This window comes from Lentzea kristufekii (assembly GCF_033949925.1).
Taxonomy (GTDB): domain Bacteria; phylum Actinomycetota; class Actinomycetes; order Mycobacteriales; family Pseudonocardiaceae; genus Lentzea; species Lentzea kristufekii.
Window position 1 is genome coordinate 1 of sequence record NZ_JAXAVV010000006.1, and the last position, 230,686, is coordinate 230,686.

The following is a 230,686-nucleotide window of genomic DNA, read 5'->3' on the forward strand; positions in this document are numbered from 1 at the left end:
CCGGGGTCAAGACAGCGCTGCGTGACCTGGCTCGTCGCTGGAAGTCGCTCGATGACGAGATCAAACTGCTCAACAAGCAGATCGAGGCACTCGTGCGAGCCGCAGCACCGGACCTGGTGAAGCTCCACGGGGTCGGCGTCGAGCTCGCTGGACAGTTCCTCGTCACCGCGGGCGACAACCCCGAACGCATCCGCAGTGAGGCAGCGTTCGCCAAACTCTGCGGCGTCGCACCACAACCAGCCAGCAGCGGACGCACCACCGGCCGGCACCGGCTCAGCCGCAGCGGCGACCGCGCCGCCAACAGCGCCCTCTACATCGTCACCATCGTCCGCATCCGCCACCACCAACCCACCCGCGACTACGTCCAACGACGCACCGCGGAAGGCCTGAGCAAACGCGAGATCATCCGCTGCCTCAAGCGCTACATCGCCCGAGAGATCTACAACAACCTCCCACGACCAACCGCCCAGCCACAGCCAGACAACCAACTGCCCACAGCGGCTTGACGAACATAGGAGCATCGAACGCTTCCACCGCACCCTGCTCGACGAATGGGCCTACGCACAGCCCTACCGCACCGAGACCGAACGCCGCGAGGCGTTCCCGCGATGGCTGCATCTCTACAATCACCACCGCGGTCACACCGCACTCGCAGGCAAGCCACCGGCCAGCCGCGTTCCTAACCTCTTGGGTCAGTACACCTAGCCGGACAGCCGGTCGCCCACCAGCGCCAGACACTGGATCGCCGCGAGTCCGTACTGGGCGGTCGCATTGGTCGACACCCACGTCGCCTCGTCGACCGGGTTCAGCACGGCGGGCCCGGTGATCCTGGTGCTGCGCCACGGACTGTTCGCCGGGTAACCGGCCTCGCCCCGCTCCAGCTCCGTCCACGCGCGAGCGGCCAGGGCTGGATCACCTGTCTTCGCGGCTGCGTAGGCGGTGAGCCTGGCGTGCGCCTGCTTGAGATTGAGACTGCCGAACGACTGCCCGACGGCGGCGATCTGTTCCGCGGCCGTGCCGTTGTACAACGTGCAGTACTGCAACCAGGCGCGTTCGAACTCCGGCAGCTCCGCCGCCGCGATGATCTCGCTGCACAGCTCCGCGAGGCCGAACACCGCGCTGAGGTGTGACACCGACACGGCGACGGTGTCGGTGGCGAACTGGCCCGTGGTGAGGTCGTACATGCCCTGACCGGTGACAAAACCGTTCTTCAGCTTGCCGATCGCGGTGCAGGTCTTGATCAGCTTGGTCCTGGCGATCGGGTCGCCGCCGCGTTCCCACTCAGTGAACCACGCGGCAGCCAGCGCGCCCCAGTCCGTGCCGAGGCCGACCGCCAGCGCCTTCGGGTCGGGTTCGTAGGGCTCGGTGCGGATCTTGCGCAGCGGATCGAGGACGAGGAACGTCCTGTCCGCGTCGACCAGATCGCGCATCAGGTCGCCGACGCGTTCGTCGGCGGTGAGGAAGTAGAGGAACCGCCGGTTGGCCGCTGTACTGATCCGCAGCTGTTTGGCGCTGTCGGCCCAGTGCTGCACACCGTGACGGGTACCGAGATCCGCGTACTTGCCGAGGTGGTAGACGTCGACTTCACCGGTGTGGCGCGTCATCGCCTCCGCCATGCGGAAGATGTCCGCCCTGCCGGTCCGCAGGTAGCTGTACCAGAGCCACAGGTCTGTGCTGAGCTCCGAGTTGTCCCACGCGTAGCCGCCGACGTCGTAGCGCCACTCGTGCCGGTCGTTGTCGTAGGTGTGCATGACGTCGCCGTAGTCCCAGAAGCCGTACCACCGGCGCTGCTCCACCTGGTCGCGGTAGAAGTCGAAGAGGAAGTGGAGCCGGTCCTCGATCACCGCCTTGGCCGGGGTCGACCTGTCCACCGGCGACCAGTCGCCGAACACGCCTGCTGCTCGCATCCGGCGCGGCGACGCGACCAGCAGCGGTGGCGTGCACACAACGGCAGCCTGTGCGGCGAGGCGTTCCGCTGACGGCGTGGCGTCCAGCGCCCAGAACATCAGCTCGGTGGTCCTGGCGACGCCGTACGGATCTCCGAAGCCGGGTTCGTAGTCCTCGTAGGTGATCTCCAGGCCCTCCAGTTGCTCGGGATAGGTGTCCATGCCCATCCCGTCGTGGTAGAACCGCAGATCCATCGGTCTGGCGTCCGGCGCCCAGAGCCACACGGTGACCTCTGCCGACTCCCCCGCCGCTCCGCGGATGTCGAGCTGCGTGGGGTGCGTCTGCCAGAAGTCGCGCATGCCGAACGCGAAACCGCGGCTCACGCCACCGACATAACCGAATCCGCCCGCCCTGGTGCCTGCGGCGGCGTGCACCCACCCGCAGCCGGACCTGGTCCGTTTGCGGATCTCGAACCCGTCGGCGGTCAGCTGGCTGAGCGTGTAGTCGCCCCAGGCCGGGACGAGGTGCAGCCGCGAGCTCACCCTGGTGTCCCAGGTGGACACATCGGGCGTCGCACGCCCGGCGGCCTGCGCGGCCCGCACCGCCGCCCCAGGGTCTCGCCGCAGACCGGTGACACCGCGCACAGCCTCGGTGAACAGGCCGCCGTCGGCACTGGCGAACCGGACGTGCCGGTTGTGCGGATCGTCCGGCAGCGGAACCTGGAACCGCACCCCGAGCCCGCGGATGAAGTCGTTCTCCGCCTTGCCGTCGAACACGAAGCTGTGCACCATCCGGAAGTTCTCCGCACCGGCGTGGAAGTACAGCCGGATGGTGAAGGGTAGCCAAGCCCGTGACTGACGCTGAGCGCGGTGCTTGCCTTCGATGCGCACGACCGCGCGCACAGGACCGGACTGTTCGACCGTCACCCGGTGCACCTCGCCGGTGTACCGCTCGCGCCTGCGGTCACCCCGCTCGTCGCACTCGTCGGGCCCGTTCTGGTGCAGACACACCAGTTCGCCCTTCCGTGCCACGACCTTGCCGACGCGGGAGACCGAGTCGATCAGGACCTGGCCGCCCCGGTTGAGCACGCACCGCAGCACGCCGGTGTCCACGACGATCCTGCCCGCCTGCCGGGACACGGTGACCTCCTTCGCCGGTGCCACGGCCGGGCCGGGCGCCAGCAGGTACTTCTCGGCCGCCGGTGCGCCGGCGGCGATCGCGTGGGCGCTCCACTTCAGGGAACCGTCCGGCCAGTAGCCGATCGGCCACGTCTGCACCGGCACCGCGGTGCCGTCGGGTGTGCGCAGGCCGAACGACTGGTCCGGCCGCAGTTGCCCTTTCGGCCACGGCAGTCCCCACGTCACGCCGGTCATCTCGGCCGGGACACCGCCTTCGAGCCAGTGCACCTCGGTCGGTTCACCGGGCTCCGCGGCGGCGGCAGCAGCTCCGCCCGTTGCCGCGGAGGCCGCCAAAGGCAGGGCGGTACCACCGACCAACAGGGTTCTCCGGGTGAGCGGCGACATGCGTAAACTCCCTTTCGGGTTCGGGTCCGCGCTTCGGAAAGCGCTTTCCTGCTGAGCACGCAAAGGGGTATGGTCGAATCTGTTTCGGTCCGTCTACATCAGACAAATCCCTGCCATCTGGAGACAACGTGAGGAAACACTTCCTGGCCCTGGCCGCGCTCGCCGTACTGCCACTGTTCACCGCCGCGGTTCCGGCATCGGCCGATGAGCTCGACTGCGCCCCTGCGACCAAACCGTCCGCGAGCGCCGCGCCCGTGAAGGTCTGGCTCGCCGGTGACTCGACGATGTCCAACCCGCATTCCAGCTGCCCGGCCGGCTGGGGCAGCCAGTTCGACCCGCTGTTCAACGCCGACGTCACCGTGCAGAACAGCGCGGTGGCCGGACGGAGCATCCAAACCTGGCTGTACGAGTCCAACGTGAAGAACACGAAGGACTCGACCGGTGAGTGCGTGGTGAGCCCGAGGACGTTCCACTCGCGCTGGCAGAACATGCTCAACCCCACCACCGGCATGAAGGCCGGCGACTACCTGATGATCCAGTTCGGGATCAACGACGGCAGCCGCGACTGCCCGCGCCACGTGGGTTCCGCCCGGTACAAGGAACTTCTCGCGCTGATGGCCAAAGCGGCCAAGGACCGCGGTGTCACGCCGATCTTCCTCACGCCCGTCTCCGCCATCAGGTGCAGCGGCAGCACCGCCGTCGGTACCCGCGGCTTCCTCACCGAGACCTTCGACGCGGGCCGGGCCGCCGGGGCCACCGTGATCGACCTGCACAAGCTGAGCTACACGCTCTACAACACGCTCAGGTTCTGCCCCAACAACGGTGACTACACCAGGGGCCCGGTCGGTGCCTTCTTCTGCAACGACCACACGCACTTCGAGGCGGCAGGGGCTCGCCAGATCGCCGGTGTCGTGGCCAAGGCGTTGCGCGACCAACGAATTCCCCTTTCCAGCTACCTCAGGTGAAGGAAGGTGGGTGGTCCGGTCCGCGACCGGGCCACCCACCGCTCACCAGATGCCGTTGCGACGTGTGGAACGTGGAACCGCCGGCCTCGGTGGTGATGGAGGCGCCGTCGTCGAGCTCCAGTACCCGTCGCTGAATTTCATTCGACGTTCTCGCCGTTCGAATTCGAATCGAATTGCTTCGATTTGCGAACACCTTCAGGAGACGTTAGCGACAACACTGTTGCGAAGGAAGAGGAATCGACGTTCGTTGACGATTGCGCCGATCAGGTTTACATTGCCTGGAAAGCGCTTGCCTAGCACGGGGCGTGCGTGATGATTTCCTGCATTCCCTGCGCAAGGGAGTATTTGTCATGGTCTCAACCAGCTGGCGGATGGGCGCCGCGGCCGCCGCGGTGGCCGTGACCCTCGGCGGCGTGCCGGCGTCCGCGAACCCCGAGCCGCGGATCGCGGCCTGCGGCGACCGCACGTTCAACGCCGAGGCGGTGCTGAGCGGCAGCACGTGGACCGCCCGCAACGGCGGCCGCACCGTCTACACCGGCGGTGACATGCGAGCCGCCGTCCAGGCCGCCGTCAACAGCCTTACCTCCGGCCGCACCGCGAAGCAGTGGGTGCTGGTGCGCGGCAACGGTTCGGTGAGCGCGGGCTCGCGGATCTCGTTGCCCAGCTACACCGGCATCGACGTCTGCGGCACGATCAACGTGACCGGCTCCGGTTCGGGCGACCAGGCGCCGATCTACTCCAGGGGCACCCGCGACGTCGAGGTCCGCTACCTCAGCCTCACGGGCCGCCCGTTGTACGGGATCTTCATGCGCAACGTCGACAACCTGATCCTCGGGCAGATCGACATGCGACTGTCCGGCGGACTCGGCGTGCGCGTCGACAACCGCGGCAACACCAGCGTCCGCAGCCGGAACATCCGGATCGACAACGTGTTCGTCTCCGGCGCCGGTAGCCACGCCGTCGAGACCTACGGCGTCGACAACATCACCATCGGCACCGTGACGGCCCGCAACGTCGGCGAGTCCGGACTGCTGCTCAACGACACCATCAACGCCACCGTCGGCACGGTCGACGCTGAGAACGCGGGCGCGGGCACCGGCTACGCGGCGTTCCGGACGGCCAACCGCAACGGCCGCATCGGTTCGAGCTACCCCACCAACATCCGGGTCGGCACGGTGCGGGCGCGCGGCGGCGGCCGTGGCGTGTTCTGCGTGTCCGAGAGCGGCGGGCTCACCATCGACCGCGTCGACCTCGCGAACACCGGCAACAACGCTGTCCTCATCGAGAACTGCTACAACGTGAACCTCGCGGCGCAGAGCGGCACCGTCACCGGTGGCGGCGAGATCCGGCTGGCCGCCCGCTCGGAGTTCCCGAACAACCGCGACATCACGGTCCAGAACCTGACGGTGAACAACTCGTCGGTGCGCGAAAGTCCTTGTGGTACCAACACGACGTTCCGCAACCTCACGCTGAACAACAGCACGTCGAACGTCTGCCCTTGACGTCCGAACACGACTGTGGACCTGCGAGGACAACGGGTCGTGCTGATCCGACGGATCAGCGGTCGAGCGGTTCGTAGTCGAACCAGTCGAAGTGGACGGTGCCGGTCGCGGCGTACATGCCGATGACCCTTCCGGTGAAACCGCCCGCGACCTCCGTCGAGAGATAGCGGCCGTCGAGCGAGGCGAGCACGGTGAACGTGCCGTCGCTCTCCTCGACCCCGAAGGAGATGGTGTCCGGCCCGGAACGCGGGTCCCGCGGTTCCACCGCCTCGTCCACCTGCACACCGAGGACCAGTGGACCACCGGTCGCGGGCCGGGACGCCACGACCGTCCGCAGTGGACCGATGCGGGCGAGCACCCGCACCTCTCCGGACGCCACCTCGATCTCGTAGTGGTGGTCCTCGTCGAACCGCACGGCCAGTCCACCGCTGCCGTCAGCGGTGTCGATCACGGTACGGGCGCGGCAGGACAGGTGCTGCTGACGGCGGCCGACGAACAAGACGTCCGGGTCGTCCAGACCGGACCCGCGGGCGTTCAGGGTGAGCCATCCTGGCCGGTCCCCCGTGGTGCAGTGGCGTTCGGGGCGGTCGCGCGGGGAGATCCAGCACGGTCGCAGTCCGGTGTGGGCGAAGTCGTCCCGCTCCGCCTCCCCCGCCGCGGGACCGGACACCAGCTCGCCGACCACCGGCCAGCCGTCGGCCCAGCTCACCGGCGCCAGGAAAGTCTCCCTGCCGAGCAGGTGCCAGCCGGGCGTGCCACCACCCGGCCGCACACCGAGCAGCACCATCCACCACGACCCGTCCGGCCGCTGCACCAGATCCGCGTGACCGGTGTTCTGGACGGGGTCGTCGGTGCTGCGGTGCGACAGGATCGGGTTGGCGGGGCACGGTTCGAACGGCCCGTCCGGCGCCAGGCCGCGAGCGATCGAGACGCCGTGTCCCCGTTCGGTGCCGCCTTCCGCGATCATCAGGTACCAGTGGTCGCCGATCCGGTACAGGTGCGGCGCTTCCGGGGCTTTGACGCCAGGAGTGCCGGACCAGAGTCGTTGCGGCAAACCGAAAGTCTCGCCGGTCGACGGGTCGATGCGGTACTGCGACACCCCGGCGACCGTGCACCAGCAGTTGCCCTCGCCGTCCCAGGCGAGGTCCGGGTCGATGCCGCCCACCTCGGACAACAGGATCGGGTCAGACCACGGCCCCGCCGGGTCGGTGGCGGTGAACACCACGTTGCCGCCGCCGTGGCTCACGCTCGTGACGATCAGCCAGAACCTGCCGTCGTGGTGGCGCAGCGTCGGCGCGTAGATTCCGGCCGACGACGGAGTTTCCGCGGTCAGCAGCAGCTGGCTCGTCCGGTCCAGCGCGTTGCCGATCTGCGTCCAGTTCACCAGGTCCCTGCTGTGGAACACCGGGATGCCGGGGAAGTACTCGAAACTGGAGCACACCAGGTAGTAGTCCTCCCCGGCCCGGCACACGCTCGGGTCGGGATGCATCCCCGGGATGACAGGGGTGGGGGTGTTCGTCACCCGTAGAACTCCTCTGGCCCTATGGCGGTGCAGCGCCGCTCCACGGCAACGTCTGCATCAGGCAGACACACGGCAGGGTCGCGGTGTCCTCGTCACCGGCCTCCAGCGTGGTGAGGTCACGGGCGTTCACGCAGATGACCTCGTGCGGTAACGGTGCTCAGACAGTCTCACGGACCGCTTGGAACAGGTGGTGGCAGGTTCCCGCATCGGCGGAACTTCTTCCGCGAGGCCCAGCGGCAGATCGGCCGCGTAGCCGATCGTGCGCCGCGGTCGTCCACTTGGGACTGATGAACGAGGAGAAGCGATGCGCACGATCGCGACGGCCTTCGCGGGAACGGCGCGAGTCAGGGGGTGCGGGTCGACACGGTCGGCTGGGAGTTCCGCGAGGGCGAGGCAAACGCCGTCGTCATCTACGCCGCACAGCAAGGCGGGCACGGCAGGCGATCGGCCGGCCTGCGTCACACACGCTTGCTGAATCGTCTGCTCAGTCCCTCCCGCACAGCTTCGGGAAGACGGGGCATCTCCACGACCGATCAACCCGCTCAGCCGGCGGAGACCGAGTAGCTGTAGGTGGTGAAGTTGAGGCCACGCTGGACGAGGTGATCTCGTAGCCGAACTGCACGGCGCCGACCGTCACGTCACCGAACCAGCCCCGGTTGCGGATCCAGTTCATGATCCCCTTGATGTCGACGGAGCCCGACCCGGTGTTGGACGTGCGGACGAACGAGAACACCTCGTTGCTGCCGTTGGAGCCCCGGTAGACGTTCCAGCTGTGGCCACCCACCGACACCGACGCCCGCCAGGAGCCGATCGGGCCGACCGAACCGACCTTGTTCATCCACAGCATGATCTCGTAGGCGTTGTTGTTGGCCCAGATGTCGTAGGCGGTGGTGTAAGCGCCGGCGTTGGGGTACGAGACGTTGAAGCTGCTCGACAGGCTGCCGATCGAGCTCAGCCTGCGGTTCACCACCTTCTCCGAATGCGGGTAGGCCTTGACCCCGCCGGTGTTGGGGTGGTTCGCCCAAACACCCCAGTTGCTGTACGAGTTCGCCCAGATCGACTGCGGGCCGTAGCCGTTGCCCCAGACGTTGTTGCGCACCGTGTAGCCGCCGTTCGACCAGGTTCCCCACCGATCCGATGAGGACCAGGTGGCCGCCAGCGCGGTGCTCGTCCCCAGGGAGACGGTCAGGACGGCCGCCATCGCGACGACGAACGCACGCATGATCTTGTTCATTGATTTCCCTTCCGCACATCATTGAACGGAATTGATGCCCGCAGTCGGGCATTCCACGCGATCGAACCCAACATCGAATGCATCGAACGCAAATGCACGAATTATTCGACGAATTTTCCGGAAACAACTGAAGAGACAGCACTGCCCGTGCGACTCGACAACTCCGGCGGCAACAACGTCAGCGGTGGCGACTGTTGCCCGTTCAGCTCGGCGATCAGCAACTCGACCGCCCGCCGGCCCAGCACCTCGGCCGGCACCTGCACACAGGTGAGCCGCATCCGCTCGGCGAGCTCTTCCGGGCAGATCGCCACCAGCGCCACGTCATCCGGAGGCCGCCGGCCCGCGGCGTGCAGGCACTCCAGCACCCAGCCCAGCGCTGCCTCGTTGTGCACCACCAGCGCCGTCATCCGGGGGAGTTCGCGCAGCAGCGTTCGAACGACCGCTCGCACCGAGTCGTAACGGTGCTCGGCCGGGAGTGCGGCCGACACGACGCCACGCCGCATGGCCGCCGCGCCGAACCCGGCCAGGGCTCGTCGCGCGCGGGGGTGCCGAGCGCCTGCACCCAGCCGAACCCGGACCCGCCGGCCAGCGACGTCACGACCGACACCACCCCGGCGGCCGCGACCATGGCAAAGCCCGCAGTCACGAACCGGACCCAGCCGCCGCCCAGCCTGCGCGCCAGTGCGGTGCCGACGACCGCGAGCGCCACCAGTGCGGGCAGCTTGACCTGCGCACCCAGTCCGATGAGGACGACGCCGGCCGTGTACTGCCACCACTTCAGTTCAGGCAGCGCGTGCAAGGCGACGACGGTGCCGGACAGCATGAGGCCGAGCATCAGCGCGTCGTTGTGGACACCGCCGATGAAATGCCACAGCACCAACGGGTTCATCACGCCCAGCCACAACGCCGTGCGCTCCTGCACACCCGTCATGGCGGCAAGCCGGGGCACCGCCCACACGACGAGCAGCAGTCCGAGCGCGGCGACCAGCCGGTACAGCCCGATGCCCAGGACCGGGTCGCCGCCGGTGACCTCGATGATCGCCCTCTCGACGGTGGTGAACAACGGCCCGTACGGCGACGGGGTCTCGCGCCAGTAGACGCCGACGCGTGCCACGGCCTCCGCGCTCGCACCGGCCGCAGGGCTGACCACGTTGGGGTCGAGCCCGTTCGCGGCCACCTCGCCCTGGGCCAGGTAGCTGAAGACGTCGGCGCTGAACAACGGCGGGGCGACCAGCAGAGGCGCGCACCACCAGGCCAGGGTCCGGCGCAGCCATCCGGGGTCCGGCCTGGTGCGGCCGAGCAGTGCCCACGTCAGCACGACCAGTCCGGCACCCGCGATCGCGACGCCCAGGGCCACCGCGCCGCCGGTTCTGGCGCTCACGGCCCAGGCACCGGCGGTGAGCAGAAGCGCACCGCCGAAACCCGTCCAGCGCAACAGTTCCGGGGTGTCGGTGACGACCGCGGCCGGCCAGCGGTACGTGACGGTCTGCACGGGAGACACAGTGCTGCCCGGACGGATCGTCACGCGTCCGACCGTGGTCGCGTTCCCACGTACGACCTAAGAATGATCTTTTTTAAGTCCGCGTCTCAACTCAACTTCCGGCGAAGTCGTGCGTCATCCACACGGTTCCCTTGGCGTCGCGGATCACGACGATGCCGATGCGGGTGGACGACTTGCTCAGGATGTTCTTGCGGTGGCCGTCGTTCGGCGGCTTCTCGTCGATCATGCCCTGGGTCAGGCCGAGCGCCATCTTGGAGATCGCCTCGACGTTGTCCTTGACCGGGCCGCCCATGCCGACGTTCTCCGCGACCGAGCTCCACTTCACGCCCGCCGCGGTGCTGCGTTCGCCGAGGCCGCTCTCGCCGGGGCACTGGTGCGACAGGCCGCAGCCGTTGCTCATCATCGCCCTGGTGTGCCGGTCGGCCGCGGTGACCAGCGCCGGGTCGACCGTCAGCGGGGCCAGGCCGGCCTTCGTCCTGGTCTCGTTGATCAGCGCCAGGACGCGTTCCTCCGGCGTGGCGGCGCGGACGGGCTCGGGCGGCGCTGTCGTCGTGGTGGTGGTCATGGCGGACGACGGTGCGCTCGGCGCTGCGGACGTGGTCTCCGGCGGCTGCGACGAGGAAGTGGTGAGCGCCAGTCCCTGCGTGGTGTTCGGCCCGGCCACGGCGGCGGGCGGGTCGGACGGCAGCAGGACCATCGTGCCGACCACGCCGACGAGCGCGCACACGGCCGCGGCGCCCGCCACGGCGAGCACGGGCTTGCCGCCGGCGATGCCCGCGAGCTTGCCGAACACGCCGGCTGGTTCGGCGAGGTGCGTGGTCACGGCGCCGAGGTCGGACTCGAACGCGACGGGGTCCGGCGTGACGTCCGTGAGGGTTTCGAGCAACCGGGGCAGGTAGGCGGCCGGGACCACGAGCAGCGCGGCGCCGGTCAGGACGCGCTCGACCGGCATCGCGTCGTCCACGCCGCGCCCGCAGCGCCCGCACTCGTCGACGTGCCGCAGGAGTCGCTTGCGCCACAACGGGCTCGGCTCGCCGTTCCAGCCCTGCGCGGCCCGGTCGAGCCCGGCGCAGCGCGGCTCCACCGACAACGCCCGGACGAGGTGCCTGATCGTCTCCAGGCGGCCCTTCAGCCTGCTCACGCGCACCGTGACGGCGTGCGCGCCGAGGTCGAGCGCGTCGGTGACCTCGGCCCTGGTCAGCTGCCCGACGCGTTCGAGCGTCCACAGCGCCAGCAGTTCGCGGTCGCCCGGATCCAGCCAGCGCGCGGCCTCGTCGACCTCCCGGCGCTGCTGGGCGAAGTGCAGCCGCGACAACGCGACCTCGACGAACTCGGCGCCCGGATCGGCCCGGTCGTACTCCTCGAGCGGAGCCGGGGCCAGGTCGCGGCGGCGGTAGTGCTCGCGGACCTGGTTGATGGTGACGGCGACCAGCCACGACCGGAACCGGTCGGGCTCCCGCAGCGCGTCGATGCCGCGGATCACGCGGACCATCGTCTCCTGCACCACGTCGTCGACGTCGGAATCGGCGTGCAGCGCCCGACCGGCGACGTTGTAGACCAGCGGCAGGCAACCCGCGACCACGGCGTCGAGCGCCGTCCGATCACCGGCCCGCGCGGCCTGCACCTGCTCCGCGTCCACCCGCCCCAGCCACTCCCGACCCGTCACTTCCGCACCCTTCGCCGACTGTCCTGTACGCCATGGGAGACCGGCGAGTCTCACCTCAGGTCACAGAAACCGGGCCGGAAGGTGACCGGGGTCACACGGCAACCACCGCCACGCCGGTCCGGCCGCCGTCGACGTCCAGCACGATGCCGTGCACGAACTCGGCGTCGTCGGAGGCCAGGTACACCGCTGCGGCGGCGATCGCGTCCGGCTGCCCGGAACGGCCGGCGGGTGTGCCGCGCATCATCACGTCGGCCATGCCGCGAGTCGTGTCGTCCCAGCCCGCCGAGGCGATGACGCCGGGCGAGATGGCGTTGACCCGGATGCCCTGCGGCCCGAACTCCGATGCCCACGCCCGTGTGAGCGTCTCCATCGCGCCCTTGCTCGTGCTGTAGACCGCCCCGCTGGGGACGCCGAGCCTGGTGATCCACGAACCCAGGTTGACGACCACGCCTCCGCCTGCGCCGATCATCGCGGGGACGAGGGCCTGCGTGAGGAAGAACGGTGCCTTCACGTTGACCCCGAAGACCCGGTCGAAGGTCTCCTCGTCCGTCGTCGGGGTGGTCGAGGGCGGGTAGATGCCCGCGTTGTTCACGAGGACGTCGACGTGACCTCCCAGCAGCGCGGAGGCCCCGGCGGCGAGCGCGCGGCTCGCGGCCGGGGAACCGTCGAGATCGGCGCGGACGAAGTCGGCCTTCCCGCCGTCCGCGCGGATCTGCCCGACCACCTCCGCTCCCCTGGCCTCGTCTCGCCCGGAAACGACGACGTGCGCTCCTTCGCGGGCGAAGGCGACCACGATCGCGCGGCCGATGTTGCTGGTGGAACCGGTGACGAGGGCGGTCCTGCCCTCCAGTCGCTGTGTCATGTCCTCGAAGCTACGAGCGCTTTTTTGGACCATCAAGTCCAGAAATCTAGCCCCGGAGGTGTTCGACCAACGTGTCGAGCACCGCTTCGAGGTGCGCGACGCCACCCGTCGACATGAGCACCTGGACGCCGCCCTGGATGCCGGCGATGAAGGCGGCGGCGACCCGGTCGGCGTCGAGGCTCTCCCGGACCAGCCCGGCCGCCTGCATGTCGCCGATCCCCTTGCGCACGTGGGCCTGCCATTGACTCAGCAGCGTGCTGACCACCTCGTGCGCCCCCGGCGTGCTGCCGACCTGCCCCATCAGCGTGCCCAGCGGGCAGTGCCGCCCCTGCGCGCGGTACCGGGCGACCACCGAGTCGCGCCACCGGTCCCAGGCCGCCCACGACGTGAGCGCGCCGAGGTGCGGCTGCTGGTCGTCGAGCACGCGATCCGCCTCGTGGCGGGCCACGGCGAGGAAGAGCTCCTCCTTGCCGCCCGGGAAGTAGTGGAAGATCTGGCTCTTGCTCGTCCCGGTGATCGCGCGGATGTCGTCCAGCGTCACGCCCGCGGGCTCGTCGCTGCGCAGGTAGGCCGCGGCGCCCTCGATGATGCGCTGCCTGGTCGCGCGCCCCTTGGTCGTCAGTGCCATGACCCGAGCCTAGGTTTTCTGGACCGGTCGGTCCACTGTGGTTGACTGGTGCCATGCTGCCTTGGGAGGGACCGCTCGCCGGTCGGCTGGACCGGCACACCGTCGACTCGGCACTGCTGCGCGACAACCCGCTCGGCGATCCGCACGAGCGGCCGCTGTGGGTGTACGTGCCGCCGGGCTACGACTCGGGGACCGAGCGCTACCCCACCGTCTACATGATCCAGGGCTACACCGGGCACGTGGCGATGTGGGCGAACCGGATGCCGTTCCGCCAGCCGTTCATCGAGACGGCCGACGCGGTGTTCGCGCAAGGAACCCCTGGCTGCATCGTCGTCTACGTCGACGCGTGGACGTCGTACGGCGGGTCGCAGTTCGTCGACTCCCCCGGCACCGGCCGCTATCACTCGTACTTGTGCGACGAGATCGTGCCGTGGGTGGACGAGCACTACCGCACGATCCCGGGCCGCGAGTCGCGGGCGATCGCGGGCAAGTCCTCCGGCGGGTTCGGCGCGATGATCACGCCGATGCTGCGCCCCGACCTGTTCGGCGCGTTGGCCACGCACGCGGGCGACGCGCTCTACGAGCTCTGCTACCTGGCGGACTTCGGCAAGGCCGCACGGGCGTTGCGCGGCTACGACCACGACGTCCAGAAGTGGTGGACGGACTTCACCAGCCGGACGGCGTTCACCAAGCCCGAGGACATGGACTTGCTCGGGATTCTCGGTGTCGCAGCGTGCTTCTCGGCACGCGAGGACGGCACGCCGGAGCTGCCGTTCGACCCGGTCACCGGGGCGCCGATCCCCCAGGTGTGGCAGCGCTGGCTCGACTGGGACCCGGTGCGGATGGTGGCCGGTCACGCCGACGCGATCCGCTCGCTCAGGGCCGTGTGGATCGACGCGGGCACGAGGGACGAGTACTTCCTCGACCTGGGCGCGGAGGCGTTCCGCAGGGAGATCGCCGCGGCCGGGATTCCGGACGAGCGCGTGCACTTCGAGCTCTTCGACGCGGGACACGGCGCGATCGACTACCGGTATCCGCTGTCTTTGGCGTGGCTCGCGACTAGGCTCGCTCGATGATCAGCGAAGTGGCCCTGAGAGGCGTTGAGGACGCGGACTTGGACATATTGTTCGAGTTCATGCGTGATCCCGAAGCGGTGCAGATGGCCGCGTTCACCGCGGAGGACCCCGACGACCGCGCGGCGTTCGACGCGCACATGCGCAAGATCCGGGGCAACCCCGAGACCCTGAACCAGGTCATCCTCGGCGACGGCGTGGTCGTGGGCAGCATCGCGAGCTTCGTGATGGAGGGCGACACCGAGATCACCTACTGGATCGACCGCGCGGTCTGGGGCCAGGGCGTCGCCGGACGGGCGGTGGCGTTGCTGTTGGAACAGGTGACGGTCCGGCCGCTGCACGCCCGCGTGGCCAGTGACAACGCGGCGTCGATGCGCGTGCTCACGAGGGCGGGGTTCAAGCCGGTCGGCACCGACGTCGGCTACGCGGCGGCCAGGAAGGCCGAGATCGAGGAGACGATCCTCGTCCTCAGCTGACGAACTTCTCCGTGCCCAGAACCCCGAGCAGCTGCAGCTTGTCGAACGCCTCGGTGCGCGGCGGCGCGGTCAGCACCAGCAGCGCCTGCGACTGGTCCTCGGTGAACAACGCCTGGCAGTCCACCTCGATCTCGCCGAGCTGGGGGTGGATCAGGACCTTGTGGTCCTCGAACCGCTTCGCGACCTCGTGCCGTTCCCACAGCTCCGCGAACTCCGCGCTTTCCTTCTGCAGCGCGCGAACGAGCTCACCGGCCCGTGAGCGCGGACCCATCGAGGCGTAGGCGGCACGCAGGTTCGCCACCTGCGTGCGGCCCTGCCGGTCGCGGTCGTGCTCGGGGTAGATCAGGCGCTCGTCGGGATCGGTGAACCACCGGTAGATCCCGCTGCGGGCATGCCCGGTGAAGCGCGAGGAGTCGCCGTACAGCGCCTCGGCGAACCTGTTCTGCACCAGGATCTCGCCGAGGTTCGACAGGATCAGCGCGGGCGTGTCGTCGAGCCGGTCCAGCACCCGTTGCAGCGCGGGCGCCACGTGGGTGGCGGTGGACCGGGGAGACGGGGCGTTGCGGCCGGCGACGCGGAACAGGTAGTCGCGTTCGTCGTCGGTCAGCCGCAGAGCGCGGGCCAGCGCGGCCAGCATCTGCTCGCTCGGCTGCGGGCCGCGTTGCTGCTCCAGGCGCGTGTAGTAGTCGGTGGACATGGCGGCCAGCGCCGCGACCTCCTCGCGGCGCAACCCGGGTGCCCGCCTGCGCGCACCTGCCGGCAGGCCGACGTCCTCCGGCCTGAGTTCCTCCCGGCGGCGCCGGAGGAATCCCGCGAGTTCCACCCGATCCATGAACCCCAGTATCCGGGCCTGCGCGTGCTGAACCAGGGACCGCCGATCCCCCGATAAGGGCTCTCTGCCGCAACGGCGTACACCGGCAGAAGCTCAGTGCCATGGACATCACCGGAAACACCGTCTTCATCCCCGGAGCCACCAGCGGCATCGGCCTGGCGCTCGCCCTCGCCCTGCGGGAGCGCGGCAACACCGTGGTCGTCGGCGGCCGGCGCACCGAACTGCTCGACCGGATCGCCGCGGAGCACCCCGGTGTCGAGACCGTGCGGATCGACACCGCCGACGCCGCGAGCGTCCAGGCCGCGGCCAAGGACGTCATCGCGCGCTTCCCGTCGGTCAACGTGCTGATCACCATGGCGGGTGTCATGCGCGTGGAGGACTGGCACCGCCCCGAGTCTTTCCTGGAGTCCGCCGAGGGCATCGTCACGACCAACGTCCTCGGCCCGATCCGCCTGATCGCCGCGTTCGTCGAGCACTTCCAGACGCTGCCGGACGCCACGATCATGACCGTCTCGTCCGGACTCGCGTTCGCGCCGCTGAAGATCACGCCGAGCTACAACGCGTCCAAGGCCGCGATCCACATGCTCAGCGAGACGCTGCGGCTCCAGCTCGCCGACACGTCGGTGAAGGTCGTGGAGCTGGAACCGCCGGCCGTGCAGACGGACCTGCTGCCGGGCCACGCCGAGAACGAGCAGGCCATGCCGCTCGACGAGTACGTCGCCGAGGTCATGAGCATCATCGAGACGCAGCCCGACGCCCGCGAGATCCAGGTCGAGCGCGTGAAGTTCCTGCGCTACGGCGAGGCGCGCGGCGACTACGACCAGGTGGTCGCCGCGCTCAACACCGAGGACCCGCACGGGAAGTGATCAGCTGATCCCGGGGCAGGCGTCGTTCGAGGTCTGCCCCGTGCGGAGGAACCGCACGGCGTCGTCAGCGCAGCCGGAGTGCCACAACGAGCCGTGCGCGCTGTCGTCCACGGTCAGCAGCGCGCCACCGATCCGCCGTTGCATCTGCTCGGCGAAGAAGAGCGGCGTGTTGGTCTCGTACCGGTGGCCGGACAGCTGCAGTGGGCTGGCCGCCCGCTTCAGCCGCCACGGTGTCGCGGGCAACGGCCAGCCCGCGCACCAGTTGCCGTAGCCGTGGCCGTTGCGGAAGAACGGGTACTTCTCCTGGCGGTGCCGGACCTGACGCCACGCCTCGTCGACATCCGGCGCCCTGCCCTGGTCGTTGCACACGACGGCACGCTGCATGAGCAGGCCGCCGTACCAGACGGGGGTGAGGCCGAAGCCCTCCAGCTCGGGCTCGTCGCCGGTCAGCGGCGGCACGCCACCGTCGCGCAGTGCCACGACCGACTCGGCGACCTGCTGCCAGACCGCGCGCTTGTAGGCGAGCATCGTGCGCAGGTGGCTGCCGGTGTACATGCGGGGTTTCCCGCCGGGCGGCGTGACCGTGACAGGGCGTGGTCCAGCTTCTCGGCCAGCTCGCCGATCGACGCCGTCACCGCTCGCGAGGTGGCGCCGAGACGGACCGTCTCGTCCCGCTGGGCGAGCCAGTCCGCGAGCACCTCGTAGTTGGCCTGCTTGGCGGCGGAGGCGCCGAGGTTCATGGTCTCCAGCGTGAAGTCCGCCGGCATCACCGAGTCGAGCAGCATCCGGTCCACGCGGTGGTCGTGGTGGCTGCGGTAGACGGCACCGAGCGCGGTGCCCCAGGAGATGCCGAAGAAGCTGATCTTCCGCTCGCCCAGTGCTGCGCGGATCAGGTCCATGTCGTCGGCGACGGCCCTGGTCGAGAGGTTCGTGAGCAGTTCGCGGTCGTAGCCGGTGCAGCGGGCGTTCGTGCGCGCGTTGCGTTCGTAGTCCTGGCGGAACCGCTGTTCGGGGCTCGCCTTCGGGTCGGGCTCGGGGCCGTCCTCCGGTGTGGCCTCGCACTCGACACCCCCGCTGGCCGCCGTCGCGCGCGGGTCGAACCCGATGAGGTCGTGGTCGGTGCCGAGCGCCGCGAGCTTGGACCGCGTCATCGCGTACGGCATGTCTAGGCCCGCGTTGCCCGGGCCGCCGGGGTTCATCAGCAGCACACCGCGCCGCTTCTGCGGGTCGGTGGCCTTGATGCGGCTGACGGCCAGGTCGATCTTGCGGCCGTGCGGCCGGGAGTGGTCGAGCGGCACGGTGACCTTGGTGCACTCGGAGACGCCGTCCTCAGGATCCCAGTGCTCCTGGACCTGTCTGCACGGCTGCCAGTGCGGTGTGGACGGTGCCGCCGGCGCGGGTGTCACGGTGACGAGAGGGACGACGAGCACGGCGGCGGCCGCGCAGCGCCCGATGACGTTGAGTGCGGTGGACATCTGCCTTCTTCCCAGGTCCGGTCGGCGCCAGCGTAGGAAGACCGTTCGTCCGCGCGGATCGTTCGCGCGGATGATCCGCGCGTCCGACCTGGGGTTGATCGTCACCGCGCCGGTAGCGTGGGCCCATGCCACAGATCACCGTCGAGTACTCCGCCGAACTGAGCGAGGCGTTCGACCGCAGAGCCCTCGCCCTCGCACTGCACCGGACCGTGGGGCCGCTGGTCAGCGCGGAGGTGGCGGCGTTCAAGACGCGGTTCCGCCAGATCGAGGAGTCCGTGATCGGCGACGGCTCGCCCGCGGCGATGATCCACATCAGGGTGGGGCTGCTGACGGGCCGGTCGGTCGAGCTCAAGCAGGAGGTCGGGCAGGTGGCCGCCGGGATCGCGCGCGATCACCTCAAGCCGGTGGAGGGGCTGCCCACCCAGGTGACGCTCGAGGTGTACGACCTGGACCGCGAGCAGTACCAGAAGTTCGTCATCTGAGGCCGGCCGCGCCGGCGCAGTACCGCCAGAAGGCCGCCACGTCCCCCGGCTTCTCCGCGGTGCCCGGCAGCAGGTGCGTCGGACGTTCGCGGCGGTCGTGCCAGAAGCGTCCGGCGCGGGGAGCGGGACTCGTCGCGGCGAGCCAGACCACCGTGTCCGCGCCTTCTTCGGCGGTGCGCAGGAACGCACTGGTCAGGCGGTGGAACCCCGGCAGCGAGCCGGCGACACCCGGTGTGTCGGCCCAGCCGGGGTGCATGCCGTGCACGGCGATGCCCTCGGCCGCGTAGCGCTCCGCCAGCAGCGGTACGAGCGTGACCTGCATGCGTTTCGTGCGGGCGTAGGCGGTCGCGCCCTTGTAGGTGCCCTCCCGGTACTCGGGGTCGTCGGCGCGGAGGCGTTGGGTGTACATGCCGCCGGACGAGACGAGCACGACCCGTGGGTCCGCGGAGGCCGCGAGCCGCGAGCGCAGCAGGTCGGTCATCAGCAGTGGGCCCAGCACGTGCGTGGCGAACGTCAGCTCGTGTCCCTCGGCGGTGACCGTGCGCTCTTGTGGCAGGACGCCGGCGTTGTGCACCAGGACGTCCACGCGGTCGATCTCCGCGGCGAACCGGCGCACGGACTCCAGGCTCGACACGTCGCAGTGCCGGACGAGGACCGTGGCGCCGGGGACCGCGGCGACGATCTCCGCCCGGGCCATCTCGCCCTTGCGTTCGTCGCGCACCGCCAGCACCACGTCCGCGCCCAGACGGGCCAAGCCCAGCGCCGTCGCCTTGCCGATGCCCGAACCGGCCCCGGTCACGACGGCCGTGGCGCCGTGCAGCGCGCCGGGTTCCGGGCCGGACCAGCTCTTCTCGCGGAGCCGGTATCCCCACTTCGAGTAGCCGGGGGCCACGAGCCGGTCGGCCATGGTGTCGAGCACGCGGTTCAGTTCGCTCACCTCCGGTGTTCGTCAGCCGAAGCGGAGTGGTTTCCTCGCGGGCTCCTGCAACACACGTGATGCCAGCCACGCGAGCCCGTCGGCGGTGGCAGCGGGGGTGCCCGTCGGCTGGACGACGTGACTGAGCACCGTCCTCGTCATGAGGTCGACGAGCACCTCGATCTGCTCACCCGTCAGGCCGGGCCGGTAGGACTCGACCCGCGCCGCGAGCATCGCCTTGACCTCGGTGAGCAGGGTTTCGGCCTGGGTGGTCAGCAACGGCACCAGTTCGGTGTCGGCGCCGTGCGTCGCCGAGGCGATGGCACGGACCAGGAGGTTGCCGCGGGCGAGTTCGAGGACGTCGCGGACGGCGTCGTGAACGGCCTCGACGAGGTCGTCGGCGTGGCGGTCGAAGGCGGCGCTGATCGCCGTGAGGAACCGGCCGAGCTCATGCGCGAGCATCGCGTCGGCGAGGGAGTTCTTGGAGCCGATCTCGTTGTAGACGGTCTGGCGGCTGACGCCGACCTGCTCGGCGAGCCGCGTCATGGTGACCGCGGCCCAGCCGTCGCGGGCCGTCATCTCGATCGCCGCCTCGACGATCGGCTGCCGGCGACCCGAAGCCGCCGCTGGAGAACCCATGGTCGCGATCCTAGGCCGTGACCCTTCCCGGCGCGACGAAGTCGATCTTCTCGCGCACGCCGCAGTCCGGGCAACACCAGGTGTCCGGGATGTCCGCCCACGCGGTTCCGGCGGGGAAGCCTTCGCGCGGGTCGCCCGTCTTCTCGTCGTAGACGTAGCCGCAGCCGGGGCACATGCCGCCTGCCGTCGCGTCACCGCGGCTGTCCGCGACGACGTCCGGGCCCGAGTCGGTGCCGCCGTAGCGGGCCAGCACCTTCGCGCGCTTGCCCGGCTGGATGTTGGCGCGGCCGATGTCACCACCGAAGTGGCCCCGCACCCGCGGGTCCATCACGCGCCGCCACAGCGGCGGCACCAGGGCCAGCAGGATCATGCCCGCGTAGCCGGTCGGCAGCACCGGCGACTCGGCGAAGTCGCGCAGCGTCTGGTAGCGCCGGGTGGGGTTGGCGTGGTGGTCGCTGTGCCGCTGCAGGTGGTAGAGCAGGACGTTCGTGGCGATGTTGTTGGAGTTCCAGCTGTGGCTGGGGTCGACCCGCTCGTACCGCCTGCGGCCCGGCGCCCCGACCATCTGCCGCAGCATCCCGTAGTGCTCCATGTAGTTCACGACCTCCAGCAGCGAGAAGCCGATCACCGCCTGGATCAGCAGGTACGGCACGATGCCGACACCGAGCCACACGATCATCGCCGCCCACAGCACCGCCGACATCAGCCACGCGTTGAGCACGTCGTTGCCCAGGCGGTACGGGTGCCGGTCGCGGCGCGCGTAGCGCTTGCGTTCGAGCCGCCACGCCGAGGCGATCGAGCCGAGGACGGTGCGCGGCCAGAACCGGTAGAAGCTCTCCCCCACCCTGCTGCTCGCCGGGTCCTCCGGCGTCGCGACCCGCACGTGGTGGCCGCGGTTGTGCTCGATGTAGAAGTGGCCGTAGAAGCTCTGCGCCAGCGCGATCTTGGACAGCCAGCGCTCGTGGCTCTCCTTCTTGTGGCCCAGTTCGTGCGCGGTGTTGATGCCGATGCCGCCGATGCAGCCGATCGACACCGCCAGGCCGATCTTGTCCACAACGGACAGATCACCGCGTGCGATCAGCCAGAACGCCACCACGAACCCGACGTACTGGATCGGCAGGAACAGGTACGTGATCCAGCGGTAGTAGCGGTCGTTCTCCAGCCGCTCGATCACGTCGTCCGGCGGATTGCCGCGGTCGAGCCCGGCGACGAGGTCGATCGCCGGGACGATGAGCAGGACCACGATCGGGCCGATCCAGAACCACACGCCCCAGCCCGTCGCCGCGTGCATCCCGATCGCCAGGAACGCCAGGGACGGCACGACCAGTCCCAGCAGCCACAGGTACCGCTTGCCGTCCGTCCACTGCTCGGTTGAGCCGACGGGCACCGTTGCCTTCTTGTCGCTCATGCCACGCTCCTCTGGAGGTTGACAGAACGGTAGGGCACGTAAAGTCAGTTTGACAAGAGAGCGCTATTTGTAAACCGCGAGCAGGGTCGTCGCGCGCCTCCGGTAGGCGACGGCCGACACCGACACGCACACGGGCACCCCTGGGAGCACGGCGTCTAGTGCCGCGGCGATGTCGTGCACGGCCCGCTGCGGCGAACTTCCGCGCCACACCACGACCTCCAGGTGGATCTCGGCGTCCGACGACAGCTCGACGCTGTGCACCGCCGGGTGGCACAGGGCGGTCTGCTCCACGAGCGACAGCCGCTGGTCCTCGGTCATGGGAGTGCGCAGCTGGACGACTCGGTGGCTGGGGCTGGACAACGCGGACTCCTCGGGCGACTCGTGCGGGGGCGACAGTCAGGACCGCGGAGGTTCCCGGTTCGTCACGCCCGTTCACCGAATCGAGGTATCCCGAGCAGCCGCAGAAGGGCGAGCAAGGGCTGCGAGTGGCTGTGCAGGTTCGCGACCGGCCAGGCCTGCATCGCGGTGCCGAAGCCGGGCAACGCCCACGTCTCGCCGGGACGGTCGCTGTCCGGCGCGAGGTAGCAGTCAGGGCCGGACAGGGTGCCCGTCCACACCTCCGGGTACGCGGCGGTGTGCGCGTGCAGCGTCATGCGCCGCCACTCGTCCCACGCCAGGCCGGGGTCGTAGCGGGAGGCCGCCCAGATCAGCGTCGTGTTGACCGAGAACCACACCTGTCCTTGCGCGCCCTCGGGAACGGGCCAGCGATGGCGGGCGCCCAGCGGCGACCCGGCGCGGCAGGTCTCGTCGATCGTCTTCAGCAACGCGCGGGCCTGGTCCGCGGTGGCGGCACCGCAGAGGATCGCCCACGGCTGCACCTCCAGCCACAGGTCGTGATCGCCGACGACCTTGCCGCCGGGACCGTGCGCGCGCCGGAACCAACGGCCGTTCCACTCCTTCGCCACCAGTTCGCGGAACGCCGCCGCGCGTCGCCGTGCCTCGGCGGCCGTTGTGGCATCACCCAAGCGCTCGGCGAGGCCCGCGTACACCGGGAGCACCCAGGCGGCCATCGCGGAGTTCAGCACCGACTCGCCGCGCTCGATCATCAGGTCGCGGTCCACTCCGGACTCCGTGATGGCGAGGTCGTTCCAGTCGGCGTTCAGGATCCGCACGTGCCCGTGCTCACCGACGCCGACCTCGTCCACGAAGAACCTGAACTGGCGCCGCAGATTCTCGGCGAGCGGAACGGCTTCGGCGGCGTGGCAGGGGTGGTACGGCACGGGCTCGGCGAACGCGGCGAGATCACCGGTGACGACCGCGTACTCGGCGGCGAGCCAGAGGGCCCACAGGTTCTGGTCGGACGGGCGGAACAGCTGCGTCCAGGGCTGTTTGCGGCCGTCGAGCGCGTACGGCAGGTCACCGTCGGGGCTGCCCCAGGCGCAGGTGTTGCGGAGCACCGACAGCGCGAGATCGGGTTCGAAGTGGACCAGCGGCAGCGCGTGCTGGAGCGGATCCCTTGCGGCGCCGTTGAAACCGTGGCGGAACGAGTACGCGGAACCCTGGTTCAGGGTGTGGCCGCCGAGCACGCCGTCCTCGCAGGCGCCACCGGTCAGGAGGGCCACGTGCCACGCGATCTCGGCGGTCGCCTCCGGTGCGCGCGGGGTGGTGATGGACGGGAGGCGCTCACGCAGGGCCGCCAGGCTGGTCGAGTAGACGGCCTCCGGGTCGGCGGGCCCGTCGAGCAGCCCGAAGCGGAACCACGCGGTCGTCCGCTCCCCCGGCGCCAGCTCCAGCCCGACCCCGACGACCAGGAGCCCGGCGGTGGTCTCCACCCGTCCTCCGCCGCAGTTCTCCAGCGCCACCGCCGGTGCGTCCGGCGGAGGGTCACCCCGCGTGGGCCCGAATTCGAGGTCCACCAGGCGTGGCCGCACATCCCACTCCTCGACCAACGCGCCGTGCACGACCTCCGCGCCACGGTTGAGCACGTCGACCCTGATCAACACCCACGGCACCGCGCCCTCCGGGCACAGCACGGTGCGTTCGATCCCGACGGAGTCCGACGCCACAGCCGTCCGGCAGAAGGTCGGCCCGAACAGCTTCACCGCGGCGGAGTCCGTGGCCAGCTCAGCGAAGCGGGCGATGCCGGTGCGTTCGGCGATCCACCGGCACCCGAGGTGCTCGTCCCACACGCCGGTCAGCCCGTCGCTGTCGGCCACGAGGGTGATCCGGCGGTTGCCCAGGTGCACCCAGTGCCTCGACGTCGGCGGGTCGATGATCGGATCCCACGGCCGGGGGCCTGCCCGGTACTCGAACGCGGGCAGGCCCTCGACTGTCGTCCACTCCCCGAACGCGCTCACGAAGGAAGCGTTGCGGCAGAACCCTCACACGGGCAATCGTCCGATCAGCGCCAGAACCTCCGGCGCCGCTCCGGCTCGGCGGGCGTCCCCTCCGCGACGAACTCCCGCAGCACCTCCAGCGTCCGCGCCCACAGCTCGTCGACGTCACCACCGGCCGTGATCTCCGCGAGCAGTCCGCGCATCGGCCCGTAAGCGGCGTCCGTGCGGCCTGCGATGAGGATGCCGAGCCGGCTGGCCAGGTCGGCGAGCAGGTCGCGACGCTCCCACGACGGCAGCGAGGCGTCCTTCTCCAGACGTTGGATCTCCAGTGTCACGACCGCGCGCAGGTCCGGCTGTTCGACGGCCGGAGGTACCGGCATCGCCATGGGCGCGGACGCCCGCATCCGCTTGGGCGCCCCCATCCGGGGAGCGGCGCCCGTCGGCGCGGATGGGGGCGGCGGTACCGGTGCGCCGAAGGCGGCGGGCGCGGCAGCGAGCGGCGCAGGGGCGGCGAACGCGGGCGCACCCCCGGCGAACATCGGCATGGGGCCGCCCGGAGCCCGCATCTCCCAGCCCGCGGGCTGTTCGACCGGCTGCACCACCCGGTGCACCGGCCCGTCGGACACGACTCGCTCGTCCACCGCCACGAACGCGGTGAAGCGGCACAGCACGCCGAACCTCAGCGAGGTCTCCACGATCGACGACTCCAGCGTCCGGTCACCGGCCGCGTACCGGTCCTCCAGATCACGCAGTGCGGCACGGGCCCACTGCGACCGGACGGCCGGCGAGGTGTGCTGCTGCACGGCCACCGTCTCCTGCCAGCCGGCGCCGTCGCGGGTCCGGCCGCGGACGACGCAGGAGTCCGGTGCGGCACCGCGGTACCGGCCGAAGGCGACCAGCGGCACACCCGGATAGATGGCGGTGGGCAGCCGGGGCAGATCCGATCCGGGCGACACCACCACGTCGGTGATGACCGGTGCGCCGATCCGCCGCTGGATGTGCGTCATCGCCTCGTCGAGCCGGTCCTCGCTCTCGACGAGTTCGCACCGGCCCGCCCCGGCGGCGGCCAGCCTGCCGAGGAAGCCCGCGTTGACGGCGGTGTCGATGCCGACGGCGTGGACCCGCGTCCGGTTGATCAGCGGTGCGATGTCGCGCAGCATCTGGTCCTCGTTGCCGACCTGACCGTCCGTCACGAGCACGAGGACGGGGTCGCGCTCCGAGCCCGCGTCGGAGAGCAGGGTCAGGCCCTGCCGCAACGGCTCGTACATCTCCGTGCCGCCGCGTGCCTGCACGGCCGCCAGGTGCTCGACGGCGCGGAAGCGGTGGCGGTCGGTGGCCGTGACGAGGCCGGAGCCGAGCGTGTCGGGTCGTTCCACCTGGTGGTCGAAGGTGATCACGGAGAACGTGTCGTCCGCGGTCAGCGTGTCGACGATGCGGGCCGCCGCACGCCGGGCCGCGACCATCTTCCAGCCCGACATGCTGCCCGACCGGTCGAGCAGCAGCACAACGTCACGCCTGCGGACCGGGGCCTCGGTCTCGGGCGGCAGCACCGTCAGCTGGTAGGTGCCCTCACCGCTGTCGTCCTCGTCGGGCACGCACACGACCGCCGAGCTGTTCCCGTTGTACGCCAGGCGGAGCACGAAGTCGCGGTCGACCCGCTCGCCCGGCGAGACCGACACGGTGTTGCCCTCGGTCACGACGGTGTGCAGGCTCGACCGCACCTCGCCGAGTTCCAGCCCGGCGGGGTCGATCTCCACGTCGACGCCGAGCCGCACGGGGTTCGGGAAGCCCGGCAGCAGCACCGGCGGCGTGATCCGCGAGGCGTCCGGCACCAGGTCCGTGTCCTGGGCGTGCCCGTCGCCGACGGACGGCCCGGGCAGCGGCGAACCCGGCACGTAGCGAGGCGCCACGACGAGCGGGAACCGGAACGTGGCCGCGCCGTCCTCGAACACCAGCGGCCCCACCAGGGTCAGCTCGACGGTCACCCGTTCACCGGCGGGGATGTTGCCCACGCGCATGGTGAAGACGTCCGGGCGCTCTTCCTCCACGATGGACGCTCTCTTGCCCGCCGCGATCGCGTCGTCGTACGTCTGGCGGGCCTGGGCGCGTTCCTGCAGATCGGCTTCCACGGTGCGGTCGCCGGCGGTCATCTTCATGCCGGTGACGGCGGCGCGGTCGGGTAACGGGAACACGTAGGTCGCTTCGAGAGCGGTGTCGTGGGTGTTCACGAACCCGGTCGTCAGGACCACGCGGCCGACGAGACCGGTGATGGAGGCTCGCACGCCGAGGCGCTCCAGCGGCAGGTTGCCGCGTTCGGTGCGCAGCGCGCCCAGACCCGCGTCCTCGGTCGTCCGGCCGATGCGGTCGGCTTCGGCGGCCTTCATCGGGGCGACGGAGATGGTCATGACGACTCCCTTTCGTTGAGCAGGCCGCGGGCGGCGAGCAGGTCGAGCAGTGGCCGGGCGGCGGCGGCGATGTCCGCGCGGTCGGCGGCGGTCGGCGTCCCCGGCACCAGGACGACGGCACCTCCCCCGAGCGCGACGCCGTTCAGCGCGAACGCCTCGGCGGGTGCGGGTGGCGCGGCCGGTGCGGCAGCGGGTTCGGCCCAGAACCTGGGGCGAACGGCCTCCGGTGGTGCTTCAGCCGTGGAGAGCAGGTGTTCCGGCACGCGGGCGATGGCCGCCAGCGTCGTGTCGGTGGCGCCCGCGAGTTCGGCTTGGACTTCGGCCAGCGTCCTCCCCTGCGACTGCAGTCTCTTCACCGCCACCAGCTGGAGCAGGTGGCGCTTCTCGTACAACGCCGTGCGGCCGCGCATCGCCGACGGTCTGTCGACCAGCCCCGTCGTCGCGTACCAGCGGACGGCCCGCTTGTCGGGCACGTCCCGGACGCGTCCGTTGGGCGCGCCCGAGTACTCCGCCGTCAACGCGGCGGAGACGCGGTCCAGCAACTCGTCGAGCGTCCACACCCCCTGATACTGACACTGCAACCGTAACAGTGTCAACGTCAGAAACCTGATGATGTTCACGCCGGGTAGCCGGGTAGGGTCCGGCGCGTCCGCGTGCCCCTGCAAGCCCCCCACACATCAGGATGGAGAGCACGAGTGTCCACGGACGAGGTCGGCACCCTGACCGACCACACCGCCGAGCTGGCCCGGCTGAAGACGCAGAAGGCCAAGATCCAGTACGCGCTGGAGCACCTGCCGCGCGGCTGCACGGTCGAGGACGTTCGCCGCTGGCTGCACAAGCAGGGCCAGGCGGTGCCCACCAGCTCGCACACCAGGGCGATCGTGAACGAGTGGCGCGCCGCCAACGACATGACCGACACGAGCGGTCATGTGCTGCTCACGCCGGAACTGATCGCCGAACTCGACAAGGCGGAGGCCCCCTCCCCCGCTCCGGAACCGCCCGCCGAGCCCTCGAAGCCCGCCGGGGCCAAGGGGTTCTACGCCGTCGCGCTGATGAGCATCGGCGTCAGCGTCGACACCTCGTGGCGGTTCTTCGAGCAGCGCCTGGGCATCACCGACGTCGTGGAGCGGGTCGTCCTGTTCTCCGTGATGGAGGCGGCGCTCGTGGCGTGCGGCTGGGCGATGCGCGGTGGCGTGCGCCAGAACGGCCGTCCTGGTCCTGCCCGCCTCGTGGCGTGGGCGCTGACGGCGTTCGCCGCGTTCGCGGCCTTCAGCCTGTCCGGCCCGGTCGCCGGCACCGCCCGTGTCCTGCTCGGACCGGTCCTCGGCCTGGTGATGCTGCACCTCGCGCTCGGCATCGAGATCCGCGCCGCGCGCCAGCGCACGACCACCTGGGCACGCGTCGGGCGCGAGCTGCGCGAACGCGTGTTGTCGTTGCTGGGCCTGGGTGACGACGGCCGCGACGCCCTGGCGCGCACCCGTGACAAGGCGGCGTTGCGTGCCGCGAAGCTCGCCGTCGCCGGCCCGTGGACGCCGCGCCGGAAAGCCCGGCTGCGCAAGGCACTGCACGCCTCGCACGTCGCGCACGACCCGGTGCAGCGCGATCGGATGCTGCGCGAACTCGGGGTGCTCCAGCACGCCGACGAGCTCGCCAAGATCACCCAGCCGTCGCCGTGGTGACTCCCGTCCTGATCTCCGACACGGCGTTCGCCGCGGAGATCGCCGCGCTGATCAACCGCGTGTACTCCGACGCGGAGAAGGGGATCTGGCTCGAAGGCCAGTCCCGGACCACCGAGGCCGAGGTGGCGGAGCTCATCGCCACCGGGCAGATCGCGGTGGCCTCGTCGGGCGATCGCGTCGTGGGTTCCGTTCGCGTGCACGAGATCGAGGACGGCGTGGGCGAGTTCGGGATGCTGGTCGCCGCCCCGGAGGAGCGCGGCACCGGCATCGGTGCGGACCTCGTGTCGTTCGCCGAGAACTGGGGCCGTGAGCGGGGCTTTCGTGAGATGCAGCTGGAGTTGCTCGTCCCGCAGACGTGGGAGCACCCGGTGAAGGAGTTCCTCCGGGGCTGGTACACGCGCATCGGCTATCGGCTCGTGCGCAAGGACAGCCTGGAGGCCGCGTATCCGTTCCTGGTGCCGCACCTCGCGTGCCCGTGCGACTTCCTCGTCTTCCGTAAAATCCTCGATCCCAATAGGTGAACTCTCAACCGGTTTGATCGGCGTGCGAGGTAGCGTCCGCCTCTCAAAGCCGAGTTAGAGGAGACGAACCGTGCGTCGTCGTATGCGTGGCACCGCCGTGGCCGCGATCGCGCTGACCAGCCTCATGGTGGTGAGCGCCTGTGCGAAGGACTCCGGTCGTGGCACCACGCCCGCCGCGTCGGGCAATGGTTGTGAGTTCTCGGCGCCGCCCACCGCGCCCGCCACGTCGAGCACCAGCGCCGCCAACGACAAGAAGGTCGACGGCAGCGCGTTGAAGATCGGTCTGGCCTACGACATCGGTGGCCGCGGTGACGCGTCGTTCAACGACCTCGCCGCCGCCGGGTTCGACAAGGCGATCAAGGACATGGGCGTCAAGAAGGAGAACACCCGCGAGCTGTCCGCGGCGCCGAACGAGGACGAGTCCGCGAAGCAGACCCGGCTGCGCCAGCTCGCGTCCGAGGGCTTCAACCCGATCGTCGGCGTCGGCTTCGCGTACACCGAGTCGCTCAAGGTGGTCGCGCCGGAGTTCCCGAACGTCAAGTTCGGCCTGGTCGACTCCGCTGTGGACGGTGTGCCGAACGTGACGCCGCTGGTCTTCGCCGAGCAGGAGGGCGCGTTCCTCGCGGGCGTCGTCGCCGCGTACCAAAGCAAGAAGTGCCACGTGGGCTTCGTCGGCGGCGTGGACATCCCGCTGATCCAGAAGTTCGAGGCGGGCTACTACCAGGGCGCGAAGACCGCCGCGCCGAAGGTGTCGATCGACAAGAAGTACATCACCCCGGCCGGCGACTTCACCGGCTTCCAGGACCCGCCCAAGGGTCAGGAGGCGGCGAAGGGCCTGATCGACAAGGGCGCCGACGTCGTCTACCCGGCGGCGGGCGCGTCCGGCATCGGCGTGTTCGCGGCGGTGAAGGAGGCGGGCGTGCTGGCGATCGGCTGTGACGCCGACCAGTACAACCAGCCCGCGCTCGCGGCCAACCGCGACGTCATCGTGGCCTCCAGCCTCAAGCGCGTGGACGTCGCCGTCTACGACTTCTTCGAGGCCGCCGCGGCGAACGACCTCGCGTCGCTGCCGAAGATCTTCGACCTCAAGTCGAACGGCATGGGGTACGCGACGTCGGGCGGCAAGATCGACGCGAAGCTGCAGGGGATCCTGGAGGGCTACAAGGCCCAGATCATCGAGGGCAAGATCAAGGTCGCGGACGCGGTCTAGCGGACGGGCGAACCGCCGAGCGCGAAGATCACCTCGACGGGGTGGTCTTCGCGCTTCCCGTGGCCTGGCCGGCCGGCAGTGGATCACCCGGCCAGGAGCGGCAGTGGTACTCACCGTGTCATTTCCATGACGCCGCCACACCACAACAGGTGGTTTACGACCTCGCCGCCACGTCCTCATCCCGAAATGGGTACCTCGCTCGCAGTACTTCCGGGCGAGGAGGGGCGATGCTTGAGAAAACAGGCAGGCTGCCGAGGATTCTGCTGGCGGTCCTGCTCATCGGTCTCTTCCCGCCCGCGGCCGAAGCGGGTGAAGCCGCGCCCGTCGGACGTGTCCAGTCCTTCTGGCTCCACCTCAACAGCACACCGGTGTCCGACGAAACGATCGCCACAGAGGCCGAACGCCGCGCCCACATCGTGCTCAACGCCTGGGAAGGCGACCTGCTGAAGAAGCTCAAGGCGGCGAACCCCCAGGTCAAGGTCTACGTCTACAAGGACCTCTCCTCCACCCGTTCCTACGCGTGCAAGCAAGGCAGGGACGACGAGCACCTGCCCGCCGGACTCGGTTACTGCGATGCCCGCGAGAACCACCCCGAGTGGTTCCTGGAGGATCCCAGGGGGAAAGAACTCGTCTACTCCGGCTACGAAGGCCATTGGCAGATGGACGTCGGAAATCCCGAATACCGCAAAGCCTGGGTGAGCAGCGTCGTCGCGAGTTCCAAATCCACCGGATTCGACGGGGTGTTCCTGGACAACGTCCTCTACACCTGCGACGCCTACCATTCCGGTGTGTGCCCGGCGAAATATCCGGACAACGCGTCGTTCCAGGAGGCCTACAAAGGCATGCTCGCCGAGATCAGGAGCAGCTTCGCGGCCGCGGGCCTGCTCTCGGTCGGGAACCTGACCAACGCACGGCTGCAGGCAGGCGGATGGGACGCGTACGGCGACTACCTCGACGGCGCGTTCGACGAGTGGTGGCTGACTTTCTCCAGCGACCGGCTCCTCGAGGACTACCCGGAGGGCTGGCGCCGGCAGGTCGCCGAGATCGCCGTCAATGAGGCGAGCGGCAAGATGACCTGGGTGCAGCCGCACTTCAAGGCGGGCGACCCCCAGGCCTTCCGGTACGCGCTGGCCAGCCTGTTCATGACCACCAGCGGGCACGCCGCGATCGCCGAGATCGAGAAGACGGACGGCTACGCGGACCCGACGCCGTGGCACCCCGAGTACGACTGGTACCTCGGGCATCCCGCCGGCGCCTACCGCGCGGTCGCCAACAAGGTGTTCCGCCGGGACTTCACCTGCGGCATGGCGCTGGTCAACGCGAACCCGACCGGCAGCAGGGCGGTCACGGTGCCGCTGCACCGCACCTACCAGGACCACGAGGGCAGGCCGGTCACCTCGGTGAGCCTGCCGGGCACCACCGGTGTGCTGCTACGGGCACATTGCCCCGCCACGCCACCAGTGTCACTGCTCCCACCACAATGGACACTTCCGTGGCCGTAGGTCAGGCGAGGTTGATCGCCGCGAGCAGCAGGTGGAGCTCCGCCTCAGCGGCGTCGTGGACGCTGGACTCGACGAAGACCGATCGGGCCAGGGCGGTGCCGATCAGCACCAGCGTCAGCACGTCGATCTGCGCGCTGCCCACGGCGTTCGCGAGTTCCCCGCGGCCGGTGGCCCGGTCGACGAGGGCGCCGAGCTCACCGCGGACCGCCAGATACACGTCGTCGTGCAGGATCTGGCGCAGCTCCGGGTCGTGCGCGGCCTGACCCATCAGCGAGAGCAGCGCGGGGCCGGTGGCGGCTTCGAGGATCTTCCGCTTGCGCGCCAGGAGTTCCCGCAGGTCGCTCTTGAGTGCGCCGGTGTCGATCCCGGTCAGCTCGGCCTGGGCGATGTGCCGGGCCACGGCTCCGGCGAGAGCCTGCTTGGAGGGCCAGCGGCGGTAGAGGGACGCGGTGGAGGCACCCGCGCGCTTGGCGACGGCGGTCGTGGTGAAGGAGGCCCAGCCCGACTCGGTGAGGACCTCGATCGCCGCGTTGATCAGGGCCGCGTCCACCCGCGGGTCTTTGGGGCGCCCCTGTGCGGCGTCGGCCTTCGTCGTCATCCCGTCCAGCATACCGGGTCGAAGAAACGAAAAGGATCTGTTTCGTAATGGGGTAGGGTGAGGTGCATGCCCACGACGACAGCCGACCTCGCCGCGACCGTCTCCGGCGTCCGCGAGGTGTTCGACTCCGGCACCACCCGTCCCCTGGCCGCCCGCACCGCCGGTCTCCGGGCGTTGCGCGCGATGATCACCGAGAACGAGGCCGCGTTCGAGGCCGCACTGTGGAGCGACCTGCACAAGAACGCGGGCGAGGCGCAGCTGACCGAGATCGGCGTGGTGCTGGCGGAGATCAGCCACACGATGCGGCACCTGCGGAGGTGGTCGCGATCCCGGCGCGCCCCGGTGCCGCTGGGCCTGTGGCCGGCGCGGGCCCGGCTGGTGCCCGAGCCGCTCGGCGTGGTGCTGGTGGTCGCACCGTGGAACTACCCGATGCAGCTGCTGCTCGGCCCGCTGGTCGGTGTGCTGGCGGCGGGCAACACGGCCGTGCTCAAGCCGAGTGAACTGGCACCGGAGACGTCGGCGCTGATCGCGAGGCTCGTGCCCGCCTACTTCCCCGACGGCACCGTGCGCGTGGTGCAGGGCGGTGTCCCGGAGACCACCGAACTGCTGGCGCAGCGGTTCGACCACATCGTGTTCACGGGCAGCGGCACGGTCGGCCGGGTCGTGATGCGGGCCGCGGCCGAGCACCTGACGCCGGTGACGCTGGAACTGGGCGGCAAGTCGCCCGTCTGGTTCGACGACGACGCCCACCTCGACCAGGCGGCGCGGCGGCTGGTGTGGGCGAAGTTCACCAACGCGGGCCAGACGTGCGTCGCTCCCGACTACGTGATGACCACTCCCGACCGGGTCCCCGCACTCGTCGAGGCGATCAGGAAGGCGATCGCGGACCTGTGGGGTGCGGACCCGCGGGCGAGCGAGGACTACGGCCGGATCGTGAACGAACGGCAGTTCGACCGGCTCGTGTCCCTGCTGGACGGCACGAACGTGGTGATCGGCGGCGACCACGACCGGGCGGAGCGGTACCTCGCGCCCACGGTCGTGACCCTGAGCGGCGGCCGCCTGGCCGTCGGCCCGGACGCGGCCCATCCGGTGCTGCGGGAGGAGATCTTCGGCCCCGTCCTGCCCGTCGTCGCGGTCGACTCGGCCGAGCAGGCGATCGACGTCGTCAACGCCTGGGACAAGCCCCTCGCGCTCTACGTGTTCACGTCGTCCGCCCGCACCCGCCGCCTGTTCGAGCAGCGGACGTCGTCCGGCGCGGTGGTCCACGACGCGGGCCTGATCCACGTGGCGGCGAGCGGGCTGCCGTTCGGCGGCGTCGGTGCCAGCGGGATGGGCGCCTACCACGGCCACTACTCGTGGAACGCCTTCTCCCACCTCAAGCCCGTGCTGCGCAAGCCGCTCGCGTTCGACACGCTCCGCCTCGCCCAGCCGCCGTTCACCGGCTTCGGAAAGCGCTTCGCCCAGCGCCTGATGCGCCGCGGGTGACGTGATCGTCACCGTTCCGGCCCGTTGAATCCCGTTGTTCTGCTTGGATTGCGCGGTGTTCTGGGACTGGGTCGAACGGGTGTCGTGGGTAGCGGGGATCATCAGCGCCGTCATCGCGCTCATCGCGTCGCTGATGGCGTCCCGCTCCGCCGCACTCGCCACCCGCCAGATGGCGATGCTCGTCGCGGCGGCCACGGACAAGCCCGAACTGCTGCAGAAGCTCGAACTGGAGGCACGGGAGCGTTCCGAGGCCGTGCAGCGCCGCGTGCGAGCCGTGCTGGTGTCGACGGTGACGATGATCGCGTCACTGGGTGCCATCGGCCTCGCCGCCGTCATGCTGGCGAACCTGCCGGACCACGTGAGCACCAAGATCGTGGGCGGTGACGCTCCCCGGACCGTGCAGGAGTGCTCCGGCGGCGGAGAAGCCACGGTCTGCGCTCCCGTGCACGTGTACGAACTGGCCGCCGGGTCGAAGGTGGAGACGCGGTTCGGCGGTGTCGGCCGCACTCCGGCGCGCACGGGGCACGGCGGGCTGTCGGTCGAGCTGCCTGGCTGCGAGTCCGAGGTGAAGTGGCACGTCGTGCTCGACGGCAGGACCGTGGCCGAGGCCGTGTCACGCGATGTCCTGGTGCACACCGAGTTCCCGATGACGAGCGACCGCGAGTACACCTTCGTCGCCGAGCGTGCGGGCGGGGACTGCGCCACCACGGAACTGCGCGTGCGCACCGGGTTCACGTTCGACGACTAGCTGTCCCGGGTGAGCCGTTCCCACGGCAGGCCGAACGCCCGCTCGACGATCGGCACCTCGCCGACGAAGCCCAGCCGCAACGAGCCGGCCTGCCCGCGCGCCGCCCGTCGCGCCTCGGTCGCCCCGGTCTCGACCTGCTCCAGGACCCGCCGTGCGGCGGGTGCGGTCTACGTCTGCCGCGACAGGGAGGGCTGGGTCATGCCGAGCGCCAGGGCCGCCCGCCGGAAGTGCCGGTGTTCCGCCACCGCCACGACGTAACGCAGTTGTCGCAGTTCCACATCCGCCAGCCAACCACGCCCGATGCCCGGCAAGCATCAGTCCCCGACGTCTCACCGGCCGTCCGCGCGGCGTTCGCGGAACGCGATCATGTTCATCCGGTTGCCGCACCGCACGCTGCAGAACCGCTTCAACCCGTTGCGGGACAGGTCGAGCAGGAGCCCCTCGCAGTCGTCGGCCGCGCAGACCCGCAGGCGGTCCATCTCGTTCATCCGGATCACGTCGATGAGAGCGAGCGCGGCCTCGACCCGCATGCGTTCGGCGAGCGGCGAGGTGGGCTCGGTGGCGTGCATGTGCCAGTCGAGATCGTCGTGCCGCACGAGATGCGGCAGTGCCTTCGCGTCGCGCAACATCTTGTTGACGGCCTCGACCGCGTCATCGCGACTGAGCGACCACACGCGCCGGAGCAGCGCGCGTGTCAGGTGGACGTCCCGCAGCTCCGCCTCGTCGCCGTCGATGCGCCCCGTGTAGCGGAACCGGCTGAGCAGGGCCGCCAACTGGTCGACGGTGGCCAGCTCGTCGTCGCCACCACGCGAGGCCGACGGGTCCGTGTTGCACAGCGCCACGACGAACGCGAGTGACTCCTCCGTGTCAGGGGCAAAACGCAAATTGACTCCTTACCGAGACCGGCCTAGCGTCAGGGGCGTAGGTCAGGTTAGGCCATGACATCGTTCGGAACCGGGAGGCACGCGACCATGGGGATTCCGTCGAAGTCCACGGGCCTGATCGCAGCGGCGGTCTCGTTCATCTCGTTCGGCACCTCCGGCGCGTTCGTCAAACCCCTGCTGGAGGCCGGCTGGTCCCCCGCGGCCGCCGTCACGGCCCGCGCGCTCACCGCCGGTCTGGTGCTGCTGCCGTTCGTCCTCGTCCTGATGCGCGGCCGCTGGTCGTTGCTGCTGCAGGCCCGCTGGCCAGTGCTGGGCATGGGCCTGGTGGGCGTGGCGATCACCCAGGTCCTCTACTTCGCCGCCATCCAGCGGATCCCGGTGGCGACCGCGCTGCTCATCGAGTTCCTCGCGCCGCTGATCCTCGTCGGCTTCACCTGGGCGGTCAGCAGGCGAACGCCCGCCCCCGTCGTCCTGATCGGCTCGGTGCTCGCGGTCGGCGGCCTGGTGCTGGTCATCGGCCCCGGCGCGATCCAGGCCGTCGACCCGATCGGCCTGGCCGCCGCCTTCGGTGCCGCCATCGGGTGTTCCGTGTACTTCGTGATCGCCGCCCGCCCCAACAACGGCCTGCCACCGGTGGCGCTCGCCGGAGCGGGACTGCTGCTCGCCGCACCGGTGCTGGCCTTGATCGGCGCCACCGGCCTGCTGCCGTTCACCGCGACCTTCGGCGACGTGCCGCTGTTCGGCACGCCCACGCCCTGGTGGGTGCCGCTGCTCGTCGTCGCGGTCATCGGCACCGCGCTGGCGTACGCGAGCGGCATCACCGCCTCCGGGATCCTCGGCTCACGGCTGGCGTCGTTCATCGCGCTGCTGGAGGTCGTGTCCGCCTCGCTGTTCGCGTGGCTGTTGCTGGGCGAGGGTCTTTCGCCGTTGCAGTTGCTCGGCGGCCTGCTGATCCTGGGCGGCATCGCCTCGGTCCGCGCCGAACGCCAGCAGGTGGACCAGGTGGTGGAGCCGGCCGTCGCAAGGGACGTAGCGGTCCGCTGACCGCACTGGTGCGCGAGCGTCCACGCGGCCCACCACCTGGTGAGCACCGCTGCTGTGCAACTGCTGTTCCACACCGCGTCGCCTCGGTGGTGACCATGCGCCCGGAGGCGGGGTCGGCGACCGCGTCCGCGATTTCCCTGTTGTGCCAGGCCATACGCACTTTGATCGACGGAGGGGAAGTCCGCCCGGCCCGTCGCCGGACGGTCCGGTCCGCCGGCACTGGAACACCGTCAGGCCTCGTACTTCACCCGATCTTGACACCGTTTACCGACGGCGCTTAGCTGTGCCACGAAACGGGGCTTGATGTCTCGCCTGGGGGATCGCGCTGGCACTCGCACGCCTTGTCCACGATGAGGCGTCGCTGCCGTGCGCGTCGCCCGTGCTGCGCGGGCAACAAGGCCATCAGCTACAAGTCCTGGGGGATTCTGGATGGCTCGAACAGGAAGAAGCCGGCGGCTGTGGCGCGGTGTCGCGCTCAGCACCGCGGCGCTGATGCTGACCGGGACCGCGTCAGCGGTCGCGGCACCCGGCTCGGGACCGGGGCCGAACAACACCGCCTCGAAGCCCCTGCCGAACGACCCGCCCGCCGTCGCGGCCGACAAGCGCCAGGAGGTGCTCGGCAAGGACTGGCAGAAGTCGGACGACAAGCTGTGGACGACGATGGGCGACCAGACCGGTTTCCACGTCATGGTCGCGACCGGCAAGTCCGGTTACGCGTGGAAAACGGTTGCCACGCTGAACCAGCCCACCGTCGAGGCGGACCTGTGGATCGGCAACGCCTGCGTGACCGGGTCCGGTGATCGTGTGGTGGTGGCCTATGCGCCACGCACGTACACGAACAAGGAAGCGTTGATGGCGCGTGGTGCGTTCACCGCGACCGTCGACCTGAACACGGGCGCGGTGACGAAGCTTCCCATCCGCACCACGCTCGCCTACTTCAACCCCGGCTGCGGTCTCGACGAGACGGCGGTCCTGACGCAGGACGCGACCGAGGACAAGGGCCAGACGGGTCTGGTCAAGGTCGACGCCACGTCCGGCAAACTGCAGAAGCGCATCGAGCTGACCGGTCAGGTGACGTCGGCGGTCCCGACGCGCGACGGCATCGTCGCCGTCGCGGGGGCCTCGGTCCAGCGCATCGCGGACGACGGCAAGCGCACCAGGCTCACCAACACCACCAAGGGTTCGGCGTTCCAGCTGAAGCCCGACGCCGAGGGTGGTGTCGTCTACCTCGAAGGGGACGACAAGACGAACCGCGTGAAGCGGATCGCCACCAACGTCGCCAAGGAGACCGCGGCCACCACGCTCGCCGAGGGCAAGGCGGGCGAGGTCGGAGTCGCGCGGATGCTCGGCGGCAAGGTCGCCATCACCGGCAAGCCCGGCAAGGTCGAGAAGCTGCCCTCGGTCGTCAGCAAGATGGACGTGCCCGCCGACGCACAGCTCTCGCTGCGCGGCGAAGCCGTGGTCACCGCGGTGAACCGGGCCGACGGCGGCACCCCCGGCGTGTTCTCGAAGAACCCCGGCAAGGCAGAACCCGTGCACATCAAGGCGAAGAGCACCAAGACCGGCAAGGACGTCGGCTTCACCGTCGACCCCGCCGCCACCGCTCCGAAGCCGCAGTCACCGCAGCCCGGTGTCCCGGCGCCGAGCGCCGGCACGCAGTCGGAGGTGGGAGCCCAGGCCGCCAACCAGGACATGAGCGACACCCTGGCGAGCTGCGCGATCAAGCGCAACGACCTCAGCAAGCAGGTCTACCAGCCGAAGCCCAAGCAGGTCGAGTGGGCGGCGAACTTCGCGGTCAACGGCGCGCTCATGACGGCGCGCCCGACGAACTGGAACGGCAACGGCCAGGCCGGCTACCAGATCCAGGCGGAGAACGCGTTCCCCTCGCTTCCGCTCAACGGCGGCGGCAAGGTCCCCGTCCAGGTCCTGCTCGGCATCCTCGGCCAGGAGTCGAACCTCTGGCAGGCGACGCGGCTCGTGCTGCCCGGTGAGTACGCCAACCCCCTGGTCGGCAACTTCTACGGCAACGACGTCTACAACCGGGACGAGGCCGACGACTGGACCATCGACTTCTCCAAGGCCGACTGCGGCTACGGCGTCTCGCAGACGACCGACGGCATGCGGCTCGCGGGCCGGCAGAGGCCTGATGAGATCCCCAGGACGTACCGGGACCAGGTCCTCATCGCCACGGACTACGCGGCGAACATCGCTGCGGGTCTGCAGATCCTCCAGACGAAGTGGAACCAGCTGCAGTACTACGGCGTCCGGATGAACAACAACGACCCCTCCAAGCTGGAGAACTGGTTCGGTGCGGTCTGGGCGTACAACTCCGGCTACCACGTGCCAGGAAAGGCCGGCTCGAACGGCGCCCACGGCCTCGGCTGGGGCAACAACCCGGCCAACCCCCGCTACCCGGAGAACCGGCAACCGTTCGGAGCGGTCCCGTCCGACTACGCGAGGCCGAACCAGTGGCCCTACCCCGAGAAGGTGATGGGGTTCGCGGGCAACCCGCCGTCGGGCTTCGAGGACGAGGTCACGGAGGTCCCGTTCTTCCGCACCGCCTGGTGGAACGGCGAGGAGAACAAGAAGACCGCCAAGCCCGGCATCTACACCTTCTGCAACAAGGACAAGAACCAGTGCGACGAGCACGGCCCAAGGCCCGTTCCGGACGCGCCTGAGGTGATCGGTGAACCCGCCGGTCCCTGTGCGCACAAGAACGAGGCAGGCCAGTACGACCTGAAGTGCTGGTGGCACGACTCGGTGACCTGGAAGACCGACTGTTCGGTCACCTGCGGTAACCAGTTCTTCCGCTACTACCCGGACTTCGGCACCGAGCCCGACGACGGCATCACCTCCAGGCCGACGTGTGACAACGGGGGACTGCCCGGTGACGCGAGCGTGGTCGACGACGTCAACGCCGACACCGCGCCGGTGTTCAGCTTCCCAGGTCCCCGTCCCCAGCCCCGGGGCTGCGCCCGGCCGAACCTCGATCGCGACGGCACGTTCAACATCGAGTTCTCCAGCGACAGCTTCGGCCAGCAGGTGGGACGCATGGACCTGCACCAGGCCACCAGCGGCTACGGCGGTCACACGTGGTTCACCCACGCGTACGGCAATGACGACGTGGGCCGGAAGCTGAAGATGCAGGCCACCTGGACGGCGGGCCGGACGTACACGTCGCCGATCAAGGTGTGGGCGCACCGGCCCAAGCGTTCGGAGAAGATCGCAGGCAAGCTGGTCTACACGGTGCACACGGCGGACGGGCCCGTCCAGGTCACCGCTCCGGACCCCGGCAGCCTCTCCCTGCCGCCGAACTGGGTGGAACTCGGCACGTACAGGTTCACCGACAAGCCCAAGGTGTCGCTCAGCAACTGGAACGCCGGCGCCAACGGCCGGGAGATCGCTTTCGACGCGGTGGCGTTCATGCCCTCGACGGCCGCTTTCGGCGACAAGGTCGCCAAGATCATCAACAAGAACAGCGGCCGGTGCCTCGTCAGCAGCGACGGTGGTGCGACCGGCAGGTTCTACCTGATCCAGAAGTCGTGCAGCGGCGAGTTCAACGACAACTGGGTGTTCCGCCTGGTCCGGGTCATGCAGAAGCCGACCCCGTGGGGGCCGAAGCCCTTCTACACCTACAAGCTCATGAACCGGGTCACGGGTGCGTGCATGTTCAACCCTCTGAACACCCCGACAGTGGTCATGGGTGAATGCGGCACGGCCACTGACGTTCAAGGTCAGTTGTGGGAGAGCAGGTTCGGGTTCGACATCGACAACGATCTGGACCAGAACCTCTTCAGCCTCGCCGGCCCGGAGGACCAGCAAGGACTTTCCGTCTTCAACTGTTCCAAGGAAGACGACCAGAACATGACCGTGATCTACGTTCCCGCCGCCGATGGCGGACAACCGGGCTGCAAGCCCGCGGAGTCCTCCTGGGTGTGGAACATCGCCAAGCAAGGCTGACCGGACAGGAGTGACACGACGCCGGCCGCTGCTCCCGCAGCGGCCGGCGCTGTGCTTTCTCGTGCACGTCAGGTGAATTCCTCGTCGCGGCGCCAGGCACTCCCCCACCTCGGACCGCAATGGTCGTCGTGCAACGTTTCCCGGCCACGACCTCAGTGGGACCTCGCCACCGGCGCGGAACTCGTGCGCTGAACGGCCGGAACCCGCCCTGTCCCCGCGTGCGGCCGAAGACCAGAAGGTGGCAGCACCGCTCCCCCCGCGGCACCGCCACCTTCTCCCCCGATCGCGGATCCCCTCATCCACGGCGCAGAGCCTGCCAGGGTGAACCTGAAAGGACACTGAAAGATCCTGAACCGGATTTCAGGACGCGATCATGATCGATGCGGCACCCTGCTGCCATGCGCGTGCTCGTGGTGGAAGACGACCCCCGCCTCGCCGACCTGCTCACCCGCGGCCTGACCGCGGAAGGGTTCGCGGTCGACGTGGAACGCACCGGCACGGACGGGTTGTGGCGGGCGCGCGAGCACCCGTACGACGTGATCGTCCTGGACATCATGCTGCCCGGCCTCAACGGTTACCGGGTCTGCCAGGCGTTGCGCGACGCCGGCGTGTGGACGCCGATCCTGATGCTCACCGCGAAGGACGGCGAGTTCGACGAGGCGGAAGGTCTCGACACCGGCGCGGACGACTACCTGACCAAGCCGTTCTCCTACGTGGTGCTGGTGGCCCGGCTCAGGGCGCTGGCGCGGCGGTCGCGCACCGCCCAGCCGGTGCTGCTGCGGGCGGGCGACCTGGTGCTCGACCCGGTCAGCCGGGAGTGTCACCGGGGCACCGCCCGGATCGACCTGAAGGCGAAGGAGTTCTCGGTGCTGAACTTCCTGCTCAGGCACGCGGGTGAGGTCGTCACCAAGTCGGAGATCATCGACGGCGTGTGGGACGCGGCGCAGGACCCCGACCCCAACCTCGTCGAGGTCTACATCAGCGCGCTCCGCCGCAAGATCGACACGCCGTTCGACCGGCGGAGCATCACCACCGTGCGCGGCGTCGGCTACCGGTTGGTGGACCGATGAGATCATTGCAGGCCAAGGTGACCGTGCTGGCCACGATGGTCACCGCGCTGCTGATCGGCCTCGCCGGGCTGCTGATGCTGGTCTCGCAACGTGCGGAGATCACGACGCAGACCGCGGACAGCTCGCGCGTGCACTACATGTGTTCGAGCACGCAGTGCGTACCGCTGCAGAAGAACGCGACCGCCGCCACGCCGGGAGTGCTCGTCCGGTACGCGAGCACCGAGGTGCGGCCTGCCCTGTCGCTGTGGCCGTTCAGCGACAGCGGTGAGACCCGGTCCCAGCAGCTCGGGGAAGGACCTCACCGCAACGACGAGGACGCGCGGTCGATCGCGTCCCAGGCGCAGCAACAGCTCAACCGCTCGACGCTGTCCCTGCTCGGCGTGCTCGCGTCGATCACCGCGCTGGTGTCGGTCACCGTGCTGGCCGCGACCAGCCGGGTGCTGCGGCCGGTGGAGACGATGCGCGCCGAGGTGGCCGAGATCAACGAGCACAACCTCACCCGGCGCGTCCCGGTGCCGTCGTCCGACAACGAGATCACCCGGCTGGCCGCCACGCTGAACGAGACGCTCGACCGGGTGCACCGCTCCGTCGAGGACACCCGCAGGTTCGTCGCGGACGCCTCGCACGAGCTGCGCAGCCCGCTGGCCGCGCTGCGGGCCGAGCTGGAGATCGCGCTGTCGCATCCGCACCTCGCGGACTGGCCCACCGTCGTGAAGTCGGCGCTGGAGGACGCCGAACGCCTGCAGGAGCTGACCACGGACCTGCTGCTGCTGGCCAGGCTGGACGCCGACGCACTCGACAAGCAGGACACCGTCGACCTCACCGCCGTCGTGCAGCGCGAGGTCTCCCGCCGGGCCATGGTCGCCCTGGAGGCGGACGACCAGGTGCTCGTCCCCGGCCGGCGCGCCCAGCTGTCGCGGCTGCTCGGCAACCTGCTGGACAACGCCGAACGCCACGCGGGCACCGCCGTGATCGTCCGCCTGCGCGGCGGCTCGTCCGCGACGCTCGAGGTCATCGACGACGGTCCCGGCATCCCCGAGGCGGACCGCGAACGCGTCTTCGACCGGTTCACCAGGCTCGACGAGGCCCGCACCCGTGCCGCGGGCGGCGCGGGCCTCGGCCTCGCCATCGCCCGCCGCATCGCCACCAGGCACCACGGCACGCTCGAAGCCACCGACGCCGAAGGGTTCCGCGGAGTCCGTTTCGTGGCAACGATTCCCACCGGCATCCCGCAGCCGAGGAAAGCCACCGCCCTGGAGCAGCGCATGGGTGACGAGGTGTGGCAGTTCCTCAACGGGTCGATCGTGCCGACCCACGGCCACATCCCCGAACCTCGGCCGGTTCCGGTGCCGGAGCTGGACTGGGACCTGATCTTCGGCGAACACCAGCCGGTGCACACGTGAGCCGAGGCACCCGGTTCACCTGGTCTTGCTGGAGTTCCTGACGTCCTCGATGATCTGCTGCACGGCTTCCTCACCTGCTCCCCCGTCGGATGGTGCACCACGGCGGTGGCAGCGACAGTTCCTCTGGCACGATCACGGTCATGGAACGCGTCGTCATCCTCGGCCGTGGCGGCGCCGGGAAGTCCACTCTCGCGACAACGCTGGGCACCGCGACCGGCCTCCCCGTCATCGAGCTCGACAAGCACTTCTGGGGACCGGAGCTGGAACCGACCCCGCACGACCTCTGGTCCATTGTCCAGGGCGAGCTCGCCGCCGAAGACCGGTGGATCATGGACGGCGACCTCGGCCCCCACGACGTCCTCGAAGTCCGGCTGGTCAGAGCGGACACCGTGCTCCTGCTCGACTACTCCTTCCCACGCTGCGCCTGGCGCGCACTGCTCAGGTCCCGCGAGACCGCCGACTTCTGGCGCTGGGTGTGGTCGTGGCGTCGCAGGTCCCGGCCGCTCCTGCAGAAGGCGATCGCGGCTCACGCCGGCAACGCGCGGCTGCACGTGTTCCGGAGCCCGCGCGCGACGGCTCGCTTCGTGGCACGGCTTTCGTGACACCGCCCGACCTCGCCAGGCCGGGCTGTCGCGGAGCCTGCTGGAGCGCGCTCAGCTGTCGGCGCGCTCCAGCCGCACCACGAGCCCGCGGACGGTGAGCACCGTCGACTCAGGACTCTCCGGCAGGACGAACTCGACGTCGACCGGCCCGTCCCCGAAGCGAAGTGGTTCTCGTGCAGCCAAGCGGATCTCACCACCCGGCTGGGTGATCGTCGCGGCATTCTGCTCCAGCACAACGGTTCCGCCGTCCTCGGCACCACCCGCGTCCGGCAGCTCGGCGACCAGCCGCAGGCCGGCGCCGTCCGTGCCGTCGCAGTCCCCGGCGAAGTCGAGGACCATCGTCTTGGACCGCAACGTCACTTCGGCACCCTCGGCGCGGCAACGAGTTCTGGTCATACGACCGCGATACCCGCCGGCGTCATCACCAAACATCGGACTGGACCGGAAGAACGGTGACCGACGCGCCGGTGTGATCATCGGCGGCGTACACCCGCGTGGGTGAACCACAGTGGTATTCGATCGGCGAATGGGCGCACCGCCGTGGCCTGACGGGTTCGAGAAGGCGGGCGCGGAGCCGCCGGCACGCGCATCCGCCGTCCCCGGGACGGATCACGCCACCTGCGCCGATGGGCGGGCTGCCGCGGACGTCGCCCCGCATCACAACGCTGATCGCGGACGAGAGACCACCGCGCACCTGTTCGGACGTTGTTGAAGTAAGGTCGTTTGGTTCGTCGAGGTGCGCTTGAAAAGCCAGGTGTCCCCTCACACCTTAGTTTCCGCCCCTGTCGTGGAGGCAGTAGGAATGAGTGGCACTACGGCCAAGGCCGACCGTTCCGCAGGTCAGACCGAAGCGCGAAGAGCGGTCGACCTGCCGGAGCTGCGGCAGTTGCTCGCCGGGCTCACCGCGGTGCGCGACGGCGACTTCGGCATCCGCCTGCCCGACGACTCCGACGGGTTGCTCGGCGAGATCGCGACGGTCTTCAACGGCATGGTGGACCAGCTGTCGCTGTTCACCTCCGAGGTCACCCGCGTGGCGCGCGAGGTCGGCACGGACGGGCGGCTCGGCGGACAGGCCGAGGTGCCGGGTGTGTCGGGCACGTGGAAGGACCTCACCGACTCGGTGAACGCCATGGCCGGCAACCTGACGAGCCAGGTGCGCGACATCGCTCAGGTCGCCACCGCGGTCGCGCGGGGTGACCTGAGCCAGAAGATCGACGTCGACGCGCGCGGCGAGATCCTCGAGCTGAAGAACACCGTGAACACGATGGTGGACCAGCTCTCCAGCTTCGCCGACGAGGTCACGCGAGTCGCGCGTGAGGTGGGCAGCGAGGGCAGGCTCGGCGGGCAGGCCGAGGTGCCCGGTGTCGGTGGTGTGTGGCTGGACCTCACGAACTCCGTGAACTTCATGGCGGGCAACCTGACCGACCAGGTCCGCAACATCGCTCAGGTGACGACGGCGGTCGCGCGCGGCGACCTGAGCCAGAAGATCACGGTCACCGCGCGGGGCGAGATCCTCGAGCTCAAGAGCACCATCAACACGATGGTCGACCAGCTCAGCTCCTTCGCCGACGAGGTCACCCGCGTCTCCCGCGAGGTCGGCACCGAGGGCGCGCTGGGCGGGCAGGCCGACGTCAAGGGCGTCTCCGGCACCTGGCGCGACCTCACCGACTCGGTGAACTTCATGGCGGGCAACCTGACCGCCCAGGTCCGTTCCATCGCCCAGGTCGCGACGGCGGTCGCCCGGGGCGACCTGAGCCAGAAGATCAACGTCAACGCCCGCGGCGAGATCCTCGAGCTGAAGAACACGATCAACACGATGGTCGACCAGCTCTCCTCCTTCGCCGACGAGGTCACCCGCGTCTCCCGCGAGGTCGGCACGGACGGCCGCCTCGGCGGCCAGGCGGACGTCAAGGGCGTGTCCGGCACGTGGAAGGACCTCACCGAGTCCGTCAACGTCATGGCGGACAACCTCACCGCGCAGGTGCGCTCCATCGCCCAGGTGACGACGGCGGTGGCACGGGGCGACCTGAGCCAGAAGATCCGCGTCGACGCGCGCGGCGAGATCCTGGAGCTCAAGGAGACCATCAACACGATGGTCGACCAGCTGTCCGGCTTCGCCGACGAGGTCACCCGCGTCTCCCGCGAGGTCGGCACCGAGGGCAACCTGGGCGGCCAGGCGACCGTGCGCGGTGTCTCCGGCACGTGGAAGCACCTGACCGACAACGTGAACGTCATGGCGTCCAACCTGACCAACCAGGTGCGGTCCATCGCCCAGGTCGCCACCGCGGTCGCCAGGGGCGACCTCAGCCAGAAGATCACCGTCGAGGCCAAGGGCGAGGTCGCCGCGCTGGCCGGCGTCATCAACACGATGGTCGACACGCTCTCGGCGTTCGCCGACGAGGTGACCCGCGTGGCCCGCGAGGTCGGCACCGAGGGAATGCTCGGTGGTCAGGCACGCGTGCCGAACGTGGCGGGCACGTGGAAGGACCTCACCGACAACGTCAACTTCATGGCGAACAACCTGACCAACCAGGTGCGCAACATCGCCCAGGTCACCACCGCCGTCGCGCAGGGCGACCTGACGAAGAAGATCGACGTCGACGCCCGCGGCGAGATCCTCGAGCTGAAGACGACGATCAACACGATGGTCGACCAGCTGTCGAGCTTCGCGGCCGAGGTGACCCGCGTGGCCCGGGAGGTCGGCAGCGAGGGCCGGCTGGGCGGCCAGGCCGAGGTCGAGGGCGTCTCCGGCACGTGGAAGCGGCTCACCGAGAACGTCAACGAGCTCGCCGGCAACCTGACCCGGCAGGTGCGGGCGATCGCCGAGGTGACGAGCGCGGTCGCCGAGGGCGACCTGACCCGGTCGATCACCGTCGAGGCCTCCGGTGAGGTCGCCGAGCTCAAGGACAACATCAACTCGATGGTGGGCTCGCTGCGCGACTCCACCAAGGCCAACCAGGACCAGGACTGGCTCAAGTCCAACCTGGCGCGCATCTCCGGGCTCATGCAGGGCCGCCGTGATCTCGCCGTGGTCGCGGAACTGATCATGGACGAGCTGACCCCGCTGGTGTCCGCGCAGTTCGGCGCCTTCTACCTGGCCGACGACATCGACGACCACCAGGAGCTGCGCCTGATCAGCTCCTACGGGCACCCCGACGACGCCACACGGCCGACGCGGTTCGAGTTCGGCCAGTCGCTCGTGGGTCAGGCCGCCCGCAGCCGCCGCACCATCGCCGTGGACGACATGCCGGCGGACTACGTCGCGATCTCGTCCGGACTCGGGCGGACGGCACCGGTGAACCTGGTCGTGCTGCCGATCGTGGTGGAGGACCAGGTGCTCGGCGTGATCGAGCTGGCGTCGGTGCACCACTTCACCGACATCCACCGCGACTTCCTCGAACAGCTGATGGAGACCGTCGGCGTCAACGTCAACACCATCATCGCCAACGCCCGCACCGACGAGCTGCTCGCCGAGTCCCAGCGACTCGCCGGGGAGCTGCAGTCGCGCTCGGGCGAACTCCAGGTGCGCCAGGAAGAACTGCAGCGCTCCAACGCCGAGCTGGAGGAGAAGGCGGCACTGCTCGCGACGCAGAACCGCGACATCGAGGCGAAGAACCTGGAGATCGAGCAGGCGCGCCAGGAACTGGAGACCAGGGCGCGGGAGCTCTCGCTGGCGTCGAAGTACAAGTCGGAGTTCCTGGCCAACATGAGCCACGAGCTGCGCACGCCGCTCAACAGCCTGCTCATCCTCGCCCAGCTGCTCGCCCAGAACCCGAGCCGCAACCTCACGCCCAAGCAGGTCGAGTACGCGGGCATCATCCACTCGGCCGGCTCGGACCTGCTCCAGCTGATCAACGACATCCTCGACCTGTCCAAGATCGAGGCCGGCAAGATGGACATCACTCCCGAACGCGTCTCGCTGCGGCAGCTGCGGGACTACGTCGAGGTGACCTTCCGGCCGCTCACCTCCCAGAAGGGGCTGAGCTTCCAGCTCACCACCGCGCCCGGCACCCCGCCGGAGCTGGTCACCGACGACACCCGCTTGCAGCAGGTGCTGCGCAACCTGCTGTCCAACGCGGTGAAGTTCACCGAGACCGGTGGCGTCGAGCTGCGCATCGAACTCGCCGACCCCGACCAGCTGCCGGCCGCGGTGCGCGAGCACGGCCCGGCGATCATGTTCCGGGTCAGCGACACCGGCATCGGCATCGCCGAGCACCAGCTCGAGTCGATCTTCGGCGCCTTCCAGCAGGCCGACGGCACCACCAGCCGCAAGTACGGCGGCACCGGCCTCGGCCTGTCGATCAGCCGGGAGATCGCCTACCTGCTCGGCGGGCTGATCACCGCGGAGAGCACTCTCGGCAAGGGCAGCACGTTCACCCTCTACCTGCCGGTGCGCCGCGAGGACTTCCCCGAGAACGCGCAGGACCTCCCCGAGCAGGAGGCGTCGGCGCTGCCGGCGGCCGCGGCTCCGACCGTCGCCAACGGCCACAAGCGCAGGCTCCTCGTGATCGAGGAGAAGTCGCACGGCCTGCTCGCGCTGGTCGCGCAGAGCGCGGTGACCGATCTGTCCGCGAGCGACGACCCGCGTGGCCCGGTCGACGTGGTCACCGCGGTCGGGCAGGAGGAGGCGGCGGCGGCGCTGGCGACCGAGCCGTGCCACTGCGTGGTCCTGGAGCTCGACATGCCCGACGGGGCCGCGTTGCGGTTCCTGGACGCCCTCGACGGCGACGCGGCCACGAGCACGGTTCCGGTGCTCGCCCACCACAACCGCAGGCTCGCCGCCGAGTACGAGCAGCGGCTGCACGAGCGCAGCAGCTCACGCCCGCTGGAGATCCTGTCCAGTCTGGACGAACTGCGCGAGCGGATCGCGTTGCACCTCAACGCCAAGGGCCCGCAGGACGTGCTTCCGCTGGTGCGGCCGGAACAGCCGGGACAGCCGGTGGTCCACGAGGCGAACGGCCAGCTCGCCGGCCGCACCGTGTTGATCGTCGACGACGACGCCCGCAACCTGTTCGCCCTCAGCAGCATCCTGGAGCTGCACGGCGTGCGCGTGCTGCACGCGGAGAACGGCAGGGAGGGCATCGAGGCCCTGGTCGCCAATCCGGAGATCGACCTGATCCTGATGGACGTGATGATGCCGGAGATGGACGGTTACGCCGCCACCACGGCCATTCGCGCCATGCCGGACCACGAACAGCTGCCGATCATCGCGGTGACCGCCAAGGCGATGCCCGGCGACCGCGACAAGAGCATCGCGTCCGGTGCCAACGACTACGTCACCAAGCCGGTGGACGCCGACGAGCTCATCTCCTGCGTACGTCACTGGATGCGTCAGCTGTGACGGCCGACGGGACGGGCGTCGATCGGCTCGCGGGTCTGGTCGAGCGCCTCCAGCGCGAGCTCGAGGAGAGCCGGGAGGCAGCGGACGGCCGGGCGCTCGTCGAGCTCGCGAAGGGCATGCTCGTCGAACGGCTGCGCTGCGGCCCGGCACAGGCCGCGGAGCAGCTCGCCCTGCTCGCCGACCGCGCCGGCACCACCCAGCTCGAACTGGCCGTCGACATCATCAACGAGGCGTCCGGCGACGACTTCGTCGCACGGGTGCCGGCGACGGCGGACCCGGGCAACCGCGCCGCGATCCGCTTGCGGACGGCGGAGAGCGGTGCGCTGCAGGCGGAAGACACACAGGCCGTCGCTCAATCGCTGTTCGCGCACGCGCTCTCGCCGCTGGGCGCGGTCGCGGTGGCGATCTGGTCGGCAGGCGCGGACTCGTCGCTCACCCTGGTCGGGCAGGCGGGATTCGCCGCGGGCGAGGCCCAGCGCTGGCGCTACGTGCCGCCCGGCGTCGCGACACCCGCACGGCGGGCGCTCCTCGACCGCGACGCGGTGTGGATCTCCGATCTCGGCCGGTCCGGTCTGCCGTCCATCGGCGCGGACCTGCCCGGTCGTGTGGCCGTCCCCGCGGGCACCGGGGGCCGGATCACCGGTGTGCTGGAGATCTGCTGGCCCGATGTCCTCGAACCGCAGCCGCTGAGCGTGCACAAGCAGGTGGAGGCGCTGGCCGAGCTGTGCGCCGCCACGCTCGACTTCACCGCCGCACCGCAGGGCCAGATCGAGCACGTCACGACCGCGCCCGGCGAACTCGCGGACCTCGCCGACGGGCTGCTCGATCCCGCGCTCGTGCTGGGCCCGGAGATCTCCGCCGACGGCACGCTCACCGACTTCCGGGTGCACCACGTGAACAACCGGTTCGTCGACCTCGCGGGCAGGCCGCGAGCCGCGGTGGCGGGCAGACTGCTGCTGGAGGCATACCCTCTGGCCGCGGCGGAAGGCGACCTGTTCGACAAGATCGAGCGCGTGCACGCGACCGGGGAACCGTTCCGGGCCGAGCGCATGACGCTGGCGGCACTGGTCGACGAACTGCCGCTGAAGGTCACGGCCAGTGTGAGCGTCACCCGGCACGGCGTCCTCGTGCTGGTCGTGTGGCGGGTCCAGGACGAGGCCGCCCGGCTCGCGAACCTCCTGCAGCACGCCCAGCGCCTCGGCCGCATCGGCGGGTTCGAGGAAGAGCCCCAGCACGGCAAGGTCATCTGGAACAGCCAGCTGTACGCGCTCTACGGCCTCCCGCTGACCGCCGATCCCGTGCCGCTGTCCGACATCACCGAGCACGCCCACCCGGACGACGTGCCGTCCCTCAACGGTTTTCTCCGCAACGTCCAGCACCAGCACCGGCCCGCGTCGGCGGCCTTCCGGCTGCACCGCGCCGACGGCGTCACCCGGCACGTCCGCGTGATCGCCGAACCCGTGCTCGACTCGCACGGCGCGCTGCTCGCGATCCGCGGCGCCTACCAGGACGTGTCGGCGCAGCACTGGACCGAGGTGGCGCTGTCCGCGGCCCAGGACCAGCTCGCCATCACCGCTCAGGAGGTCGAGGAGCACAACAGGCTCACGCTGCGGCTCCAGCAGGTGATCATGCCGCCGACCCATCCCACCATCGACGCGTTCGGGTTGCGGGTCGCCGTGCGCTACCGGCCCGCGGCCCAGGAGGAACTGGTGGGCGGCGACTGGTACGACGCCGTCGTGCTGCCGAACCAGCAGATCCTGGTCTCGGTCGGCGACATCACCGGCCACGGCATCAAGGGCGCGACCGGGATGGTGGCGCTGCGCAACGCATTACGTGGTCTCGCCGCCACCGGCGCGGGGCCCGGTCAGCTGCTCAAGTGGCTGAACCTGGTGGCGCACCACCTCACCGACCACATCATCGCCACCGCGCTCTGCGGCGTGTACGACCCGCTCACCCGCGTGCTGCGCTGGGCGCGGGCCGGCCACCTGCCACCGGTGCTGATCAGGAACGAGCGTGGCGAGCTCCTGCCCATGCTGCCCGGCCTGCTGCTCGGCGCGCTGGCGGAAGTGTCCTATCAGGAGGGTGAGGTGCAGCTGGAGCCCGGCGACACCTTGCTGCTCTACACCGACGGCCTGGTCGAACGCAGGGACGTACCGCTGGACGAGTGCATGGAGAACCTGTGCGACGCGGTCTCGGGTCCTCCGCGTGATCTGGAGGCGTTGCTCGACGAGTTGCTCGCGACCAGCGACTCGAACACCGACGACGACACCTGCGTCGTCGGTATCCAGTTGCTCTGATGCCCTTTCCGGTCAGCTCTGGCAGCGACAGCGGTACTGCCGGCCGGCACCGAGCCGATCGATCACGTCATGCGTGACCACCTGCTCGGCGCCGGACGCTGTCACGCGGTCGAAGCGGTCGCCGCCGCCGGGATCAGCGCTCGGTGTCCACACGAACAGCTCGATCTCGCAGTCCGGGTGCTCGGCCCGCAGCCGTGCGGCGACAGCGTCAGCGGTGTCGACGCCACCCTCAGGTGATTCGGCGGCGACGACGGCCACGAGGTGTGCGTCGTCCTCACGCCAGACGTGCAGGGCACGCGGTTTGCAGCGGGGAGAGTCGGAGAACGTCCACCGGGGCTCGTCGCGGATCAGCGTCGCCCGCGGCTTGCCCTGCAGGACAAGGGTTCCGCTCGTGCCCCGAGCGCAACGCAGCCGCGCGAGCTGTCGCAGCAGAGCGTGGCGGACGGGCTCCACGTCGGCGACGAGTTCGGCCAGCTCGTCCAGTCCCGGAGCGTGGGGGTGGTCGAGGCGCCACCGCGTCAGCTGACGCACCATCTGCGCGTGCCCGGCACCGACGTCGTGGTACTCGTCCTCGAGCTGATCGCACCACGAGCTGTCCGCCTGTGCCGGTGTCATCCCGGCCAGCTCGCGGGCCAGCGCGCGGGCCTCGCCGAGCTCGGCGCGCAAGCCCGCCAACGCGACAGGGAGCATCTCGATGCCCAGTTCCGAAGGCTCCTGGCCGCCCGCCCGTTCACTTCCCACTCACCGCACGATACGAATGTCCTGTCGACACGGACGAACGACACCCACGCGACAGCGCAAGTTCGCCAATCCGGGCGACAGGACCTGCTCGCGACCGCTGCTCGGCCCAGGTCGCTTGACGGGCGGGTGGTCAGCAGGAGACCGACGCGAACACGGTCTTGCCGCCGCACGCCCGTTGCCGGGTGCCCCACGCCTTCGCCAGGTTGTCGACGACCACGATCCCCCGGCCGCGGTTGTCGTTCGGCAGGCGGGAACGGCCGTACACGGGTTCCGCGGTCGAGTCGTCGTCCACCTCGATCGTCACCGCACAGGGCGTCCGGCTGCGCAGGACGCGCAGCCGGCCGACGCCGGGCGTGTGGTCCAGGACGTTGCTCACGAGCTCGGTCATCACGAGCAGGACGTCGTAGAGGTGGTTCTCCCCGAGGTCGTGCAGAGCCGCGGTGAGGTCACGGCGGATCGCCGACACCGCGACGCCCGGACGCACCGGCAGGTCCAGCACCAGAAGCTCGGGCGGTGTCATGAGCACGTCCAGGTCGTCACAGAACGGTTCGATGGACCCGCCGGCGGCCGGCAAGACGGTCATACCGCCAGGATAACGGCATTCAGGTCGATTCCGGCCGTCCGGCTCGCGGCACTCAGTGGCGACGTCGGCGGCTGAGCAGCAGGACGGCGACTCCACCGGTGGTGAGCAGGGAAGCCAGGAGAACCGCTGTGCCGAGGCCACCGACGCCGGTGGAGGCCAGACCTCCGCGGAGGGGCGCGGGTGCGGTGGTGGTGGTCGGCGGCGTGCTGGGCGCCTTCGTGGTCGTCGTGGGCGGAGTCGCGCACGAGCGGCCGGCCGTGGGGTTCACGTCGCCCACGGCGATGGTGAAGACGTCGCTGTCGGAGACGGTGCGGCCATCGGCGAGAGTCGCCGTGACGTCCACGGTGACGCGGTAGGTCCCCTCGGCGCTGAAGGCCCAGTTGGCGTGGGCGTGGGTGCCCAGCGGAACGGTGATGACGTCCGGGAGGCCGTTGGCCGAGTCGGCCAGGACGGTCGGGGTGAGGCCGGTGAGGAACACGGCCACACGACCTGGACCGTCCACAGCGGACATCCGGACGCTGACGTCGCCCGAGATGTCCTGCGGGCTCAGGGACTCGGTGTTCCACCCCGCCCAGACGATGCCGGGGATCTGGGTCTGCGGGATGAGCCACACAGGTGCGGCGGGTGAGCCGAGGAAGCCGTAGGCCGGGTCGTTCGGCACGGTGTTGCGGGCCGCGGGAACGAGGTGCAGCACCACGTCGGAAGGATCGCGCCACACCGCCGCGTCCGCCCCAGCGGTGCCGTCCTTGACCTCGGTGCGCAACGCGCCTTCGCGGAGACGTGGGGCGATGAGGTCGACATGGCCGTCGTTCAGCACGACGCAGGACGCCGGGGGGACGGTGGTCGTTGTCGAGGCGGTCGTCGTGGCCGCAGTGGTCGTCGTGGTAGTCGTGGTTGTGGTGGTCGTGGTTGTCGTCGTAGTCGTGCTGGTGGTCGGCACGCCTGGCTGGACCGTGCGGGGATCGACGTCGCCTACGGCGATCGTGTAGGTCGTGGTGTCGCGCAGTGGCGCACCTGCGGGCGTCGTGGCTTCGACCGCGAACGTGAGCCGGTAGACGCCCTGCGCCGAGAACGTCCAGTTCGCGTGGGCGTGCGTGCCGAGCGACAACGGGTGGTGTTGCGGCAGCGGCTGGGCGGTGTCGAAGACCCGTGGCAGCGGCTCGCCGAACGGACCGGACTGGAACACCGTCAGCGTGCCCGGCGCCGGGGCGCCCCGCTGGTCACCGGAGATGGAGTCCAACGTCCAGCGCACGGAGTTCGGATCCACCTGGGCCGCGGTGAGGGACTCGGTGTTCCAGCCCGCCCAGACGACGGCGGGGTCCTGCACCTCGGGGATGAGCCAGAGGTCGCTGCCCGCGGGGCCGAGGAAGGCGTACTCGGGCAGGTCGGGCACCTGGATGCGGGACTCGGGTTTGACGTGGGTGACGACCTGCTCGGGATCGTGCCACGTCGGCGGTGTGGTGTTGCCGTCCTTGTAACGCACGTCCAGGACGCCCTCGGTCACCACCGGTGCGAGCAGGTCGACGTGGCCTTGGTCGACGACGGTCGCGGTGTCCTGGGCGAAGGCCGTGGCGAGGGAAAGCGAGGTGAGCGCGGCCACCGTCGCGGTGGCGAGCGCGGCCCAGCCGCGGTGCAAGGTGCTCACGAGGTCTTCTCCTGGACGCGGCGGCGGGTGATGACGAGCACGGCCACACCCGAGGCGAGCAGAGCCAGGCCCAGGCCGGTGACGGCGGGCAGGCCGGCGGGGCCGGTCGACGCGAGAGCGGTGGCGGGCTTGCGGTTGACGGTGCCCGGCTGCACGGGCGAGGGCGTGCCGTCGCCGATCGTGAAGGTGTAGGTCTCGGTGTCGGTCAGCGGCCCGCCGGTACCGGGTGCGGTGGCGGTGAACGTGAGGCGGTAGCGGCCGGGTTCGGCGAACACCCAGTTGGCGTGGGCGTGCGTGCCCAGCGGCACGGACTGCGCGTCCGGCAGACCGTCGGTGCTGTTGAAGAGGACCGTCGGCTCGCCGAACGAGCCGGTGGTGAACAGGCCGAACGCACCGGGTCCCTCGACGGCGGTCAGCGACCACGTCACCGGTCCGGTCACGTCGGCCGGGCGCAGTTCCTCGGTGGACCAGCCCGCCCACAGGAGGTCGGCCCGCTGGGTCTGCGGCAGCAGGAAGACCTGTTCGCCCGCCGCGCCGAGGAACGCGAGTTCCGGGCTCGAGGGCAGTGCCGTCCGGGAACCGGAGGTGACCTTCAGTTCCACGTCGGCCGGCTCGCGCCACGTCGTGGTGCCGGCGACCGTGCCGTCCTTGACCTGGATGTGCAGTCCGTCCGGCAGCAACCGGGGTGCGACGGCGTCGACGTGTCCCCTGTCGATGACGACGCGGCCGGTGGCCGTCGGCGGTTGTTGCACGACGGCACGGATCTGCGGGCTCGGCGCGACGACCTCCGGCCGGGGAGCCGCCGGGAGGACCTGCGGCGCCACTTCGGGGCGAACCGCCTCGGCGACCGACAGGGCGTAGACGCTCTCGACGGCCAGCGGCCGGCCGTCGAGAGCGTGCGCGGTGGCTTGGAGGCGGAGCTCGTGCCCGCCCGGTCCCGGCGGATCGACCTGGAGCGTTCCGGTGGACGCGACGGGAACCGCGACGGGCTCCCCCGCCGGTGTCCCGCTGTCCACAACGGACGCTCGCAGGGTGACCCTGTCGCCGAAGACGGTGCCGGGTTCGATGGAAGTGGTGTCCCAGGTCAGCTCGACGGGCGCGGCGGGGTCCGCCGCCTCCACCCGCTGCTCTGCGGCGTCGATCTCGAGACGGTCTCCCGCGACGTCCAGGACGGCGTCCGCAACGGGGTCGACGGGTTCGGCGGGCTCGGCGAGCGCGGCGGGCGCACTCGTCAGCAGTGCTGCGACGACGGCGAACAGCCCTGCCGTGACGCGTGTGGACGCACGCACGTGCATGTGTTGTTGAACCTCCAGGCACCAACGCCGGCGGATCGGCGATGCGGCACGACCGTAATACAAACGACAATCGTTTCCAATAGGCCATTCGGCTCTGTTGGAAACGATTTTCATTAGCAAGACTGCGACGGGTGCCGCGGCCCGCTCGGGCCGCACCACCGCACGATTGGAGTCCACGTCCGTGCGCACCACTGCACACATCGCCCTGCTGTTCGCGGCAGTGACCGGGTTGACCACCCTCACCGCCGCGCCCGCCACCGCTGAGACGATCACCACGATCGACAGCGGTCACGTCGACGTCTTCGGCGTCGCCTTCGAGGACGGCGCCTTCCACCTGCACGTCCACGACGGAGCCGCCGAGGCCGAGTACGAGCCCTCGGAGGTGCTGCTGGTCGCGAAGTCCGCCGCCAGGACCTCCGTGCCCGCCGACCCCGCGTACGCGTTCCTCGGCAAGCCCGGCGCGCCGGTCTGGGTCCTGCCCCAGGTGCAGGACCCGGACCTGCTGTGGCCCGGGATCGCCACCGAGGAGATCGAGCCGGGGATCTTCACCGAGGGCACGCTGAAGCTGAAGGTCGAGCGCGTCCGCGGTCCCGGCGACTTCAGCATCTTCACCACCGACGCCGTGGGTGCGCCCACCGTCCTGGTGGACAGCGGTGACGGCCTGCCCGACCGGATCGCACTCGCCGCCGGAGAGCACAAGCACGCCAACTGGGCGTTCGAGGCCGCCGGCACCTACACGGTGACCGTGCGCGCCGCGGGCGTCCTCGCCGCGACCGGGCAGAAGGTCGTCTCCGAGTCCGCCACCTACCGTCTTAAGGTGAACCTGTGAACCGCCGCCTCGCCGCCGTCGCACTGGTCGCCGGGCTCGCCCTGGCGACTTCGGGTACCGCACACGCCGCGGTGACCCTCTCCTCCGGCCACGCCGACGCCATCGACGTCGACTGGACCGGCAGCGCCCTCACGCTCGACGTCCGCGACGACACCGTCGTCCCCGGCGCGGACCGCGACCCGTCCACCGTGACGCTGAACGCCGTGCCGGCGAGCCGCACCACGGTGCCGTCGAACTCCTCCTACGCGTTCCTCGGCTCCCCCGGCTCACCGGTGTGGATCCTGCCGCAGAGCCAGGCGAGCGGCGTGCTGTGGGCGGGCTTCAGCACCGAGGGCGTGCCGGCGGGAGTGCTGCAGGGCAACACGCTCACCGTGAAGCTGGTGTCCGTCACCGGGCCCGCGGGCTTCAGCGTCTTCACCACGGGCTCGTTCGGCACGCCGACCGTGTGGTTCGACAGCGGCAACGGTCTGCCCGACAGCCGCGCGTTCGCCGTGAACACCCACGCCCACGCCAACTGGGCGTTCGAAGCGGCCGGTACCTACACCGCGGTCTTCGAGGTGACGGCGGTCCAGGCCGCCGGCGGCGCGGTCACCACGGGCCAGAAGACCTACACCTTCACCGTTCAACCGTGATCCGTGCGGAGGCCGGGGAGTACGTCCCGGCCTCCGCACCTCGCTTCATGAGTATGATTATCGTTGTTATCTACTTCGGGATTGGCGTGACGACGTGCTCCTTGGCTTGCGCCGACGCCTGCTGGTCGGGTTGATCGTCATAGTGGGAGCGTCGGGCTGCACCGCTCCCGCCTCGCTGAGCGACCGCGACGGCCGGTTGCAGGTGGTCGCCACGACCGGGCTGCTGCGGGATCTCGTGCGCAACGTGGGCGGGCCGAGGGTCAACGTCACCTCGCTCGTGCCTGACGGAGCCGACCCGCACTCCTACGAACCGAGCCTGCGTGACGTCCGGAACGTGGTGTACGCGGACGTGGCGTTCAGCAACTACGTGATGCTCGAGGAGCACTCCGTCATCAGGGCGCTGGACGCGAACCTCCGCCCGGAGGCGGCGAACGTCTCGCTGGCCGAGGAGGCCGTCAAGTACGCCGCCGAGATCATCCCGCTGGTCGAGGACGTCACGCTGGACACCGTGTGGCTCGGACTGCGGGCCAGGGGCGACGGGAAGGCTCGCGGCGCGAACCGCGCGTCGGAGGTCCTGCTGAGCATGACCGCCGCCAGCGGCCCCGGGAACGTCTACGGCTACCTCACCGGGTCGTTCGGCGACGCCGACGTCTACTTCGACTCCAGCGACGGCTTCAACCCCGGCGACGGCTACGGCGACGACACCGCGATCCTGCCCTCCGACGCCCACACCCACATGTCCTGGGCGTTCACCCGGCCCGGTGTCTACGAGGTGACCCTGTCCGCGCGCCTGCGGGTGGACCAGCGGTCACGACCGGTCCCGCTCGGCGAGTCGAAGTTCACCATCGCGGTCGGCGTGCAGCCCCCGGACCGCCCTGTGCAGGTGGACCGCGGGCACGCCGACCTCACCGTCGACCTGGACCGCGAGCAGGTCTACGCGCTCTTCGACCCGCAGGGAGGCGGGGAGAAGGCGCAGCAGGTCGTACCCGCGTCCGACGCCGTCGTCGTGGTGCCGAGCAAGGCGCTCAGCGAGATCCCCGCCGGGTTCGGGTTCCTCGGCCGGCCCGGCGATCGGGTCTACCAGCTCGCCCAGGCCGTGCTCGGCAAGCACGTGCACGGCGAGATCGATCCGCACCTGTGGCAGAACGTGCGCAACGCCATGGCCTACACCCAGGTCATCCGCGACACGCTGATCGAGAAGGACCCCGAGGGCGCGCGGGAGTACCGCCGCAACGCCGAGGCCTACCTCGCCGAGCTCGACGCACTCGACCGATATGTGCGCGCACAGATCGACGAGATCCCGGCGACGCGCCGCCATCTGATCACGACGCACGACGCGTTCGGCTACCTCGCCCAGGCGTACGGCGTGAGCGTTGCCGGGTTCGTCACGCCCAATCCCGCCACCGAGCCGTCCCTGGCCGACCGCCGCAAGCTCACCGAGACGATCCGCAACCTCGCGGTGCCCGCGGTGTTCCTCGAACCCAACCTGGCCGCCCGTTCGTCGACGCTCACCCAGGTCGCCGGCGAGCAGGGGATCCGGGTCTGCCCGATCTACGGCGACACCTTCGACGGCGAGGTCACGACCTACGTCCGGATGATGCGGTTCAACGCCGACTCGCTGCGCGACTGCCTGCGCTGATGAAAGAGGAGTACATGAGACGGTCCCTGCCGATCGCCCTGCTGGTCGTGGCGGCGCTGCTGGCGCCCGCCGCGGCCCTGGCGCAACCGCCCGGCGACGGGCCGGACCAGACCATCGCGCCCGACCAGCGGATCGCCGTGGACGAGGCCGTGCTGGCGCGCGGCCACATGGACGTCGGCCCCCGTTTCGTCGACGGCGCGTGGAAGCTGATGGTGCACGACGACACCGGCGATCCGTCCGTGTGGCGGAACCTGGACCGCACCGCGTTCCAGGTCTCCGACAAGGCACTGCTCACGGTGCCGGACAATCCCGCGTACGCCTTCATCGGCAAGCCTGGCGCGAGGGTGCACGTGCTGCCGCAGGTGCAGAACCCCGAGGTGGCCTGGGTCGGCTGGAACACCCAGGACCCCGAGGTGATGGAGGTCGTCGACCGCGGGGTCACCCTGACCCTCACCGGCGTCGACGGCCCCGGCGAGCTGTTCGTCTACCTGCAGGCCGGCAACTTCGGTGCCGCCGACGTGCTCTGGGACTCCACCAAGGCCGCACGTCAGGACATCTGGGTCGACACCAACACGCACACGCACGCCAACTGGGTCTTCACCACTCCTGGCGTCTACCTCGTCCAGGTGGAGGCGCACGCCAAGCTGGTGGACGGCAAGGAGGCCCGCAACACCGCGACGCTGCGCTTCGCCGTCGGTGACGCGACCGACACCAAAGCGGCACTGGCCGCCAAGCCTCGAACGTCTGCGAGCGCACCACCTTCCGCGGCAGCGTCCGAAAAGGACAGTGTCGGGAGCGACGGTGGGTCAGGACCGCCCTGGGGTGTCAGCGCCCTGATCGCGGCCGTCGTCGTGCTGGGCGCGCTCGTCGTCGTGGTGGTCGTGCGCGGCCGCGCGGCGAAGCGGCAGGGGACGTCCGGGTGAACGCGTTGCGGGTGAGCGGGCTGGCCGTGGACCTGGGCGGACGCCGGGTGCTCACCGACGTCGGCCTCACCGTCGACCGAGGCGAACTGGTCGGGCTGGTCGGGCCGAACGGCGCGGGCAAGACCACGCTGCTGCGCAGCCTCATGGGCCTCCTGAAACCCAAGTCGGGTGAGGTGGAGGTGGACGGGGAACCGGTGCGCCGCGCGGGCACCGGCCTGGGCTACGTGCCTCAGCGGCACGAGTTCGCCTGGGACTTCCCCCTCTCGGTGGAGGGCGTGGTGATGACCGGCCGCACCGGACGGCTCGGCCTGTTCCGCAGGCCGCGTGCGGCCGACTGGCGTGCGGTGGTCGAGGCGCTCGACCGGGTGCGCATGGCCGATCTCCGGACCCGCCCGGTCGGCGAACTGTCCGGTGGGCAGCGTCAGCGCGTGCTGCTGGCGCGGGCGTTGGCACTGCAACCGTCGGCGCTGCTGCTCGACGAGCCCTTCACCGGTCTGGACATGCCGACGCAGGAGCTGCTCTCGGACCTGCTGCTGTCGCTGGCCAGGGACTCCCACGCCATCCTGACCACCACCCACGACCTGCCGGGCGCGCTCTACACGTGCGACCGGCTCATCCTGCTCAACCGCACGGTCGTCGCCGCGGGATCGCCAGACCAGCTGCGCGACGAGAAGCCGTGGATGGACACCTTCGGCGTCAGCGAGGGCAGCCCGTTGCTCAAGATCCTCAAGGCGGTCTGAATGTCCCCCGTCGACTTCCTCCGCGACCTGGTCAACCCTGACCTCGCGTTCCTGCCCAAGGCACTGCTGGTCGCGGTCATGTCCTCGATCGTCTGCGGTGTCGTGGGCTGTTACGTCGTGCTGCGGGGAATGGCGTTCATCGGCGACGCGGTCGCACACGCCGTGTTCCCCGGACTGGCCATCGCGTTCGCGGTGTCGGGCAACCTGATCCTCGGCGGCACCCTCGCCGGCGTGGCGACCGCCGTGCTGGTCGCCGTGTTCTCGCAGAACCGGCGGCTTCGCGAGGACTCGGTCATCGGGATCTTCTTCGTGGCCGCGTTCGCGCTGGGCATCGTGGTGATCTCCAGGGCGCCGGGCTACGCGGGGTCGCTGCAGCAGTTCCTGTTCGGCTCCATCACCGGCATTCCCGACGAGGACCTGTACACGGTCGCGGTGACCGGCATCCTCGTGCTGGGCGCGGTGTTCTTGCTGCACAAGGAGTTCGTCGCGGTCACCATCGACCGGGAGATGGCGCGGGCGACGGGGCTGCGGGTGTTCTGGCTCGACATCGTGCTCTACGTGCTGGTCACCCTCGCGGTGGTGATCTCGGTGCAGACGATCGGCAACATCCTGGTGCTCGCGCTCCTGGTGACACCCGCGGCGACCGCACGCCTGCTCACCGACCGGCTGGCCGTGATGATGCTGCTCGCGCCCGTGATCGGCGGCTTGTGCGCACTGGTCGGTCTGTACGTGTCGTGGTCGTGGGACTTCCCCACCGGCGGAACGATCGTCCTCGTTCTCACCGCGGTGTTCCTCACGGCCTGGGTGCTGGCGCCCAAGCACGGCCTGCTCGCTCCAGGACGTCGAGCCGAGAGCTCGGCCGACGCCGTGTGACGGTGGGATCGAGCCGCACGGGCCAGGTGAGGCGTGCTCTACTTCATGCGAGTGGCCATGAGGGCCGAGCACGGAGGTGGAAGTGAGCAAGCGGTGGATCCAGGCCACGGCTGTCGTCATCGCCGTGGCGATCACCCTGAGTGCGCTGTACTACCTGGTCGCCAGCCTTTGACCTGGCGCCGCGTGCCGAGTTGCGCGCGGCCTGCCGGTCGTCAGCCGTGCTCTTCGCGTCTGGTTCCCATGTGGATGGTCCTGGCCGTGAGCAGCGCCAGGTCGTCACGGTTGCCCAGCCACACCGGTGAGGTGCGGTCGAGCACGCTGTTCCACGCGATGCGATCTTCCTGAGCCAGGTACGCCTGGGCTCGTCCGACGCGTGCGGCGAGCTCCGCCAGCACCACCTCCCGCACCCCTTCGGTGAGCGGAGCGGGCAGGTCCAGCAGCACGCTGCGACTGGTGACCTGCTCGAGTCCGGCGGACCGCAACAGGCCCGGCCATCCGCGTGCCGCGCGCACGACCGCGGGCCTGCTCTCGAACCATGCCGTGAACCACTCGTTGTGCGCGGCGTCGAGCCGAGCCTCCAGCCCAGGCCGCCCTCGCCGAGTGCGAGCAGTCCGCCGGGCGCGAGGAGCCCGGCCAGCCCGGACACCGCGTCCTGCCAGGACAACGCGTGGTGCACGCAGGCTCCGGACCAGATCAGCGACACAGGTTCCGGCAGCGGCGCGGGACCGTCGTCGAGGTCGTGGAGCACCGTGCGCACGCGGTCGCACAGCCCTGCCCGCTCAGCGCGTTCGCGCACCAGAGCGAGCATCGTCTCGTCGTTGTCCACGGCGTAGACCCGTTCGGCGCGTTCGGCCAGCCGCAGCGTGCCGGTGCCGGATCCGGGTCCGACATCGGCCACCACGCCTGCGACCGGCAACGCGTCCAGGAGTGCCAGCTCGGCCTGGGCGAACACAGCTTCCGCCGCGGCGGGGTCCGCGGTCGACGGGCCGGTCATCAGGCGTGCTCGTGCAGGTCGGCGAGGTCCCACTCCGGCAGCGGGTCCTCCAGCGCGAGCCAGTGCGCCGGACCGGCCTCGAACTCCTCGTCGGTCAGCAACGCCGGCTCCAGGCGGCGGCGCGGTTCGTCGAGATCGAGGCCGACGCCGATGAAGACCAGCTCCTGGCGGCCCTGCGGGGTGTCCAGCAGCTGCCCCGGTTCCAGGGTGAGGTTCGGGCCCGCCTGCGACCACACCGCGAGAACCTCGGGGCGGCTGGCGATGTGGCAGAAACCCTTGCTGCGCAACACGCCGTCCCAGTCGGCCAGCGCCGCCATCAGCCGTGCGGGGTGGAACGGCCGCGACGCGCGGAACGCGACCGAGCGGATGCCGTACTCCTCGGTCTCCGGGACGTGGCCGGTGCCCGCCAGTTCCTGCGCCCAGCCGGGAGCCTGCGCGGCGGTGATCGGGTCGTAGCGACCGGTGTCGAGCACCTCGGCCAGGTCGACGACGCCTTGGCGCGTGTGCAGCAACCGGGCGGTGGGATTCATCCTGCGCAGCACGGCGTCGAGCGTCGCGAGCTGCTGGCCGGTCACGAGGTCGGTCTTGTTGACCACCAGCACGTCCGCGAACTCGACCTGGTCGACCAGCAGGTCCGAGATCGTGCGCTCGTCCTCCTCCGCGGCGGCCAGGTCGCGCTCGGCCAGGTGGTCACCGGTGGTCAGCTCGCGCAGGAAGCCCGCCGCGTCCACCAGCGTCACCATCGTGTCCAGCTGCGCGTGGTCGGACAGGCTCGTGCCGTCGGAGAAGGTCCAGTCGAAGGTCGCGGCCACCGGCATCGGCTCCGAGATGCCGGTGGACTCGATGAGGATCGTGTCGAACCGGCCCGAGCGCGCCAGCTCGCCGACGCTGTCGAGCAGGTCCTCCCGCAACGTGCAGCAGATGCAGCCGTTCGTCAGCTCGACCAGCCGTTCCTCCGTGCGGTCGAGGGTCCCCTGGCCCGCCACCAGCGCGGCGTCGATGTTGATCTCGCTCATGTCGTTGACGATCACCGCCACGCGCCGTCCTTCCCGGTTGGCGAGCACGTGGTTGAGCAACGTCGTCTTGCCCGAGCCGAGGAAGCCGGACAGCACGGTGACCGGGGTGCGCCTGAACATGTGCACATGATAATCATCTTCATCACGGAAGGCACAGGCATGCCCCGCCGAACCCTTGCGCGGTTGCGATCAGGCGGTGGTCCCGACGTCGTCGGTGACACCGATGCCGAGGTGTTCGATGTGGTAGACGGCCTCGTCGAGCAGCATCGCGACGTGGTTGTCGTACAGGCTGTAGACGATGCTGCGGCCCTGGCGCGTACCGGTCACGAGGCTGAGCGCCCGCAACAACCGCAGCTGGTGCGACACCGCGGACTGCTCCATCTCCACGGCCTCGGCGAGCTCGCCGACCGAGCAGGCGCCGTGGCGCAACCGGGTCAGGATGCGCAGGCGGCTCGGCGTCGCGAGCGCCTGGAGGGTGGCCGCCACCGTCGCCGCCGACTCGGCGTCCAACTGCGCCGGCGGTGTGGTCCTGCCCTCGACTCCGTGACCCATGGCAGTATCCTACTCAGTGAACACATGAAGAGGTCTTCAGATGTTCCTGTATGGTGCCTGGCGTGACTTCGACGTTCCTCATCGAGAGCCCGCACCGGACACCGGCGATCAAGCGCTCCCCGTTCGCGATCACCGAAGTCCGCTGGGCGATCGCGGCCACCGCCCTGTTCCTGATCGGCGTCGGCGCGAAGCTGGTGGGCACGGCGCCGTGGACGTGGTGGACGCTGCTGCTCGCCTGTTACGTCGCCGGCGGCTGGGAACCCGCGCTCGCCGGGCTGAAGGCGCTGCGGGAGCGGACTCTCGACGTCGACCTGCTGATGATCGTCGCCGCGATCGGTGCCGCCTCCATCGGGCAGGTCGTCGACGGCGGCCTGCTGATCGTCATCTTCGCGACGTCCGGCGCGCTCGAAGCCGTGCTCACCCAGCGCACCGCCGACTCGGTGCGCGGGCTGCTCGACCTCGCACCACAACGGGCGTGCCTGCTCCTGCCGGACAGCCGCGAGCGGGAGGTGGACGCGGAGACGCTGCGGATCGGCGACGAGATCCTCGTGCGGCCCGGCGAGCGGATCGGCGCGGACGGCGAGGTGGTCGGCGGGAGCAGCGAGGTCGACGAGGCCTCCATCACCGGCGAGCCGCTGCCGGTGCCGAAGCAACGCGGGAACGAGGTCTTCGCCGGCTCGCTCAACGGCACCGGTGTGCTGCGGGTGCGGGTCGGCCGCGAGCCGAAGGACTCCGTGATCGCCAGGATCGTGGTGATGGTCGAGCAGGCCTCCGCCACGAAGGCGAAGACGCAGCTGTTCATCGAGAAAGTCGAGCAGCGCTACTCGGTCGGCGTGGTGGTTGCGACGCTGGCGTTGTTCTCAGTGCCGCTGCTGTTCGGCGCGGCGTTCGAGCCCACGCTGCTGCGAGCTATGACGTTCATGATCGTGGCCTCGCCCTGTGCACTGGTGCTCGCCACGATGCCTCCGTTGCTGGCGGCGATCGCGAACGCGGGCAGGCGCGGTGTGCTGGTGAAGTCCGCGGTCGCCGTGGAACAGCTCGGCACGGTCGACGCGGTCGCGTTCGACAAGACCGGCACGCTCACCGAAGGCACACCCCAGGTCGTCGGCATCATCACCGAGCAGGACGAGGACGAGGTGCTGGTGCTGGCCGCGGCGGCCGAGCAGTTCAGCGAGCACCCGATCGGACGGGCCGTCGTGGCCGAGGCACAGCAACGACGGCTTCGGCTTCCGGCAGCCGGCGACTTCCACGCAACGCCGGGAGTGGGAGTGACCGCGCGGGTCTCCGGTCGATCGGTTGTCGTGCGACGGCACGACTCGCAGCACAACACCGCGGTCGAGGTCGTCGTGGACGACCGTCACGTCGCGATCATCGAGCTCGCCGACCAGATCCGGCCGTCGAGCCACAACGCGGTGCACGACCTCACCGTCCTCACCGGACGGAGTCCGATCTTGCTGACGGGCGACAACCACGCAGCGGCACACCGGGTCGCGGCCGCCGTCGGCATCGTCGAGGTCCGTGCGGAGTTGCTGCCCCAGGACAAGGTGCGGGCCGTTCGGGAGATGAGCGGCAACGTGCTGTTCGTCGGAGACGGCGTGAACGACGCACCCGCTCTGGCGACCGCACATGCGGGCATGGCGATGGGGCGCAAGGGTTCCGCACTCACCGTGGACACCGCCGACGCAGTGGTGGTCGGCGACGACCTCACCGTGGTCCCGGCGGTGGTGGCCTTGGCCCGCCGAGCCCGGCGGGTGGTGATCGCCAACCTCGCGATCGCCGGGACCTTCATCGTGGTGCTGTCGGCGTGGGACCTGTTCGGGACGCTGCCGCTCCCCCTCGGCGTCGCGGGTCACGAAGGATCCACAGTCCTCGTGGCGCTCAACGGGATGCGGCTGTTGTCCTCCGGCCGACGGCGTCACCCGTGAGCACCGGGCCGACGTGACTCCCGGCGCGGCCACCGGCCGATGTCCGGGACCGCCGGTGGACGCGCTGACCGGGTGAGGACCCTATTCGGTGAACATGGTGAACGAACGCATCTGGTCGAAGCGTTGGGCAGCGAGATCATCGGAACTGATCAGGAAGCATCCGTAGTAGAACTCGCCCTGCGTGGGGAACTGGGCGAGCGGCACCCACTCCTTGGTCAACCGGTACGCCTCCTCGCGCCGCAGGCGGAATCGCTCTTCCCCCGACATGTCGGGATCAGCCGCTTGCCGGCTCCTGACGTTGTCGAACGCCATCTGTGTCCACGGGCCGTCCTGGCCGCCGATCTCCCGGCAGTACCCGCCTAGGCGAAGCGCGCAGTGGCGCTTCTGATCGGGCCAGAGATCGTCGACGAGCTCGCACAACCGATCGATGTGCTTCAGCTCGTCGAACAACCGCTTCACGGTGTCCGCCTTGTGCTCGACGTCGCGCTCCTCGATCCAGTCCGGCAGCACCGGCTGCACCCACGCGGTGAGCCGGCTCTCGGGGATGAGGAACGGGATGGGCTCGTGGAAGAACGTCCTGGTGTCGTGGCCGGGCGGCGGTGGCGCCACCTCCGTCTCCGTGCCTGCCGGGACGTAGAGCGCTCGCGAGAACTCAGTGGTGGGATGTTCCTCCATGTCTTCCTCGTGGTTCAGGAAGAACAGCAGCGAACCGTCCGTCGGCAGGCCGAGGCCTTCGGCCCGCGGAAGAGCCGCGCAGTCAACGGACCCGATGAACGGCAACGGGTAGTCGCCGCCCGGCCACTTCATGCCCACCGGTAACCGGGGAAGCCCGCCGAGCTGCCCGGCGACTTCGTCCCCGGCAGCGCTCGGACCCGCCCAGATCGCGAACCGGAGCTGGTCTGCGAACTTGTCGGCCTCGTCCTGCGGAATGCCTCGATCGAGTGCCGCGCTGCGGAACTGTTCATGACGATCCATGGCGCAGCATGATCGCAGACCGGTGGAAGCGCTCCCCCACACCGGCCGTCCGGGCTAACGCCGCTACCGCCCCTCGGCGCCGTGCCGCTGTTGTGCGGTGCGCAGCCACAGGTCGAGATTGAGTGCGAAGTCGATGCCCGAGCGGGTGGCGTGATCGCTGCCAGGCCGCTCGAGCCGGTCGCGCAGCCGTTCGGGCTCCAGCAGTGTCCACACAGGAGCGGACGGGGTGGCGAGCAGGTCGCGGGCCTGTTCGGTGATCGCGCGGTGGTAGGCCGGGTCGTGCGTGACCGGGTACGGCGCCTTCGTGCGGCCGATCACGCTGGCGGGCAGCAGAGGTGCCACGGCCGCACGGAGCAAGGACTTCTCGCGTCCGTCGAAGCTGTGGTGTGCCCACGGGGTGTTGAACGCGTACTCGACGAGCCGGTGGTCGCAGAACGGCACACGCACCTCGAGGCCCACGGCCATGCTGAGCCGGTCCTTGCGGTCCAGCAGGTGCGGCAGCCAGCTGGTGAGGTGCAGGTACATCATCTTCCGCATGCGGTCGCCGATCTCGCCGGCGAGGTGAGGCACTTCGCCGAGGGCTTGCCGGTAGTGCGCCTCGCGGTGTGCGGCGATGCCGAGACCGGCGGCGACGTCGTCGCGCAGCAACGCCTGGTAGGTGCCGCTGTGGCCGGTGAAGTACCGCCACGGGTGGTCGTGGGCGTGGACGCGGTCGGCGTCGTGGAACCACGGGTAGCCGCCGAAGACCTCGTCGGCGCTCTCCCCGGAGAGCACCACGGTGGTGTGTTCGCGGACGGCGCGGAACAGCAGGTACAGCGAGGTGTCCATGTCGCCGAGCGCGGGCGCGTCCTTGGCGGTCACCACGGCCCGGCGGTGACGGGGATCGGCCAGCTCGGCGGAGTCGAGCACGATGTCGCGGTGGTCGACTCCGCAACGGGTTGCGACGTCGCGCACGAACGGCGCGTCCGGAGTGGACCGCAGGCCGGTGCCGGCGAAGTGGTCGGCGTTGCCCGCGAAGTCGACGGAGAACGTCCGCAGCGGCCTGCCGCCGCGGTGCGCGGCGAGTTGACCGAGTGCGACCAGGGCGCTGGAGTCCAGGCCGCCGGAGAGCAGGGCACCGAGCGGGACGTCGGCCTGGACGTGGCGCGCGGTGATGTCCTGCAGGAGATCGGCGACGCGCGTGACGGTGGTGTCGACGTCCTCGTGGTGGGGCCGTGCTTCCAGTTGCCAGTAGAGCTGTTCGTGCACGCCGCTCGCGTCGAGGATCACGACCGTGCCCGGCCGAACCTCTTGCACGCCTTGGAAAAGGCTTTGCCCTGGGGTGTGCACGGATGCGAGGAAGTCACGCAGTCCATCGGTGCTCACGGACGGGTGGACGAGGCCGCTGGCGAACAGGCTCTTGGGTTCGGAGGCGAACAGCAGCCCGGAGCCGTGCCGGGTGTAGTGCAGGGGTTTGACGCCGAGCCGGTCGCGGACCAGGACGAGCCGGCCGCGCAGCTGGTCCCAGATCGCGAACGCGTACATGCCGTTGAGGTGCGAGACGGCGTCGACGCCCCACTCCAGGTAGGCGTGCAGCACGACCTCGGTGTCGGTGGCAGTGCGGAACTTGTGACCGCGCCGTTCCAGCTCGTCGCGCAGTTCGCCGTGGTTGTAGACCTCGCCGCTGTAGGTCAGCGCGACGACCGGTTCGTCGCTGTCGTCGGTGAAGACGAAAGGTTGCTGCCCGTGTGCCGGGTCGAGCACGGCTAAGCGGCGGTGGCCGAACACGGCGTGCGTTCCGGACCAGATGCCGTCTCCGTCAGGTCCGCGGGACGCCATGGCGTCGTTCATCCGCTGGACGCGCTCGCACATCCCGGTGGACGGGCGGGCGAGATCCGCCCAGCCTGCAATGCCGCACATCGGCTCACGGTTCTTTCGATCGAATGATCACGAAGTGGGCCAATGAGATCAGAAACGTCACCCAAAGTGCCAATGACTCACTCAAAGTGATGACGATCTTGAGGGCGCCCTTCTGCCGACCACTACGGTCAGGCCCGATCCGTCGTCAGAAGAGGTCTGGATGAACACCTGCGAGCCGATCGCCATCGTCGGCATGGGTTGCCGCTTTCCCGGCGCCACCACTCCCGGACAGCTCTGGGACCTGCTCCGCGGCGAGGTCGACGCGCTGAGCGCCACGGCACCCGCGAGCCGGTTCGACGCTCGCGCGCTGCACGACCCGGCACCGCGGCGGCCCGGCCGGCTCGTCAGCCTCGACGGCGGTTTTCTGGACGACACAACGGACTTCGCACCGGACGCCTACTTCGTCACCGAGCGCGAGAACATCACGCTCGACCCGCAGCACCGCGTGCTGCTCACCTGCGCCGGCGACGCACTCGCGGACGCGGGCCTGCCGCCGGAGGCGATCGCCGGGCGCGACATCGGCGTGTTCATGGGGCAGAGCACCGGAGAACACTGGGACCGCCTGCAGGGCACGACCACAGTGGACATGTACGCCATCGCCACCGCCGCCGCACGCAGCATGGCGTCCGGCCGCATCAGCTACGCCTGGGACCTGCGCGGCCCGTGCACCACCGTCGACGCGGCCTGTTCCTCCGGCACGCTGGCCGTCCACCTCGCCTGTCAGAGCCTGCGCACCGGGGAGTGCGACACGGCGCTGGCCGGTGGTGTCAGCCTCGTGCTGGGCACCGACCACACCATCGGTTACTCCGCCGCCGGAATGCTGTCCCCCACCGGACGCTGCCGCTTCGCGCACGAGAACGCCGACGGCTTCGTGCGCAGCGACGGCGCCGGAGTGCTCGCCCTGAAACGGCTTTCGAGCGCACAGGCCGACGGTGACACGATCCACGCGCTCATCCTCGGCAGCGCACAGGCCAGCAAGGGCCGCACCGCCAAGGCGATCATCGCGCCGTCAGTCGACGGATATCTGCAGGTGATCACGCGAGCGGTGGCCACCGCGGGCATCACACCGGACGTCATCGGCTACGTCGAGGCCCACGGCAACGCAGCACCGGCCGGTGATCGGCTGGAACTGCAGGCCATCGGCGCCACCATCGGCGCCCACCGCCCCGCGGACAGCCCGTGCCTGGTCGGCTCCGTCAAGACCAACATCGGCCACCCCGAAGCAGCAGGCGGTATGGCCGGGCTGATCAAGGCAGCGCTCGCTGTTCGGGAACGCACCGTTCCCGCCAGCCTGTACAGCGACAGTCCCACGTCCCAAGTGGACTGGGCTGGGCTCAACATCGCTCCCGTGCCCCAGGCGACGCCCTGGCCGGGCAACGGCACGGCGATCGCCGGGGTCAGCAGCTACGGCCTGTCCGGCACGTTCGTGCACATCCTCGTCGGCGAACCACCGAACTGACCGGACGGCGTCCAAGCCGGTGACCCGCTCGACCGCAGTGACTACACGTCGGCGCTGCGGACTTGCTCGTCGATCTCGGAGCGCCAGCCGCGCGTCGCCGAGACTCCCACAACCACGGTCAGTGCTTCAGCCAGCACGCCAACGGACCAAGCCGCCCAAAACCAGAACCCACTCGCCAAGGAGGCCAGGTAGACGGTTGAAAGGACCGGAACCACGAGAAAAGCCAAGATGATGGGCAGATCGAACCTGATCATCCCCTTCGCGAGACCTGTCCGCGCGGAGGCTTCCACTCTGACGAACTCCTCCCGCCAGAGGGCCCGCCTCCACGCGGTGCACTCCCTGAGATCGGGCGCCAGTTCGTTCTTGATGTATTTACCGATCGTTGCTATCGCAGCATGGTGATCGAAGTAGAGAAGGCTGAAGATGCAGGACAACACCGCAAGCACGAGCAGAACCGGTCGTCGAGCCGGATCCGAGAAAGCGATGGTTCCGATTGCCGCAGTGGCTACGAGACTCAGATTCAGCAGACCGTGCTGAGCGGACGAGCGCCCGGCAATCTCTGTCCGAAGTGCGTTGAACTCGGCGATCGCCACGTTTATGCGATAGGATGGACTCACTTCGCCCACTTCCACCGCCGTTGGCCTCCCCGGTCCAAGCTCGGCACTTCGAACACCGGACAGCTGGACAGCATTCCGGTCATGTCTCCGTGCGACCAGCCAGCAACCTGGTGAAGTCAGTGCCTCGTCCATCGACGAGGCCGGCCGAAAGGCGCGATCGGGCCACGTCCGTCCGCCACGTTCGGGCAGGCCTCTCTGGTCGGCCACCTCGGTCACCGGCCTCGCGGAAGCCCGCGGTGCCCTCGTCATCGTGTTCCACCACGTCCTCGCGGACGGGATCGGCGATGCGTCTCCCGCGCCACGTAACATCTGACCTGTGAGAACCCCTGTGGCCGTATCGCTTCCGAGGCGTTCGGCGTAGGTTCGCGTTGTGGCCGGGAAGTCTCCCGGCTTCATCGGGTGTTGTCTCGTTGGCCCGGACCCCGCTGACGCGCGCGCCAACGTCGACGGGACGTGGACGCCATGTCTCACACCTTCAGCACCGCGGGTGCGCGCGACCTGCCTCGGGGCAGTTTCCGTTTGCCGTTCACCGATCTACCACGCGTGGAGCTGGACGCGCTGCTTGACGAGCTGTCGGCGCGGGCCCAGGACGTGCGCGTGACCCTGGGCCGGCTGCGGCACCTGCTGCACGCCCACGCGGCCGTTACCAGCGAAGTGAGCCTGCAAACGGTGCTGCAGCACATCGTGACCGCCGCGCGGGAGCTCGTCGAAGCCCGACATGCCGCCCTGGGGGTGATCGACGAGCACGGCGAGTTCTTCCACGTCGGCGTGGACGAGGACACGGTCGAGGGAATCAGAGATCTCCCGCACGGTCGCGGAATTCCGGGCCTGCTGGTCACCCACCCCGGCCCGGTGCGGCTGACGGACCTGACCGCTGCCGGATTCCCGGCGCACCACCCCGACATGGACAGCTTCCTGGGTGTGCCGATCCGAGTCCGTGACCGCGTCTTCGGCGGCCTCCATCTCACCGGCAGCGCCAACGGGCGGTTCAGCACCGAGGACGAACAGCTCGCGATCGCACTGGCGGCGAGCGCCGGCGTCGCGCTCGACGACGCCCGGCTCCACCAGGAGTCCGAGCAACGTCATCGATGGCTGACCGCCTCGGCCGAGGTGACCCGGAAGCTGTTCGCCCAGCAGGACGAGCATCCGCTCGACATGGTGCTGAAGGCGGCACAGCAGGCCGCGGACGCCGACTTCGCTGTCCTGGAGTTGCTCACCGCACCGGCACAGCTGCAGGTCGAGGCGACCAGCGGTGTGCTGACCGACGAGATGCTCGCGAGCATGGACTCCAGTGTGGCCGCGCAGGTCGTCTGTTCCGGCACGCCGACGCTCGTGGCGGCCCCTGCGGACACCGAGTCCGTCGGCGCGCAGGCCCGGATCGGGTCGGTCATCGTGGTGCCGTTGCCGGCAGGCGACCACACGACCGGGACTCTCAGCGTGGGCAGGCTGACCGGACGACCGTCGTTCACCGGCGCGGCCATGAACCACCTCGCCGACTTCGGCGCCCACGCGGCAATCGCCATGGATCTCAACCGCGTGCACGCCGATCAGCAGGTCCAGCGCATCAGCGACGACCACGACCGGATCGGCCTCGCCCTCAACAACCACGTGATCCAACGGCTCTTCGCGGTCAGCCTCGGTCTGCAAGGGCTCCTCGCGACGGACAAGAACCCCTCTTTCCGACATCGCGTCAACGGCTACATCGACATCCTCGACACCACGATCAGCCACATCCGCGCCGACGTCTACAACGTCGACGTCACGCCGGGCAGTCACACACGGAGCCTGCAGAACCAGGTTCTCACCGCCGTCGACGACCACACGACCTCAGCCGGCTTCCCAGCCACGGTCACCTTCAGAGGACGATTCGGCCGGGCGATCCCCAGTGCGCTCGCCGATGACGTCGTCGACGCGGTCAGGGACGCCCTCACGTCGATCGCCGGCCACACCGACACCACCCGCGCCGAACTCCGCGTCGACATAGCCGGTGACCTGATCGCCGTTGCATGCGTCGACGGTCGCACGCAAAGCAGCACCTGGACCGCCCGCATCCCTTCTGACGAACAGCTCGTACCGGCAAGCGACCGCTGACCCCGCCCGACTCTCCACTGTGGACACAGTTGCACGCCGAGCGCCGGTTCGGCTTGCCCGGCCGTCGCGCGTTTCGTGCCGCCGGGCAGCTGGATGTCCTTCGTTCCAACGAAGTCAGCGTCGAATGACCAACCGCGAACTCAGATCACTTGCCCGTGCGCACGACCGGCTTGCCGACGAACTCGACGTCGGTGACGCCTGCCACGGCACGCGCGAGCACTTCCGCCACATGCCGCTCGGACTCGTTGCCCGTCTTGTCCACGAGTGACACCTTGCCGCCGCTGACGTCGACCAACCATCGGCGGGCACCGCCGACCAAGTCCAGGCGGTGGCGGATCTCCGCCTCGATGATCCAGTCGGCACGGCTGATCGAGCGGAGCATGTCGCGGCGGGTGATGACGCCGGCGAGATGCCGCTCGTGCACCACCAGCACACTGCGCACACCGTGCTCGAGCATCAGGTCCGCGACCTCGGCCAGGTCCGTGTTCGGCGTGACGATCACCGGTTGCGTCCGCATGACCTGTGCCACCGTCTCGGCAGGCGTCTGCCTGGTCGCGGCCGGTTCGCCGTGCACGAGCCACCTCGGATCCTGCGGCAGCCGGTCGCGCAGCAGCTCGGCCTCGCCGACGACGCCGACCAGCTCGCCCGCGTCGTCGATCACCGGCAGTGCGGTGAAACCGCGTTCGGCGAGCAGTCCGGCGGCTTCCCGCGCCGGCGTGTCCGGGTTCACCGCGACGACGGTCGCGGTCATCACGTCTCGAGTTCTCATCATCATCCTCAGTTCGTCGTCGTCGCGAACGTTCGGTGCGCGGCGCAGGCGGCCACGCGCAGTGCAGGTGTTGCGGGATCGCGAGCAACCACGTTCACCAGCCACAGCCAGCGACTCAGGTCGGATCGAGCCGCGCGTGCACCGGCCATCCAGTGGCAGCGGTGGTCATCGCCACCTCCTCGACGTCAACTCTCACGCGCGCGCCTGCACACCGTCAGTACCTGGCGGTCCTGCCCCGGCGGGTACAAGTGCCCTGTCCACGGCGAACCGGCAAGCAGCGACTTCCGGAACTGGGACGGGATCGACCGCTGGGCGTGCCCCAGGACAGGTAGGTCGACGTCGTCATGAGATGCGTCTTCTCTTCTGCTCCGGGATCCGGCCGCCGTCTGCTTCCCAGACCGCCAGGGCGATGCGGGTCTGGTCGGTCGTCCCCTGCGTCGACGCGGTCACGCTGACGCCCGCGGCGAGCAGGTCGTCGACGGTCTGGACGTTGTGCCGATCAGCTGTGAGGGCCATGGTCCGGTGCGCGGCGGCCCGGTCGGTGTTCGACGGTACGACGAGCAGCGTGAGACGGTGCTCGTCCGCCGCGAGCACGTCCACGGTGTGCCCGGTCTGGAGATGAATCCGTCGAGCCGGATCGGGCGGCCGTCACCGATGATGCGGCGGGGCGCAGAGTTCCACTCGGTGAGGTTGTAGCTCACCTGAGGATGTCGCCCAGTCGTGCGCCCAGCGCAGCGAGCAACGGGGGAAGCTCGGCGGCGAGGTCCCGCGAAGGTGGCCACCACAGGAGAACAGCCGGCGTAGTTTCGCCGAGCACGACATGAACTTGATTGCCCATATGCACGATTTTCTCGGCAACTCGACCCTACACCGATTAAGCCATGATCGACCGGAATTCTGCCCAAACCCCTCACCAGCCGCTCCACGGAAACAAAACCGCAGTTCAGATGCGCACCAGCTGATCCAGCAGGAAGGATTCAGCAGATTTTCGGACCCCACCCGCAAATCGATCACCCATGTCGGTGAAGCGTGTACGATGGAGACAGAAGTGCCGCTTCCCCGACGGCCTCCTAGATCCCTTCCAAAATGGCCTGATGCTTCGTGTCGGACCATTTTCTCGAACATCACCCGGCCAGATCGCGCAACCCGGGGAGCGGAGTACCGACATGAGCACCTCGACGTGGACGACCCACCCGTTGACCACGGAACGGCTGACTTTGCGGCCCTGGTCGGTCGATGACGCACAGGCCGCGCTGGACGTCTACGGTCACGCCGAGGTGACTCGCTGGCTCAGCCCCGACATGGATCGGGTGCCGGACCTCCCGTCCATGCGGCTGCTGCTGCAGCAGTGGAGCGCCGAAGACGCCCGGTTGCCCGCTCCCGCCGGCCGGTGGGCCGTCCAGCGCAACACCGACGACCACGTGATCGGCGGCGCCGTCCTGCTGCCGCTCCCACCGGGCAACGACGACCTGGAGATCGGCTGGCAGCTGCGTCCCGACACCTGGGGCGAGGGGTACGCCACCGAGACGACCCACGCGCTGGCCAGGTGGGCGTTCAGCCAGAACGTCCACGAGATCTTCGCCGTCGTCCGCCCCGGCAACGCCCGCGCCGCGGCCACCGTCCGGAACAACGGCATGCACTGGGTCGGCGAGACCACCAAGTACTTCGGTGTCGAACTGCAGGTGTTCCGCCTCCGTGCGGCCGACCTCGATCTGGCGGCGCCCACAGCACTCCAACCACCCGATCTCAGTGGCGACTGACTCTCTGCCGCACCGCGCCGTCCGTTGGGCGGCAGCGTGGACTCGGCTCTGCCTGAGCCGCGATCGCCACCATCGAGGAACAGGACACACGTGGACCAGCTCAGCCTCGGAGTCATCGCGCAGACCCACAAGGAGAACGAGTTCCGGCTTCCCCTGCACCCGCTGCACCTGGACCGGATCGACGCGGACCTCCGCAGCCAGATCTACCTCGAACACGGCTACGGAATGCGCTTCGGCGTCTCCGACGAGCAACTCGCGGCCTCCGTCGGAGGGCTGCGCTCGCGCGAGGAGCTCATCGCGGAATGCGATGTCGTCCTGCTGCTCAAGCCACTTGCCGACGACATCGCGCAACTGCGCGAAGGTCAGGTGCTGTGGGGCTGGCCGCACTGCGTCCAGGACGAGAAACTCACGCAGCTGGCAGTGGAACGGCGGCTGACGCTCATCGCCTTCGAGGCGATGAACCACTGGACCTCCGACGGCTCGTTCGGCCTGCACGTCTTCCACAAGAACAACGAGCTCGCCGGCTACTGCTCGGTGCTGCACGCCTTGCAGCTCAACGGCTCGACCGGTGACTACGGGCGGCGGCTGCGCGCCGTCGTGATCGGCTTCGGGGCGACCGCACGAGGCGCCGTGACGGCGCTCAACGCGCATGGTGTGCACGAGGTCAACATCCTGACCAACCGCGGCGTCACGGCCGTCAGCGCACCGATCCACTCCGCGCGGATCGTCCACTTCGACCACGACGCCGCCGATCCGGAGCGCAGCCACGCCTTCACCGACGGCGGCCGCGTGCCGCTGGCCGGATTCCTCGCGGAACACGACATCATCGTCAACTGCGTGCTCCAGGACACCGACGCACCGCTGACGTTCCTCACCAACGCCGATCTGTCCACTGTGGCCTCGGGAACGCTGGTCGTGGACGTCTCCTGCGACGCGGGCATGGGCTTCGAATGGGCACGCCCCACCACGTTCACCCAGCCGGACTTCCTGGTGGGTGACCACGTGCGCTACTACGGCGTGGACCACAGCCCGTCCTACCTGTGGAACTCGGCGACCTGGGAGATCAGCGAAGCGCTGCTCCCCCACCTGCGGCCGGTGCTCACCGGCGCCTGGGACTCCAGCGACATCATCCGGCGCGCCGTCGAGATCCGCGACGGAACCATCCTCAACCCCCGCATCCTCTCGTTCCAACACCGATCACCGGAGTATCCGCATGCCCGTCACTGAGCTGCACACCACCGAACTCGCCAACCACTCCGACACCGCCGGCACCTGCGCCGTGTGCCCTCACCCGTGGCACGAGCACGACCCGCTCGGCGTTCGCTACTGCACCGCGACCACAACCTCCGCACTGTCCCGTGGTTGCATCTGCCGGTGACGTGCGACCTCTGGCGTTTTGTCACCATCAGGCCGCGGCTGTCCGCTCGGTGCAGCGGGCTGACGCGAGCCGCTTGACGCCCGCACCCGCCAAGTCCACACCGATCGCCAATCCATTCGCCTCAGGGCCGTTCGGGGCAGCGAGGTGTACAGGACCACACCACAGGAGTACGTTTCGGTTGTTGCTCAAGACCTCGGTAGCGCATCAGACGCGCACCGAGGTTTTTTCGTACGACAATCTTGCTCCAGGAACAGAAGCAGTCATGCGCAAAGTCCGCACGACCATCCACGCCCTGATCGGGGCCATCGTCGTCATCGGGGGCTTCGCCGTCGCCACCCCGACAGCGCAGGCCATCACCATTCCGGTGGCGTGCAGCGAGAACGATCTCGTGGCGGCGGTGAACCTCGCCAACTCCACGGCCGCCGCCGACACCCTCGTCCTGGCGAGCGGCTGCACCTACGGTCTGACTTCGCCTCACGGCGGTCTGGCCAACGGGCTGCCCGTGATCACCACCCGCATCGAGATGATCGGTCCCGCGACGATCACCCGCTCCTCGCTGCTGCTCTTCCGCATCGCCGAGGTCGGCGGCACCGGCGATCTCACCCTCACCACGTCCGTCGCGATCACCAACGGCAGCGTCGTCGGCAACGGTGGCGGCATCCTCAACCGCGGCGCGGTGACCTTCACCCGCAGCAGCTTGAGCGGCAACGTGGCGACGCTCAACGGCGGCGGTCTGGCCAACGTCGACACCCCCTCGGGCACAGCGCCGGCCGCGACGTTCACCAGAAGCCCGGTCTTCGACAACACGGCGCTGCTGCGTGGCGGCGGCATCTACAACGGTCTGCGCGGCACCCTGACGACCACCGGCGTCTCCGGTAGTCCCATGCCCGTCATCGGCAACACCGGCTTGCAGGGCGGCGGCATCGCGGCCGCCAGCTCCACGGCGACCACCATGACCCAGACCGCCGTGTCCGGGAACGTCGCGCTGCTGACCGCGGGTGGCGTCCTCCGCGTCGGCGGAACCATGACGACCACCAACTCGCCGATCAGCGCCAACACACCGAACAACTGCGTCGGCAGCACCCCTGCGGTACCCAACTGCACTGGATGACCGGAGACCACCTCCAGAGGAATCGCTGGTGGTCGGCGTGGACGGCTTTCGCCGACAGCGACTGAACTCGTACCGCCTGTGCCACAACGCACTCCGGCAGCCGTCGGAGATCGACGTTCTCAGTTCACGAGGTGAAGCCATGAGCACGACAAAACCGATCGTCGTCGGGATCGACGGAACGCCGGTGTCGGCGCGAGCGCTGCAGTGGGCGATGGACGAGGCTCTTGCCCACCACTGTCCTCTGCACGTCGTGCACGCGTGGAATTACGAGCCCCTCGTGGACTGGACGCAGACGGACGCGGACCGAGGACTCTCGGGATCCGAGGCGCTGGTGGAGAGCGCGCTCCGCACCGCTTTCGCCGGGCGGAGCGACGTCCCGGAAGTCGTCCGGTGCAGCGTCCGGGGCGACGCCGCCGAAGTGCTGGAGGAGCTGTCGGTGGGAGCGGCGATGCTCGTAGTGGCCACACACAGCGGGCAATGGCTGCGCAAGACCGTTCTGGGGTCGACCAGCACGCACTGTGTGCGGCACTCGTCCGCGCCTGTCGTTGTGATACCCGTGCAACGAGAGGCACGTGTCGAACTGACGGGAGTGTCGGGCGCACCGGCCCCGAAGTAGTCAACCGGCGGGAGCCCTGTGCGTGCTGCGAAGGAGGAACGGAGCCAGGCACCCCTGCCACGACTCCGTTCCCCGGCCGGAGGACAGCGCGCCGTCACAACGGGCGCCGCCTCACGTCACTTGTCGTCGGGGTTGGCGCACAGGCCGCTGTCGTTGCCGGCCAGCACCGGCACCGCGATGACGTTGACGTCGATGAAGCAGGCGTTCAGATCGCTGAGGACCTCGGAGTCCTCCAGGTTCGCGACGCCGACCTGATCCGTGATGTCCAGCTCAGGGGCATCGGCCAGCGCGGTGGAACCAAACCCGAGGAAAGCGCCCGCGATAGCGACGGCCGCCCCTGCCTTCTTCAGCACAAAGATCTCCTCTGTTGAATCTTTCAGAAAGGGACGTGTCGGTGTTGCGCACCTTTCACAAGTCCGGCAAGACCGTATCCAAACGACCGAGAACAACCAAATCATCGATCACGCCCTGACGTGAACGCGACAACCCAGATCACACTTTTGGGTGGCGTCCTGCTTGCGAGGTTCAGTATTCTTTCGCCAGATGATCAGGCCAAACAGGCGTACATCGCGTTCGCATCCCGCCATCGGGTGAAGCGATGTCCGCACGCATGCCTTCGAACTACGTCTGCGATGACCCACGCCGAGTGATGCCGCCTCACGGGCGAGCGGTAGCGGTCGCTGCCCGCGCCGACCTGACCGGTCAGCACGACGTTCGAGAGGCAGGGGACCTGGCCGGTCCCGTCCTTCACGTCCAGCACGACGGTGTCGATCTCGCCTTTGCGGGCCATCGCGAACACCGTCTGGCGTGAGCGCGGTGACGTCCACTCCCCCGGTTCGAGATGAGCGACCCGCACCGGGACTCGGCAGGTGCGCTGGCCCGACATCGTGCCGACACTCCCGTCCGGTCGCCTGATGCGCCGTTCTCCGGCCACGCCCAGGGACGAGCTCGATTCAGATTCTGCGATCCGCCGAATTGTGATTCACCACCAGGTCACGCGCCCACAGCATTTCACGCACAGCATTCGGTGGATCACCGAAGCGCCCTCACCTGCGGCAACTGATGTTTGAAAAGCCAGTCTGCACATTTTGTCGCTCAAAGCCAGATCGGGTGTACAGTCGTTTTCACCGGGAACACCTCGCACCTGGGCGGTCAAGCCCATGTCGTACCCGGCGAAGAACTGAAGCGGCCGTTTTCCGGCTGGGGACGGAAGTCCCGGCATGATGTCTGCATCCCACCTGCCCATCGCCCCTCCGGCCGACCCGATCTCCGAACGGTCTCGGCGCACGCCGCGCACAGCGCTCACCGACCTGGGCGACGTCCTGTGGCTGAGCTACCACCACCTCGTCGGCCACTGGCGCCGGACTCAGCTCGACGGGTTCGTCTCACAACCAGTGCGCACCATCGACCTGGCCGCGGTGGACGGGCATCGCCGCACGCCGTCCGCGCGCCGGGACCGGGTCCAGGTGCGTGTGCTGAGGCTGCGCGGTCACCTCCCGGACCAGGGGCGTTGACCCCTGCCGGCACGGTCCGCAATGGAGCTTCCGCTTCCGTCGATCCGAAAGGCCCGCTTCGTGGTTCGCACCTACGGTTTTCTGAGCACGTATCCGCCCACGCAGTGTGGGCTCGCCACGTTCACCGCTTCCCTGCTGCGCCATCTGACCGCGGTGACGCCGGGAAGCACGGGCCGGGTGGTCCGCGTTCTCACGGAACCGGACCACGAGCCCGTCGCGATCGCGGGAACTCCGATGGTGCACCAGATGACTCCCGGCGGGGTCGAGGCGGCGGCCGAGGCGCTCAACCGCTGCGACGTGGTCGTGGTGCAACACGAGTACGGGATCTACGCCGGCCGCGATGGGGAGGACGTGCTCGGTGTGCTCGCCCGGCTGCGCGTGCCGGTGATCGTCGTCCTGCACACCGTGCTCACCACGCCCACGCCCGGGCAGCGGCAGGTTCTCGAAGAGGTCGTCGGCCACGCCGATGCCGTGGTGACCATGTCCAAGGCCGCCCGGCAGCGGCTCGTGGACGGCTACGCCGTCGAGCGGCCCGACGAGGTCGTCGTGATCCCGCACGGCGCGCTCTCCGTCAGGCCTCCCGCCCACACTTCGCCCGCCGACCGGCCGATGATCCTCACCTGGGGTCTGCTGGGGCGTGGCAAGGGCATCGAGTGGGGCATCTCCGCGCTGGGCGCGCTGCGCGACCTGAAGCCGCGTTACCTGGTGGCCGGCCAGACCCATCCCAAGGTGCTGGCGCACGAGGGCGAGACCTACCGCAGGAACCTGCGCAACCGCGCAGCCGCGTTCGGTGTCACGGACCTGGTCGAGTTCGATCCCACCTACCGCGAGGTCGCAGCGCTGGCGGAACTGGTCGGACAGGCCGACGTCGTCCTGCTGCCCTACGACTCGTCCGAGCAGGTCACGTCCGGTGTGCTCGTCGAGGCCCTGGCCGCCGCCAAACCGGTGGTCGCGACCGAGTTCCCGCACGCCGTCGAGCTGCTGGCGGACGGAGCCGGGCTGCTGGTGCCGCACCGCGATCCTGCCGCCATCACCGCGGCACTGCGGCGGGTGCTGACCGAACCGGAACTCGCGACCGGGATGAGCGACCGTTCGGCGAATCTCGCCCCGGCACTGAGCTGGTCGGCCGTCGCGAACCGGTATCGGCGCCTGGCAGAGCGCCTGCTCGCCGCCCGAGTCGTCGTGACCACGTGACCGGCCCGGACTTCGCCCACCTGATCCGGCTCAGCGACGACACAGGTCTGTTCGAGCACGCCGACGGTCCGCTGCCGCGTCGTGAACACGGCTACTGCCTGGACGACGTCGCCCGCGGCCTGGTCGTCCTGTGCCGCAATCCGGAACTGCCCGCCGAGTTGGTCGTACTCGTGGAGCGCTATCTCGCCTTCACCGCTCACGCACAGGCCCGTGACGGACGGTTCCACAACCGGCTCGGCCCCGACCGCGGTTGGCAGGACGAGCCGGGGCTCGGTGACTGGTGGGGACGCGCGTTGTGGGGGCTGGGCACCGCCACCGCCCGATGCACGGTGCCCTGGATCCGCCACGCCGCGCTGGCCTGCTTCGACAGAAGTGCCCATCACCGGCCGCCGTCGGTGCGGTCGATGTCCTTCGCGGCGCTCGGCGCGGCCGAGGTGCTGAGCGTCGACCCCGGCCACTCCCTCGCGGCCAAGCTGCTCGGTGACATCTCCTCCTACGTCGGCGAACCCGGCGACACACCGGACTGGCCCTGGCCAGAACACCGGCTCTTCTACGCCAACGCCGCACTGCCGGAGGCGCTGATCGCCGCGGGCGACCTCCTCGACGATCTCCAGATCCGCGACGACGGCCTGCGGCTGCTGGACTGGTTGCTCACCGTCGAGACCAGCGAGGCGCACTTCTCCCCGGCCCCGGCAGGTGGCTGGCGCATCGGCGAGCCGCGCCCGGCATTCGATCAGCAACCCGTCGAGGTCGCCGCGCTCGCGGACGCCTGTGCTCGGGCCCACCAGATCACGGGCGATCCGAGGTGGCTCACCGGCGTCCGCCGCGCGGTCGAGTGGTTCGACGGCCACAACGACCTCGGTGTGCCCATGCGCGACAGGGAGACCGGTGGCGGCTACGACGGACTCACCCCCGACGGCCCCAACCACAACCAGGGCGCCGAGTCGACGCTGGCGTTGATCTCCACTCTGCAACACGGCCGCACCCTGCTGGGGAGCGACGGATGAACGCCGGCGTCACGCGCACCTCGCTGCGCCTGCGGCCGGAACCGCGCCGTGTCATCACCAAGCTGTTCGTGCCGGGAGAGGAGCGGCCCGAGCACGAGTCGCGCTCCGCGGCCGTGATCCGGCGGGTGATGGCGCTGGACGAGGAGACGGTGTGCACCGTGCTGGACCGCACGATCCGCATGTTCGCGGGCAGGCACCGGGACGTCCGGGTCACCTTCGCCGATCACTTCGCGAGCGTGAGCCACCGCCTGTCCGCGGATGTCGAACTGTCCGAGTCCCGCAGACTGCTCATCGGCGCGTACTTCACCCACGAGTACTCCATCGAGGGTGCCGCGCTGTGCAACCCGTCCATGGTCGCGCACCCCGATCAGAGCGGGATGGGACCGGACCAGCTGAGATTCGTGCTGAGCGTCCGCGGCATCGGTGAGGGCCACCTGTCCTCGATCGGCTTCCGCACCGGAGTGGCCGGTCCCGGTGGTGCGCTCACCGTCGACACACCCCCGAACGTCGTCACCACCGGCCTGCACCGGGAAACCGTGCACGAGAAGAGCCTCTTCCAGGGCAAACTCGCTGAGTTCGGCCACGACGACGAGGTCTCCGCCGTCCTGAACCGATGGCTGCCCGCGCGGTTCACCGACGCCGAGCTGGACCTGGTGCTGGCCGACCTGCATCCGAGTCTGGTCGCCCGTCAGGAGGCGCACCGGACCGTCGAGCTGGTCCGGCGGATCGCCGCGTGCAACTACACCTCGGAGTTCCCCGACGACACCGTCATCAGCGGGCGCGTGCTCTGGCCGACCGGCCCCTCCGAACGCCAGGGCATGGAGGACGCCAGATTCGTGCGCTTCACCGATGATGACGGCGAGCGGACCTACTACGCCACGTACACCGCCTTCGACGGTGTCGATGTCGCACCACAACTGTTGCAGACCAACGACTTCCGCACTTTCAACGTCACACAGACGACCGGCTCGGCCGCTCGCAACAAGGGCATGGCCCTGTTCCCCAGGAAGATCGGCGGCCGGTTCGCGGCGTTGACGCGCGGGGACGGCGAGAGTTCGGCCGTGGTGACGTCCGACGACATCAGGACCTGGAACGGCGCACAACCCGTGGAAGTGCCCGGCCGGCACTGGGACCTCGTCCAGGTCGGCAACTGCGGTTCGCCCGTCGAGACTCCCGAGGGCTGGCTCGTGCTGACCCACGGCGTCGGCCCCATGCGGGTCTACTCGATGGGCGCGATGCTCCTCGACCTCGACCACCCCGAACGGGTGCTGGCGACACTGCCCGAACCGCTGCTGCTGCCCGCCGCCACCGAACGCGACGGCTACGTGCCCAACGTCGTCTACTCCTGCGGCGCCCTGCTGCACGGCGACACGCTGGTGATCCCCTACGGCGCGAGCGACGCCTCCATCGGGCTGGCCACCACGTCGCTGCGCGGCCTGATCACCGCCTTGACCGGGAAGAACGACCTTCAGCACTCGCTGGCGGGAACCTCGCACCGTCACTCGACCGCAACAGAGCCACACTCCACAAAGGACAGTGAATAGATGAGCGAACTACCAGGGGACACCGCAGTCATCACCAACCGGCTGCACCTCGCCACCGGCTTCCTCTCGAACGAACGCGGCTGGGTCGTGGAACGTCTGGCCGCACTCGGCTCGCGCCTGCGCTCGTTCCACGACGACCAGGTCGAACTCGAGATCAGCGTCAAGGACCGTCGCGGCGTCGAGCAACGAGTCACCCTGGAGTGCTGGATCAACCGCACTCCCCGCCTGCACCTCGTCGCCACCTCGTCCGAGCCGGACCTGCCGTCCGCGCTCAACGAGGTCCGCACCGAGCTGATCCGGCAGGTCGACGAGGCGAAGACGCGGACCGAACCGCGCCACAACCGCGCGCTGAGGTCCGTCCCCGCACTGACCGAGCACGACCAGCCCCAGCGTTGAACGGGGTCGGGCGACGTCGTTGACGACGTGACCGGTGTCCGCCGCCACGGCTCTCGCCGGAGGAGCCGTGGCGGATCAGGTGGGTTCGGCAGCGACAGGCGTGTGAACGGCCGGAGAAGCTCGGCCGTCAGAGTCCCCCGACTGTCCACTCAGGACGGCGACCAGGCAGGTGAGAACCTGGAACCGGCCGCAACGGCAGTCCCGGCGAACGGCGCTCAACCCGCGTGACATGTCAGCCGGTGCCGTGAGCGGAAACATCTCGGCGACCTCCTCGGCGCGTCAGCGACTCGATGCGTGCGCCGCCGAGGTCCGGAGCGGATGTCCGATCCACCGCGTCGAGCCCGAAGCTCTGATCGGGTGGGATGCCTCGCCAGCGTAGAACTCTGTGACGTTCGCTGACAGGGCCGATGAGGGGACAGCGGCTGAAGCTGTGACTCAACGCGATGTCGTGACGGCTGAACGGGCACAGATGACAATCCGATCGAGTGGTGGCACCCGGCGTGGCTTGTGGGCGGACTCCGTTCAAACCTAACGTGCGGCTTCTCTGCCATCCGCCCGCCTGGACCCCGCGGTCGCCACGGTTCCCCGAGGAGATTCCCGTGAGCACCGTCCGTCTGCCCAGGGCGCCCGTGATCGCCCGAAGTGCGTCCCGCCAGCCAGGCCGATCCCCGGGCACCGCGCGATTCACCGTCACAGAACAGCTCATCCGACGAGGGGCCGTCGTGATCGCGGTACTCGGCGAGGTCGACGTGCGCAGTGGTCCAGTACTGCACACCCGTCTGCACGGGCACGTCCGCAAGGCGGGTCCGGATCTCATCGTCGACCTCACCGCGGTGAGCTTCCTCGGCATGACCGGCTTGGCCACCTTGATGGCCGTGTGGGAGGCGACCGTGATCGCTGAGGTCGAGTTCATCGTGGTGGCACGCACCCGCGCGGTTCTCCGGCCGCTCAGGCTCACCGGATTGGACCGCAAGTTCGACGTGGTCCCCGGCCTGGCTGCGGAACGATGACGGTGGACACCGTTGAGGTCTCGTCATCGCCCCGAGGCCTCGACAGGACGTCGCCCGGTCAGCCCGTTGTGAGGGTCGGGCGTGAGGGCGAGGCGGAGTCCGTGTCGGCGCCGTTGTCCGCTTGGCGTTCGGTGCGGCCGATGCCGTGCCAGTCCAGGCAGAGCACGGTGGCGTCGTCCTGGAGATGATCGCGGTAAGCGCGCCTCACCGCCCTGGTCGCCGCCCGCACCACCTCCCTGGGGTGCAGTGCTTCGGTGTTGCGGAGCAGCGCGGGGAGGTCGACGGCTTCGGCGTCGCGTTCGAACATGCCGTCGGTGAGCAGCATCAGCCGGTCGCCGGGGCGCAGGTTGAGCCGTTGCACCCGGTAGGGATGCGGTTTCACGCCGAAGAGCAGGTCGACCTTCAGGTCGAGCTCCTCCACCACGCCGTCGCGCAGCAGCAGTGGTACCGGGTGGCCCGCGTTGACCAGTTCGACCGCTCCGTCGCGCAGGTCCACGCGCACCAGCAGCCCGGTCGCCAGTGATCCCAGGCGGTGGTCCAGCAGGGCGTGGTTGGCCTGCTGTGCCTGCTCGGCCAGGCCGTCGCCGGCCCGGCGGGCCCTGCGCAGGGCACCGACCAGCAGAGTCGCCGTCATCGCGGAGCCCACGTCGTGGCCGACGGCGTCGGTCATCGACAGGTGCAGGACGTCGCGGTCCAGGGCGTAGTCGTAGGTGTCGCCACCGATGTCGTGGGCCGGCACCAGGGCGCCGGCCACGGTGAACTGGGCGGCCTCGCAGCAGGACGCCGTGGGCAGCAGCTGGTGCTGGATCTCCGCTGCCAGGCTCATCCTCGTCGTGCGCCTGCCGGAGTGGTAGAGATCGGTGAAGCGGCGGTCGGTCACTATCACGTAAGCCAGTGCGTGCGCGGCCTCCCCCAGCTGCGCCAGCACCTCCTCGTCGAGGGAGGGCACCGTCACCTCCAGAACGCCGACGCAGTCGCCGCGATTGGTCACCGGCAGCACCACACGCACCCCGTCGCCGTCCAGCCCCTGCCACGGCCGTTGGGTGCGCAACACCTCCTCGTAGACGCTGTCGCGCAGATCAACGCTCTCCGCGCCGCCCCTGCCGAGCTCCCACGTGCTCGAAGCCAGCCGCACCAGCCGCTCATCGCCGACGTCGATCAGCAGGAACGACACGTCGACGGCCTCGAACCGCTTCGCCAGATCCCGCGCGACGACCTCGACCGACTCCACCGGCGGCGCGCTCTCGGCCGCCGCCAGCACATCACCCGGTCGCAACACAGCGCCATCCACGGCAACCTCCGCGCAGTTGGGATCACCCTAACCGCATCACCAGCACAGGTTGAACACGAAGAGGCCACCAGCGACTCACGACCAGGCCGCCGAAGTCCTCGTCCGCATCCGCGAGCCGGGCCCGCGTCGCTCCTGTCGCTCGCCCTCTTCGCACCTCCGGTCAGAGGCGGCGGGCCGATCGCCAGGCCGTCGAGTACGTGCCGCCGTCGTCGAGCAGGGAGGTACCTCCCACATCGCCCATGGTGGGACCGTTGATGCGTTCCCTGCTGGAGATGAAGCGGTGTTTGCCGCGGTCGTCGATACCGAGGTAGATGCCGACGTGGTCGAGCGTTTCGGGATCGTCCTCCAGCTCGAAGAACACCAGGTCCCCCGGCTGCAGCGCGGCGTAGTCCGTGGCGCGGCGCAGCTTGTTGGGGACGAGTTGGACACCGGGACCGAACTCGGAGATCGCGAACGCACGACGCGGCAGGCCAGGACCTGCCGCGTTCGTGTTGAGCAGCGGCATGCCGAGGCGGTAGCCGAACACCAGCCGGACGTAGCCCGAGCAGTCGACGGCGCCGTAGCGACCGCGGTCAGGTGCGCCGGCGGGGCCGTTCGGGAACTTCCAGGGGACACCGAGGTAGTCGTAGAAGTCCGACTGCTCCTGCCTGCCCGCGCCGGACGCCTTCACCGGGCCGAACGACGCGTCGCCCCGGAACCGCACGCCCGAGGCGTCCTTTTCGGACGGCGCGTCGATCGTGTACTGGGTGGCGATCTCCAGGACGTCGGGTGTGGTGTCCTGGCGGGCGGCGCGGAACCACTCGGCGAACCAGTCCGCCTTCTCCGCTCCCGCGGTCCACGGTTGCGGCAACAGCCGCACCCATGCCGTGGTGCTGACCTTCGCCGCCGTCGCCTTCGGCTCGCTGAACGACCGCAGCGAGCCGTTGACCAGAGCGGTCCGCGCGTCGTCGGTGAACGTGGCGGTGACGGCGCCCGCACGATCGCGCACCACGGTTCTCCCAGGGCTGTTGACGCGCTCGAAGGTCAGCTCCGGTGCTGTGCCCGCCGTGACCTGCTCCGCGGTCGGCGGCGCCGCGACGGTGGACTTCTCCGGCCAGAACACGACGACGCCCGCGACCAGCGCGACGACGGCGACTCCCGCCCCGGCCAGCACGCCCTTGCGATTCATCGGCACCTCCATCACACCGTCGGAACCAGGCCGACCAGGACACCGCTCGCCAGCACGCCGTAGCCCGCGGCGCTGACGACGCTGGTCGCGATCATCGTGACCAGCGGAGGCTGCCGCACCAGCTGGTAGGCGATGAGACCGGGCACCACGAAGCCGAGCGTCTGATGCGCGAACAGCAGCGGGTAGTCGCTCTGGATGAGCAGGAACAAGGTCGACTGCAGCAGCACGCCGGTGAGCACGACAGCGGCGAACAGGCGCTTGCCGTAGAGGATGACGAAGCGCTGCAGCAGTTTCACCGCGCCGAAGGTCACCCCGCTCATGACGACGACCAGCAGCGCGCGCCGGTAGTCCTCGACGAGCGTCAGCGCCAGCCATCCCGGCGTGATCATGCCGCCGGGTGACAGGTTGGTCGTCAGGTAGCAGGCCAGCGAGAACACCAGGCCGATGGCGAGGCCGAGCGTCGCCACCTCGGGCAGGAGAAGCGAACCGTTAGTCATGGGTGTGTCCTGGTCTGGGCGCCGGACGACGCTCGGGCAGAGGTCGCTGCGGCCGCTGGGGCCTGTGGGGCCGGTGCGGGTGGTCGAAGAGCTGTCCGCGGATGGGCGCGTGCGGACTGACCGGAGGCGGTGTGGGCCGCCTGCGTGGCGGCGGTGGTGGCGGCGGTGGGACGGGGACGCGCGCCCGTGGAGCCTGCACGCGCGGCTGCGGCCGTTGCTCGTCGGGTTCAGGTTCGTCGAGCTCGTCGACGGCGTGCAGCAACACCTCTCCCTGGCCGTGGATGTTGCCGATGGCGACGAGCGAGACGGTGTCGTCCACGTCGGCGAGGATCGAGTCGAGCAGGTCGCCGGCGCCGCGCGCACCACCGAGGTCGCTCACCCGGTCCTGCCACTCCTCGGCGATGCTGAGTCGCGCGCTGCGGGTCGGCTCTCCGATCAGCACGACGCGGTCCGGGTCGATCCTCTCGACCAGCTCACCCATCTGCCGGTTGCGCTCGACGCGGTCCGGTCGGCAGTTGATGACCACGTGCAGAGGCCGGGCGATCGAGCCCTGTTCCAGCAGGCGTTCGACGTTCATCAGGGTCGATTCGGGGTCGTTGGCCGCGAAGACGTTGGCGAGCTTGATCTGCTTGCCGTCCCGTGTCCTGGTCTGCACCGACAGCACGCCGGGGTCCGGCGGCGCCGCCCACATGCCCGCCAGAGCCAGCCGCCGGTTGACACCGAGCAGCTCGGCGACCGCCAGCGCGATCGCGACGTTCTCCTTGAACGTCACCCAGGAGAACCCGGCCATCTCCTCGTCGGTGACCGACTCGGGGTCGACGGCGATCAGCTCGCAGTTCCGCTTCGCCGCCTCCTGTTCGAGGATCGCCAGCCGGTCGCGTTCGGCCGTCACGCACACGCCACCCACCGGCATGGACCGGCTCAGCGAACGCGCGACGTCGTCCAGCGTCGGGCCCATCTCGGCGAGGTGGTCCTCCCGCACGTTGCACAGCACGCCGATCGTGGACCGGATCAGCTTGCTCTGGTTGATCTCCTGCAGGTCCGGCATCACGGCCATGCACTCGATCACCAGCGCGTCGGAGCGATAGGCGGCGGCGCGGCGCACGATGCCGATCTGCTCGACGACGTTCGCGATGCCCCACTTGCGGTAGACCGGCTCCTCGCTGCCGTCCGGGTGGATGAACCTGGCGGCCGTGCCGGTCGTCTTCGCCGTGGTCACCAGGCCGCCACCGCGCAACGCCCCCGCGCACAGCCTGGTGATCGAGCTCTTGCCGCGGATGCCGTTGACCAGCACCCGGTGCTCGATCCTGCCGAGCTGGCCGAGGTGAGCGCGCTGCTCGAGGATCCCCGCGATCAGCAGTCCGGTGGTGAGCACCACGAACACCACGTACAGGTACGTCACGGGCGTCTGCCTGCTCTGGCCAGAGCGCGCTTGCGCGGTGCCGGTGCCGGGACGGGCTCCATCAGCATCGTCGGCTCGGTCGCGGAGCCGCTGGGGCGGCGGACGTCGCCCAGCCGGTCCGGGCCCTGCACGACGGCCTGTCTGCAGATCTCCAGGCAGCTCGCGATCGTGCCGATCTCGTCGTGGCGCTGCGGGTAGATCACCGACTTCAGGTCGCCCGCGACGAGGTTGTCGGCGGCGCGCGCGACCCTGCGCAGCGGTCCCAGAACGGTGAACAGGATCCAGCCGTAGCCGAAGAGGGTCCCCAGGGCGGCGACCAGCGCGAGCAGGTGGGCGTAGCGGCGGGTCTGGTTCTCGGGCAGCGCGAGCTCGCTGGCCGGCTTCTCGGTGGTGACCGTCCAGCCGAGCCGTCCGACGGAGCCGCCGAGCACCGCGGCCGAGGCCACGATCGCCGGTTCCTCGGAACCCTGGTGCACCTCGGCGACAGCGCTGCCGTTCTTCGCCAGCCCCGCGTTGCGTCGCAGGCTCTCCGCGGTGACCTCTTCGAAGGCGACGAAGCCGTCGGTGGCGCTGATGGTGCGGAAACCGGAGTCGACGACCCTGGCGTGGCCGGGCACCTGGCTCAGCAGCACCCGCAGGTGGTCGAGGTCGTACTCGCCGATCAGCGTCGCGCCGTCGAGCGGTACCTCGGCGAAGATCACCGGCACGCGCCCGGACTGGTTCTGCTGGCGCACACCGGAGTCACGCGCCGGAGGCTGGGCGGTGCGCAACGGCGGTCGCCCGATCACCTCACCGGTGGCCGAGCCCTCGCGGTCCACCAGGTACAGACTGCGGTACCGGGTCTGGGTGGCCAGCAGCTCCCGCAACGACGCCCGCAGGGGCTCGTCCGTGCCCTTGACGTCCTTGGCGTCCTTGGCGCCGGCGGCGAGCGTTTCGAGATCCGCCAGGCCGTCGTTGACACTGCGCCGCAGCGCCTCCGTCGCCTTGCCGGTCTGCACGCGCATGCTCGCCACCACGGCGCCCGGGATCTCCACCTGCGGGGTGCGGAACGCGACGAGCATCCCGGCCGACCAGCCGAACATGGACAGTGCGACCGCGAAGCACACGATCCGCGCACTCGTTCCACGCGTCTTCCGCTCGCGCTCCGCGTCGTCGTTCAGCTGGTCCTGGCACGCCTTGCCGGCAGCGACGATCCGCGCCACCTCGGTGGTCCGGCTGGCACGGATCCTGGTGTCGAGCCGCCCCGCGGCGACGCGCAGCAGGTCGGCCCGCACCGAGACCACCGGCTTGGTCATGTACCGGCGCACCAGGAGGAACCCGAGCAGCGCCAGAACGGCCAGCGCGGCAGCGGGGACGACACCCGAACCGGCGGGATCGGTGCCGGCCAGGGGGCCGTCCGAAACCGCGACGACCGCGAGGTCGAGGCCCGCGGGGCTGCCCGACGGCATCACCCGCGCGTAGGTCAGCGTCGGCTGCACCTGCTCGCCGGCGGAGCCGAGGACGAAGCCCGGCTCGCCCGACGCCGCCTTGCCCGCGCTCGCGATCAAGGCCTCCGCACTCGCGTCACTGCCCTGCGCCAGCGGACCGTTCGCAGCCACCACCTTGCCGGACAGCGTCGTCAGCAGCAGCGACTGCCGCAGAACCTGATCGGGGTCGGCGTCGGGCAGACGGACCGCCGTCGTCGCGGCGAGCAGCTGACCCGCAGGCAACGGGAACACCGCGATGAGCACGACCTCACCGTTGGCCGCGACGGTCGACGCGACGGTGGGGACGGTGACGTCACCCGGCACCGCCTGGACCGGCACGGCCTCACCGCGAGTGGCGACCAGTGTGCGGGACTGCGCGGCGAGCACCGAGACCCCGCGCCACTTCTTGTTGCGCATCAACGCGTCGAGCATCGGCTCCGTGCCGGCGGACGCGCCGGACGCGGCGACGGTGCGCAGATCGCTCAGGCTCTGGCTCGCCGTCGCGCCGATCGCCCGCGCGGTGGCGACCGCGATCTGCTGTTGCGACTCGACGAACGCCCGCGGAACCTCGCGGCCGTCCCGCGAGTCCAGCAGCACGACCGTCGCCGCGGCGATGCCGAGGAAGAACACGAGCAGTACCACCGGCAACGGCCGGACGGCGAACCCGGACTCAGGAAGCTGAGCAGCCAGTCGCTTCGCCTGTCTGTCACTGTGCGCAGCGGCCTCGTCACCGCTTGCGGAAGTTTTGTGGCGCGCCACTGAATCGGTCCGTCCTCACATCTCAGGCACGCCCCCGAACGCGGCCCCCAGGTCCTGGAATCTCGTAGATTGTGCACTAATGCCCGATCTATCTGTCACTCATACGTGAGCAACTGGGGACCAAATGAGTGAAATAGACTACACCGAGTGACTACTTTTGGCTCAAGGTCCCGCTACTGGTGGATCTTGCTGGCGGTGGCCGTCGTCCTCGCCGGAGCCGTCGTCGTCGCGATGCCGAGGCACCGGCAGGAGCCCTCGTCCCAGCTCCCCGCGGCCTCTGTGCAGGAGCGGGTTCAGCGGTACTCGGCAGCGCTGCGGGAGGACGCCGCGTACCGGCCTCCCAGCGACGATGAGCGGCGGACGTTCGTCGACGCGCTCGCCACGCTGAGCGCGGGGCGGCCGGATGACGTGCCGCTGGCCGTCGGTCCGTTGCGGGAACTCGGCATGAGCGTCGAACAGGGCACCGACGACCAGACCGGTCGCAACTACGTCATCGTCGCGAGCGAACCGAACGCGGAGCGCGGCTGGGGTCTCTACATGATTGATCTCACGCGGCCGGCGCGGGTGGCGCTGCAGGTACCGCACCCGGCGAACGACCTGCACACCGGCGAGATCGGGCTGGAACTGTTCCGGAAGGTCCCCGGAAGTGTGCTGGCCGTCTCCGGCACGCACCGCGCGGTCGCGAACGGCGCGGGTGACGCCGCGCACCGCGTCGACTCGATGTTCCACGCGCTCGCCGTCGAACACTCGGAGCGAGGTCTGCCGCAGGTGCAGTTGCACGGTTTCGGGGACGACAGCCTGTCGTCCGCGGACGCGGTGATCTCACCTGGCGCCGGTGCGGCCGAGTCGGCCCACCGCCGCATCGCGGACGGCCTGGACCGCTCGCTGCGAATCTGCCGGGCGTGGGCGCGCGACTGCGGTGAGCTCGAAGGCAGGCGCAACAAGCAGGGCGGCGTGGCCGCCGGGCACGGGGTGACGTTCGTGCACCTGGAAGCGAGCAGGACCGTCCGGGACGATCCCGCAACATGGCAGAAGATCGTCAACGTCACCGCGGACGCCCTCACCGACGCTTGACGTCCGCGCAGTCTCTGATTTGATTTCAAAATCAAAGCGCTAAGTTTTGAGACAGCGGTAGACGGTGGCGCGCGAGACACCGATCTCCTCGGCTATCTCCGGCACCGGACGACCGGCTGCGTACATCTCGCGGACCTGCTTGGCCTGGGGTTCTTCTACCGGACGCTCGACACGTCGTTGCGACTGCACGCGGACTTGGCCCTGGCGGCCGGCGCCACCGAGGAGACCTTCCACGACCTCCTCCGCGGCCTCGCCGAGTTCGGGCTGCCCCGAGCCTGGGCGGCCGCGGCGGCCCTGTTCCCCGGCAGCGCCGCGGACTGACGCGACTTTCCCGAGCGGGCGGGCCGGTCAGCGACAGCGCACGCCTACTCCCCCCGCTCGCCGGTCAGGTACCGCTGGATCGTCGGGCCGAGCCAGGCCACCACCGCGGCCCGGTCCAGCGCGACCACCGGCGGCAGGCACAGCACGTACCTGGTCAGCGCGAACCCCAGTGCCTGGGTGGCGACCAGTCCGGCCCGCACCGGGGCCTCGGCCCGGTCCTCGACCAGCGCCGCGACCACGGGCCCGAGCTGGGCCGCGAAGAGCTGGCGCATCCGCTCGGCCGCGGCCTGGTTGGTGACCGCCGCCCGCAGCAACGCCATGAGGGTGTCGTCGTGCTCCCAGCGGTCGACGAGGTGGGCGGTCAGCCGGGCCCCGACCTCCTCGCGCGGCACCCCGGTCAGTTCCGGTAGCCGCAGGTCGAACTCCGCTGCGGCGGCGAACAGCTTCTCCTTGTTGCCGTAGTAGCGCATGACCATCGACGGGTCGATGTTCGCGTCAGCGGCGATCGCCCGGATCGTGGCGCGCTCATAGCCGTCCGCCGCGAAGCGTTCCCGCGCGGCCGTGAGGATCGCCGCCCTGGTCGCGTCGGAGCGGCGCGCCTTGGTGGTTTCCGTGCTGCCCGTCATGCCAACAACTGTAGGCCAACACCTGTTGACATGTCGAGCCCAGCCGCTCTACCGTTTGCCAACGAGCGTTGGCAAACAACCGTTGACCAGAAGGAGACGGACATGTCCGAGGTGATCGTGGTCGGTGCGGGTCCCACCGGACTGCTGCTGGCGGGCGACCTGGCCGAGGCCGGTGTCGCGGTGACGGTGCTGGAGAAGCGGGACGGCCAGGTGTCGAACCTGTCGCGGGCGTTCGCCGTGCACGCCCGCACGCTGGAGCTGCTCGACGCCCGCGGGCTGGTCGAGGAGCTGGACCGCACCGGAGCCGGGCGCGTCACCGACATCCGGCTGTTCGACCGGGTGCACGTGGACCTCGGCACCTTGCCGAGCCGGTTCCCGTACATGCTGGTGACCCCGCAGTACAACGTGGAGCGGGCACTGCTGGCGCGGGCGGTCAAGGCCGGGGTGGAGATCGTGCACGACGCGGCGGTGACCGCGGTGCGCCAGGACGCCACCGGCGCCGAGGTCGACACGACCGGGGGCACGTACCGCGCCGATTACGTGGTCGGCACCGACGGCTTCCACAGCGCGGTCCGCCAGGCGCTCGGCCAGCCGTTCCCGGGCAAGTCGGTCCTGAAGTCGATCATGCTGGCGGACGTGCGGCTGCGCGAGACGCCGCCGGACACGTTGACCGTCAACGGTTCCGGCTCGGAGTTCACGTTCATCGCCCCGTTCGGCGACGGCTGGTGGCGGGTCTTCGCGTGGGACCGGCGCACCAACGTCACCGACGACACCCCGCTGGAGCTGGACGAGGTCCGCGCGATCACCAGGCGGGCGCTGGGCACCGACTTCGGCATGCACGACGCCCGCTGGCTGTCCCGCTTCCACAGCGACGAACGGCAGGCGCCGCACTACCGCGTGGGCCGCGTGTTCCTGGCGGGCGACGCCGCACACGTCCACTCCCCCGCCGGCGGCATGGGCATGAACACGGGCCTGCAGGACGCGGCGAACCTGAGTTGGAAGCTGGCGGCGGTGCTCCGCGGCGCCCCGGACGCGCTGCTCGACACCTACCAGGCGGAACGGCACCCGGTCGGCGAGGAGGTCCTGCGGATCAGCGGCACGATGATCCGGCTGGCGATGGCGCGGTCCCGCTTCGCGCGTGCGCTCCGCGGCCTGGTCGGCGGCACCGCGCTGCGCGTCCCGGCGATCCACCGCAGGCTCACGGGCAGGCTGTCCGCGCTGGGTTTCCGCTACCGCGCCCCCGGCGGCGAGCACCGGCTGACCGGCACCCGGATGCCCGACGTGGACCTCGCCGACGGCACCCGGCTGTACGAGGCCCTGCGCGGCGGCCGTTTCGTGGTGGTGGGCACGGGCGACGTCACCGGCTGGGAAGACCGCGTGCGGGTCGCGGCCCCCGCCGAACCGGGCGGCGACACGGTTCTGGTCCGGCCCGACGGCTACGTGGCGAAGGTCTTCACCGGCACCCCGGACGCGGCCGCGCTGCGGGACGCGCTCGCGACGCTGGCGGGCAAGTCGGTCGCCGTCTAGGTGCGGCTGGATGGACGCCCCTACAGCCGGAGGTTCCGGGTTCGTTCGGCACAGCGACTGGAACGGCGGCGATCAGGAGCGTCACGGCGAGTGATCTAGAACGGGTGGAGTTGAAGCGGGCGTGCTCGGCAGGACCGAGCCCGCTCGCTTCTGCGCGTTTCACAGCATCCAGAATTCTCGAAATATCGACATTCGCACGGTCCGTGACGACGTGTGACGATACGTATCCGAAACATTTTCCAAAAATACACCTCTTTTCAAGAGGGTTTTCGAGACGGTTCAGTCCAAACCCACCCGTTCGAGTGGTTGACCTCCAGCAGCCAACGACAGAGCGTCACTGGCGACCGCAAGAAGGCGTCTTATCGGGGGCACTCCAAGGACGTGCTCCATTTGGCGGTCCCACGGTGTGATGATGATTTGGCAGCGTACGAACCTCTGAACGGACTAACCGGCTGAATGCGGAGTCCTGACACAAAACATGCGACGAAATTGCTCTGGGGGTCGACTTGTACTGCGAGGGAACATGCACGAAGTCCAGCTCCAGCCATTGTTGGAAAGACACTCCAGACGCCATCTGATTCCGGGCGCCCAACTCGCCGTGCACCGCGACCGAATTACCCGCTCGGTCGAGTTCGGCGTCCAGCACACGGGTGGGCCGCCGATGACGCGGGCCGCGCGCGTGCCGGTGGGGTCGGTCAGCAAGACCTTCACCGCGGCGCTGGCGATGCTCCTCGTGTCGGACGGCGACCTCGATCTCGACGAGCCGCTCGCCGAGTACCTGCCCGCTGCCGCGAGTCTGAGCGAACGGCTCACCGTCCGGCACCTGTTGAGCCACACCGGTGGTCTGCCGTCCGATTCGGACGAGGTCACGGCGTCGACGTTGAGCAAGCACGTGGCCGAGTGCCTGCGCCGCGCCGACCCGTTGCACGAGCCCGGTGACGGGTTCTCCTACTCGAACATCGGGTACAGCGCCGCGGGACACCTGATCGAGGTTGTCACGGGTATGAGCTGGTGGGAGGCCATGTCGTCGGTGTTGCTGCGGCCGCTGGGCGTGGAGGCGCACTTCGTGGTGGCACCGGACGGGGTGCACGACACGGTGCCGGGGCACGCGGTCAATCCCGAACGGCACCGGGTCGTGCCGGTGCACCAGTCGCTCACGCTCGTGGACGCGCCCGCCGGTGCCGTCGCGGCCAGTGCGATCGACCTGGTGCGGCTCGGGCGGATGCTCGCCGGCGAGGGGCCGACGCTCGTGGAGAACGCCCAGCTTCGTGAGATGCGGACTCCCGTGGACGGTGCGGAACCGTTCGGGATGGCCGATGGCTGGGGGCTCGGCGTGGCGTTGTTCGAGGGCGGCTGGTTCGGGCACGACGGCACAGGCGACGGCACGTCGTGTCACCTGCGCGTGCATCCGGAAAGCGGCGCCGTAGTCGCGCTCACGACGAATGGCAGCACCGGATTCGCGATGTGGCACGAATTGGCGCGCGCGCTCGGCGTCGGTGACTACGACGGTTGTCGCGAGCTGGGAGAACGGGTGGCGGCGACACCGCCGGGCTGCATCGGTCGTTTCTACAACGGCGACACCGAGTATTCGGTGCAGCCGGGTGAGAATGCGCCGCTGCGACTCGTCGTGGACGGTGAGCCGTTCGCCGAGTTGACGCTCTACGACGGACTGCGGTTCCGAATGCGCGACGTCGACACCGGTGACACTTCGCAAGCCGGACGTTTTCTGCGCGGTTCCCCCGGCCGCGACATCGGCTGGCTGCAGGTGGGCGGCAGGCTCGCCCGCCGCGTCGCCTGATCATTCCCTCACCCTTCCGACTGATCCCCCGGAAAGGCCCTGTCCGTCATGTTTCTCACGGCACTGTTCCGCGCCAGAGTGGCGTCGTCCCCGCACGCACCCGCGGTCATCGCGCCGTCGGGCACGCTCACGTACGCGGAGCTGGACGCCCGCGCCAACCGGCTGGCGTGGTGGTTGCGTGAGCGAGGGGCCGGTCCCGAACAGATCGTGGCGCTGCGGATGCCGAGGTCGGCCGACATCGTGGTGGCGCAGCTCGCCGTGCTGAAGGCAGGGGCCGCCTACCTCCCGGTCGACCCCGCCTATCCCGCCGAGCGGATCGGCTTCATGCTGCGCGACGCGGCGCCGCTGCTCACCCTCGAGTCCGCGGTGGACACGAGCGGGATGCCGGACAGCGATCCGGAGGTCGAGGCCGACCCGGCGCACCCCGCGTACGTGATCTACACGTCCGGTTCGACCGGGCGGCCGAAGGGCGTGGTCGTCACGCACGCCGGGCTGGCGAACTTCGCGAGCGCCGAGATCGAGCACTTCCAGGTGCGGCCGGGCGACCGGGTGCTGCAGTTCTCCTCCCCCAGCTTCGACGCCTCGGTGCTGGAGCTCTGCATGGCGCTGCCATCCGGCGCGGCGCTGGTCGTGCCGCCGGAGGGCCCGCTGCTGGGCGAGCAGCTCGCGGAGGTGCTGCGGGACGACAGGATCACGCACGCGCTGATCCCACCCGTGGCCATGGCGACCGTGCCGGAGGTCCCGCTGCCCGACTTCCGCACGCTGATCGTCGGCGGTGACGCCTGCACGCCCGAACTGGTCGAGCGCTGGGCGCCCGGCCGGCGGATGATCAACGCCTACGGGCCGACGGAGTCCACGGTCGTGTCGACGTGGAGCGAGCCGCTCACCCCCGGTGGCAGCCCGCCGATCGGCACGCCGATCCCCGGCACCGTCGCCCACGTGCTGGACGACGACCTGCGGCCGGCGGCCGAGGGAGAGCTGTACGTCACCGGCACGGGTCTCGCCCGCGGCTACCTCGACCGGCCGGGCCTCACCGCGCAGCGGTTCGTCGCCAACCCCTTCGGACCGGGGCGCCTGTACCGCACCGGTGACGTCGTGCGGTGGCGCGACGGCGTGCTCGAGTTCGTCGGGCGCGCCGACCACCAGGTGAAGATCCGCGGGTTCCGCATCGAGCCCGGTGAGATCGAGGCGGTGCTGCGCGACCACGCCGGTGTGCGGGAAGCGGTCGTCGTCGCGCGCTCCGACCAGGGGCTCAAGCGCCTCGTCGCCTACGTCACCGGCGAGGCCGACCGGGCCGAACTGCGCGCGCTGGTCGCCGCCAGGCTGCCCGAGCACATGGTGCCGTCGGCGTTCGTCGTCCTCGACGCGTTCCCCATGAGTCCCAACGGCAAGCTCGACCGATCGGCGTTGCCAGAGCCGTCGGGCGGCGCGGTGACGGCCACGGCCCCGCGCACGCCTGCCGAACACCGGGTCGCGCAGGTCTGGGCCGAGGTGCTCGGGCTCGACGCGGTCGGCCCCGAGGACGACTTCTTCCAGCTCGGCGGCGACTCGGTGCTGGCCATGCGCACGCTGGCGTTGCTGGGCGGCGGACTGCCGTTGCGCGCGCTGTTCGAGCACCGCACGGTCGCGGCACTGGCCGCGGTGCTGCCGGACGCCAGACCCGCCGAGATCGCGCCCACCCACACCGGGCAACCGGTGCCGCTGTCCCGCACGCAGAAACGGCTCCAGGGCGCGGAAGGACCGGACAGCAACACCGCCGTCGGCGTGCGGCTGACCGGCTCGCTCGACCGCACCCGGCTGCAGCACGCACTGGACCTCCTGGTCGCCCGGCACGACGCGCTGCGCACCACCGTCCACGGTGACGTGCAGGTGATCAGCCCGCACGGCACCGTGCGGCTGGAGCTCGTCGACGACCTGGAGGCCGAGCTGGCGAAGCCGTTCGACCTGCGCACCGGACCGCTGACGCGGGCGCTGCTCACCCGCGACCAGGTGCTCGTGCTGTGCCAGCACCACATCATCACCGACGGCCGTTCGGTCACCGTGCTGCTCGACGAGCTGGCCAGGCTCTACGCGGGCGACCAGCTGCCACGGCCACGCCTGCAGTACCCGGACTTCGCGCTGTGGCAACAGGAACAGCCGGTGCCGAGGGTGGACTACTGGCGGCACAGGCTCGACGGACTCGAGCCGCTCGACCTGCGCACCGACCGGGTGCGGCCGCCACTGCGCACGACCGCGGGCGCGGTGCTGCGGCGCGGGCTGGGAGCCGGGCTCGTCCAGCGGCTGACCACGCTGGGCCGGGCGCACGACGCGACGCTGTTCATGACGCTCACCGCACTGGTGAAGGTGATCATGGCTCGGCACAGCGGTCAGCGCGACATCGCGGTCGGCACGGTGAACGCCGGACGGGACCGCGCGGAGCTGGACGGCGTCACGGGCTTCTTCGTCAACACGCTGGTGCTGCGCACGTGGCTCGACCCCCGGCGGCCGTTCACCGCCTACCTGGACCAGGTGCGCGACACGGTGCTGGAGGCGTTCGCCCACGACGACGTGCCGTTCGACCAGCTCGTGGAACAGCTGCGGCCCGACCGCGACCCGAGCCGGACGCCGCTGGTGCAGGCCGTCGTCGCGCTCCAGCAGCCGCTGCTCACCCGCACCGGTTTCGGCGACCTGGCAGCCGAGGAGGTCGAGCTGCCGCGGCCGGCCGCGCGGTTCGACCTCGTCACCGAGTTCTGGCCTGCCCAAAACCGTGGTGAGGGCGACGACCTCACGCTGACGCTGGAGTACAACACCGACCTGTTCGACGCGAGCACGATCGAGCGCATGGCCGACGACCTCGTCGCGCTGTGCGAGGCCGTCACCGCGAACCCGGACCGGGACCTCGTCGAGTTCGCGGGCGAGGCGGAGGACGTGGCACGGGTGCGCGGGTTCCGCGTCGACCCGGCGGTGGTCGAGGAGGTCCTGCGCCGGACGGTCGACGATGCGCACGTGGTGGTGCACGACGGACGGCTCGTCGGCTACGTCACGCGGGCGAATCCCGCGGAGCTCAAGGGCGTCCTGAGCCAGGTGCTGCCGGACTACCTCATCCCGTCGGCGTGGGTGGTGCTCGACGAGATCGACCGCGCGAACCTGCCGCAACCGCCGACACCGCGGATCGAGCGCGCCCGGTTCGTCGCGCCGCGCACACCCGTCGAAGCAGTGCTCGCCTCGGTGTTCGCCGAGGTGCTGGGCGTCGGCCAGGTCGGGGTGCGCGACGGGTTCCTGGAGCTGGGCGGCGACTCGATCCTCGCGATCAGCGTCGTCACCAAGGCGCGGGCCGCCGGTCTGCACCTGGCCGCGCGTGACGTCTTCCAGCACCAGACGATCGCCGAGCTGGCTCCTCGCGTGCGGTCCACCGGCCGGACGAGCGCGGAGCAGGGCACGGTCACCGGGGACGTGCCGCTCACGCCGATCCAGCACTGGTTCTTCGACCACCACGACGGGCTCAGCCGGTTCCACCAGTCCGTGGTGCTCGACTTCGCCGAGGACGTCGACGCCGGACGGCTGGCCAGGGCCGTCAGCACGGTGGTGGCGCACCACGACGCCCTGCGGACGCGGTACTCGTTCGACGACGGCTGGCGCCAGCGCATCGAGCCGTCCGGGCACTCGCAGCTGGAGACGGAGATCGTGGCACCGCGCCAGGTCAGGTTGTCCGCGCACCACCTCGTCGTGGACGGCATCTCGTGGCGGATCATCGCCGAGGACCTGCGCGCCGCCTACCGCGGCGAACCGTTGCCACCGAAGACGACCTCGTTGCGCGAGTGGGCACACCAGCTCGTCGGCCACGCCCGAGCGGGCGGGTTCGACGACGAACGAGCGCACTGGGAGCAGCTCACCGGTGGCAGCTCCAAGACGGGCACCACCGCTTCCCAGCGCGGTGTCACGGTTCGACTGTCCGAACAGGACACCCGGCGCGTCCTGCGCGAGGTGCCGCCCGTGTACCGAACCCAGGTCAACGACGTCCTGCTGGCCGCGCTCGGGTGCGTGCTGAGCGGCTGGACCGGTTCCCCGCGGGTGCTCGTCGCACTGGAGGGCCACGGCCGCGAGGAGCTGTTCGACGGCGTCGACCTGTCCCGCACGGTCGGCTGGTTCACCTCGATGTTCCCGATCGCCCTCGACGTGCCGGAAGCGGGCTGGGGCGAGACGCTCAAGGCGGTCAAGGAGCAGCTGCGGGCGGTCCCCAGGCGCGGCATCGGTTACGGAGCCCTGCGGTACCTCACCGGCGAGGGCCTGCCGGACGTCACGCCGGAGGTCGGGTTCAACCACCTCGGCCGGTTCGAAGAAGACCAGCGCGGCATGGACCTCGACGCCGACCCGGACGCACCGCGCCCGCACGCCATCGACGTGGTCAGCCGCGTCGAGGGCGACCAGCTCAAGGTGACCTGGTTCTACAGCACCGACCTGCACGACGAGGCGACGATCACGCGGCTGGCGAACGAGATGCTGGTGGCGTTGCGGGACATCGCGCACCACTGCGCGCAGCCGGACGCCGGCGGCCGCACACCGTCGGACTTCCCGCTCGCCCGGCTGGACCAGGCGTCCTGCGACCGGATCGCGCTGCCGCACGTCGAGGACGTCTACCCGCTCACGCCGATGCAGGCGGGCATGGTGTTCCACTCCCTCGACGGCGTGTACGTGCAGCAGACCAGTTTCGTCGTGACCGCGGACCCGGACGAGCTCGCGGCCGCGTGGCAACGGGTCGTGGACCGCACACCGGTGTTGCGCAGCAGCGTGGTCTGGGAGGGCGTGCCGGAGCCGGTGCAGGTCGTGCACGCGCAGGCACCGGTGCCGATCCGCCATCTGGACTGGACCCGAGGGGATCGCGAGGAACTGCTGCGGGCGCTGCTGGAGTCCGACCGGGCTGAAGGCATGGACCTCGCGACCGCGCCGTTGATGCGGCTGACGCTGGCCCGCCTGCCGGAGGGCGAGGTGCAGGTGTTGTGGACGTTCCACCACGTGCTGCTCGACGGCTGGAGCGTCTTCCAGGTGCTGACCGACGTTCTCGGCGAACCGGCGGACCGGCCGCCGTTCCGCGATTACGTCGAGTGGCTGCACCACCAGGACGACGAGCCGGCCGAGCGGCACTGGCGCGAGGTGCTCGGAGGCTTCACCGAGCCGACGCCGCTGCCGTTCGACCGCACACCGTCCGGGCAGCACGGCTCCAGCACCACGGCGAACCTGCGGATCTCCTTGTCCGCCGGGGAGTCCGCCGCGTTGTACGCGTTCGCCCGCGAGCAGCGGCTGACGCCGGGAACGGTCGTGCAGGGCGCGTGGGCCGTGCTGCTCGCCCGTTACGGCGGACGGGACGACGTGTGCTTCGGCGCCACCGTGTCCGGCAGGCCCGCCGATCTGCCCGGCGTCGACGACATCACCGGGATCTTCATCAACACCCTGCCGGTGCGCGTGGCCGTGGACGACCGGGCGCCGGTCGCGGCGTGGCTGCGCGGCCTGCAGGAGGCGCAGGTCGAGGCGCGGCGGTTCGAGCACGTGCCGCTGACCGACCTGCGCACCTGGAGCGGCGTCGAGGGCGGGGTGAACCTGTTCGACAGCGTGCTGGTGTTCGAGAACTACCCGGCGCAGGGGCTGCCGCTGCGCGACCTGCGAGCCGTGGAGACGACGAACTTCCCGCTCAGCGCCACGGTCTACCCGGACACCGAGCTGACCGTGCTGCTCGGGTACGACCCGGCGGCGTTCGACGAGACCACGGCGCGCAGGCTCGGCGACCACCTGCGCGTGCTGCTCACCGGCATCGCCGAGGACGCCGACCGGCAGGTCGGTGCGTTGCCGCTGCTCACGGCGGAGGAACGGCAGCGCGTCCTGGTCGAGTGGAACGACACCGCGCACGAGGTGCCGGACCGCACCCTGCTCGACCTGCTGGCTCCCCACGCTGAAGAGGCCGTGCGGTTCGAAGGAGAGTCGATCAGCGGCGCGGAGCTGGAACGGCGGGCGAACCGCCTGGCGCACCGGCTGGTCGCCGAGGGCGCCGGTCCGGAACGGGTGGTCGCCGTGTCCCTGCCGCGGTCGATCGACCTGGTCGTGACGCTGCTGGCCGTGCTCAAGGCGGGTGCGGCCTACCTCCCGATCGACGCCGAACTGCCCGCCGAACGCGTCGCGTTCATGATCGATGACGCCGGCCCGGTGCTCGTGGTCGACTCACCGCTCGACGCCTCCGGCCACCCGTCCACGGCACCCGAGATCGTCCTGACGCCGGACCACCCGGCCTACGTGATCTACACGTCCGGCTCGACGGGCAGGCCCAAGGCCGTGGTCGTGCCGCACCGGGGCGTCGTCAACCGTCTGTTGTGGACACAGCACGAGTACGGGCTCACCCCGGACGACCGGGTGCTGCAGAAGACACCGGCGAGCTTCGACGTCTCGGTCTGGGAGTTCTTCTGGCCGCTGATCGCCGGCGCCACGCTGGTGGTGGCCAAGCCGGAGGGCCATCGCGACCCGGCCTATCTGGCCGACCTCGTCCAGCGCGAGTCGATCACGACCGTGCACTTCGTGCCGTCGATGCTGCGCGCGTTCCTGCGCGAGCCCGCCGCCAAGGGCTGCACGGGGTTGCGGCGGGTGCTGTGCAGCGGCGAGGCACTGCCGCCTGATCTGGTGCGGGCCTGGTACGAGACCATCGACGTGCCGCTGCACAACCTGTACGGGCCGACCGAGGCGTCGGTGGACGTCACGAGCTGGGCGACCTGCCCTGGCGCGGACGTCGTGCCGATCGGCAAGCCGGTGTGGAACACCGCCCTGCGCGTGCTCGACCCCGAGCTGCGGCCGGTGCCGCCGGGTGTGCCGGGTGAGCTGTACCTGGCGGGCGTCCAGCTGGCCCGCGGTTATCTGAACCGGCCCGGACTCACGGCCGGGCGGTTCGTCGCCGATCCGTTCGGTCCGGCGGGCACGCGCATGTACCGCACCGGTGACCTCGCCCGGTGGCGGCCCGACGGCTCCGTCGAGTACCTGGGTCGCACCGACCACCAGGTGAAGGTCCGCGGGCTGCGCGTGGAGCTCGGCGAGATCGAGGCCGTGCTGGGTGATGCCGTCGTGGTCGTGCGGGACGAACGGCTGATCGCTTACGTCACGACGCCGGACGTGGACGCGTTGCGCAAGGCCGCGGAGGCCGCGTTGCCGGACTACATGGTGCCGTCCGCGATCGTGCGGCTGGACGAGTTCCCGTTGAGTCCCAACGGCAAGCTCGACCGGCGCGCCTTGCCCGATCCCGAGTGGACGCCGGCCGAGCACGTCCCGCCGCGCACGCCGGCCGAGGAGGCCGTCGCCTCGATCTGGGCCCAGGTGCTCGGTGTCGGCCGGGTCGGTGCCGAGGACGACTTCTTCGCGCTGGGTGGTGACTCCATCCGCGGCATGCACGTCACCTCGCTGCTGCGCGACGCGTTCGGTGTCGATCTGAGCCCACGCGACGTGCTGTCCGCCCGGACCGTCGCCGCACTTGCCGACCTCGTCGAGGAACTGATCCTGCGCGAGCTCGAGCACACCGCTTCCCTCAACGAACTCTGAGGACCAAGAGCACATGACCACCTCCAAGCAGGACCGCGCCTCCGCCCTGCCCGCACACCTGCGGGACCAGCTGCGCAAGCGTCTCGCGGGTGCCGTGCCCGCCGCCCCGGTGATCCCGGCGGTGCCGCGCACGGGACCGTTGCCCACCTCCCCCGCCCAGCACCGGCTGTGGCTGCTCGACCGGTTGCGTCCGGGCGGCAACGACCACAACTCCGGGCGTGCGCTGCGGTTCCGCGGCCCGCTCGACGCGCCGAAGCTGGTGCGGTGCTTGCAGGAACTGGTGCGGCGGCACGAGGCGTTGCGCACCACCTTCACCGAACGTGATGGCGCCGCCGTGCAGGTCGTCCATCCGGCTCGGGACATCGACGTGCCCGTTGTCGGCGAGTGCGACCTGACGACGGAGTTCGCGCGGCCGTACGACCTGGAGCACGGACCGTTGTTCCGCGCGCTGATCGTCCGGTTCGGGCCGCAGGACCACGTGCTGCTGCTCGGTGCTCACCACATCGTCACCGACGGCTGGTCGCTCGGTGTGCTGACCGACGAGCTGGCCGCGCTGTACCGCGGTGAGCGGTTGCCGGAGCCCTCGATCCAGTACGCGGACTTCGCGGCATGGCACCGGGAGCAGCGCTGGGACGACGCGCTGGGGCGGTGGAGGGACCGGCTCGCCGGCCTGTCGCCGCTGGAGCTGCCCACCGACCGGCCGCGTCCGGCCGAACGCACTGGTGCCGGCGCGGCACACCGGTTCGTGGTGCCGGCCGCGATCACCGGTGGGCTGGAACAGATCGCGCGGGAGCACGACACCACGTTGTTCGGCACGCTGATGGCGGCCTGCCAGGTGTTGTTCGCCCGCTACAGCGGCCAGTCCGACGTGGTGCTCGGCACGGTCACCTCCGGCCGCACCCGCCCCGAGCTCAACCGGGTCGTGGGGTTCTTCGTCAACACGGCGGTCGTCCGGTCCGTTGTGGACGGCCGGTTCACCGACCTGCTGCGGCAGGACCACGCGTTGCACGACGAGGTGCCGTTCGAGAAGCTCGTGGACGCGACCGGCACGAGCCGGGACACGAGCCGCAACCCGTTGTTCGACGTGATGGTGTTGCTGCAGAACACCGAGCGGGCACTGCCGGCGTTCCCCGGGCTCACCGTCGAGGACGTGCCCGTCGAGCGGTGGGCGGCGGACTTCGACCTGACCGTGGAGTTCACGCCGCGCGGTGACGAGCTGGAGTGCGTGCTGGAGTACAGCACCGACCTGTTCGACGCGGCGACGCTGCAACGGCTCGGCGAGCACCTGCTCGTGCTGCTCGGCGGTGTGGTCGACGACCCGTCGCGGCCGGTGCACGCGCTGCCCCTCGTCACGAATGCCGAGCTCGATCGTATGCGGGAGTGGAACTCCACCGCGCTCGACGCGCCCGTGACGACGTTCACCGCGATCTTCGAGGAACAGGTCCGGCGCACACCGCAGACGACGGCACTGGTCTGCGGCGCGGAGGCGTTGACGTACGCCGAACTCGACGCGCGTGCGAACCGCTTGGCGCACTGGCTGATCGGCGAGGGCGTGCGTCCCGAGCAGGTGGTCGGGGTCTCGTTGCCCCGCACGGCGGACGCGATCGTGGCGTTGCTGGCGGTGCTGAAGTCCGGTGCGGTGTACCTGCCGATCGACCCCGGTCTGCCGCGTGACCGCCAGGGGCACCTGCGCGCCGACGCCGGTGCGGTACGGGTGCTCGACGCGCTGCCGGACACCGGCGATCTGCCGGCAGCCTGCCCGGCGGTGCGGATCCTGCCGTCCCAGGCCGCCTACGTCATCTACACCTCCGGCTCGACCGGCACGCCGAAGGGTGTCGTGGTCGAACACCGCAACCTGGTGAACCTCCTGCACAGCCACGTCGCCGGCTTCGCGGGCGGCGAGCGGATGCGGGTCGCGCTCAGCGCGGTGTTCTCGTTCGACACGTCGTGGGAGGGCCCGGTGCTGATGGCCGCCGGGCACGAGCTGCACCTGCTGGGTGACGACGTGCGGCTCGACGCGGACGCCCTGGTCTGCTACGTCGGCCGGCACCGCATCGACTTCCTCGACCTGACGCCGTCCTACCTGCAGCAGCTCATCCCGGCCGGGCTGCTCGACCACCACCCGCGCGTGCTGATGCTCGGCGGTGAGGCGCTGGGCGAACGGCTCTGGCGCGATCTGAACGGCACCAACGCCCACAACTTCTACGGCCCCACCGAGTGCACGGTCGACGCGGTGTCGTGCCGGGTCGAGGGCGACCGGCCGGTGATCGGCAAGCCGCTGCGCAACCTGCAGGCGCACGTGCTCGACGCCGACCTGCGTCCCGTGCCGGTCGGGGTGGCCGGCGAGCTGTACCTGGCAGGGGCTCAGGTCGCACGCGGCTATCTCGGGCAGCCGGGCCTGACCGCGTCGCGGTTCCTCGCGAACCCGTTCGGTGACGGCCGGATGTACCGCACGGGCGACCGGGTGCGGTGGACGGCCGAGGGGCAGCTCGACTACCTGGGACGGGTCGACGACCAGGTGAAGATCCGCGGTTTCCGCATCGAGCCCGGTGAGGTCGAGGCCGCTCTCCTGCGGCATCCGGACGTCACCGACGCGGTGGTGGTGGCGCGTGACGACCGGCTCGTCGGCTACGTCGTCGGCACGCGAGCCGATCTCCGGCCGTGGCTGAAGAACAGCCTGCCCGACTACATGGTGCCGGCCGCGTTCGTCACGCTCGACCGGGTGCCGTTGACCGGCAACGGGAAGGTGGACCGCAAGGCGCTGCCCGCGCCGGTGCTGGCGCGCGAGGAGTTCCAGGCGCCGCGCACGCCGGCCGAGGAGACGCTGGCGGGCATCTGGTCCGAGGTGCTGGGTGTCGGGCGCGTCGGCGTGGACGACAACTTCTTCGGGCTCGGCGGTGACTCGATCCTCGCCATCCAGCTGGTGTCCCGTGCCCGCCGGGACGGCCTCCAGCTCTCGTCGCGCGACGTCTTCCGCCACCAGACCGTGGCGGAGCTGGCACTCGCGGCGGCACCCGAGGTCGAGGCGGAGATCGCGCACGTCGAGGGTCCCGCGCCGCTCACACCCATCCAGCGGTGGTTCTTCGAGCACGACGGTGACACCGGCTACGCGATGTCGCTCGCTGTCGACGTGCCGTCCGGGGTGGACGTTCAGCACGCCTTGGACGCCGTGGTGGCGCATCACGAAGCGCTGCGTCTGCGGTTCGTCGACGGGCGGATGGAGCTCGGTGCGCGACGGCCGGTGCTGGAGGTCGCGGACTCGTTCGAACATCGCGACTTCGACCTGGCGAACGGGCCGTTGCTGCGCGCGGTGCTGGTGGGGTCGCGGCTCTACCTGTCCGCGCATCACCTGGTGATCGACGGCGTGTCGTGGCGGATCCTGCTGGAGGACCTCGCGAAGGCGTGGCGCGGTGAGCCGCTCGACCCGCCGACGATGCCGTTCACGCAGTGGGCGCACCACCTCACGCGCCAGGACTTCCGCGACGCGCTGGCCCACTGGTGCCGTCAGCCGACCGGTGGTGTGGCGGTGGGAGAACGCCGCAGCTTCACGGTGAGTCTGGACGCGGAGACGACCGCGGCGTTGCTGCACGACGTGCCCGGCGTCTACCACACGCAGATCAACGACGTGCTGCTCGCCGCACTCGGTCGCCGGGAGCTCACGCTGGAGGGCCACGGCCGCGACGTGCTCGACGCCGACCTGTCCCGCACCATCGGCTGGTTCACCACGCAGTTCCCGGTGTCGCTCGACCTCCCCGGTGGGGACTGGGGTGCCGTCCTCAAGTCGGTCAAGGAACAGCTGCGGGCCATCCCGCACAAGGGCCTGTCGTACGAGGCGTTGCGGTACCTCACGCCGGACAGCGGCCTGAGCGGTGAGCTACCGGACCTGTGCTTCAACTACCACGGTCACTGGGAAGGCGGCCACGAGGTCCCCGGACCCGACCTCGCCCGGCACCCGGTGGAGGTCAACGGCATGGTGGCCGACGGCTGTCTGCGGTTCACGTGGTCGTACGCCGGGGAAAGCCCGCGGGCCGAGGCCGAGCGGATGCTGGTGTCGTTGCGGGAGATCGTCGAGCACTGCCGGACGAGCCCCGGCGGCCACACGCCCTCGGACTTCCCGCTGGCCCGCCTCACCCAGGAGCAGGTCGACGCGCTGCCCGCCGACGTCGAGGACGTCTACCCGCTCACGCCGCTGCAGGCCGGCATGCTGTTCCACAACCTGCTCGACCCGGCCGCGTACGTCGACCGGCTGGAGCTGGTGCTCGACGGCGTCGACGATCCGGACGCGCTGCGCGCCGCCTGGCGCCGGGTGATCGCCCGCACGCCGGTCCTGCGCACGAGCATCGTCTGGGAGGGCGTGGACGAGCCGGTGCAGGTGGTGCACCGGGAAGCGTCCCCGTTGCTGCGCGTCGACATCACCCCGTCGGGCGGTTCCCGCGTGCGGCTGGTGTGGGAGTCGCACCACGTGCTGCTGGACGGCTGGAGCACCGCGCAGGTGTTCGCCGAGGTCGTCGCGGAGTACCGCGGCGAACCCGTGTTCGCCCGCCGGCCGTTCCGCGACTACCTGCGGTGGCTGGCCGAGCAGGACACGTCGGCCGCGCGGCGGTACTGGAGCGAGGTGCTGGACGGCGCCGAGCCCACTCCCCTGCCCTACGACCGCAAACCCGCCGAGGCCCATCAGGCCGAGTCGACCGAGTCGATCCGTGTTTCGCTGTCCATTGAGGACTCCGAGTCGTTGCGCACGGCTGTGCGAGAGCACGGCATCACGGTGAACACGGTGGTCCAGGGCGCGTGGGCGGTGCTGCTGGCCCGGCACAGCGGCACGCGCGACGTCGTCTTCGGCACGACCGTGTCCGGGCGTCCCGCCGAGCTGCCCGGCGTCGAGTCGATGATCGGCATGTTCATCAACACCGTGCCCACACGCGTCGCCGTCGATGACGACCAACCGGCCGCGTCCTGGCTGCGGGACCTGCAGCAGGCGCAGAGCGAGGCGCGGACGTTCGAGCACGTCTCGCTGGCGCGGCTCGGCGGCGGGCTGTTCGACAGCGTCGTGGTGTTCGAGAACTACCCGTTCGACCGCGAGTCCACGGCCGCACCGCGCGTCGTGGAGGTCACCGCGACCGACACGACCACCCTGCCGATCACGCTCACCGCGCATCTCGGCGACCGGCTGAGCTTCGACCTCGCCTACGATCCGCGCCTGTTCGACGCCGCCGCCTCGCAGCGGTTGAGCGAACGGCTGCACGTCCTGCTGAGCGGGATCGCCACCGACCCTCTCCGCCCGGTGGGCGCGCTCCCGTGGACGGTGCCGGGCGAGCTCGACATGGCGGCGTGGACCGAACTGGAGACGTCCGGCGAGCTCTACCACGAGGTCTTCGCCCGGCAGGCCGCCGCGACACCGGACGCGGTGGCGGTGTGGCCGCACACGTTCGCCGAGGTCGACGCCGCCGCGAACCGGTTGGCGCACCGGCTCATCGCCGACGGCGCCGGTCCGGAACGACTCGTGGGCCTGGCGTTGCCGCGTAAGGACATGGTCGTCGCGTTGCTCGCCGTCATGAAGGCCGGTGCCGCGTACCTGCCGATCGACCGCGACCTCCCGACCGGCCGCCGGCAGTTCCTGCTCACCGACGCGAAGCCCGTGCTGGTGCTGGACGAACTGCCTGACACCAGCGCGTTTCCCGCGCACACCCCGGACGTCGAGGTGCTGCCGTCGCACCCCGCGTACGTGATCTACACGTCCGGGTCGACCGGGACGCCGAAGGGCGTGGTGATCGAGCACGCCCAGCTCGCGAACCTCTACGCCGACCACCGGGCGACGCTCATCCCCGCTGTGTCGATTCCTGCTGGCTCGCAACGGTTTGCGCTCACCGCGGCGTTCTCGTTCGACACGTCGTGGGAGGGCCTGCTGTTCCTCGCCTCCGGCCACGAGCTGCACGTCATCGGCGAGGACCTGCGGCTCGACCCTCCCGCGCTGGTGCGGTACGTGCGTGAGCACGGCATCGGCGTGATGGACGTGACGCCGACCTACGCGCGCCAGCTCCTCCCGGCCGGCCTGCTCGACGCCGGGCTGCGGACGCTGATGCTCGGCGGTGAGGCCGTGGACGAGTCCCTGTGGCAGGAGGTGCGGGAGATCGGCCTCAACTACTACGGGCCGACCGAGTTCGCCGTCGACGCCACGTACTGCGCGCTCGCCGACCACGACCGGCCGGTGATCGGCGAGCCTGGGCACAACGTGCGTGCCTACGTGCTGGACGACGGCCTGCGGCCGGTGCCGGTGGGTGTGCCCGGTGAGCTGTTCCTGGCGGGCGCACAGGTGGCTCGCGGCTATCTCGGCCGCGCCGGGCTGACGGCCGAGCGGTTCGTGGCGAACCCGTTCGAGACGGGCAGCCGCATGTACGCCACCGGCGACCGCGTCCGGTGGCTGTCCGGCGGCGTGCTCGACTACCTGGGCCGCACCGACGACCAGGTCAAGATCCGCGGCATCCGGATCGAGCCTGGCGAGATCGTCGCCGCGCTGCTGGACGTGCCGGGAGTGCGGCAGGCCGCCGTGGTGGCGGTGGACGACCGCCTCGTCGCCTACCTCGTCGGCACACCGGAGGCCGAGGTCCGGGAGGCGTTGGGCCGCGTGCTGCCCGCGCACCTGGTGCCCGCGGCGTTCGTGGAGCTGGCCGAGCTGCCGATGACCTCCAGCGGGAAGCTGGACCGCAAGGCGTTGCCCGCGCCCGAGTTCGCCTCCGCGGAGTTCGTGGCACCGCGCACCGAGGCCGAACGCGTGGTCGCGGCCGCGTGGGCCGAGGTGCTGGGCGTGGAACGGGTGGGCGCACAGGACGACTTCTTCGCGCTGGGTGGCGACTCGATCCTGAGCATCCGGGTCGTCGCGCGGCTGCGGGCGGCGTTCGGGGTGCAGGTGTCGCCGCGGGTGCTGTTCCAGCACTCCACCGTGGCGCAGCTGGCGGAAGCGTTGCGGGAGGGTGACTCCGCGACGATTCCGGCCGTGCCACGGGTAGATGTCCCGCAGTCGTTCGCCCAGGGGCGGCTGTGGTTCCTGGACCAGTTCGAGACCGGCGGCTCGGAGTACATCACGCCGACCGCGTTGCGGCTGCGTGGCCCGCTGGACGTGCCGAAACTGAGCGAGGCGTTGACGGCGCTGGTGGCGCGGCACGAGTCGCTGCGCACGACGTTCACCGACGGCCTGCAGGTCATCGGCGAGCCGTACGAGGTGCGGCTGCGCCCCGAGCACGGCGACCTCGACGCGATCCTGCTGGAGGAGACGACCGCGCCGTTCGACCTGCGCACCGGACCGCTGCTGCGCACGCGGCTGGTCCGGCTCGGTGCCGACGAGCACGTGCTGGTGCTGACGTTGCACCACATCATCACCGACGGCTGGTCGACCGCGGTCCTCACCGACGAGCTGGCCGCGCTGTACGAGGGCCGGGAGCTGCCGGCGTTGCCCGTGCAATACGCGGACTTCGCGGTGTGGCAGCGCGGTCTCGACCTCGCAGCGCAGCTGCGGTACTGGAGGGAGCAGCTCGCCGGGGTGGCACCGCTGGAGCTGCCGACCGACCGGCCTCGGCCCGCCGTGCGCACGACGTCCGGTGCGATGCACGAGTTCGAGCTGCCGGTCGCGGGCCTGCGCGACGGCGACACCACGTCGTTCATGACGCTCGTGGCGGCCTGCCAGCTGCTGTTCAGCCGGTACTCGGGGCAGTCCGACGTCGCGGTCGGCACGGTGACGTCCGGGCGGGAGCGGGCCGAGCTGGAGAACGTGGTCGGGTTCTTCGTGAACACGCTCGTGCTGCGGTCCACAGTGGATGGCAGACCGTTCAGCGAGTTCCTGTCCCAGGTGCGGCAGACGGTGCTGGACGCGTTCGAGCACCAGGACGTGCCGTTCGAACGGGTCGTGGACGCCGTCGGGCCGGACCGCGACCCCAGCCGCAACCCGCTGTTCGACGTGATGGTGCTGCTGCAGAACACCGCGGACGAGGTGCCGGCGATCGCCGGTCTCGCCGTCGAGGAGGTGCGGCTGCCGGTCGTCACGTCGACGTGCGACCTGACGTTCGAGTTCCAGCAACGCGGTGACGTGCTGCTCGGCGCGGTCGAGTACAACCCGGACCTCTTCGACGCGCCGACGATCGAGCGGATGGCCCGGCACCTCGTGGTGCTGCTCGGCGAGATCGCGGCGGGCCGGGAGCCGTCCCTGACCGACGAAACCACGCTGCAGGCGGGTCCCGCACTGGAGGTCTCCGACCCGCCGTTCCCGCACCTCTTCGAGCGGCAGGCTCTGCTCACACCGGACGCCACCGCGCTGGTCGCCGCCGAGTCCTTCACGTTCGCGGAGCTCAACGAGCGGGCGAACCGCCTGGCGCACCGGCTGATCTCGCTGGGCGCGGGCACGGAACGCCTGGTGGCGCTGCGGTTGCCGCGATCGGCGGACTTCGTGGTGGCGGTGCTGGCCGTGCTCAAGTCGGGCGCCGCCTACCTGCCGGTGGACCGGGAGCTGCCGGCCGAACGCGTCGAACTGCTGCTGCGCGACGCACAGCCGGTGGTCGTGCTGGACGAGATCGGTGATCTCGACGGGTTCCCCGGCACCGATCCCGTCGTGGGAATCGACCCGGCGAGCACCGCGTACGTGATCTACACGTCCGGCTCGACCGGCACGCCGAAGGGTGTCGCGGTCGAGCACCGCAACGTCACCAACCTGGTGGCACACCACCGGGAGCTGTTCGGCCCGCGTGTTCTCCGGGTCGCGCACACCGCCCTGTTCTCGTTCGACACGGCGCTGGAAGGTCTCGCGCTGCTGGCGTGCGGTCACGAGCTGCACCTGATTTCCGACGACGTGCGTCTCGACGCGGTGGCACTCGTGGAACACGTGCGCTCGCAGGGCATCGACGTGCTGGACGCGACGCCGGCGCACATGCGGGCGCTCATCGCCTCCGGGCTGCTGGAGCGGGCGCCGGAGATCATCACGATCGGCGGCGAGGCGGTGCCACCGGATCTGTGGGACCAGCTCGGTGACGTGCGGGCGTACAACTTCTACGGCCCCACCGAGTGCACGGTCGACGCGACCTGGTGCCGCGTCGCCGGGCCGCGGCCGGTGATCGGCGGGCCGCTCGCCAACCAGCGGGCGTACGTGCTGGACGGCGACCTGCGGCCGGTGCCGGTGGGCGTGCCCGGTGAGCTGTACGTGGCGGGTGCCCAGGTCGCGCTAGGGTATCTCGGCCGCCCCGGGCTGACCGCCGAACGCTTTCTCGCCGACCCGTTCGGTGCGGGCCGGATGTACCGGACGGGCGACCGGGTGCGGTGGACGGACGACGGGCAGTTGGAGTTCCTCGGCCGGGCCGACGACCAGCTCAAGATCCGCGGCTTCCGGGTCGAACCCGGCGAGGTCGAGGCCGTGCTGCTGCGCCACCCGGACGTCTCGGCGGCGGTCGTCGTCGGCCGGGACACACGACTGGTCGCCTACGTGGTCGGCACGGCCGACCTCGACGACTGGGCGCGGAGGTTCCTGCCCGCGCACCTGGTGCCGTCGGCGTTCGTCGCACTGGAGTTGTTGCCGCTCACGCCGAGCGGCAAGGTCGACCGCCGTGCGCTGCCCGAGCCGCACTTCGCGTCGCGCGAGTTCGTCGCGCCGCGCACCGAGCGGGAAGTCCTCTTGGCCCGGACCTGGGCCGAGGTGCTGGGGCTCGGGACCGTCGGGGCCGGGGACAACTTCTTCGCACTCGGCGGCGACTCGATCCTCAGCATGCAGGTGGTGGCCCGAGCCCGTGCACACGGTCTGATGATCTCGTCGAAGGACGTCTTCGTCCATCAGACCGTCGCCGCGCTCGCCGCTGCCGCGCAGGAGGCGCCGGCCCCCGTGAGCCACGACCTGGTCACCGGGCCGGCGCCGCTCACCCCGATCCAGCACTGGTTCTTCGAGAAGGTCGGCCGCGACGACTACACGATGTCGTTGCGCCTCGAACTCGCGCCCGGCACCGACGTCGACGCGCTCGCCCGTGCCGTCCGGGCGGTCGCCGAGCACCACGAGGCGTTGCGGCTGCGGTTCGTCGACGACAGGCAGGAGGCCACGGCGCCCCTGCCGCAATTCGAGTCCACTGTGGAGGGATTCGACCTCGCGCGAGGACCGTTGTTCCGCGCCACGCTGGTGGACGGCTCGTTGCTGCTCGTCGCGCACCACCTGGTGATCGACGCGGTGTCCTGGCGGATCCTGCTCGAAGACCTGGAGACCGCCTACCGCGGTGATCCACTGCCTCCGGCCACGCTGCCGTTCACCCAGTGGGCGCACCAGCTGAACCGTCGCGCGCCTGAGTTCGCCGACGCTTTGCCGTACTGGCGGTCGATTCCGCTCGGCACGGCGACCGTGCCCGCCGAGCGGCACCACTTCACCGTGGAACTGGACGAGGAGACCACCGCGGCGTTGCTGCGCGACGTTCCCGGCGTCTACCGCACCAGGATCAACGACGTGCTGCTCAGCGCCCTCGGCAAGGCCGTCTCGCCGGTGTTCGCGTTGGAGGGTCACGGCCGTGACGACAGCGTGTCCCGCACGGTCGGCTGGTTCACCAGCCAGTTCCCGGTGTCGCTCGAACTCCCGGACGGCGACTGGGGTGTCGTGCTCAAGTCCGTCAAGGAGCAGCTGCGGGCCATTCCCCACGACGGACTGTCGTACGAGGTGCTGCGGTACCTGACGCCGGGCAGCGGCCTGACCGGTGACCTGCCGGAGGTGTGCTTCAACTACCTCGGCCAGTGGGACGACGGCGAGAGTGACGGGGTGTTCCGCGGTCGCCTGGACACCGGCATCCCGGAGGTTCCCACGCATCTGGTGGAGATCACCGCCGCGGTCGACGGCGGCAGGCTCGTGCTGGACTGGGACCACGGGCTGCCCGAGGCCGAGGCCCGTCGCCAGGCGGACGACATGGTCCGGGCGTTGCGGGAGATCGTCGAGCACTGCCGCACCAGCCCGGGCGGACGCACCCCGTCCGACTTCCCGCTCGTCCGGCTCACCCAGGAGCAGGTCGACGCGCTGGGCGAGGTCGAGGACGTCTACCCGTTGACGCCGTTGCAGTCGGGCATGGTGTTCCACAGCATCGACGACGCCGACGCGTACGTCGACCGGCTGGAACTGCTGCTCGACGTCGACCTCGACCGTTTCCGCGCGGCCTGGCAACGGGTGATCGCGCGTACGCCGGCGTTGCGCGCGGACGTCGTCTGGCAGGGCGTGGACGAGCCGGTGCAGGTCGTGCGGTCCGGGCGGTCACCGTTGCTGCGCCTGGACTTCTCCCGGGCCGGCGACCGGGTGCGGCTCGTCTGGTCCACGCACCACGTGCTGCTGGACGGCTGGAGCACGGCACAGGTGTTCTCGGACGTGATCGCCGAGTACCGGGGTGAGCAGCCGGTCGCCCGCAGGCCGTTCCGCGACCACCTCCGCTGGCTGTCGGGACAGGACACCGCGGCCGCCGAGGAGTACTGGCGCCGGGTGCTGGACGGGTTCACCACACCGACGCCGCTGCCGTTCGACCGCAGGCCCCAGGGGCCGGCCGAGTCCAGCGCCGTGCTGGCGCTCGACCTGCCATTGGCCGATCTGCGCGAGCACGGACTCACGGTCAACACCGTGGTGCAGGGCGCATGGGCCTTGCTGCTGGCGCGGTTGAGCGGGGAGCGGGACGTGGTGTTCGGCACCACGGTGTCCGGCCGTCCCGCCGAGCTGCCCGGTTCCGACTCGATGATCGGCATGTTCATCAACACCGTGCCGTCGCGGGTGGTCGTCGACCTCGGCCGCCCGGTGGTGGAGTGGTTGCGCGATCTGCAGGCCGCGCAGAGCGAAGCGCGTGCGCACGACCACGTTTCCCTGGCGCGGCTGGGCGGAGATCTGTTCCACAGCCTGCTCGCGTTCGAGAACTACCCGGTCGGCGCGGACGACGAGCTGCGGGTCGACGTGGTGGAGAGTCGTGACACCACGACCCTGCCGCTTGCCGTGCGAGCACATGCCGACGACGGTGCGTTGCACTTCGAGTTCACCTACGACCCGCGCCTGTTCGACGCGTCCACGATCACGTCGCTGGCCGGCCGGATGGCGTTGGTGCTGCGGGAGTTCGTCGCACGGCCTGACCAGTCGCTGGCGGACGTGCGGTGGACGACGCCCGAAGAGGACCACCGCGTCCTGGTCGAGTGGAACGGCGCAGCCGCGGGACGGCCCACCGCCACGCTGCCCGAACTGTTCGAGGCCCAGGCCTCCCGCACACCGGATCGTGTCGCGGTCGGCGACCTCACCTACGCCGAGCTCAACGCCCGCGCGAACCGGTTGGCACACAAGCTGATCGCAGACGGAGCCGGGCCCGAGAGGTTCGTCGGGTTGCGGCTGCCGCGCGGCACCGACCTGGTGGTCGCGATCCTCGGTGTGCTCAAGTCCGGCGCGGCCTACCTGCCGATCGACCTGAGCTACCCGCGGGAGCGCGTCGCGCGGATGATCTCCGACACCGCGCCGGTGGCGGTGCTCGAGTCGTTGCCGGACCTCAGCGGTTTACCCGACACCGACCCGGTCACCGCACTCGGGGCGGACAACCCGGCGTACGTGATCTACACGTCCGGATCGACGGGCGTGCCGAAGGGTGTGGTCGTGCCGCACGCGAACGTGGTGCGGTTGTTCGAGCAGACCTCGGACTGGTTCTCGTTCGGCGAGGACGACGTGTGGACGTTGTTCCACTCGTTCGCGTTCGACTTCTCGGTGTGGGAGCTGTGGGGTCCGCTGTTGCACGGCGGCCGGCTCGTCGTGGTGCCGCACGAGGTGTCGCGCTCACCGCGGGCGTTCCTGCGGCTGCTGCACGACGAGCAGGTCACGGTGCTCAACCAGACCCCGTCGGCCTTCTACCAGCTGATGGCCGAGGAGCAGGTGCCGCTGGCACTGCGGTACGTGATCTTCGGTGGCGAGGCGCTCGACCTGTCGCGGCTCTCCGCCTGGTACACGCACCACGAGGCGCAGCTGGTGAACATGTACGGCATCACCGAGACGACCGTGCACGTCTCCTACCTGGCACTCGACCCCGCGCTGGCGGCGTCCGCGCCGGGCAGCCTGATCGGCGCCGGGATTCCCGACCTGCGGATCTACCTGCTGGACGAGCACCTGCGGCCGGTGCCGCCGGGTGTGGTCGGCGAGATGTACGTGGCCGGCGAAGGGCTGGCACGCGGCTATCTCAACCGGCCGGGCCTCACCGCGTCGCGGTTCGTCGCGAACCCGTTCGGCAGTGATGACTCTTCTGGGGCACGCATGTACCGCACCGGTGACCTGGCGCGGTGGCGTGCGGACGGGAACCTGGAGTACCTGGGCAGGGCGGACCAGCAGGTGAAGGTCCGCGGCTTCCGGATCGAACTGGGCGAGATCGAGGCCTTGCTGCACCCGGCCGTCGACCAGGTCGCCGTCATCGCGAAGGACCAGCGGCTCATCGCCTACGTCGTGGGCGACACCCCGGCCGACGAGCTGCGCGCCCGAGCCGCCGCGGTGTTGCCGGAGCACATGGTGCCGTCGGCGTTCGTCCGGCTGGATCGCCTGCCGCTCAACAACAACGGCAAGCTGGACGTACGAGCGCTGCCCGAGCCCGGCCGAGAGTCCGCCACGACGCAGGAGTTCGTGCCGCCGCGCACGGACGCCGAACGCGCGATCGCCGGCATCTGGGCGGACGTGCTCGGGGTCGACCGGGTCGGTGTGACGGACCGGTTCGTCGAGCTGGGCGGTGACTCGATCAGCAGCATCCGGGTGATCTCGCGGTTGCGGGCGGAGTTCGGCGTCGACCTGACCCCACGCGACCTGTTCGGCCACCCGACCGTGGAAGGCCTCGCGCGGGTCCTGCCGGGACGCGGCATGACCACCATTCCGGTGGTGTCGCGGGAGGGCGAGCTGGAGCTGTCGTTCGCGCAGCAGCGGTTGTGGTTCCTCGACCAGCTCACGCCCGGCGGCACGGAGTACGTGACGCCGCTGGCGGTCCGGTTGACCGGTGAGCTCGACGTCGCGGCCCTCTCCGAGGCGATGTCCGCGCTGGTGGCCAGGCACGAGTCGCTGCGCACGACGTTCCGCGAGGTCGACGGCCGGGCCGTGCAGGTGGTGCACCCGCCGGCGCCGGTGGAGATCCCCGTGGCGGTCGGCGACGTCGAGGCGATCCTGGCGCGCGAGGCGACCACGCCGTTCGACCTCACGACCGGCCCGCTGCTGCGGCCGTTGCTGATCCGGGTGTCGGCGCACGAGCACGTGCTGGCGCTGACGATGCACCACATCGTCACGGACGGCTGGTCCGGCGGGCTGATCATGGAGGAGCTGAGCGCGCTCTACGCCGGTCAGCCGCTGCCGCCGCTGCCCGTGCAGTACGCGGACTTCGCCGCGTGGCAACGATCCCTGCCGCTCGACGAGCAGCTCGGCTACTGGCGCACGCAGCTGGCCGGCGTGCTCGCGCTGGAGTTGCCGACAGATCGCCCGCGTCCGCCCACGCACACCACGAACGGTGCGACGGTGGAGATCGCACTGCCCGCCAGCGGCCTGCGCGACCTCGCTCGCGGCCAGGACACGACGCTGTTCACGGCTCTCGTCGCCGCGTGCACGCTGTTGCTGCGCCGCTGGACCGGGCAGGACGACATCGCGGTCGGCACGGTGTCGTCCGGCCGCGAGCACCCGGAGCTGGAGCGGCTCGTCGGCTTCTTCGTCAACACGGTGACGCTGCGGTCCACAGTGGACGAGTCGTCGAGTTTCCGCGAGTTGCTCGGCGCGGTGCACGGGACGGTCCGGGAGGCGTTCGCGCACCAGGACGTGCCGTTCGAACGGGTCGTGGACGCGGTGCAGCCCGACCGCGACCCGAGCCGCACACCGCTGTTCCAGGTGCTGGTGGCATTGCAGAACGCGCCGGGCCGGGCCGGTTCACTGCCCGGTCTGGTGGGTGAGGACGTCGACCTGCCGGTGCACACGGCGTCGTTCGACGTGGCGTTCGAGTTCACCGAGGCCGGCGACGAGCTGCACGGCGCCATCACCTACAACACCGACCTGTTCGACCACGCCACGGTCGAGCTGCTGGCGCGGCACCTGCGCGTGCTCGTGGACGGCGCCGTCGCGGCACCTGAGCTCCCGATGGCCGGGCTGCCGATGCTCACCGCGACCGAGCTGGACCAGCTGGAGGCGTGGAACGAGACCGCCGCCGAACAGGTCATGCACGAGGTCGCGCCCTGCTCGTTCGCCCAGCTCGTCGAACGGCAGGTCGCCCGCACACCGGACGCTCCCGCACTCATCCACGCGGAGGGCGAGATCAGCTTCGCCGAGCTCGACGCGCGGGCGAACCGGCTCGCGAGGCTGCTCGCCGAGCGCGGCGCGGGCCCGGAGCGGATCGTCGCGGTGCGGCTGCCGCGATCGGTGGACATCATCGTCACCGAGCTGGCGGTGCTGAAGACCGGTGCGGCGTTCCTGCCCGTCGACCCGGACTACCCGGCCGAGCGCGTCGAGTTCATGCTGCGCGACGCCGATCCGGTCGTCGTCGTGGACGGTCCGCTGGACGCGAGCGGGTACGACGCGTCGCACCTCGGCGTGCCGGTCGACCTGGCACAGCCCGCGTACGTGATCTACACGTCCGGTTCGACGGGACGGCCGAAGGGCGTGGTGGTCACGCACGCCGGGCTCGCGTCGTTCTCCGCGGCCGAGATCGAGCACTTCGAGGTCCGGCCGGGTGACCGGGTACTGGAGTTCTCCTCCCCCAGCTTCGACGCGTCGGTGCTGGAACTGTGCATGTCGTTGCCGGCCGGTGCCGCACTGGTCGTGCCGCCCGAGGGGCCGCTGCTGGGCGAGCAGCTCGCTGATGTGCTGCGGGACAACAAGGTCACGCACGCGTTGATCCCGCCGGTGGCGATGGCGACCGTGCCGGACGTGCCCCAGAAGGACGGGTTGCTGCCAGACTTGCGCACCCTGGTCGTCGGCGGTGACGCCTGCACCGCGGAGCTCGTGGCCCGCTGGGCACCTGGCCGCCGCATGATCAACGCTTACGGGCCGACCGAGTCCACTGTGGTCACGTGCTGGAGCGGGCCGCTGGTACCGGGCGGAGTGCCGCCGATCGGCAGGCCGTTGCCCGGCACGCGGGTCCACGTGCTCGACTCGGTGCTGCGGCCGGTTCCCGTCGGCGTGCCGGGTGAGCTGTACGTCAGCGGTCCCCAGTTGGCCCGCGGGTACCTCGGCCGGCCGGGGCTGACGGCGGAACGGTTCCTCGCGAATCCCTTCGGGCCTGGACGGATGTACCGCACAGGTGACGTCGTCCGGTGGAATCGCGACGGCGAGCTGGAGTTCGTCGGACGCGCGGACGACCAGGTGAAGATCCGCGGCTTCCGCGTGGAGCTGGGTGAGGTCGAATCGGCGTTGCTCAGGCACCCGTCCGTGCGGGAGGCCGTGGTGGTTGCACAGGACTTCGGCGGCCACAAGCGGCTGGTGGCCTACGTCGTCGGTGTCACGGACGACCTGCGCGAGTTCCTGGCGCAGACGCTGCCGGACTACCTCGTGCCGTCCGCGTTCGTCGCGATCGACGAGGTTCCGATGAGTCCCAACGGCAAGGTCGACCGCAAGGCGTTGCCGGTACCGGAGTTCACCGCCACCACCACGCACGTCGCACCTCGCAACGACGTGGAGCGCGCCCTGTGCTCGTTGTGGGCGGACGTCCTCGCCGTGCCGGAAGTCGGGGTGGGGGACAACTTCTTCGCTCTCGGCGGTGACTCGATCCTGAGCATCCAGGTCGTGGCCCGCGGTCGCCGCGCCGGTCTGCACTTCACCGCCAAGGACCTGTTCACCCACCAGACGATCGCCGGGCTCGCGCCGCACGTCACGGCGGAGACCGACACCGGCGACCGAGCGGACGTCGTCGGTGACGTGCCGCTGCTGCCGATCCAGCGGTGGTTCTTCGCGGGTGACCGGACGGCGCCGCACCACTTCAACCAGTCGCACCTGGTGGAGCTGACCTCGGACGTGGACGTCGCCGCGCTCCGGCGGGCACTGGAGGCGTTGGTGCGCCACCACGACGCGTTGCGGATGCGGTTCACGTCCGGCGAGTCCGGCTGGCAGCAGCACAACCCGCCGTTCGAACCGGCAGACGTGCTGTCCGAGCACCCGCTGGACGACCTCGAGCGGGTGGCCGACGAACTGCACGCGGGCTTCGACCTGACCCGCGGACCGCTGCTGCGGGCGGCTCTCTTCGGGTCGCGGCGGTTGTTCCTGGTGGCACACCACCTCGTGGTGGACGGCGTGTCGTGGCGCATCCTGCTCGACGACCTCGACACCGCCTACCACCAGGCGCTGCGGGGCGAGCCGATCGATCTCGGCCGCAAGTCCACCTCGGTGCGCGACTGGGCGGTGCGCCTGGAGTCCTTCGTGGACTCGGGCGCGCTCGACCACGAGATCGAGCACTGGAAGTCGATCACCACCCAGCCGCTCGAAGCTGCGGAGGAGGAATCGGCCTCGTCGTTCGAACTGAGCGCGGAGGACACGGACGCGTTGCTGCGCGGTGCACCCACCGCCTATCGCACCGGCATCAACGACGTGCTGCTCGCGGCACTCGCGTGGGCGCTCGCACGGTGGACCGGCACGCCGGCGGTGACGATCGACCTCGAGGGCACGGCCGCGAGGACGTGCTCGACGACGTCGACCTGTCCCGCACGGTCGGCTGGTTCACCACGATGTTCCCGGTGCACCTGGAGGTCACCGGCTCCTCCTGGCGCGACCGGGTGAAGTCCGCGCGCAAGCAGCTGCGCCGGGTGCCGGGCAACGGTTTCGGCTACGGCGCGCTGCGCTGGGCGGGCCGCGTGCCGGGCGTCCAGGCACCGGTCTCGTTCAACTACCTCGGTCAGTTCGACGCGCGGGCCGAGGACGAGTCGTTGTTCGGCGAGGTGCTGCCCGCGGTCGGCCGCGACCACGTCGACCAGGACCCGCACGTGGTGCAGGTGGTCGGCGAGGTGGCGGACGGGCGGATGACGTTCGGTGTCGTGCACCGCGTCCCCGTCGCGGGACTGGTCGACGACTTCGCCGCGGCGTTGCGCGCCATCGCCGCCGACTGCCGGGAGGCGCGATGACCCCGTTGTCGCGCAACCGCGACTACCGGTTGCTGTGGGGCAGCCAGGCGGTGTCCGAGGTGGGCTTCAACGCCTCCCTCATCGCCTTCCCGCTGGTCGTGCTGATGGTCACCGGCTCGGCGGCGGCATCGGGCCTGGTGCTCGCCGTGGACGCGGTGGCCCAGCTCGTCGTCGGGCTGCCCGGCGGCGTGCTGGCCGACCGCTGGAACCGCCGGCGGGTCATGCTCTGGTCCGAGGCGGGGCAGGCGGTCGCGGTGGCCAGCCTCGCGGTGGCGTTGTGGCAGGGTGCCGCGACCCTGCCGCACATGGTGGCCGTGGCCGCGGTGCTGGGCGCGTGCCGGGCGCTCTTCGAACCCGCCGAGGACGCGAGCCTGCCGCGGATCGTGCCGGAGTCCCAGCTCGCCACCGCCGTGTCGCTCAACGCCGCACGGTCGTCCGTCGGGCAGATGACGGGCACCGCGCTGGGCGGCTTCCTCGTGGCGGTCGGCCGCTGGGTGCCGTTCGCGGTCGACGCACTGACGCACGCGCTGGCGTTCGTGGGCCTGCTCTTCCTGCGGGTGCCGCCTTCGCCGCCGGCCGAGCGCCGGCACTTCGCCCGCGAACTGCTCGACGGCCTGAAGTGGGTGCTGGGCAGGCCGGAGATGCGCGTGACGGCGTGGTGTGCGATGACGCTCAACCTGTTCTTCAGCGCGTACTACCTGGTGATCATCGTGCTGGCGCAGTCCCGTGGCGTGCCGTTGGGCGAGATCGGCGTGATGGCCGCGATGCTGGGTGTCGGCGGTGTGGTGGGAGCGTTGATCGCCCCGCGCCTGAGTGCGAAGCTGGCGCCGCACCAGGCGATCGCCGGCGTGTTCTGGGCGCTGACCCTTCTGGCGCCGCTGGCCGTGTTCATCTCCAACGGCTACCTGATGGGCGCGCTGTTCGCCGGCATGGCACTGCTCGCGCCCACCGCCAACACGGTGATCACCACCTACCAGCTGCTGCGCACACCCGACTCGTTGCGCGGCCGGCTGAGCGGCGTCATGAACGTCGCCGTCGGCACGGCCGCCGCCCTCGGCCCCGCGTTGGGCGGCGTGCTGGCCGAACTGCTCCCCGGATCAGGCGCGGTGCTGCTGTGCGCGGGCGGCATCGCGGTCATCACGGTGCTGGTCACCGTGCATCCCGTTCTCCGCGCATATCCACGAAAGGACGTCATGGCATGAGGGACGACATCGAGTACCAGGTCCTGCTCAACGACGAGGAGCAGTACTCGCTCTGGCCCGCGACACACGAGGTGCCGGCGGGATGGCGTCCGGACGGGTTCCGCGGCACCAAAGAGGAGTGCTCCGCCCACGTGGACGAGGTGTGGACCGACATGAGGCCGCGCAGTCTGCGTGAGCGCATGGCCGCGGAATGACCGACGGGCCGCCCGGCCACCGCGGCCGGGCGGCCACTAGCCCTGCGCATCGACGTGCGCCAGCAGACCAGGCCCCGCCTCGGGCAGAACGTCGTGCGCCGTCATCGGTTCTCCGCAGCAGTCGCACGCCAGCGCGACCCGTGCCTCGCCCGTGCACTCGCGATGCCGGTAGTGCACCGGCGGTCCGTCAGGCGCCATGTAGGCGTCGCCCCAGTCCTTGATGGCCATCAGGATCGGGTAGAGGTCGTGCCCCTTGCGGCTGAGCCGGTACTCGGCGTGGTCCCCGTCGACGGCCTGCTGCCGCACCAGGATCCCGTGGTCCACCAGCCGGCCGAGCCGGTCCTGCAGGCGGCTGCGCGGGATTCCCAGGTTGCTCTGGAACGCGTTGAACCGCCGCACACCCGCGAACGCCTCCTTCAGGATCAGCAACGTCCACCTGTCCCCCAGCACCACCAGCGGGCGGGTGATAGAGCAGGGCAGGTCGGCGAGCTGTTCGTACCGCATGTGCCGACCCTAACCGAAGCTGGTCTCTTTTCGAGACTGCTCCGTGCTAGCGTCGGTCTCGAAAAGAGACCGCATCGGAGGTTCCCGTGAGCACGGCGTCCCCAGACCTGCACGAGGCGCTGCACCGGCTGCTAGCCGAGAGGTGGACCTGCCGCCAGTTCCTGCCCGAGCCGGTCCCGAGGACCACCATCGAGCAGGTGCTCACCCTCGCCCAGCGCACCCCGTCCTGGTGCAACACCCAGCCGTGGCACGTGATCGTCACCGAAGGTGCCGCAACGGACAGGATGCGCAAGCAGCTGCTCGAACACCTGCAGAACAACCCGGGCCAGCCGGACTTCCCCTTTCCCGCGCAGTACACGGGCGTCTACCAGGAACGCCGCCGGGAGTGCGGCAAGCAGCTCTACACCAGCCTCGGCATCGAACGCGGCGATCACCAGGGCGCCGGCCGGCAGATGCTGCGCAACTTCGAGCTGTTCGACGCGCCGCACGTCGCGATCATCACCACCGAAGCCGACCTCGGCGTCTACGGCGCGATCGACTGCGGCCTCTACCTCAACTCGTTCCTGCTCGCCGCGCAGAGCCTGGGTCTCGCCGCCGCACCACAGGCCGCGCTCGCGGGGTACTCCGGCTTCCTGCGCGACCACTTCGGACTTCCGGACACCAGGCGCGTCGTCGCCGGAGTCTCGTTCGGCTACCCCGACACGGCGCATCCGGCCAACGGCTTCCGCACCACTCGCGCGACCCCCGACACCGCCGTGACGTGGCACTCCACGTAACGCGTCTCATGACGCGATACTCCTGCCATGACGGGTGAAGCAGGCGCGGTCGTGACCGGGGCCGGGCGCGGTGTGGGCAAGCTGGTCGCGCGGATGCTGGTCGAACGCGGCTACACGGTGCTGGTCACCGACGTCGACGAAGCCTCCGCGACCGCGACCGCCGCCGAGATCGGCGCGACCGCGCGGGTGCTCGACGTGCGGGACGAAGCGGCCGTGGAAGCGGCACGCGACGACATCGTCGCCCGTGCGGGCCGGCTCGACGTCTGGGTGAACAACGCGGGCGTTCTGGTGACCGGGCCCGCGTGGGAGCAGGACGCCGCCACCCGCAGGCTGATGGTCGAGGTCAACGCCCTCGGGACCATCAACGGAACGGTCGCCGCGATCGGGGCCATGCGCGGCCACGGCGGCGGCCACGTCGTGAACATCGTGTCCCTCGCGGGCATCACGGCCGTCATGGGCGAAGCGGTGTACGCCGCCTCCAAGCACGCGGCCATCGGCTTCAGCCTCAGCACCCTCGCCGATCTGCGGCAGGCGGGCGTCCAGGACATCGACATCTCGTGCGTCTGCCCGGACGGCATCTGGACGCCCATGCTCTACGACAAACTCGACGATCCGGCGGCCGCGCTGTCGTTCTCCGGCACGCTGCTGCAGCCCGCAGACATCGCCGCCGCCGTCGCCGCCGTGCTCGACAAACCGAAACCGGTCACCACCGTCCCGAGGTGGCGCGGCGCACTGGCCCGGCTCGCCGACACGTTCCCCCGCTTCGGGCTGCGCGCGATTCCGTTCATGGTGGCGCAAGGCCGCCGCACCCAGCGCAAGCTCGTGGCACGCGACCGGCAAGCCTGATCTCCCGGACGTGACTCACAGGTCGGAACTGGTCCACGTAGCTGCCAGCGCGAGCAACCGTTCAGCGAACCCGTCGACGTCGCACCGTTCCGGGTCGAGCCCGAAATGGTCCTCGACCTCGGTCCACAGGTATTCCGACAGCGATGCGCGAGTGGCGCCGCGGGTGAGCCTGTCCCAGAGCGGGGCGAGCAGGCAGTCGTACTCGTCGTCGACGACGTCGGCGACTCCGATCGGATCCCACTCGTTGAGCAGGTGACGCAGGCCGGCTTGGCGGGGACCGTGCACCTCGGGGTTGTCGATCATTCAGAACGCCGTGACGTGGCGCCACCGGTGAGGAAGTGGTGGGACGATGCTACCCGCGCACCGATGAACAGCACGAATTCATATGAGGCGAAGCTGTCAGCGTGCGTCCGTCCACTCGAGAACTGGAGCGCTCCGCCATGAAGTACACCGTCTCGATGGAGATCGCCCTGCCGCGCGAGAGGGTGGCCCAGCTGCTCGCCGACCCGGAACAGATGCCGAAGTGGCTGCGGGGCCTGGTGCTGCACGAGCCGCTGAGCGGGGTGCACGGCCACGTCGGCACCAAGTCGCGAGTGGTGATGCGGACGGGGCAGCAGGAGTTCGAGGGCACCGAGACCATCACTCGCCGGGAACCGGTGGACCTGCACGGAATCCCGAAGGAGAGCGTTGTCCTCTTCGAACGTGAGATCGCCGGCAAGGGCATGTGGAGCGTCGCGCGCGAACGCCTGACCGAGGCCGGTCCGGAGACGACGCTCTGGGTGAGCGAGAACGAGTACCGGTTCAGCGGCTTGATGATGCGTCTGGTGGGGCTTCTGATGCCCGGCGCCTTCCGCAAGCAGTCGCTGCAGCACATGCAGGACTTCAAGGCGTTCGCCGAGCACGGGAAGGACGTCCGCGAAGCGAACGGCTGAAACACCGGCCGTCTGGATCGTGCTGTTCCTCGGCGCATGTCTGGCGGGCGTGTACGTGGTGAAGCAGTCGCTGCGTCACCGCTGACGCAAGACCAGAGGGGTACCGATCGGCGGTCGGTACCCCCTCCAAGCCGATGGCGCCGCGGACCTCCGGGACCACGACCCGGCTTTCAGCCGCCCAGGCGTTCGTCCGCCGACCGCCGCAGCTCGTCCAGGTGCACCAGGCTGTTCAGCACCGCGTCCGTGTCACCGACGAAGTCGATCAGGCACGCGACCTCGTCGACGCCGATCTCGGCGAGCGCGTCCAACGTCCGCAGCCCGTCCTGCACCGTGCCGAAGAGCCCACCGGTGTCGAAGTAGCGGTCGAACGAGCGCGCGACCAGGAACTCGACGTCCTCGGGGTCCATGTCCTCGGGGTTCACCCCCGGCATCAGGTCGCCGGAGGCGCGCGCGATCAGGCTGATCGAGCTGCGCAGGTAGTCGCTGAACGGCTTGCGCACGATCTCGCGCACCTCGTCGCGGTCGGTGCCGAGGAACGTGTGCAGCATCAACGACACCTGACCGTTGCCGGCGACGCCGTGCGAGCCCGCCTGGAACGCCTCCCGGTACAGGGTGATCTTCTTCGCCAGGTCGTCGAGGTCCTGGCCGAGCAGGTGGGTCAGCACGCCGGCGCCGAGCTCACCGGCCTGCCGGAACGTCTCCGGCGTGCCCGCACTGGTCAGCCACACCGGCAGTTCCGGCTGCACGGGGGCCGGGAAGATCCCCACCTGCTTCTGGTCGCCGGCGCCGTCCACGACGTCGATCTTCTTGCCGCGCCACAGCTCGCGCACCGTCTGCATGGTCTCGACGAGGACCTCCTTGCGGCGCGGGTAGTTCTCCGGCCGCAACGCGAAGTCCACGGCGTGCCAGCCGGAGGCGAACGACAGGCCGACGCGGCCGCGGGAGAGGTTGTCCACGACGGACCACTCCTCGGCGATCCGCAGCGGGTGGTGCAGCGGGCCGACGACACTGCCCGCCCTGACCGCCACCCGCTCCGTCACGGCGGCCACCGCGGCGCCCGTGACCGCCGGGTTCGGGTACTGCCCGCCGAACTGGTGGAAGTGCCGCTCCGGCGTCCACACCGCCGTGAACCCGTGCGTGTCGGCGAACCGCGCGCCTTCGATCAGCAGCCGGTACCGGTCGCCGGAGCCGGCGCCGTCGTCGGCGAAGTAGAACAGTCCGAAGTCCATGCCAATCCCCTCGAGAAGAGGGCGGGCGGCCACGAGGGGCCGCCCGCGGCCTCGTTAACAGACGACCTTCACCTGGAACACGTCCAGGTCGGTCAGGATGCTGACCTTCACGTTGCGCAGGCGGTCCGACCAGCCGACCGCCGACCACTCCTGCCACAGCGGCACGACCGGCATGTCCTGCACCAGCAGGCGTTCCGCCTCCCGGTACAGCTCCAGCGCCGCCTCCTTGGTCGGTGCGCGGTCCGCGCGGTCCATCGCGGCGTCGAACGCCGGGTTCGAGTAGCCGTAGTCGTTCGAGGACGCACCTGTCCGGTACAGCGGGGACAGGAAGTTCTCGATCGACGGGTAGTCGGCTCGCCAGTCCGAGCGGTACGCGCCGGTGATCGTCCGGCCCACGACCGCCTGCCGGAACTCGCGGAACGACATCGTCTCCCTGGTCTCGCAGGCGATGCCGAGCGTGGCCGTGATGCTCTGGCACACCGGTCCCATCCACGTGCGCGCACCGGACTCGATGTTGGTGTGCAGCTGCAGCGGTCCCTGGAAACCGGACTTGGCGAGGAGTTCCCGCGCCTTCACCGGGTTGTAGGTGCACAGCTCACCGCACTGCCCCGGCTGGTAGCCCTCCAGGCCTGGGATGGTGAACCCGTCGGCCGGCTTCTGCCCGCCGCCGACGAGCTTGATCAGCTGGGTCCGGTCGATCGCCATCGACACGGCCTTGCGCAGGTCCGGGTTGTCGTAACCGGGCAGGTAGCTCGGGAACGCCAGGTTCTGCATCAGCAGGAAGTTGCGGTCGGTGTACCTGCCGGGAAGGTCCTTCTTGTACTGACCGCTGGTGATCTTCTCGTACGGCATGGCCTCCATGAAGTCCATCTCGCCGCGCACGAGCGCGTCGTAGGCCTTGGAGGTGTCCGGGTACACCGTGTAGAGCAGTTCCTTGACCCGCGGCTTCTCCGCACCCTTGTAGTCGCGGTTCGCGGTCAGCAGCTGGTGCCCGTTGGGCACCGCCTCCTTGAGCCTGTACGGCCCGTTGCCGACCGGCTTCTTCATCCACGCGGCCGGGTCGCGGAAGAACGAGTCCGGCAGCGGGTAGAACGCCCAGTAGCCCACCATCGTCGGGAAGATCGACAGCGGCGCGGAGAGCGTCACCTGGAACTCGTGGTCGTTCACGACCCGGAGCCCGGACATCCTCTTCGAGACCGGTTGCCCGGTCGCCGGGTTGAGGTCCCGGTACCCCTCGATCTTGTCCATGAACGTGTTGTTGCGCAGCTTGTTCGGCCCGTACGCCACGTGGTTCCAGGCGTCGACGAAGTTGCGCGCCTTGACCTCGGAACCGTCGTGGAACCGCCACCCGCGGTGGATCTTGACGCGGAACACCCTCGAGTCGGTCGTGGTGATCGACTTCGCCATCGCGTTGTACGGCTCGGCGTCCTCCAGCCGGTAGCCGACCAGGCCGGTGAACATCATGCTGATCAGCCGGCCGCCTCCCCACTCGTTGGTGTCACCCGGTAGCAGAGGCCGGAACGGCTCCGTGTTGAACATTCGGATCCGGGTGTTCTGGATTCCCCCGTGTCGTTGCTCCGCCACCGCCGCGGACGGCGTGACGACCGCGGACGCGACCAGCAGCGCACCGGCCAGCGCCAGCAGTTTCCCCCTGCCCCTCATTCACTCCCCCTTGACTCCAACCGCCACGCGCCGCACACCGAGGGTGAGCAGCACCCCCGCCGCGAGAGCCGCGACGGGAAGCAAGTAGGAGAACCGCAACGCGTCGGCGAAACCTTCGCGGAACTCCTGCGGCACCACGTCCTGCAACAGCCCGGCGTCGAGCCCCTCCACCGACAACCGCGCCTGCAGCACCGCCCCCACGGCCGCGCTGCCGAGCAGGCTGCCGCACAACCTCGTGGTGTTGAACAACCCGGACGCCGCACCGGCCACGTCCTGGGCGATGTCCCGCATCGCGATGATCGCCGCGGGCGAGCCGCCGACCCCCATGCCCAGTCCCAGCAGGACCAGTCCGGGCACCAGGTGCCACCACACGCCGTCGGCCCGCACCGCGAACGCGATCCCGGCGATCCCGGCGGCGAACAACGCGAGTCCGGCCAGCAGCACGGGTTTGCCGCCGTACCGGTCGATCGCGCTGCCCGACTTCGGCGCGACGACCGCGGAGAGAAGCGGGGCCAGCGCCACGGTGAGCCCGGCGTCCCGCGCGCTCATCCCCGCCACCGACTGCAGGTGCAGCAACGTGAGGAACAGCATCGCGCCGAGCCCCAGCGGCAGTGCGGCGACGACCACCGCCATCAGCGCGAAGTTCCGGTTGCGCAGGATCACGAAGGGCAGCAACGGTTCCCGGTCCTGCCGCCCGCGTTCGACTAGCACGAACAGGACCAGCACGAGCACGCCGCCGAGCAGCGCGACCGGGATCAGCCCGCCCCACGCGTGCCGCTCCCCCTCGATCAGCCCGTAGGTCAGCAGGAACAGGCCGGTGGTGACCAGCACGGTGCCGAGCAGGTCGAGCCTGCGCCGCCGGCCGCCGTCGTGGCCGGGCAACCAGGCCGCCCCGAGCACGGCCGCGGCGACACCGAGCGGGATGTTGAGGAAGAAGATCCACCGCCAGCCCAGCGAGTCGACCAGCAGGCCGCCCACGGTCGGCCCGATCGCGGCACCAAGACCGCCGACCGCGCCCCAGACGCCGAACGCCGCGCCGCGCTTCTCCTCCGGGAACACCCTGGTGAGCAACGACAACGTCTGCGGCACGAGCAGCGCCGCACCGACGCCCTGCACCACCCGTGCCCAGATCAGCTGGTCCGCTGTCTGCGCGAGGCCGCAGACCAGGGACGCGGCGGTGAAGAGGCTGACGCCGGACACGAACATCCGGCGCTGCCCGAACAGGTCCCCGAGCCGGCCACCGGTGATCAGCAGGACCGCGAACGCGAGCACGTAGGAGTTGATCACCCACAGCACCGAGTCGAGCGAGGCGTCCAGATCACGCGCGAGGGTGGGGATGGCGACGTTGACGACGGTGGTGTCCAGCAGCGTCATCACCTGGCCTAGGACCAGGGCCACGAGCACCAGCCACGGGTTGCGGCTCACTGCTGCCCCATCTGCTCGACCAGGCTCCGCGGCCGCATGTCCACCCAGTTCTCGTCGACGTGGTCGACGCACGCGGACCGGCTGTCCGGACCGAAGGTCACCGTCCACCCCTCCGGCACGGCGATGTGCTCGGGCCACAGCGAGTACTGGCCCTCGTCGTTGATCAGCACGAGGTAGGTGCCGTCGGCGTTCTCGAACGGGTTGCTCATCACACTCTCCGTGCGGTTCTGGCGCCGAGGACCTGGGCGATCTCGGCGATGGGTTCGGGCTGGGTCATGGCGCCATGGGCGCAGTCGAGAGAATGCACGTCGATCAGGCCGGTCACGTGCGGCGCCCACAGGCCGGGTGACGGGCTTCCGGTGGCGGCGAAGAAAAGGACGTCGCCGCGGAACACCCGCGGAGTGGCGGCGTTCATCAGCCGGGCGTTCGTGGCGAACGTCGCGGCCATCGCGTCGACCTGCTCCGGGGTGAACCCGGTGAGCTCGCCCCGGTCTCCGTGGCCGAGTGACGCGAGCATCGCGTCCGGCCCCGGATCGTCCGCGCGCACCGGGTAGGCGTCGAGCAACGTCAGCAGCGCCACCTCCGCGCCGTGCTCCTGCAGCAGCACCGCCATCTCGTGGGCGACCACGCCGCCGAACGACCAGCCGAGCAGGTCGTACGGGCCTTCCGGCTGCACCTCCCGGATGCGGGCGACGTAGTCCGCCGCCATCTCGGCGACCGACCCCGGCGCCTGGGCCGCGGTCGTGAGACTCCTGGCCTGCAACGCGTAGACCGGCCGGTCCACGCCGCGCAGCAGTCCTGAGTAGACCCAGCCGATACCGGCCGCCGGGTGCACGCAGAACAGCGGTGTCCCGGCGCCGTCCGCCCGCAGCGGCAGCAGCACGTCGAACGAGTCGCGCTCGTCGTCGTGGCCGAGCCGGTGCGCCAGCCCGGCGACGGTGGGCTCCTCGAACAACGTCCGGATGCCCAGCCGCACACCGAAGGCGCTCTGGATCCGGCCGAGCAGCCTGGCCGCCAGGATGGAGTGCCCGCCGAGGTCGAAGAACCCGTCGTCGATGCCGACCGCGGGCAGGTCCAGCTCCTCGGCGAAGAGCTCGGCCAGGATCTGCTCGGCCGGGTTGCGCGGCTCTCGCCGCACGCCGGCGGTGAAGTCCGGTGCGGGCAACGCCTTCCGGTCGAGCTTGCCGTTCGGGGTCAGCGGCAGAGCGGGGACCGGCACGACGAACGGCACCATGTGCGACGGCAACGTCCGCGCCAGCGCCTCCCGCGACACCTCCTCCGTGGACACCACGTACGCCACGAGACGATCGGAGACGGCGAGCACGGCGGCCTGGGCGACGCCGGGCTGGGCCAGCAGCACGGCCTCGACCTCGCCCGGCTCGATCCGGAACCCGCGGACCTTCACCTGCTGGTCCGACCGGCCGACGAACTCCAGGTTGCCGTCCGGACGCCAGCGCACCACGTCACCGGTGCGGTACATGCGTGCCCCAGAAGAAACATCACTGCCGAACGGGCTCGCGACGAACCGCGACGCGGTGAGACCCGGCCGGTTGAGATAGCCGCGCGCGACGCCGTCACCCGCGATGTACAGCTCGCCCGGAACGCCGACCGGCACCGGCCGCAGCGCGTCGTCCAGCACGTACACGCGGGTGCCGGGCATCGGCCTGCCCATCGGCGGGTGGTCGGTACCGGCGAGAGGGTCGCTCATCGCCGACACGACCGTGGTCTCGGTGAGCCCGTAGACCTGCATCATCGTGCGGCCGGGTGACCAGCGGGCGACGAGGTCCGCGCCGCAAGGCTCGCCGCCGACCACGAACCCCCGCAGGCTCGGCAGTTCCCGGCCCGGCGGCACCGACGCGAGCATCGACGCCACGAGGTCGGTGTGCGTGACGGCGTTCTCCTCGACCAGGTTCGCGAGGTCGTCCCCCGCCGGCTGGCGGTCGGGACCCGGCACGACCAGCGCGGCACCGGCCAGCAGCGTCAGCGCGATGTCGGCGAGCGACACGTCGAAGCTGATCGACACGGCGAGCAGGAACCGGCTGTCCGGGCCCATCGCCAGCCGGGCGACGTGCGTCAGCGCCATCGTGACGATCCCGGCGTGCGTGACCTGCACGCCCTTGGGGGTGCCGGTCGACCCCGAGGTGTAGATGACGTAGGCGGTGTTCGCCGGGTCGATCCGCACCTCCGGGTCCGTGCCCGGCTGGTCGCCGTCGACGGCCGCGGTGCTCAGCACGATCGCGGGCCGCGCGTCGGCGAGCATCGACTCGATCCGCCCGGCCGGGTAACCGGGGTCGATCGGCAGGTAGGCGGCACCGGTCTTGAGGACCGCGAGCCACGCCACGATCAGGTCCACCGACCGCGGCAACCGCAGGGCCACCAGGCGTTCCGGCCCCGCGCCCTGGCCGATCAGCTGGTGCGCCAACCGGTTCGCCCGCTCGTTGAGCTCCGCGTAGGTCACCGAGGTGTCCTCGAAGACCACCGCGACCGCGTCCGGTGCCCGGCGCACCTGCTCCTCGATCAGCTTCGGCAGCACCCGTGCGGGCCCGTCCACCGCCGTGCCGTTCCACTCCACCAGAAGCCGCGTGCGGTCCTCCGCCGAGAGCAGGTCGAGCGACGAGATCCGCTGCTCCGGCGCGTCCGCGACGGTCTCCAGCAGGCGCTGCAGTGCCCCGGTCAGCCGCAGCACGGTCGGCCGGTCGAAGAGGTCGGTGCTGAACGTGACCTCCGCGAGCAGGCCGTCGGGCTGCTCGGCGAAGCTGAGCTCGAGGTCGAACCGCGACGGGTGCACGCCGGGCTCCACCGGCTCCGCCTGCACGTCCGGCAGGTCCAGCGCCGGTGCGGCACCGTCCTGCAGTGCCAGGACGACCTGGAACAGCGGCGGCCGGGAGGCGGTCCGCACGGGCTTCAGCTCCTCCACCAGCCGCTCGAACGGCACGTCGGCGTGGGCGTACGCGGCCAGGTCGGTCTCGCGGATCCTGGCGAGCAGGCCGGTGAAGGTCGGGTCGCCGGAGGTGTCCGCCCGCAGCACGAGCGTGTTCACGAAGAACCCGACCACGTCGTCCAGCGCGGCGTCGGTGCGGGCGGCGACCGGGCTGCCGATCGGCACGTCCGTGCCGGCGCCGAACTTCGTGAGCACCGTCGCCAGTGCCGCGTGCAGCACCATGAACAACGTCGTGTCGTGCTGGCGTGCCAACGTCTTCAACCGGTCGCGCAACGAGGCGTCCAGCAAGGTCGACACGAGGTCGCCCCGCCCGCTCGGCACCGCGGGCCGCGGGCGGTCGAACGGCAGCTCCAGCTCGTCGGGCAGCCCGGCCAGCGCGTCCCGCCAGCAGCCGAGCTGTCCGTCCACATCGGACGTCTCACGCTGCCACAACGTGTAGTCCACGTACTGCACCGGCAACGGGGTGAACTCGGGCGCCCTGCCCTCCGCCCTCGCCCGGTAGGCCAGTTCGAGGTCGCGGATCAGCGGGGCCATCGACGCGCCGTCGAACGCGATGTGGTGCAGCGCGATCAACAGCACCTGCTCGGCACCGGTGAACAGGATTGCCCGCACCGGCAGGTCCGTCGTCAGGTCGAAACTGCGCGCCGCGGCGGCCAGGTCGGGCGGTCCGTCCACAACGGACAACCGCGCGCCGGCGGGCAGCACGACCTGGACCGGCCCCTCGCCGGTCTGCGGGAACACCGTCCGCAACGACTCGTGCCGGGCCACCACGTCATCGAACGCCTCGACGAGCGCGGCCTGGTCCACAGCGCCGGCAAGCCGCCACGCGACCGCCACGTTGTAGGCCGCGTCGGCGTCGAGCATCTGGTTGAGGATCCACAGCCGGTGCTGGGCGAACGACAGCGGAATCCGCTCCGGGCGCGGCATCGGCACGAGCGGGTGCGCGGACCGGCCCGCGGTCCGGACGCGCCCGGCGAGCCCGGCCACCGTGGGGTGCTCGAACACCGCGCGCACCGGCAGCTCGACGCGCAGCGCCGTGCGGACCCGGTTCACCAGCCGGGTCGCGAGCAGTGAATGCCCGCCGAGGTCGAAGAAGTTGTCGTCCACGCCGATGCTGTCGAGCCCGAGCGTGGCGGCGAAGAGTCCGGCCAGGATCTCTTCCTGCGGTGTGCGCGGCCCACGTCCGGAGGTGCCGCGGAACGACGGCGCGGGCAGCGCGGCCCGGTCGAGCTTCCCGTTGGGCGTCAACGGCAGCACGGGAAGCGGCACGATCGCGGCCGGCACCAGGTAGTCCGGCAGCGTGCGGGCCAGCTCGCCGCGCAGCGCCGCCGGGTCGGCCGCACCGGTCACGTAGCCCACCAGCACCCGGACACCGGGCGTGTCCTCGCGGACGATCACCGCGGACCCGGTCACGGCGGGCTGGGCGAGCAGCACGGCCTCGATCTCGCCGAGCTCCACCCGGAACCCGCGGATCTTGACCTGCTGGTCCGCACGGCCGAGGAACTCCAGGTTGCCGTCCGCGCGCCACCGCACCAGGTCGCCGGTGCGGTACATGCGCCCGCCGAACGGGCTGGCGACGAACCGTTCCGCCGTCAGCGCCGGCCGGTCCAGGTACCCGCGGGCGAGCCCGTCACCGGACAGGTACAGCTCCCCCGGCACGCCGACGGGAACCGGCCGCAGGCAGGCGTCCAGCACGAGCGTCCTGGTGTTCCACACCGGGCGACCCATCGGCGGGGTCTCGTCGCCGGACAACGGGTCGCTCATCACCGCGACCACGGTCGACTCCGTCGGCCCGTAGACCTGCATCATCGTGCGGCCCGGCGAGAAGCGTTCCACCAGGTCGGCCGTGCAGGCCTCGCCGCCGACCACGAACCCGCGCAGCGTCGGGAAGTCCCGCTCCGGCATGGACGCGAGCATCGCGGCGACCAGGTCGGTGTGCGTGATCGAGTACGTGTCGATCAGGTCCGCGAGCTCGTCACCCGCGAGCTTCACCTCCGGTGGCGGCACCACCAGGGTGGCGCCGGAGGTCAGCACCATCGCGATGTCCGCGAGCGAGACGTCGAAGCTGATCGACACCGCCAGCAGGAACCGCGCGCCCGGCCCGAGGCCGAGCCGGTCGACGTGCACCCCGGCCACCCCGGCGATGCCGGAGTGCGTCACCACGACGCCCTTCGGCGTGCCGGTCGAGCCGGAGGTGTAGATCACGTATGCGGCGCTCGTCAGCGGCACTTCGACACCGGGGTCGGTGTCAGGCTTGTCTTCAGCTTCCACTGAAGTAACTGTGATGACCGGCTTGGCGTCCTCGATCATGAACGCGATGCGCTCCGCCGGGTAGTCCGCGTCGATCGGCACGTAGGCGGCACCGGTCTTGAGGATCGCGAGCCACGCGACGACCAGGTCCGCCGAGCGCGGCAGGGACAGCGCCACCCGCCGCTCCGGTCCCGCTCCGGCCTCGATCAGCCGATGCGCCAACCGGTTCGCGCGGGCGTCCAGCTCGGCGTAGGTCAGCTCCGTGTCGCCGAACACCACCGCGACGGCGTCCGGCGTCCTGGCCACCTGCTCGCGCACCAGCACCGGCAGCGGAGCCCGGCGAAGATCACGCGCCGTGGCGTTGAACCCGGTGACGAGCTGTGCTGTCTCGGCGGCCGGCAGGTAGTCGAGCGCGCCGATCCGGACGCCGGGGTCCCGCACCGCGGACACGAGCACGCCGTGCAGCCAGGAGGCGATCCGCTCCGCGGTGGACCGGTCGAACAGCTCCGCGCTGTACTCCAGTCCGCCGGTGATGCCGTCAGGCTCCTCCACCAGGTCGAACGCGAGGTCGAACTTGGCGACGTCGGTGTCGCGCACCTCGACCCGGCCGGTGGCCGCACCGAACGTGATCTCCTGCGCCAGCGTGTCCTGGAACGCGAGCAGCACCTGGAACAACGGGTGCCGCGACAGCGACCTGGCCGGCTGCAGCTGTTCCACCAGCCGTTCGAACGGCAGGTCGGGATGCGCGTACGCGGCCAGACCCGTCTCCCTGACCTTGGCCAGCAGCTCGGCGAACGTCGGGTCGCCGGAGGTGTCGGTCCGCAGCACCACGGTGTTCACGAAGAACCCGACGACGTCGTCGAGCACCTCGTCCGACCGGGCCGCGACCGGGCTGCCGATCGGGATGTCGGTGCCGGCGCCGAGCCTGGTCAGCAGAGTCGCGATCGCGGCCTGCAACACCATGAACACGGTCACGCCGTGCTCGTCGGCCAGCGCCCGGATCCGGCGGTACAGCCCGGGTTCGATCGTCAGGTCGACGCGACCGCCGCGGAACTCCGACACGACCGGGCGAGGCCGGTCGACCGGCAGCGGCAGTTCCTCCGGCAACCCGGCCAGTGCACCGGACCAGAAGTCCAGCTGCTGGCGGAACAGCGACTTCGGGTCCGACTCGGACCCGAGCACCTCCCGTTGCCACACGGCGTAGTCCGCGTACTGCACGGGCAGCGGCGTCCAGTCCGGTGCACGCCCGGCGAGCCGTGCCTCGTAGGCCTGCACGAGGTCGCGGACCATCGGCGCCGTCGACCGGCCGTCACCCGCGATGTGGTGGTGCAGCAACAGCAGTTCGTGCTCGTCCGGACCGAGTTCGACCAGCCGGCACCGCAACGGCGGCTCGGTCGTGAGGTCGAAGTCCTCCTCGTGACTGCCCGGGCCCAGCAGCTCCGGCGTCCACGACGGCAGGATCTGCTGGCGCGGGCCGGTGTCGCCCTCGGGGAAGACGGTCCGCAGCACCTCGTGCCGGTCCACCAGGTCACCCAGCGCGGCGGTCAGCGCAGTCCGGTCGAGCGGGCCGGTCAGCACCAGCGTGAGCGGGATGTTGTAGATCCCCTTGGCTTCCTCGATCCGGTTGAGCAGCCACATCCGCCGCTGCGCGTACGAGAGCGGGATCTCGTCCGGCCGGGGCCTCGCGACCAGCGGAGGTCGCGCCGCGTCCGCGCTGCCGAGCAACGCGGCGAGTCCGGCGACGGTCGGCGACTCGAACAGGTGCCGGATCCTGAGCTCCGCGCCGAACACCGCGCGGGCACGGCTGATCAGCCGGATCGCGGCCAGCGAGTGGCCGCCGAGCCGGAAGAAGTCCTCGTCGACACCGACCGCGGGCACACCGAGCACCTCGGCGAACAGCGAGCAGAGCAGTTCCTCGACGGGGTTGCGCGCGGTCCGCACGACCCGTGCCTGCGCGGTCCAGTCCGGCTCCGGCAGCGCCTTGCGGTCGAGCTTCCCGTTGGGGGTCAACGGCAGCGCGTCCAGCACCACGATCGCCGACGGCACCATGTACTCGGGCAGCGACGCGGCGGCGTGCTCCCGCAGCCCTGCCGCGTCACCGGTCACGTAGCCGACCAGGCCGTTGTCCCTGACGACGACCACGGCCTGGCGCACGGCCGGATGCGCGGTGAGGACGGCCTCGATCTCGCCCAGCTCGATGCGGTGACCGCGCACCTTGACCTGGAAGTCGACCCTGCCCAGGTACTCGAGCTCGCCGTCGGCGCCCCAGCGCGCGAGGTCACCGGTGCGGTACATCCGGCCCGGCCCGAACGGGTCGGCGACGAACCTCTCGGCGGTGAGCGACGGCCTGCGGTGGTATCCCCTGGCCAGCCCGAGTCCGGCGATGTACAGCTCACCCGGCACACCGGGCGGCACGGGCCGCAGCCCGGCGTCGAGCACGTGGACATCGGTGTTCCAGATCGGCCTGCCGATGGCGGGCGCACCCGGCCGGCCCGCGAGTGGGTGCGTGGTGGACCAGATCGTGGTCTCGGTCGGCCCGTACATGTTCGTCACACCTGATGCCAGCGCCCGCATCGAGTCCGCGAGCGCGGGCGGCAGCGCCTCACCACCGACCAGCATCCGCAGGCCGCGCACCCCCTCGGGTTCCGCGGCGATCAGCGCCTGCCACAGCGACGGAGTGGCCTGCAGAACGGTGCCGCCGGTGCGCGCGATCAGCCGCACGAGCGCGGCCGGGTCGGTGACCGTCTCCTTCTCCGCCACGACGACCGCGGCACCGCTGAGCAACGGCAGGAACATCTCCAGCGCGGCGATGTCGAACGCGATCGTGGTGACGGCGATCCACCGGTCGTGCGCGGCGAGCGGCACGGTCTCGGCCATCGACGCGAGGAAGTTGAGCAGCGTCGCCCTCGGGATGACCACGCCCTTGGGCTTGCCGGTCGAGCCGGACGTGTAGATCACGTACGCGGGACTGTCCTCCGCGACCACGACCTCGGGATTGGTGTCCACATCGGACAGCGGCGGCAAAGAGCGCAACGTCAGCAGCGGCTCGGCGTCGGCGAGCATGTGGTCGACCCGCTCGGCCGGGTAGTCCGGGTCGAGCGGCAGGTAGGCCGCACCGGACTTCAGCACGCCGAGCAGCGCGACGACGAGATCCGCCGACCGCGGCATCGCCAGCGCGACGTAGCGTTCCGGCCCGGCGCCGAGACCGATCAGGTGGTGCGCGAGGCGGTTGGCGCGGGCGTTCAGCTCGTCGTAGGTCAGGAGCACGTCGTCGCAGAACACCGCGACCACGTCCGGGGTCCGCGCGACCTGGTCCTCGAACAGCTCGACCACCGAGCGGGCAGGCACCTCGCGGGCGGTGTCGTTCCACTGCCTCAGCACCAGATCGCGTTCGGCCGGATCCAGCACGTCGAGCGTTCCGACAGGACGGTCGGGATCGGCGGCGGCCTCGGTCAGCAGCCGGACCACCCTGGCGGCCAGCCGCGAGGCGGTGCCGTGGTCGAACAGGTCCGCGGCGTACTCGAGCCGTCCGTCGATGCCGGCGGCGTTCTCGCTGAGGTAGCAGAGCAGGTCGAACTTCGCGACGCCCAGCTCGTCGGCCTCGCGGCGCACCTCCAGCCCCGGCAGGTCGAACTCGACCGGTGGCGTGTTCTGCAGCACCAGCATCGTCTGGAACAACGGGTGCCGCGCCAGCGACCGGGTCGGGTTCAGCAGCTCGACCAGCCGCTCGAACGGCACGTCCGCGTTGGCGTAGGCGGTGAGGTTGGTCTGCCGCACCCGTGCGAGCAGGTCGGCGAACGTCGGGTCGCCCGAGGTGTCCGTGCGCAGCACCAGCGTGTTGAGGAAGCAGCCGACCAGGTCGTCGAGCGCGTCGTCGGTGCGCCCCGCGACCGGCGTGCCGATCGGGATGTCGGTGCCCGCGCCGAGCCTCGTGAAGGTCGCGGCGAACGCCGCCTGCAGCACCATGAAGACGCTGACCTGGTGGCGGCGGGCGAGGTCGCGCACCCGCTCGTGCAGCGCCGCGTCGAGGGAGAACTCGACCACTCCGCCGACGTAGCTGGCCGCGGCGGGGCGCGGCCGGTCGGTCGGCAGCGCGAGTTCCTCCGGCAGCCCGGCCAGCGCCTGCCGCCAGTGCTCCACCTGCGCGGCGATCGGACTTGCCGGGTCGGACTCGGTGCCGAGCACCTCCCGTTGCCACAGCGTGTAGTCAGCGTACTGCACCGGCAGCGGCGCCCAGTCCGGCGCGGTGCCGGTGAGCCGTGCGGCGTAGGCGGCGGACAGGTCACGGCCAAGGGGCGCCAGTGACCACCCGTCGGCCGCGATGTGGTGCAGGACGATCATCAGCACGTGCTCGCGCTCGGACAGGCGATGCAGATGTGCCCGGATCGGCGGTTCGGTGGTCAGGTCGAAGCCGCGGCGCGCGTCCGGCGGACCGAGGTGCAGCGGCACGTCGGCCGACGGCAGCACCACCTGGTGCGGCAGGCCGTCTCGTTCGACCAGGACGGTGCGCAGCGACTCGTGCCGGTCCGTCAGGTCGTTCAGCGCGGCCCGCAGCGCGGGCACGTCCAGCTCACCGGACAGCCGCAGCACCAACGGCAGGTTGTAGGTGCCGCTCGGGCCCTCCAGCCGGTCCAGGAACCACAACCGCTGCTGGGTGTAGGAGACCGGCAGGTGTTCGGGCCGTTCGGCGACCGTCACCCGTTGCCGGGCACCACCGGCGGTGGCGATCCGTTCCGCGAGGGCGGCGGGCGTCGGCGCGTCGAAGAGGCTGCGGATGCCGACCTCCACGCCGAAGACCGTGCGCAGCCTGCCGATCAGCCTCATGGCGAGCAGCGAGTGCCCGCCGAGGTCGAAGAACCGGTCCTGCACACCGACTTCCGGCACGTTCAGGACGTCCGCGAACAGGCCGACCAGCAACTCCTCGACCGGTGTGCGGGCCGCACGGCTCTCGGTGACCACGGCCTCGGGGGCGGGCAGCGCCTTGCGGTCGACCTTTCCGCTGGGGGTCAACGGGAACGCGGGCAGCACGACGAACGCGGCCGGCACCATGTACTCGGGCAACGTCTCGGCGAGGTGCGCCCGCAGATCGGCGCTGCCGGCCTCTCCGGCGACGTACCCGATCAGGCGATCGTCCAGGACCACGACCAGTGCCTGGCGCACCGCCGGGTGCTGGGCCAGCCGGGCCTCGACCTCGCCCAGCTCGATCCGGAAACCGCGCACCTTGACCTGGGTGTCGGTGCGGCCGAGGTAGGTGATGGTGCCGTCCTCGTTCCACCGTGCCAGGTCACCGGAGCGGTAGATCCGGCCCGGGCCGAACGGGTTGGCGACGAACCGTTCCGCGGTCAGCGCGGGCCGGCCGAGGTAGCCGCGGGCCAGCTGGACACCGGCGAGGTACAGCTCGCCGGCGACACCGGGCGGTACCGGGTTGAGGTCCCGGTCGAGCACGTGGAGCCGGGTGTTGCGGACCGGCCGGCCGATCGGGACGGCGCTGTCGGAGAAACCCGGTGGCACCTCGAAGTAGCTCACCTCGACCGCTGCCTCGGTCGGCCCGTACAGGTTGTGCAGCGGCACGTCCACTGTGGACTGGAACTGCTCGGCGAGGTCACCGGGCAACGCCTCACCGGCCGCCAGCACCCGGCGCAGGCCCGTGCACTCGGCGGCGGCGGGCTCCACCAGGAACGCCCGCAGCATCGACGGAACGAAGTTGACCTCGGTGATCCGTTCCGACCGGATCAGCTCGGCGAGGTAGGCCGGGTCCCGGTGGCCGCCCGGACGAGCGAGCACGACGGTCGCGCCGACGATCAACGGGCCGAAGAACTCCGGCACCGACACGTCGAAGCTCGACGGCGTCTTCTGCAACACCCGCTCACTGGCATCAAGACCGTAGTGGTCCTGCGACCACAGCAACCGGTTCACGATCGCGCGATGGGACACCACCACGCCCTTCGGCCGCCCGGTCGAACCGGACGTGTAGATCACGTACGCGGCGTTGTCCGGACTCGCGGTGAGCGCGGGTGCCTGCGCGGATTGCCCGGACACGTCCGGAAGTTCGTGCAACGCCAGCACCGCACCGGCGTCCGAGAGCATGAGATCGATCCGGTCGCTCGGGTGGTCGTGGTCGATCGGCAGGTACGCCGCCCCGGCCTTGAGCACCGCGACCAGCGCGACCACCAGCTCCAGCGAGCGGGGCAGCAGCACGGCGACGAACCGCTCGGGGCCGGCGCCGTGCGCCAGCAGGTGGTGCGCGAGCCGGTTGGCCCACGTGTCCAGTTCCGCGTAGGTCAGCGAGGCGCCTTCGAACACGACGGCGGTCGCGCCGGGCGTCCGGGCGGTCTGCTCGGCGAGCAGCGCGGTCAGGGTGACGTCGGGAACCTCGGCCGCGGTGTCGTTCCACCGCGTCAGAACGCGGGCCCGGTCGGCCGGGTCGAGCTGGTCGACGTGGTGGACCGGCTGGTCCGGGTCGGCGAACGCGGCCAGCACCCGCAGCAGCCGGTCCTCCACCTGTCCTGCCAGCGGCGTGCGGTGGCTGATCCGCAACGTGAGCTGCTCTCCCGGCACCGCGATCAGGCCCAGCGGGTAGTGCACGGGATAGCGCATCTCGGTGCCGGTGATCGTGAGGTCGCCGTGCGGCCGCACGTCGTCCGGGTAGTTCTCGAAGACGGTGAGCGTGTCGAAGAGTTCGGTGGTGCCGGTGAGCCGGTGCAGGTCGGCCAGCCCGAGGATGGCGTTCTCGCTCGTTCTCAGCTGCTGCCGGTGCAGGTCCGCGCACAGCTCGGCGACGGTCATGCCGGGCCGGAGCGTGGCGCGCACCGGGACGGTGTTGATGAACAGGCCGACCATCGTCTCGACGCCGGGCAGGTCGGCCGGGCGTCCGGACACGGTGGTGCCGAACACGACGTCGTGGCGACCGGTGATCCCGCTGAGCACGAGGGCCCAGGCCGCCTGCACCACGGTGTTCAGCGTGTAGCCGCCGTCGAGTGCGCGCCGGGTCAGCAGGGTGGTGAGCTCCTCGGACAGCTCGACGACGCGTTCGTCCCGCACCTCGGTGCCACCGACCAGCGTCGGCTCGTCGACACCGTCGAGCACGTCGAGCCAGACCCGTTCCGCCGCGGCGCGGTCCTGGGCGCCGAGCCAGTTCAGGTAGTCCTGGTAAGGCGGCGGATCGGCGAGCTCCTCGCCCGCGTAGTGCGCGAGCAGCTCGTCCAGCAGCACCGGCGTGGACCAGCCGTCGAGCAGGATGTGGTGGCAGGTGAGGACCAGCTTGGTGCCGTGCAACAGGAACCGCAGCAAGGGCGGGGCGGCCATGTCGAACGGGCGCCGTTCCTCGGCCCGCAGTTCGTCGAGGTCGCCCTCGGCCACCCGCCACGGCACGTCCACCTCGGCCGGTGCGAACCGGCCGTCGTGCCGGAAGCCCCACCGCAGGTTCGGATGCCGTCGCACCAGCCAGCGGGCGGACTCGCGCAGGCGGTCGGCGTCGATCGTGCCGTCGAGCTCGACGGTGAGCTGCGAGACGTACACGTCGACGTCGTCGTGCAGCGCGTGGAACAACAGGCCCTCGGCCAGCGGCGCCAGCGAGACACCGGCGTCCGGCAGGGCCTGCTCGACCACCGGGGTGGCGACCGCCGCGAGAGCCCGGACCGTGCGGTGCGTGAAGACCAGCTCCGGAGTGAGCCGGAACCCGGCCTGCCGCGCCCGGCTGACCAGCCGGATGGCGCCGATGCTGTCGCCGCCCAGCGCGAAGAAGTCGTCCTCGGTGCCGGCCGCCGGCAGACCGAGGATCGCGGCGAAGGGGGCGAGCAGCGCTTCCTCGGCCGGCGTGCTCGCCGCGGAGCCCGTGACCAGCACGCCGAGGTCCGGCTCCGGCAACGCGGCCCGGTCCAGCTTCCCGGCCGGGGACAACGGGAACTCGTCCAGCGTCACGAACAACGCCGGCACCATGTACTCGGGCAGCGTCACCGCGAGGTGCGCCCGCAGCTCGTCGAGGTCCACGTCCCCGACGAGGTAGCCGACCAGGCGTTCGTCGCGGACCAGCACGGCGGCCTGCCGCACCGCGGGGTGGCGTTCCAGGCTCGTCTCGACCTCGCCGAGCTCGATCCGGAAGCCGCGCACCTTGACCTGCGTGTCGGTGCGGCCGAGGTAGACCACGGCGCCGTCCTCGCGCACCCTGGCCAGGTCGCCGGTGCGGTACAGGCGGGCACCCGGCGCGCCGTGCGGGTCGGCGACGAACCGCTCGGCGGTCAGCCCCGGCCGGTTCAGGTAACCGCGGGCCAGCTGGTCGCCCGCGAGGTAGAGCTCGCCGGCCTCCGCCGGGTTGAGCTCGGCGTCCAGCACGCGCAGCCGCGTGTTCCACACCGCGTGACCGATCGGCACGGCGCTGTCGGAGAAACCCGGTGGCACCTCGAAGTAGCTGACTTCGACCGCCGCCTCGGTCGGCCCGTACAGGTTGTGCAGCGGGACGTCCAAAGTGGACTGGAACTGCTCGACCAGGTCGCCGGTCAGCGCTTCACCGGCCGCCAGCACCCGCCGCAACCCGGTGCACCCGGCCGCGGTGGGCTCCTCCAGGAACGCCCGCAGCATCGACGGCACGAAGTTGACCTCGGTGACGCCCTGCTCCTGGATCAACGCGGCCAGGTAGGCCGGATCGCGGTGGCCACCAGGACGAGCCAGCACGAGCGTCGCGCCGACGATCAACGGGCCGAAGAACTCCGGCACCGACACGTCGAAGCTCGACGGCGTCTTCTGCAACACCCGCTCACTCGCGTCCAGCCCGTAGTGGGCCTGCGACCACAGCAACCGGTTCACGATCGCGTGGTGTGGCACCACCACGCCCTTGGGCCGTCCCGTCGAACCGGACGTGTAGATCACGTACGCGGGGTCCCGCGGGTCGATAGGCCGGACCCGGTCGGCGTCGAGGACCGGCGCCGGCGAGTAGCCGGACAGCATCGCGGTCGTGGCGAAGTCGTCCAGCACCAGTCCGCTCACCGGCACGGTGCTGTGCGACAAAACCTGCACGGGCCGCGCGTCCTCGACCATGAAGGCGATCCGGTCGGCCGGGTACTCGGGGTCCACCGGCAGGTACGCCGCTCCCGTCTTCACCACGGCCAGCAGTGCGACCACGAGTTCGACCGAACGGGGCAGCGCCACCGCGACGACCTGGTCCGGACCCGCGCCCTGTTCGAGCAGGAACCGGGCCAATCGGTTGGCCGCCGCGTGCAGCGCGCCGTAGGTGACCTCTGCGCCCTCGAACACCACGGCCGTCGAGTCCGGAGTGGACAGTTCGCTCAAGTCAAGCAGCGCAACAAGGTCACGCTTCGCGCCCACGATCATGAACCCCCACCCCGTTGAATCCCGAGACCGGCGAAGAGCCCCCGCAGCGCCGGTGTGATGAGCTAGCTTGGCCCGGACCGTTTCCAGTCCACCAGTGCCAATGGAGCGTCAAATGGACCGTTTCCAGGACCCGGCCGAGCTCGTCGAGGTGCTCGGCGACTGGGCGTCGGCCCGCGGCCCGCTCTACCGCAAGCTCTCCGGCGCAATGGCCCGGGCCATGCGCGCCGGCGACGTGCCGCACGGCGAGCGACTGCCGTCGGAACGGGATCTGGCCAGGATGCTCCAGGTCAGCCGGGCGACCGTGGTCGCCGCGTACGACGAGCTGCGCGACAGCGGCATGGTCAGCAGCAAACGGGGCAGCGGCACCAGGGTGACGACCGAGCCGGTGAAGCGCCGGGCCGGCGCGGACGGCCGGGTGCCGGGCGGCCGGGCGACGTCGATCTTCCAGCGGCTCGTGGACGGACCGGGCGAGGTGATCTCGCTGGCGTTCGCCGTCGAGCCCGCGGCGCCCGAGCTCGCGGACGCGCTGCGGGAACTGGTCGACGAGGACATGACCAGCCTGCTCGGCGACGTCGGCTACCACCCGCGCGGGTTCCCGCCGTTCCGCAACGCGATTGCTGCCTATTACCAGAACCTATGCGTGCCAACGGTCCCCGACCAGGTTCTGGTGACCACCGGTGCGCAGCAGGCGCTCGGCCTGGTGGCGCAGATGTACCTGCGACCGGGCTCGACGGTGGTCGTGGAGGCGCCGAGCTGGCCCGGTTGCCTGGACGTCTTCCGCGCGGCCGGCGCCAAGATGATCTCGGTGCCGCTGGACGACGAGGGCATCTCCGCCGACGGCCTCACGCGCGCGTTCGCGGAGCACCAGGCGGCGCTGCTCTACGTGATGCCGACCTACCACAACCCGACCGGCACCCTGATGTCCGCGACCCGCCGCCGGCGCGTCGCCGAGATCGCCGCCCGGTTCGAGGTGCCGGTGCTGGAGGACAACGCGTACACGTCCTTCGACGCCACCTCGGCCGGCGAGGGCTCCGGTCCGCTGCCGCCGATCGCGGGCTGCGCACCGGACGGCGCCGAGGTCATCACGGTCGGCTCGCTCGCCAAGGCGGTGTGGGGCGGGCTGCGGATGGGCTGGCTGCGCGCTCCCGGCGGGATCATCGAACGGCTCGCGCGCTACAAGGTGCTCGCCGACCTCGCCAGTCCCGTGCTGGACCAGGCCCTCGCCGCCAGGATCCTGCCGCGGCTCGACACCATCGCGGCCGGCCGCGCGCGGGTGCTGCAGGCCCGGCTGGACCAGCTGTGCGAGCTGCTCACCGAGGCGCTGCCCGAGTGGAGCTGGCGGGTGCCCGACGGCGGGTCCGCGCTGTGGGTCGAGCTGCCGGACACCGATGCGCGGGTCTTCGCCCAGATCGCTCTCCGTCACGGCGTCGAGGTCGTGCCCGGCGCGGCGGCAGACCCCACCGGCGGCCACGACAACTTCCTGCGACTGCCCTTCACCTTCCCGGAGGAGACGTTGACCGTACTCGTTCGCCGGCTCCAGCGGGCATGGCTCGAACTACGCCGTCACGGTCCGGAAAACAGCACACTCGGTCCTTCCGTGTAGTCGCTCGACTACGGTTTGTAAACGAACACCAAAAGCACTCCGTAGTCGCCCGATCACCATCCATGAACCGGCAGTTTCCCCATTTGCATGCCCCATTAAAAGCAATCCATTTCTTGGCACGATCCCAGTCCAAGCTCGGCCGAAAAGAGCAGTGGATCGCCACCAATGTCCATATTGCCCCCGCAACATGGACCAACATAAGGTTGCTCGGGCCGTCGAGCGCAGGGAGGCGCTGCTCGACCAGACCGCCCGCCTGCTAAGAACTTCGGGACAATTCTTTTGTATCCAGCTTCGACGTGCTAACACTTGAACAGTGTCGCCGCAGCCCGAGGGGGGACTCGGTCGCGAACGACCAGCAGTAGTTGAAAATTGGATTGCGTCGGCACGGCAGCCACATTCCCAATCACCGGGGACGGGCCTGGTCAGGCTGCCCGAAAAACCAGGGGTGTAATTTTCTTGCAGTCGATGGCAGACAATTTCGTGAACATCGCGCACGAGCAGCCGGACGCACCGGCACTCGTCTGGCGCGACCGCACCGTCAGTTACCGCGAGCTGTACCTCGGCGCACGCCGGGCCCAGGCCAGGATCGTGTGCCTGCCGGACGACGGCACACCGCTCGGCCTGCGGGCACCGAAGAGCCCGGAGTCGGTCGCACTCGTGCTCGGCTGTCTGCTGGCGCAGCGCCGGTTCCTGCTTCCCTCGGCGACCCTCGCCGAACAGACTCTCGCCGAGCTGTTCGCCGCGAGCGGCTGCACGACCGTTCTGTCCGAAGTGGACACTCAGCGGCCGGGTCAGGGAGGCGTCAACACCTTCACGCCCGACCCGGACCGCGTGACGTTCATGCTGACCACGTCCGGCTCGACCGGCAGGCCCAAGGTCGTGCCGCTCACCGAGGGCGCGGTGGACCGGTTCACCGACTGGGCGGCTGCGCACTTCGGTCTCACCGGGGTGGTGCTGAACTACAGCCCGCTGAACTTCGACCTCTGCCTGCTCGACATCTGGGCGACGCTCAAGCACGGCGGCACGGTCGTGCTGGCCGACCCCGCCCGCGGCACCGACGCGGCACATCTCGCCGATCTGCTGCGGGACAACGAGGTCGAGGTCGTGCAGGCCGTGCCGATGCTGTTCGAGCTGCTGGCCGGCGGACCGCCGCAGCCGCACGTCCGCCAGGTGATCATCACCGGCGACACGATCGCGGCGCGCACCCTGGCCCGGTTGCCCGCGCTGTTCCCGAACGCTCGCATCCACAACCTCTACGGCTGCACCGAGACCAACGACAGCCTCGTGCACGAGCTCGACCCGGCCCGGCTGCCCGCCGGTCAGATCCCGCTCGGCCTACCGCTGCCGGGCGTGGAGATCAGGGTCGTCGCCGAGCACGGGCCGCTGCGCGGACAGGGCACCGGCGAGCTGGAGGTGCGGACGCCCTTCCAGACCACCGGGTACCTCGATCCCGCGCTCGACGCGGACCGGTTCACCGCCGACGGCTTCTACCGGACCGGCGACCTCGTCCGGGTCGGTGCCGACGGGGCGCTGACCCTGCTGGGCCGCAACGACTTCCAGGTGAAGATCCGGGGAGTGCGCACCAACGTCCAGGAGGTCGAACGGGTGCTCCAGGAGCACCCGGAGATCGCCGAGGCCGCCGTGGTCGCCGTGCCGGACCCGCTCGCCGGGCACCTGCTGCACGCCGAGCTGCGCCGGGCACCGTCGTCCGGGCTGAACACCCTGGTGCTGCGCCAGTTCTGCGCCGAACGGCTGGCTGCCACCTCCATTCCGTCCACCATCCGCATCACCGCCGAACCGTTGCCGAGGACGTCGACGGGCAAGCCGGACCGGCAACTGCTCGTCCGCAGGAACACCAAGGGGAACCAGGACATGGACCACACCCGAGAGATCACGAAGTTCATCGTCGAGGAGTTCGTGCCCGACATCTCGGCAGAGGACCTCGCGGCCGACTACGACCTGCTCGCCGGTGGTGTCATCGACAGCCTCGGCCTGCTGAAGGTCATCGCCTGGCTGGAGGACCGCTTCGAGCTCGCGGTGGACGACATCGACCTCGAGCCCGACAGCTTCCGCACGATCGCCGCGATCAACGCGTTCGTCAACCAGGTGAAGCAGCCGGCCGGAGCACAGCGGGCAGCCGACAGATGACCCACGACCTGCTCGACGCGCTGGTCAACCGCCGCCGCCTCGTCGAGCTCCCGATGTGCCGGTCGTTCTGGGACCGGCTGCGCGACCGGCGGGTCGACCGCGCGGAGGCGGCCGCGGTGCTCGCCGCGCTGTCCACCACCATGCCGGACCCCGCCACCGTCACCACGGTCGTCCAGTCGCTGCACGAACGCAGACCGGCACACGGCCACGTCTTTCCCGCGGCGGTGAACATCGTCGGCACCGGCGGTGGCCCCCGCACCGCGAACATCTCGACCGCCGCCGCCTTCGTCGCCACCGCGATGGGCGTGCGGGTGGTGAAGACCGGCTCCCGCGCCAGTTCCGGCGGGGTCGGGTCGATCGACCTCCTCGACCGGCTCGGCATCGGCCTCACCCGGTCCTACGAGGAGACCGGCCACCTGCTGGACCGGTTCGGCATCGCGTTCGCCGGCTACTTCGTCTACCCCACCGAACTGACCAGGCTCGCGCGGACCGTGCTGCCGCTCGACCTGCGCACGATCGGGCGCTGGATCAACACGGTCGGCCCGTTCCTGGCCGACCTCCCGGTGTCCGCTCAGCTCACCGGCGTGGCCGACGCGACGCACCTGCCGGCGCTGCGGGCACTGGCGGCGGCACAGCCCGAGAAGCGGATCTGGTTGTGCGCCAACGACCTCGGCGCAGACGAGCTGATCAGCTTCACGGCGAACTCGGTGCACGGGGCCCTGGACCTCCAGGTCCAGCCGGTCGGCGACGGCGACCTGGCCCAGCTCGCCGCACAGCCGGAGGACGACGTCGTCGAGCACTTCCTGGACCTGCTGGCCGGCCGGGGACCGGCGGCCGCGGTGGACACGGTGTGCCTGAACGCGGCCGCGCTCGCCGTGGCCGCGGGACACGAACCCGATCTTCGGGCCGGGTTCCGGACCGCCCGCGCCGCCGTCGCCGACGGTGCCCCGCGGGCCCTGGCCGAACAAATGCGACGAGTGGTGGCTCATGGCTGAGCACACTTCCGGGCTCACCTCCGGGTTCTTCGGCGGCGCACCGGGTCTGGCGCTGTTCCTCAACGCGGGCGATCCGCCGCTGCCCGCGCTGCGCGACGTCGTCACGATGCTCGACGAGCACCGGGTGGACTGCCTGGAGCTCGCGGTGCCGTTCCCGAACTCGTTCACCGACGGCCCGACGGTGCGCCGATCCGCGGATCGCGCCCTCGCCAGGGGCGTGGATCTGCCCGCGGTGCTCGACTTCCTCTCCGACGTGGTGCCCGGCCTGCGACACACCAAGATCGCGTTGCTGGCCGACTGGAGCCACACCGTCAAGCCCGCGCCCATCGCCGACTTCGTCGCCAGGATCGCGGACTCGGCGGCGGACGCCCTGTTGTTGCACGGCCTCCCGCCCCGGCTGCGCGAGGACTACCACTCGGCCGCCGCCCATCGCGGGCTGCCGCTGGTCACCACCTGCTACCCGAACTCCCCCGACGACACGCGGCGGCACTCCGCCGCGCACGCGTCGGCCTATCTCTACCTGGTCGCGCACTACGGCCGCAGCGGCGCACGCCCGCCCGGCGGTTTCGCCGCGCTCGCCGACCCGATCAGCCGGCTGCGGACCGAGACGTCCGCGCCGATCGCGGTCGGGTTCGGCGCCCGCACGCGTGCCGACGTCCTCGCCCTGCACACCGCGGGCGCCGACGCCGTCGTGATCGGCAGCGCGACCGTCGAACAGGTCGAGACCGGCGATCCCGTCGAGAACCTCGCGGGCTTCGTCCGAGCACTCGCACTCCCCCTGACGCCCACCACCAGCGGAAGCACTGAAGACAAGGAGCGGAAATGATCATCCGAAAGATCGACGACGTCCCGTCGGTGGATTGGGGCAACGGGCTGAGCAGGCGGTTCCTGCTGAACTCCGACAACATGGGCTACACCGTGACGGACACGATCGTCCGCGCCGGCACGAAGTCCCGCCTGGAGTACCGCAACCACCTGGAAGCCTGCTACTGCATCGAGGGACGGGGCGAGGTCATCGACCTCGACGGGGTCGCGCATCCGATCGAGCCGGGCACGCTCTACGCGCTCGACCACAACGACCCGCACTTCCTCGTCGCCGCACCGGACACGGATCTCAGGCTGGTGTGCGTCTTCTCCCCCGCGTTGCGCGGGAACGAGCGGCACAGCCTCGACTCCGCCGAGTTCTCCCACTACTGACCGGAGCGGGTTCGTGATCAACTGGAACTCCGACCAGCTCGCGCTGCGGGCCGGCCTCACGGCGTGGTCCGCGAGGCTCAGCGAGAACCACGTCGAGCGGGACGCCGAAGGCGGCTTCTCGCACGAGAAGTGGGACCTCGTGCGGGAATGCGGCATTCTGCGGCTGCCCTTCGGCGAGCAGTGGGGTGGGCTCGGGCAGGACCTGCTCACCACCATGTACCTGCTGGAGGCGCTCGGGCACGGCTGCCGGGACGGCGGACTCAACTTCGCCGTCTCCACTCACATGGTCAGCACCGGCATCCCGTTGCAGCGCTTCGGTTCTGCGTCGCTCAAGGACCGCTACCTGCCCGCGGTCTGCGACGGGACCAGGATCGGCGCCCACGCGATCACCGAACCCGGCGGCGGCTCGGACGCTCTCGCCATGAACACCCGGGCCGTCCGCGACGGCGACGACTTCGTGCTGACGGGCAGCAAGACGTTCGTCAGCAACGGGCCTGTGGCCGATCTCTTCGTGGTCTACGCCCGCACGCACCCCGACGGCGGACCGCTCGGCACAACCGCGTTCCTCGTCGAACGCGGCACGCCGGGGTTCGCCGTCGGCAACCCGATTCCCAAGATGGGGCTGCGGACGGCGCCACTGGCCGAGCTGTACTTCGACGAGTGCCGGATCCCCGCGACCAACGTGGTCGGTCGTGCCGGCGGCGGCTTCCTGGTGCTCGACTTCGTGATGAAGTGGGAGATCCTGTGCTCGTTCGTGATCAACCTCGGTGAGATGGAACACCGGCTGCAACGGTGCGTCGGCTACGCGGGCGAACGCACCGCCTTCGGCTCGCCGATCGGCTCGTACCAGGCCGTCTCGCATCGCATCGCGGACATGAAGATCGGCGTCGAGACGACCAGGAAGTGGTTGTACGACACGGCGGTCAAGGTCACCCGTGGCGAGAGCGTCACCACCGACATGGCGATCACGAAGCTCATCGCGAGCGAGCAGAACGTCGCGTCCGCCATGGCCGCGGTGCAGATCTTCGGCGGCAACGGCTACATGGCGGAGTACGGCCTGGAGAAGGACCTCCGCAACGCCGTCGCCGGAACGATCTACTCGGGCACCTCCGAGATCCAACGCAACCGCATCGCCGCGATGCTCGGCCTGAAGTAGGAACACCGTGGAGTTCATCGATCACGACTCGGACGAGGTGCGGGCCTTCGTGGCGCGCACGGTGTCCGCCATTCCCGGGTCCACTGCCGATTCACCGATGGCACAGGCCGTCGCCCTCTACTACGCGGTCCGGGACAAGATCCGGTACGAGGTGTACGGGGCCGACCTGTCCCGCGAGGGCCTGCGCGCGAGCGCGGTGCTGCGCGGCGGATCGGGCATGTGCATCCACAAGTCGATCGTGTACGCCGCCGCGCTGCGGTCGATCGGCGTACCGGCCCGGCTCGTGCTCACCGACGTCCGCAACCACCTGGCCTCGCCACGGCTGCGGGAGCTCGTCGGCGGCGACGTGTTCCGGTTCCACTGCCTCACGTCCGTCTACAACGGACAGAAGTGGGTACGCGCCACCCCTGTGTTCAACAAGATGCTGTGCCGGCTCTACGGCATCACGCCGCTGGACTTCGACGGCACGGCCGACAGCCTGTACCACCCGTTCGACTCGCGTGGCCGTGAGCACATGGAGTTCCTGCACGAGCACGGCGAGTTCGACGACCTGCCCCACGACCTCGTGCTGGACGGCCTGCGCACCGCACACCCGCGGCTGTTCGAGGCCGACGACCGGTTCGCCGCGGGATCCCTGCTCGCCGACGCACACACTGGAGACGTGAGATGACCGACCAGATCAAGTACCTGCTCGACGAGAAGGACATCCCGACCACCTGGTACAACCTGGCCGCCGACCTGCCCGGTCTGCCGCCGTTGCTGCATCCGGGAACCGGGGCGCCGATCACCGTCGACGACCTCACCCCGATCATGCCGGCGACGGTGGCCGAGCAGGAGCTGAGCCGCGAGCGGGAGATCGAGATCCCGGAGCCGGTGCGGCAGATCTACGCGCAGTGGCGGCCGGCGCCGTTGTTCCGCGCTCGCCGGCTGGAGCGCGCTTTGGACACGCCCGCGCGGATCTACTACAAGTACGAGGGCGGCAGCCCGGCGGGCAGCCACAAGCCGAACACCGCGATCGCGCAGGCGTTCTACAACCACGAGGCGGGCATCCGCAAGCTCGCCACCGAGACCGGCGCGGGTCAGTGGGGCTCGTCGTTGTCGCTGGCGGGCGCGCTCTTCGACCTGCAGGTGCAGGTCTACATGGTCAAGGTCAGCTTCCACCAGAAGCCCTACCGCCGGCTGCTGATGGAGACCTACGGCGCGCGGTGCGTGGCGTCGCCGAGCACCGAGACCGAGGCCGGCCGGAAGATCCTCGCCGACGACCCGGACTGCGCGGGCAGCCTCGGCATCGCCACCTCCGAGGCGCTCGAGGTCGCGATGAACGACCCCGAGACGAACTACGCGGGCGGCAGCGTGCTCAACCACGTGCTGCTGCACCAGAGCGTGATCGGCCAGGAGGCGCTGGCGCAGTTCAAGCTCGCCGACGACTACCCCGACGTGGTGATCGGCTGCGCGGGCGGCGGCAGCAACCTCGGCGGCCTCACCTTCCCGTTCATCGGTGAGCGGCTGAGGGGCGGCCAGTCGGTGCGGGTGGTGGCGGCCGAGCCCGCGGCGTGCCCGACGCTGACGCGCGGCAAGCTCGCCTACGACTTCGGTGACACCGCGGGCCTGACCCCGTTGCTGCAGATGCACACGCTGGGCCACACGTTCGTGCCGCCGTCGTTCCACGCGGGAGGCCTGCGCTACCACGGCATGGCGCCGCTGGTGAGCGCGGCTCTGGAGGCGGATCTGCTGGAGGCCGTCGCGGTCGAGCAGACGAGGTGCTTCGCCGCGGGCATCCAGTTCGCGCGGACCGAGGGCATCGTGCCCGCGCCGGAGTCGACGCACGCGATCTCGGTCGCGATCGCGGAGGCGTTGCGCTGCAAGGAGGAGGGTCGTTCCGAGGCGATCCTGTTCGGGCTGTCGGGACACGGCCACTTCGACCTGTCCGCCTACGAGGCGCACCTGACCGGAGCGCTGCGGGACGAGGCGTACTCGCAGGCGGGGCTCGACGCGGCGCTCGCCGCACTGCCCACCGTGCCCGCGCTGGCCGATGCCTGAGCTGAAGGTCTGCGGCGCGACCAGCACGGAGGACCTCGGGTTGCTCGCCGCGGCGGGTGCCGACCTGGTGGGGCTGTGGCACGGGGTTCCCGGTGGCCACGCCGACCTCACCGTCGGCAGGCTCACGTCGCTCGCCGCGGCGGCACACCTGATCACGCCGGTGCTGGTGACACTGGCCGCGGACGTGCGGGACGTGCTGGCGGTGTCCGGCATCCGGGTCGTGCAGCTGCACGGCTACCAGCCGCCGGGCACCGTGCGGGCGTTGAAGCAGCTGGACGTGCACGTGATCAAGGTGCTGCACGTGAGCGGGTCGTCCTGCCCGGAGCGGCCGTTGATCCGGGCGTACGAACGGGCCGGGGTCGACTCGTTCCTCGTCGACGCGGTCGGCGCGGACGGGCGCATCGGCAGCACCGCCCGGTCGCTCCCGCCCGCGACGGTGCTGGACCTGGTGGACGCGGTGAACGTGCCGTTCCTGCTGGCCGGCGGGATCACCGCGGCCAACGCGGGTGCGTTCGCCGCGGTCGCCGCCCATCCGCTGTTCCGCGGGGTGGACGTGGACACCGGTGCCCGCGACGCCTTCGGGGCGTTCGACGCGGCGAAGGTGTCCGCGCTGCGGCGCAACTGGACGGAACGAGTGGCCGCGTGAGCACGGGACAGGAATCATGAGCGCATTCGTGGACGCGATCACCGGAGCGCGAGTGCCGGTGATCGCGGAGGTGAAGCTGCGGGACGCGGCCGGCACGGACCTGCTCGGCGGGCGTTCGGTGGCCGAGGTCGTCGGCGCCTACCGCGAGGCGGGCGCGGCGTGCGTGTCGGTGGTGACCGGCCGGTGGTTCGGCGGCAACGCCGAGTTGCTGCGCGAGGTGGCCTCGCTCGTCGACGTGCCGTTGCTGCAGAAGGACTTCATCACCTCGAGGGCGCAGCTGGAGCAGGCCAGGCAGCTCGGCGCGTCCGCTGTCCTGCTCACCGCGGCGTTGCTCCCGGCGACCACGCTCCCCAGGGTGGTCGACCGGGCGCTGGCGCTCGGCCTGACCCCGTTCGTCGAGGTGACCGGCGCCGACGAGCTTCCGGCCGACGCCTCGGAGTGCGTGATCGCAGTGAACAACAAGGACATCAAGGACCGCGAACGCGGCGCGGCCGACCTCGGCCGGGGGCTCGGCCTGCTGCCCGCGGTGCTCGCGTCCGGCACGCCCTGCGCGGTCAGCGCGAGCGGCATCGACACCCCCGAGACCGGCGCCCGGCTGGTCGACGCCGGGTTCGCCGCTCTGCTGGTCGGGACGGGGCTGTTGCGGGCGAGCAGTCCGCGCGCCTGGTTCGACCGGTTCTCGCAGGCCAGGGCGGCGGCATGAAGGCCCTTTCGCTGCGTGACGCGGTGGGTGAGTCCGTGCTGACCCACGACGTCGCGCTCCCGGCGGACCGGATCGCCGCCGACTTCGCGGCCCGGTACGCGGGTGTGCCCGCGACCTCGCTGAGCCGTGCCGAACCCACCGTGCGGTACACCGCCACCGGCCACCGCATTCCGGTGCTGCTGGGCATGTACGGCGACGAGGACCGGGTGCGTTCGTGGTTGCCCGGCCTGCCCGAACGGTCCACAGTGGACGCCGTGGCCGAGTTGACGTCCAGCCGGATCGCACCGGAACACGTGACCTCGGTTCCGTGTCAGCAGAAGGTCTCGGCGCTGGAGAGACTGCCGGTGCTGCGCGCGACGCCGCGTGACGCCGGACCGTTCCTGACGATGGGCCTGGTGCACGCGGGCGAAGCGCTGTCCGTGCACCGGATGCTCGTGCTCGACGACTCCCGGATCGCCATCTGGATGGTGCCCGGCCGTCAGCTCCTGGCGTTGTACCAGCGATCCGAACGGCTGCCGGTGTCGATCAACATCGGTGTTCCCCCGGCCGCGCTGGTGGCCTCGGCGTTGTCGAGTGCCGTGCTCCCGGCCGAAGCGACCAAACTGGAGATGGCGGGCGCGCTGGCCGGTGCCCCGATCAGGGTCGCCGACGGCGTCACCCAGCCGGTGCGGGTGCTCGCGGACTCGGAGATCGTGCTGGAGGGCTACCTCGACGGCACGCTCGCCGACGAGCCGCCACCGGTGTCGCTGCCCGAGTTCCTCGGCTACGACGGCGAGTCGCGGGCCGGTCTGCCGGTGATCACCGTGACCGCCGTGACCACCCGGCGCGCCCCGGCCTACCAGGCGGTGATCGGGCCCGGCCGCGAGCAGTCGGTGATCCTCGGTCTCGCCGGCGCGCTGTCGGTCGCGCTGTCGGGCACCGACGAGGACTGGCGGCTGATCGACGACCTGCACTTCACCCCGGCGGGCGGCGGCATGCTCACGCTCGCCGTCGCGATCCGCAAGACGTCGTCCACTTCGGACGAACGGCTCGCGCACATCGCCCGGCGGATCTTCGAGCAGCACCGGTTCGTCAAGCTGGTCGTGTTCACCGATCCCGACGTGAACCTGCGCAACCCCGAGGACGTGTGGTGGGCCGTGACGACCCGCTCGAACCTCGGCACGGACTGCACGACGTTCGACGGCTTCCGCGCGTTGCCGATGGATCCGTCGCAGGCCGCGGACTGGCGCGGCGGACGCGGTGGCACGACCCGCACGTTCATCGACGCCACCACCCCGTTCGAGCTGTTCACCACGACCTGCCGGAGCTTCCGTTGAGACTCGTCGTCGGAATCACCGGCGCGACCGGCACGATCATCGGGGTGCGGTTGCTGGAAGCGTTGCGGGAACTGGAGGTCGAGAGCCACCTGGTGCTCAGCCGCTGGGGCCGCGCGACGCTGGAGATGGAGACCGACTTCACGGCCGCTGACGTCCGCGCGCTCGCCTCGGTCTCGTACGGCCCCGGCGACGCGTCCGCGGCGATCGCGAGTGGCTCGTTCCGCACCGACGGCATGATCGTCGTGCCGTGCAGCATGAAGACGCTCGCGGCGGTGCGCACGGGCTATGGCGACGGGCTGATCCCGCGCGCCGCCGACGTGACCCTGAAGGAACGCCGCAAGCTCGTGCTGGTGCCACGCGAGCTGCCGCTCTCCGAGATCCACCTGGAGAACATGCTGGCGCTGACCAGGATGGGCGCCGTGATCGCGCCGCCCGTGCCCGCGTTCTACACCCGGCCGGCCTCGATCGACGAGATCATCACGCACATCGTCGCGCGGGTACTCGACCAGTTCGGCCTCGACCTGCCGGGAGTGCCCCGGTGGACCGGCCCGCCGGACTGACGCCGGAACCGTGACGAGGTCAGTTGGACAGCGATGCCTTGATCACTCTGACCTCGCCGGAGGGCAGGGCGACCTGGGCGGACGCGTAGCGCTGGTAGTTGCTGCCGATGTTGCCGGCGGTCTGGCTCACGGTGACGGACCAGGGGGCGGTGCGCCGGGTGCAGGACGGGTCGCAGAGGTCGCGGGTCTTGTGGTCGTCGGTGCCGTCCGAGACGATGCCGACCCGCACCCACCGCGGCTCCACCCAGTTTCCGGCGGACGGCGTGACCGTCAGCTTGGCACGCTCCTGGTAGACGTCCCGGTAGGCACGTTCATGCCGGTAGACGCAGAGCTTGCCGGCGGCGTCGTCGACGCACTTCGCGACGATCCGCGTCCAGTTGCTCCAGGAGGCGGAGACGGAGAAGATGTAGTCACCGGAGATCTCGCCCCTGGCGGTGTAGGACCCGGCGGTGGCCTTGACCGGAGTCCAAGCCGAGGTCCACTCGGAGGTCTGCGGGGCGCAGCCGCCCGTGCAGATCTGGTTCGTGGCGCCGTCCGAGCTCCAGGTGTGGGTGGTCGGCTTCAACGAGTGACCCTCGGCGGGGGTGACGATGACCCTGGCGCGGTAACCGTTGATCGAACCGGTGTCGGTGACGCGCTTCTGCACCTGCGCGCAGACCGAACCGGCGATCGCGCCGCCGAAGCCGATGACGGTCACGCAGTTCTTGTCGAAGGCCTGCCAGGTGTCCGCGGCCTGGGCGGCCGGGGCGCCCCCGACTACCGCGGCCGTGACGCCGAGAGCGAGTACAGCCGTTCTGAACTTCCACAAAGGACTTGTTCCTCCTGTTCGAGCCACTGGTCCGGCTGAGCTGGCCCCAAACTATCAGCGCCCCGCGCCGGACGATGTGGGTCGATCAACCGGTTGACGGCGCCGGGGATCGTGTGCTCGGGCGGAAGCCAGAGCGGACAACGACATCGCGACGACGGCGACGAGCAGCAACATCACCGCGGGGCTCAGCGCCGCCAACGGCGCCCGTTCGATGTAAGGCAGCGACTCCGCGAGCATGAGGCCCCACTCCGGAGCGGGCGGCTGGGCTCCGAGGCCGAGGAAACCCAGTGAGGCCAACGCCAGTGCGATGCCGGGCAGCCGCAGGACGGCGTTGCGGGCGACGGGTCCGGCGACGGCCGGGAGCACGTGGCGGAGCTCGATCCGGGACGGTGACGCGCCCAGCGCTCGATGGGCCTTCACGTAGGTGGCCGCGCGCGTCTGTTCCACCAGGGCGGCGGCGTGTGCGGCCAGGGCGGGCCACGAGACCAGTGCGACGGCCAGCGAGGCGCCGAACGTGCCGGGGCCCAGCACCGCGGCCACGAGGATGCCCGCGATCACGGGCGGCACCGCGTTCGACGCCTCCGCCAGACCGCGGGCGACGTTCGGCAGGAAGCCGATGGCCAGGGCGACCACGTACGAGCAGGCGCAGACCGCGGCGGCCACGCCGATCGTCGCCGGTGCGCCGTGTGCGACCCGCGCCAGGACGTCGCGTCCGAGTCCGTCCGTGCCCAGCGGATGTGCCCAGGTCGGCGACGCCAGCCTGGCCACGGCGTCGATCCGCAGAGGATCCCGCAGCAGACCCCAACCGATCACCACCGCCATCAGCACGGCGGCCCCGAGAGGAATGGCGACGTGCAGCCTGTTCGGCACCCACCGCGAATGCGGGGGCAACGACAGCGCGGCATCCCTCAGCGCGGGACCCAGCATGCGCCGCCGGACCACACCGACGACCGCGCCGGCCAGCAGGCCCAGCAGAAGCAGCGCAAGCACACTTCCCTGCAGCATCGGCACGTCCTGCGCTCGGGCCGCCCCCAGCGCCGCGCGCCCGATGCCGGGCACCGCGAAGACCGCCTCCACCGCCACGGCACCGCCGGTCAGGCCGACCACCGCCAGGCCTGCTTGAGGCAGCAACGGCGGCAAAGCACGTTGGAGCACTCCGCGGACGAGGACCGAGCGGTTGCACCCCCACGACTTCCACACCGCCACCCACGGTTCCTGGAAGACCGCCGGAAGTGCGTCGTTGAGCAGCGTGCCCAGCACGGCGCCCCCAGGGATGCCGAGGGCAAGAGCAGGCAGCACGAGGTGAAGTGGACCGTCCCAGCCGTACGGGGGAAACCAGCCCAGCCACACCGACAGGGTCACCAGCAGCACCGCGGCGAGCAGGAACTCCGGCAGCGCGGCCAGTGCGGCGCCCGCACCTCCGGTCGTCGCGGCCGCATCTCCACGGGCACCTCGCAGCAGGGTCGGCAGGCACAGGGCCGCGGACACCACGAGCACCACCACCAGCGCCGCGCTCATCAGCGTCAACGAGACTCCGAGACCGGACAGGACGCTCGGCAGCACCTCGGCGCCGTTGATCCACGAACGGCCGAGGTCTCCCCGCACCAGCCCGGACACCCAGCGCGCGAGCATGGTGACAGGACCGGCGTCGAGACCGAGCTGCCGGCGGACCGCGTCCAGGGCCTCCCGCGTCGGCTCCTGCTCCGCCGACAGCGCCCGCAGGACCGACAGCGCCGGATCACGCCCGGACAGCCAGGGCAGGAGCCCCACCACGGCGGTGATCAGCGCGAGCGCACCGCATCGGGAAGCCAGGACCCGCAACGACTCCGTCCTCACTTCACGTGCGTGGCGGAGGTGATGAGCGCGCGTTCCCGCGGGTCCTTCACCGAGTCGGCGACCGACGTGGCGTCGCCCTGGATCACGCGCTCGTGGAGCATCGGGATGGCGGCGTCGGTCCGCAGCACGGCCGCCTCGGCTTCGAGGATCGCCGCACGACGCTGGTCGCCGGCTTCGGCGCCCTCGGCCTTGCGCACGGCCTGCTCGACGTTCTCGTCGCACAGCCGCGCGATGTTGAACGAACCGCCGCAGGTGAAGTCCGACTTCAGGTAGGCGACGGGGTCACCGGAGTCGAGCACGGTCGCCCTGGAGAGGATGAACGCGTCGAACTTGCCGGCCAGCATGTCCTGCTCGATGTGGGCGTATTCGCGCACGACCTGGTTCACCTTGAACCCGGCGTCCTGGAGCTGTTGCTGCACAAGAGAGGCGACCTCGGGCAGTTCGGCGCGGTCGGTGAAGGTCGCCAACGTGATCGTGGCGCCGTTCGCGCGGCCGGCGGTGAGGCGGCCGGTCAGCTCCTTCCTGGCCTGGACCGTCCACGGCAGTGCCGGCCCGAGCAGTCCCTTGGCGACGTCGGCGCGGTTCTCGTAGACGGTGCTGACGATCTGGCCGCGGTCGATCGTCTCCCGGACCGCGGCACGCAGCGCGGGATCCGCGAACGGTCCGGACTTCGTGTTGAGGTACAGCGTGTTGGTGCGCGGCATCGGCACCTCGCTGATGGTCTGCGCGTCGAGCAGCGCGGCCTGCGACACCGGGACCGCCTCGGCGATGTGCGCCTCACCGCTGCGGATCGCCGCCGCGCGCGCAGTGCCGTCCGGCACGAACGACACGTCGATGCCCGCGGCCTTCGCCTTGTCACCCCAGTAGCCGTCGTAACGGTCGAGGGTGGCGCTGGCGGTGCCGTTCACCTGCACGAGCCGGAACGGCCCGCTGCCGGTGCCCACCGGGGTGACCTTGCCGTCCGCCGCGTACGCGCTCTCGGCCAGAATGGACAGTTGAGGTGACGACAAACGCTGCGGCAGCAACGGATCCGGCGTACCCGTCGTGACGACGAGTTTGTCACCCTGTACGGCCGCGGTCAGCGCGACGCCGTCGAGGATGCGCGGCTTCGGCACCGCCTTCGTCGACTTGGTGAGGGTGTTCACGGCGACCGCGGCCGTCAGGACGGTGCCGTCGTGGAAACTCACCCCTGGCCGGACGGTGAACTCCCAGGCGGTGTCCGAGGTGCGCCGCCACTCGGTGGCGAGCCCCGGACGGGCGTCACCGTTGCCGTCCAGCGTCACCAGCGTCTCCGCGGTGGACCAGCGGGACAGCTTGAACGCGTCGTCGCTGAACGGCGACAGCCCGGACCGCGGTGGCTGCATCATGGCCAGCTTGATCCGGTGCTCTCCGGACGGCCCGGCCGTCTGCCCGGCCCCGGCGGCGAAGCACCCGGCGAGGAGGACCGAGACGGCGGACAGTCCGACGGCGGCCAGCGGCGCGCGGAGGTGCATGTGAGCTTCCTGTCGTCATGAGAGCGTTAACACCGGCGACGCTAGCTCATGACAATCATTTGCATCTAGCTCACGAGTTGCACGTCACGTGGCGCGGCGCCCACTGCCGATCAGGGTGGTGGCGTCGAGCTCGGTCACGTCGACGTCGACGAGGCCGCGTTCGGTCAGCCAGTCCGCATAGCTGCCGGCCTGGTTGACCTGGTCGACGAGATGCGGCGGGCGTGGCGCGGGCGGTGGCGTGTTCGTGGCCTCGGCGATGGCGCGGCCGAGGTGCCGGCCGGCCGCGGCCATGGACTCACCGCGCCAGATGGTGAACACCGCGCGGCCACCGGGACGCGCCCGGCTGATCAGGTGGTCGGTTCCGGCCGTCATGTCCGGGAAGAAGAAGATGCCCAGGGCCGACTGCACCACGTCGTAGCCCTTCGCGGCCCACGTGGTGACGTCCGCCCGGTGTGCGCGCAGCTGCGGCAGATCGGCCGCCAGCCGCCGCAGCTGGTCGATCATGGGACCGGACGTGTCGACGGCGTCGACGAGACCGTCGTGGCCGACGAGCCGGGCGGACGGCATCGCCGAGGCGCCAGTGCCGCAGCACGCGGCGAGAACGCGCTCACCCGGTCCCGGAGCGGCGACCGCGACCGCCGCCGCGCCGATCGACTCCCACAGATACCGCCCCAGAGCGGCGAAATCGGCCGCCGCGGCGTCGAACGCGCCGCGGATCTCACTCTGCCGGTCCTCATCCATGAACTCCTCGTTCCAATCCTGTGGGGACGGTCCTCGTCGTGCCCAGAGGGATGCGGTCGCAGTCGTCCGACGAGCTGTCACGACGTCAGTCCAGCCGGTCGCACCCACCGGCCCAAGTGCACCGCCGTCCTACCTTCCCCGTAGGGCGGTGTCGAAACGACATCGATAATGATTACCATGTTCTCCAGGTTCGGCCGCACGGCTCGCGACCGAGGAGGAGGACTGGTGGGTCACCTGTTGATGATCGAGAGCTGGGTCGGTGCCATGAGCTCGTTGCTGCCCAGGGCGGTCAACGAGTCAGGGCATCGCTTCACGTTCCTGACCCGCGATCTGCACCACTACCTGCGCGCGGCCCCCTCACACCCGCACCCGTTGCTGGCCGCGGAGAACGTGCTGACGGCGGAGACCAACGACGTGCCCGCCCTGCTCGACCACGTCGAACGGCTGCACGAGGTCCTGCGCTTCGACGGCGTGATCTCGTCCTGCGACTACTACCTCCCGACCGTCGCACGGGTCGCCGCGCACCTCGGCCTGCCCGGCCCCGACCCACTCGCCGTCGAACGCGCCTGCCGCAAGGACCTCACCCGCACCGCCCTGCTCGAGGCGGATGTACCCGGTCCGCGCTTCGCCCTCGCCGACGACTGGCCCGCGCTCGCCAAGGCCGCCGCGGAGCTGGGTTATCCGCTGGTGGTCAAGCCGGTCGACCTGTGCGCCGGGATGCACGTGCGCAAGGTGGCCGACGAGCCGGAGCTGCGCGAGGCGTTCGCCGCGATGGAGGCGTTCCCGGTCAACGCCCGCAACCAGCCGAGGGTCCGGACCGTGCTGGTGGAGGAGCTGCTGACCGGGCCCGAGGTCAGCGTGGAGACCGTCACGGTGGACGGTGCCACGCACGTCGTCGGCGTCACCGACAAGAGCATCGCGGGCGACCCGTGGTTCGTGGAGAGCGGACACATGTTCCCCGCCGACCTGCCCACCACCGGGGCCGAGGCCGTCGCCGTCGCCGCCATCGAGGCGCTGGGCCTGGACCGCTGTGTCGCGCACACCGAGGTCAAGCTGACCACCGACGGCCCGAAGCTCGTCGAGGTCAACCCGCGCCCGGCCGGCAACCAGATCACCGAGCTGGTCCGTCGCGTCACCGGCATCGACCTGCCCGCCGCGTACGCGCAGCTGGCCGTGGGCGAACGACCGGACCTGAACCCGGCGGACACCGGCGTGCGCAGCGCCGCGATCTCCTTCGTCCTGCCTCGACGTTCCGGGCTGGTCGCTGCTGTCCGCGGTGCCGAGGCGCTCGGCACCGCGCCCGACGTGGTGGACTGGTCGATCAAGCAGCCCGGCCACCGGGCGGGCGACCCGACCAGCAACAACAGCTACCTCGGCCACGTCGTGGTGACCGATCCGGCCGGCCTCGGCGCGCGTGCGCGGGCCGAGCAGCTCGTCGGCGGTCTGTCGGTCGACTACGCCGAGGTGCCCGCGTGACGCTCACCGACCTCGTCGAGCTCGTCCGGGGCGGCGGGCTGGGCGCCGGCCCGGCGACGTGCACCGTGTCCGTCGGGTTCACCACCAGACAGGGCGCCCGGCACGCCACGCGCGGGCAGTCGTACCGCAACACCGTGGTCAGCCTCCGCGTGGAGGAGGCGATCGGTTCCTGCGCGGTGGAGGACATCGCCGACGACGACGTGCACGCCTGCGTCGGGGCGACGGTCCTCGACCTGCTCGGCCACCCGAACCCGGCCATCCGCACCGCCGCGCTGGACGCGTACCTGGCGCACGTCCGCCCGCACCACCTGTCCGCCACGAAGTCGCTCACCATCGGCCCCGGCAGTTCCCTGGCCAAGTCCATGGCACGGGCGGAGGCCGTCGTGGACCTGCTGGACCCCGCGCCGGGTGACCGGGTTCTGGTGGTCGGAGTGGTCAACTCGCTGCTGCACCACCTGCGAGAGCGAGGCGCGACGTACGTGCCGTGCGATCTCAAGGGCGGCCACACCGAGTGGGACGAGCCGATCGCCACGGACGCCGAGAGCGCGCTCGACGGGTGCGATCTCGTGCTGGCCTCGGGGATGACGGTCGGCAACGGCACGTTCGAACCGCTGCTGCGCCGCGCAGCCGGCGCGGGCAAGCCGGTGACGCTGTTCGCGCAGACGGCCAGCGCGATCCTCCCGTGGTTCATCGGAGCCGGAGTGCGCGCCGTGTCAGCCGAGCCGTACCCGTTCTTCTGGCTCGACGGCGGCCCCACCACGATCCACCACTACACGGAGCGCCCGTCGTGACGGTCCCCCGCCAGAACCGGCACCTGCTCGACCTTCTCGGACGGAGCCCGGTCGCCCGCATCGACACCCCGCTGCCGCACCGGCACGGCGGCTTCTGGGCCAAGCTCGAGTGTCTGAGCGCCGGCGGCATGAAAGCACGCGGTGCCGTGTCGATGCTGCGTGCCGCACGCGAACGCGGTGAGCTGCGCCCCGGCGCGGTGGTCGTGGAGTCGACCAGCGGCACGCTGGGTCTCGGCCTCGCGTTCGCCTGCCAGGCCTTCGGCCACCCGGTGGTCCTGGTCGTGGACAGCGAATTGGAGCCGTCGATGCGCGCCCTGCTGCGCGCGCACGGGGCCCGGCTGGAGGTGGTCGACCGGCCACACCCGGTCGGTGGATGGCAGCAGGCGCGATTGGACCGGCTCCAAGCCGTGCTGCGCGAGTACCCCGACGTCTACTGGCCCGACCAGTACAACAACCCCGACAACCCCGGCGGGTACGCGGAGCTGGCCAGGGAACTGGTGGAGCAACTCGACCCCGTCGACGTGCTGGTGTGCAGCGTGGGCACCGGCGGGCACAGCGCGGGCGTCGTCCGCGAACTGCGCCGCTACTGGCCCGGCGTGCGGCTGATCGGTGTGGACGCCGTCGGCTCCACGATCTTCGGCCAGCCCGCGCGGCCCAGGGTGATGCGCGGCCTGGGCAGCAGCATCCACCCCCGCAACGTCGCCTACGCCGAGTTCGACGAGGTCCACTGGCTCGGCCCGGTCGAGGTGGTGGACGCCTGCCGCAGGCTCGCCAGGGACGCGTTCGTCACCGGCGGCTGGAGCAGCGGCGCCGTCGCGCTGGTCGCCGCCTGGGCCGCCAGGATCGAGCCCGGCGCGGTGGTCGCGACCGTCTTCCCCGACGGCCCGCACCGCTACCTCGGCACGATCTTCGACGACGACTTCTGCCACGCCCGCGACCTGCTCGGCCCCGCCGCCGACCGGCCGGTGGAGATCGGCGACCCGCACCACGTCGAGGCGACGGGCTGGACGCGGTCCCGCTCGGTCGTCGCACCACGGGCGGCGGTGCTCGCGTGAACATCGACTGGGAGGTCTACGGCCTCGACCTGGACACGCCGCTGCGCATCTCCAGGTCGGTCATGTCCCGCCGGGACGCCGTGCGGGTCGTCGTGACGCACGACGGTCTGCAAGGCCACGGCGAAGTGGTGACCAGCGTCTACTACCGGCTCGACGTGGAGGCGATCACGTCACTGCTGGGCCGGCTGCGACCCGTCCTCGCCGACGCGGACTCGCCGGAGACCGCGCTCGACGCCCTGCACGCCGGCAACGCGATTCCGGAGGGTGTGCGGGCGGCGGTCGACGCGGCCTTGCACGACCTGCTCGGCCTGCGCGGTGCCGTGCCGGTGCACGCGCTCGCCGGCGTCCCCCACTGGCACGACGTCCCGACCGCCTACACGATCGGCATCACCACACCGGACGACGCCGCTGCCAGGGCGTCCGCGCTGGCGGGGCGCGGGTTCTCCGTGCTCAAGGTCAAGGCCGGGGCCGATCCGGAACGGGACGTCGCCACGGTGGCCGCGGTCCGGGCCGCCGCGCCGGACGCCCGGCTGGTGCTCGACCCCAACGGCGGGTGGAGCCGAGACGAGACGGTTCGTCTCGTGGAGCGGATCACCGCAGCCGGGGTCGTGCTCGACGCGGTGGAACAGCCGATCCCGCCCGGCGACCCGGACGCGCTGGCCTGGGTCCGCGAACGGTGCCCGGCACCGCTGGTCGCCGACGAGGACGCCGCCACGGTCGCCGACGTGCGCAAGCTGGCGGGTGCGGTGGACGGCGTCAACGTCAAGCTCGCCAAGTGCGGCGGCCTGCGTCCGGCGCTGGAGATCGTCTCGGCCGCCCGTGAAGGCGGACTGGACGTGATGCTCGGCTGCCTGGTGGCCAGTTCGCTCGGCATCGCGCCCGCGGTGCACCTCGCCGGGCACGCCCGGTGGGTCGACCTCGACGGGCACCTGCTGCTGGCCCACGACCCGTGGTCGGGAATCGGTGGCGAGGACGGCACCCTTCGGCTGGCCGGGGCGCCGGGCCTGGGCGTGGTGCGGCGATGAGCCGGTTCGCGCTGCCGGTGCGGTTGCTGCTGGTCAACCAGTTCGCCGTGAACACCGGTTTCTACCTGCTCATCCCCTACCTCGCCGTGCACCTGGGCGGCCTGGGCATGTCCGCCGCGGTGATCGGCGTGGTGCTCGGCGTGCGGACGTTGAGCCAGCAGGGCCTGTTCCTGGTGGGCGGCACCGCGTCGGACCGGCTGGGACCGCGGACCGTCATCCTCGCCGGTTGTGCGCTGCGCGCGGTGGGGTTCGGGCTGTTCGCGATCGGCGACTCGCTCGCGGTGGTGCTGGCCGCGTCGGTGCTCAGCGGGCTCGCGGGTGCGCTGTTCAACCCGGCGGTGCGGGCGTACATCGCGCTGGAGGCGGGCGAGGCGCGGACCGAGGCCTTCGCCCGGTTCAACGTCTACGCCCAGGCGGGCGCGTTGTTCGGGCCGGTGCTCGGCAGCGTGCTGCTGCTGTGGGACTTCCGGATCGCCGCGGTGGTGGCGGCCGGGATCTTCGCGGTGCTGACGATCGCCCAGGCCGTCGTGCTGCCCGCAAGGCCTGCCACCCGCCGGGGCGGGTCGGTGCTCGGCGACTGGCGCGAGTGCCTGGCGAACCGCCGGTTCGTGGCGTTCACCTGCGTGCTGAGCGCGATGTTCGTGCTGCAGAACCAGCTCTACCTGCTGTTGCCGATCCAGGCGCAGGAGGCCACCGGATCGGCGGGCGTCGTCGCCGCGCTGTTCATCGTGTCCACGGTCGCCACGCTGCTGTTCCAGGTGCGCATCACCCGCCTGCTGTCGAACCGGGCGCGAGGGCCGGCGATCGCGACGGGCCTCGCCGTCATGGGCGCGGGCTTCGCCGCGCCGGCGCTGTGGTCCGGGCTCGTACCGGTGCTCGTGGCCACTCTCGCGCTGGCCGTCGGTGTGATGATCGCGAACCCGCTCGTCTACGACCTGATCCCCTCCTTCGGCCCGGAAAGCCTGGCAGGCACCCAGTTCGGCGTGTTCTACCTCGGGTCCGGGCTGGCCGCCGCCCTGGGCAACACCGCGATCGGATGGGTCATCGGTTTCGGCGACCGGCTCGCGTCCCTGCTGTGCGTGGTGATCGGACTCATCAGCGCCGTGGGGGTCGCGTGGCTGCACCGCCGCGGCGCGCTCACGCCACGACAGCCGGAGGTCGCCCGATGAACCTGCTCACCGACAACCCCGAGCTGTACGAGCACCAGTTCCCCGATCCCGGGCACGTCGCGGCCCGGTTCGTGCACGACGTGGTGACCCGGTTCGGCGGCGGACGGGACCTGCTCGACATCGGGTGCGGCACCGGGCGCGACGCGGGCTGGTTGTCCCGCAACGGTTATCGAGTCTCCGGAGTGGACAGTTCGGAGAACATGCTCGCGTACGTGCGCGAGCACCACCCGGCCGTCGACGTGGTGTTGGGCGACATGCGCTCCTTCGACCTGGGCCGTCGTTTCGACGTCGTCACCTGTCTGGACAGCGCGATGCTGTACTGCCACACCAACTCCGACCTCGACGCCTTCCTGAGCCGCTGCCGGGCACACCTGTCGCCCGGCGGTCTGTTCGTCGCGGAGATGCGCAACGGCGCGTTCTTCCTCGGCAACACCGAACTCCTCGACGGTGTGCGCACTCGCTCGGTGACGTGGCGCGGCACCGAGTACACGTCGCACACCGAGCTGTGGATCGACCACGCCGCCCAGTTGCTGCGCCGCCGGCGCGCGTGGGAATGGGCCGGGCGTGCCGAACCGCTCGTGCAGCGGTCGGCCTGGCGGCTGCTGTTCCCCCAGGAACTGCGCCACCTGCTCGACCTCGCCGGGTTCGACGTCGTCGCCCTGTTCGACACCCCCGGCCCCCGCACCGACCAGCCCTGGACCGCCGACGCCCCGCTGAGCGGCGCGCTGTCCGGCGACCGCCTCCACGTCGTGGCCCGCCTCCGCCGAAGCGGGTGCCAGTGAAAGGAACCAGCATGTCCCTGAACCGCCGCGGTTTCCTCGGCCTCACCTCCGGTCTGGCGGTCGTCACCCTCGCCGGGTGCGGCAGCGGTGCGACATCGGCCTCCTCCACGCCGCGCACCGGCGGCAGGCTCCGCGCCGCGTTCGCCGGTGGTGGCGCCAAGGAGGTCCTCGACCCGCACCTGGCCAACCTGTTCGTCGAAGCCGCGCGGTCGAAGGCGATGTTCGACAAGCTCGCGGACCTCGGCGGCGACGTGTCGCCGCAGCCGCGCCTGGCGGAGAAGTGGGAGCCGAACGCCGACCTGACCCGCTGGCGGATCACCTTGCGCAAGGCGGTGTTCCACGACGGCAGACCGGTGCGCGCCCAGGACGTGCTCGCCAGCTACGCGCGCATCCTCGACCCGAACCGCGCGTTCCGCGCCAAGTCGAGCCTCGCGCTGATCGACCTGCCGAACAGCCGCGCCGTGGACGACCGCACCGTGGAGTTCGCGCTGAAGCGGCCCTTCGCCGAGTTCCCCAACGCCCTCGCGGCGTTCGGCGCCTACATCGTTCCCGAGGGTGCCGAGGACTACACCTTGCCGGTCGGGTCGGGAGCGTTCAGCTTCGTGTCGTTCGAGCCGGGCAGGTCCGTGCTGCTCAAGCGCAACCCCGAGTACTGGGAGGGCGCGCCGCTGCTGGACGAGCTGGAGTTCGTGATCGCCAACGAGGAGTCGGCGCGCACCAACGCCCTGCTGGGCGGGCAGGTCGAGTACGCGCACGACCTGACCCCGACCACCGCGCGCAGCCACGCCTCCGGCGACCGGATGACGATCCACCGCGCCCCCAACAGCGCCGTCCAGGCGTTCGCCATGAAGGTGGACCGGGCGCCGTTCGACAACCGCGACCTGCGGGAGGCGCTGTTCCTGCTCGCCGACCGGCCACAGCTGGTGGAGTCGGTCCTCGCGGGCAGCGGCCAGGTCGGCAACGACCTGTTCGGCAAGGGCTACCAGCACTACGCCGACCTCCCGCAGCGGGAACGCGACCTGGACAAGGCGAAGTTCCTCATCCGCAAGGCGGGCGCCGAGGGCCTGGTCGTCAAGCTCGACACGTCCACCGCCGCGGCCGGCATGGTCGAGGCCGCCACCGTGTTCGCCGACCAGGCCAAGGGATCCGGCCTGACGATCGAGGTCGTGCAGGGCAACAAGGACAGCTACTGGGCCGACACGCTCAAGAACGGCTCGCTGTCGAGCTTCCGCTCCGGTGCCATGCCCATCGAGACCCACATCGCGCAGCGCCTGCTCAGCGGTTCGGGCACCAACGTGACCAAGTGGGCCCGGCCGGAGTTCGACGCGCTGTACGAGAAGGCCGTGTCCACTTCGGACCAGTCCGCGCGCACCCAGGCCTACCAGGAGATGCAGCGCGTGCTGCACACCGAGGGCGGCTACCTGATGTGGGGCTTCGCGGACTGGATCGTGGGCGCCAAGCCGAACGTCGGCGGGATCTCCACCGCGCCGGCCAACACGCTCGACTGGGCCCGGTTCGACAAGGTGTGGCTGGGGTGAGTCTCGCGTCCTACGCGGCCCGCCGGGTCGCGCTCGGGCTGATGCAGGTGCTGGCCGTGGTCACCCTCGTGTTCTTCCTGGTCGAGGCTCTGCCGGGAGACGCGGCGGTGGCACTGGCCGGTGACAACCCCGACCCCGCGCGGATCGCCCAGATCCGCGCGGCCATGGGCCTGGACCGGCCCGCACCCGAGCGGTTCGCCGAGTGGCTGACCGGGTTGCCGCGGCTGGACTTCGGTGAGTCCCTGGCCTCGGGACGACCGGTCGCCCAGTTCCTGTCCGCCGGGATCGGCCCGACCGTCGTGCTGGCGGTGCTGACCCTGGTGCTGCTGCTGCCGATCTCGGTGCTGGTCGGTGTGCTGGCCGCGCTGCGCGAGGGCAGTCTGCTGGACCGGGCGCTGACGTCGGTCAGCGTGGCGCTGCACTCGATTCCCGAGTTCGCGCTCGCCGTGGTGCTGATCGCGGTGTTCGGCGTGCAGCTGGGATGGCTGCCGCCGACCGCGGTCGGCTCGGACGTGCTCGCCGAGCCCGCTGTGCTGGTGCTGCCACTGGTGGTGCTGCTGGCACGGCCCATCTGTTCGATCAGCCGCCTGGTGCGCGCGGGCATGGTCGACGCGCTGGCATCGGACTACGTGCGCCACGCCCGTCGCCTGGGGATCGCCGAGACGAGGATCCGGTTCCGCCACGCCCTGCCGAACGCTCTTTCCCCGGCTGTGCAACAGGTCGCGCGCACCACGGACTGGTTGCTGGGCGGCGTGATCGTCGTCGAGGCCGTGTTCGTGATCCCCGGCCTCGGGACCGTCCTGGTGGACGCCGTGGCCGCACGCGATCTGCCCGTCGTGCAGGGCCTGGCGGTGGTCTTCGCGGTCACCACGGTGGCCGTCAACCTGGTGGCCGACCTGGTGGGCTTCCGCCTGGCCCCGCGCGCCGAGGTGGTCGCGTGAAGCGGGCGGGCATCGGCGGACTGCTGATCGTGGTGCCGCTGGCGTTGGCGCTGCTGGGACCGCTGTTCGTGCCGGAGGACCTGACCCGCAGCGCACCTTTCATGCCGCTGGGTCTGCTGGGCACGGACTTCGTGGGACGCGACACCTGGCACCAGGTGCTCGCCGGTGGCCAGACGGTCGTGCTGGTGGCGTTGCTCGCCACCGTCCTGTCCTACCTGGTCGGGGTGCCCTACGGCGTGGTCGCGGCCACCGCCCGGCTGCGGCTGGTCGACGAGGTGCTGATGAGGCCTCTCGACGTGCTGCTGGCGGTGCCGTCACTGCTGGTGCTCATTCTCGTGGCCGCCATCACCGGGCAAGGCCTGGTCGTTCTCATCGGCATCGTCACGCTCGTCAACTTCCCGGACGTCGCCCGCCTCTCCCGCGCCACGGCACTGGAGATCGCCGCACGGCCGGCGTTGGAGGCGATGCGCATGCAGGGCGAGTCGTGGTGGCAGACGTCGATCGTCTACACCGGACGGTCGATGCTGCGCACGCTCGCCGCCGATCTGGGCGTCCGGCTCACCTCCGCGCTGTATCTGGTGGCGTCGGCCAGTTTTCTCGGCGTCGGCGTGGCGCCCGACGCGGCGGACTGGGCCGTGATGGTGGACCGCAACCGCGGTGGCTTGTTCCTGCAGCCGTGGGCCGTGGTGGTACCGGCGTTGCTGATCATCTCCTTGTCGATCGGGTTGAACCTGGTGTTCGACCGCGCACTGCGGAAGGTTCGGACATGACCCCGGTCGTGCACGTGGAAGACCTGCGCGCCGAGGCCGGCGGGCACGTGCTGCTCGACAGCGTCAGCTTCGCCCTGTCCGCGGGCCGGGTCCTGGCCCTGGTCGGCGCCTCGGGCAGCGGCAAGACGACCACCGGCCTGGCGCTGCTCGGCGAACACTCCCCCGGTGTGTCGGTCAGCGGGCACGTCGAGGTGCACGGACACGTCGGGTTCGTGCCGCAACAGCCCGCCTCCGCGCTCAACCCGGTGCGCCGGCTGGGTGCCGTGTTCCGCGAGATCGCCGCGCTGCACGACGGTGATCCCGACGACCTCATCGGCACGGCGCTGCGCCGGGCGCGGGTACCGGCCGACCTGCTGCGCCGCTACCCGCACCAGCTGTCCGGCGGCCAGCAGCAACGGGTCGTGCTCGCCCAGGCGCTGGTCGGCGACCCGGCGGTGCTGGTCGCCGACGAGCCCACCACCGGGCAGGACGCCCTGACACGCGCCGAGGTCGTCGACGAACTCGCCGCCGTCGTCGCCCAGGGCGTGGCGCTGGTGTTGCTGACCCACGACGTGGAGGTGGTGCGGGCACTCGCCGACGAGATCGTGGTGCTGCGCGCGGGGCGCGTCGTCGAAGCCGGACCCGCTGCCGAGCTCCTGACGAATCCGCAGGAGGACTACACCCGCGCGCTGCTCGACGCGGTGCCGCAGGTCCTCGCCGAGGTTCCCGAGCGGGCGCCACGCCTGCGGGTCCGCGGCCTGACCGCCCGGTACCGCAACGCCACGGTCCTGCACGACGTGGACCTGGAGGTCGGGGAACGGCTGGCGGTCGTCGGCCGTTCCGGCAGCGGCAAGACCACCCTCGGCCGCTGCCTCGCGGGCCTGCACCAGCAGGCCACCGGCGAGGTGCTGCTGCACGACCGGCCACTGGCGCGGTCACTGCGCCGCCGGCCACGAGCCGCGCTGGCCGCCGTGCAGTACGTCTTCCAGGACGCGCGCGGCTCGTTCGACGAGCACCGCCCGGTGCTGGACCAGGTCGCCAGGACAGCGGTGCGGCTGCGCGGTGTGCGTCCCGCCGAGGCCCGCACGTCGGCGCTCGCCGCCTTGGCCCGCGTCGGCCTCGACGCCGACACGGTGCTGCGCCTGCCACGCGGCCTGTCCGGCGGAGAACTCCAGCGGGCGGCCCTGGTGCGCGCCCTGCTCGCCGAACCGGAGGTGCTCGTGTGCGACGAGATCACCTCGGGCCTGGACGCGGTGACCCGCGCCGGGCTGCTCGACCTGCTCGCGAGCGTGCCGTGCGCGCTCGTGCTGATCAGCCACGACCTCGACGTCGTGGCCCGGCTGGCCGACCGGGTAGCCGTGCTCCACGAAGGACGCGTCGTCATCCACGGTCCGGTCGCGACCACTTTGGACGGCGCGAAAGAGAGGATGAAGTGAACCAGCACCACCCCTACGAGGTGCGGTTGGCGACCCACGCCGACCTGCCGGGTGCCCGCAGCGTCATGCTGGACACCTTCTACCGCGAGTTCGGCCACGGCTACCGCCCCCAGTGGCACACCGACGTGATCGACCTGGCGGGCGCCTACCTGGACACGCCCAGGCACGCGCTGTTCGTCGCCGTCACCGGTGACGAGGTCGTCGGCACCACCGCCGTGCGGGCGCAGGGGCCGGCCAGTCCGCCCCACCCGGCGTGGATCGCCGAGCGCTACTCCGGCGACCGGACGGCTCAGCTGTTCCGGGTGTACGTCCGGGCGGAGCATCGGCGGCGCGGCCTCGCCCGGGCACTGGTCGACGCCGCGGTCCGGTTCATCGCCGAGACCCCCGGCTACGAGCAGATCTACCTGCACACCGACACCCGCGTGGCAGGCGCGGAAGGGTTCTGGCGCTCGGTCGCGATCGAGGTCTGCGACGCCCGCGACGGTGACCCGGACCGCCACCAGACCGTGCACTTCGAGATCCCCGTCCCGGTTCTCGCCGGGTCGGCCGAAACGAGATGACGTGACGCGGTTACTCGCACCCAGGCCGGCGGGGAGGTAGTTCCCGTCGGCCTGGGTGTCCTTCGCACCTTCGCCGCGAGCCGGCTTTCCGGCGGTTCTGGCTCGGGATGATGGTGTCGCGGCGCGGTGGCGCGTTCACCGTCGCGCTCGGAAGCCCGGCGGGTGGTGTGCTGTTCTCGGGTGCGGTGTCCGTCGCGGTGATCGTCCTGGCGGTCGCCTACCTGGCGCTGGCGGTGCTGCCGCTCGCCGAGGTCCGCGGGCCGATGGCCGAGCACAGGACCTCGGTGCCGTCAATGGGTTGATCAACCCATACTGGCAAGGGGACGTGTCGGCTATTTTCGGGTCTTTACGACTGGGGGAAAGTTGGCCGAGCAGCCAGGGGTGCGCGCCCCGAGCCGGATGGACGTCGCCAGGCAGTACGTGGAACAGCAGTTCGGTCCGACGGTCGCGAAACGACTCGACACGTTCGAGGACGGGACCTTCTACATCACGGCAGGCGGGTGGGCGCGGCTGCTGTCCTGGTTGGTGGACTTCGTCGTCTACCTGTTCTGCGCGTTCGCCGGTTTCATCGCGCTCGTACTCGCCACCTACGACAGAGAGGTCTCCGACAACACCGCGACGCTGATCGTGCTCGGTCTGCTGTTCGGCGTGCCGATCCTCTACGGCCTGTTCTTCGGCAACGGCCGTGGGCTCGGCGCGGTGCTCACCGGGACACGCCTCGTCCGCCTCAAGAACGGCCACCGGATCGGCGTCGGGGCCTGCTGGGCCATGCTCGTGCGCACCGTGCTGTTCCCCCTGCTGATCACCGCTCTCACCGTCGGCGGGTCGACCGGCTCCGGCTCGCTCACCAGGATCAGCATCGACGACGGCGCCACCCGGCGACTGCACGCGGCCGGCTTCCTGCGCCTCGACGGGGTCGACTCCGACCGGCGCCGCTGAGCGGTCGTCCCACACCACCGAACACGTTCGGGTGACACCTCCTTACGGAGGTCCGCACTTGATCATTAGCATCCTGACGCCGTTGTGCCCCAACGAAGTCCGGATGTGAACAGGTGGCCCACCTCACACAGTCCTGTCGCGTGCTCGGCGTTGCCGTGGCCGCACTCGTCCCGCTCGCCGCACCTGGTGTGCCGGCGCTCGCGGACGCATCTGCCGCCGTGGTGTGCACGACCTCGTCGCACTGGACCTACTCGCCCGGAGTGGTGTTGACGCCGCGGCCGCTGCGCACGACCGTGCGGGACGAGTACACCTCGTGCACCGGGCCCGTCGCCGCGACCGGGGTCAGCGAGTTCGTCGTGGACCGCAGCGCCGGATGCCTGGAGCCGCTCGCGGCCGTGCCGGAGACCAGGATCATCACCTGGGCGGACGGCAGCACCAGCACGTTCACCTACACCGTGACCGTGACCTCCGCGCCGGGCGCCGACGTGATCACCAAGATCGGCACGATCACCGGTGGCGTGTTCGCCGGGCGGTCCGCTCAGGCGGTGCAGGCGGCACCGACGACCGACCTGCTGCTGTGCCTGTCGGACGAAGGGATCACGCGGCAGTCCTCACTGGGCACCTTCACGGTCCTCTGACCGCGGTGCTGACCATCAGCGGCGTACCGTCCGGCGAGGGCACGACCCTGTTGCGCCGGTGCGCTCCCGACCTCACCTGGCAGGACCGGTCCCCTTTCCTCGGCGCTTCGGCCGCACCGGTCATCCCGTGGCTGCGCCAGGCACGCCGAGACCACAGAAGAGAAACGGACCTCCAGCTCCCGGCGAGTGGTCCCGCGCCTCGGGGCGTCGCCGTCAGTTTCGCTCCCGAGGACGGCCTCGGAGCACACTCCTGGGCTGCCGCGGCGGGACTTCGCCTGCTCGCCGCGGACAGCACCGCGGTGGCCACCGCGGCGGACAAGATCACCTCGCTCGCGCTGTTCGAACGGGCCGGGGTCGCCACGCCGCGCACGTGGGTGGTGGCGGACGACATTCCGGCCGGCGCAACGGGTTCTCTCGTCGTGCAGCGCCGGGCCAACAACCTCACCGGCAAGGGCACCCGCCACGTCACGACGCAGGAGCAGCTCGCCGAGGTGCTGCGGGCCTGGAGCGGTGAGACGCTGCGGGTGTCGGCACACGGCGACGGCGTTCCGGTGACGGTCAGCGGGTGCGTCACCCGGCAGGGCACCGTCGTGTCGGCGTTGTCCCACCAACTGGTCGGGATCGCGGAGCTGACGCCGTACTGGGGCGCGCACTGCGGCAACCAGCTCGTCCCCGACGACGATCTCCCCGCCGGTGCCGCGGCACGCTGCCGCGAGGTGTGCGCGGCCGTGGGGAACCAGCTGGCGCAATCAGGTTTCTTGGGCGCGTTCGGGCTCGACGTGCTCGTCACGCCGGACTCGGCCGTGGTGGCGATCGAGATCAACCCCAGGTTCCAGACGGTGGTGTCGCTGGTCCAGGCGCAGGAACGCGCCGCGGGACTGCTCCCCTCCCTCGGCACGCACGTGCTCGCGTCGCTGCTGCCGTCCGTGCCGGTCGAGCAGGTCCGCACCCGCTGTCTGAGGCTCAGCCAGCTCGTCGTCACCGCCGATCGGGCTGGTGTGCTCCGGGCCGGCATCACCTCGGGAGTGCACCGGTTGGCACGAGGTCGGTTACAGCAAGGCGGAGAGGGCGATCTCGCGGCGTTGCGGTCCGGGGAGGCACTGCTGTGGGCGCACGCGCACCCCGGTGACCGCGTCCAGCCGGGAGAGGAACTCGCGTTGCTGCAGTTCCCAGGTCCCGTCGCGGCGGTGTCGGCGAGCCCGGAGCTACGCGCGGAGGCGCGGCAGTGGGTCCGCGCCGTGCGACACGCGTTGGTGGTCGAGGATGCCTGACCCCGCGGGATGGCTCGACCTGCCGCCCGACCGGATGCGCGAGCTCGGCCATCAGGTGGTCGACCTCGTCGTCGACCACCTCACCGGACTGCGCGACCAGCCGGTGCGAACCCTGGCGACACAGGACGAGCTGCGGCACGTGCTGGACGAACCCGTGCCGGAGCAGCCCACCGATCCGGGCGCGCTGATCGCGTTCCTGACCGCGGAAGTGCTGCCGCGTTCGTTGCGGCTCGGCCATCCCGGCTGCCTGGCCTTCATCCCCAGCGCGAACAACTTCCTCGGTGTGCTGGGCGACCTGCTGGCCGCCGGCTTCAACACCTCTCCCGGCGCGTGGCCCGTCGGTGCGGGACCGGCCGCCGTCGAACTGGTCACCGCCCGCTGGCTCGCCGGCCTGCTCGGCCTGCCAGAAGGCTCCGGCGGGGTGTTCACCCCCGGTGGCGCACTGGCCAACCTGACCGCGCTCGCCGCCGCACGCGACGACCGCCTCGGGCCGGACGCGACCGGCGGGGTGCTCTACTGCTCGGACCAGACCCACCCCGCCGTGCTGCGCGCGTGCCACGTCATCGGGTTGCGGCAGGAGCAGGTGCGGATCCTGCCGGCGATGGACCCGGACATGGTGCGGCGCGAGGTCCACGCCGATCGCACACGGGGACTGCGCCCGTTCCTCGTGCTGGCGAACGCGGGCACGACCGGGACCGGCGCGATCGACCCGTTGCCCGGACTGGTGGCGCTGTGCCGTGACGAACGGCTGTGGCTGCACGTCGACGGAGCGCACGGCGCCGCCGCCGCGCTGACCGAACGCGGCAGGAAGGCGTTGCGCGGACTGGACGAAGCCGACTCGGTGGTGATCGATCCGCACAAGTGGCTCTTCCAGCCCTACGAGATCGGGTGTGTCCTGGTGCGGGACCCGGACGTCCTGCACCGCGCGTTCACCATCGACAGGTTCCGCGCTCAGACGGGCTACCTCGCGCTCTCCCGGCCCGCCGAGGCCGAGACGAACCTGTCCGACCACGGCGTGCAGTTCACCACGGCGTCCCGCGCGCTGAAACTGTGGTTGTCGCTCAAGGGTTTCGGCGTGGCGGCGTTCCGCGCGGCCATCGACCACGGACTCGACCAGGCGGACCACGTCGCTGCCCGTGTCCGGGAAAGCCCGGAGCTGGACCTCGTGGCGGGACCAGCGCTGGGGATCGTCTGTCTGCGACATCGCGGAGGGACGGACGACCTGCAGGCCGCCATCTGCCGTGACGTCAACGAGGACGGCCGAACGCTCATCGCGACGACCACGGTGGACGGCGCGCTGGCGTTGCGACTGTGCACGATCAACCCGCGCACGACACAGGCGGACCTGGACCGCGTGCTCGCCGCGATCGTGGACGCCGGACGGGCCAGGTCCTAGAGCCCGAGGCGTTGCTGCTCGGCCTGCACCACTCGCTGCTCCACCGACACCGCCGAGTCCAGCGCGTTCGCGTGCGAGTGCTTCGTGTCGCTTTCGCGCGCGTAGTGGTCGAACAGCAGGGTCTTGTGGTCGCGGATCTCCTGCACGCGCGCGTCCACGCTGTCCTTGACCAGCAACCGGTGCACGTGGACCTTGCGGACCTGGCCCATCCGGTGGCACCGGGCGATCGCCTGGTCCTCCGTGCTCGGCTTCCACTGCGGCTCGGCGATGATCACCACGGACGCGGCCTGGATGTTGAGGCCCACGCCGCCCGCCTCGATCTGGGCCACCAGCACCGCGTGGTCCTCGCACGCCGTGAACGCGTCCACCAGTTGCTGACGGCCCTGCGCCGACGTCGCGCCGGTCAGCGGGCCGAAGACCTCGACGTGGTCCGCGACCGCGTCCAGCACGTCGTGGAAGTACGAGAACACCACGACCTTCCAGCCGTTGTCCCTCGACTCCTCGATGATCTCCAGCAGCCGCTCCAGCTTCGCCGAGCCTTTGGGCGTCCCCGGCGCGTAGGCGGCGCGGCGCATCGCCATCAGGTTCCCCTCGCGCACCGCGTCCAGGTACGCGGCCCGGTCCTGCTTGCCGAACTCGACCCAGTCCTCCACCTCCAGCAGCTCCGGCAGCTCCCCCAGCACGTCCTCCTGGTTGCGCCGCAGGTACACCGGCGCGACAACGCGGCGGAAGGCCTTCGCTCCCACCACGGCGTCGATGGACCCCGTGCGGGCCGCGACGCCCGGCTGGAGGTAGGCGACCAGGTTGCGGAACTCCTCGACCCGGTTCTCCATCGGCGTACCGGTGAGGAGCACCGCCCGTTCCGCGCGCTGCACGATCGTGTTGACCGCCTGGGAGCGCTGCGTGTCCGGGTTCTTCACGTAGTGCGCCTCGTCGACCACGACCAGCGCCGGGCGGAACCTCTTCGGCAGCACCAGCTTCGGCAACGTGCCGAACGTCGTCACGCCGACACCGCCCTGCGCCAGCCACTTGCCGACCGCGTCGTCGCGGCCCGCGCCGTGCATCCGGTGCGGCACGAGGTCGCTGTGCCGGGCGATCTCGTTGACCCAGTTGACGACGACGCTCGCCGGGCAGACCACCAGGAACCCGCGCCGCCCACCGGCGGCGAGGCTCGCCATCACCGCGATGGCCTCGATCGTCTTGCCCAGCCCCATCTCGTCGCCGATGATGACGCGTTTGCGGGCCAGCGCGAACTTGGCTCCGAACACCTGGTAGCCGCGCAGCGACACCTTCAGCAGGCTGGTGTCCAGTGTGGTCGCGTCGACCTCGTGCTCGATGTCGGACGGGACGAAACCCTTGGCGGCACTGCGATCCGGGACCGCGTCCGCACCGGCGAGGTCGGCCAGGAGCGTGTTGTAGGCGGCCGCGTCGAGCTCGTAGTCGCGCCACAGCGCGCGGTGGTCCAGGTCCGGCACGCGCAGCTGCGTGCCCACCGCGCGCAACGCCGCCACGTCGCGGCTGCCCAGCAGGGCCTCGAGCCGGTCGAGCGAGTCGAGGGCGGCCTGCCGGTTCTTCCGCAACGAGAAGAACATCCGCACCCGGCTCCAGGCACGGGACGCGGCGCGCACGTCGGCGTCGACCCTGCCCAGCACGTCTCCGAGCGGCTCGCGCAGCGGAGCGACGAGCTGGTTCGCCCTGCGCAGCTTGGACATCAGCTGCAGCAGCTCGGTCTGGGCGCGGTCAGCGCGGTCCGGGTTCAGCCGGACGGTCGTCTCGCGCGCGACGCCGTCGACGACGGCGCGGGCGACCCGCACGATCTGCTCGGCGGACTGCCTGCCGACTCCGGGCACGCCGTCGAGCTGTTCGGGACGCGCCTGCGCGACGTCGGCGACGGTCCGGTACCCGGCGGCCTTCAGCTGGCTCAGCCGCAGGTTCGCCTTCGTGTCCCGCAGCTTGTCCACCGGCATCGCGCGGAGCTGGTCGGCCACCAGCGAGTCCCGGACCGCCTGGTACTGCGCGGCGGCGAGCGCGAGCAGCCGATCCGGTTCCGCGCGCACCCCTGCTGCCTCGGCGCGGAACGCCTCCGCCGCGGCCAGCACCGCGCGAGCATGCCTACCGACCTTCGACGAGTCGTCCACCCAGGTCCTTTCGTCAGGCGGTCCGAGAGTACCGAAACCAGACCTGGCGTCGGAGGCCGGAGCCGTGACGCACGGGTGGTCCACGCCGCGGCGGCGTCACCAGACGACTGGGCCCGTCTTGTCGAAGAAGCCGCCGGTGGGGCCGTCGGCGCCGATGGTGGCCATCCGGACGATGACGTCCGCGCTCTCCTCGACGGTGCTGGTGCCCTGGTGGCCGTTCAGGTCGGTGGCGGTGTAGCCGGGTCGACGGCGTTGAACCGGCAGGAATGCGCGCGTGACCCGCACGACGCCGAACACGTTGGTGCCGTAGGTGTTCCGCATGTCCTCCGCGGTGACCTCGCCGACCGGCTTCCCCGCGCCCGCGATTCCGGCGTTGTTGATCAGGACGTCGAGGCCGCCGGCCTCCTGGCGGACGATCTCGGCGGCGGCCTTCACGGAGTCCTCGTCGGTCGGCGTGCGGTCTCGTGGCCCAGGCCCTTGTTCGCTTGGGCCGCGCTGTTCGGGGACCCGTCCGCGCAGCGCGGCCGTGAGCGCAACGTCGTGTGGCGCCACTTCACCGGACTGCCCGACCGGGTCACCCACTCCCCCGCGCAGCGCGCCCGCTGTCCCGCCGACGCCGGGCTGCTGTCCCCGATCACGGACCTGCGCCACGCCGGCACCTCGTTCGCGGCGCTGTGGGAGACCGGGATCGTGGGCATCCACGAGACGGACACCAAGACCGTCGACCACCCGGACGCCGGACCGCTCACCCTCGACTGCGACGTGCTCATCGCGCCCGGCACCGATCTGCGGGTCGTCGCCTGCACCACGGCTCCCGGCAGCGACGGGACGAGCTCGGGCTCCTCGGCGTCATCGGCACCGAGACCATGACCACCAGCTAGCGCCCGGTGCCGGATCCGAGGCCGAGCGCGCCGGCCGTGTACTCCTCCCGGCATCCCGCGCGCAGCAGTTTGCCGCTGGAGCTGCGCGGCAACGATCCGGGCGGGACCACCGCCACGTCGTCGACCCGCACGCCGTGTCCGGTGTGGACGGTCCGCCGCACCGCCATCGCGACCTCCTCCCCGTCGGCCTCGCCGAGCACCTCCACCAGCACGACGACCTGTTCCCGTTGCCCGTCGTCGACGCCGAGCACGCAGCACGCGAGCACGGCGGGATGCGCGGTCTCCGCGGTCGCCTCCAGGTCGTGCGGGTGGTGGTTCGCACCGGCGATGATGATCACCTCCTTGGCCCGGCCGGTGACGAACAGCTCGCCGTCCCAGCGGAAGCCGGTGTCGCCGGTGCGCAGGAACGTGCCGCGCCTGCCGGGCAGCTCGGCGTGGAACACCTCGTCCGGCCGGTTCCAGTAGCCGGTACCCACGCTCGGGCCCTGCACGAAGATCTCGCCGGTCTCGCCTTCCGCGCACTCCTGCAGCGTGTCGGAATCCGCCACCACCAGCGTGATCGACGGCGGGACCGGACCGCAGCCCACCAGCCGCCGTCCTCCCGGCGGGTCGACCGGCCGGGCCCGTCCCCTGGTCAGCGCGTCGGCGTCGCAGCGCAACACCACCGGCCCCTCGCCGACCACCGCACTCGTGACCATCACGGTGGACTCCGCGAGTCCGTAGCCCGGCACGAGCGTGCCCCTGCGCAGGCCGCTGGGAGCGAACACCTCGCAGAACCGGTCGAGCGTCTCGGCCCTGACCGGCTCGCCGCCGATGAGCGCCATCTCCCAGCCGCTCAGGTCGAGGCCTGCCATCTGGACGTCGGCGATGCGCCGCACGCACAGGTCCAGCGCGAAGTTGGGCGCGCAGCTGTCCGCCCTGCCGAGCTGCGAGATCAGCCGCAGCCAGCTGACCGGGCTGCGGACGAACACCCCTGCCGGGAACAGGACCGCGGACCGGCCGGCGTAGAGCGGATCGAGCACACCGCCGATCAGGCCCATGTTGTAGTGCGACGGCAGCCACGACACGCTCGGCGGGCGGGGCAGCCCTTCCTCGTCGGACGGCCGGTACAGGTTGTCGTGGATCAGCGCGAGGTTGTGCAGGACGTTGCCGTGGGTCAGCGTGACGCCCTTGGGCTCACCGGTCGATCCGGAGGAGTACTGCAGGTAGGCGGGCGTGTTGATGCCGATGCCGGGCGGCCTCCACCGCTCCGCGAGCGCCGGGTCCGTCTCGTCGACCGCGACCCGCACCAGCCCGGCGAGTGCCGGGGACTCCTCGACCACCGCGAGGCACTTGGCGAACGTGAGACCGGTCGAGAGCAGCAACTCGGGCCCGCAGCTCGCGACGACCGACTCGATCCTGCCCACCTTCAGGCTCGTGCGGGTGCCGTCGAGCGGCGCGACCGGCACCGCGATCAGCCCGGCGTAGAGGCAGCCGAGGAACGCGATGTGGAAGTCCAGGCCGGGCTCGAAGCACAGCAGCGCGCGGGTACCGCTGGGCGCGAGCTCGGTCAGCTGCACCGCCAGCGCCCGGGCACGGCGGTCGAGGTCGGCCAGGGTCAGCGCCTCCCACTCCGTCCGCCCGTCGGCGTAGAAGGAGTACGCGCGCATGTCGGGCTCGGCGGCGGCACGGTCGCGGCACAGGTCGACCAGCGTGGTGATCTTGCGCCGGCCGCCCGCGACGCCCTTCGGCAGCCGCACTCCGTTGCGGATGTGCATCACTTGTCTCCCAGCATGAGCGAACGACAGGCGGACCGGCGCAGCTTCCCGCTCGTGGTGAGCGGCAGCGTGCCGGGTGACAGCAGCGCGACCCGGTTGAGCACCACCCCGTTCTCCGCGTGCACCGCCACGGAGACGGCGTGCCGGATCTCGTCCTGGGAGGTGCCGCGGTACCGGTGGTCGACCTCGGCGAACACCACGACGTGCGTGCCGTCCATCACCGCACACGCCGTCCGCACCGCCTCATGGCTCGCCACCACCGTCGCCTCGACGTCGTACGGGTAGAGCTGACGACCGTCGACCTCCAGCAGGTCCGGGATCCGGCAGGTGACGAAGAGCTGGCCCTCGAACAGGAAGCCCAGGTTCCCGGTGCGCAGGAACCGGCGATCTCCCACCTCCGCGCGGAAAGTGCGTTCGGTGCCGACGGGGTCGTTCCAGTACCCGGCGCCGATGCTCGGTCCGGACACGAGGATCTCGCCGACCTCGCCGGGTGCGATCGGCGTGCGGGTCTCCGGATCCGCGATGACCACGTCCAGCGACGGGTCCGGCTCGCCACACCCGACCAGGCTCCGCGCACCGGCGCCGCTCGACGCGCGTTCGACCCTGCCGCGTTCCAGTGCGGCCGAGTCGAACGGACGCACCACCGGTTGTCCTTCCAGCGGACCACCGCTGATCAGCACGGTCGACTCCGCCATGCCGTAGCTGGGGAAGAACGCCTCGCGGCGGAACCCGGCCGGGGCGAACCGCGCCGCGAACCGGTCGATCGTGGACGCGCGCAGCGGCTCGTCGCTGATCGCGGCGATGCGCCAGCGGCTCAGGTCGAGGTCGTCGCGCTGGTCGTCGGTCACCCGGCGCAGGCACAGCTCGTACCCGAGGCTGGGCGAGGCGGCGATCTCCGCTCCGTAGCGGGAGATCGCCCGCAACCAGTTGGCCGGCACCCGCGCGAAGGACTGCGCCGACATCAGCACCGACAGCTGACCGAGGAAGAGCGGCTGCAGGACACCGCCGACAAGACCCATGTCGTGGAACACCGGCAGCCAGGACACCGTCGGCGCGAGCCGCCCGTAGTCCTCGTCCGGCCGGGAGCCGCCGCGGACGATGAGATCGAGGTTGTGCAGCACGCCGGCGTGGGTCAGCACCACGCCCTTGGGCCTGCCCGTGGTGCCGGAGGTGTACTGGAGATAGGCGATCTCGCTCCGCACGTCCGGCTCCCACTCGGACTCGCCGTCCGTGACGGAGTCCGTGGCGAGCGGGATGATCAGACGGTCGCCGAGCACGGCCTGAACGCCGGCGATGGTGTCCGATGTGGACAGCAGGAGCGCGGGGTCGCAGTCCTCCGCGATGGCGAGCAACCGGGTGTGCCGCGCGTCGCCCGCCGCCCGGCGCACCGGCGGGGCCGGCACGGCGATGATTCCCGCGTACAGACAACCGAGGAACGCGGCCACGAAGTCGAGTCCGGGTGGATGACACAGCAGTGCGCGCGATCCCGGCGTGGCGAGCGATCGCAACCGCACGGCGATCGCGCGTGCCCGGCGATCCAGCTCTCCATAGGTGAGGGAGGCCGATTCCACGACACCGCTCTCCAAGAACACGAACGCGCGTTCCTCGCTTCTGTTCACCGCGTTCCTGCGGCACAGTTCCGCGAGGTTCACCACGTCCGCCGCCGTTTCCGCTGACACCGCGCACCAACTCCCATCCGAGGGTTTCCTTGCGGTGCGGACGTTACGGAGATCAGGCGGTGTCGTAATCGGTCGCGCGACGGAGGTGCGGGTCCGTCGCGCGACCGCTGCGGCCGCGGGCGTCGCGGTGCTCTTCTGTTCGCATGCCTCATGAACACACGTTTCTCGACTTCTCCCTGATGCACCCGTCGTTGCCGCCGCTACCGGGCGGAGAGGAGGAGATCCTCGTCACCGGACTGGGCATGACGACTCCGCAGGGCGGCGACGTCCAGTCCACTTGGGACGGACTGCTGGCCGGCACCTCCGGTGTGCGCCTGCTCGACGCGCCGTGGGCGGCCGACCTGCCCGTGCGGCTCGGCGCGCCGGTGCGCGAGGACCCCGGGGAGTTGCTCGACCGGGTGGCGCGCCGCCGGATGGACCGCTGCCAGCAGCTCGCCGTCGTCGCGGCCCGGCAGGCGTGGGCGGACGCCGGGGCGCCGGAGGTGGAGCCGGAACGGCTGGCGGTGGTGTTCGGCACCGGGATGGGCGGTGGTGCCACGCTGGTCGAGCAGTACGAACGCTGCCAGGAGCTCGGTCCCGACCGCGTGTCGCCGTTCACCGTCACGATGCTCATGCCGAACGGCCCCGCGGCCGCGGTGAGCATGGACCTCGGTGCGCGGGGCGGTGCGCACGCCCCCACCAGCGCGTGCGCGTCCGGCGCCGAAGCGATCGCGCTCGGTGCCGCACTGCTGCGCCGGGGACTCGCGGACGTCGTCGTCGCCGGAGGCACGGAGGCGTGCCTCGGCAGGCTGTCGATCGCGGCGTTCGCCCGGATGGGAGCGCTGTCGCGCAGGCACGACCTGCCCGAGGGCGCGTCCCGGCCCTTCGACTCCGGCCGGGACGGGTTCGTCATGGCCGAGGGCGCGGGGGCGCTCGTGCTGGAACGCGCCTCGTTCGCCCGCGCACGAGGATCCAGGGTCGCCGCCCGGCTCGCCGGCATCGGCATGACCTCCGACGCGCACGACATGACCGCGCCGTCACCGGACGGCCAGATCCGCGCCATCCGCCACGCGTTGCGGTCGGCGGGGCTGAGCCCGTACGACGTCACGCACGTCAACGCCCACGCACCGGGCACCCAGGTCGGCGACCGCGTCGAGGCGGCCGCCGTCCTGGAGGCGCTGGGCCCGCACCCGCTGGTCACGGCGACGAAGTCGGTGACCGGTCACCTGATCGGCGGCGCGGGCGCGGTCGAGGCGATCTTCACCGTGCTCGCCGTGCGGGACGGCGTCGTCCCGCCGACGCGCAACCTCGACGACCAGGACTCCGACGTGAAGCTGGAGATCGTCGCGGACCGGCCGCGGCACGCGCGGATCGGGGCGGCGATCTCGAACTCGTTCGGCTTCGGCGGGCACAACGTCGTGCTGGCCTTCACCCGGTCCGGGTGAGCAGTCCCATGCGCTGCGCGAGCAGCGCCGCGTGCATCCGGTTCGGCTGACCCAGCTTCGCGAGGATGTGCGAGACGTGGGACTTCACCGTGGCGCAGGTCAGGTAGAGCTCCCGCGCGATCTCGTCGTTGCTGCGGCCGCGCGCCATCTTGACGAGCACCTGGCGTTCCCGGTCGCTGAGCAGCCCCAGCCCCCGATCCGCCTCCTCGGACGGGGGCACTATCTCGAACCGGTCGAGCAGACGCCCCGTCACCTCGGCGCAGAGGTACGCGTGGCCCCTCGCCACGGCACGCACCGCGGCGAGGAGCTCCTCGCGGCTCGACCGTTTGAGCAGGAAGCCTCGTGCGCCGTCGTTCAGCACCCGGTGCAGCTGCTCGTCGGTGTTCTCCACGGCCAGCATGATCACGCCGCCGGCCGCGCACGTCCGGAGTCGCGCTATCGCGGTGACGTCCGCGGTGATCACCACGTGCGGCCGATGTCTTTGCGCGAGCAGCAGTCCCTCGGCCGCACGAGCCGTGTCCCCCACCACGACCACGTCCGCGTCCTCCTCCAACGCGTGCCGGAACCCGGTGCGGACCAGGGCCTCGTCATCGATCAGCAGTACGGAGACCAGCATCAGTGCCCCATCCCCAGCCCGCCGTCGACCGGGATGACGGCCCCCGTCACGTACCGCGCCGTGTCGCCGGCCAGCCACACGACCGCGGCGGCGACCTCCTCGGGTTCGGCGAAGCGGCGCAACGGGATCGAGTCCCGGTACTGCTTGCCGTACTGCTCGGGCAGCGACGAGGTCATGTCGGTGTTGACGTACCCCGGCGCGACGACGTTCGCGGTCACACCGCGACTGCCCAGCTCGCGGGCGAGCGAGCGGGCGAGCCCGATCAACCCGGCCTTGCTCGCGGCGTAGTTCGTGAGGCCCGCGCTGCCGTACATCCCGACCACCGAGGAGATGAAGATCATCCGGCCACGGCGCGCACGCAACATCGGCGTGGCGGCACGCCGGGCGCAGCGCCACGCACCAGTGAGGTTCGTGTCCACCACCGAGGTGAACCTGTCCTCGGTCATCCTCGTGATGAGCGTGCTGTCGGTGATCCCGGCGTTGGCCACGAGCACGTCGACCGGCCCCAGCTCCGCCTCGACCGCCGTGAACGCCGCGTCCACCTGCTCGCCGTCGGTCACGTCGCACTTCACCCCGAACGCACCGGTCGGGCAGTCCCCACCCCGGTGGGTCACCGCCACCTTCGCGCCGTCGGACACGAACGCCTCCGCGATCGCCCGGCCGATACCCCGGTTGCCTCCGGTCACCAGCACTGTGCGGGTCATGATGTGCTCCTTATGGATCATCGGCGTCCGGGTGATGCCGCTGGTCGGTGTCCCGGCCGCCCCTATCGTGGGATCGGATTCGGGCACCGGCGCCCTCAACCTGTTCCGAGGTTAGGGAGATCAACGGTGTCGCCTGATGGCCCTCGCGGCCGACCTGTTGACCTTTCCGGCCAACCGCACCCGTACCGCCGTGGCGCGGCCGGCGTGCGGGCGATGGTCGAGGTCGGCGCCGAACACGGCGTCGATGTGCAGAAGTGCTTGCAGGACACCGGAATCGACCCGGAGACACTGCTGCACGACAACACGGTGGTGAGCGGCACGCAGGAGCTCGCCGTCGCCGCCAACCTCGTCACGGCGACCGGCAGCGCGTCCGGCGTCGGACTCGCGGTCGGCGACCGGCTTTCGTTGCGCGCCTACGGTGTCTGGGGCTTCGCGATGCTGACCTGCCCGACGGTCCGCGGTGCCGTCGAGTTCGGCATCCGGTACCTGCCGCTCACCTACGCGGTCACCGGCTTGAGCCTGCGGGTGTCCGGCGACGAGGCCTGCCTGATCGTGGACGGCGACGGTTCCTCGGCAGCGCTGAGACCGTTCCTCGTCGAACGGGAGATCGCGGTGACCGCAGGCATCCTCCGCGCCATCCTCGGCGAGTCGCCACCGTCGATGCGCGTGGAGTTCCGCGTCCCCCGATCGGTGTCGGTCGACTACGAGAAGGCGCTCGGGACACCGGTGCGGTTCGGCGCGCCGCACAACGCGATCGTCACCGACATCGCCGTGCTGGATCTTCCCCTGCCCCAGTCGGATCCGCTGACCCTGACGGTGTGCGAGCGCGCGTGCCGCTCGCTGCTGAACGAACGCTGCTCCCCGTGCGTCGCGCAGAACGTGCGGGAGATCATCGCCGAAGGCGTGACCGAGGCCGACCTGATCGCCGCGCGTCTGCACCTGTCGGCCCGCACGCTGCGCCGCCATCTCGCCGCGGAGGGGACGTCACTGCGCCACCTCGTCGACGAGGCCCGGCGTGTCCAGGCCATCGAGCTCATGACCCTGGACCGCCTCACCGTCGAGCAGATCTCGCTGCGGCTGGGCTATGCCGACGCGGCCACGTTCATCCGCGCGTTCCGCAGGTGGACGGGCACCACGCCGGGCGCCTATCCCGTGCGCTGATCACCGGCCTGCGGTCCGAGCGGTTCGAGCCGGGCCGGCACGTGCTTGTGCCAGGGTGTGCCGGCCCATTCGTCGCGGTCCTCGGCGGAGGTGAGTTCGTTGGGAGCGACGCCCGTGCGTTCCTGCACGGTGAGCCCGAGGCCGTTGGGCAGCGAGATGTGGCCGGAGCGCATGGTGTCCGTGGCGTCCACGGACACGTCCGCGGTGCCGCGACGGGTGGTCAGCCTGACCCGGTCGCCCGTCGTGACGCCCAGCCGTGTCGCGTTGGTGGTGCTGATGCGCAGGCGGCCGTCCGGGTCGCGCCGCCGCCAGGTGGGGTCGCGCATGATCGTGTTGGCCGTGAACGCGCGCCGCTCCCCCGCGGACAGCACGAAGGGCCAGTCCGGGTCCTGCCGCGGGACGGGCCTGTCACCCAGTGCGGCCACCGCGGCGAGCAGTTCCGGCACGTCGAGGGTGATCCGGCCACGGGGCAGGCGCTGCCACGATGCGTCGTACTCGTCCTCGGTGATGTGCACGCCGTGCGAGCCGTCGACGATCGCGGCGAAGAGCCGCTCCCCCGCCTCGAGGCCGGACCCGTAGCCGGCCTTCTCGACGCCGGCCGGGTTCTTGCGGGCGCAGTCGTGTGCGGCCATCCACAGCACGGCGGCCGCTGAGGCGTCGTGCGGCAGCGTCGGACCGAGGGTGCGGTACAGCAGAACGGACGCGAGCCGCCGTTTCACCGGGTCCGCGAGGGCGGCGAGGAACGCCTGCGCGAACTCGGCACGTCCGGCGGCCGCGGCCGCGCGCAGCGGCGCGTAGTCCTGTTCGGTGAGCGCGCCGGAGGCCTCGACGAGCCGGGCGTGGATCTCCGGTTCGGGCAGCACGCCGTCCGGTGCGGGCACGACGGGGTGGCGCAGGTGGAAGATGTTGCGCGGGAAGTCGAAGTTGAAGAACGTGGCCTCGAACTTCTCGAACTGCGTCGGTGCGGGCAGCACGTAGTCGGCCAGGCGCGCGGTCTCGGTCATCGCGATGTCGATGACGACCACGAGCTCCAGCGCGGCGAGCGCCTCCCGCATCCGGGCCGAGTCGGCCAGGGAGTGCGCGGGGTTCGCGCTCTCGACCAGCATCGCCCGGTAGCGGGCCGGGTGGTCGGTGAGGATCTCCTCGGCGATCACGTTGCACGGCACGAGGCCGCTGATGATCCGCGCGCCGGCAACCGGGCTGCGCGGGCCCTCGCCCTCGGCGTGCCCGCGGTCGCGGCCGATCGGCACCAGGCTGGACGGCACGTACTGGGCGCCTCGTTTGCCGAAGTTGCCGGTGAGCAGCCAGACCAGCTTCTCGACGTAGCTCACCAGCGTGGAGTCGCGGTTCATCTGGACCCCGAGGTCCTCGAAGACGGCCACCGAGTCCGCGGCGGCGATCCGGGCGGCAACCGCCCGCACCAGCGTTTCCTCGACGTCGGCGACGGCGCAGTAGTCGCCGACCGGTACCCGGCGCAGGACGGCGGTGACGGCGTCGAGGCCGTCCGCGTGCTCGGCGAGCCAGTCCGCGGCGATCAGGTTCTCCTGCACGAGCACGGCGGCCATCGCGGTCAGCAGGTAGAGGTCGGTACCGGGCCGGACCTGGAGGTGGAAGTCGGCCAGCTCCGCCGTCTCGGTGCGCACGGGGTCGATCACGATCATCGACCGGGCCGGGTCCTTGGCGATGTCCTTGAGCACCGACCGCGCACGGGGGAAACCGTGTGACTGGTAGGGGTTCTTGCCGACGAACAGCGCGACCTCGCAGTGCTCGAAGTCCGCGCGGGTCATGTTGCCGAGCATGCGGGCGCTGACCCAGAACTCGCCGGTCTTCTCCTGCGCGAGCGCGGACGAGCGGTAGCGGGCGCCGAAGGCGGCCATGGTGGCGGGCGAGTACGCGCCGCCGAGGTGGTTGCCCTGGCCGCCGCCACCGTAGTAGAAGATCGTCTCCCCGCCGAAGGTGTCGCGGACCTCGCCCAGGCGCGCCGCGATCTCACTGATCGCGGTGTCCCAGTCGATCTCCTCGAAACCGCCGTCGGGCCGCCGGCGCAACGGCTGCGTGATCCGGCCGGTGTCACCGTTCTGGTGCAGGTCCAGACGCAGTGCCTTGTTGCAGGTGTACCCGGCCGACGCGGGGTGGAGCTTGTCGCCGCGGATCTTGTCGAACGACCGGCCGTCCTCGCCGACGAGGATCTCGATCCCGCAGTTGCACTCGCAGAGGATGCAGGCGCTGGGTTTCCACATGAGCCGGGCTCCTAGTCTCGTCGCTCCAGCAGAGGCGCGATCTCGGCGAGCACGTCGTCGAGCGGGCCCAGGTCGCGGTGCGCGCGGCAGAGGATGATCGCTCCCTCGATCGCGGACACGATCAACGTCGCCAGCCGCTGCGCGCGTGGTGCCGCGAAACCACTGGCGGACAACGCTTCCGCGAGACTGGCCTGCCACTGGCCGAAGATCTCACGCACCAGGTCACCGGCGTCGGGGACGAGGTCGCGGCTGTCCACGGCCATCGCGGCGACGGGGCAGCCCGCCCGGTAGCCGGTCTTGGTCAGCGCCCGCTTCCAGAAGGCGACGAGCCGCTGCATCATCTGCTGGACGTCACCTCCGGCCGCCGACTCGCGGACCATGGTGGCGATGTGGTCCCCGGCCTGGCGGACCGCGCCCAGGACCATCTCGTTCCGGCCGCCCGGGAAGTGGTGGTAGACGGAGCCTCGCGGCGCACCGCTGTGCGCCAGGACGGCGTCGACCGTGACGCCGGCCGCGCCGCGTTCCCGCAGCAACAGCACCGCGCTGTCCAGCATCCGCTGCTTGGTGCCCCGCCTGCCCTGCTCGCTCATCGCCCACCTCCCTGATTCGGGAGTATGACAGAGACCATAGTCGATGTCACCAGACCTGTGGGGACGGGCCGACGCACACCGGTCTCGTCGCTGGAAGCAGGTCGTGATCAGCACCGTGTTCGGGCTGCTGGGCATCGCGCCCGGCCCCGACATCACCACGCCGGCGGTGTTCTCACTGACGGGACTGGCACCTGCCGCCGCCCGCACCGCGTTGTCGGCGCTGGAAGAGATGTCACTGGTCGAACGGCAACCGCACGGCCGGTACGCGATGCACGACCTGGTTCGCGCCTACGCCGCCACCACCGCCCACGCCCTGCCGGCCGACGTTCGGGAGACGGCGCAGGTGCGGGTGGTTGACTTCTACCTGCACACCGCCCACGCCGCCGACCGCCTCCTGAACCCCGCCCGGCCGCTCGTGCGACCCGATCCGCCCGCACCCGGCGCGCACCCGTTCCCGCTGCCCGACGCGGCGGCCGCGCTGGCGTGGCTGGACGCCGAACACGCGACGCTGCTGGCGGCCCAGCGCACCGCGGTCGCCCTGGGCCGCCACCACGTCGTCTGGCACCTCGCCAGGACTCTGGACACCTTCCACCTCCGGCGGGGGCACCGGCACGACGCGCTCGCCGCGTGGAGGGCCGCCGTGGACGCCGCCGCCCACCTGCCCGACCCGGCCACCCTCAGCCGCGCCCACCGGAGCCTCGCCCGCGCCTGCACCCGCCTGGCCCGGTACGAGGAGGCCGTCGACCACCTGAACCAGGCCCTCGAACTGACCGTGCGCCACGACGACCCCACCGGACAGGCGCACACCCACCGGGTGCTCGCGTTCGCCTGGGGAGAACGGGGAGACGACCGGCGGGCCCTGGAGCACGCCCGGCACGCCCTCGACCTCCACCGCACGCTGCGGCATCCGGCCTGGGAGGGCGACGCGCTCAACTCGGTGGGCTGGTACGCCGCGCGCCTGGGCGAGTTCGACACCGCACGCGAGCACTGCCAGGCCGCCCTCGCGCTGAACCGGCACCACCACTACGCCGAAGGTGAGGCGGGCGCCCACGAAAGCCTCGGGTTCATCGCCCACCGCACCGGTGACCACCGGCAGGCCGTCGACCACTACCGCCAGGCCCTCGTCCTGCTCCGTGCACTCGGATACACCTACGGCGTCGCGGACACGCTCGACCGCGCCGGCCACCCGCACGCCGCTCTCGGACAGAACCGTGAGGCGCGCGAGGTGTGGCAGGAGGCGCTCGATCTGTACCAGGAGCAAGGCCGTGAGGACGACGCCGAGCGCGTGCGGCGGCAACTCGACGACCTCGCCCGCACGGAGGAGTGAATCCGGGACGTCGGTTCGATCCGGAACAGCCAGCGGTTGACCTTCCAGCGGCTGCAACGTTGAGGATTCATCCCATGGACGAACGCACGGACCTGCTCACCATCGGCCAACTCGCACGCCGTACGGGCATCTCGGCACGTACTTTGCGCTTCTGGTCGAACGAGGGCGTCATCGCGCCGGCTGGCCGCACGGCAAGCGACTACCGGCTCTACGACGCCGCGTGCGTGGCCCGCGTCGAGCTCATCCGCACCCTGCGCGAGCTCGGCCTCGGGCTCGACGACGTGCGCCGGGTGCTCGAGCGCAAGGCAACGGTCGCCGAGGTCGCCGCGGCGCACATGGCCGCGATCGACACGCAGATCCGCGCCCTGAAGGTGAGCCGCGCCGTGTTGTCCACCGTGTCGAAACGTCGATCCACCCTCGAGGAGACAGCACTGATGAACCGGTTGGCACGGCTTTCAGCCGCCGAACGCGCGCAGATCATCGACGACTTCAAGGCCGACGTGTTCGGTCGCCTCGACATCGAACCGGGGCTGCGCGAACGGGTACGCGAACTCAGCATCGACCTGCCGGAAGATCCCACGCCCGACCAGGTGGACGCCTGGATCGAGCTGGCAGAACTCGTGCAGGACCCGGACTTCCGCGCCCGGCTGGGAACCTTCCTGGAACTCAACACCCCCGCACCCGGGCGAAAGGCACCACCCGGCGCGAACATCTGGTGGGCCCGGCAGGTGGTGAACGAAGTCGCGCAGGCCAGGGAAGATGGCGTCGACCCCGACGGTCCCGCCGCAGCGGAACTGATCTCCACCATGTTCGGCAACGCCGATCTGAACGCGGTGCTGGCGTCCCTGGAAGCGGGGATCGAGGCAGGCGCGGAACGGTATCGCCGGCTTGTCGGCCGGGTGCAGGGGCGGCGAAGTGCGCCGGACGCCACTGAGGAACTGCGTTGGCTGGCAACAGCTCTGCGGTTCGCCGCCGAAGGACGAACTGCGCGGCGATGAGATTTGGCCCCTTGGGCCATCACCCTTCGCAGCACGAGACTGCTGACATGAATGACAATCGAAGATCAGTGGTATCCGCTGTTCTCGTCACGGCGGGCCTGGTGCTCTGTCCGACCGGGATCGCGGCGGCTCAGCCACCTCAGACGTGCAACGGACAGGCGGCGACGCAGATCGGCACGAACGGCGACGACGTGCTGTTCGGCACGAACGGTGCGGACGTGTTCGTCACGCACGGCGGCGACGACGTCGTGTTCGGTCTCAACGGGAACGACATCGCCTGCCTGGGAGCGGGAGCCGACGAGTTCTTCGGCGGCAACGGAAACGACTGGGCCGCTGGAGAAGCGGGTGCCGACTCCCTCAACGGCGAAGCGGGCGCCGACACGCTCCTCGGCGGCGAGGGGCCCGATCGTCTCGACGGCGGCGCCGGGAACGACACGCTCAACGGCGGCGCGGCGGCGGACAACATCGAAGCCGGCGCGGGCGACGACACCGTGAACGCGGGAGCGGGTGCGGACTCCGTCAGCGGTGGCGACGGTGCCGACGCGCTCAACGGGCAGAACGGCGCGGACCGGATGAACGGGGACAACGGCAACGACCGCCTCAACGGTGGTCCGGGCGTCGACGACCTCGACGGTGGTGCCGGAAACGACATCGTCAACGGCGACGCGGGCAACGACACGCTCACCGATCCGACCGGTTCGGACGTCGGCGACGGCGGTGCCGGTCAGGCCGACCGCTGCGACTCTCGCTTCGAGTCGCTGTCCAACTGCGAGATCATCTTCTGACAGGCGCGTACGAAGCCGAGGGTGCGCAACGAGGAAACGCACCCCCGGCACGGAGCCGCCAGGACGGTCGCGGTCAGCGGCCGAGCCGATCGAGAAGGTCGAAGTCCTCATCGGACAGATCGACGTCCACCGCGCCGGCGTTCTCCTCCAGGTGACGCAGGGAGGACGTGCCCGGGATGGGCAGTACGACCTTCGACCGGCGCATCAGCCACGCCAGTGCGACCTGCGCCGCGGTGGCGCCGAGCCGGCGGGCCACCCCGGTCACCGGCGAGTCCGACCGGACGCTCGGTGCGATCGGAAGCCAGGGCAGGAACGCGATGTCATGCCGCTCGCAGTGCTCCAGCACCTTCTCCGAGCGCCGGTCGCCGAGGTTGTACCGGTTCTGCACGCTCACGATCGGCGTGATCCGTTCGGCTTCGACGATCTGTTCGACGGAGACCTCGGACAGTCCGACGTGCCGCACCTTTCCCTCGTCCTGCAGCTGCCGCAAGGCGCCGATCTGGTCCGCCAGCGCGACCGCGGGGTCGATCCGGTGCAACTGGAACAGGTCGATGCGCTCGACCCGCAGCCGGCGCAGGCTCAGCTCGGCCTGCTGGCGCAGGTACTCCGGACGACCGAGCGGGATCCACTCGTCGCCGGGGTGGCACTGGCCGGCCTTGGTGGCCACCACGACGCCGTCGGGGTACGGGTGCAGGGCCTCGGCCAGCAGCTCCTCGTTGCGGCCGAGGTCGTAGGAGTCGGCGGTGTCGATGAAGGTGATGCCGAGTTCGACCGCACGGCGGGCCAGGGCGTGCGCGGCGGCCGGGTCGTCCGCAGGCAGCCGCATGGCACCGAAACCCAGCCGGTGGACCGGGAGGTCGCCGACGAGGACGAGGAGGTGACGATCGGAATGCACGGAGTCTCCTTGCGGGTGTCGGTTCCTGCGGCACCGACACTGCCGCCCCACCGCCGCTAAGACAATCGAAACATTGTTGGATCGACCGCGTAGCATCGCTTACGTGTTGAACCTGGAACGCCTGCGGACCCTTCACGCGGTGTCCACCACGGGATCGGTCCGCGGCGCCGCCGAGGCGCTGCACGTGACCACCTCGGCGGTGTCGCAGCAACTGTCCAGACTGGAGCGCGAGGTCGGCCAGCGCCTGCTGGAGAAGCAGGGGCGGGGCATCCGGCTCACCGACGCCGGCGACCTGCTCGCCGAACACGCGGGCAGGCTGCTGCAGCAGGTCGAACTCGTCGAGACCGACCTCGCCGGCCACCGCGGCGCGGTGGCCGGATCACTCACGGTGGCCGCGTTCGCCACGGCCGCCCGCGGCCTGTTGCCGACGGTGCTGCACACGCTGCGGCAGCGGCACCCGAACCTGTCGGCGCGGCTCGCGGAACTGGAGCCCACCGAGTCGATCGCCCAGCTCCGCCACGCCGACATCGACATCGCGGTGGTGCAGGACTGGCCGGAGGAGCCGCTCGCGGTGCCCGACGGGATCTCGTGCGCCCCACTGCTGGAAGACGTTCTCGACGTGGCGCTACCCGCCCACCACCCGTTGGCCGACCGGGCCACCGTCACCCTGGACGAGCTGCACGACGAGGACTGGGTGGGCTGGCCCAGCGACGAGATCTGCCACGGCTGGCTCGAGAACACCCTGCGCCGCAACGGGATCGAGCGCCGGGTCAGGCACACCGCCTCGGAGCACTCCACCCAGCTCGCGGTGGTGGCGGCGGGGCTCGGCGCCGCGATCATTCCCCGGCTCGGGCGCGGCCCGACACCGGCCGGTGTCCGGTTCGTACCACTGCTACCGGCACCCCGACGACGCGTGTTCGCCTTGTGGCGCAACGGCACCACGAACCGCCCCGCGTGCCGGGCGGCGCTGCGCGCCCTGCAGGACGCCGCTCAGCAGTGCGACATCAACGGTGTGGCTGAGCGCGCACAACTGCGCAGTCGCTAGTTCTGGCAGCCGCAGCCCGACGCGGTCTTCGCCTCCACGACGGTGACGCCGGGGTCGACGGACTGCTCGTCAGAGGTGCAGCAGGCGCTGACACCGCAACAAGACCCTTCCGCCTGGACCGGAGCCGTTGTGCCGACGGCTTCGACGGCGAGTGGCTTCACCGCGCGGACGATGGCCCCGTGCATGCCGTCGGCCGCCTCGAAGGTCGGGGTGATCTCGATGTCGGCGAACCCGGCGGCTTCGAGACCCTCGCGGTACTCGGTGAAGGTGAGGGCTCCGGCGATGCAGCTGACGTAGGAGCCGCGTTCGGCCCGCTCAGCGGACGTGAGGTGGTCGTCGGCGACGACGTCGGAGATGCCGATCCGGCCGCCGGGGCGCAGAACGCGGAAGGTCTCGGCGAACACCGCGGGCTTGTCGACGGAGAGGTTGATGACGCAGTTGGAGATCACGACGTCGATGGTGCCGCCGGGCAACGGGATGGCCTCGATGTCGCCCTTGAGGAACTCGACGTTGGTGGCGCCGGCCTTCTCGGCGTTGGACAACGCCAACGCGAGCATCTCGTCCGTCATGTCCAGGCCGTAGGCCTTGCCGGTGGCGCCCACGCGGCGCGCCGAGAGCAGGACGTCGATGCCGCCGCCCGAACCCAGGTCCAGCACCCGCTCGCCCTCGCGGAGCTCGGCGACGGCGATGGGGTTGCCGCAGCCGAGTGAGGCGGCCACGGCCTCCGCGGGCAGTTCGTCGCGCTGGGCCGCCGGGTACAGCGTGGCGCCGAACGTCTCGTCGACCTCGACGGAGTCCGGGCCGCAGCACCCTCCTCCACCCTGGGTGACGGCGGTCGCGGCTGCCGCGTAGCGGGCACGGACGGTCTCTCGCAGCTCGGTCTGCTCGCTCATGAGAGGCACTCCTCCAGGCTGTATCGAAGTTTGTCTATGCCATGGTTGCACCGGAGGCGGAGACGCGTCAATATTGAAGTATGTCGAATCAAGGTGAGGGCTGCTGCGAGCCGCTGTCGGAGGAGCCGCTCGCCGAGGAGCAGGCGGCGGAGCTGGCGACGGTGTTCAAGGCGCTGGGTGATCCGGTGCGCCTGCGACTGCTGTCGCTGATCGCGTCACGTCCCAGCGGCGAGGTCTGCGTCTGCGAGCTCACGCCCGCGTTCGACCTCTCGCAACCGACGATCTCCCACCACCTCAAGCTGCTGCGGCAGGCCGGCCTGGTCGACTCGGAGCGGCGGGGCACGTGGGTCTACTACCGGGTGCGGCCGGAGACCACCGACAGGATGGCCGCCCTGCTGTCGAGCGTCAGCGGAGATCGCGCCGCGGTGTGAAAGCGTGGGACCGCCCGGCTGGGCGGCCCCAATGCTCGTTCAGACGCGGACTTCCACGTCGAGTTCCTGGAGGAGCCCGCGGACGCGGCGTTCGATCTCGTCACGGACGGGACGGACGTCGGCGACGTCCTTGCCGGCGGGGTCGTCGAGCGTCCAGTCCAGGTACCGCTTGCCGGGGAACACGGGGCACGCGTCGCCGCAGCCCATCGTGACGACCACGTCGGCAGCGCGGACGATCTCGTCGGTCCACGGCTTGGGGAACTCGCGGGAGATGTCGATGCCGAGCTCCCGCATGGCTTCGACGGCGGACGGGTTGATCTGGTAGTCCGGTTCGGAGCCGCCGGACCACGCCACCGCGCGGTCCTCGGCGAGGTGCTCGAAGAAGCCGAGCGCCATCTGGCTGCGACCCGCGTTGTGCACGCACAGGAACAGCACGACCGGCTTGCCGTCGTGCACGTGGCCCTCGACCTTCGCCAGCGCGTGCAGCCGCTGGCCGGCGAACCGTTCGGCCAGCAGCGGCAGGAAGTTCGGAACGGTGCTGCGGGAGGCGAACTGGTCATAGCTGGTGTGCAGGTACCGTTCGATCGTTTCGGCGCCGAAGACACCGTCGAACTTGGCGCGCAGGCGGGTGGCGGCGGTTTTCAGGGCGAGCTGCTGATCGATGCTCAGGGTCATCGGTCTTCTCCAGACTGGTGAACGACGGGGGCCAGCCGGTCGACCCGGTCGGCGAGATCGAGGTAAGCGTGTTCGAAGGCGTCCTCGGTGCCGGCACGGGCGGGATCGGGAACCGACCAGTGCAGGCGGTCGAGATGGCTGCCGAGCTGCTCGTGGGCGTTGTCGCACACGGCGATCACGAGGTCGTCGGGCCGCAGAACGTCTTCGACGCGGGCGGTGCGGGCGCGGGCGAGCGGCAGGCCGTGCGCCTTGGCGGTCGCGACCGCGAGCGGGTGCACACCGGCAGCGGGCTTCGTGCCGGCGGAGGCGGCGGGAACGGTGCTGCGCTTCTTCCACAGCGCGGCGGCGAGCTGGGAGCGCGCCGAGTTGTACGTGCAGACGAACACCACGCGCGGCGCGACCCGTTGCCCGGCCGGGCCGAGCCCGGTCAGCGCGTCGGTGCGCAGCCGCAGGTAGTTGCGGCGCTGATCGCCTTCCGAGCGGGTGCGCTCGAGCAGGCCTGCCTGTTCGAGCAGCTTCACGTGGTGTGCCAGCAGGTTGCTGGGCAGGCCGAGCTCGCGGCCGACCTCACCGGGTGAGGCGTCGCCGAGGAGCAGCCGGTCGACGATCGCCAGCCGCGCGGGTTCGCCGAGCACCGCGTACAGCCGCGCCCGCTCCACCACCGAGGAAGACCACTCAACGTTCATTGAGTCAATGTTTGTTGAGCATTCCGGCGAAGTCAAGCCTCGACCGACACCGGGAAGATGAACAGTGAGGACGCCGCCCAGGCGGCGAACTCGGCTGCGTCAGCCGAGTGATGTGGCGATCTTCGCCACGGTGGCCTTCGCGGTGGGCCCGACGCCGATCAGGGTCGCGGACGCGGCTCCGGTCCACCCGCCGTACCCGAGCAGGTGCAGGCGCGGCTCCCCCACCGCCGTCGTGCCGTCCACTCCGACGCGGCCGCGTTCGTCACGCAGGTGCAGCGGCGAGAGGTGCCCGAGCACGGGCCGGAACCCGGTGGACCAGATCACGACGTCGACTTCGGCGAGCACGCCGGTGTCCATCGGCGTGGCCACGAGCAGCCCGCTGTCCCGAGCCTCCCGGACCGGCGGCACGGCCACGATGTCACCCAGCTCCCCCACCCCACCCGCCCGGCGGCCGGCGATGTCGAAGAGCGCCTTGCCGTCGATCTCGTCGGGCAGGTACCGCGGCGGACGGCGGGTCATCCACGTCAACGACGTGTGCGGGACCAGGTCGGCCGCGATCTGCGCGCCGGAGTTCCCGCCGCCGACCACGACGACCTTCCGCCCCGCGAACTCCAGTGGGTCCCGGTAGTCGACGGTGTGCAGCTGACGGCCCGGCAGGTCCATCAGCGGACGGAACGGCCGCCACCACGTACCGGTAGCGCTGATCACGTGCCGCGCGGTCCAGGTGCCTGCGTCGGTGTGCACCAGCAGTCCGTCGTCGGCACGGCTCACCGACGACACCCGGACGGACCGGTGCACAGGGACGTCGTAGCGCTTCTCGTAGGCCGTCAGGTAGTCGACCACGTGCTGCGCGGTCGGGTAGCCGTCCGAGAACGGCGGCATCGGCCGACCCGGCAGGGAGCTGTGGCGCGCGACGGAGAACAGGCGCAGCGAGTTCCACCCGTGCGGCCAGGCACCGCCCGGCGAGACCTGCGCGTCGAGGACCACGTGGTCGATGCCCGCGCGGCGCAGGTAGTAGGCGGCGGCCAGACCCGCCTGGCCGCCGCCGATCACCACGACATCAGACTTCAGCGCGAGCCGCCCAGCGACGACGCAGCCACAGGCTCACGTAGACCAGCCCCACGAGCACGGGCACCTCGATCAGCGGGCCCACCACACCGGCCAGCGCCTGCCCGGAGGTCACGCCGAACACGCCGATCGCGACGGCGATGGCGAGCTCGAAGTTGTTGCCCGCCGCGGTGAACGCCAGCGTCGTCGTGCGCTCGTAGGAGAGCCCGGACGCCTTGCCCAGCGCGTACGAACCGGCCCACATGATCGCGAAGTAGACGAGCAGAGGCAGCGCGATCCGAGCGACGTCGAGCGGGCGGCTCGTGATGGTCTCGCCCTGCAGCGCGAACAGGATGACGATCGTGAACAGCAAGCCGTACAGGGCGATCGGGCCGACGCGCGGCAGGTACCTGGACTCGTACCACTCCCGGCCCTTCGACCGCTCCCCCAGCTTGCGGCTGAGGTAGCCGGCCAGCAGCGGGATGCCGAGGAAGATGAGCACCGACTTGGCGATCTCCCACGCGGAGAAGTCCACCGACGCGGTGTCCAGGCCCAGCCAGCCCGGCAGCAGGTCGAGGTAGAACCAGCCGAGCACACCGAACATGACCACCTGGAACACCGAGTTCAACGCCACCAGCACCGCGGCCGCCTCGCGGTCACCGCAGGCGAGGTCGTTCCAGATGATGACCATGGCGATGCAGCGCGCGAGCCCGACGATGATCAGGCCGGTGCGGTACTCGGGCAGGTCGGCCAGGAAGATCCAGGCCAGGGCGAACATCAGCGCCGGGCCGAGCACCCAGTTCAGCACCAGTGACAGCACCATCGTGCGCTTGTCGCGGGTGACGGTGTCCAGCTTGTCGTAGCGGACCTTGGCCAGCACCGGGTACATCATCAGCAGCAGGCCGAGGGCGATCGGCAGCGATACGCCGTCGATCTTCACCGCCTCGATCACGCCCTGCAGGCCGGGGACGAACCGGCCGAGCCCGATGCCCGCCACCATGGCGAGGCCGATCCACGCCGGCAGCCACCGGTCCAGAAAGGACAGCCGGTGCAGGACGTCCTGCTCCGCCGCCGGGGTGGTGGTGCTCAACAGGGCCTCCTGGCATCGGAGTCGGCGCGGTCGGCCAGCTCGTGAAGACTGTCGGCGATCCGGCGCAGGGCGTCGGGCCGCAGGCGGTAGTACGTGAAGCGCCCGCACGGCTCGGTGTCGACGAACCCGGCCTCGCGCAGCACCTTCAGGTGGTTCGACACGTTGGTCTGCTTCGCGCCGGTCTCCTCGACGAGGTGACAGGTGCACAGGGCCTCACCGGCCAGCAGCTGCAGGATCTGGGCGCGCAGCGGGTCGGCGAGAACCTTCAACACATCAGCATCGAGTGACATCAGCCGGGAATGATACATCAGCTCCGCCTGATGAGACACCGAGGGCAGGAACACCCCTCCACGGTGTCCAGCACTCACGTGCATCGGGCATCATCGAACGAACGAAACGCCCGCCCCCGAGGAGATCGCCGTGACCAAGACCCCCGAAGTGCTGTTCGTCTGCGTGCACAACGCCGGCCGTTCCCAGATGGCCGCGGCGCTGCTGCAGCACTACGGCATGGGCAGGATCGCGGTCCGCTCCGCGGGCTCGGCACCGGCCGAGAAGGTCAACCCGGCCGCCGCCGAGGCGCTCGCCGAGTGGGGGCTGGACATCACCGCCGAGGTGCCCTCGAAGCTCACGACCGAGGACGTCGAGGCGTCCGACGTGGTGATCACGATGGGCTGCGGCGACACGTGCCCGGTGTTCCCCGGCAAGCGCTACCTCGACTGGGAGCTCGAGGACCCGGCGGGCCAGGGTGTCGACTCCGTCCGCCCGATCCGCGACGACATCGACCGCCGAGTGCGCGGCCTGGTCGCCGAACTGCTCGGCTAGCCGGTCCGTCGCATGTGAACTGCCGAAGCAGCCGGTTGCCGCCCACCGCGGCGAGGTGGGCGGCAACCGACGTGGACGGTCAGACGTCGACCGGCTCGCGCTGGGCGTCCGGGGCAGTTGCACGGCTGCCGCGCAACGTCCCAGCTGCGACAAGGGCTCCCACGATCGCGATGCCCGCGGCGCCCGTGAACGCGGCGGACACACCACTGGTCAGAGCGTCGGCGTCACCGAGCCGGCCGGCCCCGTACGAGGCGGCCAGCGCGGTCATCGCGGCCAGGCCGAGTGCGGACCCGATCTGGTAGCTGGTGTTGACGATGCCCGACGCGAGGCCGCCTTCCTCCGGGCGAGCGCTGGAGATGGCGGTGCCGAGCGAGGGGATGAACGCCAGGGCCATGCCGGTCGCGGCCACGAGCGACGCGGGCAGCACGTCGACCCAGTAGTCGCCGTCCGGGCGCACCAGTGCGAGCCATCCCAGACCGGCGGCGAGCACGACGAGCCCGGTGACCACCATGGACTTGACGCCGAACCGCGCGGTGAGACGAGGCGCGACCACCACCATCAGCACCATGATCGCGGTGGTCATCGGCAGCAGCGCCGAGCCACTGGCGAACGCACCGAGACCGAGCACCTGCTGCAGGTAGAGGTTGAGGAAGAACCACATCGGGATCCACGCGCCGCCGAGCAGCAACTGGGCGATGTTCGCCGCCCCGAGCCGGGGTGTGCGGAAGATGCCGAGCCGGACGAGCGGAGTCTTCCGCTTGGCCTGGACGAGCAGGAACGCGCCCAGCAGCACGACGGCCGCGATCAAGCCGGTGATCGTCTCGGTCGAGGCCCATCCCGCTTCCGGAGCACGCACCACGGCGTAGACCGCCACCGCCAGGCCGGCCGTCACGGTGACCGCACCGAGCAGGTCGGTGGAGCCGCGCTGAGCGGTGCCCGCGGGCATCAGGGCCGGAATGGCGACCAGGGCGATCACCGCGATCGGCACGTTGACGTAGAAGACCCACGGCCAGCTCAGGTATTCGGTGATCACACCGCCGAGGAAGACGCCGGCGGTACCACCGGCCGGAGCCGCGGCGCCGTAGACGGCGAGCGCCTTGCCGAGCTGCGCCGGTTCGCTGCCGAACAGCATCATCAGCAAGGTGAGCGCCGAGGGGGCGATGAGGGCGGCGCCGGCGCCCTGCACCGCGCGGCCGGCCAGCTCGACCCAGATCTCCCCCGCCGCACCGGCGACCACGGACCCTGCGAGGAGCACCAGCCAGCCGGCGGCGAACATGCGACGGGCACCGAGCAGATCGGACAGCCTGCCGCCGAGCAGCAGCAGACCACCGAACGCGACGACGTAGGCGTTGAAGACCCAGGAGAGGTTCTCCGGGGAGAAGCCGAGATCCGCCTGGATCCTCGGCAGGGCCACCCCGATGATCGAGGTGTCCATGATGACCATGAACTGGGCGGCGGCGATGAGGGCGAGTGCCCACCACCTGCGCCGGTCCACCTGCTCCACACTGGACATTCTAGTACTCCATACCGGTAGGGGGTATCAACGGGACACACGTGTGCCCCGCGCGCGATGCGCTCACCCCGGCACAACGAAAAGATCTGGAAGGCCCGTGGCCGCGAGGTCCTCGCGGCCACGGTTCACTCAGTGCTGGTGATGACCGTCGTGGCCGCCGTGGTACTGGTGCACCACGGCGTGTCCCTTGCCGCGCGAGATCAGCCAGCGGTTGACCGGGACCGTCACGACGAACGCCACGGCCAGCGCGAAGGCGAGGCTGACCCAGAACAGCCAGCTCGCCAGGCCCGCCTCCATCGCGCCGGGCACGAGCAGCATCACCACGTTGTCGACGATCTCCATGACGGCGATCGACACGGTGTCGGCGGCGAAGGCCACACCGATCGCGGCGCGCAGCGGCAGGCCCGACTTCAGCACCGGGCGGATGGTGAGCGCGTAGCCGAACACGAAGGCCAGCGCGACCGCGAGCGCGATGGTCGACAGGGCGGACCAGCCGAGCGCGGTGCCGATCACCATGCCGAGCACCTCGCCGATGGCACAGCCGGTGAGGCAGTGCAGCGTCGCCGATACGGCCAGTTTGGTCAGACTTTGCTGCGGGCTGCCGTGCTCCATGACTTTCCCCTTCAAGTCTCGGTACCCCTAGGGGGTATTCCGGGGAGGAAGTTACGCCTATACCCCCTAGGGGTGTCAACCCCCGATGTGCACAGCCTGAGGTGAACCGGTCGCGACGGTGACCCGTAAGCGTCGGTGATGGGACCTACTAGGTACGGTAGTGGCATGACCGGAAGCGCGCAGCGAACAGTGGCCCAGTGGGCCCTGCTTTGCCTGCTCGTTCTCGGTGTCATCGGGATGCACCACGTCAGCGCGGGCGCGACAGGCGCGCACACCGGCATCGCCGCCAGCGCCGGCGCCCATGGTGACCACCACACACCGGACGGCCCGGAGCCCGCGCCGGCACACGACCTGTCGCACATGTGCATGGCGATCCTGTGCGCCGTGGTGTCACTGCTGCTCGGCTGGTCGCTCCTGCGCCTGAGCCACCCGTCGGACGACCCGGCGGCGTCCGCTCCCGCCTGGCCCCGCGCACCCGCCAGGCCTCCCCCGCTCGGCGGCCGCGGGGTGCTGACCTCGTTGTGCGTGTTGAGGTTGTGATCGGCACCGGTTCCTCGGACGGTCACATTCCCAGCACAGAAGGTTGCACATGATGAGGAAGTCCCTGATCGGTTTCGGCGTCGCCGGCGTGGCTGTAGTCGCGCTTCTCGCGGGCTGCGGGAGCGGTGGTGACATGGCGGGCATGCAGCACAGCTCGACCACCGCGGCGCCGTCCGCCGCGGGCCAGCAGGACGGCCACAACGAACAGGACGTCAAGTTCGCTCAGGACATGATCGGGCACCACCAGCAGGCGCTGGACATGGCGGCGATGGTCCCGTCCAAGAGCACGGATCCCAAGGTCACCGACCTCGGCAAGCGCATCGCCGCGGCGCAGGAACCCGAGATCAAGAAGATGACCGAGTGGCTGACGAAGTGGGGTGCCGCGCCCGCCTCGACGTCGATGCCGGGCATGGACCACGGCTCCGGCCACGGCTCGATGCCGGGCATGATGACGGCCGAGGAGATGGCGAAGCTCAACGGCGCCACCGGCGCGGAGTTCGACCGCATGTGGCTCGACATGATGATCAAGCACCACCAGGGCGCCGTCGAGATGGCCGAGGCGGAGCAGGAAAAGGGCTCCAGCGCCGACGCCAAGAAGCTCGCGCAGGACATCATCGCCGCCCAGCGGGCGGAGATCACCGAGATGCAGACGCTCCTGAAGTAGCGCTGACGCGGTGAACGCCGGACGGAGCGCGCACAGCGGTCCGTCCGGCGTTCTTCTTGCCCGAACCGGCCGCATCCGGCCGGACACTGAGCGCCACCTCACATCACATACCCCTACTCCGTATCGTCGAACTCCTTGCACACCCATACCCCCCATAGGTATAAAGGTGGCAAGCGCCCACCGTTCCCCCGGTCATCCACGACCGGCCGCGCGGTGGACCGATCGACAGGAGCGGTAGATGCACGGCTACACCGACAACAAGGAAGACCACCTGCGGCGTCTGCGGCGCATCGAGGGCCAGGTGCGCGGGCTGCAGCGGATGATCGAGAACGACGACTACTGCATCGACGTCCTCACCCAGATCTCCGCCGCGACCAGGGCGTTGCAGTCGGTGTCGCTCAACCTGCTCGACGAGCACCTCAAGCACTGCGTCAGCCAGGCCATCACCGAGGGCGGCACGACCGCGGACGAGAAGATCGCCGAGGCCAGCAACGCCATCGCCCGCCTGGTCCGCTCCTGACTCCGCGTTTCCGAACCACTTCTGAGGAGCACCCCATGTCCGAGTCCGTCTTCACCGTCAGCGGCATGACCTGCGGGCACTGCGTCAGCTCGGTGACCGAGGAGATCAGCCAGATCGACGGCGTGCGGAACGTGTCCGTCGAGCTCGACGCCGGCTTGGTCACCGTCACCAGCGACCAGCCCGTCGCCGAGGACGACGTCCGGGCCGCCGTCACCGAGGCCGGCTACACGCTGGTCAGCAGCTGAGGGAGAGCCAGATGAACACCGCCACGAAGGTGGCCGCCTACGCCGGTGTGCTGGCGCTCGTCTTCGGCGGCGCATGGGCTGCCGGCGCCGCCGCCGGGCCGTTCGGCGGTCCGTCCACGCTGGACGCGACGGAGCGCGGCGCCGAGCAGCCCGCCCCGGCCCAGGACGCGGCGGAGGGCAAGCTCCCACCAGGACTTTCCGTTGCGGACAACGGTTACGTGCTCACCCTCGCGCAGACCATCCTGCCCGCCCGGACGCAGCAGAACTTCAGCTTCAGGATCGGCACGAGCAGCGGCGGCACCGTCACCAGGTTCGAGGTGGAGCACGAGAAGAAGCTCCACCTCGTGCTGGTGCGCCGCGACGGCTCGGGCTTCCAGCACGTGCATCCGGAGATGTCCGACGACGGCACCTGGTCGGTTCCGCTCACCCTCCCCACGGCCGGGAGCTACCGCGTCTTCGCGGACTTCAAGCCGGAGAACGGCGCGAAGACCACGCTGGGCGCCGACGTGCAGGTCGCCGGCGCGTACGAGCCGCAGCAGTTCGCCGAGGACTCGCGCGAGTCCGCAGTGGATGGTTACGTCGTCCGGCTGACCGGCGACCTCACCGCGGGCGCCGAGTCCACCGTGACCACCACCGTCACGAAGGACGGCAAGCCCGTGACGGACCTGCAGCCCTACCTGGGCGCCAACGGCCACCTGGTCGCGTTGCGCGCGGCCGATCTCGCCTACCTGCACGTGCATCCGCAGGACGCCCCCGGCGCGGGACCCGACGTGAAGTTCGCGGTCGAGGTGCCGACGTCCGGCCGGTACCGGCTGTTCCTGGACTTCCAGCACGAGGGCAAGGTCCGCACGGCGAGCTTCACCCTCCACACCAGCGGCTCCGCACCCGCGCCCGCACCGACGACCGCCACGCCCACGCCGTCCGACGACCACGGTGGTCACGGTGGCTGAGCACGACACCCTCGAAGAGGAGGCGCGTTCCATGAGCTCACCGGCAAGTGAGATCGAACTGTCCATCGGCGGCATGACCTGCGCCTCCTGCGCCGCCAGGATCGAGCGCAAGCTCAACAAGCTCGACGGCGTCCACGCGACGGTCAACTACGCCACCGAGAAGGCGCGCGTCAGCTTCCCCGAGTCGCTGACCGCGCAGGACCTGGTCAAGGTCGTCGAGAACACCGGCTACACCGCCGAACTCCCCGCTCCCCCGCGGACCGACGTGGAGGTCGAGGAAGAAGACCCCACCCGGCCACTGCGCCGGCGTCTGATCACGTCCGTGGTGCTGAGCGTGCCGGTGATCGCGCTGGCGATGATCCCCGCGCTGCAGTTCACCTACTGGCAGTGGCTCTCGCTCACGCTCGCCGCACCCGTCGTGGTGTGGGCCGCGTGGCCGTTCCACAAGGCCGCGTGGACCAACCTGCGGCACGGTGCCGCCACCATGGACACGCTGATCTCGCTCGGCGTGGGTGCGGCGTTCCTGTGGTCGCTGTACGCGCTGTTCTTCGGCACGGCGGGCGTTCCGGGCATGACGCACGGCTTCGACCTGACCGTGCAGCGCATGTCGGGCGCGGGCAACATCTACCTCGAGGTCGCGGCGGGCGTGACGACGTTCATCCTCGCGGGCCGCTACTTCGAGGCGCGGTCCAAGCGCCGCGCCGGTGCCGCGTTGCGCGCCCTGCTCGAGCTCGGCGCCAAGGACGTCGCCGTCCTGCGGGACGGCCGCGAGGAGCGCATCAGCGTCGACCAGCTGCGAGCCGGCGACCGGTTCGTCGTCCGGCCGGGCGAGAAGATCGCCACCGACGGCGTCGTCGAGGAGGGCAGCTCGGCCGTCGACCTCAGCATGATCACCGGCGAGTCCGTGCCGGTCGAGGTCACCACGGGCGACGGCGTGGTCGGTGCCACGGTCAACGCGGGCGGACGGCTGGTCGTGCGGGCCACGAGGGTCGGCACGGACACCCAGCTCGCGCAGATGGCCAAGCTCGTCGAGGACGCGCAGAACGGCAAGGCCGAGGCCCAGCGCCTCGCCGACCGGATCTCCGCGGTGTTCGTCCCGATCGTCATCGCGCTGTCCGTCGGCACGCTGGCGTTCTGGCTGGGCGCGGGAACGGGTGCCTCCGCGGCGTTCACCGCGGCCGTGGCGGTGCTGATCATCGCGTGCCCGTGTGCGCTCGGCCTGGCCACGCCGACGGCGTTGCTGGTCGGCACCGGTCGTGGTGCGCAGCTGGGCATCCTGATCAAGGGTCCCGAGGTGCTGGAGTCCACACGCCGCGTCGACACGGTCGTGCTCGACAAGACCGGCACGGTCACGAGCGGGCAGATGAGCCTGGTCGAGGTGCACGCGGCGGAAGGCACCGACGAGGAGCAGGTGCTGCGTCTGTCCGGTGCTCTGGAGCACGCTTCCGAGCACCCGATCGCCAGGGCGATCGCCACCGGCGCCGTCGCACGGATCGGCGAGCTGCCCGAGGTCGAGGGCTTCCAGAACCTGGAAGGCCTCGGCGTGCGGGGTGTCGTCGGCGAGCACGCCGTCCTGGTCGGCCGTGCCCGGCTGCTCGAGGAGTGGAGCGTCCGGCTCGGCGAGGACCTCGCGACCGCGAAGAAGGAAGCGGAGGACAAGGGCCGCACCGCCGTGCTGGTGGCCTGGGACGGCGAGGCGCGCGGTGTGCTGGTCGTGGCCGACACGGTCAAGCCCACCTCGGCCGAGGCGATCGCCGGACTGCGCCGGCTCGGTCTCCGGCCGGTGCTGCTGACCGGCGACAACGAGGCCGTGGCCAACGCGGTGGCCGCCGAGGTCGGCATCGACGAGGTGATCGCCGAGGTCCTGCCGAAGGACAAGGTCGAGGTGGTCAAGCGGCTGCAGGCCGAGGGCCGCGTGGTCGCCATGGTCGGTGACGGCGTGAACGACGCCGCCGCGCTCGCCCAGGCCGACCTCGGACTCGCGATGGGCACCGGCACGGACGTCGCCATCGAGGCCAGCGACATCACGCTCGTGCGGGGCGACCTGCGCGCGGCGGTGGACGCCATCCGGTTGTCACGGCGCACGCTCGGCACCATCAAGGGCAACCTGTTCTGGGCCTTCGCCTACAACGTGGCCGCCCTGCCGCTGGCCGCGCTCGGCCTGCTCAACCCGATGATCGCCGGGGCCGCGATGGCGTTCTCCTCGGTCTTCGTGGTGAGCAACAGCCTGCGCCTGCGCGGGTTCCGCAGCGCGAACAAGAACACCGTCTGATCCGTGGTCCAGCTCGCCGCCGTGCGAGCTGGACCACTTCCACACCGAGGGGGCAGTGATGCAGGACAGGTATGTCACCAGGGCGGGCGCCACGATCGCCTACGAGCTCACCGGATCCGGCCCGCTTCTCGGCTACGCCCACGGCGTCTTCCTGAGCCGGGCAGCGGTCCGCCGGCTCCACCTCCTCGACTTCGACGCCCTCGCGGCCGGTCACCGGCTGCTGACCTACGACCAGCGCGGCCACGGGAAGCCGCGTGGCGTGACCGGGCTCAAGACGTGAGTTCAAGGCCGCCTTCGTCGGGCAGGCATACTTCTGGCTCTGCAGAGAGGGTGTGAGCGATGCGCGGGCTCGGTGAGCTGGAGGCGGCGGTGATGGACGTGCTGTGGCACGCCCGGGAGCCGCTCAAGGTGCGCCAGGTGCTGGAACGGCTGGACACCGGCAAACAACTCGCCTACACCACCGTCCTCACGGTGCTCGACAACCTGCACCGCAAGGACTGGGTGACGCGCGAGCTCGAAGGCAACGCCTACCGGTACCAGCCCACGATCACCCGTGCCGAAGCGGCCGCGAACGCCGTGCGCGACGTGCTCGTCGCCTCGGGCGACCCAGAGGCCGCGCTGTTGCACTTCGCCCAGTCCGCGACCGCGGAGGAGTCGGCCGTACTTCGCCGCGCGCTGCGCAGGAAATCGTCGGGACGATGACGGTCGCGCTGGCGTTGCTGCTCGGGTGTGCCGCGATGGGCTGGCTGGCTCCGCGCCTGCTGTGGCGGATCAGCGACCCCGTGGTGGCCCTGGTCGCGTGGATCACCTCGGTGGTGGCGGTCGTGATCACCTCGACCGCGGCGGTGGTGCTGCTCGTGCTCCCCAAACACGGCCTCGGTGCTCTCGACACCCTGCACCACTGCTGGGAGTCGGTGTCCCACGGCACCACGCCGAAGGTCGAGGTCATCAGCGGCCTCACCGGCGGCACGCTGCTGACCGCTCTGCTCGTCCGGCTGGCGTTCGTCGGTGCCCGCAGCACCCGGCAACGAGCCCGCGCCCGCGAGGAACACCTCGCGGTGCTCCGCCTGGCCGGACGACGGGAGTCCGGTGCGCACCCGACGGTGTGGCTCGACCACGACCGTCCGCTGGCGTTCAGCCTCGCGGGCAGACCCGGCGTCGTCGTGGCCACCGAGGGACTGCACCGCCACCTGACCCCCAGCCAGGTCGACGCCGTGCTCGACCACGAACGAGCACACCTCGCCGGCCGCCATCACCTGCTGGTCGCCGCCGCGGACGCCGTGGCCGCCACGCTGCCGGTCCTGCCGCTGTTCAAGCGCGCGGCCACGACGATCCGCGAACTCGTCGAGATGGCCGCCGACCTGGCTTCGGCACGCACCCACGGCGTCGAGACCGTCCGTGCCGCGCTGATGCGGGTGTCCTGCCACGGCGCTCCGAACTCCTCGCTCGCGATGAGCAGAGACGCACTCGGGACGCGGCTCGACCGGCTGCAACGCCGCCGCCGGATGCCGAACCACACCCGCAGGCTGCTGTCCTGCGGGATCGCCGGAGTCACGGCGTTGACACTGCCCGCCATCACGGCGGCTGCGGCGTTGACCGCCACGATGCTGCTGACCTGCCCGCCGAGCTGACCGCAGCCGGATTCGCCGGCCGGGCTCAGGACTTCGCGGTCAGCGGGAAGGTCACCCCGGTGAGCCGCTCCGACGCCTCCCACAGCCGCCGCGCCAGCACCGGGTCGCTGGCCGCCGCCGACCGGCCGACCAGCGCCGGGTGGCCGTGCAGCTCGAACCGCCCGTCCGGGCCGACGTAGCTGGCGCCCGGAAGGTCCTGCGTCGCCGCGTACAACGACGGCAGCGCGCCCTGCGCCTCGGTCTGCGCGAGGTGACGCCCGACCAGGTGCACGACCTTGACCAGGTGCGGGTTGCGCCCCTTGGTGCCCAGGTTGGACGCCGTGTAGCCGGGGTGCGAGGCCAGCGCGCGCACGGACGACCCTGCCTCGCGGCAGCGGCGGTCGAGTTCCAGGGTGAACAGCAGGTTCGCCAGCTTGGACCGGCCGTAGGCCTTCACCGGGGTGTAGCCGGAGCGGGCGAAGTCGAGGTCGTCGAGATCGAGCACGCCCGCCTTGTGCGCGCCGGAGGCCACGGTCACCACGCGGTCGGTGATCGAGGGCAGCAGCAGGTTGGTCAGCGCGAAGTGGCCCAGGTGGTTGGTGCCGAACTGCAGCTCGAACCCGTCCGCCGTGTGGCCGTGCGGGGTCATCGCCACCCCGGCGTTGTTGACCAGGACGTCGATTCCGCCCTGCCAGCCCTCGGCGAACGCGCGCACCGACGCCAGGTTCGCCAGGTCCAGCTCGCGGACCTCGGTGGTGCCGGACATGGCGGCGGCCGCTCGCTCACCGGCGGCGACGTCGCGCACCGCGAGCACCGTGCGCGCCCCTGCCGCGGCGAAGGCGGTCGCCGTGCCCCGGCCCACCCCGCTGGCCGCGCCGGTCACCACGACGGTGCGGCCGGTCAGATCGGGAAGGTCGTCGGCGGCCCACCGGTGCTTCGTCATGATCGCCACTTTAGGCGGCCACTGGACGGCCACTCGACGACCACCGTCCCCCGCCACCGTATCGACGTCACGGTACGTCGACAGGAAGAGAGAAAATGAAGATCCGCACTGTGCTGGTCTCCGCAGCACTGGCCGTCCTCGGCTCGCTCACGGCGGTCGTTCCCGCCTCGGCCGACGGCATCAGCACCTATTACCTCACCTTCCGCACCGGCAACCTGCCGAACGCGGACACCGAGGACGCCGTCCGGGTGACGATGTTCGGCACCGAGGGCCAGTCCGGCCCGATGCAGATCGACCGGGACTTCCGCCGCGGCGAGACCTGGACGTCCGGCCCGCACCGGCATCCGTCGTTCGGCACCATCGGCTACATCAGCCTGGGCAAGAGCGGCCGGGAGAAGGACGCCTGGTTCTCCGAGTACGTCGACATCCACGAGGAAGCCACTGGCAGGGTCTACCACTGCGTGGTCAACGAGTGGTTCCCGCAGGAGAGCCTGACGCGGTTCTACGCCTGCTCCTGAGCTGAGCACCCGGTGCGGGCGCGAGTGGAGGCCCTTCCCACTCGCGCCCGCACTCATGCGGCAAGCTCTGCCCAGTCGGCACTGAGTCGCCAGGCCTTGGCGCGCGCGGCGGGGTCGTAGGAGACGCTGGGCGACCGCTCTTCCTTGTCCCGCAAGTAGTAGCGACCCGTCACGGTCGCGAGGCCGGGGTCCGTGGCCAGGCGCAGTGCGGCCGCCGCGCCTTCTTCCGGTGTCAGCAGACGACTGTGGATCAGCGACCGGAAGGGCTTGAGCGCGGCGGGCGTGATGTCGTCGACGATGCTCGTGCTCACGAGGCCGGGGTGCACGGCGTTCACCGTCACGCCCTCGTCGTGCCACCGGTCGGCGAAGACGTAGCCGCAGATCGTGCTCAGCAACTTGGCCCTCGCGTAGGCGGTGAACGGGGCGAAGCCCTCGACGGGATTGAGCTCACGCAGGTCGGTGACGCCGGCCAGGTCGAGCGAGACCGGCCGGGGCCTGCCGAGCAGCGGCACGGTGCGGGTGTCGGACATGGTCGCCGAGACGACGTTGACGACGCGGCTGGGCGCGGCGGCCCGGAGGCGGTCGTGCAGCAGGTAGGTGAGCGTGAACCCGGCCAGGTGGTTCACGGCCAGGTGCGCTTCCACGCCGTCGGCGGTCAGCCGCCGGTCGCGGTAGTGCGCCCCGGCGTTGTTGATCAGCAGGTGCAGCCGGTCGTGGCGTCGCGAGAACTCGGCGGCGAGCCGGTGCACGTCGCGGCGGACGCTCAGGTCGCCGGTGAGCACCTCCACCCGGTCGGCGCCGACCTCGCGCCGCAGGGCTTCGCCACGGTCCCCGTCGCGGCTCGTGATGACGACGTGGGCGCCGGCGCGAACCAGTTCCGCGGTGATGACCCTGCCCATTCCGCCGGCGCCACCGGTCACCAGGGCGACCTGGCCGCTCAGGTCCGTCTGACCACTGTGGACGTTCACGCGGCGACGCTCGGGGCCTGGCGGACGAACGCCGGTCGCACGGCCTCGCACACGAGGAAGTCGGCCAGGTCGGCGCGCGAGATCGAAGAGGTGACCGCGATGCGCAGATCGTTGCCCGCGCGGTAGCCGCCGGTCGCCGGGCCGTCCTTCAGGGCGGGCGGCCGGACGACCGTCCAGTCCACATCGGACTGCCGGATGAGCGCCTCCATCGCCTCCTTGTCCCGCATCTTGTGCTTGACCGACGCCCAAAGCAGCAGCGAGTAGAGCGAGCGGTCACGGCTCTCCGCCGCGCCGTGCGCGCTGACGGCCACGAGGCGGCGCACGTTCGTCTCCTTCATCGCGAGCAACGTGGCGCGGATGCCGTCCGAACAGACCGTGGACGGGCCGCGCTCGTTGGTGCCGAGCGCGCTGATGATCGCGTCGTGGCCCGCGACGACGTGGGCCAGATCGGTCAGCACCGGAAGTACCGCCACGGTCAGACCGGGCGCGGGAGGGATCGCGTCGTTGCGGCGCACGACGGCCGTGACGGCGTGCCCGGCCCGCAGCGCGACGTCGACGACGGCCCGTCCGGTGCCGCCGCTCGCACCCAGGACGACCAACCGAGAACTTTTTGAGTCAACTTGTCTCACAAGTTCCACTCTGCCACCCCGCGCGCTTCTGAGTCAAGTTGTCTCATAAGATGTCGCCATGGCCGACTCCACCGACCCGCGCGTCACCCGCAGCCGCGAGGCGATCCTCTCCGCCGCGCGGGAGCTGCTCCGCGAGGACGGCCCGGCCGCGGTCACCCACCAGAACGTCGCCAAACGCGCGGGAGTCGGGCGCGCGACCGTGTACCGCCATTGGCCGCAGCCGAGAATGCTGCTCGAGGACACGATGGCCGGCGTCCGGATGCCGTTCTTCCAAGACCCCGTCTCACCCGTCCGCCCGTGGCTGGCGCGGCAGATGCGCACACTCGCCGACGAACTGGCCCTGCCCGAGGTGCAGGCGGTGACCGCGGCGCTGTTCCACGGGGCACCGGAGGAGCCCGACGCGACCGCCCGGCGAGAGCAGCTCATCGCCACGATCAGCGGCCAGCTTGGCACAGCCCTGGACTCGGCGACGCGGACCGGCGAACTTCAGGCGTCCGCCGACCTCCTGAACGCCCCGGCGATCATCATCGGCCCGCTGGTCTTCCGGAGCATGTTCGAGCACCGCCCAGTCACCGACGAGATGATCGATCACCTGCTGGACACAATCGGGACCTGGACGACGCCGATCGGCTAGGCGATTCGACGGAGGTCGGGAATGGCCGCGACGCAGACTCGCGGTGAGGGCGCCAGGCCGAGATTCCGGCACCGACGTGAGGAGGGGCAGGGTGTTCGACTGGAAGAAGAAGCTGAACGTATCGCAGGCGAAGACCTCACGATCACCGCGCTCACCCGGCTCGCCCCAGGACAGACGTTCCCCGTGCGCTACCGACCGGCCGTCATGGACCACTACGTCGCCCTCGCCCGGGACGCGGACCCCGCAATCGCATGGTCCACGCTTTGTCAGACACATGCCTGGGTGCGGCCGCCCGCCGGAGCGGACGGCCGCGGACACTCAGCGCGTCGAGTACTCGGCGATCACCGCCTGCACGAGGAGCGGGCTCGTGCCGGGCACGTCCGCGGCTCCCACCGCGATCAACCGGTTCGTACCGGGCACGGCGGCGATGGCGTTGTAGTTCGTGCCGAACAGGCCTGACGGAGACGGTGCGAGGGTGGTGGTCCACCCGGCCGGGCCGTAGGAGCTGAAGGACGCCGCCGGGATGCGGCCGATGACCCACGGAGTGCCGTTCGCTCCTACCGCGACGCCCGGAGTGGCCGGGGTGTTCAGCCCGCTGACGGTCTGCCAGGTGGTGCCGTCTCCTCGCACGACCACGTTGGCCGACCCCATGCCGCCGCCGTCAGCCACCGCCCAGATGTCGCGGGAGGACGCGCCGTCCAGCGACTGCACGGTGACCTGCTGCTGGTTCAGTCCTATGTCGACTGCTCGCCAGGACGTGCCGTTCCAGTGGAACAGCAGCGGGCCCGCGAAGCCGTTCCACATGCCGTTCCCGGCCGCCCACACGTCGTCGGGCGCGAACGCCTTGACGGTGTTGATGGTGCAGAAGTTCAGGAATCCGCCACCGGTCACGCATTCGGCGGGCGGCTGGTGTTCCTGCCAGGAGGTTCCGGTCCACTCGTGGAACACCGGGGCGTTGCCGTGGTGACCGACCAGCCAGGCATGTCCGTCCACAACGGACAGGTCACGGATCGAGAGCGTGCCCGGGGTGGCACCCGGCGGGTACGGCACCGCGGTCCACGCCCTGCCGTTGTAGCGCCACACCAGCGTGACGTTGCCGTCCTGCGACCGCGGCGCCCCCGTGACCCAGACATCCTTCGCGGACGACGCCGCGACGCGCTGGAAGTACACCGGCCCCTGGACGACGGGGAGCGACGTCCGGGACCACCGGAATCCGTTCCACCGCAGCATCATCGGAGTGCCCGTCGTGTCCGGCTGATCCGGGTGGTAGCCCTCGAAGCCGACGGCCCAGGCGTTCCTGCCGTCGACGGCGGCGACGTCCCAGAGATTGCTCGTCGCCTTGTTCTGCGGGATCGAGGCCAGGCGCCACGCCGTTTCCGGCGCGGCGGCCGCGGCGGGCCCGGCGGCGCCGGTGACCACCGCGACCGAGAAGGCCAACGCCAGGCATCTGCGAACTCTCATAAGTCCCCCAAGCTCTTGGACCTGAACAGGACTGCGCGCGGCCGATCATTCATGACGCGCGGCCGCCGGTCAGGGGTTCGCACCACCTTGACCGAGTTGAGCGGTGATCGTGACACAGCCGCCGCGACCAGGTAACCCGAATGGGATTCAGGTATGCCCTTGTGATCTAGCTCACGGACCAGGTAGAACAGAACGCACGGTTACCGGAAATCACGCCTCACGGAACACCCTCCCTGCCAACCGAATACTTGTGAGGACCTGTGCGAACCGCAGTCGTCGCCGCCCTGCTCGGACTCGGCGCCTTCGCAGTAGCGGCCGGGTTGGTGCTGCAACTGCACGCCTATCCCCTGCTCGCCAAGCTGCAGCACGACATCGACACGGTCTCGGTCTCCGAAGGAGAAGGAGTCACCGCCGTCGTGTACCCGCCTGGCGGAGCACCGGAAGTACGCCACAACCTCCGCCTCACGGCGACAACGCACGTCGAGGGTGATCTCGCCGCCCCCGAGGTCAAGGAGAACGGCGATGTCACCGTGTGGAAGCGGGCGACGATCGTCAAGGAGGACGCCGACAAGCTCGTGCTCAGCGCCGAGGTGCGCAAGATCTGCCTCGACCGCCGCACCGGCGAAGCCGTCGCGCCCTGCTTCGACGAGTTCTACGAGACCGAACAGGGCAAGCGGGTCACCGCCGAAGGGCGGCAACTGCTGCAACCCGGCCTCAACTTCGTGTTCCCGTTCGACACCGAGCAGCGTGATCACCGTTGGTACGACACGGTCCTCAAACGCCCGGTCGACATCCACTTCGCGGGAGAGCAGCTGTTGCAGGGACTCGACGTGTACCGGTTCACGCACACGATCCCGCAGACGGCACTCGACCGGTTCGCGGTACCCGGCTCGCTGGTCGGTAGCCCGGAGCCGTCCGTGGACGTCACCCAGTACTACGGCGTCACCCGCACGTTGCTGGTCGAGCCCACGACCGGCGCGGTGCTCTCGGTCCGGGAGGACATCCGGCAGGAGCTGCGCACCGACACGCAGGCCGAGGGCGAGGGAACCCCTGTGTTCGCCGGAGAACTGCGGCTGACGAACGCCTCGGTCGCCGCGAACGTGGACCAGGTCAAGCAGAACCTGCCGAAGCTGTTCGTGATCACCGCCCTTCCCACCGTCCTGTGGGTCGCCGGTGCCGCGCTGGTCGCGATCGGGCTGGTCCTGCTGCTCGTGTGGCGGCGCGGCCTCGTCGCCGGGTCGCTGGCGCTGGTGATCGGTGCGTGCCTGGCGGGCGCGATCACCTACGGCGTCACCAGCGCCAGCGACCCGGACGACTCGCTCGATCTCAAGAACGTGGTGTCGTCCTCGAACGTCGACTACGGCCTCCGGTGAGCACCGTGTTCCTCCTCGATGATCTCGGCGACCCGGAGCAGTTCGCCCTCCGCCTTCGGCACCGCGATCAGGGTCACCGGCAACGGGTTCCCGTCGGCGTCCGAGCCGGCGCGCACGGACACGGCCGGGTAGCCGCTGACCCTCCAGAGCGGCGAGAACGGAGAGGTGGCTCCGTTGCGCACCAACACACCGCCGGGCAACGACATCGTCTCGGCCGGCCCGGTGTGCCCCGGCGTCACCAGCACGTCGACACCGGTGAACATGTGGTTCAGCATCACCCGCTCCGCCGCGCGCATCGAACGGCAGATGCCCCGCAACGGCCAGGGCACGAAGCGGTCGAGCATGTCCAGCTCACGAGGACCGGCGGCCAGGTGCGGCGCCAGCAGGAGCCTGGACTCGGCGGCGAGGTGCGGGTCGTGGTCGACGACCTCGTTGACGTGCAACGACAACAACGCGGCGACGTCTTCGACGACCCGGCGCATGCGCGGGCGCGTGCGGGTGGTCATCGCGAGGCCGCGCAACGACACACCGATCCTCAGTGGACGGTCCGAGGGCTCGGCCGCCCAGCCGATCGCCCGCACGACGTACGCCACGTCGGCCACGGTCCTCGCCACCACGCCGCGTCCACCGGAGGTCTCGAAGCCGACCACGCCCGCACCTCCCGCCGGCACCCCGCCGGCACCGGGCGCGCGGCGTGCCAGCACCGCGGACACCACCCCGGTGGCGACGGCGACGGCCGTGCCCGACACCTTGGGATCGAGCGCCGTGGCGGAGATGCCCGTCGTGGGGTTGCGATGACGCTCGACGCCCGACGTTCTCCCGATCACGACAGCTCCCGCCGCCGTCAGTGCGTCGAAAGCCGAACGTGGCAGGGAGTCCTCGACCGCCAGGGGCAGCCCGAGCAGGCCGCCGCTCTCGCCGCCCGCCAACCGCCGATCGGCCTCCTCGGCACTGCGCCGGGCGGTGGTCAAATCGACATCTGTGAAAACGTGCCGCGACGAGTTCAGCCGATGTTCGGCCGTCGCAAGGAGTTCTGCTGCGGTCGTCGCACCGCGGGCGAGCAGCCGGGCCTGCTCAACTGCTCCCGGGTAGCACACAGGGGTTTCTTCCACGTGTCTCTTCCTCCGGCCTCGTCGCCGATGAGTAAGGAGCTGCTTCCTTCAGTCGCTACCCGTTGGCCAGCAGGGGTTCCGCCGAACGGCTCTACGGTTCGGCGGCCGAGTAGCTTCTTTCTCCACGCGGACCGATCAAGATGACTTGAGTCACCCCGGTCGAGGGGTTGCGCAGAGGTTACTGTCGGGTAGGTTCCACGCCACTGTGACGTCCCTCTCATATGCCGAACACACCCAGAAGGAGGACGAGTGCGACGTGTTGCGAGCCTCGTGCTGGTAGGACTGGGCATCTTCTCGCTGGCGCTCGGAGCAGTCCTGCGCTTCTACGTGTACCCCGAGCTCGCAGTCGTGCCGCTCGACCAGAAGACGGAATCCGTCGCGGAAGGCGCGGCGAAGGTCTTCTACCCCAAGGAACTCGTCGTCAAGGACGCGCGGCTGACGGCCACCCGGAAGGTCGAGAGCAACCTGACCGTGCCGGAGGCCAAGGTCGACGGCGACGTGATGGTGTGGGACCAGGGCCTGGTCGTCACCGACTCGGAGAACCAGCTCGTCTCCGCGTTGAAGCACCGGGTGTGCCTCGACCGGCGAACGAACATGGCTCTCCAGCAGTGCACCCAGCAGTACGTGACCGATGCCGAGGGCGACCCCACCGCCGCCGACAAGGCCGTGCGGCAGGAGGGCCTGAACTACAAGTTCCCCTTCGACACCCAGCCCCAGGACTACGAGTACTTCGACACCACCCTGCGCAAGGCGACGACCGCGCGGTACGAGGGCACCGACGAGGTCGGCGGGCTCGAGGTCTACAAGTTCGTCCAGAAGATCCCGTCGACCAAGTTCCGCGACCAGGAGGTGCCCGGGTCGCTGGTGAACAGCACCGAGGCCTCGGTCAAGGCGGAGCGCCGCTACCAGAACACCCGCACCATGTGGGTCGAGCCGGTCAGCGGCATCATCGTCAAGGGTTCCGAGCAGCAGCGGCAGGCATTGTTCGGGCCCGACGGAAAAGAAGGAACGGTGCTTCTCGACGCCACCTTGACCTTCAACGAGAAAACCGTCGAAGAATCGGTTGACCGCGCTTCTGAAGCGCGCGCGAAATTGACTCTGATCAGCAGCACCGGACCGATCGTCCTGCTTTCCGTCGGCCTGGTGATGCTGCTCGCCGGAATTCTTCTCGGAGTGCTCGGACGACGGGCTAGGCACGTCGCCTGAGCACGATCACGAAGTTCCACGAGGCGATCTCCCGGACCCCCGGGACGCGGGTGATCCACTTCGCCCACCACGGGTGGTACCGGGGGAACGTCTCGACCACGTCGGCGACGGTCTGGCGGTGAGCCCACCGCTGGACCGCCCCGACGCTCACCGGGAACAGCGAGGTGCCGAACGAGTTCTTCGGCGGCTTGCCGTTGCGGCGCTCGTAACGGCGTCGCGCGTAGTGGCCGCCGAGGAAGTGCCACGGTGCGGTCTCGTGGCCGCCCCACGGCGAGTACCACGGCGTGTAGGACATGAAGACGGTGCCTCCAGGCCTGGTCACACGCACCATCTCGGCCAGCATCAGCCACGGGTCGTCGACGTGCTCCAGCACGTTGGACGAGTAGCAGACGTCCACCGAGCCGTCCCGGAACGGCAGCGCCGTGCCGCTCGCGCGGATCATGCCGGGGTCGGGTTCACCACGGGCGGACAGCTCGCCGACGTCCGGGTCCAGCCCCACGTACCGGGCGCCGGCGCCGCGGAACGCCTCCGCGAAGTAGCCGGGCCCACCGCCGACGTCGAGCACGACGGAGCCGCTCAGCGACACGTACGACGACACCTGGGCGACCGAGTCGTCCGCCAGGATCCGGTAGAAGTGGTCGGGGTCGGACTGCTCTTTCAAAAATGCGCGAAAAAGCCGAACAGAACGCTGGAAAGTTGGCTTTCGCAACTTATCCGGAGCCGCGACTGAACCGATCTCGACCATTGCCATCTCCAGTATTCCGTCTACCATGGCTACCTGGCAGTAACCTAGCATCGGGAGAGGCAGATGTCGCGTAGCCCTGATTACCGGCCGAGTATTCTGCTGGTGAATTGGCGCGACACCAGACACCCCGAGGGCGGCGGTTCCGAACGGTACGTCGAGCGCATCGCGGAGGGCCTCGCCGGGCTCGGCTACCGGGTCTCGATCCAGTGCGCCGACCACGACCGCGCCCCTTCCGGCGACTGGGTGGCGGGCGTCCGATTCCGCAGACGCGGCAACAAGTTCACGGTCTACCTGCACGCCCTGCTGGCGATCCTGCGCTCCGACGCGGACGTCATCGTGGACGTGCAGAACGGCATGCCCTTCTTCAGCCGCCTGGTCGCGCGCTGCCCCGTCCTGGTGCTGGTGCACCACGTGCACCGCGAGCAGTGGCACAGCGCGCTGGGCCCGTTCCTCGGCCGGATCGGCTGGTGGATCGAGTCCTGGCTCGCGCCGAGGCTGTACCGCAGGTGCCGCTACATCACGGTCTCGAACGTGACGCGGGACGAACTGGGCCGGCTCGGTGTCGAGCTGCGTCGCACGGTGGTCGTGCCGAACGGGCTGGACGCGCCTCCCGCCGTCACCGCGCGGCGCACCGACGCCCCCGTCCTCGTCGCGGTGTCCCGGCTGGTCCCGCACAAGCGGCTGGAGCACGCGATCGACCTCGTCGCGCGGCTCCGTCCGAAGTGGCCGGACCTGCGACTGGAACTCGTCGGCGAGGGCCCGTGGAAGGAAGTGCTCCGGCAGCACGCCATCGATCGCGGAGTCCAGGACAGCGTCGTCATCCACGGCTGGGTCGACGAGCAGACCAAGCACGAGATCCTCGCCGGGGCATGGGTGCACGTGTGCCCGTCGGTCAAGGAGGGCTGGGGCATCGTGATCATGGAGGCCGCCTCCCACGGCGTGCCCACCGTCGCCTACCGGTCGGCAGGCGGCGTGGCCGAGGCGATCGTGGAGCACCGGACGGGTCTGCTCGCCGAGGACTTCGACGACTTCGTCCGGCACACGGAGACGTTGCTGCGGGACCAGCCGCTGCGCAAGGCGATGGGCGCGGCGGGCAGGGAACGTGCCCAGCAGTTCAGCTGGGAGGAGAGCCTCGGCGTGTTCGAGAGCGCCGTGCACAGCGCCCTGCGGCTACCTCCGCGCCTCGTGGCCGGTGAGCACCGCGTCGCACAGCAGGTCGAGTAGCTCCGCGGCGGCGTGGAAGTCCTTGCGCCGCAAGCACACCGTTCGGCGTGGTGACCTCCCCTGTCGTCACCACGCCGAACGCGACGCCCGACCGGCCGAGCAGACGCGTGCTAACTCAGGCTGATGATGACGCCGGTCTGCCCTTCGGGAACCGGTCCGAAGAAGGAAATCCGTTCCCCTGGTGGATATGTCACGATGGTCAGCTTGGGCAAGTCGGGTTGACCCCGAAAGGTGCAGCCCCGATCCTTGCCGCAGGGAGGTTTGGGCGGTCGGGTGTATCCCGCGGAGACGGCGGCGTCGATCTGTGCCTGGGCGATCTCGTTCTCGAAGCCGGGGCGGAGCGTGACGATCACCAGGCTGACCGGCGAGCTCCCGATCCCGGCCCCGCCGGTGTTCTCCTCCTTGAGCACCACCCCGAACCTTGCGCCGATGCTGTCCGCCACCTCCGAAAGGCGCAGCCGCCGAGCCTTGACTTCACGCCGTTCGCGGAACCACATCATTCACCGCCGGTCTCCTGATCCCTTTGACACCGGACATGTCTTTCGAGAGCGCCCTGCGGCTACCTCCGCGCCTCGTGGCCGGTGAGCACCGCGTCGCACAGCAGGTCGAGCAGTTCCGCGGCCGCGGCCGCGTCGAAGTTCCTGCGCCGCACCCGCACCGTCGCCGTGGTGACCTCCCCTGTCGTCACCACGCCGAACGCGACGCCCGACCGGCCGCTCGCCGCGGGGAAGAAGCGCAGGGCGCTGACGTTCCCCTTGACGACGCCGAGGTTCGACACGAGAAAGGTGCTGCCGAGCCGGGACGCCAGCAGCCGCATCCCCCACTGCGCCAACGGGTTGTGCGCACTCGGGAAGCCCGCCTCCGGCGTGGCCGCCGTCAGCAGCGCGCGCACGTCGTCCTCGGTCGCCCCGGCCGGCAGGCGCAGTCTCAGCAGCGCGCTGTCGGCCTCGGGACGCGGGTCCGCCCCACCGCGCCAGGAAGCGCCTATCGCGGCGACGACGCGGCCGTGCGCGGCACCTCGTGCGGCGTTCCACTGCCGCGTCGCGTCCAGGGCGGCGGCGGTGAGCCTGGCGCTGCCCAGCTTCACGACGGGCAGCGCGCGGGACACCAGGTGGTCGCCGGACTCGGTGCCCCGCAACGAGGGCTGGATGCGCGTGGGAGGTGTCCACACGGCTTCGCGCACGCGGTCGAGCGCGTTCAGGAGGTAGGGCCGGTCGGGGCTGCGCGACGCCACACCGGTCGCGGAGCTGTGCACGGACTCACCGAGTGCGATGCCCAGCAACGCCAGCAGGCCGAGGCCGTCGACCGCACCGTGGTGGGCGGCGATCATCAGCGAGTCGCCGGCGAGCGCGACCCGGACCAGCGGATCGCCCGCGCGGTAGTGACCGTCGGCGAACTCTGTCCGCGCACCGTCCCAGTCGGACGGACGGAGCACGACCGCGGCCGGGCCGAGGTTCGGGAACTCCGCGCAGGCACGGGACATCCGCGCGGCCACCACCGACGGATCCGGCGCCTCGCGCAGGCTCGCCTCGAGCAGGATGCTCCAGGAGGCCGCCGGGTCCCCGGAGAAGGCCACGGTCACCCGGTCAGCGAGAGCCGTAGTCGAGGACCTCGGGCTCCACGGCCTTCTGGCCTTGCTCGATCCGCTGCTCGACGACCTTGTCGGGGTTGTTCTGCTCGACGACGATCACGCCGACCCCTCCGGCGAGCGCGGCTCCGGCAACGATCGCGACCAGCACCGAAACCAGTTCCACGTCTTACTCCTCATGTCGGGGTGCCGCGAATCTACCGACCGGTAACCGTCTCCACAACAGGCTCGCACCGATCAGTGACCCAGCCGCGACCCACGCGAGCACTACGGGCGCAACGGGTGGGCCGAACGGGTCATCGGGCACTGCTCCAGGTACCCGGTAGAGCGACAGTTCGGGCCCGTCGTGGACTTTCTCCAGCCGCGCCAGCAGGTTCTCGTCCACCCGCCCCGGCGTCCCGTGCTCGACCAGCACCCAGCCGATGCCGCTCAGGTCACCGGCGCGCAGCCGGGCCGCCCGCGGGTCCTCCCCCGCCACCACCTTCCCGCCGACCGGCAGCGAGTCGTCCACGACGGTCGTGCCGGGCAGGTAGCGCGGCGCGGGGTCGAGCTGGGTGCGCCGGTCGTTCCAGCCGAACCTGCGGAAAGCCGACAGCGGGTACACCGCCACGTCGCCCGGCTGGTCGACGAGCTTCTCCCGCACCGCGGCCCAGTCCGCCGGGTACTGGACCGGTTCGAGGCGTCCGAACCCGCCCCAGGCGAGGTCCGGCAGCAACCCGAGCAGCAGCACGGCCACGAGCAGCCGCGCGCGCAGCCGTTCCACCGCGACCGCGAGCCCTATCGCGAACGGCAGCGCGAGCCACGCCACCCACTTCTGGCTGTCGCGCAACAACCCGGCACCGGGCACGTGCTCGATCAACGTCTCCAGCAGCGCCACGCCACCCGGCAGCACCGCGAGCAGGGCAAGCACAGCGCCGAGCACGCCCAGTCCCGCCAGCGGCCACACGGGCAGGCGTTTCGACAGTTCCCGCAGACCGAGGACCGCCGCTCCCAGGAGCAGGACCGTGAGCACGGGAAGCGCCGGGTTCGCCCGGCTCACCGGAACGACCTCGGCGTTCCAGATGCCACCCAGCCCCAGCACGCTGAGCACCGGCCCGCCCCAGTTCTCCCCGCGGGCGCTGAACGCCTCGACGCCGGCCGGGTCGGACAGCCCGTCGTGCAGCAACGAAGGCACCCACCACGGCGCGTTCAGGACGACACCGATCGCCAGGACCTGCCAGGCCTTGCGACGTCCGGCGGTGGCCAGCGCCGTGCCCAGCGCGAGAACACCGCCCGGCGCCGAGAGCACGGCGGGCAGGCTCGCGAGCACGAGCCGGGTCCACGCGTGCGGTTCGCCGGCGCGCATCCTCAGCCCGGCCATCGCGACCCACGGCAGCGCCGCGTAGCCCAGCAGCAGCGTCCAGTGGCCGATGAAGAGCCGTTCGGCGACGTAGGCGTTCCACGAGTACGCCACTGCGGCGACGATCCGCAGGCCGGTCCTGTCCGTCGGCACCAGCAGCCCGGCGCCCAGGGCACCGCCGAAGACGATCGCGAGCAGCGCGAGCTTCTGCACCAGCTGACCGGGAACCAGCTGGGTCACCAGCGCCACCACGGCGTCGACCGGAACCGCCCGCGGCAACGCGTCCCCGAGCCCGAACGCCGCCGCGTTCACCGGCTGCTCCGGCGTGAACACCATGTCGTAGACGAGGACGTAGCCCGGCCACAGCACGGGAGCGAGGGCAGCCAGCGCCAGCACCGCGCACGTGGCGTAGAGCTTCAGTCCGTTCGGCCGCACTTGCTCCCTCTCCGGTCGCGCCGGGGCTACAGTCGCCGAAACTACCGGCCAGTAGTACTCGCGGGTAGTACTGCGGCAGACCCGGCCCCGGAAGGATTCCGCGTGTCCGCTCCGGCGACGACCACCACCCGCCTGGACGCCCTGCTGATCACGGGCGCGCTGCTGGGCGCCAACGCCGCCAGCTACGTGCTGACCATCGCGGCCGCACGAGCCCTGGCTCCCGCGATCTTCGGCGAGCTGAGCGCACTGCTCGCGCTCGTGGTCATCGGTGTGGTGCCGGCGATGAGCCTGCAGACCGTCGCCGCCCTGCGGGTGACGAGCCTCGGCCCGCGCCCGCTGTTCGGACTGGGCCTGAGCGTGAGCGCGGGCATGACCGTGCTGACCCTTGCCCTCGTGCCGCTGCTCGCCCGCCTGCTGCATCTCGACGGCCCGTGGCCGGTCGTGTGGCTGGCGCTGTCCCTGGCCCCGCTCACGGTTCTCGGTGTCCTGCACGGTCTTCTGCAGGGAACGCACCGGTTCGGCGCGCTGGCGCTGCTGGTGTCGCTCGAAGGGCTCGGCAAGGTCGGTGGCGGGGTGATCGGCCTGTGGCTCTCCCCCTCCTCGGTCTCGGTGCTGGCGGGAACGGCAATCGGCTCGTTCCTGGTCGTGGTGACCGGGTGGAGGCTGTGCGGCTCACCCCGCCCGGCACGGCCGGCCGGCGGGGCCGAGGTGATGCACGCGTCCCAGGCCATGCTGGCGCTGGTACTGCTGGTGAACCTCGACCTCGTGCTCGCCCGGCACCAGCTCGCCGACCAGGCGGGCGGCTACGCCGTCGGAGCGGTCGTCACGAAGATCGCGTACTGGCTGCCGCAGGCGGTCGGTGTGCTCGTGCTGCCCCGCATGGCGGACGCGGACGACCGCCGCCGGATGCTGCCCAAGGCCCTGGCGGTGTGCGCAGGCCTCGACGCGTTCGTGATCGTGGGCTGCGCGCTGTTCGGGCCGCTGGGCGTGTCGCTGATCGGTGGCGCGAACTACCACGGCGACGCGATTCCGTTGTGGCAGTTCGCTCTCGTGGGTTCGTGCCTCGCACTGGTGCAGCTGCTGCTGTTCTCCAGGATCGCGAGCGGCGACCGGCGGTCCACCGTCGCGGTGTGGATCGCGGTCGTCGCCGAGGTCGCGCTGATCACCTCGTGGCTCAACGGCTCCGTCGGTCAGGTCGTGACCGGTGCGCTGCTCGCGACGGCGGGACTGGTGATCGCGGGCACCGTCATCGAGGTCCGCGGCACCAGGCAGGCCTGATCACGGCACGGCGGGATCGGGCGCTGCGGGATCAGGGCGCTGCCCGAACGGGCCGAACGCGGCCGCGACCACCGCCGAGACCGCCACCAGCAGAGCGGCCTGGACCAGCGGGACGTAGGCCCATTCCTGACCGTGGCCGAGGATCCGGCCCAGCACCGCGACACCCGATCCCAGCGCGATCCCGCTCACCGCGATCACCTTCGGCGCCGCCGCCCAGAACTCGCGCGCCAGCAGGCACGCGATCAGCGCCACGATCGGCAGCATGCCGCCGAGCACGGCCAGCAGCACCAGCATCGCGACCATCAGCCAGCGGCTCTGCGACGGTGCCACGAACGCCACCCGCCGCCGCACCGGGATCGCGGCGAGCAGCAGGACGGCCAGCACTCCCAGAGCACCCGCCAGCAGGCCCGTCCGGTACCGGGTGTCCGGGCCGAACTCCAGCGCGACCACGCCGCCGTCGCCCTCGGGCAGGACGTACGCCTGCCGCCAGCCGTCGACCCGGACCTTCTCCAGCGCCTGGCCGTTCAGGGTCGCCGTCCAGCCGTCGTTGACGTTCTCGGACACCACGAGCAGTGCCCGGGGCCCCGGCGCGACGGTGACCTCCCGTTCGGTGGCGTCCCAGGCGCCGATGGTGACTTCTCGATGCGTGGCAACGGGTTTCGGAAGTTCGACGTGGGTCACGGAGACGTCCTGCACCACGAACGAGTCAGATCGCGACGTGGTCAGCACGTGGTCGCCGGCCGGCAGCTCCAGGGCGGTCGCCAGGTCGTCGTCGCACAACACCGCCTTCAACGGGCGGTTGGCCATGACGTCGCCGAGCACGCCGGACACCGAGCTGTTGATCTTCTTCCCGTCGACGTCGATGACCGGGCCGCGGCCGCACGGCACGGTGAACGGTGTCGTCGCGGGCACCGGCTTCAGCACGCCGTCGAGCGCGGGCACCCGAAGCTCACCGATCTCGGCCGGTCCTGCACCGCTCGACTCGCGCACGACGAGTTCGAGCTTCTCGGTGTCGGCCGGTCTGATCGTGACGAGGCCGTCCGCGCCGACGCGCACCACCTCCGTGCCCGCGTCGGTGCGCACCTCCAGCTCGACGGGTGTTCTCGCTCCTCGCGCGCCCTCGAACCTGAACTCCGAGACGGTGCGTTTTCCCTTCCAGGCCAACATCAACGTCGGCCGCAGGTCCGTCACGTCCGGCACCCAGGACGTACCCGTGTCACCGTCCACAGCGGACAGCGGACTCGCCGCGACGTCGCCCGCGAGCGAGGTCGACCCCGTGATCGTCAGGCCCTCCGGCGTCACCGGGTTCTTCGCGCCGGCTGAGGGCACGACGGTGGCGTTCACGGCGAACTTCCCGTCGGCCGAGGTGCGGAACAACCGCGTGAGGCCGTTGACCTCCTCGCCGAAGCGGGACAGCGACGAGTCGCACCGCACCGTGCCGTCGGTCTGGTAGCAGGCCGGACGCGACTGGCTGCCGCGGGTGAACGAGAAACCCGGCTTGGCCGCGTCCTGGTCGCGTGGCACGCGCAGCGCTCTCTGCGCCGTCATGCCCGGCACGCTCAGCTCCTTGATGCCGACGTTGCCGTCCTGCCTGTCGGCGGCGACACCCAGAACCGTGACGCGCACGCTGCCGGTGAGACCGGGACGAACGGGGTAGGCGTGCCGGCCGCCACCGGACGGGACGTCGTGCTCGCTGTCCCCCGCGTCCGTGGTGAACCTGATCCGGGTGACCGCCCAGCCCACCCGCAGGTCGTCGACCAGGTCGAGCGTCACCTCCCCGACCGAGCGCGGGGTGTCGAGGTCGATCTCCAGCCACTGCCCGACGGGCCCGGTGAAGCTCGACGAGTGCCACGCGGACCCGCCGTCGCCGTCCACCGCCGCGAACGGCGAGTTCGCCGGGTCGATCGCCCCTGCCGCGTCGGCGTACGCGGTCGACGTGGACGCCCGCACGGCCCGGATGCCGCGGTACTCCGCGACGGTCTGGTGCTTGGTGTCCTGGAACGGCGACACGTCCAGCGCGACGCGTCCCTGTCTTGACGCCTCGTCCGCGGACATCGTCTGGCTGAGGTTGTCGGACACCCTGCCGACGTTGCGCTCCTTGCGCCTGAGGCCGTCGGTGACGAGCAGTTCCCCGGTCCGCTCTCCGGCGTCGCCCGCGAGGACGACGGGCTGGTCCGCCTTGACCAGTCCCTGGGACAGCAACGGCAGCAACGACTCCGGTCCGCCGCTCACCGTCGGCACGTCCGCCTCGCCGACGGCGGTGACGACCGGGACCGCCCGCTTCACCTCGAAGATCTCCAGCGCGTTCCCGGTCGCGGTGGCGTCGACCGAGCTGACGAGCCGCTGGTCGCTCATCCGCACCTCGGGCCCGAACTGGGCGACGCGCTCGATGCCGGGTGATCCCTGGAGCGCCTGGCGCAGCACGGTCAGTGGTGGCGAGCCTGTCGGTTCACGCGCGATGTCGTTGCGCAGCAGCAGGAACCGGTATCCCCCGCGGGCGAGGAAGTCCGCCAGTCCAGCCGAGCCGCGCCCGTCCGCGAGCGCGTCGTAGACGGCGTCCATGTACCGGGTGTTGCCCTCGGACCCGAGCGGTACCTGGTTGCGCACCGCCCACGGGGCCTCCGCGAGCGCCTGCATCGGCTCGTCCACGGTCCTGCCCCAGGTGTACTGGCCGAAACCGGTGGCGGGCAACAACAACGTCCTCGCTCGGCCGTCCTGCTCCGCGAGCCATCCCGCCGCCTCGCGCCAGTGGCCCGGCACGTCGGACCACCCCTGGCCGGGCCGCAGGGTCAGCAGCCACACGGGTGCCGCGACGACGGCGATCAGCACCAGGGCCACACCGGTGCGGGCCCGCCGCCGCCAGTGCTCGGGAGCGGCCCTCAGACCGGTCGGCCGGGACAGGTGCAGCCCGTGGACGAACCCGAGGACCAGGCACAACCGCAGCACCGGCTCGAACTTGTGCACGTTGCGCAGTGGTGCGAGCGGCCCGTCCAGGAGTCCGCGCACCACCTCGGCGAGCGGCGAGTCGAGTGATCCGACGTACCCGACGGTCAGCAGGGTCAGCCCCGCCAGCGTGCCCAGCACCAGGAACCGGCGTTCCGGCAGCCCCAGCCGGGCCAGTCCGACGACGCCGATCAGCGCCACCAGCGCGGTACCGGCCATCAGCACCGGGTTGTCGACCAGGAGGAAGCCGTTGGGCCACCACGGTTCGCCCTGGAGCACGTACGCGACCCACTGGTTCGTCCCGCGCAGCACCTGGAACAACGACATGGGCGCGGTGGTGTTCGCCGCCGACTCGATGTAGTCGAGGAACGGCAGGCTGTACCGCCCGAGCAGCAGCAGCGGGAAGATCCACCACAGCGCGACCGCGATGACGCAGCCGGACCACCACAGCACCAGCTTCACGTGCGCGCGGTTCCACGTGCGCGTCAGCAACCAGATCCCCGGGAGGACCAGCGCCATCACGACCATCGCGCCGTTGACGCCGCCCATCCCCAGCACCGCGAGCGCGGACAGGGCCGCCGCCCGGCGCGGTGACCCGATCCGGTCCGCCAGCACCAGCGGCAGCAGCACCCACGGCAACATGACGGCGGGCAGCATCTCCGCCGACAGCGGCCCGATCTCGGTCAGCACCCGAGGGGCCAGCGCGTAGGCCAGCGCACCGGCGTACCTCGTCGGCTCCTGGCCGATGCCGAGCGCGCGGGCCAGCCGCAGCACCCCGTAGAACGCGAGGCAGAGCAGGAGCGCGCACCAGAGCCGTTGGGTGATCCACGCGGGTATGCCCAGAATCTGGCCGGTCGCGAAGAAGGGCCCCATCGGGAAGAAGTAGCCGTACGCCTGGTTCTGCAACTCGCCGGCCGTGGCGGCGGGATTCCACAGGTGCAGCGCTCTGCCCAGGAACCCGACCGGGTTGACGGCCAGGTCGAGTTTGGTGTCGAACGTGGCCGTTCCGAAGCGTTGCGCGAACGACAGCACCGTGAGTGCGAGGAGCACCCACGTCGTCGGGTTCCGATGTGCGATCTTCAGGCTTCTGATGGCGCAGGAAGTTACCACCGGGTAGTGCTCGCGGGCGACTGTCGCTATCTTGGGCCACCACGACCGTTCTGGGGCCGGGTACCAGGCAGGTGGCGATGACTTCTCCGACCACGTTCGAGCAGGCGTGGGAACTGGGCGACCAGGTTCCCGGATGGTTGACAGTTGACCAGGCGACCATGTTGTGGAGAGCCGCCCTGCGGCTCGGTCCCGGCGCGCGGATCGTGGAGATCGGCAGTCACCAGGGCCGATCCACCACCGTGCTGGGGATCGCGGCGCG

184 protein-coding genes and 6 pseudogenes (1 of these 190 cut by a window edge) are annotated in these 230,686 nt (G+C 70.5%); 106 read left to right on the forward strand and 84 right to left on the reverse strand.

Annotated features, from left to right (window positions below):
* Both SK571_RS13970 and SK571_RS13975 read left to right on the forward strand, forming a co-directional pair.
* The coding region (locus tag SK571_RS13970) for a transposase (protein ID WP_319984474.1) at nt 1-506 on the forward strand (506 nt) is incomplete at its 5' end.
* A 13-nt stretch (nt 507-519) separates the two neighbouring features.
* A pseudogene (locus SK571_RS13975) lies at nt 520-705 on the forward strand (integrase core domain-containing protein); the annotation flags it as partial.
* On the opposite strand, the gene SK571_RS13980 reads toward SK571_RS13975, so the two are convergent.
* Nucleotides 702-3,410: an exo-rhamnogalacturonan lyase family protein gene (locus SK571_RS13980; RefSeq protein WP_319984475.1), complete on the reverse strand. Its 2,709-nt coding sequence runs from the start codon at nt 3,408-3,410 to the stop codon at nt 702-704. The pseudogene SK571_RS13975 and the gene SK571_RS13980 sit on opposite strands and share 4 nt — an antisense overlap.
* A gap of 128 nt (nt 3,411-3,538) precedes the next feature.
* On the opposite strand from SK571_RS13980, the gene SK571_RS13985 reads away from it, so the two are divergent.
* Nucleotides 3,539-4,375, forward strand: coding sequence for an SGNH/GDSL hydrolase family protein (locus SK571_RS13985; RefSeq protein WP_319984476.1), 837 nt, complete (start codon nt 3,539-3,541; stop codon nt 4,373-4,375).
* Nucleotides 4,376-4,725: 350 nt separating this feature from the next.
* A complete protein-coding gene (locus SK571_RS13990; RefSeq protein WP_319984477.1) occupies nt 4,726-5,877 on the forward strand; it encodes a hypothetical protein in 1,152 nt (383 codons plus the stop codon).
* 55 nt (nt 5,878-5,932) lie between these two features.
* Here SK571_RS13990 and SK571_RS13995 read toward each other — a convergent pair whose 3' ends face one another.
* From SK571_RS13995 to SK571_RS14025, 7 genes and pseudogenes are all read right to left on the reverse strand, one after another.
* On the reverse strand, nt 5,933-7,399 hold the full coding sequence (locus SK571_RS13995; RefSeq protein ID WP_319984478.1) for a glycoside hydrolase family 43 protein: 1,467 nt from the start codon (nt 7,397-7,399) through the stop codon (nt 5,933-5,935).
* A gap of 542 nt (nt 7,400-7,941) precedes the next feature.
* Nucleotides 7,942-8,621: pseudogene (locus SK571_RS14000) on the reverse strand (GH12 family glycosyl hydrolase domain-containing protein).
* A gap of 113 nt (nt 8,622-8,734) precedes the next feature.
* Nucleotides 8,735-9,136 (reverse strand): substrate-binding domain-containing protein, encoded by a 402-nt coding sequence (locus SK571_RS14005; protein ID WP_319984480.1) that lies wholly within the window; start codon nt 9,134-9,136, stop codon nt 8,735-8,737.
* Nucleotides 9,037-10,158, reverse strand: a complete 1,122-nt coding sequence (gene mptB, locus SK571_RS14010; protein WP_319984481.1) for a polyprenol phosphomannose-dependent alpha 1,6 mannosyltransferase MptB — start codon at nt 10,156-10,158, stop codon at nt 9,037-9,039. Before mptB ends, SK571_RS14005 begins: the two co-directional genes overlap by 100 nt.
* Nucleotides 10,159-10,225: 67 nt before the next feature.
* On the reverse strand, nt 10,226-11,800 hold the full coding sequence (locus SK571_RS14015) for a sigma-70 family RNA polymerase sigma factor (RefSeq protein WP_319984482.1): 1,575 nt from the start codon (nt 11,798-11,800) through the stop codon (nt 10,226-10,228).
* Between the two features lie 91 nt (nt 11,801-11,891).
* Nucleotides 11,892-12,662: an SDR family NAD(P)-dependent oxidoreductase gene (locus SK571_RS14020; RefSeq protein WP_319984483.1), complete on the reverse strand. Its 771-nt coding sequence runs from the start codon at nt 12,660-12,662 to the stop codon at nt 11,892-11,894.
* Between the two features lie 46 nt (nt 12,663-12,708).
* Entirely contained in the window at nt 12,709-13,290 is a 582-nt protein-coding gene (locus SK571_RS14025) for a TetR/AcrR family transcriptional regulator (protein WP_319984484.1), read from the reverse strand.
* Between the two features lie 53 nt (nt 13,291-13,343).
* Between SK571_RS14025 and SK571_RS14030 the strand changes: the two genes are divergently transcribed.
* On the forward strand, nt 13,344-14,366 hold the full coding sequence (locus SK571_RS14030) for an alpha/beta hydrolase (protein ID WP_319984485.1): 1,023 nt from the start codon (nt 13,344-13,346) through the stop codon (nt 14,364-14,366).
* Nucleotides 14,363-14,839, forward strand: coding sequence for a GNAT family N-acetyltransferase (locus tag SK571_RS14035; protein WP_319984486.1), 477 nt, complete (start codon nt 14,363-14,365; stop codon nt 14,837-14,839). Before SK571_RS14030 ends, SK571_RS14035 begins: the two co-directional genes overlap by 4 nt.
* Here SK571_RS14035 and SK571_RS14040 read toward each other — a convergent pair.
* Entirely contained in the window at nt 14,832-15,671 is an 840-nt protein-coding gene (locus tag SK571_RS14040; protein ID WP_319984487.1) for a helix-turn-helix transcriptional regulator, read from the reverse strand. The genes SK571_RS14035 and SK571_RS14040 overlap by 8 nt on opposite strands.
* A 101-nt stretch (nt 15,672-15,772) precedes the next feature.
* On the opposite strand from SK571_RS14040, the gene SK571_RS14045 reads away from it, so the two are divergent.
* Nucleotides 15,773-16,537, forward strand: coding sequence for an SDR family oxidoreductase (locus tag SK571_RS14045; RefSeq protein ID WP_319984488.1), 765 nt, complete (start codon nt 15,773-15,775; stop codon nt 16,535-16,537).
* Here the strand turns inward: SK571_RS14045 and SK571_RS14050 are convergent, their stop codons facing one another.
* On the reverse strand, nt 16,538-17,092 hold the full coding sequence (locus SK571_RS14050) for an alpha/beta hydrolase (protein WP_319984489.1): 555 nt from the start codon (nt 17,090-17,092) through the stop codon (nt 16,538-16,540). It abuts the gene before it with no gap.
* Nucleotides 16,984-18,012, reverse strand: coding sequence for an alpha/beta fold hydrolase (locus tag SK571_RS14055; RefSeq protein WP_319984490.1), 1,029 nt, complete (start codon nt 18,010-18,012; stop codon nt 16,984-16,986). Before SK571_RS14055 ends, SK571_RS14050 begins: the two co-directional genes overlap by 109 nt.
* Nucleotides 18,013-18,137: 125 nt before the next feature.
* Here SK571_RS14055 and SK571_RS14060 point away from each other — a divergent pair, with 125 nt between their 5' ends.
* The gene (locus tag SK571_RS14060) at nt 18,138-18,494 is read left to right on the forward strand and encodes a 5-carboxymethyl-2-hydroxymuconate Delta-isomerase (protein WP_319984491.1); all 357 of its coding nucleotides are present in this window, start codon (nt 18,138-18,140) and stop codon (nt 18,492-18,494) included.
* Here the strand turns inward: SK571_RS14060 and SK571_RS14065 are convergent.
* The 7 genes from SK571_RS14065 to SK571_RS14095 form a co-directional block, all read right to left on the reverse strand.
* Complete coding sequence (locus SK571_RS14065; protein WP_319984492.1) at nt 18,487-19,431, reverse strand: SDR family NAD(P)-dependent oxidoreductase; 945 nt, start codon at nt 19,429-19,431, stop codon at nt 18,487-18,489. The two genes, SK571_RS14060 and SK571_RS14065, sit on opposite strands and share 8 nt — an antisense overlap.
* A 12-nt stretch (nt 19,432-19,443) precedes the next feature.
* Nucleotides 19,444-20,049: a TetR/AcrR family transcriptional regulator gene (locus SK571_RS14070; RefSeq protein WP_319984493.1), complete on the reverse strand. Its 606-nt coding sequence runs from the start codon at nt 20,047-20,049 to the stop codon at nt 19,444-19,446.
* Between the two features lie 10 nt (nt 20,050-20,059).
* The gene (locus SK571_RS14075) at nt 20,060-21,457 is read right to left on the reverse strand and encodes a fatty acid desaturase (RefSeq protein WP_319984494.1); all 1,398 of its coding nucleotides are present in this window, start codon (nt 21,455-21,457) and stop codon (nt 20,060-20,062) included.
* Between the two features lie 63 nt (nt 21,458-21,520).
* Nucleotides 21,521-21,817, reverse strand: coding sequence for a hypothetical protein (locus SK571_RS14080; protein WP_319984495.1), 297 nt, complete (start codon nt 21,815-21,817; stop codon nt 21,521-21,523).
* Between the two features lie 62 nt (nt 21,818-21,879).
* On the reverse strand, nt 21,880-23,814 hold the full coding sequence (locus SK571_RS14085; protein WP_319984496.1) for a GH36-type glycosyl hydrolase domain-containing protein: 1,935 nt from the start codon (nt 23,812-23,814) through the stop codon (nt 21,880-21,882).
* Nucleotides 23,815-23,858: 44 nt separating this feature from the next.
* Nucleotides 23,859-26,198, reverse strand: a complete 2,340-nt coding sequence (locus SK571_RS14090; protein ID WP_319984497.1) for a VIT domain-containing protein — start codon at nt 26,196-26,198, stop codon at nt 23,859-23,861.
* Nucleotides 26,195-26,758 (reverse strand): MerR family transcriptional regulator, encoded by a 564-nt coding sequence (locus SK571_RS14095; protein ID WP_319984498.1) that lies wholly within the window; start codon nt 26,756-26,758, stop codon nt 26,195-26,197. Before SK571_RS14095 ends, SK571_RS14090 begins: the two co-directional genes overlap by 4 nt.
* Before the next feature lie 135 nt (nt 26,759-26,893).
* On the opposite strand from SK571_RS14095, the gene SK571_RS14100 reads away from it, so the two are divergent.
* From SK571_RS14100 to SK571_RS14115, 4 genes are all read left to right on the forward strand, one after another.
* Complete coding sequence (locus SK571_RS14100; protein ID WP_319984499.1) at nt 26,894-27,877, forward strand: hypothetical protein; 984 nt, start codon at nt 26,894-26,896, stop codon at nt 27,875-27,877.
* Entirely contained in the window at nt 27,874-28,398 is a 525-nt protein-coding gene (locus tag SK571_RS14105) for a GNAT family N-acetyltransferase (protein ID WP_319984500.1), read from the forward strand. Before SK571_RS14100 ends, SK571_RS14105 begins: the two co-directional genes overlap by 4 nt.
* A gap of 82 nt (nt 28,399-28,480) precedes the next feature.
* A complete protein-coding gene (locus SK571_RS14110; protein WP_319984839.1) occupies nt 28,481-29,608 on the forward strand; it encodes a BMP family lipoprotein in 1,128 nt (375 codons plus the stop codon).
* A gap of 227 nt (nt 29,609-29,835) precedes the next feature.
* Nucleotides 29,836-31,110: a putative glycoside hydrolase gene (locus SK571_RS14115; protein WP_319984501.1), complete on the forward strand. Its 1,275-nt coding sequence runs from the start codon at nt 29,836-29,838 to the stop codon at nt 31,108-31,110.
* Nucleotide 31,111: 1 nt separating this feature from the next.
* On the opposite strand, the gene SK571_RS14120 is transcribed toward SK571_RS14115, so the two are convergent.
* Nucleotides 31,112-31,708, reverse strand: coding sequence for a TetR/AcrR family transcriptional regulator (locus SK571_RS14120; RefSeq protein ID WP_319984502.1), 597 nt, complete (start codon nt 31,706-31,708; stop codon nt 31,112-31,114).
* Nucleotides 31,709-31,774: 66 nt separating this feature from the next.
* Between SK571_RS14120 and SK571_RS14125 the strand changes: the two genes are divergently transcribed.
* Entirely contained in the window at nt 31,775-33,193 is a 1,419-nt protein-coding gene (locus SK571_RS14125; RefSeq protein ID WP_319984503.1) for an aldehyde dehydrogenase family protein, read from the forward strand.
* A gap of 55 nt (nt 33,194-33,248) precedes the next feature.
* A complete protein-coding gene (locus SK571_RS14130; protein WP_319984504.1) occupies nt 33,249-33,941 on the forward strand; it encodes a hypothetical protein in 693 nt (230 codons plus the stop codon).
* A gap of 167 nt (nt 33,942-34,108) precedes the next feature.
* On the opposite strand, the gene SK571_RS14135 is transcribed toward SK571_RS14130, so the two are convergent.
* Complete coding sequence (locus tag SK571_RS14135) at nt 34,109-34,219, reverse strand: LysR family transcriptional regulator (protein ID WP_406601980.1); 111 nt, start codon at nt 34,217-34,219, stop codon at nt 34,109-34,111.
* A gap of 51 nt (nt 34,220-34,270) precedes the next feature.
* The gene (locus SK571_RS14140) at nt 34,271-34,825 is read right to left on the reverse strand and encodes a CGNR zinc finger domain-containing protein (RefSeq protein WP_319984505.1); all 555 of its coding nucleotides are present in this window, start codon (nt 34,823-34,825) and stop codon (nt 34,271-34,273) included.
* 54 nt (nt 34,826-34,879) lie between these two features.
* Here SK571_RS14140 and SK571_RS14145 point away from each other — a divergent pair, with 54 nt between their 5' ends.
* The 5 genes from SK571_RS14145 to SK571_RS14165 all read left to right on the forward strand — a co-directional run bounded on the left by SK571_RS14145 (nt 34,880) and on the right by SK571_RS14165 (nt 42,904).
* Nucleotides 34,880-35,869 carry an EamA family transporter gene (locus SK571_RS14145; protein ID WP_319984506.1) on the forward strand — a complete coding sequence of 330 codons (990 nt, stop codon included), beginning with the start codon at nt 34,880-34,882 and terminating at the stop codon, nt 35,867-35,869.
* A 429-nt stretch (nt 35,870-36,298) separates the two neighbouring features.
* Nucleotides 36,299-39,829 (forward strand): hypothetical protein, encoded by a 3,531-nt coding sequence (locus SK571_RS14150; protein ID WP_319984507.1) that lies wholly within the window; start codon nt 36,299-36,301, stop codon nt 39,827-39,829.
* Nucleotides 39,830-40,227: 398 nt separating this feature from the next.
* Nucleotides 40,228-40,899: a response regulator transcription factor gene (locus tag SK571_RS14155; protein ID WP_319984508.1), complete on the forward strand. Its 672-nt coding sequence runs from the start codon at nt 40,228-40,230 to the stop codon at nt 40,897-40,899.
* Complete coding sequence (locus SK571_RS14160) at nt 40,896-42,302, forward strand: sensor histidine kinase (protein ID WP_319984509.1); 1,407 nt, start codon at nt 40,896-40,898, stop codon at nt 42,300-42,302. The genes SK571_RS14155 and SK571_RS14160 overlap by 4 nt, the downstream gene beginning before the upstream one ends.
* Nucleotides 42,303-42,442: 140 nt before the next feature.
* A complete protein-coding gene (locus SK571_RS14165) occupies nt 42,443-42,904 on the forward strand; it encodes a P-loop NTPase family protein (RefSeq protein ID WP_319984510.1) in 462 nt (153 codons plus the stop codon).
* Nucleotides 42,905-42,955: 51 nt separating this feature from the next.
* On the opposite strand, the gene SK571_RS14170 is transcribed toward SK571_RS14165, so the two are convergent.
* The gene (locus tag SK571_RS14170; RefSeq protein WP_319984511.1) at nt 42,956-43,300 is read right to left on the reverse strand and encodes a hypothetical protein; all 345 of its coding nucleotides are present in this window, start codon (nt 43,298-43,300) and stop codon (nt 42,956-42,958) included.
* A 406-nt stretch (nt 43,301-43,706) separates the two neighbouring features.
* On the opposite strand from SK571_RS14170, the gene SK571_RS14175 reads away from it, so the two are divergent.
* Entirely contained in the window at nt 43,707-48,245 is a 4,539-nt protein-coding gene (locus SK571_RS14175) for a HAMP domain-containing protein (RefSeq protein WP_319984512.1), read from the forward strand.
* Complete coding sequence (locus SK571_RS14180) at nt 48,242-50,542, forward strand: SpoIIE family protein phosphatase (RefSeq protein ID WP_319984513.1); 2,301 nt, start codon at nt 48,242-48,244, stop codon at nt 50,540-50,542. Before SK571_RS14175 ends, SK571_RS14180 begins: the two co-directional genes overlap by 4 nt.
* 12 nt (nt 50,543-50,554) lie before the next feature.
* On the opposite strand, the gene SK571_RS14185 is transcribed toward SK571_RS14180, so the two are convergent.
* The 4 genes from SK571_RS14185 to SK571_RS14200 form a co-directional block, all read right to left on the reverse strand.
* On the reverse strand, nt 50,555-51,283 hold the full coding sequence (locus tag SK571_RS14185; protein ID WP_319984514.1) for a hypothetical protein: 729 nt from the start codon (nt 51,281-51,283) through the stop codon (nt 50,555-50,557).
* A gap of 130 nt (nt 51,284-51,413) precedes the next feature.
* Nucleotides 51,414-51,866: an ATP-binding protein gene (locus SK571_RS14190; protein ID WP_319984515.1), complete on the reverse strand. Its 453-nt coding sequence runs from the start codon at nt 51,864-51,866 to the stop codon at nt 51,414-51,416.
* Nucleotides 51,867-51,918: 52 nt separating this feature from the next.
* A complete protein-coding gene (locus tag SK571_RS14195; protein WP_319984516.1) occupies nt 51,919-53,511 on the reverse strand; it encodes a choice-of-anchor M domain-containing protein in 1,593 nt (530 codons plus the stop codon).
* Nucleotides 53,508-54,806, reverse strand: a complete 1,299-nt coding sequence (locus tag SK571_RS14200) for a choice-of-anchor M domain-containing protein (RefSeq protein WP_319984517.1) — start codon at nt 54,804-54,806, stop codon at nt 53,508-53,510. Before SK571_RS14200 ends, SK571_RS14195 begins: the two co-directional genes overlap by 4 nt.
* A 181-nt stretch (nt 54,807-54,987) precedes the next feature.
* On the opposite strand from SK571_RS14200, the gene SK571_RS14205 reads away from it, so the two are divergent.
* The 6 genes from SK571_RS14205 (at nt 54,988) to SK571_RS14230 (ending at nt 60,442) form a co-directional block, all read left to right on the forward strand.
* Nucleotides 54,988-55,635, forward strand: coding sequence for a choice-of-anchor M domain-containing protein (locus SK571_RS14205; protein ID WP_319984518.1), 648 nt, complete (start codon nt 54,988-54,990; stop codon nt 55,633-55,635).
* Nucleotides 55,632-56,267, forward strand: a complete 636-nt coding sequence (locus SK571_RS14210; protein WP_319984519.1) for a choice-of-anchor M domain-containing protein — start codon at nt 55,632-55,634, stop codon at nt 56,265-56,267. The genes SK571_RS14205 and SK571_RS14210 overlap by 4 nt, the downstream gene beginning before the upstream one ends.
* A 106-nt stretch (nt 56,268-56,373) precedes the next feature.
* Entirely contained in the window at nt 56,374-57,906 is a 1,533-nt protein-coding gene (locus SK571_RS14215) for an anchored repeat ABC transporter, substrate-binding protein (protein ID WP_319984520.1), read from the forward strand.
* A 14-nt stretch (nt 57,907-57,920) separates the two neighbouring features.
* Nucleotides 57,921-58,829: a choice-of-anchor M domain-containing protein gene (locus tag SK571_RS14220; protein WP_319984521.1), complete on the forward strand. Its 909-nt coding sequence runs from the start codon at nt 57,921-57,923 to the stop codon at nt 58,827-58,829.
* Complete coding sequence (locus SK571_RS14225; protein WP_319984522.1) at nt 58,826-59,569, forward strand: anchored repeat-type ABC transporter ATP-binding subunit; 744 nt, start codon at nt 58,826-58,828, stop codon at nt 59,567-59,569. The genes SK571_RS14220 and SK571_RS14225 overlap by 4 nt, the downstream gene beginning before the upstream one ends.
* A complete protein-coding gene (locus tag SK571_RS14230) occupies nt 59,570-60,442 on the forward strand; it encodes an anchored repeat-type ABC transporter permease subunit (RefSeq protein WP_319984523.1) in 873 nt (290 codons plus the stop codon).
* Nucleotides 60,443-60,654: 212 nt separating this feature from the next.
* On the opposite strand, the gene SK571_RS14235 is transcribed toward SK571_RS14230, so the two are convergent.
* The 4 genes and pseudogenes from SK571_RS14235 to SK571_RS14245 form a co-directional block, all read right to left on the reverse strand.
* Nucleotides 60,655-60,954, reverse strand: a complete 300-nt coding sequence (locus tag SK571_RS14235; RefSeq protein WP_319984524.1) for a hypothetical protein — start codon at nt 60,952-60,954, stop codon at nt 60,655-60,657.
* Nucleotides 60,955-61,055: 101 nt separating this feature from the next.
* Nucleotides 61,056-61,436, reverse strand: a pseudogene (locus SK571_RS46365) (class I SAM-dependent methyltransferase); the annotation flags it as partial.
* Entirely contained in the window at nt 61,436-62,572 is a 1,137-nt protein-coding gene (locus SK571_RS14240; RefSeq protein ID WP_319984525.1) for a GTP-binding protein, read from the reverse strand. The gene SK571_RS14240 and the pseudogene SK571_RS46365, both read right to left, overlap by 1 nt.
* 69 nt (nt 62,573-62,641) lie before the next feature.
* Nucleotides 62,642-63,004, reverse strand: a complete 363-nt coding sequence (locus SK571_RS14245) for an ArsR/SmtB family transcription factor (protein WP_319984526.1) — start codon at nt 63,002-63,004, stop codon at nt 62,642-62,644.
* 62 nt (nt 63,005-63,066) lie between these two features.
* Between SK571_RS14245 and SK571_RS14250 the strand changes: the two genes are divergently transcribed.
* Entirely contained in the window at nt 63,067-64,929 is a 1,863-nt protein-coding gene (locus tag SK571_RS14250; protein ID WP_319984527.1) for a heavy metal translocating P-type ATPase, read from the forward strand.
* A gap of 81 nt (nt 64,930-65,010) precedes the next feature.
* Here SK571_RS14250 and SK571_RS14255 read toward each other — a convergent pair whose 3' ends face one another.
* A complete protein-coding gene (locus tag SK571_RS14255) occupies nt 65,011-65,904 on the reverse strand; it encodes a DUF1963 domain-containing protein (RefSeq protein WP_319984528.1) in 894 nt (297 codons plus the stop codon).
* 63 nt (nt 65,905-65,967) lie between these two features.
* On the reverse strand, nt 65,968-67,803 hold the full coding sequence (gene asnB, locus SK571_RS14260; protein WP_319984529.1) for an asparagine synthase (glutamine-hydrolyzing): 1,836 nt from the start codon (nt 67,801-67,803) through the stop codon (nt 65,968-65,970).
* A 160-nt stretch (nt 67,804-67,963) separates the two neighbouring features.
* Here asnB and SK571_RS14265 point away from each other — a divergent pair, with 160 nt between their 5' ends.
* Entirely contained in the window at nt 67,964-69,262 is a 1,299-nt protein-coding gene (locus tag SK571_RS14265; RefSeq protein ID WP_319984530.1) for a beta-ketoacyl [acyl carrier protein] synthase domain-containing protein, read from the forward strand.
* 41 nt (nt 69,263-69,303) lie between these two features.
* On the opposite strand, the gene SK571_RS14270 is transcribed toward SK571_RS14265, so the two are convergent.
* The gene (locus SK571_RS14270) at nt 69,304-69,855 is read right to left on the reverse strand and encodes a hypothetical protein (RefSeq protein ID WP_319984531.1); all 552 of its coding nucleotides are present in this window, start codon (nt 69,853-69,855) and stop codon (nt 69,304-69,306) included.
* A gap of 154 nt (nt 69,856-70,009) precedes the next feature.
* Here SK571_RS14270 and SK571_RS14275 point away from each other — a divergent pair, with 154 nt between their 5' ends.
* Together SK571_RS14275 and SK571_RS14280 are read left to right on the forward strand one after the other, a co-directional pair.
* Entirely contained in the window at nt 70,010-70,192 is a 183-nt protein-coding gene (locus SK571_RS14275) for a wax ester/triacylglycerol synthase domain-containing protein (protein WP_319984840.1), read from the forward strand.
* A 149-nt stretch (nt 70,193-70,341) separates the two neighbouring features.
* Nucleotides 70,342-71,970: a GAF domain-containing protein gene (locus tag SK571_RS14280; protein ID WP_319984532.1), complete on the forward strand. Its 1,629-nt coding sequence runs from the start codon at nt 70,342-70,344 to the stop codon at nt 71,968-71,970.
* A gap of 145 nt (nt 71,971-72,115) precedes the next feature.
* On the opposite strand, the gene SK571_RS14285 is transcribed toward SK571_RS14280, so the two are convergent.
* From SK571_RS14285 to SK571_RS46370, 3 genes are all read right to left on the reverse strand, one after another.
* Nucleotides 72,116-72,739, reverse strand: coding sequence for a CBS domain-containing protein (locus SK571_RS14285; protein ID WP_319984533.1), 624 nt, complete (start codon nt 72,737-72,739; stop codon nt 72,116-72,118).
* Nucleotides 72,740-73,081: 342 nt separating this feature from the next.
* Nucleotides 73,082-73,339, reverse strand: a complete 258-nt coding sequence (locus SK571_RS14290; RefSeq protein WP_319984534.1) for a hypothetical protein — start codon at nt 73,337-73,339, stop codon at nt 73,082-73,084.
* A 97-nt stretch (nt 73,340-73,436) separates the two neighbouring features.
* Nucleotides 73,437-73,577 carry a DUF5994 family protein gene (locus SK571_RS46370; protein ID WP_406601982.1) on the reverse strand — a complete coding sequence of 47 codons (141 nt, stop codon included), beginning with the start codon at nt 73,575-73,577 and terminating at the stop codon, nt 73,437-73,439.
* A gap of 328 nt (nt 73,578-73,905) precedes the next feature.
* Here SK571_RS46370 and SK571_RS14295 point away from each other — a divergent pair, with 328 nt between their 5' ends.
* The 5 genes from SK571_RS14295 (at nt 73,906) to SK571_RS14315 (ending at nt 77,604) form a co-directional block, all read left to right on the forward strand.
* Nucleotides 73,906-74,499: a GNAT family N-acetyltransferase gene (locus tag SK571_RS14295; RefSeq protein ID WP_319984535.1), complete on the forward strand. Its 594-nt coding sequence runs from the start codon at nt 73,906-73,908 to the stop codon at nt 74,497-74,499.
* Nucleotides 74,500-74,589: 90 nt separating this feature from the next.
* Nucleotides 74,590-75,726 (forward strand): N(5)-(carboxyethyl)ornithine synthase, encoded by a 1,137-nt coding sequence (locus SK571_RS14300; protein ID WP_319984536.1) that lies wholly within the window; start codon nt 74,590-74,592, stop codon nt 75,724-75,726.
* Nucleotides 75,713-75,877, forward strand: coding sequence for an RGCVC family protein (locus tag SK571_RS14305; RefSeq protein ID WP_319984537.1), 165 nt, complete (start codon nt 75,713-75,715; stop codon nt 75,875-75,877). The genes SK571_RS14300 and SK571_RS14305 overlap by 14 nt, the downstream gene beginning before the upstream one ends.
* A 262-nt stretch (nt 75,878-76,139) precedes the next feature.
* Entirely contained in the window at nt 76,140-76,988 is an 849-nt protein-coding gene (locus SK571_RS14310) for a hypothetical protein (RefSeq protein WP_319984538.1), read from the forward strand.
* A 139-nt stretch (nt 76,989-77,127) separates the two neighbouring features.
* Nucleotides 77,128-77,604: a universal stress protein gene (locus SK571_RS14315; RefSeq protein WP_319984539.1), complete on the forward strand. Its 477-nt coding sequence runs from the start codon at nt 77,128-77,130 to the stop codon at nt 77,602-77,604.
* A gap of 116 nt (nt 77,605-77,720) precedes the next feature.
* Here SK571_RS14315 and SK571_RS14320 read toward each other — a convergent pair whose 3' ends face one another.
* The gene (locus SK571_RS14320) at nt 77,721-77,957 is read right to left on the reverse strand and encodes a hypothetical protein (protein WP_319984540.1); all 237 of its coding nucleotides are present in this window, start codon (nt 77,955-77,957) and stop codon (nt 77,721-77,723) included.
* Nucleotides 77,958-78,151: 194 nt separating this feature from the next.
* The gene (locus SK571_RS14325; RefSeq protein WP_319984541.1) at nt 78,152-78,490 is read right to left on the reverse strand and encodes an alpha-amylase family protein; all 339 of its coding nucleotides are present in this window, start codon (nt 78,488-78,490) and stop codon (nt 78,152-78,154) included.
* 334 nt (nt 78,491-78,824) lie between these two features.
* On the opposite strand from SK571_RS14325, the gene SK571_RS14330 reads away from it, so the two are divergent.
* The 6 genes from SK571_RS14330 to SK571_RS14355 all read left to right on the forward strand — a co-directional run bounded on the left by SK571_RS14330 (nt 78,825) and on the right by SK571_RS14355 (nt 84,269).
* The gene (locus tag SK571_RS14330; RefSeq protein ID WP_319984542.1) at nt 78,825-79,118 is read left to right on the forward strand and encodes a hypothetical protein; all 294 of its coding nucleotides are present in this window, start codon (nt 78,825-78,827) and stop codon (nt 79,116-79,118) included.
* Between the two features lie 60 nt (nt 79,119-79,178).
* Entirely contained in the window at nt 79,179-80,312 is a 1,134-nt protein-coding gene (locus SK571_RS14335; protein WP_319984543.1) for a glycosyltransferase, read from the forward strand.
* Entirely contained in the window at nt 80,309-81,319 is a 1,011-nt protein-coding gene (locus SK571_RS14340; protein ID WP_319984544.1) for a hypothetical protein, read from the forward strand. The genes SK571_RS14335 and SK571_RS14340 overlap by 4 nt, the downstream gene beginning before the upstream one ends.
* Entirely contained in the window at nt 81,316-82,863 is a 1,548-nt protein-coding gene (locus SK571_RS14345) for a glycoside hydrolase family 130 protein (protein WP_319984545.1), read from the forward strand. The genes SK571_RS14340 and SK571_RS14345 overlap by 4 nt, the downstream gene beginning before the upstream one ends.
* Nucleotides 82,864-83,259, forward strand: a complete 396-nt coding sequence (locus tag SK571_RS14350) for an HPF/RaiA family ribosome-associated protein (RefSeq protein WP_319984546.1) — start codon at nt 82,864-82,866, stop codon at nt 83,257-83,259.
* A gap of 629 nt (nt 83,260-83,888) precedes the next feature.
* A complete protein-coding gene (locus SK571_RS14355; RefSeq protein WP_406601986.1) occupies nt 83,889-84,269 on the forward strand; it encodes an STAS domain-containing protein in 381 nt (126 codons plus the stop codon).
* 58 nt (nt 84,270-84,327) lie between these two features.
* Here SK571_RS14355 and SK571_RS14360 read toward each other — a convergent pair whose 3' ends face one another.
* From SK571_RS14360 to SK571_RS14380, 5 genes are all read right to left on the reverse strand, one after another.
* Entirely contained in the window at nt 84,328-85,560 is a 1,233-nt protein-coding gene (locus SK571_RS14360) for a PP2C family protein-serine/threonine phosphatase (RefSeq protein ID WP_319984548.1), read from the reverse strand.
* A 160-nt stretch (nt 85,561-85,720) separates the two neighbouring features.
* Entirely contained in the window at nt 85,721-86,728 is a 1,008-nt protein-coding gene (locus SK571_RS14365; protein ID WP_319984549.1) for a C40 family peptidase, read from the reverse strand.
* Nucleotides 86,729-86,739: 11 nt separating this feature from the next.
* Nucleotides 86,740-87,225, reverse strand: coding sequence for a poly-gamma-glutamate biosynthesis protein PgsC/CapC (locus SK571_RS14370; RefSeq protein ID WP_319984550.1), 486 nt, complete (start codon nt 87,223-87,225; stop codon nt 86,740-86,742).
* A complete protein-coding gene (pgsB, locus tag SK571_RS14375; RefSeq protein WP_319984551.1) occupies nt 87,218-88,627 on the reverse strand; it encodes a poly-gamma-glutamate synthase PgsB in 1,410 nt (469 codons plus the stop codon). The genes SK571_RS14370 and pgsB overlap by 8 nt, the downstream gene beginning before the upstream one ends.
* Entirely contained in the window at nt 88,624-90,735 is a 2,112-nt protein-coding gene (locus SK571_RS14380; RefSeq protein WP_319984841.1) for a HAMP domain-containing protein, read from the reverse strand. The genes pgsB and SK571_RS14380 overlap by 4 nt, the downstream gene beginning before the upstream one ends.
* Nucleotides 90,736-91,047: 312 nt before the next feature.
* Here SK571_RS14380 and SK571_RS14385 point away from each other — a divergent pair, with 312 nt between their 5' ends.
* On the forward strand, nt 91,048-91,926 hold the full coding sequence (locus SK571_RS14385) for a hypothetical protein (protein WP_319984552.1): 879 nt from the start codon (nt 91,048-91,050) through the stop codon (nt 91,924-91,926).
* A 39-nt stretch (nt 91,927-91,965) separates the two neighbouring features.
* On the opposite strand, the gene SK571_RS46375 is transcribed toward SK571_RS14385, so the two are convergent.
* Nucleotides 91,966-92,160 carry a helix-turn-helix domain-containing protein gene (locus SK571_RS46375; protein WP_406601983.1) on the reverse strand — a complete coding sequence of 65 codons (195 nt, stop codon included), beginning with the start codon at nt 92,158-92,160 and terminating at the stop codon, nt 91,966-91,968.
* Here SK571_RS46375 and SK571_RS14390 point away from each other — a divergent pair.
* Nucleotides 92,104-92,247 carry a hypothetical protein gene (locus SK571_RS14390; protein WP_319984553.1) on the forward strand — a complete coding sequence of 48 codons (144 nt, stop codon included), beginning with the start codon at nt 92,104-92,106 and terminating at the stop codon, nt 92,245-92,247. The genes SK571_RS46375 and SK571_RS14390 overlap by 57 nt on opposite strands.
* A 44-nt stretch (nt 92,248-92,291) precedes the next feature.
* On the opposite strand, the gene SK571_RS14395 is transcribed toward SK571_RS14390, so the two are convergent.
* Nucleotides 92,292-92,873, reverse strand: a complete 582-nt coding sequence (locus SK571_RS14395) for a TetR/AcrR family transcriptional regulator (protein ID WP_319984554.1) — start codon at nt 92,871-92,873, stop codon at nt 92,292-92,294.
* Between the two features lie 102 nt (nt 92,874-92,975).
* Here SK571_RS14395 and SK571_RS14400 point away from each other — a divergent pair, with 102 nt between their 5' ends.
* The 6 genes and pseudogenes from SK571_RS14400 (at nt 92,976) to SK571_RS14425 (ending at nt 123,211) form a co-directional block, all read left to right on the forward strand.
* Nucleotides 92,976-94,400: an FAD-dependent monooxygenase gene (locus SK571_RS14400; RefSeq protein WP_319984555.1), complete on the forward strand. Its 1,425-nt coding sequence runs from the start codon at nt 92,976-92,978 to the stop codon at nt 94,398-94,400.
* 523 nt (nt 94,401-94,923) lie between these two features.
* Nucleotides 94,924-96,198, forward strand: a complete 1,275-nt coding sequence (locus SK571_RS14405) for a serine hydrolase domain-containing protein (RefSeq protein ID WP_319984556.1) — start codon at nt 94,924-94,926, stop codon at nt 96,196-96,198.
* Nucleotides 96,199-96,252: 54 nt separating this feature from the next.
* A pseudogene (locus SK571_RS14410) lies at nt 96,253-103,746 on the forward strand (amino acid adenylation domain-containing protein); the annotation flags it as partial.
* A 13-nt stretch (nt 103,747-103,759) separates the two neighbouring features.
* Nucleotides 103,760-121,815 (forward strand): annotated as a pseudogene (locus SK571_RS14415) (non-ribosomal peptide synthase/polyketide synthase).
* Complete coding sequence (locus SK571_RS14420; protein ID WP_319984558.1) at nt 121,812-123,017, forward strand: MFS transporter; 1,206 nt, start codon at nt 121,812-121,814, stop codon at nt 123,015-123,017. The pseudogene SK571_RS14415 and the gene SK571_RS14420 overlap by 4 nt, the downstream one beginning before the upstream one ends.
* The gene (locus SK571_RS14425; RefSeq protein ID WP_266032438.1) at nt 123,014-123,211 is read left to right on the forward strand and encodes an MbtH family protein; all 198 of its coding nucleotides are present in this window, start codon (nt 123,014-123,016) and stop codon (nt 123,209-123,211) included. The genes SK571_RS14420 and SK571_RS14425 overlap by 4 nt, the downstream gene beginning before the upstream one ends.
* A gap of 36 nt (nt 123,212-123,247) precedes the next feature.
* Here the strand turns inward: SK571_RS14425 and SK571_RS14430 are convergent, their stop codons facing one another.
* Nucleotides 123,248-123,715 (reverse strand): winged helix-turn-helix transcriptional regulator, encoded by a 468-nt coding sequence (locus SK571_RS14430; protein WP_319984559.1) that lies wholly within the window; start codon nt 123,713-123,715, stop codon nt 123,248-123,250.
* Between the two features lie 86 nt (nt 123,716-123,801).
* On the opposite strand from SK571_RS14430, the gene SK571_RS14435 reads away from it, so the two are divergent.
* Both SK571_RS14435 and SK571_RS14440 read left to right on the forward strand, forming a co-directional pair.
* Nucleotides 123,802-124,491, forward strand: coding sequence for a nitroreductase (locus tag SK571_RS14435; RefSeq protein WP_319984560.1), 690 nt, complete (start codon nt 123,802-123,804; stop codon nt 124,489-124,491).
* A 27-nt stretch (nt 124,492-124,518) separates the two neighbouring features.
* Nucleotides 124,519-125,337: an SDR family oxidoreductase gene (locus SK571_RS14440; RefSeq protein WP_319984561.1), complete on the forward strand. Its 819-nt coding sequence runs from the start codon at nt 124,519-124,521 to the stop codon at nt 125,335-125,337.
* Between the two features lie 15 nt (nt 125,338-125,352).
* Here the strand turns inward: SK571_RS14440 and SK571_RS14445 are convergent, their stop codons facing one another.
* Nucleotides 125,353-125,640 (reverse strand): hypothetical protein, encoded by a 288-nt coding sequence (locus SK571_RS14445; protein WP_319984562.1) that lies wholly within the window; start codon nt 125,638-125,640, stop codon nt 125,353-125,355.
* A gap of 101 nt (nt 125,641-125,741) precedes the next feature.
* Between SK571_RS14445 and SK571_RS14450 the strand changes: the two genes are divergently transcribed.
* Nucleotides 125,742-126,269, forward strand: a complete 528-nt coding sequence (locus SK571_RS14450) for an SRPBCC family protein (protein ID WP_319984563.1) — start codon at nt 125,742-125,744, stop codon at nt 126,267-126,269.
* Nucleotides 126,270-126,439: 170 nt separating this feature from the next.
* On the opposite strand, the gene SK571_RS14455 is transcribed toward SK571_RS14450, so the two are convergent.
* The 5 genes and pseudogenes from SK571_RS14455 to SK571_RS14475 all read right to left on the reverse strand — a co-directional run.
* Nucleotides 126,440-127,498, reverse strand: a complete 1,059-nt coding sequence (locus SK571_RS14455; RefSeq protein WP_319984564.1) for a MupA/Atu3671 family FMN-dependent luciferase-like monooxygenase — start codon at nt 127,496-127,498, stop codon at nt 126,440-126,442.
* 54 nt (nt 127,499-127,552) lie between these two features.
* On the reverse strand, nt 127,553-129,160 hold the full coding sequence (locus tag SK571_RS14460) for a peptide ABC transporter substrate-binding protein (protein ID WP_319984565.1): 1,608 nt from the start codon (nt 129,158-129,160) through the stop codon (nt 127,553-127,555).
* Nucleotides 129,161-130,585 (reverse strand): MFS transporter, encoded by a 1,425-nt coding sequence (locus SK571_RS14465; protein ID WP_319984566.1) that lies wholly within the window; start codon nt 130,583-130,585, stop codon nt 129,161-129,163.
* Complete coding sequence (locus SK571_RS14470; protein WP_319984567.1) at nt 130,582-130,794, reverse strand: MbtH family protein; 213 nt, start codon at nt 130,792-130,794, stop codon at nt 130,582-130,584. Before SK571_RS14470 ends, SK571_RS14465 begins: the two co-directional genes overlap by 4 nt.
* Nucleotides 130,794-145,079 (reverse strand): annotated as a pseudogene (locus tag SK571_RS14475) (amino acid adenylation domain-containing protein); the annotation flags it as partial. The pseudogene SK571_RS14475 and the gene SK571_RS14470, both read right to left, overlap by 1 nt.
* A gap of 136 nt (nt 145,080-145,215) precedes the next feature.
* Here SK571_RS14475 and SK571_RS14480 point away from each other — a divergent pair.
* From SK571_RS14480 to SK571_RS14535, 12 genes are all read left to right on the forward strand, one after another.
* Nucleotides 145,216-146,706 (forward strand): aminotransferase-like domain-containing protein, encoded by a 1,491-nt coding sequence (locus tag SK571_RS14480; RefSeq protein ID WP_319984569.1) that lies wholly within the window; start codon nt 145,216-145,218, stop codon nt 146,704-146,706.
* Nucleotides 146,707-147,171: 465 nt separating this feature from the next.
* Nucleotides 147,172-148,854, forward strand: a complete 1,683-nt coding sequence (locus SK571_RS14485) for a non-ribosomal peptide synthetase (RefSeq protein ID WP_319984570.1) — start codon at nt 147,172-147,174, stop codon at nt 148,852-148,854.
* Nucleotides 148,851-149,849 (forward strand): hypothetical protein, encoded by a 999-nt coding sequence (locus SK571_RS14490; protein ID WP_319984571.1) that lies wholly within the window; start codon nt 148,851-148,853, stop codon nt 149,847-149,849. Before SK571_RS14485 ends, SK571_RS14490 begins: the two co-directional genes overlap by 4 nt.
* A complete protein-coding gene (gene trpA, locus SK571_RS14495; protein ID WP_319984572.1) occupies nt 149,842-150,675 on the forward strand; it encodes a tryptophan synthase subunit alpha in 834 nt (277 codons plus the stop codon). Before SK571_RS14490 ends, trpA begins: the two co-directional genes overlap by 8 nt.
* Nucleotides 150,672-151,046: an ectoine synthase gene (locus SK571_RS14500; RefSeq protein ID WP_319984573.1), complete on the forward strand. Its 375-nt coding sequence runs from the start codon at nt 150,672-150,674 to the stop codon at nt 151,044-151,046. Before trpA ends, SK571_RS14500 begins: the two co-directional genes overlap by 4 nt.
* Before the next feature lie 13 nt (nt 151,047-151,059).
* Nucleotides 151,060-152,202, forward strand: coding sequence for an acyl-CoA dehydrogenase family protein (locus SK571_RS14505; RefSeq protein WP_319984574.1), 1,143 nt, complete (start codon nt 151,060-151,062; stop codon nt 152,200-152,202).
* A gap of 7 nt (nt 152,203-152,209) precedes the next feature.
* Complete coding sequence (locus SK571_RS14510) at nt 152,210-152,872, forward strand: transglutaminase-like domain-containing protein (protein WP_319984575.1); 663 nt, start codon at nt 152,210-152,212, stop codon at nt 152,870-152,872.
* A complete protein-coding gene (locus SK571_RS14515; RefSeq protein ID WP_319984576.1) occupies nt 152,869-154,242 on the forward strand; it encodes a TrpB-like pyridoxal phosphate-dependent enzyme in 1,374 nt (457 codons plus the stop codon). Before SK571_RS14510 ends, SK571_RS14515 begins: the two co-directional genes overlap by 4 nt.
* A complete protein-coding gene (locus tag SK571_RS14520; protein WP_319984577.1) occupies nt 154,235-154,888 on the forward strand; it encodes a phosphoribosylanthranilate isomerase in 654 nt (217 codons plus the stop codon). The genes SK571_RS14515 and SK571_RS14520 overlap by 8 nt, the downstream gene beginning before the upstream one ends.
* 16 nt (nt 154,889-154,904) lie before the next feature.
* A complete protein-coding gene (locus SK571_RS14525) occupies nt 154,905-155,591 on the forward strand; it encodes a beta/alpha barrel domain-containing protein (protein ID WP_319984578.1) in 687 nt (228 codons plus the stop codon).
* A complete protein-coding gene (locus tag SK571_RS14530; protein ID WP_319984579.1) occupies nt 155,588-156,907 on the forward strand; it encodes a UbiD family decarboxylase in 1,320 nt (439 codons plus the stop codon). Before SK571_RS14525 ends, SK571_RS14530 begins: the two co-directional genes overlap by 4 nt.
* The gene (locus SK571_RS14535) at nt 156,904-157,467 is read left to right on the forward strand and encodes a UbiX family flavin prenyltransferase (protein WP_319984580.1); all 564 of its coding nucleotides are present in this window, start codon (nt 156,904-156,906) and stop codon (nt 157,465-157,467) included. Before SK571_RS14530 ends, SK571_RS14535 begins: the two co-directional genes overlap by 4 nt.
* 19 nt (nt 157,468-157,486) lie before the next feature.
* On the opposite strand, the gene SK571_RS14540 is transcribed toward SK571_RS14535, so the two are convergent.
* From SK571_RS14540 to SK571_RS14555, 4 genes are all read right to left on the reverse strand, one after another.
* Nucleotides 157,487-158,275: a hypothetical protein gene (locus tag SK571_RS14540; RefSeq protein WP_319984581.1), complete on the reverse strand. Its 789-nt coding sequence runs from the start codon at nt 158,273-158,275 to the stop codon at nt 157,487-157,489.
* Between the two features lie 54 nt (nt 158,276-158,329).
* Nucleotides 158,330-160,111 carry an ABC transporter permease subunit gene (locus SK571_RS14545; protein ID WP_319984582.1) on the reverse strand — a complete coding sequence of 594 codons (1,782 nt, stop codon included), beginning with the start codon at nt 160,109-160,111 and terminating at the stop codon, nt 158,330-158,332.
* Nucleotides 160,108-161,604, reverse strand: coding sequence for an ABC transporter substrate-binding protein (locus tag SK571_RS14550; RefSeq protein ID WP_319984583.1), 1,497 nt, complete (start codon nt 161,602-161,604; stop codon nt 160,108-160,110). Before SK571_RS14550 ends, SK571_RS14545 begins: the two co-directional genes overlap by 4 nt.
* 84 nt (nt 161,605-161,688) lie before the next feature.
* Nucleotides 161,689-162,345, reverse strand: coding sequence for a class I SAM-dependent methyltransferase (locus SK571_RS14555; RefSeq protein ID WP_319984584.1), 657 nt, complete (start codon nt 162,343-162,345; stop codon nt 161,689-161,691).
* A 225-nt stretch (nt 162,346-162,570) separates the two neighbouring features.
* Here SK571_RS14555 and SK571_RS14560 point away from each other — a divergent pair, with 225 nt between their 5' ends.
* From SK571_RS14560 to SK571_RS14635, 16 genes are all read left to right on the forward strand, one after another.
* Entirely contained in the window at nt 162,571-163,821 is a 1,251-nt protein-coding gene (locus tag SK571_RS14560) for an ATP-grasp domain-containing protein (protein ID WP_319984585.1), read from the forward strand.
* A complete protein-coding gene (locus SK571_RS14565; protein ID WP_319984586.1) occupies nt 163,818-164,612 on the forward strand; it encodes a Rossmann-like domain-containing protein in 795 nt (264 codons plus the stop codon). Before SK571_RS14560 ends, SK571_RS14565 begins: the two co-directional genes overlap by 4 nt.
* Nucleotides 164,609-165,667, forward strand: a complete 1,059-nt coding sequence (locus SK571_RS14570) for a PLP-dependent cysteine synthase family protein (RefSeq protein ID WP_319984587.1) — start codon at nt 164,609-164,611, stop codon at nt 165,665-165,667. Before SK571_RS14565 ends, SK571_RS14570 begins: the two co-directional genes overlap by 4 nt.
* Nucleotides 165,664-166,692, forward strand: a complete 1,029-nt coding sequence (locus SK571_RS14575) for a dipeptide epimerase (RefSeq protein WP_319984588.1) — start codon at nt 165,664-165,666, stop codon at nt 166,690-166,692. Before SK571_RS14570 ends, SK571_RS14575 begins: the two co-directional genes overlap by 4 nt.
* A complete protein-coding gene (locus SK571_RS14580) occupies nt 166,689-167,861 on the forward strand; it encodes an MFS transporter (protein WP_319984589.1) in 1,173 nt (390 codons plus the stop codon). The genes SK571_RS14575 and SK571_RS14580 overlap by 4 nt, the downstream gene beginning before the upstream one ends.
* Complete coding sequence (locus SK571_RS14585; protein ID WP_319984590.1) at nt 167,858-168,643, forward strand: class I SAM-dependent methyltransferase; 786 nt, start codon at nt 167,858-167,860, stop codon at nt 168,641-168,643. The genes SK571_RS14580 and SK571_RS14585 overlap by 4 nt, the downstream gene beginning before the upstream one ends.
* Nucleotides 168,644-168,654: 11 nt before the next feature.
* Complete coding sequence (locus SK571_RS14590) at nt 168,655-170,181, forward strand: ABC transporter substrate-binding protein (protein WP_319984591.1); 1,527 nt, start codon at nt 168,655-168,657, stop codon at nt 170,179-170,181.
* Entirely contained in the window at nt 170,178-171,122 is a 945-nt protein-coding gene (locus SK571_RS14595; RefSeq protein WP_319984592.1) for an ABC transporter permease, read from the forward strand. Before SK571_RS14590 ends, SK571_RS14595 begins: the two co-directional genes overlap by 4 nt.
* The gene (locus SK571_RS14600) at nt 171,119-171,892 is read left to right on the forward strand and encodes an ABC transporter permease (RefSeq protein ID WP_319984593.1); all 774 of its coding nucleotides are present in this window, start codon (nt 171,119-171,121) and stop codon (nt 171,890-171,892) included. Before SK571_RS14595 ends, SK571_RS14600 begins: the two co-directional genes overlap by 4 nt.
* On the forward strand, nt 171,889-173,307 hold the full coding sequence (locus SK571_RS14605) for an ABC transporter ATP-binding protein (RefSeq protein WP_319984594.1): 1,419 nt from the start codon (nt 171,889-171,891) through the stop codon (nt 173,305-173,307). The genes SK571_RS14600 and SK571_RS14605 overlap by 4 nt, the downstream gene beginning before the upstream one ends.
* Nucleotides 173,304-173,867: a GNAT family N-acetyltransferase gene (locus SK571_RS14610; protein ID WP_319984595.1), complete on the forward strand. Its 564-nt coding sequence runs from the start codon at nt 173,304-173,306 to the stop codon at nt 173,865-173,867. Before SK571_RS14605 ends, SK571_RS14610 begins: the two co-directional genes overlap by 4 nt.
* A gap of 110 nt (nt 173,868-173,977) precedes the next feature.
* Nucleotides 173,978-174,169 (forward strand): hypothetical protein, encoded by a 192-nt coding sequence (locus tag SK571_RS14615; RefSeq protein ID WP_319984596.1) that lies wholly within the window; start codon nt 173,978-173,980, stop codon nt 174,167-174,169.
* A 79-nt stretch (nt 174,170-174,248) separates the two neighbouring features.
* Nucleotides 174,249-174,806: an RDD family protein gene (locus SK571_RS14620; RefSeq protein WP_319984597.1), complete on the forward strand. Its 558-nt coding sequence runs from the start codon at nt 174,249-174,251 to the stop codon at nt 174,804-174,806.
* A 140-nt stretch (nt 174,807-174,946) separates the two neighbouring features.
* On the forward strand, nt 174,947-175,444 hold the full coding sequence (locus SK571_RS14625; protein WP_319984598.1) for a hypothetical protein: 498 nt from the start codon (nt 174,947-174,949) through the stop codon (nt 175,442-175,444).
* Between the two features lie 5 nt (nt 175,445-175,449).
* A complete protein-coding gene (locus SK571_RS14630) occupies nt 175,450-176,715 on the forward strand; it encodes an ATP-grasp domain-containing protein (RefSeq protein WP_319984599.1) in 1,266 nt (421 codons plus the stop codon).
* On the forward strand, nt 176,708-178,111 hold the full coding sequence (locus tag SK571_RS14635; protein WP_319984600.1) for a pyridoxal phosphate-dependent decarboxylase family protein: 1,404 nt from the start codon (nt 176,708-176,710) through the stop codon (nt 178,109-178,111). Before SK571_RS14630 ends, SK571_RS14635 begins: the two co-directional genes overlap by 8 nt.
* Here the strand turns inward: SK571_RS14635 and SK571_RS14640 are convergent.
* Together SK571_RS14640 and SK571_RS14645 are read right to left on the reverse strand one after the other, a co-directional pair.
* Nucleotides 178,108-180,249 carry a DEAD/DEAH box helicase gene (locus SK571_RS14640; RefSeq protein ID WP_319984601.1) on the reverse strand — a complete coding sequence of 714 codons (2,142 nt, stop codon included), beginning with the start codon at nt 180,247-180,249 and terminating at the stop codon, nt 178,108-178,110. The two genes, SK571_RS14635 and SK571_RS14640, sit on opposite strands and share 4 nt — an antisense overlap.
* Nucleotides 180,250-180,345: 96 nt before the next feature.
* The gene (locus SK571_RS14645) at nt 180,346-180,831 is read right to left on the reverse strand and encodes an SDR family NAD(P)-dependent oxidoreductase (protein WP_319984602.1); all 486 of its coding nucleotides are present in this window, start codon (nt 180,829-180,831) and stop codon (nt 180,346-180,348) included.
* Here SK571_RS14645 and SK571_RS14650 point away from each other — a divergent pair.
* Complete coding sequence (locus SK571_RS14650; protein ID WP_319984603.1) at nt 180,727-181,119, forward strand: MmyB family transcriptional regulator; 393 nt, start codon at nt 180,727-180,729, stop codon at nt 181,117-181,119. The genes SK571_RS14645 and SK571_RS14650 overlap by 105 nt on opposite strands.
* 7 nt (nt 181,120-181,126) lie before the next feature.
* Here the strand turns inward: SK571_RS14650 and SK571_RS14655 are convergent, their stop codons facing one another.
* Both SK571_RS14655 and SK571_RS14660 read right to left on the reverse strand, forming a co-directional pair.
* Nucleotides 181,127-182,887, reverse strand: a complete 1,761-nt coding sequence (locus SK571_RS14655) for a fatty acyl-AMP ligase (protein WP_319984604.1) — start codon at nt 182,885-182,887, stop codon at nt 181,127-181,129.
* Nucleotides 182,887-184,566 (reverse strand): fatty acyl-AMP ligase, encoded by a 1,680-nt coding sequence (locus tag SK571_RS14660; RefSeq protein WP_319984605.1) that lies wholly within the window; start codon nt 184,564-184,566, stop codon nt 182,887-182,889. The genes SK571_RS14655 and SK571_RS14660 overlap by 1 nt, the downstream gene beginning before the upstream one ends.
* Before the next feature lie 179 nt (nt 184,567-184,745).
* Between SK571_RS14660 and SK571_RS14665 the strand changes: the two genes are divergently transcribed.
* Nucleotides 184,746-185,990 carry a beta-ketoacyl-[acyl-carrier-protein] synthase family protein gene (locus tag SK571_RS14665; protein ID WP_319984842.1) on the forward strand — a complete coding sequence of 415 codons (1,245 nt, stop codon included), beginning with the start codon at nt 184,746-184,748 and terminating at the stop codon, nt 185,988-185,990.
* Here the strand turns inward: SK571_RS14665 and SK571_RS14670 are convergent.
* Nucleotides 185,974-186,606 (reverse strand): response regulator transcription factor, encoded by a 633-nt coding sequence (locus tag SK571_RS14670; protein ID WP_319984606.1) that lies wholly within the window; start codon nt 186,604-186,606, stop codon nt 185,974-185,976. The genes SK571_RS14665 and SK571_RS14670 overlap by 17 nt on opposite strands.
* Nucleotides 186,606-187,310: a 3-oxoacyl-ACP reductase FabG gene (gene fabG / locus SK571_RS14675; RefSeq protein WP_319984607.1), complete on the reverse strand. Its 705-nt coding sequence runs from the start codon at nt 187,308-187,310 to the stop codon at nt 186,606-186,608. Before fabG ends, SK571_RS14670 begins: the two co-directional genes overlap by 1 nt.
* Before the next feature lie 213 nt (nt 187,311-187,523).
* Here fabG and SK571_RS14680 point away from each other — a divergent pair, with 213 nt between their 5' ends.
* Nucleotides 187,524-188,471: an AraC family transcriptional regulator gene (locus SK571_RS14680; RefSeq protein WP_319984608.1), complete on the forward strand. Its 948-nt coding sequence runs from the start codon at nt 187,524-187,526 to the stop codon at nt 188,469-188,471.
* On the opposite strand, the gene SK571_RS14685 is transcribed toward SK571_RS14680, so the two are convergent.
* Together SK571_RS14685 and SK571_RS14690 are read right to left on the reverse strand one after the other, a co-directional pair.
* On the reverse strand, nt 188,456-190,711 hold the full coding sequence (locus SK571_RS14685; protein WP_319984609.1) for a molybdopterin-dependent oxidoreductase: 2,256 nt from the start codon (nt 190,709-190,711) through the stop codon (nt 188,456-188,458). The genes SK571_RS14680 and SK571_RS14685 overlap by 16 nt on opposite strands.
* An 11-nt stretch (nt 190,712-190,722) precedes the next feature.
* Complete coding sequence (locus tag SK571_RS14690) at nt 190,723-191,301, reverse strand: TetR/AcrR family transcriptional regulator (protein WP_319984610.1); 579 nt, start codon at nt 191,299-191,301, stop codon at nt 190,723-190,725.
* A 103-nt stretch (nt 191,302-191,404) separates the two neighbouring features.
* Here SK571_RS14690 and SK571_RS14695 point away from each other — a divergent pair, with 103 nt between their 5' ends.
* The 3 genes from SK571_RS14695 (at nt 191,405) to SK571_RS14705 (ending at nt 194,411) form a co-directional block, all read left to right on the forward strand.
* Nucleotides 191,405-192,628 (forward strand): tetratricopeptide repeat protein, encoded by a 1,224-nt coding sequence (locus SK571_RS14695; RefSeq protein ID WP_319984611.1) that lies wholly within the window; start codon nt 191,405-191,407, stop codon nt 192,626-192,628.
* 74 nt (nt 192,629-192,702) lie between these two features.
* A complete protein-coding gene (locus tag SK571_RS14700) occupies nt 192,703-193,626 on the forward strand; it encodes a helix-turn-helix domain-containing protein (RefSeq protein ID WP_319984612.1) in 924 nt (307 codons plus the stop codon).
* A gap of 47 nt (nt 193,627-193,673) precedes the next feature.
* Entirely contained in the window at nt 193,674-194,411 is a 738-nt protein-coding gene (locus SK571_RS14705) for a calcium-binding protein (protein ID WP_319984613.1), read from the forward strand.
* 73 nt (nt 194,412-194,484) lie between these two features.
* Here the strand turns inward: SK571_RS14705 and SK571_RS14710 are convergent, their stop codons facing one another.
* Complete coding sequence (locus tag SK571_RS14710; RefSeq protein ID WP_319984614.1) at nt 194,485-195,306, reverse strand: aldo/keto reductase; 822 nt, start codon at nt 195,304-195,306, stop codon at nt 194,485-194,487.
* A gap of 103 nt (nt 195,307-195,409) precedes the next feature.
* Between SK571_RS14710 and SK571_RS14715 the strand changes: the two genes are divergently transcribed.
* Entirely contained in the window at nt 195,410-196,351 is a 942-nt protein-coding gene (locus SK571_RS14715; protein ID WP_319984615.1) for a LysR family transcriptional regulator, read from the forward strand.
* Here the strand turns inward: SK571_RS14715 and arsM are convergent.
* On the reverse strand, nt 196,348-197,244 hold the full coding sequence (gene arsM, locus SK571_RS14720) for an arsenite methyltransferase (RefSeq protein WP_319984616.1): 897 nt from the start codon (nt 197,242-197,244) through the stop codon (nt 196,348-196,350). The two genes, SK571_RS14715 and arsM, sit on opposite strands and share 4 nt — an antisense overlap.
* A gap of 80 nt (nt 197,245-197,324) precedes the next feature.
* Here arsM and SK571_RS14725 point away from each other — a divergent pair, with 80 nt between their 5' ends.
* The gene (locus tag SK571_RS14725; protein WP_319984617.1) at nt 197,325-197,675 is read left to right on the forward strand and encodes an ArsR/SmtB family transcription factor; all 351 of its coding nucleotides are present in this window, start codon (nt 197,325-197,327) and stop codon (nt 197,673-197,675) included.
* 39 nt (nt 197,676-197,714) lie between these two features.
* Here SK571_RS14725 and SK571_RS14730 read toward each other — a convergent pair whose 3' ends face one another.
* From SK571_RS14730 to SK571_RS14750, 5 genes are all read right to left on the reverse strand, one after another.
* Entirely contained in the window at nt 197,715-198,350 is a 636-nt protein-coding gene (locus SK571_RS14730) for an arsenate reductase ArsC (RefSeq protein WP_319984618.1), read from the reverse strand.
* On the reverse strand, nt 198,347-199,036 hold the full coding sequence (locus SK571_RS14735; protein ID WP_319984619.1) for an arsenate reductase/protein-tyrosine-phosphatase family protein: 690 nt from the start codon (nt 199,034-199,036) through the stop codon (nt 198,347-198,349). Before SK571_RS14735 ends, SK571_RS14730 begins: the two co-directional genes overlap by 4 nt.
* Before the next feature lie 99 nt (nt 199,037-199,135).
* Entirely contained in the window at nt 199,136-200,092 is a 957-nt protein-coding gene (locus tag SK571_RS14740) for an ArsO family NAD(P)H-dependent flavin-containing monooxygenase (protein WP_319984620.1), read from the reverse strand.
* Nucleotides 200,093-200,096: 4 nt separating this feature from the next.
* Complete coding sequence (arsB, locus tag SK571_RS14745; protein ID WP_319984621.1) at nt 200,097-201,173, reverse strand: ACR3 family arsenite efflux transporter; 1,077 nt, start codon at nt 201,171-201,173, stop codon at nt 200,097-200,099.
* Nucleotides 201,170-201,463, reverse strand: a complete 294-nt coding sequence (locus SK571_RS14750) for an ArsR/SmtB family transcription factor (RefSeq protein ID WP_319984622.1) — start codon at nt 201,461-201,463, stop codon at nt 201,170-201,172. Before SK571_RS14750 ends, arsB begins: the two co-directional genes overlap by 4 nt.
* Before the next feature lie 130 nt (nt 201,464-201,593).
* On the opposite strand from SK571_RS14750, the gene SK571_RS14755 reads away from it, so the two are divergent.
* Nucleotides 201,594-201,995, forward strand: a complete 402-nt coding sequence (locus SK571_RS14755; RefSeq protein WP_319984623.1) for an arsenate-mycothiol transferase ArsC — start codon at nt 201,594-201,596, stop codon at nt 201,993-201,995.
* Nucleotides 201,996-202,074: 79 nt separating this feature from the next.
* Here the strand turns inward: SK571_RS14755 and SK571_RS14760 are convergent, their stop codons facing one another.
* Nucleotides 202,075-203,508, reverse strand: coding sequence for an MFS transporter (locus SK571_RS14760; protein ID WP_319984624.1), 1,434 nt, complete (start codon nt 203,506-203,508; stop codon nt 202,075-202,077).
* A 129-nt stretch (nt 203,509-203,637) separates the two neighbouring features.
* The gene (locus SK571_RS14765) at nt 203,638-204,120 is read right to left on the reverse strand and encodes a DUF4396 domain-containing protein (protein ID WP_319984625.1); all 483 of its coding nucleotides are present in this window, start codon (nt 204,118-204,120) and stop codon (nt 203,638-203,640) included.
* Between the two features lie 165 nt (nt 204,121-204,285).
* Between SK571_RS14765 and SK571_RS14770 the strand changes: the two genes are divergently transcribed.
* From SK571_RS14770 to SK571_RS14810, 9 genes are all read left to right on the forward strand, one after another.
* A complete protein-coding gene (locus SK571_RS14770) occupies nt 204,286-204,660 on the forward strand; it encodes a hypothetical protein (protein WP_319984626.1) in 375 nt (124 codons plus the stop codon).
* 52 nt (nt 204,661-204,712) lie between these two features.
* Nucleotides 204,713-205,324 carry a DUF305 domain-containing protein gene (locus SK571_RS14775; protein WP_319984627.1) on the forward strand — a complete coding sequence of 204 codons (612 nt, stop codon included), beginning with the start codon at nt 204,713-204,715 and terminating at the stop codon, nt 205,322-205,324.
* 238 nt (nt 205,325-205,562) lie between these two features.
* Complete coding sequence (locus SK571_RS14780; RefSeq protein WP_319984628.1) at nt 205,563-205,844, forward strand: metal-sensitive transcriptional regulator; 282 nt, start codon at nt 205,563-205,565, stop codon at nt 205,842-205,844.
* Between the two features lie 35 nt (nt 205,845-205,879).
* Nucleotides 205,880-206,089: a heavy-metal-associated domain-containing protein gene (locus tag SK571_RS14785; protein WP_319984629.1), complete on the forward strand. Its 210-nt coding sequence runs from the start codon at nt 205,880-205,882 to the stop codon at nt 206,087-206,089.
* A gap of 11 nt (nt 206,090-206,100) precedes the next feature.
* The gene (locus SK571_RS14790) at nt 206,101-207,039 is read left to right on the forward strand and encodes a hypothetical protein (protein ID WP_319984630.1); all 939 of its coding nucleotides are present in this window, start codon (nt 206,101-206,103) and stop codon (nt 207,037-207,039) included.
* Nucleotides 207,040-207,070: 31 nt separating this feature from the next.
* Nucleotides 207,071-209,311 (forward strand): heavy metal translocating P-type ATPase, encoded by a 2,241-nt coding sequence (locus tag SK571_RS14795; protein WP_319984843.1) that lies wholly within the window; start codon nt 207,071-207,073, stop codon nt 209,309-209,311.
* Between the two features lie 58 nt (nt 209,312-209,369).
* Nucleotides 209,370-209,591: an alpha/beta fold hydrolase gene (locus SK571_RS14800; RefSeq protein ID WP_319984631.1), complete on the forward strand. Its 222-nt coding sequence runs from the start codon at nt 209,370-209,372 to the stop codon at nt 209,589-209,591.
* Nucleotides 209,592-209,650: 59 nt separating this feature from the next.
* Nucleotides 209,651-210,013, forward strand: coding sequence for a BlaI/MecI/CopY family transcriptional regulator (locus tag SK571_RS14805; protein ID WP_319984632.1), 363 nt, complete (start codon nt 209,651-209,653; stop codon nt 210,011-210,013).
* Entirely contained in the window at nt 210,010-210,942 is a 933-nt protein-coding gene (locus tag SK571_RS14810; RefSeq protein ID WP_319984633.1) for a M56 family metallopeptidase, read from the forward strand. The genes SK571_RS14805 and SK571_RS14810 overlap by 4 nt, the downstream gene beginning before the upstream one ends.
* Nucleotides 210,943-210,967: 25 nt before the next feature.
* On the opposite strand, the gene SK571_RS14815 is transcribed toward SK571_RS14810, so the two are convergent.
* Nucleotides 210,968-211,864, reverse strand: coding sequence for an oxidoreductase (locus tag SK571_RS14815; protein ID WP_319984634.1), 897 nt, complete (start codon nt 211,862-211,864; stop codon nt 210,968-210,970).
* A 95-nt stretch (nt 211,865-211,959) separates the two neighbouring features.
* On the opposite strand from SK571_RS14815, the gene SK571_RS14820 reads away from it, so the two are divergent.
* Nucleotides 211,960-212,382, forward strand: a complete 423-nt coding sequence (locus SK571_RS14820) for a PLAT/LH2 domain-containing protein (RefSeq protein ID WP_319984635.1) — start codon at nt 211,960-211,962, stop codon at nt 212,380-212,382.
* Nucleotides 212,383-212,435: 53 nt separating this feature from the next.
* Here SK571_RS14820 and SK571_RS14825 read toward each other — a convergent pair whose 3' ends face one another.
* Complete coding sequence (locus SK571_RS14825; RefSeq protein WP_319984636.1) at nt 212,436-213,350, reverse strand: SDR family NAD(P)-dependent oxidoreductase; 915 nt, start codon at nt 213,348-213,350, stop codon at nt 212,436-212,438.
* Nucleotides 213,347-213,949, reverse strand: coding sequence for an NAD(P)-dependent oxidoreductase (locus tag SK571_RS14830; RefSeq protein WP_319984637.1), 603 nt, complete (start codon nt 213,947-213,949; stop codon nt 213,347-213,349). Before SK571_RS14830 ends, SK571_RS14825 begins: the two co-directional genes overlap by 4 nt.
* Before the next feature lie 88 nt (nt 213,950-214,037).
* Here SK571_RS14830 and SK571_RS14835 point away from each other — a divergent pair, with 88 nt between their 5' ends.
* On the forward strand, nt 214,038-214,613 hold the full coding sequence (locus SK571_RS14835; protein WP_319984638.1) for a TetR/AcrR family transcriptional regulator: 576 nt from the start codon (nt 214,038-214,040) through the stop codon (nt 214,611-214,613).
* 318 nt (nt 214,614-214,931) lie between these two features.
* On the opposite strand, the gene SK571_RS14840 is transcribed toward SK571_RS14835, so the two are convergent.
* On the reverse strand, nt 214,932-216,074 hold the full coding sequence (locus tag SK571_RS14840) for a hypothetical protein (protein ID WP_319984639.1): 1,143 nt from the start codon (nt 216,072-216,074) through the stop codon (nt 214,932-214,934).
* Between the two features lie 260 nt (nt 216,075-216,334).
* On the opposite strand from SK571_RS14840, the gene SK571_RS14845 reads away from it, so the two are divergent.
* Nucleotides 216,335-217,447, forward strand: a complete 1,113-nt coding sequence (locus SK571_RS14845; protein WP_319984640.1) for a DUF3068 domain-containing protein — start codon at nt 216,335-216,337, stop codon at nt 217,445-217,447.
* On the opposite strand, the gene SK571_RS14850 is transcribed toward SK571_RS14845, so the two are convergent.
* Nucleotides 217,432-218,418 (reverse strand): amidase, encoded by a 987-nt coding sequence (locus SK571_RS14850; protein ID WP_319984641.1) that lies wholly within the window; start codon nt 218,416-218,418, stop codon nt 217,432-217,434. The two genes, SK571_RS14845 and SK571_RS14850, sit on opposite strands and share 16 nt — an antisense overlap.
* 390 nt (nt 218,419-218,808) lie before the next feature.
* Here SK571_RS14850 and SK571_RS14855 point away from each other — a divergent pair, with 390 nt between their 5' ends.
* Nucleotides 218,809-219,765 carry a DUF3068 domain-containing protein gene (locus SK571_RS14855; protein WP_319984642.1) on the forward strand — a complete coding sequence of 319 codons (957 nt, stop codon included), beginning with the start codon at nt 218,809-218,811 and terminating at the stop codon, nt 219,763-219,765.
* Here SK571_RS14855 and SK571_RS14860 read toward each other — a convergent pair.
* Nucleotides 219,749-220,426: a class I SAM-dependent methyltransferase gene (locus SK571_RS14860; RefSeq protein WP_319984643.1), complete on the reverse strand. Its 678-nt coding sequence runs from the start codon at nt 220,424-220,426 to the stop codon at nt 219,749-219,751. The two genes, SK571_RS14855 and SK571_RS14860, sit on opposite strands and share 17 nt — an antisense overlap.
* 186 nt (nt 220,427-220,612) lie before the next feature.
* Here SK571_RS14860 and SK571_RS14865 point away from each other — a divergent pair, with 186 nt between their 5' ends.
* Entirely contained in the window at nt 220,613-221,734 is a 1,122-nt protein-coding gene (locus tag SK571_RS14865; RefSeq protein ID WP_319984644.1) for a glycosyltransferase family 4 protein, read from the forward strand.
* Nucleotides 221,735-221,844: 110 nt separating this feature from the next.
* Here SK571_RS14865 and SK571_RS14870 read toward each other — a convergent pair whose 3' ends face one another.
* The 4 genes from SK571_RS14870 to SK571_RS14885 are packed head-to-tail and all read right to left on the reverse strand — an operon-like array spanning nt 221,845 to nt 225,096.
* The gene (locus SK571_RS14870) at nt 221,845-222,234 is read right to left on the reverse strand and encodes a hypothetical protein (RefSeq protein ID WP_319984645.1); all 390 of its coding nucleotides are present in this window, start codon (nt 222,232-222,234) and stop codon (nt 221,845-221,847) included.
* Between the two features lie 59 nt (nt 222,235-222,293).
* The gene (locus SK571_RS14875; RefSeq protein WP_319984646.1) at nt 222,294-223,316 is read right to left on the reverse strand and encodes a hypothetical protein; all 1,023 of its coding nucleotides are present in this window, start codon (nt 223,314-223,316) and stop codon (nt 222,294-222,296) included.
* 4 nt (nt 223,317-223,320) lie between these two features.
* Complete coding sequence (locus tag SK571_RS14880; protein ID WP_170176092.1) at nt 223,321-223,488, reverse strand: hypothetical protein; 168 nt, start codon at nt 223,486-223,488, stop codon at nt 223,321-223,323.
* 3 nt (nt 223,489-223,491) lie between these two features.
* On the reverse strand, nt 223,492-225,096 hold the full coding sequence (locus tag SK571_RS14885; RefSeq protein WP_319984647.1) for a hypothetical protein: 1,605 nt from the start codon (nt 225,094-225,096) through the stop codon (nt 223,492-223,494).
* A gap of 102 nt (nt 225,097-225,198) precedes the next feature.
* Here SK571_RS14885 and SK571_RS14890 point away from each other — a divergent pair, with 102 nt between their 5' ends.
* Nucleotides 225,199-226,374, forward strand: coding sequence for a polysaccharide biosynthesis protein (locus tag SK571_RS14890; protein ID WP_319984648.1), 1,176 nt, complete (start codon nt 225,199-225,201; stop codon nt 226,372-226,374).
* On the opposite strand, the gene SK571_RS14895 is transcribed toward SK571_RS14890, so the two are convergent.
* Entirely contained in the window at nt 226,375-230,367 is a 3,993-nt protein-coding gene (locus tag SK571_RS14895) for an alpha-(1->3)-arabinofuranosyltransferase (protein WP_319984649.1), read from the reverse strand.
* Nucleotides 230,368-230,504: 137 nt separating this feature from the next.
* Between SK571_RS14895 and SK571_RS14900 the strand changes: the two genes are divergently transcribed.
* A protein-coding gene (locus tag SK571_RS14900; RefSeq protein WP_319984650.1) for a class I SAM-dependent methyltransferase crosses the window boundary here: on the forward strand, nt 230,505-230,686 show its start. Its footprint extends 529 nt past the window's final position; 182 of the gene's 711 nt are visible here — the first part of the coding sequence; its start codon is at nt 230,505-230,507; its stop codon lies beyond the right edge, outside the window.

Excerpts from the sequence above, each read along its gene's own strand:
- trpA (WP_319984572.1), top strand. The coding sequence starts at position 149,842 with ATGGCTGAGCACACTTCCGGGCTCACCTCCGGGTTCTTCGGCGGCGCA.
- SK571_RS14590 (WP_319984591.1), top strand. The coding sequence starts at position 168,655 with ATGTCCCTGAACCGCCGCGGTTTCCTCGGCCTCACCTCCGGTCTGGCG.
- SK571_RS14150 (WP_319984507.1), top strand. The coding sequence starts at position 36,299 with ATGGCTCGAACAGGAAGAAGCCGGCGGCTGTGGCGCGGTGTCGCGCTC.
- SK571_RS14155 (WP_319984508.1), top strand. The coding sequence starts at position 40,228 with ATGCGCGTGCTCGTGGTGGAAGACGACCCCCGCCTCGCCGACCTGCTC.
- SK571_RS14240 (WP_319984525.1), bottom strand. The coding sequence starts at position 62,572 with ATGTTCAGGCGCACCCCGGTCACCGTGCTGTCCGGCTTCCTCGGCTCG.
- SK571_RS14605 (WP_319984594.1), top strand. The coding sequence starts at position 171,889 with ATGACCCCGGTCGTGCACGTGGAAGACCTGCGCGCCGAGGCCGGCGGG.
- SK571_RS14400 (WP_319984555.1), top strand. The coding sequence starts at position 92,976 with ATGTCCGAGGTGATCGTGGTCGGTGCGGGTCCCACCGGACTGCTGCTG.
- SK571_RS14295 (WP_319984535.1), top strand. The coding sequence starts at position 73,906 with ATGAGCACCTCGACGTGGACGACCCACCCGTTGACCACGGAACGGCTG.
- SK571_RS14125 (WP_319984503.1), top strand. The coding sequence starts at position 31,775 with ATGCCCACGACGACAGCCGACCTCGCCGCGACCGTCTCCGGCGTCCGC.
- SK571_RS14035 (WP_319984486.1), top strand. The coding sequence starts at position 14,363 with ATGATCAGCGAAGTGGCCCTGAGAGGCGTTGAGGACGCGGACTTGGAC.
- SK571_RS14170 (WP_319984511.1), bottom strand. The coding sequence starts at position 43,300 with ATGACCAGAACTCGTTGCCGCGCCGAGGGTGCCGAAGTGACGTTGCGG.
- SK571_RS14705 (WP_319984613.1), top strand. The coding sequence starts at position 193,674 with ATGAATGACAATCGAAGATCAGTGGTATCCGCTGTTCTCGTCACGGCG.
- SK571_RS14800 (WP_319984631.1), top strand. The coding sequence starts at position 209,370 with ATGCAGGACAGGTATGTCACCAGGGCGGGCGCCACGATCGCCTACGAG.
- SK571_RS14165 (WP_319984510.1), top strand. The coding sequence starts at position 42,443 with ATGGAACGCGTCGTCATCCTCGGCCGTGGCGGCGCCGGGAAGTCCACT.
- SK571_RS14460 (WP_319984565.1), bottom strand. The coding sequence starts at position 129,160 with ATGAGGGGCAGGGGGAAACTGCTGGCGCTGGCCGGTGCGCTGCTGGTC.
- SK571_RS14490 (WP_319984571.1), top strand. The coding sequence starts at position 148,851 with ATGACCCACGACCTGCTCGACGCGCTGGTCAACCGCCGCCGCCTCGTC.
- SK571_RS14440 (WP_319984561.1), top strand. The coding sequence starts at position 124,519 with ATGACGGGTGAAGCAGGCGCGGTCGTGACCGGGGCCGGGCGCGGTGTG.
- SK571_RS14325 (WP_319984541.1), bottom strand. The coding sequence starts at position 78,490 with ATGTCGGGCCAGCGCACCTGCCGAGTCCCGGTGCGGGTCGCTCATCTC.
- arsM (WP_319984616.1), bottom strand. The coding sequence starts at position 197,244 with ATGAGCGAGCAGACCGAGCTGCGAGAGACCGTCCGTGCCCGCTACGCG.
- SK571_RS14045 (WP_319984488.1), top strand. The coding sequence starts at position 15,773 with ATGGACATCACCGGAAACACCGTCTTCATCCCCGGAGCCACCAGCGGC.
- SK571_RS14370 (WP_319984550.1), bottom strand. The coding sequence starts at position 87,225 with ATGACTAACGGTTCGCTTCTCCTGCCCGAGGTGGCGACGCTCGGCCTC.
- SK571_RS14445 (WP_319984562.1), bottom strand. The coding sequence starts at position 125,640 with ATGATCGACAACCCCGAGGTGCACGGTCCCCGCCAAGCCGGCCTGCGT.
- SK571_RS14020 (WP_319984483.1), bottom strand. The coding sequence starts at position 12,662 with ATGACACAGCGACTGGAGGGCAGGACCGCCCTCGTCACCGGTTCCACC.
- SK571_RS14700 (WP_319984612.1), top strand. The coding sequence starts at position 192,703 with ATGGACGAACGCACGGACCTGCTCACCATCGGCCAACTCGCACGCCGT.
- SK571_RS14480 (WP_319984569.1), top strand. The coding sequence starts at position 145,216 with ATGGACCGTTTCCAGGACCCGGCCGAGCTCGTCGAGGTGCTCGGCGAC.
- SK571_RS14175 (WP_319984512.1), top strand. The coding sequence starts at position 43,707 with ATGAGTGGCACTACGGCCAAGGCCGACCGTTCCGCAGGTCAGACCGAA.
- SK571_RS14420 (WP_319984558.1), top strand. The coding sequence starts at position 121,812 with ATGACCCCGTTGTCGCGCAACCGCGACTACCGGTTGCTGTGGGGCAGC.
- SK571_RS14145 (WP_319984506.1), top strand. The coding sequence starts at position 34,880 with ATGACATCGTTCGGAACCGGGAGGCACGCGACCATGGGGATTCCGTCG.
- SK571_RS14520 (WP_319984577.1), top strand. The coding sequence starts at position 154,235 with ATGCCTGAGCTGAAGGTCTGCGGCGCGACCAGCACGGAGGACCTCGGG.
- SK571_RS14815 (WP_319984634.1), bottom strand. The coding sequence starts at position 211,864 with ATGACGAAGCACCGGTGGGCCGCCGACGACCTTCCCGATCTGACCGGC.
- SK571_RS14555 (WP_319984584.1), bottom strand. The coding sequence starts at position 162,345 with ATGGATGAGGACCGGCAGAGTGAGATCCGCGGCGCGTTCGACGCCGCG.
- fabG (WP_319984607.1), bottom strand. The coding sequence starts at position 187,310 with ATGACCCGCACAGTGCTGGTGACCGGAGGCAACCGGGGTATCGGCCGG.
- SK571_RS14455 (WP_319984564.1), bottom strand. The coding sequence starts at position 127,498 with ATGGACTTCGGACTGTTCTACTTCGCCGACGACGGCGCCGGCTCCGGC.
- SK571_RS14280 (WP_319984532.1), top strand. The coding sequence starts at position 70,342 with ATGTCTCACACCTTCAGCACCGCGGGTGCGCGCGACCTGCCTCGGGGC.
- SK571_RS14780 (WP_319984628.1), top strand. The coding sequence starts at position 205,563 with ATGCACGGCTACACCGACAACAAGGAAGACCACCTGCGGCGTCTGCGG.
- SK571_RS14585 (WP_319984590.1), top strand. The coding sequence starts at position 167,858 with ATGAACCTGCTCACCGACAACCCCGAGCTGTACGAGCACCAGTTCCCC.
- SK571_RS14060 (WP_319984491.1), top strand. The coding sequence starts at position 18,138 with ATGCCACAGATCACCGTCGAGTACTCCGCCGAACTGAGCGAGGCGTTC.
- SK571_RS14525 (WP_319984578.1), top strand. The coding sequence starts at position 154,905 with ATGAGCGCATTCGTGGACGCGATCACCGGAGCGCGAGTGCCGGTGATC.
- SK571_RS14160 (WP_319984509.1), top strand. The coding sequence starts at position 40,896 with ATGAGATCATTGCAGGCCAAGGTGACCGTGCTGGCCACGATGGTCACC.
- SK571_RS14795 (WP_319984843.1), top strand. The coding sequence starts at position 207,071 with ATGAGCTCACCGGCAAGTGAGATCGAACTGTCCATCGGCGGCATGACC.
- SK571_RS14670 (WP_319984606.1), bottom strand. The coding sequence starts at position 186,606 with ATGCTGGTCTCCGTACTGCTGATCGATGACGAGGCCCTGGTCCGCACC.
- SK571_RS14220 (WP_319984521.1), top strand. The coding sequence starts at position 57,921 with ATGAGACGGTCCCTGCCGATCGCCCTGCTGGTCGTGGCGGCGCTGCTG.
- SK571_RS14395 (WP_319984554.1), bottom strand. The coding sequence starts at position 92,873 with ATGACGGGCAGCACGGAAACCACCAAGGCGCGCCGCTCCGACGCGACC.
- SK571_RS14870 (WP_319984645.1), bottom strand. The coding sequence starts at position 222,234 with ATGATGTGGTTCCGCGAACGGCGTGAAGTCAAGGCTCGGCGGCTGCGC.
- SK571_RS14485 (WP_319984570.1), top strand. The coding sequence starts at position 147,172 with ATGGCAGACAATTTCGTGAACATCGCGCACGAGCAGCCGGACGCACCG.
- SK571_RS14775 (WP_319984627.1), top strand. The coding sequence starts at position 204,713 with ATGAGGAAGTCCCTGATCGGTTTCGGCGTCGCCGGCGTGGCTGTAGTC.
- SK571_RS46370 (WP_406601982.1), bottom strand. The coding sequence starts at position 73,577 with ATGGGCAATCAAGTTCATGTCGTGCTCGGCGAAACTACGCCGGCTGTT.
- SK571_RS14350 (WP_319984546.1), top strand. The coding sequence starts at position 82,864 with ATGAGCGAACTACCAGGGGACACCGCAGTCATCACCAACCGGCTGCAC.
- SK571_RS14120 (WP_319984502.1), bottom strand. The coding sequence starts at position 31,708 with ATGACGACGAAGGCCGACGCCGCACAGGGGCGCCCCAAAGACCCGCGG.
- SK571_RS14305 (WP_319984537.1), top strand. The coding sequence starts at position 75,713 with ATGCCCGTCACTGAGCTGCACACCACCGAACTCGCCAACCACTCCGAC.
- SK571_RS14330 (WP_319984542.1), top strand. The coding sequence starts at position 78,825 with ATGATGTCTGCATCCCACCTGCCCATCGCCCCTCCGGCCGACCCGATC.
- SK571_RS14005 (WP_319984480.1), bottom strand. The coding sequence starts at position 9,136 with ATGCGGCGTGGCGTCGTGTCGGCCGCACTCCCGGCCGAGCACCGTTAC.
- SK571_RS14030 (WP_319984485.1), top strand. The coding sequence starts at position 13,344 with ATGCTGCCTTGGGAGGGACCGCTCGCCGGTCGGCTGGACCGGCACACC.
- SK571_RS14580 (WP_319984589.1), top strand. The coding sequence starts at position 166,689 with ATGAGCCGGTTCGCGCTGCCGGTGCGGTTGCTGCTGGTCAACCAGTTC.
- SK571_RS14285 (WP_319984533.1), bottom strand. The coding sequence starts at position 72,739 with ATGAGAACTCGAGACGTGATGACCGCGACCGTCGTCGCGGTGAACCCG.
- SK571_RS14655 (WP_319984604.1), bottom strand. The coding sequence starts at position 182,887 with ATGCACATCCGCAACGGAGTGCGGCTGCCGAAGGGCGTCGCGGGCGGC.
- SK571_RS14055 (WP_319984490.1), bottom strand. The coding sequence starts at position 18,012 with ATGTCCACCGCACTCAACGTCATCGGGCGCTGCGCGGCCGCCGCCGTG.
- SK571_RS14765 (WP_319984625.1), bottom strand. The coding sequence starts at position 204,120 with ATGGAGCACGGCAGCCCGCAGCAAAGTCTGACCAAACTGGCCGTATCG.
- SK571_RS14750 (WP_319984622.1), bottom strand. The coding sequence starts at position 201,463 with ATGTCACTCGATGCTGATGTGTTGAAGGTTCTCGCCGACCCGCTGCGC.
- SK571_RS14790 (WP_319984630.1), top strand. The coding sequence starts at position 206,101 with ATGAACACCGCCACGAAGGTGGCCGCCTACGCCGGTGTGCTGGCGCTC.
- SK571_RS14255 (WP_319984528.1), bottom strand. The coding sequence starts at position 65,904 with ATGGATCGTCATGAACAGTTCCGCAGCGCGGCACTCGATCGAGGCATT.
- SK571_RS14405 (WP_319984556.1), top strand. The coding sequence starts at position 94,924 with ATGCACGAAGTCCAGCTCCAGCCATTGTTGGAAAGACACTCCAGACGC.
- SK571_RS14635 (WP_319984600.1), top strand. The coding sequence starts at position 176,708 with ATGCCTGACCCCGCGGGATGGCTCGACCTGCCGCCCGACCGGATGCGC.
- SK571_RS14110 (WP_319984839.1), top strand. The coding sequence starts at position 28,481 with ATGCGTGGCACCGCCGTGGCCGCGATCGCGCTGACCAGCCTCATGGTG.
- SK571_RS14025 (WP_319984484.1), bottom strand. The coding sequence starts at position 13,290 with ATGGCACTGACGACCAAGGGGCGCGCGACCAGGCAGCGCATCATCGAG.
- SK571_RS14200 (WP_319984517.1), bottom strand. The coding sequence starts at position 54,806 with ATGCACGTGCGTGCGTCCACACGCGTCACGGCAGGGCTGTTCGCCGTC.
- SK571_RS14840 (WP_319984639.1), bottom strand. The coding sequence starts at position 216,074 with ATGAGAGTTCGCAGATGCCTGGCGTTGGCCTTCTCGGTCGCGGTGGTC.
- SK571_RS14470 (WP_319984567.1), bottom strand. The coding sequence starts at position 130,794 with ATGAGCAACCCGTTCGAGAACGCCGACGGCACCTACCTCGTGCTGATC.
- SK571_RS14090 (WP_319984497.1), bottom strand. The coding sequence starts at position 26,198 with ATGACCATCTCCGTCGCCCCGATGAAGGCCGCCGAAGCCGACCGCATC.
- SK571_RS14835 (WP_319984638.1), top strand. The coding sequence starts at position 214,038 with ATGGCCGACTCCACCGACCCGCGCGTCACCCGCAGCCGCGAGGCGATC.
- SK571_RS14680 (WP_319984608.1), top strand. The coding sequence starts at position 187,524 with ATGGTCGAGGTCGGCGCCGAACACGGCGTCGATGTGCAGAAGTGCTTG.
- SK571_RS14075 (WP_319984494.1), bottom strand. The coding sequence starts at position 21,457 with ATGAGCGACAAGAAGGCAACGGTGCCCGTCGGCTCAACCGAGCAGTGG.
- SK571_RS14040 (WP_319984487.1), bottom strand. The coding sequence starts at position 15,671 with ATGGATCGGGTGGAACTCGCGGGATTCCTCCGGCGCCGCCGGGAGGAA.
- SK571_RS14730 (WP_319984618.1), bottom strand. The coding sequence starts at position 198,350 with ATGACCCTGAGCATCGATCAGCAGCTCGCCCTGAAAACCGCCGCCACC.
- SK571_RS14770 (WP_319984626.1), top strand. The coding sequence starts at position 204,286 with ATGACCGGAAGCGCGCAGCGAACAGTGGCCCAGTGGGCCCTGCTTTGC.
- SK571_RS14690 (WP_319984610.1), bottom strand. The coding sequence starts at position 191,301 with ATGAGCGAGCAGGGCAGGCGGGGCACCAAGCAGCGGATGCTGGACAGC.
- SK571_RS13980 (WP_319984475.1), bottom strand. The coding sequence starts at position 3,410 with ATGTCGCCGCTCACCCGGAGAACCCTGTTGGTCGGTGGTACCGCCCTG.
- SK571_RS14685 (WP_319984609.1), bottom strand. The coding sequence starts at position 190,711 with ATGTGGAAACCCAGCGCCTGCATCCTCTGCGAGTGCAACTGCGGGATC.
- SK571_RS14190 (WP_319984515.1), bottom strand. The coding sequence starts at position 51,866 with ATGACCGTCTTGCCGGCCGCCGGCGGGTCCATCGAACCGTTCTGTGAC.
- SK571_RS14615 (WP_319984596.1), top strand. The coding sequence starts at position 173,978 with ATGGTGTCGCGGCGCGGTGGCGCGTTCACCGTCGCGCTCGGAAGCCCG.
- SK571_RS14245 (WP_319984526.1), bottom strand. The coding sequence starts at position 63,004 with ATGGGTCACGGAGTCGAGGGCAGGACCACACCGCCGGCGCAGTTGGAC.
- SK571_RS14365 (WP_319984549.1), bottom strand. The coding sequence starts at position 86,728 with ATGAATCGCAAGGGCGTGCTGGCCGGGGCGGGAGTCGCCGTCGTCGCG.
- SK571_RS14550 (WP_319984583.1), bottom strand. The coding sequence starts at position 161,604 with ATGCACCTCCGCGCGCCGCTGGCCGCCGTCGGACTGTCCGCCGTCTCG.
- SK571_RS14820 (WP_319984635.1), top strand. The coding sequence starts at position 211,960 with ATGAAGATCCGCACTGTGCTGGTCTCCGCAGCACTGGCCGTCCTCGGC.
- SK571_RS14810 (WP_319984633.1), top strand. The coding sequence starts at position 210,010 with ATGACGGTCGCGCTGGCGTTGCTGCTCGGGTGTGCCGCGATGGGCTGG.
- asnB (WP_319984529.1), bottom strand. The coding sequence starts at position 67,803 with ATGTGCGGCATTGCAGGCTGGGCGGATCTCGCCCGCCCGTCCACCGGG.
- SK571_RS14430 (WP_319984559.1), bottom strand. The coding sequence starts at position 123,715 with ATGCGGTACGAACAGCTCGCCGACCTGCCCTGCTCTATCACCCGCCCG.
- SK571_RS14345 (WP_319984545.1), top strand. The coding sequence starts at position 81,316 with ATGAACGCCGGCGTCACGCGCACCTCGCTGCGCCTGCGGCCGGAACCG.
- SK571_RS14805 (WP_319984632.1), top strand. The coding sequence starts at position 209,651 with ATGCGCGGGCTCGGTGAGCTGGAGGCGGCGGTGATGGACGTGCTGTGG.
- SK571_RS14665 (WP_319984842.1), top strand. The coding sequence starts at position 184,746 with ATGCACCCGTCGTTGCCGCCGCTACCGGGCGGAGAGGAGGAGATCCTC.
- SK571_RS14050 (WP_319984489.1), bottom strand. The coding sequence starts at position 17,092 with ATGTACACCGGCAGCCACCTGCGCACGATGCTCGCCTACAAGCGCGCG.
- SK571_RS14230 (WP_319984523.1), top strand. The coding sequence starts at position 59,570 with ATGTCCCCCGTCGACTTCCTCCGCGACCTGGTCAACCCTGACCTCGCG.
- SK571_RS14115 (WP_319984501.1), top strand. The coding sequence starts at position 29,836 with ATGCTTGAGAAAACAGGCAGGCTGCCGAGGATTCTGCTGGCGGTCCTG.
- SK571_RS14760 (WP_319984624.1), bottom strand. The coding sequence starts at position 203,508 with ATGTCCAGTGTGGAGCAGGTGGACCGGCGCAGGTGGTGGGCACTCGCC.
- SK571_RS14500 (WP_319984573.1), top strand. The coding sequence starts at position 150,672 with ATGATCATCCGAAAGATCGACGACGTCCCGTCGGTGGATTGGGGCAAC.
- SK571_RS14725 (WP_319984617.1), top strand. The coding sequence starts at position 197,325 with ATGTCGAATCAAGGTGAGGGCTGCTGCGAGCCGCTGTCGGAGGAGCCG.
- SK571_RS14315 (WP_319984539.1), top strand. The coding sequence starts at position 77,128 with ATGAGCACGACAAAACCGATCGTCGTCGGGATCGACGGAACGCCGGTG.
- SK571_RS14265 (WP_319984530.1), top strand. The coding sequence starts at position 67,964 with ATGAACACCTGCGAGCCGATCGCCATCGTCGGCATGGGTTGCCGCTTT.
- SK571_RS13990 (WP_319984477.1), top strand. The coding sequence starts at position 4,726 with ATGGTCTCAACCAGCTGGCGGATGGGCGCCGCGGCCGCCGCGGTGGCC.
- SK571_RS14515 (WP_319984576.1), top strand. The coding sequence starts at position 152,869 with ATGACCGACCAGATCAAGTACCTGCTCGACGAGAAGGACATCCCGACC.
- SK571_RS14530 (WP_319984579.1), top strand. The coding sequence starts at position 155,588 with ATGAAGGCCCTTTCGCTGCGTGACGCGGTGGGTGAGTCCGTGCTGACC.
- SK571_RS14735 (WP_319984619.1), bottom strand. The coding sequence starts at position 199,036 with ATGAACGTTGAGTGGTCTTCCTCGGTGGTGGAGCGGGCGCGGCTGTAC.
- SK571_RS14785 (WP_319984629.1), top strand. The coding sequence starts at position 205,880 with ATGTCCGAGTCCGTCTTCACCGTCAGCGGCATGACCTGCGGGCACTGC.
- SK571_RS14310 (WP_319984538.1), top strand. The coding sequence starts at position 76,140 with ATGCGCAAAGTCCGCACGACCATCCACGCCCTGATCGGGGCCATCGTC.
- SK571_RS14070 (WP_319984493.1), bottom strand. The coding sequence starts at position 20,049 with ATGGGTTCTCCAGCGGCGGCTTCGGGTCGCCGGCAGCCGATCGTCGAG.
- SK571_RS14425 (WP_266032438.1), top strand. The coding sequence starts at position 123,014 with ATGAGGGACGACATCGAGTACCAGGTCCTGCTCAACGACGAGGAGCAG.